This is a genomic window from Flavobacterium sp. GW821-FHT11G01 (assembly GCF_058808175.1).
The window spans coordinates 461,372-691,602 of the sequence record NZ_JBXARK010000002.1; the positions used below are offsets into that span (position 1 = coordinate 461,372).

The window sequence follows — 230,231 nt, forward strand, 5'->3', positions numbered from 1 at the left end:
GAATCAGAATATAATCCGGTGCGATACAAGTTTGGCCGGCATTTATAAATTTTCCCCAGACAATTCGTTTGGCGGCTAATTTTAAATTGGCCGTTTCGTCAATAACACAAGGATTTTTTCCGCCTAATTCTAGAGTTACGGGAGTTAGATTTTCCGCTGCTGCTTTGGCAACAACTTTTCCAACAGCAACACTTCCGGTAAAGAAAATATAATCCCAGCGTTGTGCCAGTAATTTATTAGAAACTTCAACACCGCCTTCGTGTACTTCAACATGATTAATATGGAAAGTCTTTTCAATAATTTTAGCAATGATTGAAGAAGTATGAGGAGTAAGTTCAGAAGGTTTTAAAACAACCCTGTTTCCAGCGGCAACAGCGGAAATAAGAGGACACAATGCCAATTGAAAAGGGTAATTCCACGGAGCTATTACCAAAACGTTTCCGTAAGGTTCTTTATAAATATAATCTGTAGAAGGGAAATTTAGAATGGATGGGAAAACACGTTTTCGACCTGCCCATTTGTGAATATTTTTGATGGTGTCTTTCAGGTCTGAGATAACATAATTTGTTTCTGTTAGAACAGCTTCAAATTCGGGCTTTTTAAAATCATCGTATAAAGCTTTTACAATTAAATCTTCGCTTTTTTGTATGTTGTACAATAACTTTTTAAGCGTTTCTTTTCTGTATCCGATATCGTTTTTATAGTCCATTTTTTGATCAACTTGTTTTTTTAGCCTATGCAAGTTAATCGATAAAATTTAAAAAATTAACAATTAAATCATAAAATCACAGCGCATTCCAAATTGTCTCGTCAGGAGTAGGAGCAATAATTGTTATATTCTCTTTTGAAACCGGATGAATAAAAACCAGTTTTCTGGCATGAAGATGAATGCCTCCGTCAGGATTGCTTCTGTCAAAACCATATTTTAAATCCCCTTTAATTGGCGATCCAATAGCAGCTAATTGTGCCCGAATTTGATGATGACGCCCCGTATGAAGATTAATTTCTAAAGCCACATAATTTTGAAGTTCTTTGAAAACAGTATAATCTAAACTGGCAATTTTACTATCCGGAACTTCTTTTAAATGTGCTTTTGAAGTATTATTTTTTTCGTTTCTTTTAAGATAATGAACCAATTTTGCAGTTGTTTGCTGAGGTTTATTCTTTACAACTGCCCAATAGGTTTTTTGCGTTTCACGATTGCTGAACATTTCGTTCATTCGTGTTAAAGCTTTACTTGTTCTGGCAAAAACAACAATTCCGGTTGTAGGTCGATCCAAACGATGAATCACTCCCAAAAACACATCACCAGGTTTATTGTATTTATCTTTAATATATTCTTTAACAATATCAGATAAAGGTTTATCACCCGTTTTGTCACCCTGGACAATATCACCCACACGTTTGTTTACCACAATGATGTGATTGTCTTCGTGTAGAATTTGGAGATTGTTTTTATCTGAAATTATTTTCATTTTAGAATTGCTTAGATTTTGGATTGAAAAGAATTCGGCTAAAGCCTTTTTATATGAATAAAAAAGTCCTCCAGCAAAAGCTGGAGGCTATTCAATTTTAAAACCTTTGTGCCTTTGTTGCTTAGAATCTTTGTACCTATAAAAAAGAAACCTTAGAATCTTAGCAACTTAGAACCTTAGTACCTTGAAAATTAATATTGCTCACTAGAATTAGGAAAATCACTAGATTTCACATCTGTCACATATTGACTGATTGCTGAGGTCATTTCCTGATATAAGTTTAAGTAACGACGCAAGAAACGTGGGCTGAATTCATTATTCATTCCTAACATATCGTGAATTACCAAAACCTGACCGTCAACGCCGCCTCCGGCACCAATTCCGATAACCGGAATCGAAATACTTTTAGCCACTTTTTCCGCCAAATCAGCAGGAATTTTTTCTAAAACTACTGCAAAACAGCCTACTTTTTCAAGCATTTTTGCATCTTCGATTAATTTTTCAGCTTCTTCTTCTTCTTTAGCACGAACACTATAAGTTCCGAATTTATAGATAGATTGTGGTGTTAAACCCAAGTGCCCCATTACTGGAATTCCTGCGTTTAATATTTTTTTAATTGATTCTTTAATTTCTTTTCCGCCTTCTAATTTTACAGCATGTCCGCCACTTTCTTTCATGATTCTGATTGCCGAACGTAAAGCTTCTTTTGGATCAGATTGGTAACTTCCAAAAGGTAAATCGACTACAACCAACGCTCTTTCGATAGCACGAACTACAGAAGAAGCATGGTAAATCATTTGATCTAAAGTAATTGGCAACGTCGTTTCGTGTCCGGCCATAACGTTTGATGCCGAATCTCCTACTAAAATCACATCGATTCCAGCTGTGTCAACAATTTTTGCCATTGTGAAATCGTAAGCTGTTAACATGGAGATTTTTTCTCCATTGCTTTTCATTTCGATTAATGATTTGGTGGTGATTCTTTTATAATCTTTTTTAGCAACTGACATTATAAGTAAGTTTTTTAGTTTTTTTGAATAGTTTTAAAAGTAGAAAGTACTTTTAAAACGAAAATTTTTTGACTGCAAAATTAAGTAATATATTCTAACAATCGGCCATATTGACTGCAATTGCCAATCCGCCTTCAGAAGTTTCTTTGTATTTAGAATTCATATCTTTTGCGGTTTGCCACATTGTATTAATCACTTTATCTAAAGGTACTTTTGCGTTTTTAGAATCAGTTTCAAGTGCTAATTCGGCTGCATTTATGGCTTTTATAGCACCCATTGTATTTCTTTCAATACACGGAATCTGAACCAAACCTCCAATCGGATCGCAGGTTAAACCTAAATGATGTTCCATAGCGATTTCGGCTGCCATTAAAACTTGCGCAGGAGTTCCGCCCATTAATTCGCAAAGTGCCGCTGCAGCCATTGATGACGAAACACCAATTTCGGCCTGACAACCGCCCATTGCTGCAGAAATAGTAGATCCTTTTTTGAAGATACTTCCAATTTCTCCCGCAACCATTAAAAATTGTTTGATTTCTTTTTCTCCGGCATTATGGTTTTCAATTACCAAATAATACATTAAAACAGCCGGAATTACCCCTGCGCTTCCATTAGTTGGAGCTGTAACGACACGACCTAAAGAAGCATTTACTTCATTTACGGCAAGTGCAAAACAGCTTACCCATTTTAAAATCTGGCGGAATTTAACTTCAGTCTTTCTAATTTCTTCTAACCAGGATTGTGGATTATTATAATTGGCAAGACCAATTAAATTCTGATGCATATCAAAAGCTCTTCGGCGAACATGTAATCCTCCCGGAAGAATTCCTCCAGTATGACAACCAATATACATACACTCTAACATCGTATTCCAGATACGCATTAATTCCGAGTGAATTTCTTCTTCGGGGCGCATCGATTTTTCGTTTTCATAAACAATTTCTGAAATAGATTTGTTTTCTGAAATCGTATAATTTAAAAGCTCAACAGCATTTTGAATCGGGAAGGGGAAAGCGCATTTAATTTCTTCTTTTATTTTGGCATTGGTACGTTCTTCCTTAACCACAAAACCGCCTCCAATAGAATAAAAAGTCGATTCATATTCAGAATCATCTGCTTTGTAAGCTGTAAATTTTAGTCCATTTGCATGAAAAGGAAGAAAGTCTTTATTGAAAACAATATCCTGAAGAAAGTAAAACGGAATCGTAACCTGATTCCCTAAAATGATTTCATTTTTGGTTTCAATCGTTTTAATAATTCCTGCAATATTGTCTACCGGAATGTATTCAGGATCCTGGCCACTTAAACCAAGCATAACAGCTAAGTCGGTAGCATGGCCTTTACCGGTTAATGAAAGTGAACCGTATAAATCAACTTTGACTCTGGTAACTTGTTCTAAAATAGATTCGTTTTTTAACTCTTCTAAAAAACGTTCAGCGGCGCGCCACGGTCCCAAAGTATGCGAACTTGAAGGGCCAACGCCAATTTTAAGCATATCAAAAACAGAGATACATTCTTCCATTGTGCAATTTTTATTAAGACAAAGATAATTGAATAATGCAATGATGTTTTATTTTTGATTGTTAATGTTGCATTTTTGTTAAAATAAATATTAAATATTAATAATTTGGCAAAGAAGTAAATTTAATTAGTTAATATAGGGCTTTCATAAAAAGTTCGGGAATTTTTTAGGTATTTTTGTAAATAAGCTATTACTAGAAAAGACTGCTCTTTTTAGTTTTTAATAATCGAAATAAACTGCAACTTTGGGTGTTTTGTCTGAATGCTGAAAATGTCTTTTTAGAACAATTGATATACCACACAGGAGCTAAAACCACATTATGATAGAATTTTTCAGGCATTTACTACAAGAGTTCGAATTACCACTTAATAATCCAGTATTGATTTTTTCGTTGATACTTTTTATCATTTTATTGTCGCCAATTTTACTGAAAAAAATTAATATTCCCGGAATCATTGGTTTGATTATTTCAGGTGTAATTATTGGCCCACACGGACTTAATATTCTGGCTAAAAATTCAGCCGTAGATTTGTTTTCAACAATCGGACTTCTTTATATTATGTTTATTGCAGGTTTAGAACTCGACATGAATGAGTTTAAAGCCAACAGAAATAAGAGTTTATTATTCGGTTTTTTTACTTTTATTTTTCCACTTTCAATTGGTTTTCCGGTTTGTTTTTATCTTTTAAAATATGATTTTAACGCCAGTTTTTTAACAGCGAGTATGTTTGCTACACACACTTTGGTGGCGTACCCGATCGTGAGTAAATTAGGAATTGCTAAAAATCAGGCTGTTGCTATTACAGTCGGAGGAACTATTTTGACAGATACTGCGGTTTTGATTATTCTGGCCGTCATTATGGGAAGCAGTCAGGGGAATCTGAATCAGGCTTTCTGGATAAAATTGACCATTTCATTAGCCATTTTCTCGGCTATTATGTTTTTAGTAATTCCACGAGTTGCAAAATGGTTTTTTAAGAAACTGGAAAGTGAAAAACATGCCCATTATATTTTTGTTCTTTCAGTGGTTTTCTTTGCAGCATTTTTAGCCGAAGTAGCAGGAGTAGAGCCTATTATTGGTGCTTTCGTTGCCGGTTTGGCATTGAATCCTTTAATTCCGCAATCATCAGCCTTAATGAACAGAATTGAATTTATTGGAAATTCGTTATTCATTCCTTTTTTCCTGATTTCTGTGGGAATGTTGGTTGATATCAGTGTAATTTTAAGCGGACCAACAGCTCTGATTGTAGCAGGAACATTAAGTGTTGTAGCTATTTTTGGAAAATGGACTGCAGCCTTTTTTACGCAAATCGTTTTTAAATACACAAAAACAGAAAGACAACTTATTTTCGGTTTGAGCAGTGCGCACGCAGCGGCAACTTTGGCTGTAATTTTAGTGGGATATAAAGCTGAAATTCTGGATGAAAATATTTTAAACGGAACTATTATTTTAATTCTAATTACTTGTATTGTAGCTTCTTTTGCCACAGAAAAAGCGGCGAAAAAAATTGCAATCTGCGAAGAAGAGATTTCTCATGAAGATGCTCATAAAGATCAGATTTTAGACGAACATATTTTAATTCCGCTTGCGAAAACATCTGCAACATCAAGTTTATTAGACTTTGCACTTTTAATTAAAGATAAAAAATCATCCAATCCGATTACTTTGCTGACGATTGTTCCGAATAACGATCAGGCTGAAAAGAATATTTTAAGATATAGAAAAGCAGTTGATAAATTCGTAATTCAGGGTTCGGCCTCAGAAGTAAAAATCAATACAATCGCCAGAATTGACCACAATCCCGCAAGTGGAATCGCCAGAACTTCAAAAGAAATTATGTCGGATATTGTGATTGTGGGATGGCCAAGAAAAACGGGTTTTCTGGATAAAATTTTTGGAGAAAACGTAGATTCAATTATCAATAATGTTGACAAGAGTTTATTTATTTGTCGTTTCCAAAAAACATTTATAGAAGAAAAGAGATTGGTTTTTATTTGCCCGCCTTTTTCTGAAAGAGGAGCCGGATTTCAACTCTTACTTCAAAAAATTTGCCGTTTGTCACAAGAATTAAGTGTGCCGATTGTAATTTATGCCGAGTATAAAACGCATCAAACCATTCAGCAAATTGCTAATAATTTAAAGCTAAATGCTAAATTAGGTTTTAAAAGTATTTTAGACTGGGATGATTTTGAAGCGATTTCAGATGAAATAAAACCAACTGATTTAATTGTTTTCAATTTATCCCGAAAAGGTTCTGTTTCATACCAATCTATCTTTGATAAATTGCCTCAAAAATTTGAAAGATCATTCAGCGAAAACAACTTGATTTTGGTTTATCCGCAAGATGATAACAAAGTAACTTCTATGGATGCTTATGAAGATTTTACCGCAACGCCATTAACAAAAGGTCTTGAAGCGATTGAACAAATTGGTAGAGGTTTGGGGAATATTTTGAAGAAGAGTTAAGGAAAAAGTTTCTAAAAAACTCTAAAACTAATTTATGGCTTACGATCTAAAAGAAATAATTGAAAAATATAGTTTCCTAAAAAGAGATGTAAATTCGACTGTTGAAGTAATTGATGTTGAATTATATTCAAAATTGAAACTCCCTGAAGATTATATTTTTTATCTTGAGAACTATCATGGAATCGATCAGTTTATTGGTGTTGAATTTATAAATCTTTGGAGTTTAGAAGAAATTATCGAATCCAATAAAAGTTATAATATCGTTGATAAATTAGCTCAGACGATTGGAATTGGATCAAATGGAAGTGGGGAATTTATTGGAATTAGATTAGATCAAAACGAAAATGTCAAAATAATTCTTTCGCCTTTTATTGATTTAAATACCAAATATCATATCGAAATTGGGACTTCTTTTACAGATTTTCTCGTTCGTCTTGATAAAGGAGTTGATTGGTTTTCTTAATTTTAATTAAATTTAAATTCTTCAGAAAATGCAACACAAAGTCCAATCCATACGACCATTTATCGGAGCCAAAGATTTCGAAATCTCCAGAAGTTTTTACCGTGATTTAGGATTTGAAGAAGTGGTATTAGATCCAAAATTTTCTGTTTTCAAAACAGGAAAAATTGCCTTTTATCTTCAGGATTATTATGCCAAAGAATGGATCGAAAATACGATGATTTTCTTAGAAGTTGATGATGTCGATCGTTATTACCAGGAACTTTTAGCTTTAAATCTAACAGAGAAATATGGAGTAAAACTAACTCCAACTCGTCATTTAGACTGGGGAAGCGAATGTTTTCTGCATGATCCGTCCGGTGTTTTATGGCATTTTGGGAAGTTTAAATAAAGAACTATAAATATAAATCGGCCAGATTTATTGTATTGTTTTTCCTTTGATACCAATCATTATAAACTAATTCGAGTTTGTCAACTGTAAATTCTCCAAAATCAAAATCTCGAAATTTTTCCACAACTTCCATTAATTTCTCCGGATTTTCTAGTTTTTCCTGAAATCTTAAAACTGTTGAATGTGAAGTTGCAATAGCATAGCGACTATCGATGCTTTGTTGTAAAGTTGATTTTTTGAAATTTTCACGCAATTTCTCCCGTAAATTATTTAAAGATTCATCAGTTGGAAAACCCTGAATCATTATTGCTGAAGGTGATGCCGTAACGCCTTTAAAATGGATTTTAATTTTATCTAAATCAATTAAACTTTTTTGAATGATTTCGATATACTCTTCATTCCTGATTTGATCCAAAGAAAAACCTTCATAACACGAAATAATTGACATTACCGTAATATGAATATCTGAATTGGGATAATAATATTGGTTGCAATCAACTTCTCTTAATTTGTCTAAAAACAACTGAATTTTATCTTTGATTTCATCGTTTGGACGGATCAAAAGCGTAATCCCGAATCGGGAATCCGATGCGTCGTTAATTTGGTCGTCAACCTTATAATTTCCTTCCAAAATAGTCTTGGAGGAATTTTTATAAAGCTGGTTGTAATGTTCTTGTAAATTCATTAAATTTTATTTCTTTTTTGCTTTTTCTAAATTTTGTTTCACTCTGAACTTTACAATTTTGGTAATTAAATCAAAAGGCATTGGTTGATTCAAAGGGAATTGTACAGAACCTTTTCCGGATTTATATTTTGAAAGGTCTTCCTGAAAAGCTTCATGACCGCTTGGCAAAGCATACAATCCAATATGATTTTTAAAAGCGGCAAAATAAACTACAATTCCGTTTTGCTCAAAAGCCGGCATCGAATAACTGATTTTCTCGGTAGCATCAGGCGCTGCTTTTTGAATTGTCACCCGCACTTTTTCCAAAATTTCCTGAACATCATTTGGAAAAGCGCCAATGTATTCGTCAATATTTACTGGTTTTTTTGTTTCCATTTTTAATGCAATTTATTCTAAAGAATTGGTTAAAAAATCTCTCGCAAAGTCGCAAAGTTTTGTTTCACGCAGATTTTGCAGATTTAAGCAGATTATTTCAGCCATTTTATCTTCTGTCTCAGATAAGAGCCTTTCCGACCTTGCGACTTTGTGTGCAAAAATAATCGCGAACTTTGCGAAAAATCTTTGCGAACCTTGCGGTTAAGTTCGCATTCTTAAGCAAGCCCTTTCGGAAACCTGTCCAAAACTAAATTCAATAAAATATGATGCTCTAAATACGCTTTTGCTCCGGCTAAAACCAAAGTGAAACCTTCAGTAGAATTACGAACCTGATCGATTATTTTATCTGAATCTCCCTTAAAACCTGAATTTGTTATGCTTACAAAAGTTTCATTTTCATCCAATGGAGTAAAAACCCACTCGACTAAAGTACTTTCTTCAGGGCTTCCCCATTCAATTACAATTTTTTTATTTTCCTGTAAAACATGCGTGGTTACTGAGAGTGAAAAACCATACATTTCCCAGGTCCATTCTGTTTTTTTATCTTGTTCTAATTTGCCGGAACCTTTTGTAAACCAAAATTTGCTTGTGATTTGCGGATCAATAAAAGCCTGAAAAACTTCTGAAACAGGTTTTCTAATAAGCATTTCGGCTTTAGCGAATTTATTATTTTCTGTTTTCATCTTTTTAATTGTGAAATGTGAGTTGTGAATTGTTTATAAGTGAAGATGTAAATATAATCCTAATTGTCTAATTTTGAAAGTATAACGCATTACACTTAACTCATAATTTATAACTCATACTTTCTCTTTGTCAATCCATTTTCCAACTGTAGGTGGTGTATAATTTTTCATTTGATTTAATAAGTCGTCAATGTTGTCGCTTACCAAAAGCATTTTTTGATTGGCTTCTTTTAATAAACCTTTTTCTGTCATTGTTTTAGTCAGTTCAATTAAAGAATCATAAAAACCATTGATATTCAAAATAGCGATTGGTTTTTTATGAAGCCCTAATTGTGCCCAGGTTAACATTTCAAAAAGTTCTTCGAGAGTTCCAAAACCACCCGGAAGCGCAATTACGCCATCACATAAATCATTCATTTTGGTTTTTCTTTCATGCATGCTTTCCACCAAAATTAATTCGGTTAAAGCTAAATGAGCAATTTCTTTTGAACGCAAAAAATTAGGCAAAACACCAATTGCTTTTCCTCCGTTATTTAAAACACCATCGGCTACAGCGCCCATTAAACCTACGTTTGCACCACCGTAAACCAATTCTATATTTTCTTTGGCTAAAGTTTGACCAAGTAATGTAGCTTGCTCTGTATAAATTGCTTCGGTACCAAAACTGGAACCGCAGAAAACTGTTATTCTTTTCATTTGTTTAGTGTTAGATGTTAAAAGTTAGAGGTAAAATGTTATAATAGTTTTTTCACATTTTGCATCTGACAATTCACAATTCATAATTTTCGAAGTTCATATTCAAAATAAGGTACTTCAATGCCATTGATGTTAAACATCATATCATTGATTTTTTCGGCTCCAAGTTTTAAAACGGCTTTTTGAGAACGGAAATTTTCTGCTCCAACGTGAAAAAGAATCGAATTAACATGCTGAAAAGCGTAATCTATCAATAATTTTTTGTTCGATTTATTATACGGACCACCCCAAAATTTTCTTGTAATAAATGTATAGCCAATTCCAACGCTTGATTTTTCGGGATTGTAGTCATAAAAACTGGTTGTTCCCATTATTTCATTTGTTTGTTTATCGAGAATTAAGAATGGGCTTTTTGTAATTATGATTTCAAAAAAAGTTTTAAAACCTTCTCTTTGATATCGGTCTTTAACAGGATTCTGTTCCCAAATTAGTGGGTCGGAAGCGGCTTCAAATAATGCTTCAAAATGTTTTTCTTCTAACGGAATTAATTTCGTGATTTCATTTTCTAAAAAATCTGGTTGTAAATTGAAATTATTCATTGTCATAATTTTTAGTTTTTAGTGGTTAATAACACAAAGTTTGTCATTTGTAAAGTTTTTTCAAATCAAATTCTCTTAACCTGAACACAAGAAACATTTTCCATTTTAATTTCATTTCCTGTTTTCTTGAGTAAACCTGTTTTTTGATTTCTTTTAAAAACCACCACATTACCAGAATTTACGTTTGTAGCAACAAGAAATTTACCACTTTCATCAAGAGCAAAAATTCTTGGATGTTTTCCTAAAGTTGACTGATAACCAATGTTCTTCAAAAGACCATTTTCATCAATAGAAAAAATCGCGATGTTGTTTTCTTTTCCACGATTTGTGGCATACAGAAATTTTCCGTCAGGCGAGATATGAATGTCTGAGCTTTCAAAACCTTCCGTTATTTTATCCGAATGTGTATTGATTCTTTGAATCTTTTTTAATGCTCCATTATCGTATTGATAAACACTAATTGCACCAGCCATTTCTTCAATGCAATAACCAAATTTCTGATTCGGATGAAATGTGAAATGCCTTGGCCCGGCTTCTAAATCGGTTTTAGTAAACGGATTTTCTGTTTCAACCAAAGGTTGTTTCAGGGTTTCATCAAAACGATAGCAACGTATTTTATCTGCCCCTAAATCGGGTAAAAATAAGTAATCATTTTGAGGTGAAAATACAGCCGAATGTACATGCGATCTCGTTTGTCTTTCTTTATGAACACTTCCGTCTGTATATTGAAAATTCTGCGAAAGCGAATCTATTTTTCCATTTTCTAATATCGGATGAATGGAAACACTTCCTTCCGTATAATTGGCATTCACCAGCCATTTTCCGCTTTTGTGAACCGAAACATAAACCGGATTTTCGCCACCACTTTTTTGTTTGTTTAAAAAAGTTAAGGTTTTATTTTCCGGATTAAATTCAAAACTACTGACATTTCCGTCATTTGGTGTTTTCGTTTCGGTGCAGGCATAAACGTATTTTCCGTTTGGAGAAATGGTTAAATAGGACGGATTTATGACATTTTTTGCCGAAGTCACTTTAGTCAGTTTTCCTTTCAAAGTATCTAATTGATATATCTGAATTGATTCGGCGCTTTTATCTTTGTTATAACTTCCCAGGAAAACATAAGTATTTTGGGAAAATAGATTTAAAGTTACCAGAAAGGCAATCGCTAAGAAGTTGATTTTTAGTTTCAAAGTTATTTTTTTGTTTCAGGTTAAAATGAGATTTTTTACCACAGAGGGCACTAAGATTTTTTTTCAATTAGTATGTTTACAAACACAAAGTTCACAGAGCTTAATCTACACAAAGCTTTGTGAACTTTGTGTTTTAACCGAATGCAATAATAAAAAAACATTGCGTACTCTGTGGTTAATTTTTTATTTGTGATTATTTTTTTTCAGGTTAAAATGAGAAATTTTACCATAAAGGTTTATGTTTTTATTTCAAGATTATTGGTTAAGAATTAAGGAGAAATCTAAAACCAAATACAGGTAATTCTCCCTGCATAAAATCTAAATCTTCAGATCTTTTAAAACCTAGATTTTCATACATTTTCCAGGCAGTTTGCATCGCTAAGGTTGAGTGGATTATAAGTTGTTTTCGCTTGTTTGAATTTGCCTTTTGTATGCATTCCAGGGTTAAAAGTTTACCAATTCCTTTTCCACGTGCTTGGTTGTCAACTCCTAATAATCGAAATCCTGCAGCATTTTTTTCCTGGGTTGCAATTCCGCCGGAACCATAATATTGCATGTCATTAAAATATACAACTGCACCTAAGATGATATTATTTTCATCAACGGCGACTAAGAGTTCTGTTTCTGGGTATTTGGTAAAATCTCCAATATTAGCCAGCATTTTGTAATAATTGGGTTGTTCGTTTTCTTTCGGAAAACCATCCAATTGCGAATAAACGCTAATAAGCAGTTTCCCTATTGCTTCAAATTCTGAAGGCTTGGCATTTCGAATAATATAGTTTAAAGTATTCATTTTTTAAGTTGAAATGAGATTTTTTACCACAAAGGGCACTAAGATTTTTTTTCAATTAGTATGCTTTAAAACACAAAGTTCACAGAGCTTAATCTACACAAAGCTTTGTGAACTCTGTGTTTTTTTAACCGACTGCATTAGTAAAAAACATTGTGTACTCTGTGGTTAATTTTTTATTTCAGGTTGCAATTATCTAATCCCTTTCCACCATTGTTGAAATTCTTGTTTATCATTTTTCAATTCAACCAATTCACCAATTTTAGGTGTAATTAATGGAATCGGGTTTTCAGAATTGGCATTCAATTCGGTTACTCGAATCAAAGGTTCATCCCAAGAATGAAGAGATAAAGGAAATTTTGAATTATGTACCGGAAATACTCTTTTTGCCTTCAAGTCTTTCATCGCTTTTATGACATCTTCGGGCAAATTGTGAATGTATTTCCATGCTGGATTATATTGACCATTATCGATAAGAGCAATGTCAAAAGAACCGTATTTAGCCCCAATTGCTGCAAAGTGCGAATCGTAGCCACTGTCGCCGCCCAAATACATTTTGAAATCCTTGGTTTCTAAAATAAAAGAAGTCCAAAGTGTGTTGCAACGTTTGATACTTCTGCCAGAAAAATGTCTCGATGGAGCAGTATAAAGCGTTAAATTTTGATCTAACTCTATTTTTTCGTGCCAGTCTTTTTCGATAATATTTTCTGTTGAAAATCCCCAAAATTCAAAATGCGAACCAACGCCAAGTGCCGTGATTACTTTTTTTATTTTTGGTTTCAGTTCCATAATCGTTTTATAATCTAAATGGTCATAATGGTCGTGTGTGATTAGTAAATAATCAATTTCCGGAATATCATCATATGTATAAATATCAGTTCCTTTAAAGGCTTTTGTCGTTCCGTAAATAGGAGAGGCGTTGCCACTGAAAACAGGATCAATTAAAAAATGTTTGCCTTCAAGCTGAATGAAATAGGACGAATGCCCAAACCAAACTAAAACATCCTGATTTAAAGGAAGTTCTTTTAAATTGGTTTTTATTGACGGAATAACATCAGTTGGGATTTTGCGGTCTACTTTCTTAAAGAAAAATTCTTTTAAAACATCAAAATAGCCATAACCTTCTGCCAATTCGGGAGTAAAGCTTTCATTTTCGAATTTTCCGTTTTTATATTGAGGTGATTTTTGTATTAAAGCCAGTCTTTCTCCAGAAGGCTGTTTTCCAAATCTTGGATGGAATAAAAAGTAAAAAATAACGGCTAGTAAAAGAATTATTAGAGTAAGGATCATTTTTCTGAAATTATAAGAGTGAAAATATTTTTAATATAAAATTGAAAGATAAGATTAAGCCAATTATAGTTAAGATTGTCAATCCTAAATACAAACGAAGACTTTGGAATTGATTTACAGGAAAATTTTCTAAGAAATATTTCCGAACGTTTTTATGGTTATAAATGCAAAACAAAATAAGCGTTATAAAAATCAAAAAGAATATTGATTCTAATATAAAAGCATCATTTTCTTGCTGGGAACTATTCTTTAAAAATATTTTAGTCATTTAAATTTTATACAGATTATTTTTGAGGATATAATTTTTGTAATTCTTTTACTGAAGCCGAAACCATTTCTTTGAGAATTTCTACATTAATATCGCTTAGTTTTTTGATGTAAATGCAACCTTTTGCTGCTCTGTGTTTTCCTAATTTCGAAAGTAATTCTTCTCTATTTTCTTCAGACAAATAAACATAAAGGGAAATAGCGGCTTTTCTTGGCGAGAATCCTGCGAGAGGTGCGTCGCCTTCGTGTCCGCTGGCATATTTATAATGATAACTTCCAAAACCAATAATGCTTGGTCCCCACATTTTGGCTTCAAAACCAGTTACTTTCTGCATTATTTTGATCAATTCAAAAGCGTCATTTCTTTTTGCTTCGTCATCTACAAAAGTGTTTATAAAATCTAAAACACTGGTTTGGGTTTCTGTGGTTTTATTTTTTGCCATGATTTATTTTTTTTGATGAAGTAAATCGCTTTTAAGTAAAATGTTTTTGATTTTACTTTCAGAAGCATAAAACAAGCCTGAATCTTCATTCATTTGATTTTCTAAAACTATCAAACTCACATCACTTTCAGGGAAATACAAATTTATGGAAGAAAATCCATCCCCAAGACCAGTATGTCCAACATATTTTACAGCATCTTTTTCAATTATTCTAATGCCATAACCGTAGCCTTCTTTTTCTTTTCCGAAAAAACTGTGTTGTGCTGTTATGTTGTATTTAAACATTAATTGATAACTTTCTGGTTTCAGTAGTTTTCCTTTATGGAAATTTTCATTCCAAATCGCTAAATCGCCAACAGTTGAAACAATTCCGCAAGAAGGAGTGTTTTCTTTAGTAATCATGGTTTCATTCACTATTTCGAAAGTGCCTTTTGCGTTAATATAACCTGAGACTACATTTTGAATTTTATCTTTTGAATAACAAAATGTATTTTTCATCTTTAACTTTTTAAAAAATGCATTTGCTACTTCAGAGTAGCTTTTTCCAGTAGTAACTTCAATTATTTTTCCCAAAAAAGGATAACCATTATTTCCATATTTAAATTCTGTCCCGGGTTTAAATAAAAGCGGTTTTTCTAAGTCAACTATTCCATGCGTGTGATTTAATAATTGATGAACAGTCACAGAATCTGCCCAGGTTTGCTTTAGTCCCGGCAAATATTTCTTGATTGGCGCCTGCAAATCAATTCGGCCTTGTTCTGCCTCTTTCATAATTAAAACCGCTGTAATCTGTCTCGTGTTCGACATAATTTCAAACTGACTGTCTAATTTTAAAGGTTTTTTAGTTTCAAAATTTTCAAAACCATAAGCTTTATTGTATAAAGTTTTTGCGTTTTGGGCAATCAGAATTACACCATTAAATTTAGGATCTGCAACTTTAATCAAACTGTCAATTTGAGCAGCATAATTATCCTTTTTTTGTGCAAAAGAATTACAGTTAGAAAATAGAAAAACGATAGAAAGCAGAGAAGAAAATTGGGTAATAGCGTTCATTAAGAGGTTTTTTGTTTTAGTTTTTTTGTTTGCTTTGCAATTCGGCTAAAGCGTCGTGTCAGGTTTCCCTTTAAAATGTGAGAAAAAATTAACCGCAAAGAGCGCTAATATTTTTATCAATTAGTAAGTTTAAAATAGTATGTTCGCAAAGCTGTGTCATCACAAAGCTTTTCGAACTTTGCATTATTATAAAAGAACATAAGTAAAAAACATTGCGTTCTTTGCGGTAAAAAAAATTAGAACATTCCGTTTTCGTTAATTGCTTCTTTTGGAATTTGCATTCCTAAATCCCAAAGTTCTACTATTTTATCAGCTTCAAATCTAAAAATATGGACAACGGCCGCACCTAAGTCAGCCGAATTTTGTTTGACATGTGAGTGTACCGCAACCAAATCGCCGTCTCTTAAAGCATGATGAATTTTGAAAGTCTTATTCGGATTTTTTCTGCAAGATTCTTCCATCGCCAGCATTAAAGTATTGGAATCACCTTTAAAATAAGCATTATGATGTTTGAAATTCTCGCCTATATAAAGTCGGAAAGCTTCATGTGAATGCCCATTTGCAGCGAGTTTTAAAAATTCCTGGGCAATATATTTCTTAGTCATGATTCTAAAATTAAAAACAAACTAAGTTATGAAATTTAGAAGTATGTTTTCAAGTAAATAAAAGCCTGAGATATGAAGTTTTTTATAAATCTTCTGACTTGATTTGAGAAGTATCAATACCTAATTTTTCAAATTCTTTTTGGCCTAACTTGGTAATATAAAAGTGTTTGTCGCCTGGATTATTTTTGGCAATCCAGCCTTTATCAGCAAAGGTTTCTGCAAGCAATTGACCAAGTTTTCCGCCAATATGACTGTAACACATTTTTGCCGGTTTTATTAAAGTTGATTTCTCGCTCATTTGATTTTTGAATTACGTTTTCTAAATTCTTCTTTTGACCAACTTTATTGCCAGATAAGCCATTGGAATATATGCAAAAACTAAATCTACAACCGTAAACCACATTGGCGAAGGCAGAGAGCAAACACTCACAATACCGCCTAACAAAAAGAAAGATCCAATAATTAAACCTAGTTTTGTTCTGTGATTAAATGCGATTAAAGACGTTGTAAGTGCGCCGGTAAATGTGCCTATGGCATGTGCCAAAAACGGAAAAAGAAAATGTTTTGGTTCAAACAAATGCATCGTTTTTTGCAAGCCTTCCATAGTGGTATTGTCGGCTCCGTCTGGGGGCGGAATAACCGAACCACTCATTAAAATAATACTCATGTTTACAATGCTCCCAACAAAAAGGCCAGCAATAACGGCCAAAGTATTTTTTAAAACAGGGTTCATAAATTTTGGTTTTTAGTTGCACTAATTTATAAAAATTATCAATAGTATAATGAACCAAATTTAGTATTCTATTTTCAATTAAAAGATTGCCTAAATTCCAAAGGCGAAACATTAGTCTTTATTTTGAATAATTTACTGAAAGATTGCTGATGCTCAAAACCCAATTCAAAAGCAATTTCACTTATAGATAAATCCGTTGTTGAAAGTTTTTCCTTCGCCTTTTCAATCAGTTTATTGTGAATATGTTGTTGGGTACTTTGACCCGTATGAAGTTTTAATAATCCGCTTAAATAATTAGGCGAAACATTTAGGTTTTCGGCAATATATTGAACTGTTGGTAATCCTTTTTTCACAAGTGAATCGTCTGTAAAATAATCTTCCAGTACTTTTTCTAAACGTTCTAAAATCTGATGATTGCTTATTTTTCGGGTTATAAATTGACGGTTGTAAAAACGTTCAGCATAGGTAAGAAACAATTCAATTTGAGCAATAATAACATCCTGACTGAACTTATCAATATTAGACTGATATTCCTGACGAATATTTTTGATAATACTTATGAGCATATTTTCTTCCTTCTCTGACAGATGAAGCGCTTCATGGACAGCATAACCAAAATATTCGTACTGCTTGATTTTCTTTGCAAGGGAAGTATTCCATAAAAAATCAGGATGGATCAATAATGACCATCCTGTATGTTGTAACTCAGCATTACCTTCTATAGAAAAAACCTGTCCAGGCGATATAAACATCAAAACCCCTTCTTTAAAATCATATTCCTGCTGTCCATATTTCATCTTGGCATTAGCATTTCGTTTGAGGGCAATCGAATAAAAATCAAGCATCAGACTCTTAGGTTCGTCTTCATTAAGATACTTAAGATCTTCAAAATTATAGACACTGACTAAAGGATGTTCCGGTTTAGGCAAATCTCTAAATTGATGAAATTCGCTTATCGTTTTAATGCGCAGAGGTTGCTGATTTGCCATAGTACAAGTTACTTAATTTTGATTATATATCGCAGCAAATTCTTTTGCATAGACTGCAAGCTTTGTTTTTCCCATTACTGCTGGTCTGTTGCGGTAATAATCTTCAGCTAATGTACCGTTGTAAAGTCTGGCATACATTTCAACCAAACCTTCTGCGATTTTTGGTTGCATGCCAACATTCACTAAACCATTCAGTGTTTCATCATCGCTAATTAAAACCCATTTCAAATCAGGTTTTCCAATAGCTTCTCCTAAAATTCGAGCCGTTTCATTACCAGTAAGTTCTTCACTGCCCACATAACGAATTTTTCTCCCGTCAAGCGGAGTTGTAAGTTCTTCGGCAATAGCGTCTGCGATATCCATTGGAGAAACCCACGGTATCATTTTATCCGCCCCGTAATTCGTTGCAATTACGCCCGCATTTTTTATCATCGGAATGTAAGCTAGTAAATTATAAAAGAAAGAAGTGGGACGCATAAAAGTAATAGCCACATTTTGAGGTTTATTCAAAACCGCTTCAATTTCATTGTAACGCTGAATAATTCCTGAATTTTGTTCTAAATGTGCTCCAACGCTACTTAAAAACACCACGCGTTTTACACCTGATTTTGCTATGGCTTCTGCATAATTATTTCCAATTTTACGTGTAAAAGAATCCAAATCAAGATTCGGATCGAAATAATTCGCACGCGGAATCATGCAATAAACGGCATCAGCACCAGTAAAAGTCTGCGTCAAAAACGTTGCATCTTCAACAGATCCAATTGCCGCTTTTGCTCCTAAACCTTCAATTACCGTTTGTTTTTCGACATCGCTTGTAATAACCGTAATATCGTGTCCTTTTTGCACTAATTCCTGTGCTAGTGGTTTGCTAATGTTCCCTAAAGAACCTGTAATAATAATTTTCATAATACTATTTTTTTGATGTTACAAAGTTGCGTAACATTAAAAAAGGGGCTGTAGCCAAATCTAAGATTTTGTTAGCCGAAATTATTTATCAAATTACTTCTCACTCAATTTCCTTTCATTTTCTGTTTGCGGTTTGTCTTTACCATTTGGTTGGCCTTTTCCGGTTGTAATCAGTTTTTTTAGACTATTCTGAATATAATTGGTCCAGGAATCCCGGCAAATATCAAAACATTCATAATCCGGAACCAAACCCACGTGTGTAAAGCGAAGTTCTGTTTTTCCGCCTTTTTCCGAAATTTCAAAAGTTGGTTTTGTGCCTGTCCATTCCGTTTCGTCTTCGGTGAATTTGAAGTAATTTTTTTCGACCAACCAAACAATTTTCTCATTCGGAATTACTTCAATCAATTTGTTTTTGCAACGATGTATATCTTCATAATGATAATCAAATACATCATTTAATTGGGCCGTGTTGCCATCGATTTCTTCAGACCACCAACCGCGAACATTGGTAATGGCATTAAAAACTTTTTCAGGAGATTGGTCAACTATAAGGGTCGTGGTAAAATCTTGCGCACTCATTTTGTGTAGTTTAGAAAGTTATATAACAAAATTACAATCTAAAAATCAATAAGTTAGGGTGTTTGTAAGACAATTGTAAGGGGTGAATCAGACAAGTTTTAAATTTAGATTTTTAATTTTCAGGAGCAGAAGAATTATTTTCATAAGAACGACCAGTCCCGCTGTCCGCTATATCTTTTGTGGTCTCGTTAAAAAGACGAGACCACAAAAGGATATCACTCCCATCGGGGCTAAAGTAGAGGTTTTAGTTTTTATAAGAAGTCCTCTAAAGCACACAGATTTTTAATCCCGACGCTTCGGGACTGTATGGTTTGTCTGCGTTAATATCTTTTTATTTTAAAAATTGATCTTTGCGAACATTGCGTAAACCCTTTGCGAACCTTGCGGTTAAATTAAATCTTATTAATATCAGTTCTTCTCAGCAGCCCAATCAATAAATTAATAATAAAAACAGGGATCGCTAACAAAGCAATTAATAAAAATTCAATAACCAATGTTGCATTAATTAATTGACTTCCATTATCAAACAATGGAAAAGTAGGATTACTTAAAAATATTTTACAATAAATAATAACCAGCCAATAAAGAACAAAACTTCCAATTAAAATAACGGTATGAATTATTGTTAATGGTTTTATAAGTTGCTTTTGGGGCAGTTTTTCAAATAGCCAATATAATATTCCCATCAAAAAGTAAGTAGTAAATAAAATTAATGTACAATCATAATTGGATATCACAAAATAGGTATCATGAATATTAATATCTAAACCTGAATTTGAATCAGTACATCGATACAGTCCTATCAATAAAATAAGAATCGAAACAATTAAAAATAAGTGGTGGGCTTTTATTCTTTTAAGAGTCATATGTTGTTTAAATTGTAAGAAATTATATATATAAATACGAAAATAGTAATTTTATATTCACTTCAACAATAAGTACAAAACTTTTAGTAAGTAAAAACGAAATCTGCTTAATCCGTTTAAATCTGTAAAATCTGTGTGCAATCTAATCGCAATACTTACAAATCCTTTCAACAACTTCTTCAATCTCAAAAAAGTGCTTCGTCATTACTTTTTCCAATTCTAAAGTCCCGCCTAAAATCAACATTTCTTTGTTCTCAAAACGTTTTCCAAGGCGGTCTTCCAGCATAATAGTTTCCATACTTTGCGCCATATTTATTTCTTTCAAAAATTCATTTGGATGCCCGGCTGTGCAAATTACAAGTCCAAATGGAATAGTTTTCATTTTTTGGGAGGTTTCATTTTGGCCATAAGCATATCCAACAGCATATACTCTGTCAAACCAGCCTTTTAATTTCGCCGGACAATCGCTCCACCAAACCGGATAAAGAAAAATAATACAATCGGCTTTTTCGATTTTTGCATGTTCGGATAAAACGTCTTGAGAAATTGGAAGATCTGTTTTGGCAAAGCCTTCTCTTTCATATTCTTCTTCAGACATATCACTCTGAAAATTCATTGCATATAAATCAGAAATTTCCAGATCCCAGTTTTGTTTTAAAATTTGAGATTTTAAATGTTCAAAAACCTGAAAAGTATAAGATTTTTTGCTTGGGTGACTGTAAACAATTAAAATATTCATTTTGGTTAATTCATTTAAAAATTAATAAATCAATTAAAATTGGAGCTGCTTTTTAATTATATAAAGTTAATTCTTATTTTTAACCAACTGCAAACCATTTCTAATTATGATAAAAAACTTTTACGCTGCATTATTTTGTATAACCGCTTCAATTTCAGCTTTTGCACAATTAAAAACACCCTCAGAATTTATTCCGAATTACGGAAAACAAATCAGCTATTACCATCAGGTAGAAGATTATTTTAAATATCTGACAGAACAATCTCAGTTTATCAAAAAACAGAAATATGGTGCAACAAACGAACAGCGTGACCTGAATGTCTATTATATCTCGACTCCCGAAAATTTGACAAATCTGGAGCAAATCAGAAACAACAATTTAGCTTCTATTGGTTTATCAGCAAATAAAACCACTACTGTTGATGATAAAATTATTGTCTGGTTGAGTTTCAATGTTCACGGAAATGAATTTGCAGGAACAGAAAGCGCTTTAACGGTTGCTTACGAACTTTTAAATCCTTCAAACGAAGCAACCAAACAATGGCTAAAAAATACGGTTGTAATTTTAGATCCGTGTATCAATCCTGATGGCTATTCACGTTACGGAAATTGGCTTAGAGAAATCACAGGCAAAAAAAATCATCCCGGATTATACGATAGAGAACATATGGAAGCCTGGCCTGGCGGACGTTACAATCATTATCTTTTCGATTTAAACAGAGATTGGGCATGGCAAACGCAAATCGAATCGCAGCAACGTATTAAATTATACAACCAATGGATGCCGCAAGTACATACAGATGTGCACGAAATGAGTTATAACTCGCCTTATTTTTTCCCGCCGGCAGCAGAACCTTTGCATGAGTTTATAGAGCAATATCAAAAGGATTTTTATAATGTTTTAGGGAAGAATATTTCGCAAAAATTCGACAAACAAAACTGGATGTACAATACCAGAGAGCGTTTCGATTTGTTTTATCCCAGTTATGGCGATACGTATCCAACTTATAACGGAGCAGTTGGACTAACATTAGAACAAGGCGGAATAGGAGCAGGCCGTGAAGTGACGATGGAAAACGGAGCGAACGTAACCATAAAAGATAGATTAACGCATCACGCAACTGCGGTTTTGACGGTTGTAGAAAGTGCAGCTTCACAAAAAGATATTCTCTTAAAAGGATTTAGAGATTTTCATAGCAATGCTCGTATAAAAGCAAAAGGCGTTTACAATACTTATGTTTTAAAAGCAAATCCAAAACTGGATCAATTAGCAGAGATGCTTAAGAAAAATGATATCGAATTCAGTTATGCCGATGCCGGTGCTTCTGCATCTGGATTTCATTATCAAAATAAGAAAAACGAAAGTTTTAAAATTGAACCAAACGATTTGATTATAAAAGCAGATCAGCCAAGATCAGTTTTAGCGCAGGTTTTGTTTGAACCGAATCAAAAATTAAACGATAGTTTGTCATATGATATAACAGCCTGGGCTTTGCCTTTGGCATATGGAGTCGAAGGTTATGCCGTTAAAAATAATCTTTCGCTTAAAACAAAAACTAAAATTGAAACAATAGCAAAAACAGTTCCGGCCAGCGTATATGCCTTTTATGTACCATGGAATAACAGAACTTCTGCGCAGGTAGTTTCATTATTGCATCAAGGCGGAATCAAAGTGCGTTCTGCCATGAAAAAAGCGGTTTTCGGGACCATCACAATCGAACCGGGCGGATTAATTATCAGCCGCGCCGATAATCCAAAAACAGCCGATTTCGAAAAAACAGTTTCTGATATCATTAAAATCAAAACCGATTATAGTTTTATCACAACCGGATTTTCTACAAATTCTAAAGATATTGGCGGTGAGAATTTTGTGTTGCTAAAAGCGCCAAAAATCTTAATGTTATCCGGAAAAGGAATTGTGTCTACCGAGTTTGGCGCGACCTGGCATTATCTGGATGAAACGATAAGTTATCCGGTAAGTATTGTCGAAACGTCTAATTTTAATCGGGTTAAATTGTACAATTACAATACATTAATTCTTTGTGATGGTTCTTATGATTTCTCAGACGATCAGAAAAAACATATTGACGAATGGATTAAAAATGGCGGAAAAGTAATCGCGATGAGCAGCGCCATTTCGTTATTTCAGGATCGCGAAGGATATGCTTTGAGCCTGTTTGCGAGCAAAGAAGACAAAGAAAAATCAGAGAAAGAAGAAAAAGAAATCGAACTCAAAAAACGCTTTTTAGATTTCGAAGGGTCAGAACGACGAGAGATTTCAGGTACAATTCCGGGTGCGATTATTGAGAATAAATTAGATAAAACCTATCCAATGGCTTTTGGTTTAGGAAATACGTATTTCAGTCTTAAGACCAACGAAAGGTCTTATTCGCTTTTAAAAAGCGCCATAAATGTAGCTTATATTCCAAAAGGGTATATCAGTTATGGTTTTGTCGGGAATACTATCAAGAAAAAACTAAATGAAACAGTGACTTTTGCCGTCGATAAAAAAGGCGACGGAACTGTAATTTACATGATGGATAACCCGCTTTTTAGAGGTTTCTGGGAAAACGGAATCCTGTTATTCAGTAATTCACTTTTCTTAGTCAACTAATAAAAAAATGCTCTTCAGATATAAGATTTGAAGAGCATTTTTTTTATTCAGGAGCAGATGTTTCGTTTTCAAAAGAACGTTCAGTCCCGCTGTCCGCTATATTCCCGATTAACAAAAACTACGGCTAAAAAGCCTTGTTTTTCTAAATCGGGAGATGCCGCTCCCATCGGGGCTAGCGATTACGTTTCTTTTTCATAAGAACGAGGAAAACGAATTCGCAGAAATTTATTGTCTTACAAAATACAAATCACTGCCATCAACATAGGATTTTCCCAAAACCATCTCTCCCTGATCAGAAATAAAATACGTCCATTTTGAATCGTCTATGATAACAAAGAATTCTTTTCCTTCTTCAGTGCCGGGATTTCCGGATAAATAATCAAGTTTATATTCGTATTTGTGGTTCTCTACTTTTTCATCCTCGGTAATAGTTAAATTGGAGTTTGAATCAAATCTGTAAATGATGTTTTTATCTGAATAATCTGTAAAAGATTCCGTGAAGCCGTTAGTTGTACTAAAAATGTAACTCCGCATTTTAACTAATTTCCAGGTCCCCACAACCGGACTTGCCTGGTCATCATCATCAGTACAGTTTGTAAAAGCAAGAAGAATAAAAATAAGTGTAATAATTTTTCTCATAATAATTTATTTTACTCGTTCGTATTTTGATGTAGAACAGTCAAAACATTCGTCAATTAAAGTCAAATTTTCACCATTAATTTCAATTAAGCGATCAATAAAATATTCCTGAGTAATAGAAAGACCTTTGTCTATAACAAGCATTTCTTTTTCACCGCCAAAAATTGATTTTTTAGTTTTTATCAAAAATTGCTGCTCGCGCGACAATTTTCCATTAGTATAAATTCTAAGAGTAGAACCCGAAAATTCAATTTCTTTTTTTTCATTTAAAGTAGCCTGAGTAGGACCTCCAAATCCTCCAGTTGTAGAAAGCCATAACCATCGTCCTTCCAGGTTTTTTTCTGTCGGAGTATTGGCATTAGTATTTTTAGTGTTACTGTTACTGTCATCATTACTATTACAAGAGAATAATAAGAAAACCATAAAAATTAGAAAAGTAAATTTTTTCATGTTGATTGATTTTAAGATTTTTATTCTACCCAAACATATCCTGAACTATTATCAAACCAAATAATAAGAAATGTTTTTTTAAGGGTTAAAATTCACATCTGTTTCTTAATAGATGCAAATTTTATTAAATAGTTGCGTAAGAATGGAATATTTCTTAAAATTATTACATTTATTGTAATAAGCTGTTCTAAGTAATGCCTAATTTCTATATATAAATTAGAATGATTTTTTATTAGGTTTTAATCTGTTGTATGGTATTTATTTAATTTTCGTAAATAGAAATAAGACAAAACAGGTAATCCAAAAATTTGAATGAGAAAGAAAACTAATGATAGTATTCCTTCTAACTTTTTGCTACTATCAATAATTAGAAATTGTTGCCCTAACGGCCCTTTTGAGAAAATAACGGTATTAATTAAATTCCATCCTAAATGTATTGCGATTGGAAGATATAAAGATTTTGTTTTGGCATAAGCAAACGCAAACATAAGTCCCCAAATTCCGGTCATAAAAAATACAATGAGCATTTGTATCGGGTTTCCGAGAGCACCAAATGTAAACCAATGATATATTCCAAAAGCTGCCGCAGAGAGAATACAAGCTTTTTTTACTCCTATTTTTTTAATAGTAATATAAAGTAAAGCTCCTCTGAAAATTAGTTCCTCAAATAGAACTGAAGATAAAACCCACCAGGAACTTTTGAAGAACTGTTCCGTGCTAAATTCATGATTTATATTATAATGGGTGCCTGTTAAGCTTGAAGTTGCAGTATAATAGAAAACACAAAAAAGTGATGCCACTATAAAACCAAATATAAAATGTAAGGTTCGTTTTTTTGTTAATTTAAAACCTAAAACAGATAAATTGGATTTGTCAAACCAAGAAAGCAATAACCAGGAAATTAAAAGTTCAACAAGTATTCCGATCATAATTTTGGTTTGTTAGTTGATTTTTTATGTTGCTGTGAATGCTTGCTGAAAGATTATTTCAATCGTTCTAAAACGCCTTTACGTTTGACAATGTTTTTATAATCCCACTGAATTTCTCTTCCTTTCTGAAGCCAGCGCTTCAAATCTTCTTTATTGATTTGTTCAGCGGCTGTATAACGGAATTCTGCTGCTTTAAAAGAGCCTTCATTTGAAAGTTTTTCTTCTTCAAAAGATTGCCCGCTCCAAAACAGTAAACGAACATTATTTTTTAGTTTACTATAACCAACTATCGGGTTTCCGTCCAGAAACCAAACCGGATGGGCATGCCAGATTTTGTTATCTGCATCGGGAAGATTTTCATTGATTATTGTGGCAAGTTGATCACAGATTTCTTTGTCTGTACTACTTTGTGAATTATTATAATCTTGTACGGCTGGATTCATCTTAACTAGCTCTTTGGTTTTGTAATTCGTTGAATTTATTATTGTTACTTCAATTATGAGTTTATTATTGAAGCTAAAATAGTCATTTTTCTATTACAAAGTTCAAGGATAATATGACGTTATTATGAAAGTGTTATGTGAAGGATAGAGGCAGTATCTCCAGATTTAGAAAAATAAGGCTTTTTAGCCGTGGTTTTTGTTAATCGGGAATTTAGCCGAAAGCCAGACCCGCATTTTTCGGCGGGACACGCCCAAATAAAAAATCCGACTTGCTTTCACAAATCGGATCTTGATATTTTATTGAGTTTAAATTACAACTGAACCACTTTCCCGGTATGTACATCATATCGCATAGAAACAATTTTAACGTGATGCTCTTTTACGATTGGGTTGTCCTGAATCAATTTTACAGAATGTTCGATATTGGCATTAATCGCGCCTAAATAATTAGTTGCTTTTGGAGTTGTTTTATCGGCATCAATTTCTTCTTTTTCTTGTGAAATTGTTTCTACAATATTGTCAATATGATTGAAATGTTTTTTATAAGAACCTTCTTTATCATTAATGTATGCTTTTATAGCACCACATTCTGTGTGACCCAAAACCACAATTAATTTTGCATCTAAATGTTCTACAGCATACTCAATACTTCCCATATCGATGTCAGAAATTAGATTTCCAGCATTTCTAATTACAAATAAGTCTCCAATTCCCTGATCAAATACAATTTCAGGAGAAACACGGCTGTCTGAGCACGTAATCACAACTGCAAAAGGCTTTTGGCTATCCTGATTGGCTAAAACTGTTTTTTTGTTTTGATGTGGGTGAGCCGATCTTCCGTTTAGAAATCTATCGTTACCCATTGTTAGTTGTTCGATAGAAGTTATAATTTTATCTTCTGTTGGTTTGTGTTTTTTGCAGCTAAATAAAGAAAAAATTATAAGAGCAAATATTGTAATCTTTGTTTTCATTCTAAGATTTTTTAAATTATGTGTTATTCAATGTTCTATAATAGAACCGCACAAAATTATTTTGCTTTTACACACAAATTAGCCACAAGAAGTTTTTATAATGTTATTTAAATCTATTTTTTGAAGGAGTTGAAAGTTGCTGAAATGTTGATCACAAATTCTTTCGTATATTGTCCGGTTGTATCTAAATCCGGATCTAAAATCGTTATTTCGAGTCCGGATAATTCCTGGCTTTGAAATAAATAAGAAGTAAGTTCATTAAATTCAGTATAAGTCAGACCATCGGGCGTTCGGCTGTCTACACATGGCATTACAGAATCATTTAAAACATCTACATCAATATGAAGCCAAAAACCGTCCAGATTCTTTGCCGTAACTTCTGAAAGAAATGATTTTACGCAATTTGAAATACCTTGCTTGCGCAATTCAAAAAGACTGAGATAAGTTGCGGTAGAATTTCGAATCTCATTTTCGTATTCGTCATCATATTCACGATTGCCAACGCACCAAAGATTTTCTTCTTTTATATAAGGAGATAAATTTAGAATATTGCTTAGTTTATTATGCCCGTTTCCTGTTACTATTGAGGCTGCCATTCCGCCAACGCCTCCGGTTTCAGATAGTGAAATATTCATAAAATCAGTATGGCCGTCAAGATAAAATAAACCATAATTTCCTTTTTGTTTCAGAGCAATTGCTGATCCTAAAAGAATACTGCAATCTCCACCAAGTATGAATGGAAATTTATTTTGAGTCAATAAATTATTTATTAAATAGGCTTGTTCTCTTGCATATTCAACTAACGAATTTGCATTAAGAATTTGCGTTTCACTGTCTTTAAGATTTGAATATTTTGGCGGATCAATTCGTATTATATCTTTATGCGGAATGAATTTATGCAAATTGTGTTTCCATAACCAGTCCGGTAATTTTTTTACACCGGGTTCTTTGCCAGGTTGAGGTTCTTTTAAGCCCAGATTTGATGGAAATTCAACAATGTATACTTCTTTCATAATCTTAGATGTTTATTCGTAAAATTATGAAAATAAATTCTTTAGTTAGTTTTGTTTTTTAGAATTCGAATTAAATAGATTCCAAAAATAATTTGCTCCATTATGAATATTAATATGGTAATTTTAATGTGTGTTATTATACTTTCAATTGCACTTTGATTAATATCATAGCCGGTGTTATCAATAAAGAGCGTTGGGAATTTTAACATTGAAAGGATTAATGTAGATACTATCATATGTCCTATGAAAATAGATATTTTTAGTCGTTTAAAATATTTTGAAAATATCCAATAGAATAAAAGAGGAACAATAAAATTTACTAAAATTATAAATGAAATAAAGAAATAGGACGGAAAGATTGTTGTATGCCATCCCGGAATTATTGATGAGAATAAATCATCGGATATTATATACAAACAAAAAAGACAGAATAGTAGAAATGTTATTAAAATAGAAATTAAAAAGAACAGGAGTTTTCTCATTTGTTTTATTGTTTTTGCCTTGACAATATACTAAATTGTGAGAGTCAAAAACAAAAAAATCCGACTTGCTTTCACAAATCGGATTTTTAAATTGAAAATTATATGTAACCGTAAAACGGTTTGTATTACAAGTGAATTACTTCGCCATAAGCATCAGCAACAGCTTCCATAACAGCCTCGCTCATAGTTGGGTGAGGGTGAATCGATTTTAAGATTTCATGACCTGTAGTTTCTAGTTTACGAGCTACAACTGCCTCAGCAATCATATCTGTAACACCAGCACCAATCATGTGGCATCCTAACCATTCTCCGTATTTTGCATCGAAGATTACTTTTACGAATCCGTCTGGAGTTCCGGCAGCTTTTGCTTTTCCTGAAGCTGAGAAAGGGAATTTACCAATTTTTAATTCGTATCCTTTTTCTTTAGCTTGTTTTTCAGTTAAACCAACAGAAGCGATTTCAGGAGTTGCGTAAGTACAACCAGGAACGTTTCCGTAATCGATTGGATCTACGTGTAAACCAGCGATTTTTTCAACACAGTTAATTCCTTCAGCAGAAGCGACGTGAGCTAAAGCCTGACCTGGAGTAACATCTCCAATTGCATAATATCCAGGAATGTTAGTTGCGTTGTAAGCGTTTACTAAGATTTTATCTCTGTCAACAGCGATTCCAACTTCTTCTAAACCAATATTTTCAATGTTAGTTTTGATTCCAACTGCAGAAAGTACAATGTCAGCTTCAAGAACTTCTTCTCCTTTTGCTGTTTTTACAGTTGCTTTAACTCCGTTTCCTGTAGTGTCTACTTTTTCTACAGAAGAGTTAGTCATTACTTTAATTCCGGCTTTTTTCAAAGAACGCTCAAATTGTTTTGAGATATCTTCATCTTCTACAGGAACTACGTTTGGCATAAATTCTACAATAGTAACTTCTGTTCCCATTGAGTTGTAGAAATGTGCAAACTCAACTCCAATTGCTCCAGAACCTACAATAATCATAGATTTTGGTTGTGTTGGTAATGTCATTGCCTGACGGTAACCAATTACTTTTACTCCATCTTGTGGTAAGTTTGGTAACTCACGAGAGCGAGCTCCGGTAGCAATAATAATGTGGTCAGCGCTATATTCAGTTACTTTATTATCTTTATCTGTAACGTCAAGTTTTTTACCTGATTTTAGTTTTCCAAAACCTTCAATAACGTCAATTTTGTTTTTTTTCATCAAGAACTGAACTCCTTTACTCATTCCGTCAGCAACACCACGGCTACGTTGTACAACTGCAGGAAAATCTTTATCGAATTCAGAAACTTTCAATCCATAATCAGAAGCGTGTTTTAAATAATCAAAAACCTGAGCTGATTTTAATAATGCTTTAGTTGGGATACATCCCCAGTTTAAACATACACCACCAAGGTTTTCTTTTTCAACTACAGCTACTTTAAAGCCTAATTGTGAAGCTCTAATCGCTGTTACATATCCGCCAGGACCACTTCCTAAAACAATAACGTCGTATTTCATTTTTTTGGTTTTTAGTATTTATAACCGAAAATGAGGTTTATAATTCCGAAACTCACTCTTCGATTTTTCTTTTGTTATTTGTGATTGCGAATTTAAGGATTTATTTTAAAAAACACTTCAAAATTTATTTTTACCCGTACTGATTTTGACCTTTTCACAGAAATTTAAGTAATTGTTAATTGTAAATTGTGAATTATGAAGTGAAAAATTAGATTTTGAAGTGAAATCTCAAATTAAATTGTTTATCAAAATAACAAAGTCGAAGAGCTTTTCAATAGGAAAAGTTCTTCGACTTCGTTCAAAGTGACTGCAATGATTAATTAACCATTCACAATTCACAATTTATAATTAAACCTTCACGTGTCCCCAGTTTTCTCCGCTGGCGATTCGTCTAATCTGCATTTCGCTTACGCCAAATTGTTTGGCGATCATTTTCAAGCGTGTTTTTTGTTCTGGTCGGGCCAAAATTTTCTTGATTAACATGACTTTCGTTGTCGTTAATTTTCTTCCGTCAGCTTTCAGGTTGTGCTCAATTAAGTTCTTTTTTGCCTGAATCACACGTGGGCTTTTACGGCTGTGCGCCATCATTTCGGCTTTGGTTGCCCAGCGTAAATTGCTTACATCGTCATTACTTCTGTTGTAATCTAAATGGAGTACATAAGTTTGATCTTCAGAATCTTTTGGAAGAAAATATTGGGCAACTAATTTGTATAAAAACAGGTATTTGTTGACAATTTTGTCGTCTTTTTTAACTTTAAATCTGAAGGTAGGATAACCATCACTCAAACCGCCTTTTAGGATGCGGCCATTTTCAATTTCGTCAGTAAAACTTATTAAACGGCCTCTGTTTGAAATGGCGTAACGTAATTGTAATGAAGCGTTTATTTCTATTTCTTTGAATTGTTCGTTTGGGTAAAATCTGTTTTGTGGCATTTTCTTTTACATTTGATTTCTATAATCTCAAAGATAAAAAAACCAAAAACGAAATCATTTATATAATTCCTTAGGAATGTTACATTTATGATTCCTATAACGCTAATTTAACTTTTTTAAGAATTTTTTTAGCATTTCAAAATTTAGTTTGCCACAGAAAATTGCGAATCGTATAAATTTTTGTAATAACCTTCTGCCTTATTCAATAACTCCTGATGTGTACCTTGTTCTACAATTAACCCTTTGTCCATTACAACAATTTTATCTGCATTTACAATTGTTGCCAATCGATGCGCAATGATAATAGAAGTTCTTCCTTTAGTAATCGTTTCGGTCGCACGCTGAATCAATTCTTCTGAATAAGTATCGATAGATGAAGTGGCTTCATCCAAAATCAAAATACTTGGATTACTCACATACGAACGTAAAAAAGCAATTAATTGACGTTGTCCAGAAGAAAGCATTACACCACGTTCTTTTACATCAAAATCATAATTATCAGGCAAACTCATAATAAAATCATGAACACCAATTTTTTTGGCAGCATTCAAAACCTGTTCACGGGTAATTTCTGGATTTTGTAAAGTAATATTATTGTAAATCGTATCGGCAAATAAAAATACATCCTGTAAAACCACGGCAATTTGCTTTCTCAATGAAGCCAAAGTATAATTTTCGATATTATTTCCGTCGATAAAAATAGTTCCGCTGTTAATCTCATAAAAACGATTCAGCAAGTTTATAATCGTTGATTTTCCTGCTCCGGTCGAACCTACAATCGCAATCGTTTGCCCAGCATCGACAGATAAATCAATACCTTTAATAACTTCTTCTTCCGGGATGTAACTGAAACGGACTGCTTCAAATTCAATGCTTCCATCAAAAATTGGAGCTTCAAGTGTTCCGGTATCCTGAATATGATCTTGCGTATCGATAATATCAAAAACACGATTTGCCGCAATCATTCCTAATTGCATCTCATTGAATTTATCTGCAATTTGTCGTAGTGGATTAAAAAGCATTCCGATAAACATGGTATAAGAGAATAAATCTCCAAACGTAGTAAAATGATCTCCGTTCAGGATTTTAAATCCACCATAAACGACAACTAATCCTAAAGTTATTGAAGAAATAATATCAGCAATGGGAAAAAATATGGAGTTGTATAAAATTGTTTTAATCCACGCAACTCTATGTTTATCATTTATTACTCTAAAGTTTTCGGCTTCAATTTTTTCACGATTAAAAAGCTGTACGATTTTCATTCCTGTAACGCGTTCCTGCACGAATGAGTTCATGTTAGCAATCTGCGTACGAACTTCTTCAAAGGCAACCTGCATTTTACGCTGAAAGATTCGGGTAATATAAACCAGAATCGGCATGGCAACAATTACAATCCAGGTTAGTTTCCAGTTCATGTAAAACATAAAAATCAGTACCACCAGCATTTTCATCATATCACTGATAATCATAAATAATCCCTGGCTGAAAATACGAGCAATCGATTCAATATCGGATACTGATCTGGTTACCAATTGACCAACCGGAACCAAATCAAAATATTTCATTCTAAAACTCAAAATATGTTTAAAAAGCTTAGTACGAATGTCTTTTACGATATCCTGTCCAAGCCAGTTTGCCCAATACACAAAATAGAATTGAGAAAAAACTTCGCATAAAAGCACAATTCCCATCAATATAATGTACATCAATAAACCGTGTTTATCATGTGTCTTGATATAGCCGTCGACCGTTTGTTTTAATAAGTAGGGGCGAAGTGCCGCAAAAATCGAAAGGGAGACTGCAAAAACGATAACGCCATAATAGCGCCATTTATAAGGTTTGGTGTAAGTTAAAATTCGTTTGAATAATCCGGTATCGAATGCTTTTGCTTTCATGTATTTTTTTTCAATGCTTTAAGCTATAAGCTTTAGGCATTAGGCTAAGCACTTTGTGGTGAAAGCTTATTGCCTAAAGCTTAAAGCCTACAGCTATATATAATCGTATTTTATTTCGGTTAAATATAAACCATGCGCCGGAACCGAAAATCCGGCTTTTTCTCTGCTTTTACTTGCAATAATGTTTTCAAAATCGGCTATAGAAATTTTATGCAAACCTATATTAACTAAAGTTCCCACAATAGAACGAACCATATTCCTCAAAAAACGATTTGCCGAAATCGTAAAAATTAGTTTGTTGTTTTCTTGTTTCCAATAAGCCTCAAAAATCGTGCAATCAAATGTATTGACATCTGTATTTACTTTCGAAAAACACTGAAAATTGGTATGATTGAGCAAAATTCTCGCGGCTTCATTCATCAAAGCTACATCTAATTTTTGATTAAAATACCAACTCAATTCCTCCAAAAATGGATTTTTAACAGTATTGATATGGTATTCGTACGTTCTTTTAGTAGCATCAAATCGGCAATGTGCATCATCATGAACCAATATAATGTCGAAAATTGCAATGTCTTTAGGGAGATAAGAATTCAGTTTATGAATCAAATTCGGAATATCAAGCGGAGTTTCAAAATCAAAATGACCATACATTTCCTGTGCGTGAACTCCGGTATCAGTTCGCCCGGCACCCATAACATTTATAGTTGAATTTAATAAGACCGAAAGCGCTTTGTTTAAAGTTTCCTGAACAGAAGAGGCATTCGGCTGAAATTGCCAGCCGTGATAATGTGTTCCGTTATATGCAAATTGAATAAAATATCTCAAAGTAAAGGTTCAAAGGTTCAGAGCGGCAAAGGTACAAAGATTTTTTTCTTTACAGGGGCAAAGTTACAGAGAGGCAAAGGTTCAAAGGTTTTTATAGTAAGTTCAAAGTTGCAAAGATTTTTATACTGACATAATATTAAATAAGCAGATGTATTAAAAATCATCCTGCTTTAAAATCCCAATAGAAAACCTTTGAACCTTTGCTTCTCTCTAAACCTTTGCGCCTCTAAAAGAACTGTTAAAACCCAAAATACCAATCATAGTTTACACAGCAAAAAATCGTGTCAGAAATTGACAATTCCAACGTTTTAATTAAAGTGTTTTTTTAGCTTTTTTTTGAAAAAATAGCTAAACGTTAATTTTGAAAATACTTCATTTTAACAGGAAGTATTTCTCCTATGTTTGTAATCTAAAATATCAAAAACTATGAATGAAATTACTTCTTATTGGTGGATAATTTTAATCTTATTCTCCATTATTTTTTACAAATTTATTTTACGCGTTTTCTTCGGAATGGTAATGGTTCCGGAGGATAAAATTGGTCTGGTGACTAAAAAATTCGTTTTGTTTGGTGCCGACAGGTCGCTTCCTGATGGTCGTATTATTGCGACAAAAGGAGAAGCAGGTTATCAGGCACAAACGCTTGCCCCAGGTTTATATTGGGGAATGTGGATCTGGCAATATTCAATCGATATGAGCGGATTCACCATTATTCCGGAAGGAAAAATTGGACTGGTTTTAAGTAAGGACGGAAAAGAAATTCCGACCGGACGAATTCTAGCCAGAAGAGTAGATAGCGACAACTTTCAGGATGCAACTTCTTTCCTGAATAACGGCGGACAAAAAGGACGTCAGACTGCTTTTATTACAACAGGTTCATATCGTATTAATACGTTTCTTTTCGAAATTGTAATTGCGGATCAAATCAAGATTTATGAGAATATGATTGGTATCGTAACAGCTTTGGATGGAGAACCAATTCCACAAGGACAAATTGCCGGTAAGTTTGTTGAAAATCATAACAACTTTCAGGATTTTGACAAGTTCTTAGAGCATGGCGGAAATCGTGGTTTGCAACCTCAGGTTATGTTGGCAGGTTCTTATTATATTAACACATGGGGAATTCTGATCGAACAAAATCCAATGACAGATGTGCCAATTGGATATGTTGGAGTTGTGATTTCTTATATTGGAGAAGACGGTCAGGATGTTACAGGCGATACTTTCAAGCACGGAAATATTGTTTCGAAAGGACAACGTGGTGTTTGGATGGAGCCACTTGGCCCGGGGAAATATGCACTGAATAAATACACTACTAAGTTAGAAGCTGTTCCAACAACAAACTTGGTTTTAAACTGGGCAAACGCCAGAAGTGAATCGCATGATTTGGATAAAAACCTTTCTACGATTACGGTTCGTTCAAAAGATGGTTTCCCATTCAATTTAGATGTGGCACAAATTATTCACGTTCCGGCTGCCGAAGCACCAAAAGTTATTGCACGTTTTGGAAGCATGAACAATTTGGTTTCTCAGGTTTTAGAGCCAACTATTGGTAACTATTTCAGAAACTCGGCTCAGGATAGCGATGTAATTTCGTTTTTAACAACAAGAAAAGAGCGTCAGGAATCGGCTAAAAATCATATTAAATTAGTGCTTGACGAATATAATGTTAATGCAGTGGATACTCTGATTGGAGATATCGTACCGCCAGATTCATTGATGAAAACATTAACAGACAGAAAATTGGCTGAAGAAGAACAAAAAACATATCAAACCCAAAGAATGGCGCAAGAACAGCGTCAGGGAATGGAAAAGGAAACCGCGATTGCAGACATGCAAAAAGAAATCGTTCGAGCATCACAAAGTGTTGAAATTGCACAAAGAACTGCCGATGCAACCGTGAAAAAAGCAGAAGGAGATGCAACCAGCTTAAAACTGAATGTAAACGCTGAAGCGGAAGCAACAAAAATGCGTGCTAATGCAGAAGCCGAAGCAACAAAAGCAAGAGCAGGAGCACAAGCAGAAGCAACAAAACTAAATGCGAGCGCAGAAGCAGAAAGAATCTCGAAAACAGGTTTGGCTGAAGCAGAGAAAATCATGGCAATTGGTAAATCAACTGCTGAATCGTATCAATTGCAAGTTAGTGCGATGGGTGGCGACAATTTTACCAGATATAAAGTTACCGAAGAAATTGGTAAAGGAAATATCAAAGTAATTCCAGATGTCCTGATATCCGGAAATGCCGGTTCTGATGGTTCAATAAGTGGTTTATTAGGATTGAAACTAATGGAAATGATGGATACTAAAGATTCGAAAGATCTAAAAAATCCTAAGAAACAATAATTGTTTAATTAGGTGTAAGACGTTAGATGTAAAATGTAAAACACATCGTATAATGTAGAGGCGCACAGCAGTGCGTCTAACACAAAATTTGAAATCCGATTTGCGAAAGCGAATCGGTTTTTTGTATAAAAAAAACTTAGCAACTTAGCAACTTAGTCCCTTAGCATCTTTTAAAAAAACCTTTGTACCTTTGAACCTCTGAACCTTTGCCTCTCAAAAAAAGAATGAAAAAAATCCTGCTCCTTTCCGATACTCATAGTCATATTGATGATACTATTTTGAAATATGTAAATCAAGCCGATGAAGTTTGGCATGCCGGAGATATTGGTGATTTGCATGTTACCGATACCATAAAAAAACTAAAACCGCTTCGTTGTGTTTATGGCAATATTGATGATGCGCAAGCGAGATTAGAATTTCCATTGCATAACCGGTTTTTATGCGAAAATGTTTCGGTTTGGATTACACATATTGGTGGTTATCCCGGAAAATATAATCCGGCGATTAGAGAAGAAATGGCTTTGAACCCTCCTAAATTATTTATCTGCGGACATTCACATATTTTAAAAGTAATGTTCGATAAAAAAAATAATTTGCTGCATATGAATCCCGGCGCATGTGGAAAAAGTGGTTTCCATCAAATGCGTACAATGCTTCGTTTTGTTATTGACGATGATAAAATTAAAGACCTGGAGATTGTTGAAATAGGAAAAAAATAATGTCTTATTTAGTGTGGAAGCGGAATTTTGATTTTAATCTTTGTTCCCTCATTGGGTTTTGAATCTATTGTAAAACTTCCTTTGAATTTTTTAATTCTGGCTCGAATACGGTTCAGGCCAAAACCTTCTGCATCTTTTGTTTTTTTAGTTATAAATCCTTTTCCATCGTCTTGAATTGCAATAATAAATTCATTGTTTTTCTCTACAAGTGAAATTGTAGTTTTCTTTGCTTCACTATGTTTTATAATATTATTGAAAAGTTCAGAAACAATAAAATAAATTTTCATTTCGAATTTTTCAACATACCTTTTTTCTGTCGGAATTGTGCTTGAAAATTCAAAAGTAATGTCAGAATTAGAATTTCGTTCACATAAATCTTCTAAAGCATAAATCAACCCAAAGCGAACTAAAAGAGCAGGAACAAGATCATGAGACATGTCCCGTAAAAGATCATGAGCTTCTGCCAGAATTGCTTTTGTTTTTTGAATTTCTTCCGAATTAATATTATTTTGGGTAGTGAAAACATTCAAATGTAATCCTGCAGAAGATAATAGAGAGTTGACATTATCATGTAAAAAAGCAGCAATTTTTTTTCGCTCCATTTCCTGACTGTCAATTCCGGCATTGATGACATTGAGCAGTATTTTTTGCTTTATGTCTTTTCGTTTTATTTTCTGCTTTAATTCATTATTTTGATAAAAGAAATAAAATAGAAAAAATAAGATTACAATTAAGACAATGGATAAGCTAACTACTTTTTTATTTCTTAATTGCTCGTATTTATGAAGTTCAGTAACAGTATTTTTTTTTGAATTTTCTGATTTTTGAATTTCTTCCTTCAAAATCTCTTTATGTTCTTGTCTAAAATTAGAATTTACAGTGAAAAATAAAAAAAACAGAAGTACAGTGAAAAGTCTAATAAAAAACATTTAAGGATTAATTAAATTGTTTTTTAAAGCATATTTAACCAGACCAATAGTATTTTTAGTCTGCAATTTTCTCATAATATTTTTTCGATGGGTTTCGACTGTATTGGTACTAATGAAAAGTTTTTCACTTATTTCTTTTCCACTATATTCGAGTGAAATTAGTGCAACAATCTCAATTTCTCGCGGAGTTAAAATCGGATTTTCGACGTAAATATTTTTATTTAATTTTGGATTATTATGCGCGAAAACATTGAAGATTTTTTCTCTCACAGCATTTGAAAAATATTCCTGACCCTGATAAACGGCTTCTATAGCTTCGATGATATTTTCGCCAGCGCATTTTTTAGTCAAATAGCCTTTTGCGCCTAGTTTCATAACTTCTTTAATGATTTTTAACTCATCATAGCTTGATAAAATAATGACTTTGCAAGGACTATTGTTTTTATGAAATTCCTGCAATACTTTGATGCCATCTTTTTCGGGCATGCTAATATCTAAAACTAAGATATCAGCATTGTTTTGAAGAACATCCTCATATATAGTAATACCGTCCAGTGAATTTCCTACGACTTCAAAATTAGAAACGGTTTGTAATAAATTGGTAAGACCATCGATAAGTACTTGATGATCATCGGCAAGATGTATTCTTATTTTGGTTGTTATCATTGTTTTTGGAAATGAAAAAAAAAGCAAAATTAGAAAGAAGTTATCTTCTCAAATTGCCTCAAAAAGGCTACTTTATAACATTTTAAGCCACAAAAAAACCCGAATATAAATTCGGGTTCTCTTCGCACAAAAAAATTAAGTTTATAGGTTTACCTCAAACGGTCTACAGATTTTACGAGATCTTCATCCTTCTTGATGGCCTTATTAGCTAAAACTAATAACACGATAGCAACAATCGGTAGAAACATCCCAATACCTTTCTCTGAAACAGCATTAACTGTCTCTCCAGATAAATTTAGAGAGCGATATACAAATAATCCTAATAAAATTAAATTTAATATTATGTTCAGTCTGTTCATCACAAACTGATTTTGTCTTTTTTTGAATGAAATAATACTAACAATAGTAAGCATTGTACTTAAACCTAATAAAATAGTATAAAACTGGTCTTGCATAAAATAAAATGCTTTACCTGTATTTAATGTCCAAAGCGGAATAAAAAACATTAAAACCCCTGTTACAACAAAGGTAAGAAGTAAATAAACGGTTTGAATTCTTTGTATCATGGTCTAAAATTGTTTTACAAAAATATATTTTCTTTTTTTAAAATACTATTGTATGATTAAATTTTATTCGTATTATTGCATCATAATACCGTAAGCACTTCATACTGCGGTCAATTGAAAACAATTATCTACCTATTCTTTTTACAGTATTTCCTTTAAAATAATTAAATTCATAGAATATTCATGTTTGATATTTCTGCATTAAAAGAAATGAAGCTTTCTGAGCTTCAAGAAATAGCTAAGTTAGCTAAAACTATAAAGTTTAATGGCGTTAAAAAAGAGGCTTTAATTAGTCAGATTTTAGCACATCAGGAAGCGACTGAAAAGCCGCCTGTCAATGTTGCGCCTCAGGCAGAAATAGCAGATGATAAACCTAAGAGAGCAAGAATTGTTCCGACTAAAAAAGTAGCAATTAATAAAAATGCTCCTGTTTTAGAGTTTGATAAGGTTGAGGAAACAGCTGAGAAGATAGAGGAGACACCTGAAAAAGTGGTAACACCTAAGATTTCAAAACCAAACACTAAAATTCAGCCGGCTCCAAAAGTTCAGGAAGTTGCAGAATCAGCACCGGTAGAGAAAAAAGGACCGAAGATCGTAAAATTCAATAAATCAGCTTACGAGAAAAAGGTTGCTTTACAAAAGGAAAAAGAAGTTGCTTCTGAACAACCAGTTGAAACAGAAACCGAAACCGAAACAGAAACACAAACAGAAACTGTAGCTCCGGCTCCAGTTGCCGAAAAAGTTGAAGGAGCTGCTCCGGTAAAAAAGATAAATCCTAATCAGAATAAAAATCAAAATCCGAACCAAAACCCAAACCAGAATCCAAATCAAAACCAAAACGGAAATGGAAATGGGAATAACGGAAATCAAAATCCAAATCATAAAAATAAAAAGAATAATTTCAGAGATTCAGATTTTGAGTTTGATGGAATTATTGAAAGTGAAGGTGTTCTTGAAATGATGCCTGACGGATACGGTTTCTTACGTTCATCAGATTATAATTATTTAGCCTCTCCGGATGATATTTATTTATCAACTTCGCAAATCAGATTATTCGGTCTTAAAACCGGAGATACTGTAAAAGGAGTGGTTCGTCCTCCTAAAGAAGGCGAAAAGTTTTTCCCTTTAGTTCGTGTACTAAAAATTAATGGTCACGATCCGCAGGTAGTTCGCGATAGAGTTTCTTTCGAACACCTGACTCCAGTTTTTCCTTCTGAAAAATTTAAATTAGCCGAAAAAGGAAGTTCTATTTCAACCCGTATTATCGATTTATTTTCTCCGATAGGAAAAGGACAACGTGGTATGATAGTCGCACAACCGAAAACCGGTAAAACAATGTTATTAAAAGACATTGCCAATGCGATTGCAGCCAACCATCCTGAAGTTTATTTGATCGTTCTTTTGATTGATGAGCGTCCTGAAGAGGTTACAGATATGCAAAGAAGTGTTCGTGGAGAAGTTATTGCTTCGACTTTTGACAGAGAACCACAAGAACACGTGAAAATAGCCAATATTGTTTTAGAAAAAGCAAAACGTTTAGTAGAATGCGGACATGATGTTGTGATCTTACTAGACTCAATTACACGTTTGGCAAGAGCTTACAATACAGTACAACCAGCTTCTGGAAAAGTTTTAAGTGGAGGTGTTGATGCGAATGCATTGCAAAAACCAAAACGTTTCTTTGGAGCAGCAAGAAATGTTGAAAACGGTGGATCATTAAGTATCATCGCAACAGCATTGACTGAAACAGGTTCTAAAATGGATGAGGTTATCTTTGAAGAATTTAAAGGAACCGGAAACATGGAACTTCAATTAGATCGTAAAATCGCGAACAAACGTATTTTCCCTGCAATCGATCTTACATCTTCAAGTACACGTCGTGACGATCTATTATTAGACGAGAAAACGTTACAAAGAATGTGGATTATGCGTAAATATCTATCCGATATGAACCCGGTAGAATCTATGGATTTTGTAAACGATCGTTTCAAGAAAACAAGAAATAACGAAGAGTTTTTGATTTCTATGAATGACTAAAAAAAGTTACAAAGGTTCAGAGGTTCAAAGTAGCAAAGGTTTAATTTGAAGATTCTGAATAAATACATAAAAAAAGGATGAGTTTTTACTCATCCTTTTTTTATGATAAAGGTTCAAAACCTCTGGAACTTTGCCCCTTTGAAACTTTGGACCTTTTTTTATTTTTTATCAACTACCGGTCTGTTTTCTCTATTTGCTAAATCCCAGGCTACAACAAATGCTAGTTGTGCTCTTTTTGCTAAAGCGTCGTATTCGATTTTTTGAGTTTCGTCGCCTTTTTGGTGATAATCTTCGTGAACTCCGTTAAAGAAGAAAACGGCTGGAATACCATGTTTTGCAAAGTTATAGTGGTCAGAACGCTCATAGAAATGATTTGGATCTTTTGGATCATTAAATTTATAATCTAAATCTAATTTAGTGTATTTTGCATTTTGAGAAGCAACAGCATTATGTAAATCTGATGAAAGTCTGTCGGCGCCAATTACATAAACATAATTGTTAGATTTAGCATGTTCAACATCACGACGTCCGATCATATCAATGTTGATATCGGTAATTGTGTTTGCGATTGGAAATAATGGATTTTCAGAGTAATAACGAGATCCATGTAAACCATGTTCTTCACCCGTTACATGCAGAAACAAGATAGAACGTTTTGGTCCGTGTCCTTCTTTTTTTGCTTTTGCAAATGCTTTTGCAATTTCTATTACTGCAACTGTTCCTGAACCATCATCATCAGCTCCATTATAGATTTCTCCATTCTTAATTCCAACGTGATCGTAATGTGCTGAAATCACTAATACTTCATCTGGTTTTTCAGAACCTTCAATGTAAGCCCAAATGTTTTCTGAATCAGGCAGATTTTCATTGCGTTTTGCATTCAAAAATGCTGCAGGGATATGTTGGTAATAATCTGTTGCGCCTTTTGGGAACGAAATTTTATTTTTTTTGTATTGCTCAATCATGTAAAGTCCGGCTTTTTTCTGTCCTTTTGAGCCCGTTTCACGACCTTCCATTTCATCAGAAGCAACAACATAAAGCATTTTTTTTAAGTCTTTTGCTGTGATGGCATTCATGTATTTGGTTGGATCAGAGTTGTCTTTTGAAACAACTGACTGAGCATTTTTACATGAAAACGCGGAAGCAATTAGTAATAGAATTACAATTTTTTTCATTGATTAGTTTAGTGTAAGTTGATAAATATATATAGCATATAAAAAACAAGTAAAAATAGGATAAAAAAGAAGTTTATAAAGAATAAGATAAAACTTTTAACAAATGAAACTATTCTGGTTTCGCCATAAAAACGATGATGTGCCGGATAAAAGTAATAACACATCCATACAATCCCAACGAAATTAATAATATTACCAACGAAAGTAAGCGCGCCGTTTTCTCCAAAAAAGCCAATTACTCTGGTGATAATAAATAAAAGGAGAAATATTAAAAGTAGAAAGGAGAAATAATGTAAGGTGAAAATACCGTGATCAAAATAGTACCACTTCTTTTTGCTATGAAAAATCCATAAAAAGAAGGCAAAGAAAGGCATTATAATAAACAAAATTTTGGGGATATTATGGATAAAAGATTCGATGAATTTTTCGATAATTTGCTTTTTGGTATTATGTTCAGTAACATGCACTGCTTTTTCGTAAATCCAATATTGAAATTCTGTAAGTTTTTCACTTTCCTTACCATACTTTTGAACAGAGTCAATTTCTTTCATTGTTTTTAACTGAAAGTAATTTTTATTGACTTGTTTCATCGTTTTTGATTCAAGGTAATTTTTATCGTTCAAATTTTCAGTTTTATCTTTGCTGGGTTTTTCAAAATTTGAAGTAATTTCCTTTTCGCCTTTGGTAAGATTCTCACTTACCTTGTTAGGGAACATGGCAATTAAAAGGAAGGTTATAAAACTGATAAAAATATAAAGACGAACGGGCGCCAGATAGGACAATCTTTTGCCGGATAAATATTCTTTAGTTAAAGTGGCAGGTTTAAAAAGAAGATTTTTAATGGTTTTCCAAAATGCATTTTCATAATGCGTTAAATCTTCAAAAAAATGAATAAATAAATGATGAAATGTTTTTCGCGAATCTGTATTTTCCTGTCCACAATTTGGACAAAATTTTTGTTCCACAACATGCCTGCAGTTTAGGCAGGTTTTATCTTTTCTAATTGGACTATGTGACATTGGTTAATTTGTTGATTTTGATTTGGTTTAGTTGTTTTTTTTGCCCACAGATATTACGGATTTAAACAGGTTTACGCTGGTTTCTTTTTACTGCAGATTTTTATTTTGTTTGAATAAATAATCTGTGCTAATCCGTTTAAATCCGTCTTATCCGCGTGCCATTTACTTTTTCAGGACTTCATCCAAAAAAAGCTTCAAATGTTCAAATGATCGCTTGGCAGCCACAGGATTATAAGCTGCTCCTTTAGAATTATCGTTTCCTGCTTCGGGATTAGTGAAAGAGTGAACAGAATCAGCATAATAAATCATTTGCCAATCGGCTTTTGAATCGCGCATTTCCTGTTGAAAAGCCGCAACTTCTTCTTTTGAAACGTAAGGATCGTCAGCTCCGTGACAAATTAAAACTTTTGCAGCAATTGGTGTTGCAGGTCGGGCAGCATCTTTTCCTAAACCTCCATGAAACGAAGCAACTCCTTTTACGTTCAAATGACCGCGCGCAGCTTCAAGAACTCCTGTTCCTCCAAAACAATATCCAATAACTACAATATTATCTGCATTTGCTCCGGATTTGATTAATTCCTGTAAAGCAAGGTTGATTCGTTTTTGATACGCTTCATAATTTGTTTTATAAAAACCAGCTTGTTTTCCTGCTTCAGATGTATTTTTTGGATAATTTCCTTCTCCATAAATATCAGCTATAAAAACGTGATAACCTAGTTTTGATAAATTCTCTGCAATTCCTTTTGAGGCATTGTCAATTCCGAGCCAGGCCGGCAAAAGTAAAATTCCTGGATTCTGACTGCTTTTTTTAGCAGCTTTTATCGATAAACCATTTAATTTCTGATCACCGTCAGCATATTTTACAGGTTTTAATTGTGCATTTATAGTGTTAGAAAACAGTATAGTAGCAAAAATAATTAGGGCTGAATTTTTCATCGTTTTACAATTTTAAACAAATATCAGAAATATTATGTTACAAAAAAACCTCGGAAGCTATTTCTTCCGAGGTTTGTAAATTGTGTACTTTAAGATTGAAATTATTCGCCTGGATGATATGTTTTTTCGGCGTTTTTTTCAACATCATTTTTATAAAATAAGACGTCTTTAAATTGCCCTTTGCGATACATTTCAGCCTGATCAGTAAAATGTTTTGAGTTTTCATCACCGCTGTTTCCTCCGGCCAATAATGATTTTGCTTTTATTTTTGGACCAAATTCAACCGCACAAATAAAACTGTTTCCATTATAACCATATCTTTTTTTAGAACCGTTTTGATAACTGCTTTTAAAAGAAGGCAAACTTCCCCAGGATCCTGGACCAAAACCAATTGGTAAACTTGGTTGAGTGTCATCATATTTCAAATCAATAGCGCCACTTGAACGCTGAAAACGATTAATTTCTCCCCAGGCAACTTGCCAGGTTCCCCATTTTGATTTTAATTCTTTTAGAACACTTTGTAATTGTGGAATTAATTGATCAATACCAGCATTTTTTGCAAAATTCCTCGTGTTTTCAACCTGATCTAATTCGCCTTCGTCAATATAAGCCTTTAAAATAATCGGATCTAATTTATAACCCCATTCGACAGCTAATGTTGTTGCCACCGAATTTTCTTTAGCATAATAATCCCAGTTTTTCAAAATCGAAACAGCTTCTGATAATTCGCTATAATCCGGATCTGTAGGTTTACTATTTTTTTCGAAAACATTCACCAAACTTGGAATCAAAATTTCAAAAATGGATAATTTAGAATCGTAACCATCAGCAATTACCTTGTCTAAAGTATATTTATTGCCTTTGCTGAAAATTCGAACTGCATTTATTCCTCTGAAATTTTCTCCGTCCGGCGCCATATATGGCAGATAATTTTCTCTTTTCGGACTGTTTTCACCCGCAACGGAATACGGTGTTGAATTGCAATTTTGAAGCCAGCCGTTTACAGGATTATATAAATGAACCGTTTCATTAACTTCATGCAAACCTTTCCATTGTGTTGCCGAAATAGAACCGTCAATAACTTTTGACCAATTTAAATTTTTATCTCTTATCGGAATAAAATTGCCATGCCAATACGCGATATTTCCTTGACTATCTGCATAAACTGTATTATTAGAAGTATTCGCTTTCAAATCCATTGCTTTTTTGTAATCATCAAAATTTTTGGATTTTGTTCGAACCCAACTTTGAATCAAACTGTTCATTGAACGATTATTCGATTTTAAACTAATCCATTTTCCATCACGTTTGGCCATTATGGGTCCATTATTAGTGAAATAGGTTTTGAATTTTTTCGGGATTAATTTTCCGTTATCTGTATAATTTATCGTGATTTCTTTTTCAATAACAGGCAAAAGCTTTTTATCGAATTCGTAAAATAATTTTCCGTTTTTATTGGTAATTTTTTCGGCATACATATCGGCGACATCAACATTTGATGAGGTATGCATCCATCCACAATTTTCATTGAATCCCTGATAGATAAAGAATTGTCCCCATGTTACGGCTCCATAAACATTCAAACCTTCTTCGCTAGTTACCTGAACTTCTGGTCTAAAATAGAAAGTCGTATGCGGATTTATGTATAAAATAGCATTTCCATCAGCTGTTTTTGATGGAGCAAAAGCAAATCCGTTTGAACCGGTTTGGACGTATTTTTCTCTTTCTACGTAAGCGACTTTATCATTATTTCCAGAATAAAAAGCTTTTAATTCTGCAGTAGAAAGGTCAGCAGTACTAATGGCGCCAATACTTCCATCTGTCCAAAGCAACGGAAACCAAGGTTCAAAATGCGTTAAAAGTGCCGGTTTTACTTCAGGATGTTTGTAAAGGTAGAAGTTGATGGCATCTGCATAACTGTTCAACAATTTTTTAAGCCATGATGGTGCTTTTTTATAATCGGCTTTGGCTTCGTCAACATCAATTAAAAGTTTAATTTCTAAATCATTATATAAAACCGATTGGCCTTTAATTTCAGAAAGGCGGCCTAATTTTTCAATATAATTCATTTCGATTCTTTTAAAATCATCTTCGCATTGCGCGTAAAGCAAACCGAAAACAGCATCAGCATCGGTTTTTCCATATATGTGCGGAATACCCCAATTGTCTCTAATAATGGTAACTTGTTGGGCTAATTTCTCTAATCGGGCAAGTTCTTTTGAATTATTTTTTTGTGCCGAAATCTGAAAACTGAAGCAGCAAATTAGAAAAGTTAATTTTAGTATTTTAGAAATAAACATGCTTATTTGATATTAAATTTTTGTCCGGCAGTATAAATGCTCATTTCTAATTTTTCAATTGAAATCAGGTTTTTATTTTTGGATTTTATAATTCCTTTTGGGTTTTTAACCACAATAACTTCACTTTCTCCAGCCACTTCAATTTGATTGTTCCGAACGATAATCGCAGTCGCTTCATCAATCCCGATTCCGGTTAAAGCAGGGAATTCTACCAACGCAGAAAGCAAACGATTATAGCGGTTTCTCTTTAAAAAATGCTGATCAATAACGGCCGTTTTCAATAATCCCAATCCTTCAGAAGTTTCTAAATTATCATAACGAATATTGTCAAAAGTACCGGAATATTCTTTTTGTAATTTCTGGTTTCCGGTAATCATTTTTTCAGACATTACGGCCGCTCCGGCACTTGTGCCGGAAATAGTACTTCCGTTTTCATACGCTTTTTGTATTGCCGTTTTGATTGGAGTATTTTGTACTACATTCATAAAACGACTTTGATCACCGCCGCTAATAAAAATAAGTTTTGCTTTTTGAACGGAATCAGTAAGGGTTTTATTTTGAGCGCTTTCCTGATTGAAATTTAGCATTACAATTGGATTTGATGTGAGTTTCACCATCTGCTTTTTAAAAAAGATAAACGAACTATCCGGTTCTTCACTTGACATTGGTAAAACCACGATATAATCTTTTTTAGATAATTCGGCTACAGCCAAAACCTGTTTCATTAAAGCGTCAGAACGATCACCGCCACCGATAATGAATAATTTCCCTTTTGGCGTCTGAGCATTTAGAAAACTAGTGATCAGAAGAAAGAGTAATGCAATATTTTTATTCGAAGAAAACCTAAAAAGCAACTTGTTTTTCATGGATTGAAGCGGGTTAAATAGATTTTCTTATAAAGTGATATTTCTTTTAAAAGCACAACCTAATTCAATAATGGAATCGGTTTTGGCAATGCCCGGAATACTATCTATTTTTTCGTAAAGTATTCTTCGCATATGTTCATGATTTTTTGCAATAATTTTGATGTAAAGTGTAAAAGAACCTGTAACATAATAACATTCGGTAATTTCAGGAATATCTTTTAGAGCTTCGATAATTCGGTCAGAATCAGAATCTTTGTTCAGCGTTATTCCGGTAAAAGAAGCCCAGTCATATCCAATTTTTTTTTCCTGAATAATTGGTTTTATGCCCCCAATTACGCCTTGTTCTATCATTCTGTTGATACGCTGATGCACCATCGTGTTTGATATTTTTAAATTAGCCGCAATTGCAGAAAAAGCCATTCTCCCGTCTTTTTCCAATTCCTTAATTATATTGATATCAAATTCGTCTAATGTTTCCATTCTTTATATTGAGTTTAAATCTGCATTTTTTATATCCATAAAAGTAATTATTTTTTTTAATAAAAAGGGTTAAAATATCAAACATGTAAAAATCATATTTTACTTTTTAATGGTTAAAAATGTATTTTTTGACTTATTTGACTAAAATTAAAGTCAAATGTTGGTTTTAGATGCCGTAAATTGATATTTTTTGATACTTTTGTATTCTAAAAAATAAAGATCATGATTCATACTGAAAATACTCTTTCGTCAAAATCAGAAATTTTGATTGAAAAAGAAAATAAATACGGAGCTCATAACTATCATCCGCTTCCAGTTGTGCTGGAAAGGGGAGAAGGTGTATATGTTTGGGATGTTGACGGAAAAAAATATTATGATTTTTTATCTGCTTACTCTGCAGTAAATCAAGGACATTGCCATCCTAAAATTGTGAAAGCAATGGTTGATCAGGCTCAAAAATTGACTTTAACATCACGTGCTTTTTATAATGACAAACTAGGAAATTATGAAGAATATGTAACGAAGTATTTTGGTTTTGATAAAGTTTTGCCAATGAATACAGGTGCTGAAGCAGTTGAAACAGCATTGAAAGTTTGCAGAAAATGGGCTTATGAAGTAAAAGGAATTCCGGAAAATCAGGCACAGGTTATTGTGTGTGAAAACAACTTTCACGGAAGAACCACTACAATTATTTCATTTTCTAATGATGAAACTGCCCGTAAAAACTTCGGTCCGTTTACAGATGGATTTATAAAAATTGAATATGATAATCTTGAAGATCTTGAAAAAGCTTTAGAATCATCAAAAAATATTGCCGGATTTTTGGTTGAACCAATTCAGGGAGAAGCCGGAGTTTATGTTCCGTCAGAAGGCTATTTGGCGAAAGCAAAAGCGTTATGTGAGAAACATAATGTTTTGTTTATTGCAGATGAAGTTCAGACCGGGATCGCCCGTACCGGAAAATTACTAGCTGTTCATCACGAAAATGTACAACCTGATATTTTAATTTTAGGAAAAGCAATTTCCGGAGGTGTATATCCGGTTTCAGCGGTTTTGTGTAATAATGAAATCATGAATGTGATTAAACCTGGACAACACGGTTCTACTTTTGGAGGAAATCCTGTTGCAGCGGCTGTTGCTATTGCAGCTTTGGAAGTTGTGAAAGAAGAAAAACTGGCAGAGAATGCAGAACGTTTAGGAATTATTTTAAGAAAAGGATTAAACGAAATTGCTGAAAGAAATAATTTGATTACACTGGTTCGCGGAAAAGGTTTATTGAATGCTATTGTAATTAATTGTGGAGAAGATTCTGATTTGGCCTGGGAAATTTGTCTAAGATTCAGAGACAACGGATTATTAGCAAAACCTACTCACGGAAATAAAATTAGATTAGCTCCGCCATTAGTAATGACAGAAACTCAAATTCAGGAATGTCTTGAAATTATCGAGAAATCTTTGAATGATTTTAGAGATTAAATTTTTCCGTAAATATAAAATTTAAGCTGCAATATAATATTGCAGCTTTTTTATTTTAGGGATGAAATTATATAACAAATGAAAATAATTATATAATCTTTTAAATCTAGTTGTGGGGTAGTTTTGGATGTCTTCAAAAAAGAGAATTAAAATTATGTTTTGTTCATTTCAAAAAGAAGATAAACAACCAAAAACTGAGTTATAACTTAAATTCAATTTCATAAATGGCTTATTCAAATACTGATATAACACGTTTTTTAGACGCGCAAAATAAACTTTATCTAACCGCTTTTTCAGAAATTAAAAAAGGAAAAAAAGAAAGTCATTGGATGTGGTTTATTTTTCCTCAAATAAAAGGATTAGGAAAAAGCACCATAGCTGATTATTATGCTCTTAATGGTCTTAGAGAGGCAGAAGAGTTTCTTAATCATCCCATATTATCAAAACATTTAATTGAGATCTCGCAGCTTTTATTAAATTATAAAGCAAGATCTATTGAGGCTATACTTGGAGAATTAGACGCAAGAAAATTGCGTTCTTCTATGACACTTTTTTCTCAGGCTGAAAATGCACATCCTGTTTTTCAGGAAATTTTAGACACCTTTTTTTCAGGTTATTCAGATCCTTTCACATTGTCTATGCCAGCTGCATCCAGACAAATTGCAATGGCATCATAATTTTACCTTTAAATAAAAATAGATTTTATATTAATTTTCAAACTTATTTATAAAATCATAAAAAAACCATCCCGTTTTAGTCGAGATGGTTTTTTAAGTTTATAAAGGTTTCAGTTTAACTACTGTACCCTGGATTTTGTGTGATTTTTTTGTTGGCGTCTGTTTCGCTTAAAGGAATAGGGAAGACCAATTCATCTGCATCAAAAGGCAGCACATCAGAACCATTTCCAGTTGTACTAATATCAATAGAACGTTTTGTTCTGCGAATATCATGGATTAAAAATCCTTCCATTCCCAATTCTAATTCACGTTCCAATAAAATATCATCAATAGTTACTGCAGCTAAATCATCAGCATTTGCTCTTGTTCTGATGATATTGATATCGTCAAGCGGTGTATTTCCTAGCGTTGTTCCGGCTCTTAAATTGGCTTCGGCTCGTATTAAATACATTTCTGCTAAACGAATAAGGGCTACATCAGCAAATTGGTCTGTGAATTTTGAAGTTAAAAGTCTTCCATTGGCATCATTTATATAATTAAATGTTGCCCTGTCATCAGGATCGCTGAATTTTGCTAAATAAGCATCTCTGATAGTGAAATCACCACCACGGCCACCGTTATCTTCAGAAGCGTAAAAAGTTACAGCATCGTTTACACCAGTTTGTTTTGTAATCTGAATAGCAAAAACATCTTCTTCTTTATCTGTTTCGTGATTAAAAGCACCGGCATATGTTTGAGATAGTGAATGTCCACTGTTTTCAATTACGTCATTTGCTGCATCTCTTGCCCCGGCATAATTTCCTTGTTGCAAATATACTCGCGCCAATAAGGCTCTTGCGGCATATTTATCAGCATAAAAACTGTTTTCTTCAGGAAGATTAGTATAAGCCAGATTTAATCCGTCAATAATTACTTTGTAAACCTCGTCAACAGTGCTTCTTTCTTTAGAAAGATCAGCATTAAAATCATAGATCGCTTTTGGTCTGATAACCACTCCTAATTGGCTGTTAGCTTGCCCGCTTACATATGGCTTCGCAAAAAAGCGAACTAAATCAAAATAAGCCAGCGATCTTAAAAAGTTGGCTTCGCCAATCATTCTGGCTTGTTTGTCCGGGTCTTTAACTTTGTCTATATTTTCGATAACGGTATTTGCTGCATTAATGATCTCATAACATCTTGAATAGGTTCCTTCAATAATTACGTTATTAGATTGCATTGATTTAATATACATTTGTCTTAGCTCTCCAAAAGAACCTCTCCATCTTAAATCGGTTGTATTTAATGCACCTGTTACTCCTAATAAATCTGCATAAAGTAAAATTCTTCCTCCATAAGCATTGCCATTTGCTGCCAGGGCATAAGCACCTGTGAGTACATTTGTAACACCACCTTCAGTACTTAAAGTTACTGATGCATCTTCTCTTTGCTTAGGTTCTATGTTTAATTCGTTTTCACAACTTGTAAAAAAGACTGCGAAAATTATAAATAAGATTAATTTATTTGCTTTCATCTTGTTCTTTTTAAAAATTAATATTTACTCCCATTGCAATTGTTTTTGCGGGTGGCGCGGAGTAAAAGTCTTCTCCAATTCCTGAGTCATCTCTTCTTGCTTCCGGATCTGTTCCTTCATAATTCGTAAAAGTAAGTAAGTTAACAGCCGTTACATAAACTCTCAAACTACTCATCCCTGCCTTGCTTATAGTTTCTTTAGGTAATGAGTACCCTATGGTAATATTTCTCAAACGCACAAAATCAGATTTATCTAAATAACGGGTAGATTCCTGAGTTCCGTTTGATCCGCCAAATCGTGCTTGCGGAACATTAGTTATGTCACCAGGATTTTGCCAGCGATTTAACTGATCCAGTGTTTGGTTATCAAAATAATCAGCAGCAGTTGATTGGTATAAACCAGCCGAATTATAGATGCTCGCGCCCCATTCTCCCTGGAAGGTAAAAGTAAAATCTAAACCTTTGTATGTTATAGTATTGGTTAAACCAGACATTAAAGTTGGGAAAGGATTACCGGCAACAATTCTTTTTGCTTCACTATAATCGTTAGTGGTGCTTTTATCTATACTTCCGTCTGCATTTGTTGTGTTTTTTACAAAAAGCGCGTCTCCGTTAGCAGGGTCCACTCCGGCATATTCAACTAAATAGAAAGAAGAAATATTTTCTCCGACTCTGTTAATTGTATAATTGGAGATGATGTCTGTATTATTATTTGGAAGTGATTTTACTTTTGACTCATTAGTTGTAAGATTGAAACTGGTATTCCATCTGAAATTCTGTGTTTCAATATTTTTTGTGTTTAAGGTAAACTCAAAACCATTGCTTCTGATTTTTCCAATGTTTTTATTAACAAATGACGCACCTGAACTTAAAGGTAAAGGCACTTCAAAAAGTAAACCATCTGTGTCTTTTTGATAATAATCTACTTCTAAAGTGATTTTGTTTAAGAAACCAACTTCTACACCAAAATCAGTCTGTGTCGATTTCTCCCAGGTCAAATCATTATTTCCAGCCTGATCAAAAGTAAGACCTGATTTTAAGTTATACGGATTAGGTCTGTATAATTGACGAGAAGCAAAATTCCCGATTTCGGCATTTCCTAATTTACCCCAACTTCCTTTTAATTTTAAATAAGTCAAAACCGTATTGTCTTTTAAGAAATTTTCCTGAGATATTATCCAACCCGCAGAAAATGCAGGAAAAACTCCAAATCTTTCATTTTTTCCAAAACGAGAGGAACCATCGCGACGGACACTGGCCTTAAAAAGATACTTGCCGGCAAAAGAGTAATTTAATCTTCCAAATTGAGAAACAAAAGCATAATCTGTTTCGCTACCATGTCCTTCATTAACTTCGGCACCACCATCAATAGTATGAAAATCATCATTTGGGAAATAAATACTATTTACATCCTGATATCTTCTGTTGTATTTGTTGAATTCCATACCCGCAACAACGTTTAAAACGTGCTTTTCAGCGAATGTTTTATCGTAAGTAAAGTAGTTACTGAAAACATAACTTTCTGTGTTTACAGACGTTGCATAAACAGCTCCATCGGTTGCCATAAACGGTGCGTCTTTGCCTTGCCAGTAATCTTCGGTTTGTGTTAAAAGATCATAGGAGAAATCAGAATTGAATTTCAAGCCTGTTGCTATTTTTAGTTCTCCGAATATTTTTCCGGTAACTCTTCTCATAATTGTTTTCCATGAAGTATTGTCTTTGGCTAATAAATAGTTGACATACTCTGTATTTGGGTTTGGAGATCCATCATCTAATCTTGCTTGCGAAATTGGAGCCTGCGCCACAGATTGCAATGGAGTAGAGAAAGAGTTATCGTCCTGAACCCTGTTTATTACAGATCTTGAAAAACCAATATTCATTCCGGCCGTAAAACGATCAGAAACTTTGTGCGATACATTTGATCTCGCTGTAATTCTTTCTAAATCATTACTATCAACAATTCCGGTTGTATTATTGTAAGCTCCTGAAAAAAAGTATTTTGTTTTTTCATCTCCACCAGAAACTGAAAAATCGGCATCAGTGGTAAAACCGTTTCGTAACGCAATATCTTGCCAGTCGGTATTAATTTCGCCATTTCTCCAATCTGTTCCCTGAGACAGATATTCTAATTCGTCTTCGACAGATTCTAAATCATCGACATTTCTTCCGGCTTCCTGCAATAACTCAACATATTGTGTTGCATTTAACCATTTCTTTTTATGAGTGGCTTCACTAACTCCCTGAGAAAAATTGATCGAGAAATTTCCTTTTCCTTCTTTTCCTTTTTTCGTGGTAATTATTACAACTCCATTGGCTCCACGTGCACCATAAATCGCTGCAGAAGAAGCATCTTTTAAGACGTCGATTGATTCTATTTCGTTTGGACTTAAAGTTAATAATGGATTGGTTGGTGCACCATTACTGGATTCATTATCATTAATAAGCGGAATTCCGTCTAAAACATATAATGGTTGTGTTCCCGCACTTATACTGGCTGCACCACGAACTCGAATGTTTATTCCTCCCTCAACTTTACCGTTTGTTTGCGTAATTTGAACCCCTGCCAATTTTCCAACTAATGCATTTTGCACATTTGAAACAGGTATTTGCTGAATATCTTTCGCAGTTACACGGGCAATGTTATCAGTTAAATTCTTTTTTGATTGTGTACCATAACCAATTACAAGTACAGCTTCTAATTCATTTTGTGTTTCAACTAATTCAATTGTCATGTTATTCGAAGCTGGCACATTTATAGTAGCGAAACTCACGTAACTGATAGTTAAAACATCGCCTTTTTTGGCTGCTATTTTAAAATTTCCGTCAAAATCGGTTTGTGTACTTGCACTAGTACCTTTAAGGACAATATTTACTCCGGGAATAGGAATACCTTTTTTATCAGTAACCTTACCAGAAATATATCCTTCCTGAGCGGTCGCTATTTGTGCAAATAGTATCAATATGAACCATAAAAAATGCTTTAACTTGATTTTCATTTTTCAAATGTTTAGGATTAGTTTTCTCAAATATCTTAAATATATGTTAAGAATCATACGATTATTAACATTAAATATAACATTTGAGGTTGTTTTTGTAGTATTTATAACTTTAAGGTACTGAAATACAGTTTTTTTGAAAAATAAAGCCAATAAATTATTTAATATCTAACAGAAGAATTATAAAATGAAGTAAATATTTATGAATTAACATATTATATATGAATAATATTTGATTTTTTTTGATTATATTATAAACTGTTTAATTTTTGCATATAATAAAAAAAGCGACTGTTCTGGAAAACAATCGCTTTTGGTTATAATTACTTAAAATATCAAAAAAAGTAATTATTATTTTAAGTTGATGTGCAAAACATAAACTTGGTTTTTATTTTAAAATCGTACTTTTTTAAGTTCCCATAAGGTTTTTATAAAAGTATCAACATCCTGGGTTGTATTGTAAAAAGCTAAAGATGGACGTACCGTTGTTTCAACTCCCATTCTTCTCAAAATTGGCTGTGCACAATGATGTCCGGTTCTTACCGCAACTCCTTCTTTATTTAAAGCCTGACCAACCTGATCGTTTGTATAACCTTGTAAATTAAAAGATAATACGCTTGCTTTATCTTTTGCAGTTCCAATTAAACGTACGCCCGGAATTTCTTTCAGAAGCCTTGTAGCATATTCTAATAAATAATGCTCATACTGACCAATTTGTTCAATTCCCAGTTTGGTTACATAATCTATTGCCGCTCCAAGACCAATTGCATCGGCAATATTTCCGGTTCCGGCTTCAAAACGATTAGGTGCTTTGTGGTATTTTATTTCCTCAAAAGTCACATCCTGAATCATATTACCGCCAGATTGATACGGCTGCATTTCGTTTAGTAATTCTTCTTTTCCGTATAAAGCGCCAATTCCGGTTGGGCCAAATAGTTTATGACCGGAAAAAACCAACCAATCCGGATTTAAATCCTGAACATCAACTTTCATATGCGAAACCGATTGTGCTCCATCTATTAAAACTTTTGCTCCTGCAGCGTGTGCCATTTCGGTTATTTTTTTCGCTGGAGTTACGGTTCCTAAAGCATTTGAAACCTGAGTAAATGCAACTAAACGTGTTTTTGAATTCAGCAGTTTTGCATATTCATCCAAAAGAATCTGACCGTCATCATCAACCGGAATTACTCTTAATTTCAAACCTTTTTTATCGGCTAATCTTTTCCATGGAACAATATTCGCATGGTGTTCCAGATTACTAACTATGATTTCATCTCCGGAATTTAAATTCTGATCGCCCCAGGTTGAAGCCACCAAATTAATTCCTTCTGTTGCGCCTCGAACAAATACAATTTCGTTTACTGAACCGGCATTTAAAAATGTTTTTACCTTTTCACGTGCTGCTTCATAAGCGTCTGATGCGCGCGCTGCTAATTCATGTGCCGCACGGTGAATGTTCGAATTTTCATGCTCGTAGAAATAAGCAATACGATCAATAACCGATTTTGGTTTTTGAGTTGTTGCTGCATTATCAAACCACACTAAAGGTTTTCCGTTTACAGTTTCGCTTAAAATTGGAAAATCTTTTTTGATTAATTCGGCATTAAAATGTGAACTTGTACTGCCACTTAATGGATTTGTTCCAAAAGAATTTCCAACAATGGCATTTGTGTTTCTTTTATCAAAAGCAAACGGATTCTGATCTAAAAAATAATACGAGTTTTGGATTTCACTTCCGCTTGACGGAAAATCACTTCGCTTTCTGAAAAATGTATCCACAGTTTCTAAAGCTGCTTTTAATTCATTTTCAAAAGAGGAGTTTTCGCTTTGAAAAGGCAAATACTGATTATTTAAAAGCAATGCCGAGAAAAGAGATTCTTCATTTAATTGAGGCGTTCCACTATTTTTTAAATTAATATCATTAAATCCTGTTTGAGGATTATTGATGTTTAAAGCATTATCTTCCGGAACTCCCGATGAAGGAATACTGTATTTAGGATCAAAACCTGCACCAGCATTTGGATATAATGCCGAGGCGCTCGAACTTTGATTCGCAATTGTTGGAGAAGCTCCAAAACCGCTAAATGAAGTTGGAAAAGGTTGTACATGCAACGAACTTTGCGTTGGAAATGGTGCAATAATATTGGCACCGCCGGCATGCAAGAGCGTTTCTGCAATCTTTGTGGCGCGAGGATGTTCTGCCTTATCCGGACTCAACGAAATCTCTTTAGGAAATTCATTGGGTAAAGTCTGGAACAGCTCATTGGCTAAATTTTGCAAGTCGTCAATGTTTGGCAACCCGTTTTCGTTAGTATTTATACTCATGATACTTTCCTATTTCTACATCTTCTAAAACGGCGATTGCATCATCAACCAAAATGGCCAAAGAACAATAAAGAGATACTAAATACGAAGCAATTGCTTTTTCATTGATGCCCATAAAACGAACTGATAATCCAGGAGATTGTTCTCCTTGTAAACCAGGCTGAATCAATCCGATAACTCCTTGACGGCTTTCTCCGGTTCTCAATAAAATAATTTTAGATTTTCCGTCTTTGATTGGTAATTTATCTGATGGAATAAGCGGAATTCCTCTCCAGGTCAAAAATTGTGATCCAAACAAAGATGTAGTAGGAGGCGGTACACCACGACGCGTACATTCACGTCCAAACGCTGCAATTGCTAACGGATGCAATAAAAAGAAACCTGGTTCTTTCCAAACTTTTGTAAGCAATTCATCTAAATCATCAGGAGTTGGTGCTCCAGTTCTTGTCTTTATAATTTGAGAAGAAGCGACATTGCTTAATAATCCATAATCTTTATTGTTGATTAATTCGCTTTCCTGACGTTCTTTAATCGTTTCAATAGCCAAACGAAGCTGTTCAGAAATCTGATTGTATGGTTTGCTGTACAAGTCGGAAACACGTGTATGAACTTCGACAATAGTCTGAACGGCAGCTAAATTATATTCTCTTGGATTTTCGATATAATCGACAAAAGTATTTGGTAAAACTCTTTCGTCGCGTGCAGAACAATCTACTTCGATATGATTTGCATTTTTTACCTTATTCAGGCGGAATACTCCGGATTCTACTGGCGTCCAATGCAAAAGATGCGTCAACCAGCGTGGACTTGTTGTTCCAATTTGAGGGACTGTACGTGTTGCAATTGCTAATTGTCTTGCTGCAACATCGCCTAATGCGGTCTGTTGTTGTTTAGATTCTGCCATTTTGTTTTTGGATTTTTACTAATTAATAATTTATTCTTTTTGGTAGCTTAAAGTTATTGATAAAATTTAAAAATTTAGTCAAATACTTTATTTACAGATGAATATGTATCTATTTTGTCATGATTTCTTCAGAATGGCACCTCCAGGCATTACTTCTGGTTTCAATTTAAATTTACTGTATTCGACAACTCCGGTTCGATCTGCCCATTCAAAATAAGAGGCAGAAAGTTTATTGACAATGCCTGGATTTTGTTGGGCAACATTTGTTGTCTCGCCACGGTCAGTTTCAATATTGTAAAGTTCCCATTCATAAGAAGGATAAATTGAAACTAATTTCCATTTGCCATCTCGAACGGCTCTGTTTCCTGCTCTTTCCCAAAATAATGGTGCGCCTCTATTGACCTGCGAAACATTATTAAATAAAACAGGCAACAAACTGCTTCCAACCAAAGGGTTTGTCGTCACACCATTATATTCTTTGGGATATTCAATTCCGGCCAATTCATAAAAAGTAGGAGCGAGGTCGATAATATGTCCGGTTCCTTTATCGATTCGGCCCGCTTTTATTTTTGATGGAAACCAGGCAATAAAAGGAGAACTGAAACCACCTTCATGCATGTTGTTTTTATATTGTTGTAAAGGAGTGTTCGATAAATAAGCCCAGTTTTGTTCTTGATAATCAAATGATCCGGAGGTTCCAACTGGTCCGTCATTTCGAACCAAACCTCTTCCAAGCGGATTGTAAGAGTTAAATCCGCCTTGAGCGCCATTATCTGAGATGAAAATAATCAGGGTGTTTTTATCTTTTTTCAAGGCTTTTAATTTGTCCAGAACTTTCCCTACATTCTGATCCATGTTGTCTACCATTGCAGCATAAACTTCCATTTTTGCTTTCCAGAATTGTTTTTCGTCATAAGTCAGTTTGCTCCATTCCGGAACTTCAGGATCTCTTGGTGCTACAGTTTGATCGGCTGGCAAAATGCCATTCGCTTTTAGTTTCTCAATTCTTTTTTCTCTTAAAATATCCCAGCCTTCGTCAAATTTTCCTCGGTATTTGGCAATGTCAACCGGTTTTGCCTGCAACGGCCAGTGTGGCGCTGTAAAAGCTAAATACAAAAAGAAAGGTTTGTTTTCTTTGTTTTGTTCGTCTAAGAAAGTCACGGCGTTATTTCCAATTTCATCTGTAAAATAATACGAATCATCTTTTGGATGCAGTTCTTCATTATTTTGAATCAATTTTACAGGATAAGGCGTTTTTCCAAAAGGTAAAGGTTTGGTATCGAAATAATTGGATGCACCTTTTAAGATGCCGTAAAATTTATCAAAACCTCTTTGATTAGGCCATTGCGCCTGATCTTCAGAGCCAACATGCCATTTTCCGGATAAAAGGGTGCTGTAACCGCCAGAACGAAAAACTTCCCCTAAAGTCAAAGATTCTTTGTTTAAATAACCCTGATAGGCTGGAAGTCCCAAATTGACATCAAAAAAACCTACTCCGGCTTTGTGCTGATATTGTCCGGTTAGAAGCGAAGCACGAGTTGGCGCACAAATCGAGTTATTGTAAAATTCCCGTAAGCGTAAACCTTCACTGGCTAATTTATCCAGATTTGGTGTTTTGATTTCAGAACCATAATTTCCTAAATCAGAATAACCCATATCGTCTACCATGATTAAAATGATATTGGGTTTTGAATTGTTAGCAGTCGTTTTGTTTTGAGCCTGAATCAGCATAACTGAAGAAAGAAAAATGCTGAATGTGAGAGATAATTTTTTCATTTTTATTTTAAATTTAATAAGCCAATATTCAGACTTATAATGGAATCAAATTATTTACTGAAAAGTAAAAAGGCAATAATCAAAGTCACAATAACATTAAATAATTGTGCGATTAAAAAGGCGTATAAAGGTTTTTTACTATTATTTTGAAAGAGATCTTTAAAGTTGGTTTCTAAGCCAATGCTCGTAAATGCTAATGCAAACCAGATTCCCTGTAAATTTTTTAAACTGTCTTTTACTCCATCTCTAACATCAGAAGTAAGGAAAAAAGAAAACAAGATTGAAGCCAGAATAAAACCAATGACGAACTTTGGAAAACGTTCCCAAATCACTTTTAATGTTGGTTTTGAAGTTTTGGCTTCCGCCGAATTATTATGCGTGTATGTCCAATAAACAGAGATTGCAAAAGCCGCTAATCCTAATAATACATTTTGAGAAAATTTGACAATGGTACTAATTTTTAATGCTGTTTCACCAACCAAAGTCCCGGAAGCCACAACTGCTCCAGAAGTGTCTATGCTTCCTCCAAGCCAGGCACCGGTTACTTCTTCAGGAAAATTAAAATATTTGGCAATTATCGGCATGAAAATCATCATTGGAATGGCAGTTACCAATACGATTGAAATAACATACGACAGTTTCTTTGAATCGCCTTTAATTGCACCAGATGTTGCAATTGCTGCGGAAACGCCACAAATAGAAACAGCACTCGAAATCATCATGGTCAATTCATCATCGACTTTTAATTTTCGGCAAAGCCAAAAAGCAAAATACCACACAGACAAAACAACAACCAAGGCCTGAATTAATCCTAAAGAACCAGCTTTCAGAATATCTGAAAAAATGACACTTGTTCCCAGCAAAACCAATCCTATTTTTACAAAAACTTCTGTAGAAAGAGCAGAGCGAAACCATTCCGGAAGTTTTAAAAAGTTGCCAATTGCCAAACCAATTATCAAACTGAAAATTACGGCTTCTAAATTTAATGCTTTTATTTCAGTATTTCCGGCAATTATCAAAGCAATGACAGTTAAGAAATAGACGATTGGAAAAACCAGTAAAAAATTTTTGACCGATTTTCCGATTAAAAATGCGCCTAAGGTTCCGATGGATATCAGATATAAAAATTGTAATCCAAGAATTTTGAGGTTTTCAAAAGCGAATACATCACGACCTAAATCTGTTGTATTTGACCATTTGAAGACAGGAACTTCAGGAAGAAAAATGAATAATGAAATTCCGATGATTATAAAGCCCAGAATTACGACTGTCCAATCTTCGTGTATGTTTAATTGTTTGGTTTGGGTTGACATTTTTTCTTGATTTCCTGCAAGGTTTTTAAAATCTTGTAAGTATTAATTATTATAAGAATGTGTAAAATAGTAGACCTGCATGGTTTTATAACCTTGCAGGACTATTATCACGATTACAAATCGACAAAGTATTTTTGTTGTCCAAAATCGAATTCATAATGTGTTAAATTGGGCCATAATGGTTTTACAAGACCTTTTTCCCAATTTTGTAAAGCAACATGCAATTCTTTTACTTTTTCTGGATTTTTTAGTGCCAAATCTGTTGTTTCAGATTTATCTGAAACTAAATTATAAAGCCATTCCTGATGCGTTTTTCCACTGATAATAAGTTTCCAGTCCCCACTTCTAATGGCTTTTGCATCACCTGAACGCCAATACAAAGTTTTGTGCGCTAGTTTGTTTTCATTTACGGTACTAATTAAATCTACTCCGTCATAAACACGGTCTTTAGGTAAGCCGGATTGTGTTACAGCGGCAACGGTAGCAAAAATATCCAAAGTGCTTACCGGCCATTTGTAAATGGTATGCGGTTTGATTTTTCCTTTCCACGAAAGTGCAAACGGAACATTTACACCGCCTTCAAAATGAGAAAATTTTCCGCCTTTTAAAGGTGCATTTGTGGTTGCGAAAGTATAATCGGCGCCACCATTATCGCTGGCAAAAATGATTAAAGTATTTTCTTCTAAACCTTCTTTTTTTACTTTGGCTACAATTCTTCCAATTGCATCATCCAAAGCACTAATCATAGCAAAGTAAACACGTTTGTTTTCGTCTTTTACATTCGGAAAACGGTCGTAGTATTTTTTGCGAACCTGAAAAGGTGTATGTGGTGCGTTGAACGGAACGTAAAGTAAAAATGGTTTGTTTTTATTTTTGTCAATAAAAGTTTCTGCTTCATCAGCAAATGTTTCTGTTAAATATTTTTTGTCTTTGATAATCGTCGTATCACGACGAATTTGACCAATGCCAACACGGCCATTTCCCCAAATCATTTTATCGGTAAAATCTTTATGATGGTGATTGATAATATCCGGATTATCATCTTCTGGCGTATAAAGCGAAAATGCCTGATAAAACCCATAATGATAATCAAAACCTCTGTCTAAAGGAAAAAATCCTTTGTTGTGTCCCAAATGCCATTTTCCGATAATGGCAGTGCTGTAACCTTCTTTTTTTGCCAAATCAGCAAACGTAATTTCAGATTGTGGTAAGCCCTGCGTTGCGATTGAAGCTTCATTTGGATAATTGATTTTGTCATTCAATCTCCAGTTATTGGTATTGATTAAATACTTAAAAGCATAATATTCTAAGTTGTTTTTTGGATATCTGTCGCCTGGTTGAAATTCGTGACCAAAACGCTCCTGATAACGTCCCGTAAGCAAACCGGCGCGCGAAGGGGAACAAATAGAAGCAGAAACATATCCATCTGTAAATGTAACTCCGGAAGCGGCTAAAGAATCAATTTGAGGTGTTGGAGTCGATTTTCCGCCGTAGAGCGAAATATCATATTTTCCTAAATCATCGGCAAGCAGAATAATGATATTTGGTTTTTTTTCAGCTGTTTTTGAAGTATCTTTTTGAGCCAGAAAAGCGGCCTTTCCTTCAACTAATTTTTCATTTGGTTTTATCAATGTTCCGTCGGTATTGATAGGCCAGAAAAGAAATAAAGCAACAAGAAATAAAACAATTAAAATGGGTATAACAATCTTGGTTATTTTTTTATAGTTTGCCATGTTTTGGTAAGTTATTTTTTGAATTTTGGTTTTGTTTTGAGAGTTTTTAAGTTTCTCATTTCGTTAAATTTACGGAGTACTTGTCATTTCGTGGAACGAGAAATCACACACGAAACTCTACACAGATAGTCGCCAATCTTTGTCGAATTACTAGTGTGATTTCTCCTCCGTCGAAATGACAAACTGTTGGCGATTTCCAACTATTTAAAAAATAAATACTTTATTTTGAAGCCAAAGCCACATCAACATCGTTTTTCAAATCGCCCAGACCATCTTTTTTGAAAACAATTTTTCCATTTTGATATAAGATCAAAGTAGGGAAGACTTTCACTGTTTTTAAGTCGGCAATTACCTGCGGGCTGGTTTCTAATTCAATTTCGACGATTTTTAAATTTTCGCCATATTGTGCTTTAATAGTTTCTAAAACAGGTTTTACTTTTTTGCAGGCACCACAATATTTAGATCCGATATCGACCAAAACAGTTTTATTATCAGTTATAACTTTGTTGTATTCTGTTAAGGTTAATTGACTTTTTGAATTGGCATAAAAAGGTTTTCCGTTTCCAATCCAATTGGCGATACCACCTTCAAGGCTATAAGCTTCTTTAAAACCTTTTTTTAATAAATCGTCTGCGAGCCAAACGCTTCTTCCTGCGCCAATAGAGTAGGTGAAAACAGGTTTTGTTTTGTCTAATTTTGCTATTTGTTGCGCATAATCTTTTGATTCTAAATTAAAATTTAAAGCGCCATTAATATGGTTTAAGGCAAATTCTTCAGGACCTCTGGCATCAATTATTTGTGGATTTTTTTCATTTTGGATTTTAGCATAATACACATCTAATGAAACTGTATTCGAGTTTTTTTCTTGCGAAAAACCAATGATTGTAAAAAGCAAGATAAATGTTGAAATGCTATTTCTGAATATTTTATTTTTCATGATTTTTAGATTTGAGTTTCTTTATAAAGCAATAAAATTAGCAGTGCTTTCTAATATTTGGTTTTGAATGCACTGCTTCTTTAATTTTATAAAATGTATTTACGATTGAGCCTGTTCGTAGTAAACCGGACTCTGAGTAACATTTTCTGGTTTGGCTTTTAAGGGAAATGACACTACACCGTCAGCAAGAGGACTTCCTTCTTTTTTAGATTTGAATATTGGCCATAAAAATTGCGCATACCATTCTTCTTGTTTATATGATTTTGTACCGTATGATTCAGGATATTTACGAGTGATTAATCCCGTTCCGAAAATCATATCCCAAATAAAAAACATGTTTCCGAAGTTGCCTTTAAAGTGCCCAACACCATCTCCGCTAGTATCTGCATGATGAGCGTGATGCGTTGCCGGGGTCGAAATCAAACGTTCTAAAACCCATGCGATTGGGTGTAATGCTCTGTATTTATAAAATGGTTTGTCCCATTTAAGACTTGAGTGCGCTCCTAAAGTGATGATACTTTTGATAACCAAAACAAATAAAGCCGGTAATCCTAAACCTAAATAAGTTAAAGTAGCAGTCAAATAAATTTGAGAGAAGAAAACCGTGTAAATAAAGTTTTGTCTTGAAGCCATCGCCATTCCCATATAGGGAGCCGAGTGATGCGTTCTATGAAAACGCCATAAAAAAGGAACCTGGTGATGCAATCTATGATACCAATATTGTGTCAAATCATCAGCAATTGCGATCAGGAAAAATCCACCCCAAAACGGAACCCATGATAACGAATTGGCCAAATTAGGAATTAAATAAGGTAAAGCTGTTAAGCTGAAAAAAGCAATTACGGGCGGTAAAAGTACTTTTGGCGCTAAGAAACAAATGATATCTACTTTGCGTTCTTCGCCTGTCCAGTCGTCATCATATAAACCTGCAGCAAATTCGATTACGCCTAAAACAAGCATAAAAACAATTAACCCCCAAGTTCTAATGTGCTCGAATGCGGGTTTTATAAATTCTAAAAACGATGGTAATGCAATATGCGATTCTGCAACAACGCCATTCGTTAATTTAAAATAAAGGAAAATTGCCAATACAGGCAAACTGTATATTAAAAGACTAATGCTTAAATCTCTTGTTAGTTTTTCTTTTTGAACTATTGCCATGATTTCTTATTTTAAAAATTGATTAATTAGTGCTAAACCTCCCGCCAATATGACTAGCGGAACTAAAAATACAATCGCTCCCACGATGATTTTTTTTCCTATAATTTCATAGTCTACTCGTTTCATATTTCTATATTTTATAAATCCTTTTAAATCTTTTTTATTTGTTGGTGTAAAAATAAAAAATAAAACTATTAATTCTATCTAATTAGTAGAGTTAAATTTAAATATTTTGTAAGATTTTGTTAGATAAGTTGTTCCAATTTTACTTTTGCTTTCTTTTGTTTTCAGCAAAATAAATTTATCCTGCAAGTTTTTGAATCTTGCAGGATAAAGTTTTATTAATTAGAACTTCCTGAACTTCCAGGTTTAGTCGCCTGTTTAATCAAATCCTGAACCGTTTTACCTTTATCAGCACCTGTATTGTGTATTCTTCTGTTGTATACATCTTGCCAGTCGATTAGTGGGTAAACGTTATTTTCTTTTGCCTGCTCATCAAACAACTTTTTAAGCTCAGCTAATTTTTCAGGATATTTTTGAGCCAGATTATTACGCTCGTTAAAATCTTCATTTAAGTTATATAATTCCCAAACATCTGTATCAAAATTACTTGGAACAGGTTTTTCGTTTTTTCCAAAAGATTTTTTAACCGCAAACGAATCTGGTAAATGCGCCGCTCCGGCTTTCCATCCATCTTTGTAGATTGCTCTGTTTCCAAAAATGTAGTAGTACTGAACTTTGTGTAATGATTCTGCTTTAGCATTATCTAAAGAAGCGTACAATGAAGAACCCTGAATATTATCCTGTTTCACATTTTTGATATATTCCGGAGCTTTGATTCCGGCAATATCCAAAGTTGTTGGCAATAAATCGGTTACATGACTGTATTGATTTCTGATACCGCCTTTGTCCTTAATTCCATTTGGATAAAAAACAATCAGCGGATTATGAGTTCCTCCTTCAGATTGAGCATCTTGTTTCCAGTTTTTGAAAGGAACATTTGTTGCCTGTGCCCATCCTAAAGGATAATTGGTATTTAAACCTTTTGCTGTTCCGATTTCGTCAATGTTGGCTAAGTTTTTCTTCAGATTTTCTTCGTCTGATGTTCCCTGAGAAAACAAACTTTGATTGATTGTTCCTTCGGTAGTTCCTTCTTTACTGGCTCCATTATCTCCAATCGCCAGAAAAATTACAGTGTTGTCTAATTGATTTGTTTCTTTTAAATAATTAACAACTCTTCCAATTTCGTAATCCGTATAGGTTAAGAATCCGGCGTAAACTTCCATAAAACGGGCATATACTTTCTTTTGCTCAGGAGTTAGTTTTTTCCAATCTGTGATTAACGGATTGCGTTCTGGTAAAACTGCATTCGCCGGAATTACACCCAACTTCTTTTGGTTTGCAATAACTTCCTCACGGTAAGCATCCCAACCCTTATCAAATTTACCTTTGTACGGATCACTCCATTTTGTAGCAACCTGATGCGGTGCGTGTGCAGCTCCCGGTGCGTAGTACAAAAAGAATGGTTTTCCTGGCGCTGCTTTTTGCTGTGTTTGTATATAACTAATTGCCTTGTCTGTGATCAACTCGCTTAAGTGACGTCCGTCTGGTTTCACGTGAGCTTGATCTTCAACTAAATCGGGATTGTATTGATCCGTTTGCGATCCTAAGAAACCATAGAAATGATCAAAACCTTTTCCGGTTGGCCATCTGTCAAACGGACCTGCATCAGAAGCTTCTTCATCTGGAGTTACACCATATTTTCCAACAGCAAAAGTGTTATAACCGTTTTCACGTAAAATCTCTGCAATTGTTCCTTTATCAGAAGGAATTCTTCCGTCCCAACCTGGGAAACCAGCAGATAAAATCGTGTGTGAAAATCCGCTAACATGCACTCTTCCAGAATTTCTTCCAGTCAATAAAGCAGCACGAGTTGGCGCACAAATAGCAGTAGTATGGAAATTTGTATAACGTAAACCATTATTAGCCAACTGATCAAAAGTTGGAGTTTGGATTAAACCTCCAAAAGCACTTGCAGCTCCAAATCCTACATCATCCAATAAAATCCAGATTACATTTGGTGCACCTTTTGGCGCTTTTACCGGTTCTGGCCAATATTCTTTAGAATCGGCTAAAGTTTTCCCGATTACGCCTTTAAATTCTTCTGGTTTTGTTTGGGCAAAACCAAACTGTACCGCAAGTAATGCAGTAATCAAAAGCCCTTTTTGTGGGCTTGCGATTTTTGAGTTAGTTTTAAATTTTTTCATTATTTCTTTTTTTAAATATTTTGTTTGTTCTATGGATTTAGTATAATTTTTGACTAAATTTTTACTTGTTGGCTTTAGTCAATAATTCCTGAGCAGATTTCCCTTCCGTAGCAGGCGTTTTGTGTATTTTTCTTTGGTAAACATCCTGCCAGTCGATCAATGGGTACAGATTGTTTTTCTTAGCCTGCTCATCAAATAATTTCTTTAATTCGGCTAGTTTCTCCGGATATTTTTTGGCTAAATCTTTTCTTTCATTGAAGTCTTCATTGATGTTGTACAATTCCCAAACATCTTTGTCAAAATCGGCATTTAAAAGGCCTGCCTTTTTAGGATCACTCAATGCTTCTTTAACTTCAATTGAATTTGGATGATGTGCAGCTGCAGCTTTCCATCCATCGTTATAAATCGCCCTGTTTCCAAAGATGTAATAATGCTGAATTTTATGCGCCGATACCGCTTTTGCATCGTTCAAAGAATTGTAAAACGAATATCCCTGAATGGTATCCTGCTTAATTTCTCTGATAGATTCAGGCGCTTTAACTCCTAAAATATCCAGTGTTGTTGGCAAAATATCAATTACGTGACTGTATTGCGTTCTAATTCCGGGAGTTTTAATTCCCTTTGGATAATAAACAATCAACGGATTATGTGTTCCTCCTTCTGAATTAGCATCTTGTTTCCAATCTTTAAAAGGAACATTTGTTGCCTGCGCCCAGCCTAAAGGATAATTAGTATATGTTTCAGGTGTACCAATTTCTCCAATTCTGTTCAAATTATTTTGAAATACTTTTTCTTCTGTTTCTCCAATTACATACGTTTGTCTGTTGACCGCTCCTTGTAATGTTCCCTCTTTACTTGCTCCATTATCGCCAATTAACACAAAAACGACAGTATTATCCAATTGATTAATTTCTTTTAAATAATTAACCAATCTTCCAATTTCATAATCGGTATACGTAAGATATCCTGCATATACTTCCATGAATTTTGAATACACTTTCTTTTGATCCGGAGTCAATTTTTTCCAGTCAGCAATAAGTGGGTTGCGTTCAGGTAATACAGCATTAGCAGGAACTACTCCTAATTTCTTTTGATTGGCAATTGTTTTTTCGCGGTAAGCATCCCAGCCGTCGTCAAATTTTCCTTTGTATGGATCACTCCATTTTGAAGCCACCTGATGAGGTGCATGCACGGCTGCCGGAGAATAGTATAAAAAGAATGGTTTTCCCGGAGCAGCTTTTTGTTGTCTGCCAATATAACTGATCGCTTTGTCTGTAATTTGTTCGCTTAAATGGCGTCCATCAGGCGTGATATGTGCTTGATCTTCAATTAAATCAGGTTTATACTGATCGGTTGCTGAACCTAAAAAACCAAAGAAATGTTCAAACCCTTTTCCTGTTGGCCAATGGTCAAAAGGTCCGGCATCAGTAGCTTCTTCATCAGGCGTTACACCGTATTTACCCACGCCAAAAGTGTTGTATCCTTTGTCACGTAAAATCTCAGCAACAGTTCCATTTTTAGAAGGTAATCTTCCGTCCCATCCTGGAAATCCTGCGGACATAATAGTATGCGAGAATCCGCCAACATGAACTTTATGTGAATTGCTTCCTGTCAATAAAGCCGAACGGGTAGGAGCACAAATAGCTGTCGTATGAAAATTGGTATATCGCAAACCATTGTTTGCCAGACTCTCCAAAACCGGAGTTTCGATCAAACCTCCAAAAGCGCTTGAAGCTCCGTATCCAACATCATCCAAAATAATCCAAACTACATTTGGAGCACCTTTTGGAGCAGTAACAGGTTCTGGCCAGTATTCTTTTGAGTCGGCTAAGGTTTTTCCAATTACACCTTTAAATTCTTCCGGTTTAGTTTGCGCAAAACCAAATTGCGCAACAAGCAATGTAAAAATCAAGAGTCTTTTTTTTGGACTTTTGATTGCAATGTTATTTTTAAACTTTTTCATTAGATTAAATTTTTATTTAATTCGTAATCAGTGTTTTTAACTATGCTATTTTATTTTATTCCAATCTTCAACACCTACTTTTACTGACCATTCCTGATGTAATTCAATCAGGGTTTGGAGCAGTTTAGGTTCTGATTTTGCCAGATTTTTTGTTTCTGTCCGGTCTGTAGCAAGGTTGTATAATTTCCAAGGCTGATTGTTTTCGGCTACTGCTTTCCACTGGCCTTTTCTTACCGCTTTGCTGCCTTCATGTTCCCAAAACAAGGCGTTATGTGCATCAGATGGTTGTCCTTCAAATTCTTTTTTTAAGCTAATTCCTTCTAAGGGTGTGAGTTTTTTTCCTTGAAAAGTATCAGGATATTGAAAACCGACATAGTCCAGAAAAGTTGGAAAAATATCAATCACATGACTCACTCTGTTGCTTATTGTACCGGCTTTAATATGTTTTGGATAATAAGCAATAAAAGGAGAAGCAATACCGCCTTCGTGCGTGTTCTTTTTAAATAATTGAAAAGGCGTGTTGCTCACATTTCCCCACGGACTTTCGTAACTATCAATCGACGCAACTGAACCTGGTGTTCCATTTTTTTGTGTCACATAATTCCAGTTTTTTACATCATCAGCACTTCCTCCATTATCCGAAAGAAAAAGAACAAGAGTATTATTTTCTTCTCCCAAAGACTTGACTTTCTGCAAGATTTCTCCAATTCCGGCATCCATTCGGTCGATCATGGCGGCGTAAATTGCCATGCGCGTATCCCATTTATCTTTTTCTTCGGCACTTAGTTTTTCCCAATCCGGCACTTTTTCAAAACGATTGGATAAGTCCCAGTTTTTATCAATGATTCCTTGTTCTTTTAATTTTTTAAAACGGCTTGCTCTCAATTTATCCCAGCCTTCGGTGTATTTGCCTTTGTATTTTGCAATATCTTCCGGCAATGCCTGAATGGGCCAATGTGGAGCATTATAAGCAACATACAGAAAAAAAGGTTTTTGCTGGTTTCGCTGTTTTTCTAAAGAACTAATGGCAAAATTGGTAATCTCCTGCGTCAGATAGGTAGAAGTATCCGTGCGAATAATTTCTTTGTCTCCTTTCAAAAAAGTGACTTTTCTTCCATCATTATACAATGGTTGTGAGTTAAAATAACTGCTTCCATTGTTTTGTAAAGTAAAAGAATCATCAAACCCCCGATTAACTGCCCAGGCTGATGGCACTAAACCAACGTGCCATTTTCCAGAGACTATAGTGTTGTATCCTGCCTGTTTTAATGCTTGCCCAATCGTGATGCAATGCTCGTTTAAATATCCCTGATAGGCTGGAAACCCCTTGTCCTGAACCATGTCTCCAACACCTGCCTGATGCGGATACAAACCCGTGAGCAATGAAGCCCGGGAAGGACAGCAACGCCCTGCATTGTAAAACTGTTTTAGAATAAGCCCGTTTTTAGCGAGTTTATCCAGGTTTGGAGTTTTAATTTCTGAACCAAAAGCACCAATATCTGAGAAACCTAAATCATCTGCCAAAATGACGATGATGTTAGGTTGCTTTTTCTGGGAAAATAGCTGAAATTGTACAACAACCAATAGGGCAAGGATGAACAGTTTTTTAATCATTTTTTTATTGGTATGTAAACCTTTTATTAATAACCAGGATTTTGTGGTAGCCCAACCGGATCAATATTTCTTTCGCTTTGCGGAATCGGATATAGATTATTACGTTCTGAAACCGAGTTCTTCGCCGTTACTTTTTTAACTTCGGTAACCAACGTTCCCCAACGTACTAAGTCGAACCATCTTTGCCCTTCCTGAACAAATTCTTTTTTGCGCTCTTCCTGAATGGCAGCTCTAAAAGTTGCCTGCGTCAAACCTGATAAATCAACAGTTGGATCTGGCGTCGTAATTGGTTTTGCAAAAGCTCTTCTTCTTACCTGATTAATCAATTCATACGCTTCCGGAGTTGGCGCTCCCTGCTCGTTTATTGCTTCTGCTAAAGACAATAAAATGTCGGCATAGCGAATAAGAGGAAAATTAATAGCGACATTAGAAGGTGTAGCTAAATTCGTCAGGTCTAAATATTTTTTGAAAATTGGCTTAGGAAAAGTATACAATGTTCCTGTTGCAGGATTTAGTAATTGTTTGGCATAACTCACATCTCTTCGGGTATCTCCGGTAGCATAAATGTCGTAAAACAAGGCCACATCTGAGATAATATCTGCAGGTTCTGTCGCAGTGAATCCGGTAAAAGCCGTGGCTTGAAATGTACTTCCACTTGATCCGTTTCCAGCCTGATTTGGCTCGAACTGAACAGAGAAAATATGTTCTTTTCCATTCTTTTTTGCTTTTGCGAAAATATCGCCAAAACTTTCAAATAACGCATAACCGTATCCACCGTTAATTACTTCTCTCGATTTTGCAATTGCATTTGGCCAATCTTTTCTGGTTAGATATACTTTGGCTAAAATCGCTTTTGCAGCACCAGATGTGGCACGTCCGGTATCGGTAGTTGGATAAGTTGAAGGTAAACTTTCTGCCGCTTTTAAATCTGAAATAATTTGAGTGTAAACTTCTTCTACAGTGGCTCTTTTTGATTTTAGACTCTCTAATTGAATAGAAGTTGGTTCATGTAAAACAATCGGAACTCCGCCCCAAAGACGCACTGCCTGAAAATACAATAATCCTCTGATGAATTTTGCTTCTAAAATCAATCTGTTTTTTACCGCTTCAGTACCTGCTACTTTCGGAATATTATCAATAGAAACATTGGCTCTGTTGATTCCCGCATAAATTTGGCGCCATGCTACCTGAACACGATCTGAAGTCGCATCATGAGTTAAACTACTTAAAGCTCTTACCTGTGGATTTGTTGCTGAAACTCCTGCTGCAGCATAATCTGAAGCCATATCAGTTAAGAAATATAGATTTCTTCCAAATAAACTCTGCTCACCCGGATCAAGGCTTAAAGAAGCATAGACTGCATTTACACTTGCAATAGCATCATCTTGCGTTTTGAAGTAATTATCTTCGGTTACAAAAGAGGTTGGTGTTACCTCTAAATCTGCGCACGATACAAATAGTCCGGCACTTAGTATGAATGTTATAAATATCTTTTTCATCGTTTATTTTTTACTTAGAAAGTTATGTTCAAGCCCGAAATGAATGTTTTAGAGTTTGGATAAGAACCAAAATCAATTCCCGGGTATAAGTTATTTTGTTCGTATGAACTTACCTCTGGATCGTAACCAGTGTATTTTGTCCATGTAATTAAGTTCTCTGCAGAAACGTAGAACTTAATGCTCTTTGCTTTTAATCTTGTTGAAATGCTCTTAGGCAAAGTATAACCTAAGGTGATCAGTTTCAATCTTAAGAAAGAAGCATCTTCTACATAACGTTCTGAAACGATTCCAAGAGGAGAACTTGTTGCTCTCGGAATTTCATTACTTGGATTTGTTGGTGTCCAACGGTCTTCAAGCGTAACATTAGCATTGGTTCCAAGAGTTGAAATTTCTAATTGCTGATTCAGAGCATTGAAGATTTTTCCGCCATAAGCACCCTGAAAAGAGAAATTCAAATCAAAATCGTGGTAAGAAATCGTATTGCTAAAACTTCCGACAAATTTTGGTTGAGATGATCCAAGGTTACCTTTGTCAAGAGCAGTAATTACACCATCTCCGTTGGTATCAACATATTTTCTGTCCCCCACTTTTGTATTGGCTAAACTGTTTATCTTTGGTTGTGTGTTTACTTCTTCCTGAGTCTGGAAAATTCCATTGGTTTTGTATCCCCAGAAAGTTCCCAAAGGCAAACCAACTTTTACCGTAACAGGTTGTTGTTGTAATAAAGATCCGTTTGGAACTACCGGAAAAAACTGATCAACCCCATTTCCAATAGCGACTACTTTGTTTTTATTAGTTGAGAAAACGAAGTTAGAGTTCCATGAGAAATGATCTGTTTTAATGTTTTCAGTGATCAGACCAATTTCAAGACCTTTATTTTCAACCCCACCAATATTTTGCAGAACAGTTGCAAATCCTGAAGTTAACGGAACCGGCACATTGATTAACAAATCGTTTGTTTTTTTGTAATAAACATCAAATACAAAGTTGATTTTTCGATCTAATAAGGATAAGTCTAAACCAATATTATATTGATTTGTTTTTTCCCATTTCAAATCCGGATTTGACAATCGGGTAGGAGCTAAACCTGTATATAATGTGCCTCCAAAAGAATAATTAACAGACCCCATTTGAGCCAGAGAAAGATAGTTTCCGATCTCCTGATTTCCTGTTGTTCCGGCTGTTATTCTTAATTTGGCTTCAGTTACACCTTTGATGTTGTTGGCAAACTCTTCATCTGTAATATTCCATGAAAATCCTGCAGAAGGGAAGTAACCCCAAAGTGATTCTGACCCAAATCTTGAAGAACCATCTGCACGCCCCGAAAGAGTGAAGTTGTATTTTCCTTTATAAGAATAATTAACTCTGGCTAGCCACGATTTCAAAACACTTTCAAAGGCATCCGTATACGGTTTTACAGGCACACCATCCTGAAGTGCATTGTAAGTATTGGCATCATTTACAAAAGTATTTGCACCAGCATTTACTACTTCACCTTCAGTGTATTGAAGTGTGTATCCGGCTAAAGCGGAGAACTTATGATTTTCACCGAAATTAGTATTATAGTTTAAGGTGTTTTCATTTAATACTGAACTTACTAAACGATCTCCAACAGAACCTAAACCTTTTGTTCCGGCTCCGGTAGTGGTGGTTGATGGCGCGTAATAATTTTGTTTGGTATCCAGAACATCCCCGCTTACAGCAACTTTTGCAGTAAGTTTTTTGGTTATTTTATATTCACCAAATAAACTCGTCAAAATTCTGTTGATTTTAGTTTCATTAATGGTATTCTCCAAATCATTAATCGGATTAGGTATAATTCCGTTAACTGCAGTCGCGTAAGGGTTATTTGTTAGATTATAACTTCCGTCCGGATTTTTAATCGGAACCACTGGAGGTTGATACAAAGCAACAACTAATGGATTTGGCTGTCTACCAGCAGAAGAACCACCGTTTGTTCCGATACCATTTGCAACGGAGTTACTGTAGTTTGCATTTACACCAAATTTAAAATTTTGCGAATAATTTTTTTCGTAGTTCACACGAAGCGAAATTCTTTTAAAATCAGAAGCAATTACGATTCCTTCCTGTTGAAAATAACCTGCTGAGATTGCATATCTGGACTTTTCATCTCCACCTGAAAAAGACAATTGATGATTTTGAACTGGCGCTGCAGTTCTAAAAATTGCATCTTGCCAGTCATAACTTCCTGAAGTTTTAAAAGCTTCAATTTGAGCTGCAGAAAAAGAAGGTGCCTGACCAATACTTGCCTGAACATCGTTACGTAAACTTGCCCATTGGCTGGCATTCATAACATTTAATTTTTTCGAAACATTCTGGAATCCAAAATAGCCTTGGTACGAAATATTATCCTGACCTTTTGTTCCTTTTTTAGTGGTAATAATAACTACACCATTGGCACCACGTGATCCATAAATAGCGGTGGCAGAGGCATCTTTCAATACTTCAATCGATTCGATATCACCTGGATTAATAGTAGATAACACATTGACAGTTGCTCCGGCGTAAGCTACTCCGGCTGTACTGTTATTATTATCATTGTAAATTAACACTCCGTCAACAACATACAAGGGTTCGTTACCCGCAGTTATGGAGTTTCCTCCACGAATACGTACACTTGAAGAGGCCCCGGGACGTCCTGAACTTTGCGTAACTACCACTCCGGGAATAGCACCACGTAATAAATTATCTGCTGATGAGGTAACCTGCGAAAGATTTGCTTTTGGAACAGAAGCGACAGAACCGGTAATGTCTTTTCGCTTCTGAGAACCATATCCAACAACTACTAATTCATCTAGTTCCTGGCGTTCTTCTTTAATACTTATCGTTATTGGATTTTTATCGACAATAACTTCGGTTTTTTTATATCCAATATAACTTATGATTAAAGTATAAGGTAATTTCTGACCGGTTTGAAAATAAAATTTTCCTTCTGCATCGGTTTGAACTCCGTGTGTTGTTCCTTTAATAACAACTGAAGCTCCAATAATAGGCTGATTTGTAACATCATCTACAATAGTTCCGTCCAATTTAGATTGTATTAACGGCGTCGTATTTTGAGCATTAACCCCTGCCGTCAGAAGCAGGAGAAATAGTATTGAGTATATTTTTAAATTTTTTTTCATTTCTTTGTACTGGTTTAAGTAATTAACAAGGCGCCCTGGGCACTGATTTTTCAGCACTCTAAATGTGGTCTTGATTTAGCGATAAATATTCTTTAAGCCTCGCCATTTCTGTTGCCGCAGAAATGGCTTTTTTTATTTATATACAGCAGCTATGCATCTTTTTCATTTTAGTTTATTTAGTTATTAATTATTTTTTTGATTTATAGGTATAGTTTCAAGAATCGTATCAACACAAAATGTATTAGATAGATTTTTGGAATTTTCAATAAGAATATTTTTGGTGAGTGTTAAATAGTTTCGTTTTTGGTTCCGATTTAGAATGAAAAGAAAATCGTTAACGAAAAAATCTTGCTGAGATTTAGCAACAGAAGCACATATAACAAAATCTGTTATAAGTATATTTTTTTTGAAGATTTAAATACGATATGCTTTCGGTTGTTTTCAAAATATAGTTTTTTTGGTTTTAAATATGATTTTAAACTCTACTAATCCTATAGACAAAGTTAATTTTAATATAATAAAAACCAAAAAAAACTTAATATTTTTTTATTTATAAGCATAAATGGAGATCGAAATAAAATTTTTAAATATTTAATTATTTGATTATTAGTAATTTAAATGTATTTTTAAAACAAAAAAAATGTTAAATTGATATTCGCACAACGTTTTAAAATGTAGTATTTTATACTTATTTTTTATGCTTTAATTAATTAGTTAATTTTTTAAACTGATGTAAAAACGTCTGAAAATGCAATAATTAAAAATTTTAAGAGCCTTTTTGGAAAAAATTAAAGTCCTTATTTCAAACATTTCAGAAATAGAATTAATATTCAAAAAAAAAGTGAAACTCAAAAGTTTTATAGATTTAAATAGTTGGTATTTAGTTATTTAGTAATATAATTTTGCTTAATTTTATAATGCTCAATTTCATTAGCAAAAAATATACTTTTTTTGATTGACTTATAGCGATTTGTGTTTTTGAAAAATAATCTACCTAAATACTATATTCTATGGCAAATCTTTCGCAATCTCATCGCATTCTTTTTTTCAATACACTTGGTTTTATGGTTTGTTTCGCCTGTTGGACACTCAACGGGGTTTTGGTTACCTTTTTAAATGATCGTGGTATTTTTGAATGGAGTGTCGTCGAGATAGGATGGCTGTTAGGAATCCCGATTTTAACAGGTTCCATTATGCGATTGCCAATGGGAATTTTAACCGATAAATACGGAGGAAAACCAGTATTTTCATGCTTGCTTATTTTAAGTTCGATCCCATTATTTTTACTTCCTTTTGCAGAGAATTTTTGGATGTTTGCTATATTGAGTTTTCTTTTTGGAATGGTGGGAACCAGTTTTGCCATAGGTGTAGGATATACTTCGATTTGGTATCCAAAAGAATGGCAGGGAAGAGCATTGGGCATTTTTGGAATGGGAAGTTCAGGAGCAGCTTTGACAACATTTTTAGCACCAACTTTGCTTAATAATTTCACAGAAAATGATCCGGAAAACGGATGGAAATGGCTTCCCATTATTTATGGAATTGCTTTATTAGTAACCGGAATTGTGTTTCTCATTTTTACCACCAATAAAAAAGTTGAAGCAACATCAAAAACAGTTAAAGAATTATTACAGCCATTAAAAAGTGTTCGTGTCTGGCGTTTTGGACTTTATTATTTTCTTGTTTTTGGTTCTTTTGTTAGTTTCTCACAATGGTTATTGCCTAATTTTATGAATGTATACCATACAACATTAGTCACAGGAGGTTTATTTGCATCATTTTTTAGTTTACCAACAGGTGTAATTCGGGCCTATGGTGGTTTTTTATCGGATCGATTTGGAGCACGAAAAGTAATGTATTGGGTATTAAGTTCTTCCGTCGTTTTAAGCTTTTTATTAATGTTTCCGAAGATGGAGATTACAACCGCGGGATCCGGTCTTTTGGCTTCTAAGGCGGGAACAGTGACAAAGGTTTCAGAAGATCAGATTGTGGTTGGAGATAAAACATATGCCATTACAAAAGAGGACAAAGAGGCAAAACACAGTAAAATTTTACCTTCAAAAAAATCATGGCAGGAAGTGGTCGTGCAACAAAATCAACAAATTCAAAAGAAAGATTTATTGGCAGAAGGAATAACCCAGATTCATTTTGAAGCCAATATGTGGATTTATTTGGCATTGGTTATTTTAATTGGTGCAGCCTGGGGAATTGGAGCAGCTGCAGTTTATAAACATATTCCTGATTATTTTCCAAATGAAGTAGGAGTAATTGGAGGAATGGTTGGTATGCTGGGCGGTTTAGGAGGTTTTTTCGGCCCCATTATTTTCGGATATTTATTAAGCTTTACCGGTTTTTGGACGAGTTCCTGGGTATTTATTTTAGCTGTTTCCTTAGTATGCCTTATTTGGATGCATCGAGTAGTGGTTAATTTAATGAAAGAGAAATCTCCGGAATATGCAAAAGACATGGATAGAAAAAATTAAAACTCATTTATAATAGGAATATTTATTAAAAGCTTGTCTCTAAAAATGAAGAAGAGGCAAGCTTTTATTTTAATCAATATAGAAGACAAAAATATCTTTTATATGATATATGTCATTTTCTTCCAGAACACAAGGCTATAATTTTGCTTCAAATGAGAACAAACAGTCTCATTAGTTAAGTATATTTTAAAAGCCTTTTATGAGCGGTTTATCTCAATCTCACCGAATTTTATTTTTAAACACACTAGCTTTTACCGTTTGTTTTGCTTGTTGGACACTAAATGGAGTTCTTGTGACTTACCTTGTAGACAAAGGTATTTTTAACTGGACAGTTGTAGAAACGGGTTGGCTTTTAGGAATTCCTATTTTGTCCGGTTCAATATTCAGGCTACCAATTGGTATTTTAACAGATAAATATGGTGGTAAAATTGTTTTTACAGTTTTATTATTGTTGTGCTCTATTCCTCTTTTTTTACTTCCATTGGCTAATTCATTTTGGAGTTTTGCAGTTCTAAGCTTCTTCTTCGGATTAGTGGGAACTAGTTTTGCGGTTGGTATTGGTTATACATCAGTGTGGTACCCAAAAAGCTGGCAGGGCAGAGCTTTAGGCATCTTCGGAATGGGAAATGCAGGCGCGGCTATTACTACTTTTATTGCCCCAACTTTATTGAATAATCTTTCAGAAAAAGATCCAATAAATGGCTGGAAAACCTTGCCTGTTATTTATGGCGGGGCTTTAGTAATTATAGGATTGCTTTTTATTGTCGTTGCAAAAAACAAAACCAATCAGGCAGCTTCAAAATCAATGACACAATTATTGTCTCCACTTAAAAATATCCGCGTTTGGCGTTTTGGAGCTTATTATTTTTTAGTCTTTGGTTTCTTCGTAGCTTATTCACAATGGCTTTTACCCAATTTTATGAATGTTTACCATACTTCTTTAGTTATGGGCGGAATGTTTGCAACTATGTTTAGTCTGCCATCTGGCGTAATCAGGGCTTTTGGAGGTTATTTGTCTGATAAATTCGGAGCCAGAAAAGTAATGTATTGGGTTTTGGGCTCTTCAATCATAATCAGTTTTTTATTGATGTTTCCAAAAATGGAAGTGTTTACAACTGGTCCGGGAGTGTTGGCTTCTACAAATGGAATTATTACCGAAGTTTCTGCTAATGAAATAATAGTAAAGGGAAAAACATATAAAATTTCAGAGAAACAAACTAGCAACAAAAACGAAACTTCAATTTTTCCGGTAAAAAATTCCTGGCAGGAAATAATTGTAAAACAAAATCAGGAAGTAAAAAAGAAAGAATTGTTAGCACAAGGAATTACCCAAATTAAGTTTAGCGCCAATCTTTGGGTCTATGTGGTTTTGGTAATCCTGATCGGAATTTCATGGGGAATTGGAAAAGCCGCAGTCTACAAACACATTCCGGAATATTTTCCAAATGAAGTTGGAGTCGTTGGAGGAATGGTTGGATTAATTGGCGGCCTCGGTGGTTTTTTCGGCCCCATAATCTTTGGTTATCTGCTTAATGCTACTGGCTTATGGACGAGTTCCTGGATATTCATTTTCGTAGTATCAGTTCTTTGTTTGCTTTGGATGCACCGAACGATTATAAAAGCAATGCGAATTAAATCACCAGATTTTAACAGAGATATAGAAGATAATTAATACAATAAACAAAGAATAATATGAAAACTTGGTTAGACAAATGGGAGCCTGAAGATGAAATATATTGGAATACCGCCGGAAGTAAAATTGCATGGAGAACCTTAACAATAACAACACTTACTTTAATATTATCATTTGCTTCATGGTTTATGATGAGCGTAATAGCTGTTAAATTACCCGGATTAGGATTTAATTTTTCCAAAGATCAACTTTTCTGGCTGACAGCAATTCCGGGATTGGCCGCCGGATTTTTAAGAATCATACACACTTTTATTTTACCAATATTCGGAACCCGACATGTGGTTTCTTTCGCAACCGCAATTAAATTGATTCCCGTAATCGGAATTGGTTTTGCAGTCATGAATGTCAATACACCATTTTGGGTATTTGCAGTTTTAGCTTTTACAACCGGTTTTGGAGGAGGAGATTTCTCTTCTTATATGCCAAGTACCAGTTTGTTTTTTCCTAAAAGACTCAAAGGAACAGCATTAGGAATACAAGCCGGAATTGGGAATTTTGGTGTATCGGTAGCTCAGTTTGTTACGCCACTTATTATAAGTATCGGGATTTATGGTACAGCATCAGAATTTACGAGTATTGATCAAAAAGAAACAATTAACGTTTTTCAGAATTCAACAATCGAAAAACAAAAAGAAGTTTTTGAATCACTTGATGCTGAAGTACAAAGTAAAATACTATCAAACGTAAAGAAAACTATTATTGATTCGGTTAAGACATCAATTAATTCAGCTGATAAAGTTGTTCTTTTTACTTCGTTACCAGTAAAAACCAAGGCAAAAGCTATTGCAAATGCAAACCCGAAATTGGCAGAGAAATTACTTAACGATATAAATCCTCAAAATTCAGCCGTTAAAAACAAGGAAATATATTTACAGTCGGCTGCTTTTTGGTTTGTTCCCCTCTTATTGTTGTTGTCAATGGTGAGTTGGTTTTATTTAAGAAGTATCCCGATGAAAGCTTCCATAAAAGAACAGCTGGATATTTTCTCTAATAAACATACCTGGTATTGCACGATAACTTATTTAATGACTTTTGGAACTTTTGCAGGTTTATCAGCGGCTTTTCCTTTAATGATTAAATTTTTATATGGAGATTTTCCAAATGCGCCTGATCCTTTGGTTTATGCTTTTTACGGGCCATTAATTGGTTCTGGAAGCCGAATTGTTTTTGGATTTGTTGCTGATAAAGTGGGAGGCGCCATATTAACAACAATTACAGGTTTAGGAATTTTAGCCGGAGCAATTATTCTCGTGACACAAGGATTAGTAGCGCCAACAAGTATGGATCAATTTCCTCTTTTTGTTACAGTAATTTTAGGAATGTTCTTCTTTACAGGGATTGGAAATGCCGGTACTTTTAGACAGTATCCAATTATTTTTTCTGAAAATCAACGTCAGGCAGCCGGAGTTATTGGCTGGACAGCCGCAATTGCCGCTTTTGGACCTTTTATATTTTCTAAGCTAATTGGAAATAATATTTCTGCTAATGGCACTGTAAATCAATTCTTTATTGGTGTTGTTATTTTTACTATATTAGCTACAGGTATCAATTGGTGGTTCTATAATCGTAAGAATTGTGAAAAACCGAGTTAAGGAGTAATCATTAAATTTTAATTAACGATGAAAAATAAAACGTTTAATACCAAGGCTTTACTTATAGCAACTGCAGTATCGGCACTGACCATTATTTTTGTTTTTTATGGCTCAAGAAAACTGCAAAATTTTGATGCCGCGCTAATCACTTATTTATTCGGAACCGTGTTTGCTTTCTTCGGAATTGTATACAGATATTCCGTTTGGCTTCAAAGACCACCAACCTGGATGTATTTCAAAAGAAGCCTTCAATTTTTGTTCACAGGCAAAATATTATCGCATTTATGGTTTTTGGGAAAAGAATCTGTGGGGAATATTGTAATTCAAAAATTCATTTATCCAAGAAGTAAATACCGTTGGTTTGCCCATTTTTGTATTGCTTTAGGCTGTATTTCTGCTTTTGCAATAACCATCCCGTTAACATTTGGATGGATACATTTTACATTGTCACCCAATTCTATTTCTATTTATGAAGCTCATTTTTTCGGATTTAAAATGATGGATTTTAAAATCGGGTCTTTTCTCGCATTTCTAATTTTCCATGCTTTAAATTGGTCTTCCTGGTTGGTAATAATTGGTTCAGTTTATTATTTAAGAAGACGATTAACAAATCCGGGTTTAATAGCAACACAAACTTTTGAAGGTGATTTATTACCCTTAATTCTGCTTATTGCCATCTCGGTTACTGGTTTATGTCTAACCTATTCCTATCAATTCATGAAAGGATTTGCGTATGACTTTCTCGCTGTAATTCACGCCGTTACCGTAATCATGTTTTTAATATGGATTCCGTTTGGAAAATTCTTTCACATTATTCAGCGTCCGGCTCAAATTGGCGCTCATATTTATAAAAAAGAAGGAATTAAAAAAGGAATGGCAGTTTGCCCTCACACCGGAGAAGAATTTGCAACACAGCTTCATATTGATGATTTAAAAATCGTGACTAAACAACTAGGTTTTGACTTCACGCATGAAGATGGAACTTCACATTTAGATTTAAGTCCGGAAGGAAAAAGATCCCGTTTAGCACAGGCACATTTAAGAGCCAGATTAGAAGGTGGAAACTTATTTGGATAAGAAAAATATAGTTTCAGGTTTCAAGTTTCTATAGAGAACTTGAAACTTGAAACCTGACCCGAGGCTGAAAGCCGAATTGGCGAAGCAAACAAAAAAAAACAAAAAAAGACATGGCAAAATTACCTGTATCAACTGAAAAAATAATTGAAGCCTTTGGTCCGCATTTAAATTATGCACCTAAAGATGGTTACGAAGGCAGGGACGAACCGGATGATCTTGTAAAAACACATTGCTGTTTCTGCGGAATGCAATGCGGTATTCAATTGTCTGTAAAAGATAATAAAGTAGTAGGTTTTGAACCCTGGATGGAATTTCCTTTTAATGAAGGACGTTTGTGTCCCAAAGGAGTGCAGCGTTATCTGCAAAATAATCATCCTGATCGTCTTTTGCACCCCATAAAAAGAGTAGAAGGAAAAGGATTTGAAAAAGTTTCCTGGGATGAAGCTATGGATAAAACGATTTCTGAAATTAAAAGAATTCAGGAAAAATACGGCAAACATGCTTTTTCGATGTTGTCCGGAGTTTCGCTTACCAACGAAAAAAGTTATTTGGTTGGAAAGTTTGCACGTGTTGCCTTAAAAACCAGAAACCTCGATTACAACGGAAGACTATGTATGGTAAGTGCCGGCGCAGGAAACAAAAAAGCATTTGGTTTAGACAGAGCTTCTAATAATTATTCGGATTTAGAATATGCAGAAGTCATTATCGTAGCCGGTGCCAATATAAGTGAAACCTTCCCCACATTAACACATTGGATCTGGAAAGCCAGAGATCGAGGAGCAAAATTGATTGTGATCGATCCGAGAATGATTCCGTTAGCCAGAACGGCAGATATTCATTTAGATGTAAAACCCGGAACTGATTCGGCTTTATATGGTGCAATGCTGAAATATCTCGTAGATCACGATATGCTGGATCATGATTTTATAGACAATTATACGTCTGGATTTCAGGAAACAATTGATGCGGTAAAAGATTATACTTTAGAATGGGCAGAAGAAATCACTGGAATTGATAAAGACAAAATCAAAGCTGCAGCCGAGTTATGGGGCAAAGCTAAAACAAGTTTTCTGCTTCACGCACGCGGAATAGAACATCACTCAAAAGGAGTTGATAATGTATTGGGCTGTATTAATTTGGTTTTGGCAACCGGAAGAATTGGAAGACCTTATTGTGGTTACGGAACAATTACAGGGCAAGGAAATGGACAAGGAGGAAGAGAACACGGTCATAAATGTGATCAATTACCAGGGAATAGAGATATTGAAAATCCGGAACACAGGAAATATATTTCTGAAGTTTGGGGAATTGATGAAAAAGACATGCCTGGAAAAGGCCTTACTGCATATGAAATTATTGAAGCCATTCATAGGGATGAAATCAAAGGATTAATCTCAATTTGTTTCAATCCATTGGTCTCACTTCCAAACAATAATTATGTCAGATCAGCTTTGGAGAAATTGGAGTTTTATGTCTGCATTGACTTCTTTTTGAATGAAACGGCCCGTCATGCAGATATTGTTTTAGCGGGTTCTTTGCAGGAAGAAGAAGAAGGAACGACAACTTCGGCAGAAGGACGCGTAATCCGAATTCGACAAGCTGTTACACCTCCGGGAGATGCAAGAACAGATACTTCAATATTATTAGAAATTGCCGAACGTCTGGGTGAAAAAGATAAATTCACTTACGATAATAGTGAAGCTATTTTTAATGAATTAAGAGTCGCTTCAAAGGGAGGAACAGCCGATTATTTTGGAATTACCTATAAAAAAGTAGAAGATAATATGGGCGTTTTTTGGCCTTGTCCATCAGAAGATCACCCAGGAACTCCAAGATTATGGGAAGATAAAAAGTTTAAAACTCCGGATGGAAAAGCACATTTTAACCCCGCTCCCTATAAATTACCCGGCGAAGTTACTGATGATGAATATCCGATCGTATTGACGACAGGCCGTGTAGTTTCGCAATATTTAAGCGGAACACAAACACGCCGTATTGGTAAACTGGTTGATCAATTTCCGGAACCAATGTTAGAAATTCATCCGGAATTAGCTTCGAAATATAATATCAAACAAAGAGAATTAGTCAGAGTTGTGACCAGAAGAGGAGAAGGAATTTTTCCGGCAAATATTGTTGAAACAATTCGAAAAGACACTGTTTTTATTCCTTATCATTGGCCCGGAGCTAAATCTGCTAATCAATTAACTCCCGGAACTTTAGATCCGATTTCTAAGATACCGGAATTTAAAGTTTGTGCCTGTTTACTCGATCCGTCAGGAAAAATAGCGCCGTCATCAAAAGAATCTGAAGCTTATGCAAGTGTTTAATCTATAAAAATGACATTATGAACTTAACTAATTTTAATAAAAATGAAGAGTTTTTTGTAGATCTGCAACGCTGCATTGGCTGTAAAGCCTGTGAAATGGCTTGCGCTGAATGTGAAACAAATGGTCAGGAATCCCTCATCAGCGTAAATTATGTCGAACGCTCTTCAACAATTCAAACGACGGTTCAGGTTTGCATGCATTGCGAAGATCCCGTTTGTGCCAATGTTTGTCCTGCCGATGCTATTTCACAAGATGAGTTTGGTGTTGTGCATACCGCAAGTACTGAAAGATGTATTGGATGTTCTAATTGTGTTATGGCGTGCCCGTTCGGAGTTCCTAAAAAAATGGAAGAATACGATCTGATGATGAAATGTACGATGTGTTATGACAGAACCAGTGTGGGCAAAAAACCAATGTGTGCAACAGTTTGTCCGAGTGGTGCATTGTTTTACGGAACAAGAGAACAAATTGAAGAAATGCGACCAAATAGTTCACCAGTTAATACATTCATATTTGGAAAAGAAACCGTCAATACTAAAGTGAATATTATGATGCCAAAAGGCAGTAATGAATTAAGAATATATTAAATCCAGATCCATGTCTAAAGAAGATAATTTAAATAAAAACTGGAAAAAAGATTTCCCAATACAAAAGCAGGAATCAACGCAGGTAAGTCGTCGTGATTTTGCTAAATTCCTCACTTTTGTTTCGGGAGGATTAATGATAGGCAGCGGATTTGTAGCTGCCAAAGCTTATTTATTGCCAAAAGAAGGTGTGCAAGGTGAGCATTTTATTTGCAATAAAGATGACGTTCCTGTCGGAGGCACGAGAGGTTTTGTAATTGAAGGGAGCACCGTTCCTTATATTTTAGTGCATCTGGAAAGTGGAGATTTCAGGGCTTATGAACAAAAGTGTACACATTTATCCTGTTCTGTTTTTTACAAACCCGGAACCGGAATTATTCATTGCCCTTGCCACGAGGGTTCATTTGATGCCATGACTGGTGATGTAATTGCTGGTCCGCCGCCAAGAGCGTTGCCCCAATTAGAAGTTTTTTTCAAAGAGAATAAAGTTTATGTAAAGGCTTTTATTGAAGAAAAAGAAAGTTAGAATAAATTTAAAAATGAATTATCATGAGTACATTTAGACGAAGTCAGAATCGCGCCAATCCTAATAAGCTGAACAATATTCTTTCCACGCTTATTTTTATCCTTATTTTAAATGTGAGCATTCAAATTTGGCTGTTATATGCTTCACTCAATAATGCATTAGATAACAACAAAGAAATATTACTTCCCGCATTTATAGCTTCAGCAATACTATTTTTGATAGGCTTTTCATGGCTTTATTACCTCCCAAAAGGAAACTTCAAAAAGAAATAAGCTTGGGAATTGAAATATCTTTCAGGTTAATTCAATTTTATTTTAAAAAGTTTAATTAAAACACAATTAAAACTCATTGCTTAATTCCAAATTTAAGCCTCGTCAAAATGCTATTTTTTGTTTTTTCTGAACGTATTTAAAGAATTAAGCATAAATTTATAATCTTTAAATATTTTAGATTATTAATGATTTAAACTAAGTAAAAGTACTTATATTTGTAATAAGTATTTTTTGCTTTTATACTATAGCAGCCATGATTCAAGTTGAACAAGCCTTATCGATTATTGCAGAAAATAGCACTAAAATGCCAGTTCAAAAAATTCCGGTTGCGAAAGCGCTGGGTTATGTTTTGGCCGAAACGGTTTATTCGCCAATTGATATGCCGCCTTTTCGCCAATCGGCTATGGATGGCTATGCTTTTATTCATGGTGAAAAACATCAGTATGATGTTGTGAGTAGTTCACAAGCAGGAGATCATGCCAATATAAAATTAAAAGAAAACGAAGCGGTTCGCATTTTTACAGGCGCTTTTGTTCCGGATGATGCAGATACAGTGGTAATGCAGGAACATGTTTTGGTAAACAAAGATTCAATTTTGATCGCCAGTATGCCAAAACAATTTACAAATGTTCGTGCAAAAGGAGAACAGATAAAAAAGGAAGAGGTCGTTTTTAAAGCCAACACTTTGATTACACCAGCCGCAATTGGTTTTTTAGCTTGTCTCGGAATTACTGAAATAACAGTTTATAAAAAGCCTAAAGTGGCTATTTTAGTGACTGGAAACGAATTAGTAAAATCAGGTAAAAAATTACCGAAAGGAAAGATTTATGAAAGTAATTCGGTGATGCTTCAGGCCGCATTGCAAACGATTGGAATAAAAAAAATAAAAAGTTACAAGGTTAAAGATAATCTTAAAGCGACTAAAAAAGCTTTAAAAGACATTCTTGCAAAAAATGATATCATTTTAATTTCCGGTGGAATTTCAGTTGGAGATTATGATTTTGTAAAAGAAGCTTTGTTGGCCAATGATGTTGAAGAACTTTTTTACAAAATCAATCAAAGGCCAGGAAAACCAATGTTTTTTGGACGTAAAAATGATAGTTTGGTTTTTGCTTTGCCCGGAAATCCAGCTTCATCTCTTACTAATTTTTATGTTTATGTTTATCCGGCAATTAAAAACAGAATGGGTTTTGCGGAAATCCATTTACCAAAATTAATGCGAAAATTAAACAGTGATTTTACAAACCCGACAGGCAAAACATTATTTTTAAAAGCAAAATATGATGAAACTAATGTTGAGATTTTAGATAGCCAAAGCTCGGCAATGCTTAATACATTTGCGATTGCTAACAGTTTACTGATTGTACCGAGTGATACGGAAAGCCTTAAAAAAGGAACACTAGTAACTTTATTGCCAATTGATTAAAAGAATAAAGAATAAAGAATAAAGAATAAAGAATAAAGAATAAAGAATAAAGAATAAAGAATAAAGAATAAAGAATTTCAAACTTATAAAGCAGTGTGTAATTTTAAACATACAGCAATAACTTGAAACATGAAACAAAACGATTAAACAATTAACCAAATAAACGATTAAACAATAAAAAATGAATCTCCTTAGTTCTGAAAATATCCTGTTATTTAGCTTCGCTTTAATTGTGATTGCATTTTTATATTCAAGTGTCGGACATGGTGGCGCTTCGGGTTATTTGGCTTTGATGACGATTTTTGCTTTTCCAATTTCAGTTATGAAACCATCAGCATTGTTACTGAATTTGTTTGTTTCGAGTATTTCGTTTTTCTTTTATTACAGAATGAATTATTTCAAACCAAAGCTCTTTTATCCGTTTGCAATAGCCTCGATTCCGGCAGCGTTTATTGGTGGATTTATTACTTTGGATAATACGATTTATAAAATTATTTTGGGAGTTGTGTTGGTTTTTGCCGCACTTCGATTGTTCGGAATATTTAATTTTAAAGAAAAAGAAACAGTCACGATTAATATTCCATTTGCATTGGCAATTGGTTTTGTTATTGGATTGTTATCTGGAATGTTAGGAATTGGCGGCGGAATTATTTTGAGTCCGATTTTATTGTTTTTGGGATGGGCTTCAATTAAAGAATCGGCAGCGATTTCGAGTTTGTTCATTTTTGTGAATTCATTTGCCGGAATTATGGGCTTCTTTTTAGGAGGAAAAACGGTTCCGACAGAAAGTTTTTATTTGGTTCCGATTGCCGTTTTAGGCGGCGTTTTGGGTGGCTATTATGGCAGCGGATATTTTTCTAATAAAACATTAAAAATTGTTTTGGGAACGGTGATTTTAATGGCAAGTATTAAATTGATTTTTCCTTGATAATTAATAAATTAACCGCAAAGTACGCAATGTTTTATATAGCGGTTTTTAGAAATAGCAAAGTTCGCAAAGCTTTGCGACTTAATTTTAAAGTTGACAATGAATAAAACCTTAGCGCTCTTTGCGGTAAAATTTTTCTCATTTCAACCTGAAACCTGAAACAAAAAAATTATGGAAACACTAACAGTATTTATTCTTTGTGGAGGAAAAAGTTCCCGAATGCAGTCAGAGAAAGGATTGGTACTGTTTAAGGGAAAACCATTTATTGAACATATTATTCAGGCAATTTTGCCTATTTCAGAACAAATAAAATTAATAACGGCAACCAAAGAATATGATTATTTGCCTTATGAAAAAATACCCGATATCGTTTTAGATAAAGGACCTTTAGGTGGAATATATACGGCATTGATAAATTCTGAAACCGAATTTAATTTGATATTGAGTTGTGACATTCCGTTAATATCAACAGAGTTATTGTCAGAACTAATTTCAAAACATAACAATGAAGCTGAAATCACAGTTTTTGCTTCAGAAAGCAGATTACATCCGTTGATCGGGATTTATTCTAAAAAAGTATTGCCCGTTATCAAAAGCGCAATTGATAACGATGAATTAAAAATGATGGATTTGCTGGCGAAGATTCCGCACCAAATCCTCAATATTGACGAAAGTGAAAACTTTCATCTCACCAACATCAATTCGGTAGACGAATTAAATGACCTGAATATCAATTTAAGTTAAAAGTTATGCGAAACTCAAAAACACCAAAATTAACAATTGTAGGCGCAGGTCCTGGAGATGTTGAATTGATTACATTAAAAGCAATAAAAGCATTAGAAAATGCTGATGTTGTTTTATACGATGCATTAGTAAACGAAGAATTATTGCAATATGCTACAAATGCAGAAATTGTTTTTGTAGGCAAACGTCTGGGCTGTCATGCTTATACACAGGATCAGATTAACGAATTGATTGTTTCGATGGCAAATCGTTACGGTCATGTAGTAAGACTTAAAGGCGGCGATCCTTTTATTTTTGGAAGGGGAAGTGAAGAAATTGATTATGTAGAAAAATTTGGCTTGGAAACGGCTGTTGTTCCCGGAATTTCATCTGCTTTAGGGGTTCCTGCTTCGGTTGGAATTAGTTTGACACAGCGTCAAATTGCCGAGAGTTTTTGGGTAATAACGGGTACAACTTCAGATCATAAATTGTCGAAAGATGTATATTTGGCTTCAAAGTCTGCTGCGACAGTAGTAATTTTGATGGGAATGCATAAATTAGAAGAAATCATTTCAATTTATAAAGAGAATAGAACAGACGACTTACCAATTGCTATCATTCAAAACGGAACAAAAAATACAGAGCAAAAAGTAGTAGGAACTATCAGTTCAATTGGTAAATTGGTGGCAGAAAAGAAGATTTCTTCTCCCGCCATTATCGTGATTGGAGAAGTGGTAAAAAATACTTCAAAATTGACATCCTATTTTCAGGAGCATTTTGATGACGAATTTATTTTTCAGAATTTAAATTTAGAGTAATGATTGAAATTAAATATTTTGGAGCTGTAGCTGAAAAGACCAAATGTGAATTCGAAAAAATCCCTTTTTCTGAAGAAGCTTCGCTGCAACAATTATTAAAGGATTTAGATATAAAATATCAGTTTGAATCCCTTAATTTTAGTGTAGCGGTCAATCAAAAAATAGTGCCAAAAACAACCGATTATAAATTACAAACAAGCGATGTTGTCGCGCTATTACCACCTTTTGCAGGCGGCTAAATGAATTTTATGAATGATTCAACACGTTATAACCGACAAATAATTCTGCCTGAAATAGGAGAGGAAGGTCAGTACAAATTATCGAAGGCAAAGGTCTTAATAATTGGTGCAGGCGGTTTGGGTGCTGCTGTTTTGCCTTATTTGGCTGCAGCCGGAATAGGTGAAATCGGGATTGTTGATGACGATGTTATTGAACTTTCTAATTTACAGCGACAAGTGATTTATAAAACTTCAGCTGTTGGAAAACATAAAGTTGACGAAGCCAAATTAATGGCTTCAGAATTAAATCCGTTGGTAAAAATCAATGCAATTGCAGAAAAATTATCAGCAAAAAATGCCATTTCATTATTTGAGAAATATGATATTATAGTTGATGCGACAGATAATATTTTTATAAAGTATCTAATAAATGATGCTTGTATTGTTACCAATAAACCAACGGTTTACGGATCTATTTTCAGATTCCAGGGACAGGTTTCGGTTTTTAATTATCAAAACGGACCAACCTACAGATGTTTATATCCAGATGAAAACAACGAATCATTAAATTGTGCAGATGCCGGAGTAATTGGAATTTCAGTTGGAATTATAGGAATGTTTCAAGCAAATGAAGTGATCAAAATGGTTCTGGAAATAGGCGAGGTGTTGAGTGGTAAAATACTGGTTTATAATATTTTAAACAATGAACAGCAAAAGTATGACTTTGAGAAGAATACGATTATTAAACTTGATAAAACAGCTTTTGAAGAAAAATATAAATTGATTGAAAATCAGTTAGAAGAAATTGCTGCTACAGCTATTTTAAATGAAATTGATAATGATGAGGTTTTATTTTTGGATGTTAGAAATGAAGACGAACTTCCGAAAATTAATTTCAAAAATGGAATTCAGATTCCGCTAATGAATTTAGAAAACGAAATTGAAAAACTGGATCCAAATCAAACGATTTATATTTATTGCCAATCTGGAATAAGAAGTAAAATAGCAGTTGAACTGCTTCAGAAAAAGAATTTTAAAAACATAAAAAGTATTATTGGGGGAGCTTTGAAATTGAAGCAATTTTTAAATGAAGAAAAGATTTTTATCTAAAACTTAAATTACGAACCAATCCAAATAAAACAATGACAAGAATATTTTTAGCCTTAGTTTTAATTTTTTGTTGTACTCAATTATCTTTTTCACAAACACGTGAAGATGCTACAGGCGAAACAGGGCTTTATAGAGAATATGAAAAAGCAGATAAAGAACTAAATGTTGTTTATAATAAACTGAAAAAAAAATTGAGTAAAGTTGACCAAATTGCTTTAACTAATGCTCAAAAAGATTGGATTAAATTTAGGGATTCTAACTGTAAATTTAAAAGTTATGCTGAGGATGAAGGTGGCGTGATTGCCAACAAAATGAATATTGATTGTTTAACACAAGCAACTATAAGCAGAGCTAAAGAATTAAAAGAATTAATTGAAGGTTTTTAATGTGGCAATAAAAAACATTCAAAAAATAAAAAAAAATGAGTAAAAATGTATTTGTAGAAGGACCAATTGCTCCTGAATTTATAGCGGAGTCAATCGCCAAACATCAATCAAAACATACAATTGGTGCGCATAATATTTTTTTGGGACAAGTTCGTGCTGATGTAATTCACGATAATACTGTTGTCGCGATTGATTATTCAGCTTATACCGATATGGCAAATGAAGCTTTACATGCAATTCGCGAAAAGGCTTTCGCTAAATTCGACTTAACCTGTATGCACATTTATCATAGTTTGGGCGTTGTAAAAGCGGGTGAAATTTGCTTGTTCGTATTTGTTTCCGCAACACGAAGAAAACAAGTTTATGAAGCAACAGAAGCCATCGTAAACTGGATCAAAACAGACGTGCCGATTTTTGGTAAGGAAATGTTTGAAAACGATACATTCACCTGGAAACAAAATACTAATGGTTGATATTACGCATAAAATAAACACATTAAGAACCGCAACAGCAACCGCAATTGTCAAAGTCAGCAAACAGGAAACAATTGATGCAGTTATAAACAATTTGGTTCCGAAAGGAAATGTACTGGAAATGGCCAAAACGGCTGGATTATTTGCGGTTAAAAATACCCATTTATCCATTCCGGATTGTCATCCCATTCCAATTGAATTTACTTCGATAGAATATAAAATTGAAGGTTTGACCATTCAGATTATTTTCAATGTAAAAACCGTTTACAAAACAGGTGTTGAGGTTGAAGCGATGCACGGCGCATCAATAGTAGCTTTGACGATGTACGATATGTTGAAACCAATCGATAAAGAAATCGAAATTTCAACAATAAAATTAATCAACAAAGAAGGCGGAAAATCTTCTTTCAAAAATAAATTTCCAAACGCGATAAAAGCCGCAGTTTTTGTTTGTTCCGATTCCATTTTTGCTGGAGATAAAGAAGATCGTTCCGGGAAAATCATCGTTGAAAAACTGGATTCTTACGGAGTTGAAACAGCCCATTATGAGGTTATTCCGGATGAAATTGATATTATTCAGGAAAAAACAAAAGCTTTCGCCAAAGAACATCAGTTGGTAATTTTTACTGGCGGAACAGGATTATCGCCAAGAGACGTAACACCGGAAGCATTGTCGCCATTATTAGAAAGCAGAATACCGGGAATTGAAGAAGCTATTCGCAATTACGGACAACAAAGAATGCCGTATGCAATGTTATCAAGAACTGTTGCAGGAACATTAGGAAAAAGTTTGGTTTTGGCTTTGCCGGGATCAACCAATGGAGCCAGAGAATCAATGGATGCTGTTTTCCCTCATGTAATGCACGTTTTTCATATTTTAAAAGGAAAAAATCATGACACCCTCTAAAAACATTTTAACGGATGATTTTGGGCGAAAACACAATTATTTGCGTATTTCGTTACTGGAGAAATGCAATTTGCGTTGTACGTATTGCATGCCTGCAGATGGAATTGCATTGTCTCCAAAAGCCAGTTTAATGACAGCTGATGAGATTTTTGCTTTGGCTCAGACTTTCGTAGAAAATGGCGTTGATAAAATTAGATTAACCGGTGGAGAACCTTTGTTAAGAAAAGATTTTCCGGAGATTATTTCGAAATTATCAACTTTAGAAACTTCACTTTCCATTACTACCAATGGTATTTTAATCGATCGCCATATCGATGCTTTAAAAGAAGCTAAGATTAAAAAAATCAATTTAAGTTTAGATACTTTGGTGTCAGCTAAATTTCATACTATAACGCTTCGAAATCAATTTGAGAAAGTAATAGATAATTTGCATTTGCTTCTGAATAATGATTTTCAGGTAAAAGTAAATGTAGTTTTGATGAAAGGTTTCAATGAAAATGAAATTACTGATTTTGTTCAATTAACACAGTTTTTGCCTATTTCAGTTCGATTTATTGAGTTTATGCCATTTGCCGGAAATGAGTGGGACAGAAGCAAAATGGTATCGCAAAATGAGATTTTATCAGAGGTAAATAACGTATTTTCATCTGAGGATATTCAAAAATTAGAAGACGAAAAAAACTTCACTGCAAGAACCTACAAAATAAAAGATTTTCAGGGTGATTTCGGAATTATAAGTTCTATTACAAATCCGTTTTGTGATGGCTGCAACAGAATCCGCCTGACGGCAAACGGAAAAATAAAAAATTGTCTTTTCTCTAATTCAGAAACTGATTTACTGACGCCTTTTAGAAATGGCGAATCAATTACAGATTTGATTTCTCAATCTATTAAAAATAAGAAAAAAGTCAGAGCCGGAATGGTTACTGTTTCTGAAATGGACGACCCGTCTCTTCATTTTGATAATCGTAGTATGATTGCGATTGGGGGGTAATCTTTTTTTACTTCTAAGTCTTTACATAATCTTGTCATCCCGAGGAACGAGGGATCACACTAGAAACTCCGCAAAGAATGTCGCCAATCTTTGTCGAATCCCGAGTGTGATCCCTCGTTCCTCGGGATGACAAACGATAGGTTCAAAACAAAAAAAGGCTCAACTTTTAAGTCAAACCTTTTCTAAATATTATTTTTTCTTTTTATCTTTTGATTTACCTTTTTTAGCTTTTTCTTTTTCTGCTTTTTTGGCTTTAGCCTTTGCTTTCTTTTCCTTTTCTTTTTTAGCTTTTTCTTTCTTTTTAGTTTCAGCTTTTAGTTTTGCTTTTTTGGCTTTTTCCAGTTTTTTTATAACTGCTTTAATGGCTTTTTCTCTTTTCTTAGCCTTTTCTTTTTTCTCTTTTAGCTTAGTTTTTATCTTTTTGTCTTTCGATTTGTTTTTTACAATTTCTAAAGCAATTTCTTCAATATTTAAAACGGCTTGATTATCTCCAGGTTTATCAATTGTTTTAATTTCAATTATTTCCGGAGTTACTTCTGCTGTTTTTGGTGTAGATGTGGTTACTCTTTTAACGACTGCTTTAGGAGTCGTTTTTGAGGCTGGTTTTACCGGAGTTTTGGCAGGTGCTTTTACAGTCGCTTGCGGAGCTTTAGCCGCAGTTCTTGGTGCTCTTTTGACTGGAGCTTTTGGCGTTGTCGCTTTCGGCGCTGAAGTTTGGATGGCCGGTTTAGCCTCTGCTGTAGTAGTAGTTTTAGTAGTTTCTTTTGCAGGTTCTGTTGCTGGTGTTTCAGTATTTTTTACGGCTGGGGTTCTGGTTGTTCTTTTTATCATAGCAGTATGTTTTATTGAGTAAATAGATTTTAACTAATTGATTATCATAACAAATCAATTAAGTTGTTACAACATTAAATTTTAGCTAAGCTAAATTTAAGCAATATTTGCATACGTAAATGTTAAGATTTTCCTTAAGAATCTGATTGCTCACACAATTAGTTTTCTACAGCCTCCAGAATTTTAAAATTACTCTTTGGCGCTTCGCATAAGGAACAACAATAACTTTCAGCTAAATCTGTAAATAAAATTCCTTTTGGAATTCCTTGGCTTTCATCACCATATTCTGAATTATAAAGCGATAGACATTCCTGGCATTGGTAAATATCCAATTGAGTTTTTTCTTTTTTCTGAGTATTTTCTGTTGACTCTGCAACTGAATTTCCAAGCTCTTCAAAGTATTTTCGACTTAATTCAATTAAAATAGTTGGTAACTCTAACTTGTCAATATCTTGCGAATGCACAATATATTCTCTTGTATTGGGATCGAAATTCTTTGCAAATAAAACATTATAAGTATCACGAATTTTAATCGACTCAAGATCCTTTGGTAATTCATTTTTTTCAACTACAATAGAAGTGAAATAATGACCGTCACGATTGTATTCAGAAATTCCAAAAGTCAATCCGTAGGTACTAATATCAAATTGATCAAGCGTTCGTACCAAAAAGGTTTTCAGGTTCAAAGCCCATTCCATAGCCACTGGTAAATGCCAATTTAATTCTAATAAAGAGTGACGAACATTGATTCCTTTTTTGCCTAAAAATTTCTCCCATTCCAGTTTTCGATCCTTTGGAATACCTTTTACAATAAACGATTTCCATGGCGTAATACATATTTTTCCGATTTTGCAATCAAAACATAAATCGCACATTTCTTTCAGGAAATCTAAATCGTATAAATTATTTCTCCAATATAAACCTAACCAATATTGATCAATACCCATTCGGTTCATTCCTTCGTAGTATGGAAAAGGATAAAACGGAACATTTAACGGTTTGTCAATTGTTCTGTTATTGGTGTCTAATGCTTCGCTGACCAGGCTGAAAATCATATCAATTCCATATGATTCTTCAGATACAATTTTTTCTATTTCGTAATAAAAAGTAGCAATATCCCAGCTGTAAATCAAAACAGGATAAACTTCCATGCGCTCCCATTTTGGCAAACGAATGTATAAATACCAATAATCTTCATGCTCTGAAGCAATAAAATTTAAATGGCCGGTAAACAAAGGAACTAACTGTTGCTTAGGATCATTGATGTTAACTTTTAACTTTGGCTGTTCCTTAAATTGTTCTAAAATATATAGGAATTTGTTTCCAGTAAGCCAATTGGTATTTCTGAAAATATCAGTTGAGACATACGATGAAACGATGTTGTTACCGCTTTTTTCATTTGGAAAAACAAAATGATGTTTCCCAATTTTTTCTTTGCTGGATAGATTTAATCCTTTTGGAAAAATAATATCCTGCCTTGAACCAAATGAAATCGAGTCCAAACCATGATCCATTGCCATATTGACTACTTCTCGTAATTCTCCCGGCGAAATAACGCCCCCTTTTACTATTAATCTTGTCAATTCCATACCTTTTTTGTTTCAGGTTTATTTTTGTTTCAGGTTTCACGTTTTAGGTTCGTTAGATTGTGTTGATCTAACCACAGAGTTCACAAAGGTTTTCACAAAGTTTCACAAAGGTTTATATTCTGTGTAAATTGTTTTTACCGAAAAAAGATCACAAAGCTATGCACTAAAATCATTACTCAAACCTTTGTGAACTTTGACTATTTATTAAGCAAAAATTAAAAATCTCTGCGCAACTTTGTGAAAACCTTTGTGAACTCTGTGGTAAAATTTATGTTCAAAGCAAAGTAACTTGAAACCTAAAACAAAAGAAACTAAATTTTACACTTCGCGAGTATCTCTTTTACTTCTGTTTTACAACTTCCGCAGCCTAATCCTGCGCCGGTGTTTTTGCATAAATCGGTGAAGTTGTTGACGCCGCCTTTAATGGTTTCCTCTATATTTCCGGCTCCAACCTGACTGCAGGAACAGACTAATTTCCCTAAAACAGGTTTAGCGTTTGAACTTCCTCTTAAGAGTGAATTTCTCTTGTCAGACAATTCGATTTTGCTTTCGATCATCGTTTTGAATTCGGCAAATTCATTCTTGTCTCCCATTAAAATGGCTCCAACTAGCAAATCATTTTTAACGATGCATTTTTTGTAATAACGTTGTTTTAAATCGGCAAAAACAATTTCTTCGTAAGAATCATCGTTTTCCGGAATTTCAATATCTCCAATGCTACACAGATTAATATCTTCGAGTTTTAGAATATTCATTAAAACGGAGCCTTTGTAATAACTGCTAATATCTCCTGCTAAATAGTTCGCTAAAATATCAGCCTGTTCCTCAGCGGCAGAAGTGATTCCGAATAGTTTATTATCAAATTCGGCTATTTCTCCAATAGCATAAATATCAGGATTTGAAGATTGTAAATACTGATTTACTTTTACACCACGACCACACGCAAGTCCGGTTTCGCGTGCAATTTCGATATTAGGAATAGTACCAATGGTATAAACGATCGTATTTGCTGTAATGATTCTGCCACTTTTTAAGGCAATTTCTAATTCATTTGGATTGTTGGTTTCAAAAACGGTACTTACTTCATTATCAAAATAAATCTGAATATCACGAAGCTGAACTTCTTCTGCCAATAATTTACTTGAAATCAAATCTAACTGACGCTCCATTAAACGGGAAGCCCTTTGGATTATCGTGATTTTTACTTTTTTATGTTTTAAGGCTGCGGCCAATTCCAATCCTAATAAACCACCGCCAATAATAACTACATGTTGTTCTTCCGGAGGCAAATTAGTATTTTCTAAATAAGTTTTTAGTCGGTCTGCATCTTCTTTGCGGCGAACTGTAAAGCGTCCAGGCAAATGAAGTTGTGCATTTTCAGGAACAAACGGACGGCTTCCTGTTGCTAAAATCAAGGAATCGAAAGTATGAGTTTCGCCTAAACTATCAGTTATTGTTTTTGCGGTTGCATTTATTTTGTCGATCGCCACACCCGTTTTCATGGTGATTTTTAATTTGCTTAAAGCTTCACCGTCTTTTACTTTTAATAATTGTTCCCAGGTAAATTCGCCTGTCATGTATTCCGGCAATAAAACGCGATTGTAAAACGGATTTACTTCATTCGAAAAAACAATAATTTCATCTGTCGAATTGAATTCACGGTAATTTTGAATAAAACGGAAAGAAGCGGCTCCGGCACCCACAATGACAATTTTCTGGAACGGTTTTACGTATTTGGTAATGTTGACCGTTGTGTATTTAAAATCCGGTTCTTTTGAAACAGGATCAACAACAGTATTGGTTAAATTATTCGTACGGTTCAAATCATTATCAAGCTGTTTTCCCCAATGCATTGGCAGAAAAACCACTTTTTCCCTGATTGAATCGGTTACTTTTGCTTTTACGCGAACTTCTCCATTTTTACTCGAAACGATCACAATGTCACCATTTTTGATGTCATTTTTATAAGCATCAATCGGGTTGATTTCTAAAACCGGACTTGGTGTATGCGTCATCAAACGGGATACTTTTCCGGTCTTTGTCATTGTATGCCATTGATCACGAACTCGTCCTGTAGTTAAGATAAATGGAAATTGCGGACTTGGTTGCTCCGAAGTATTTTCTATAGCCGTTGGTAAATTGAAAATTGCTTTTTTTGATGGCGTATAGAATTTTTTATCTGTGAAAAGGCGAGGCGTTCCAGGGTGTCCGTAATCAGGAACAGGCCATTGGAAAGTGCCTTCGGTTCTTAAACGATGATAATTTAAAAATGAAATATCAATATTTGTATTTTTGGTCAGTGCGCAATGTTCTTTATAAACTTCTTCGGCGCTATTGAAATTGAAACCATTGAAATTCATTTTTTTAGCAAAACGAATTAAGATTTCAATGTCCGGAAGCGCTTCTCCGGGCGCATTGATTCCTTTTGGCAAATAAGAGATACGACGCTCTGAATTTGTCATTGTGCCTTCTTTTTCTAACCAACCGGCGGCCGGCAATAAAAGATCGGCATATTTTGAGGTATCAGCATTGTGTGAAATATCCTGAACCACAACAAACTTAGCATTTTGCAAAGCTTTTTCAATACGTCGGGAATCAGGTAAACTCACCATTGGGTTGGTACAGATAATCCAGACGGCTTTCATTTTTCCTGATTCTAAAGCTTCAAACATTTCGGTTGCTGTTAATCCGGGTTTATCTGAAATTTCGTCAACTCCCCAAAAATCAGCAACTTCTTTACGATGCTCCGGATTTGCAATGTCTTTATGCGCTGCTAGAAGTGTTGACATTCCGCCCACTTCACGTCCTCCCATTGCGTTGGGCTGTCCTGTTAATGAAAAGGGGCCGGAACCCGGTTTACCGATTTGTCCGGTCAATAAAGATAAATTTAGTAATGCGGTATTTTTATCAACACCAACAGCACTTTGATTTAAACCCATTGCCCAAAGCGAAATAAAACCTTTTGCTTTTCCGATAATATCTGCGGCAAGTTTAATATCGTTTACTGAAATTCCGCAAAGTTTAGAAGCTTTTTCAAGCGAAGTGCCTAAAACTAAGTCTTTGTATTGTTTGAAATTCTCCGCATTATTTTTTACGAAATCATGGTCAACGTAACCTTTTTCGATAATACGTCTGGCAATAGCATGATATAAAATAATGTCAGATCCGGGAATAATTTGCAGATGTAAATCAGCGAAAGCAGCCGTATCTGTTCGTCTTGGATCAATTACAATAATTTTTATTTTTGGATTATTCTCTTTGTGTTTTTCAATTCTTCTGAATAAAATAGGATGGCACCAGGCCGGATTTGCACCGGTAATCAGAAAGGTATCTGCCAGTTCAATATCATCATAAGCAATTGGCACAGCATCTTCACCAAAAGTCTTTTTATAACCCACAACTGCAGAACTCATGCAAAGTCGTGAATTGGTATCTATATTATTGGTTTTTAAAAAACCTTTTACCAATTTATTTACCAGATAATATTCTTCCGTTAAACATTGGCCTGAAATATAAAAACCAACGCTGTCAGGTCCGTGTTTTTTGATGATAGAAGTAAAAACCGCTGCGGCACGATCAAGAGCGGTATCCCAGCTCACGCGTTCCAGCGGATAGGATTTGCTGCCACGCATTTCAGGATATAAAATTCGGTCAGAAGTATCATTAACTACGTAATGCAAATTCATTCCTTTCGAACATAACATTCCTTTGTTGACAGGATGATCTTTGTCGCCCGTAACCATCACGCCATTTTTGGCATCATTGGTAACGATAATTCCGCAGCCAACGCCACAATATGAACAGGTAGTTTTGATTTTGGTATTTTGCATTACAGCTTCTTTTTTAAATACAACTATAGTAATTATGCCCAGTCCTAAATGTCTCACGTATTTGACTTAGACAAAAATAAGTATTTTTACGTATAAATACGTATTTTTAGAAATTATTTTTCTATTTTTGATGAAAATAAATGAGGAACAACAAATTAGTTTTTAAATCGATTAAAATTTAGGACTCATGAAAGACGAGCAAGCCATTTGTTATTCCTGTGCCAATGAAAATTGTTTTATTAAAAAGCATCTGCATTTGGAACAAATGAAACAATATGTTCAGAAGAAACATAGTTTTGTTTGCAAAAAATCGCAGCAGTTTATCATTGAAGGCGCTCCAATTCAGGGACTTTATTTTATTTGTAAAGGAAAAGTAAAAACGGTTAAAACTGGAATTAATGGCCGTGAACAAATTGTTCGCCTTACTAAAAATGGAGATACAATTGGCTTTCGTGGTTTCGGAACCAGCAAACGTTATCTGATTGGCGCCTATGCTTTAGAGGATACTGTATTGTGTAATTTCAGCAATGAAACCATGATGGAAATTCTTCAAAATGTTCCCGAATTTACTTATGATTTAATGCTATTTTATGCCGATGAACTCAATAAAAGCGAAAACAATATCCGCAAAATTGCCCACATGAATGTACGTGAGCGTGTAATCGATTTGCTATTATACATCCACCGAAAATTCGGCCAGATAAACGGCCTAATTGAAATTGAACTTTCAAGAAAAGAAATCGCAGACTTCGCCGGAACTACTGAAGAACAAGTTATTCGCGTTTTATCAAGTCTAAAAAAAGAAGCCTTAATAAAAACTGTAGGCAAAAGAATTGGTATTCTCGCCATTCCAAAACTTCAGTCAGAAATCATGGAACATAAATATTTTTAGGAGAAGAAAAGTTTCAAATTTCAGGTTTCAAGTTTCAGGTTTTGACCTATTCCGGTTAAACTGTTAGTCATGTTTATTAAATTCATGTTCCAAATATAGCCCTAGGTTTCAACCCCGGAGACATATCGTTAATCATCTCATGCTCCCTACGGTTAAAACCGTAGGCTATGTTTTATATACATTCTTCAAATATAGCCCGAGGTTTCAACCTCGGGAAACGTATCGCTAATCTTTTTATGTACAACAGTTTAACCTTTGTCTAGATCCCGTCATCCAGCGTATTACCATCATTTCTATTCTAATAGTAAAATCACATTTCTCTATATTCTATTCTCTTTCTTCCAAAAAATATCTAATTATCTAATTCCCTCATTATCTAATTCTCCACTTAAGTTAAATTACGTAATTCAAGAAACCTCTTATTTTACGGTACTTCAAATTAACTTCATGCGAAAACGCAGAAAACAAATTGACTTTCAATCGCTTTTTTTGGGTTAAAAAAAATGTTTTGATATGGCATAAGTATTATACTTAAGTATTTATACGTATATAAATTTGCTTCATACAAATCAAAACACATTATTATGAGCAAATTAACCAAACTTATATTAAAAAAAGAAACAGCAATTTTTTCATCAAAATTTTCAAAATCTATTCTATTGGGTTTTGTACTTACAATGTTCGGAAGCTATGAAGCACAAGCACAATTTACACTTACAGGGCAGTTAAGAGACCGTGTCGAAATGCGTGCCGGACAAGGAACCCTGCAACAAGAAGGTGATAAAGCGGCTTTATTTACAAGTCAGAGAACACGATTAAATGCCGGATATTCAGGATATAGATTTAAAATTTTTGCCGCTTTGCAAGATGTTCGCGTTTGGGGACAAGATGCTTCCTCTATCAACAGAACAACGACAGAAGCCAATAACGGAATTTTATTGCACGAAGCATGGGCAGAGATCTTTTTGAACGATACCGTAAGTACGATTCAGAATCTGTCTATAAAAGCAGGACGCCAGGAAATCTCTTATGACGATCAAAAAGTCTTAGGAAGTTTAGATTGGTTACAACAAGGAAGACGTCATGATGCGATCGTCTTTAAATTTGCCAATAAAGGCTGGATTGCAGATATTGGAGCTGCTTTTAATCAGAATAAGGAAAACAATGCAGGAACGATTTACAATGGTACCAATCCGGCTTACGGCGCGGGAACCAACGGAATTGGAACTATGTACAAGTCGTTTCAATATGCTTATGTGGGAAGAAAATTCTTCTTCGGGGATTTGTCCTTTTTATTTTTCAAAGATGATTTCAACAAATACACTTTAGTAACCGCAGGAACACCGCCAGTGACTACAAAAGTAAACGGAACGGGAGTCTGGAGCCGAAATACAACCGGAATTTACTTCAATACAAATGTAACCCGAAAATTAAATTTGATGGGAAGTTACTATTATCAAGGCGGAAAAAATAAAGATGGACGATCATTAAACGCTAATTTGTTTTCGATTACGTCAACATTACAAGTAGGAAGAAAATTGTTTATTGGACCAGGAGTTGACTTTTTATCTGGAGATGATGGAACAAAGACAGTCACAGCCGATTCAAAAGACAATCGCTTTGATCCGCTTTACGGAACGCCTCATAAATTCTGGGGAAGCATGGATTATTTTTATGCTGCAAACGGTTTTGGAAAACAAGGCTTGCTGGATTACTTCTTCAAAATAAAATACAATGCCAAAGACAATCTAAGTTTCGCATTGGATATCCACGGTTTTGAATCGGCAAATACTTTATCCAATGGTGCTGGCGGAAAACTAAACTCTTATTTAGGGACCGAACTTGATTTACTGGTAAAATACAACCTAACCAAAATTATTAATATCGAAGCAGGTTATTCTTTCATGAAAGCCACAAATTCTATGGCGTCTGCAGCGGTTAAAAATGTTGCCAATGCCGACTTAAGCCCACAATTTGCTTATGTAATGCTAAATATTAAACCCAATTTTTTAGCTAAAAAATAATAATCAACAACTTTTAAATTTTGTAAAAATGAAAAAAATACAGATAAACACAACAGAAGTTTTCAAAAGAATAATGCTGACTTTAATACTCGTTTTAGCCGTTTCTTTTTCGGAAGTGTCAGCGCAAAATGATCCTGTAAAACTCGGATTTATTCCACTAACAGATTGTTCTCCGATTGTAATGGCAAAAGAATTAGGATTGTTTAAAAAGTACGGAGTAGAAGTAATCGTAACCAAAGAATCTTCATGGGCTAATGTTCGTGATAAAATTTTAACCGGTGAATTAGACGGAGCGCACTGTCTGTATTCAATGCCGTTTTCGGTTTACACCGGGGTAGGAGGAAAAGCAGGTTCTGAAATGAAAATCGCCATGATGCTGAATGTTAACGGTCAAGCCATTACACTTTCAAATGATTTTTGTGGTAAAGTAGGATTCAAACAAATGAATAAAGTTGCACCCGTTGTAACAGCCAAACTTAAGGCGGAAAAAGAAGTGACTTTTGCCATGACTTTTCCTGGAGGAACGCACGATTTATGGTTAAGAAACTGGATGGCTATTGCAGGTGTAAATCAAAAAACGTCTAAAATTATTACGATTCCGCCTCCGCAAATGGTAGCAAACATGAAAGTGGGAAATATGGATGGTTATTGCGTAGGCGAGCCTTGGGGCGGTGTTGCGGTAAAACAGGGAATTGGTTTTACTCAGGTAGCTTCGCAAGATATCTGGAAAGACCATCCTGAAAAAGCATTGGTTGTTAATAAGGAATTCAGCGAAAAACGCAGAACTGATTTGGTAAAAGTGATGAAAGCCGTTTTAGAAGCTTGTATTTGGCTGGACAATCCGGCTAATCGTAAAAAAGCGGCTGCCATAATAGGGAAAGCGCCTTATGTAAATGCTCCTGCAGATGTTATCGAAAATAGATTAATGGGAAATTACGATTTAGGTTGCAATCAGGGAACAGAAGTGTATGCTAAAGATTATATGTTGTTTTACAAAGGCGGTTTGGTTAATTATCCTAGAAAATCATACGCGATTTGGGCAATGGCACAATATGTTCGATTTGGATATTTGAAAGAAGCTCCAAATTATAAAGCAATCGCCGATAAATTGATTTTACAGGATTTATACGAAGAAGTGGCCAAAAGTATGAAAGTAAAAGTGCCAAATGATGATATGAAACCTTTCTCGTTAACGATGGATAAAACGGTTTTTGATCCTTCAAATCCGGCAGCATATTTAAAAGTAGTTAAAAAATAATTTTCAAATTTAAATCAGAATATCATGTCTAATAAAGATACTTTAACGCTAAACGATATCGCGGATCAAACAAAAGTTTTGATGAAAAACACCGCGATAGATAATGGACGAAATGAGAATTTAAAATTGATTTTAAATTCAATTGCTATTAAACTAAAATCTACTGCATTTGCAGGAATTGGAATCGCTTTGTTTATTGGTTTTTGGAGTTTATTGAGTCTTTTCACTAAAGATGCACTTCCCGGACCTTTGGCCACTTTTACCGTTTTAAAAGAAATGTTAAGCGATCCGTTTTATGATTACGGACCAAACGATAAAGGAATCGGACTGCAATTATTCAATTCCATAAAAACCGTTTTGTTAGGCTTTTTGTTAGGTTCTTTAGTAGCGATTCCAATTGGAATTTTGATGGGAGCGAGTACAATTTGCAAACAAATTATGTATCCAATTGTGCAGCTTTTAAAACCAGTTTCGCCTTTGGCATGGTTTCCAATTGGATTAGTTGTTTTTAAAGATACCGGTTTGGCAACGATTTTTATCGTTTTTATTACGTCTTTATGGTCGACTTTAATCAATACTTCTTTTGGAATCGCTTCAATTCCTCAGGACCATAAAAATGTAGCAAAAGCATTCGGTTTTTCTAAAATGCGTTATCTGACTAAAATTTTAATTCCGTTTAGTTTGCCACACATTATAACTGGATTACGTTTGAGTATCAGCGTTGCCTGGTTGGTAATTGTAGCCGGAGAAATGCTTTCAGGCGGAGCGGGAATAGGCTTTTTTGTGTGGGATAGCTGGAACGCCTTAAGTCTTGAAAAAGTAATTTCAGCCATTATCATCATCGGAATAGTGGGTTTATTATTCGATAAATTTTTCACTTACGTGGAAAATAAAGTGGCTTATAAAGCTTAATCAAGAGGTGCAAAGGTTCAAAGTTGCAAAGGGACAAAGGTTTTTAAACTTGAAACCTGAAACCTAGAGAAATCTAAAATCTAAAATCAACAATCTAAAATTACAAATATGAGTTATTTAGAAATCAAAAATTTAGAGATATCATTTCCAACTCCAAAAGGGAAATACATTGCTGTTCGTGATATTAATTTATCCATTCAAAAAGGAGAAATCATTTCGATTATCGGGCATTCGGGCTGTGGAAAATCGACTATTATGAATGCTATTGGCGGCATGCTGACACCAACCGGAGGTTCAGTAGAATTAGCAAGTCAAAAAATAAAAGGGCCGGGACCGGATCGCGGAATCGTTTTTCAGAATTACTCGCTTTTACCTTGGTTAACAGTAGAACAAAATATTTTTCAGGCTGTCGATTCGGTTATGAAATGTTCTAAAAAAGAAAAACACGAAATCGTGATTCAGAATTTAAAAATGGTGAATTTATTCGAACATAAAGATAAACTACCGGGACAACTCTCGGGCGGAATGAAACAACGTGTGGCTATTGCAAGAGCATTTGCCATAAATCCGGGAGTATTACTTTTAGATGAGCCTTTTGGGGCTTTAGATGCCTTAACAAAAGGGTCGATGCAATTAGAAGTTTTGAAATTATGGAACTTAGACAACAGAGAAAAAACAATTGTAATGATTACGCATGATATTGAAGAAGCGTTGTTTTTATCGGATAGGATTGTGGTGTTGAATAATGGTCCGGCATCGACAATAAGAGAAATTGTAGAAGTACATTTACCAAGACCGAGAAACAAAATCGAAATCGTAAAAATGCCTGAATATATTGCTTTAAGAGATAAATTACTGCATTTGTTGACAGACAAATTCTCTATTGAAGATATGGGAATGAAGTATAAAAATTAAAGAGAATTTAGTTGAGATGTTCTGTTGAGACGCAAAGATTTGCGTCTCAACATTATGATTTATTTTTTCTTTCCAACAAATCGAATAACAGAACCTTTTCCGTTATGGAACAATCCTTCGTTCAGTTCGATTTCTTTTTCTTCTAACTGAATGATTTCGTAGTTAGGAAAATCAGCTTTTATTTCTTCAATAGAAAACAAAGATTCAATGTCTTTTGGTCCTCCGACTTTATCATTTATCGCAAGATATTCTAAATGTTTTTTGCTGAACGCTTCAAAAATAATAATCCCGTCTTTTCTTAAATACGTTTCAAGTGTTTTATGAAGATTGGATTTGATTTCGGCTGGAAAATGAGCATAAATTAAAGCGATGGTATCAAATTGTTCCAGTTGATAATTTAGTGTTTCTAATGCACCAACTTTATAATCAATTTTTACATTGTTGGCTTCGGCGAGTTTAATAGCTTTGTTTTTTCCTTCCTCGCTGATATCAAAAGCCGCAACTTTCCAACCTAATTTTGCTGCATAAACAGCGTTTCTGCCTTCACCTTCAGCAGGAAAAAGAATGGTTCCGGCTTTTAGTTTTTCTATTTGTTCTTTAAAGAAATTATTGGGTTCCTCGCCATACGCAAATTCCTCATTGCTGTAGCGGTCGTTCCATCTTTCCGTCCACGTATCATTCATTATTTATAAATTAAAGTTAATAATTAAGGGTTTGTGATCACTATGTCTTGTCCAGTCGTGATAAATTCCAACTTCGACATGATCCAGAACTTCTATAAAATCATTTGAAGCAAAACAATAATCAAGATGATAAGGCTTGTTTTCGTGACGATAAAGATACAAAGTAGGATGCTCTTCTTTACCCTGAATTTGATTATAAAATTTATGATATGTGCTGTAGATTTTTTTTGATTCCAATTTGTTTACGACCGTTGTATGATTTCCTTCGCGGCGCGGTTTATCCCAAATAGTGTTACTGTTGAAATCGCCAATTAAAATCGTTTTGGTTTCCTTGATTAATTCTTCATAATAATTAATCGCTTTCCAAACCTGAGTTACATATTGACCGTCTTTATCTGCGGGATTATTGGCCCAAACGGCGAATAAAGTAAAATCAACTTTCCCGCCGGTAACGGCAATGGGCAGAATATTTTTAAAATTTGGATTATGGCAATCTAATAATTGAAAACGATAGTCACCATAAGATAAAACACCAATTCCTTTATGCGGATTTGTACCGTACCAAAGAATGTCGGTCGGTAGTTTTGTGTCGTCGGTAAATTTTAGTTTTTCAGGATTTTCACACTCAGAAATTACGACAATATCAGGATTGTAAGGCAGAATGAATTCTGCCTTTTTTCTGAATGCCATGTTGCAATTCCAGGCTATGAGTTTCATGTGGAAGGAGGTTTTTAGTTATGATTTATTTAATCTGAACCAATTAATTTTGTTTTTCCATTATTGATATCGACTTCAGCAAAATTATGTTTCCCAATAACTATAAGTAATTTATCAATATTATATTGGACATATCTTATTTGCGGATTTCCTACTTTTGGTTTTCCACAAACAGATATTACATTTGTTTGCCATATAACTTTTTTATTTTTGTAGGCAGAAATAGTTTGTAAATCCTTTTCGACATAATAAATAATATTACTTTGTTCAATGCCTCTTTTTTCTGTTTTCGAAAAATTTATCTCTGATTTTTTTGAAATTAAGTTCGTATTGTATTGAGCAAAGGTTGATTGAGATAGGATGAAAATGAGTAATAGTAATTGTGTAATTTTTGTCATAGAAAGGTTTAATTAGTCATTTTTAGCGTTTTATTCTCAGTAAGGTAAAACCTTTTTATAATATTCAGAATACAGTAATCTAAAATTAAAGATGATAATATAGTGAAAATGGCGATTAGTCTATAATTTACATTATAATGATGATAATGATAAATGTTGTTATTGTCGATTTCCGTTGTATATTTTATTATTTGAGAGTCTAAAAAGCAGAAGAAAAAGTAAAATAGAGTTAAAAGAAATGGAAGGATTAGAATTGGAATAAAATTGTTCTTTTTGGAACCTGAAAATTTTAAAATTATATATAATCCAATAGGGATTAAAGTTAATATAAAACCTAAATCTGGAACGAAAAAGCGAATTTCTTTTGCACCATAATATTGTAAATGATAGTTAGCAACTTTATAAATTATGGTTCGTGTTAATGTGCGATAATTTATATCATAAATAAGTCCGATTAAGAAAAATAGAATGATTGAAAAAAGTAAAATTATTTTATTTTTAAATTTCATTAGATTTAAAATAGTTTATTGTTTCCTATCAAATATACCCAAATAAAATAAAAAGTAAGTTTCTACAAGAGACAAAAAAATACCCTTTTTTCTTTTTGAAAAAAGGGTAAATTATATAAGTAAATGTTTAAAATCTATTTCTAAAAACTAAATTCTGCTTAATCTTAACCAACAAGTTTTGTTACACCACTATTAATATCAATTTCTGCAAAATTATGTTTTCCCATCACGATAAGTAGTTTGTCTGTATTGTATCCTACGTATCTTATTTGAGCTTCTCCACGTTTTGGTTCTCCGCAAACTGAAATTACATTGGTTTGCCATTTCAACTTACTTCCTTTGTAGGCAGATATGGTTTGTAAGTCGTTTTCAACATAATAAATAATGTTGTTTTTTTTAATTCCTCTTTTTTGTGTTCTTGCAAAATTAATTTCTGAGTTTTTTGAAATTAAAGTCTCATTGAATTTTTGGCCAATACCAGTGTGCGTTACAAAAAAGGTTAACATAGATAATTTTAAAAATTGTTTCATTTGGATAGAATTGGGGGTTCATAATCGATTCAAATATAATTAATTAAAGCAAATAATAACATTTTGTTAAGACAAAAAAAATACCCTTTTCCAGAAATAGGAAAAGGGTAAAATTTATAGGTTAATTTTAAAGAAAAACTATTTTTTCCAGCTAAAAATTCTAGGATTTACAGAAATCATCAACCAGGCCCAATTGTTGGTATGACCAGCATCTCCGGTTTTTAAAAATTCTAAGGTTTTTGAACCAAACATTTGAGAGTAACCTCCTGAAACTGTTATGTCTTTTTTGAAATTATATCCAAAAGTGGCATCGATCTCCGTTCCTAAATACGAGTCCAGTTTTTCGTTTTGAGGTAAAGGTGTAACAACATCTGCAGCAGATAAAAATACATGCGGAATCAAGGCAAACTGCCATTTGTTAACATTGTAGTTCAGTTTCAAAAAAGCATCTTGCAAACCAACACTGTTTAGATGACTGCCACCTACATAAAAATAATCCATGTATCCGTTAAAACCGTGGTTAGTTCCAAAAATAGGATTGAACGATTTAATTACAGCACTTCCGTCATTGGTCGCTTTTCCGGATAAAAATTCATATCCTAAACCAGCCTTAAAAGATTCTGTTACATTGTATCCAACATTTACGGCAGCATTCCAGGCGCTAACTTGTTTGTCTGTACTTTTTCCGGTTTGGCCATATAACCAAACATTTGTGTCTAATTTTCCTGTTTTATATGTCAAATAAGTTCCGAAAGTCTGCTTGTAATCAACTAATAATTTTGCGTCTGTGTTCGCATATTCATAACCAGTATTCAATAACAATAAGCTTGCTCCAAGTTTATCGAAAGCAGTATGATACCATGCATATTGCAATGCTTTATAATTGGCAACTGTGTAAGGTGTCTGAAAAGTATTTTCGGCAGTTGAATTATAAGCTCCTCCTAAATCTAATTGATTATTTCCTGAATGAAAAGAAACAGTCAATGCATCATGGCTTTGTGCCTGTTGTCCCCAGTCTTGTTCTCCCATAATACGTTGGTTATCGTACGAAAGTACCTGACGCCCCATTCTGGCGCTCCATTTTTCAGTAAAATCATATTGTGCCCAAGCTTCAAAAACAGCTACTCCGTTTTTGTCGGCTACTGCTGTTGTGGGAACATCTCCCCACGTTCTTGTGTTCTGAAACGTTAATTTTACAGTTAACTGTTCTTGTTTGTAATTGAAATTTAAACGAGAACGTTGTGAAATTTGAGAAGTTCCTTCCTGACCTTCGGGTAAAAGTGTTTTGTATCCGTTTCTGTACTCAAAACGAGGTCTAACTTGTAAATTTACATCTAATTCCTGTGCCTGAATTGAAGCACTCATTCCTCCCAATACTAGTAAAATAAGTATTCTTAGCTTTTTCATTTCTTTTTATTTTGATGAGTCGCAAATTTATAAGATTAACAGGATTTTTTTTAGTGATAAAAATCATAATTGCAAATTATTTTTGGATTTAAAATAAATTGAGTCATTTCTGGTTTAAAATGAGCAAGATACAATTGAAAATCTTTTAATTACTTCATGATTTTAATCAAAAACAAAGTTCCAAAAGCGATATTAATTTGTGTTTTATGATTTTACAGAAAATAAAAAATACAAAAAGAGCTTTTGAAATTGATCAAAAGCTCTTTTTAGCAGAGAAATTAGAACTATCAGGCTTTCGCCGAAATTAATTAACTATGAAGAGGTTAAAATTATTGTCTGTCGATAACACGCGCTAATACAGGCTGTTTTTCGTTCATTATTTTGGTGATGGTATAGTGCATCCAAATCAGACAAATAACTGAAAATACTAAAATAAAAATCCATGAACTGGACCAGATTCCGGTTGCGGTCAGTAAATACCCAAAGATAATCGGACCAAAGAAACCGCCCAAACCACCAATCATTCCAACCATTCCGCCAACTACACCAACTTCTGTCGGGAAATATTCCGGAATATGTTTGTAAACGGCTGCTTTTCCGATTCCCCAGGAAATTCCGATCAGAATAACCAATACAAGAAAAACCCACATATTGGCATCGAATTTAATTACAGTAATTCCTTTGGCCAGAAGTTCTTTTTTCTTCACCGTTTGATTTTGTTGCACTACAACTTGTTGCCATGAAGTTTTGGTTGGGAAAATAGCATTTTCTGAATCACTTTCATTTTTCTGAGCAACAGCGAAATCAGTATCACCAACTTTAATTTTATCGTTTGAAACTTGCGTTATTGTTCCTTTTTTAGTAGCTAAAACTCCTGGTCCGGTGGTGGTTATTTCCATTTTCGGAACCATTAATAAGGCGCTCAGAATAACAGAAGAACTTAAAACCCAATACATCACTTTTCTGGCTCCGAATTTATCTGATAAATAACCTCCAAAAGCCCTGATTACTCCCGAAGGCAAACTGAAAAGCGTTGCAAATAATCCGCCCATTACCAAACTCGTTTGATACACATTCATGAAATTCGGTAAAAGCCATTGTGAGTACGCCACAAAACATCCGAAAACTAAAAAGTAATACGCCCCAAAACGCCAGACTCTTGCACATTTTAAAGATTGCAGCATTTGAGAAACGCTTTTTGTATTGTTCTCTATTTTTTTGTTTGTAGCAAAAATCAAAAAAGCAATTCCAATTACAACCAATGCCACAGCATAAATTACAGGCAATATTTTCCATCCGTTTTGAGGATCTTCGATAGAAAAATGATTTAGTAGTGAAGGCGCTAAAAAAGTAGTGATGGCGGCGCCGGCATTTCCCATTCCGAAAATTCCTAAAGCGCGTCCTTGCCATTCTTTCGGATACCAGATTGAAGTATATCCGATTCCCACGGCAAAACTGGTACCAACCATTCCGAATAAAAAGCTTAATAAAGCAAATGTTATAAAACTATCTGCAAAAGGCAGTAAAAATAATGGAATAGAGCAGAGAAGAAGCAATAATGAAAAAACATATTTTCCTCCAAATTTATCCGTAAGAATACCAATTGGCAAACGCATAATGGATCCGGTCAGAATCGGAATTCCGAGAAGCCACCCAACCTGAACAACGCTCCAGTGAAAAATACCGTTATCAACTAAAAAGGTTACTAAAACACCATTTAAAGTCCAACAGGCGAAACACACGGTGAAAGCCAGGGTATTTAAAAATAAAATTTTGTGTGATTGCGAGAGTGAGTTTGTATTTTTCATAGCACTTATATTTTTCAACAAAAATAAGTACTATAACGTAGTTAAAAACTGCGAAAACGCAGTTTTTGAAAAATAATTACGTAATTATACGTAGTTTTTTATAATAAAGAATACTCAGTCGCTTTATTAGAAAGTTCCATCAGATTTTTTACTTTCAGTTTTTTCATCAAATTAAAACGGTGGACTTCAGCGGTACGCTTACTGATTTCAAGCGCTTCGGCAATTTCTTTGTTTCCTTTTCCGGATAATAAAAGGGTAAGGATTTCTTTTTCTCTTTTGGTAATCATCATTTCTTCGCCTAAATTTTGTTTAGGTTCTAATGAAGTAGAAGAGCTGGTTAATTGCCCGATAAGTATAGAGGAAATATCTCCGCTGAAATATTTTCCGCCTGCAGCAACCGTGTGCAGGGCTTTTAAAAATTCTTCTTTGCTTGAACCTTTTAATAAATAACCATCGGCTCCGGCTTTAATCGATTTTAATACGTATTCTTCAGATTCGTGCATAGAAAGCATAATGATTTTTACATCATTATTCTCGCTTCTAAGCTTTTCTACTACCTCGATTCCGGTTAAGTTTGGCATACGAATATCTACTATAAGTAAATCAGGTTTACTGTCTGCCACCACTTCAAGAGCATCGGCGCCATCAATAGCTTCGCCTACAACCTCGATGTTTGCTTCGTTTTCCAGTAAAGATTTTATTCCATCTCTTACAAATACATGATCATCTGCCAGAACAACTCGAATAATAGTACTCATATTTTACTTAATTTTGATTCTCAATTTTTACGTATATTCATCTATAAAGAAGATGCTAATATACGTAATTTTTTAAATTAGTGAATGTGTCAATTAGATAATTAGATAATGTTGGAATTTGATAATGTGAAAATAACGTTGTTAATCCGTTATCTTTTTGCGCAATCTTGTCATCCTGACGGAGGAAGGATCACACTAGTAGCTCGACAAAGATTGTCGACTTAGTTTGCGGAGTTTCTGGTATGTCTTTAAAAACTCGTAATAACTATATAATCTTATGAAAACGTTTACCCGCGAGAGGGATGGGAGCTGGCTACCGAAGTAGCGTGGACAGCCCGACAGCATCCCGATAAAAGGGCGAATAAAGACAAAGTAAGTTTGCCCTTTTATCGGGATGCTGTCTCGCCCTAATAATAGAATTGGATAATGTGCCAATTAGATAATTAGATAATGTGGTAATTAGATAATGTTGTTAATGGTTGTTTGTATACCAACTTTTCATTTCTTCTTGATGGAGACGGCAAATACGTAATGTGGAAATTATCTAATTTTCTAATTTTCTAATTGCCACATTATCTAATTATCTAATTTTCTAATTGGCACATTCTCAAATAGGAATATTAAAAGTAATCCTCGTTCCTTCGCCCGGAATTGATTTGATGAAAACGCGTCCGTTGATGTACTGAATTCTTTCTTTCATGAATAACAATCCCATTCCTGATTCGCTGTTGCGTTTTTTGTCGACTGAATGAATATCAAAACCTTTACCGTTGTCGTCTACAATAATACTAAGTAAGGTTTCGCTATGCGAAAGTTGTACGATAATATGAGATGACTCGGCGTATTTAATCGCATTGTTAATGGCTTCTTGTGTGAGGCGATAAATGTTGATTTCGATCAATGAATCTAAGCGCTGACTAAAATCGGTTTTATTGTAGAATAAAATTTCTTTTCCGGTTAATTTCGAAAGTTCCTGTGTTAATTTTGCCAAAGAAGAAACAATGCCGTGATCGCTTAATTCAGGAGGCATTAAGTTGAAAGTTGCCGTACGAACTCCTTTGATAATATCGAGTGAAAGCTTTTTTAAGTATTCAATTTTTTGTGCCGATTTTTCTTTGTCGTCCAGATTGATGCTTTCTAAACTAAATTTCAATCCGGTAAGCATTTGCCCAATTCCGTCGTGAATTTCTTTGGCGATTCGGTTTTGTTCGTTTTCCTGATTTTCGACAATTTTACTCGAAATAACCTTTTGCTGATTGATTTTTTCAGTGCTGTTTTCAATGTTCAGACGTTCGACTTCGCGCTGTGCTTTTTTACGCTCCGTAATATTGAAACACACAATTAAAAGTTCTAATTCGTCTTTTTTGATCGTAACCGGAACCATAGATAAATCCAGCCAAATCGTCTGATCTTCTCTGTTTAGAATTTTAATTTCGCCCTGCCAGCCACTGCGCTGTTTTTCGAAAATGATGCGGTCGATATTAAGCTGTTCCTTTTCGTCAATGGTTAAAACTTCTGAGAATTTTTTATTTGATGAAAATTTGGTGTAATTTAAAAGTTTGGCAAATTTTTCTCCAATATGAATGATCGAGCCATCAGGAGCAATACGGCAATAAAGCAGCGTATTTTCCATCGCATAATTGAGTGATTTTAATTCTTTTACAGAGTTTTCCTTGATTTCGCTGATGATTTCAGTGTCATAAGCGAGTTTTAAAGCTTTTTTTTCAGAAGATAAAAGCTTGGCAATTAAGCGCTCAATTTTTTTGTTGGTAGGTTTGAAAATAAAGAAAAACTCGAGCAGTAAAACGAATAGGGTAAAGGCAAAAATCCAATATTCGATTCGGCGTTGTTCTGTAACTTTTTCGTGCGCTTCAAGATCGTACTGACTTACAATCTGATTCATTTTCGAAAGAAAAACGCCTTCGTTTTTCAGAATGATTTCAACCAGTTTTTGATTTGTTGCTAAATTGTTTTTCTGCTTTAAATTTAGCAGAAATAAATCGGTTGCTTCTACAATACTATTAAACCCTGGTTTTATTTCAAGGTATAATCGATCAAGAGTTTCGCTTTTTTCTTTTGGAAAAGCCAGACTATCACTTCCGTTTTCGAGTGAATTCTGATTGTTTTTCCAAAGTGATAAAACATTTTTCAGATGCGAAATTTGTTTTTGAGAAGCGGTATCAGAAACATAATGTAAAATCAAAACTTCTTTTACAATTTTCTGACTCAGCATTCTCTGCTTTCCGGAAATATTGATGATTTTAGAATCGCTTAGTTGCTGTTTTAGGTTGTATTGAACTAAAACCTGACTTAAAATAATGGTTACAGCAATAGTCCAGAGTGCAAAAAAATACAGACGGCGTAAATTTTTGAAAGTAATTTTATCTGCAGCTTCCTGATTGCTTTTTTTCATATGAATTTATAATCCTAAAGAAGCTTTTATAAGATTCAGATTTTTTTCGGAATAATTAATTTTTAAAGCTTCCTGATGCCCTTTGTCTGACATTTTATCCCAGGTTTTTTTGATGATATTTTTTAGTTTTTCCTCATCGTGTTTGTGTACAAAAGGATCTAAATAATACTCTAAAAAGACCAAACAAATTACATCTTCAAGTAATTGTGTTTCGGTATCTTTTTTAAGCAATTTCTTTTCGATTAAAAAAGAAACACGGTCAATAAATTCGGCATTGTAACCTGCTTTTTCTAAGATTTTAGCAGTAAGTTTAGCATGAAATTTTTTCAATTCTTCTCTCCATCTCAAATAACCCACACGATCCATTGGGTACGATTCGCGCGCGACTTTCCATCGACAAATGTGTTGTGCTTTTGAAGCAATCTGAACTTCCTCTGAAGCTTCGGGCTCAAATTGCATCAACCGTTCGTACATCCTGTTTGAATACAGTAATTCTTTTGGATATTCGTTATTTTGATCGATTTCGATATTTGGATCCTGCGCGTTTTCAGCGTCAATCCATTCGCTTGCTTTTTGAAAAGGTGTGTTCATTTTTTGGTTTGATAATAGAATTCAAATATACGGAATTAACTTTTAAAGCTTAATTATTTTCAGGAGCTAATCCCGCTATCCGTTTCAATCTTTTGTGGCGAACCCCGCCACAAAAGGATTTCCACTTCTATCGGGGCTAGGGCAATCATTTTCATAAGAATATTTTCGTATAGTTTGTCATTCCGACGGAGGAGGAATCCCCGCGAGTAACTCTAGAAAGATTGGCGATTTTTCTGTGCGGAGCAACTTGCGGGGATTCCTCCTCCGTCGGAATGACAAGATTGACTAGTCGCAATTGTATAATCAATCTACAAACCCAACAAACACCTCGTCTTCAACGACTTTAATTGGATAGGTTGCAATTTTTAAATCGTCATCTCCATTTAAGTTTGAACCGTCAACTAATGAAAAAGTTTTTTTGTGCATTGGGCAGGCAATTTTCGGAATATCATCTGTAGATCCGGTCATTCCTCTGGCCAAAACCATTTCCATTTTATGCGGACAGGCATTTTGACAAGCATACCATTCGTTGCGACGTGTAAAATTGAAAATAGCAATTTGTTTGTTTTTATATTTGATACAGCCTCCGCGGTTGGTTGGAAAATCTTCTACTTTTCCGGCTTTGAACCAAATTGTAGCATCGTTTGGATGTACTGTTTCGTATTGACTTAAGATTTCTTCCATTTTGTGCATTTTTTTGTTCCTGTTTCTTATCCCTCTTTTTACAATCAAGAGAGTTTTTGATGGCGCAGTAAAAAAGAGGGTAAGAGGACAGCAAACGTTTGTGATATTTTTTCTTTTTTTGGAGCTGTTATTTTTAAACACATAGAAACATAGATTTTTTGTTTTTTGTTTGAGAAATAGAAAATTAAAAGAAACTGGTTTCTCACACATAGTCTATGTTTGTTAATGCAAGTGAAACGCCTATTGTTCAGTTTTTAAATCTATGTTTCTATGTGTTTAAAAATTATTTATAAAGTTTTACGTCCAGGCTTTTGGCGCTTTTTGATCTCTTAACGGAACAAAAACAACATTGTCATCTTTCTCCTCAGAGTTTACAAAATGGTTGAAACGTTTTAATAATCTTGGTTTTTCTAAAACTTGTTTCCATTCGCATTCAAAAGTGTTTACCAAAGTTTGCATTTCAGCTTCTAAAGTTTCGCAGATGCCTAAGCTATCTTCAATAATTACTTCTTTTAAATATTCTAAACCACCGTCTAGTTTTTCTAACCAGGTTGAAGTTCTAATTAGCGGACCGGCTGTACGGATATAATACATTAAAAATCGATCCATATATTTGATAACGGTTTCTTTGTCAATTTTTTCAGCTAATAAAACAGCATGTTTTGGATTGGCTCCACCATTTCCGGCGATGTATAAATTCCATCCGCCTTCAACAGCAATTAATCCGAAATCTTTTCCGCGGGCTTCGGCACATTCACGAATACAAGCCGAAACACCCCCTTTCAATTTATGCGGAGAACGAATTCCTTTGTATCTGTTTTCCAGTTCGATAGCAAATCCGGCGCTGTCGTCCATTCCGTAACGACACCATGCATTCCCGACACAGCTTTTTACGGCACGAAGTGATTTCCCGTAGGCATGACCACTTTCAAAACCATTGTCAATTAAGATTTTCCAGATTTTTGGGAGATCATTTAAATGTGCTCCAAACAAGTCAACTCTTTGAGCTCCGGTAATTTTAGTGTACAAATCGAATTGTTTGGCCACTTCGCCAATCACGATTAATTTCTCGGCAGTGATTTCGCCTCCGGCAACTCTTGGAACTACCGAATACGTTCCGTTTCGTTGTATGTTCGCCAAAAATCTATCGTTAGTATCTTGTGTTGTAACATGTTTGTTTGCCGTATCGTTGTAAATACTGGAGAAAATTGAAGCTACAACTGGTTTGCAAACTTCGCAACCATCGCCTTTTCCGTGATGATCAATTACATCATAAAAATTCTCGTATTTATTGATTTTTACCAAATCGAATAATTCCTGACGGTTGTAATTGAAATGCTCACAAATCACTTCTTTAACTTCTTTTCCTAATGATTTTTGAGTGGCTTTTACCAAGTCAGAAACCATTGGTTTACAGCCTCCACAGCCTGAAGTTGCTTTGGTTGCTTTAACAACATCTGAAAAAGTAGAACAGCTTTCATCTAAAATTTTACAGCAGATCGCACCTTTAGTTACATTTTCGCAAGAACAAATTACAGCGGTGTCTGGCAAATCCATTACACTTCCTAAACTAGAACCTTCAGAACCGTCGCGAGAACCTAAAATCAAATCTTCCGGATTTTTAGGTAAAGCCATTGCGTTACTGTAAATCTGAAATAAAGAATTATAATCGCTGGAATCTCCAACTAAAATTCCGCCTAATAGGGTTTTAGAATCTTTAGTAACGTTGATTCTTTTGTAAACGCCCGATAATTTATTCTCATAAATAATCGCAGTTACATCCTCATTTTCGACAAAAGGATCACCAAAACTCGCAACTTCAACACCAATTAATTTCAATTGTGTCGACATATCGATGGTTTCTCTCATGGTTTTAGAACCATTTAAGATTTGCTCAGCGGCTACATCGGCCATTTCATAACCTGGAGCAACAAGTCCGTAAATGTTTTGATTGTATAAAGCCACTTCGCCAATGGCAAAAATAGAAGGATCTGATGTTTGCATCTGATTGTTTACCACAACACCGCCTCGTAAACCAACCTCTAATCCTGAAACTCGGGCTAATTCGTCGCGAGGTTTTATTCCGGCAGATATAACCAACATATCAACTTTTAACAATTCTTCGTTGGCAAACATCATTCCCGTTATGCATCCTGCACCGTCAATATATTGTGTGGCTTTATTTAAATGGATGCCAATATTTAATTCTTCAATTTTAGATTGCAACATGTCGCTTGCGCCTTTGTCTAATTGTCTTGGCATTAAACGTGGTGCAAATTCAACCACATGTGGATTCAATCCTAAATCACGAACGGCTTTTGCCGCTTCAAGTCCTAATAAGCCACCGCCTAAAACGGCCGCTTCTGTAGCGCCTTTTTGTTTTATTTTTTTGGCGTAGGCCATAATAGCATCCAAATCTTCGATGGTTCTGTATACAAAGACACCTTCTTTTTCAACTCCGTCAATTGGCGGAACAAATGCTGAAGATCCTGTCGCCAAAACTAAGTAGTCGTACGTATGGGTTTTTTCTAAATGGGTATGTATTGTTTTTTCTGTTCTGTTAATATCTGTAATTAATTCAGAAGTATTCAGCGTAATATTGTTTTCAGCGTACCATTCGCTAGTTGACAATGATAAGTCATCTGCGGTTTTTCCTCCAAAGTATTCACTTAAGTGAACACGGTCGTAAGCACGCCTTGGCTCTTCACCAAAAACGGTAATCTGATACTTTTCCTGTCCTGATTTTGCAATGAATTTTTCGCAAAATTTATAACCAACCATGCCGTTTCCAACTACTATTACTCTAATCATGATTTCTTTAATTAAGTATTACTACGCAAATATAAGTATTTATACTTATAAAAATACGTAATACTATTATTTTTTAATTAAAAATAAGCTTGAAATGCTACGTATTTTATCGTAATCTTTTACGTAGTGCGGGTTTTGAATAGATTTCAGGTTTTGAAATTATTCTAAATTTGAAAAGATTCTAAATAAGAATTTCAAAAAAATGTTGTAAATTCATAAGAATTTTATCTATGTTTTGAGATAAAACTATTTTCTTAATAAAAACGATATGAAAAAAATACTTTCACTAGTGCTGCTACTGTCTTTAATAGTAAGCTGCAAATCGACAGCAGGCAAAAGTTCAGATACAAAAGGAACTTCTGAATATGGAAATCAGGAAGATGAAATGAAATACTATTTTACAGGAACCGGTAACGAACCGTTTTGGGGAATAAAAATGGGGAATGAAGAGATTGTTTTTACTTCTCTGATTCCAGGAAAAGAAAAGCTGGTTTTTCCTGCCGTCGAAGCTATAAAAGCAATGGATGCTAATGTAAAGATGTATAAAGTTAGCAACGAAACATCCAGCGGAACAATAACAATTCAGCAATTGGAATGTCAGAATTCAATGTCTGGTGCTATTTCTCCTTATAAAGTTTCAATTGAGATTAAAAACAATTCGGAATTAGAATCTAAAAAAGTCGAAGGATGTGGAAAATATAACACGGATTATCGTCTTCATGATATTTGGGTTTTGGAAGAACTAAACGGATATAAAGTTTTTCCGACCGATTATCAAAAGGAATTGCCAAGACTTGAAATCAATTCAACAGAAAATAGATTTATGGGCTATGGAGGCTGTAATTCTATTAGTGGTTCTATTTTCTATGAAAAAGACGTGCTTCGTTTTTCAAAAGTAATTTCGACTTTAATGGCTTGCGCACCAGGAAATAAAGAAGATGAATTTACCAAAGCGCTTCAAAGCACCACAACTTATTCTATTGGAGATAATCGATTGACTCTTTCAAATCCTTCAGGGAAATTGTTGGTTTTTAGGAAGGTTGATTAGTTGTAAATATAATGTTTTCGAATAGTTTGTCATTTCGACGAAGGAGAAATCACACTAGTAATTCCGCAAAGAAAGTCGCCAATCTTTGTCGAGTTTCGAGTGTGATTTCTCCTTCGTCGAAATGACAATATTACGGTGAATTATTCTAATAATTCTTTAGTTTCTTCCTGGTCATCATCGCCCTCAATAAAATCCAATTCTAGAGCTCTCACGGTCTGAACTGCATTTCCGGCAATACCACGAATCGAACCGTACATACCTAAAGTATTATGAACGACTTTTTCGATTTGTTTTTCTCGTTGTTTCCAGATTCTTTGCATAGCTCTTTTTTCGGCATCAAGATCGCCTTGCATTTGTGTAAAACCTTCCACGATTCCTTCAATCTGCAAACGGAATTCGTTGCTTGTTAAAAAATCATACAACATCGACATTTTATCGCCTTTGTTTTCCTGCGCCTGAACCGCCTGACTTACCTGAATCAAAGACTGACGCAAAACAGCACTTAAACCCTTAAACTCTTCATATGTACAAATCCAAATTCCGTCACGCATTCCCATTCGGTCCATTCCTGCTGGCATTACTTCGGTAACTAAAACCCCGATATTGGCTCTTTTGGTTCGGATATCATTTTTGAACTTTTCAATCCACGAAGGCTGAAAAGCTTTTGTTCGCTTGCTTTCGTAATAAATAGAACCACAATTTTGCAGTTCTCTTGTATTTACAATCTGAAGACAATCGGCACCGTTGGCGCCTTTTTTGACTTCGTCAATCGTGTCTAAAGGGAAATTATTTGCCAGCCATTCTTCAATCGCTAATTCCATTACTTCGCCTTGCAATTGCATAGAACCTTGTTCCTGCTTGCGTTTCATTTCTTCAATTAGCTTTTTCTGATCGTCAGATTGTTTTTGGTATTCTTTTATTTTAAGCTCGTTTTTTTCTTCTTCCTGTTTGCGAATTTTATCTCGTTCCAGAACTAAAGTTGCGTTTAATTGTTTTTGAGCTTCGGCTTCAATTGCTTCTTTCATTTCCAGTTTTTCACGTTGGAGTTTGGCAATTTCGCCTGTCATTTTATTTAATTCGCGAAGTTTCTCTGATTTTTCAGAAAGCTCTTTTTCCATCAAAAGCATACGATCTTTATTTTCTTCTTCGAGTTTGGCTTTTAGTTTTTCTCCAATTTCTTTTTCAGCAGTCTTTTTCTCGCGTTCTAAACGTTCCGCAAAAAGTTCGTTTTCTTGTTTCTTTTTAGCTTCAAAGTCGGCTTTGGCTTTTTCAAATTGCTCGTTTTTAAACTCCAATTCTTTGGTTTGAGCATTGGCTTTTTGTTGAAATTCTTTACGGATACTATCTTCCAACTGATGTTTTAACACATCATTTACATCGATTGGTGTCCCGCAATTTGGGCATATAATTGAAGATTGCTCAGCCATTTTTATTGATTTTATTATGTAGAATTATAATTTGCTAAGGTATTTAAAAGTTACCTTTTTATAATATGGATTTCCGTACTAAATTGTAACGATTTTTTTATATAGCCACAAAGGCGCTAAGGCGCAAAGTTTTTTGCCACAGATTAAAAGATTAAAAGGATTTTCTCTCATCCTGACGAAGGAAGGATCACACACGTAACTCGACAAAGATTGGCGATTCTGTTTGTGGAATTTCTTGTGTGATCCTTCCTTCGTCAGGATGACAAACTGTACGCTTCTTTCTGCTTAAAAAAACTTTGCGTCTTAGCGCCTTTGTGGCAACAAAAACGCAACAGCAGATCTCGTAATCTCAGAATCATCTTCTTTTGAAGTAATTAATGAAACATCCGTAAACAAATTGACTTTTTTCAATTCGATAAAACCAATCTCGGGATCTTGATTGTTTCTTGCAATATTTGACGGAACAATCGAAATTCCCAAACCATTTTTAACCAATTGTACAATTGAATTGATGTTATTTGATTCGTGAATAATCTTCGGCGTAAAGCCATAAAAAGCGCAAAGTTCCAGTAGAACTTCATGATAATGTGGTGCATAATCTTTATTGAAAAACACAAAAGTTTCGTCTTTTAAATTCGGAATTTCTTTTTCAGAATTAAGTCGAATTAAACGCTTATTATAAACCACAGAAAAACCATCTTTAAACCATAATTGCGCTTTTATTTTTGGGGATTTTATTGGCGAGCGAATAATTCCCAATTCGATTTTTCCTTGTTCCAAAGCTGAAATCTGTTTGGTTGTAGAAATTTCGAATAATTTGAAATTAACGTACGGAAATTGTTCTTTCAGATGTTTTATTAATTCTGAAATTACAGAGGAATAAATCGAACTTATATACGCGATTCTGAATTCGCCAGAAACATTCTCTGCAATCTTTTTAGTTTTCACAGATATACGTTCCAGATTCTGAAAAAATTCTCTTACTTCTTTTTCGAAATATTTCCCGGCGTCAGTCAATTCTACTTTTTTATTGTTTCGATTGAATAAACGCGCCTGGAGTTCTTCTTCCAATTCTATAATCTGACGGCTCAAAGGCGGTTGAGAAATGAATAATTTTTCTGAAGCTTTTGTAAAGTTTAATTCTTCGGCTACAGCCAAAAAATATTTCAAGTGACGTAATTCCATAATACTTTTAAAGTATGATTAATTGATAAAAATAGTATTTTTAAAATATTTATGAAAATGATAGTTTTGAAAAAAAATGTTTCACGCAGATTTAAAAAAGATTTAAGCAGATAAACACAGATTTTTTATTTGAATTATTTTAATTGAAGAGAATAAAAAAAAATCATTTTAAATCTCCCTTAAATCTTTTTTAAATCTGCGTGAAAACCTAAAGCAAAAAACATGAAAAAATCAACAATTGAAGAGATCAGAGAACGTTTTGACAATGATGTCGAACGATTTTCGAATTTAGAAACTGGTCAGGTCGCGACAATCGATGCTACAATTTCTTTAGAATTAATTACGGAAGCCTCTAAAAGAATTGCTCCGAATGCGGTAAACGTTTTGGATATTGGCTGTGGCGCCGGAAATTATACTTTGAAAATGTTATCTAAGTTGCCCAACTTAAATTGTACGTTAGTCGATTTGAGTTTGCCCATGTTGGATCGTGCTTTTGAAAGAGTTTCGGCAGCAACCAACGGAAAAGTAGAAGTAAAGCAAGGTGATATTCGTGAGGCTGAATTGCCTGAAAATCATTTTGATATTATTTTGGCTGGAGCCGTTTTACATCATTTAAGAGATGATGAAGATTGGGAAACGACTTTTGCTAAAATATTCAAATTATTAAAACCCGGTGGCTGTTTTATGATTTCAGATTTAATAACTCAGGATACCGAATTATTAAACGAGTATACCTGGCAACGTTATGGTGATTATTTGGAAGGAATTGGTGGGGCAGAATACCGTAAGAAAGTATTGGATTATGTAGAAAAAGAAGATACGCCAAGATCAATGAATTATCAGTTAGATTTGATGAAAAAAGTTGGCTTTACAAGTGTTGAAATTTTACACAAGAATATGTGTTTTGGCGCTTTTGGAGGAATAAAGTAGAGTTTTATAGCCACGAATTCATGAAAATCTTTGAGCATAGATTTTAAAAAATAAATTCGTGAATTCGTGGCGGAAAACTATGCAGTTTGTTTTGGAGCAGAAAATTTATTCCTTAAATCAAAAACCAATTGCGAAGGACCGTTTTGCTGTAGATAATCTAATTTTTCAACCGCTTCTTCAAGAGTTGGAATATGTCCTTTTGGAATCCACCACATTGCTGTGGCTGCTTTTCCGAATTTTAGAAACCATTCTTTACGTCGCCTTAAAAACTCGCTGTGAAACGTTTTGTACATATAATGTTCTAAAGTTTCAATATTTTCCCAAACCGAAACATTGACAATAATCTGTTCATCATTGTACGGATTCAGGTTTGTGGCATTGTAACTGTCATCTTTCAATCTCCAGACAAAACCTTCACTATTTTCGGCTAAAGTGTTGACAAGATCTAAATTGTCTACAAATTCTTTCATGATCGGGTCGTTTATAGTGACTCCTTTCATTTTGGCAATATTAATTTCGGCAAGATGATAATTACTCATATTGGTATGTTTCTGAATATGAAGCAAGTTAATCGATTTTTGAGTAATTATTTTTAACGATTAAGTTATATCTATAACAATTTTCCCTACAGAAGAGCCATCGCTAACCGCTTTGTGAGCTTCCATAGCGTTATCTAAAGTGAATTTTCTAGGATCGATAAGCGGTTTTAATTTTCCTTCTTCGATAAGTTTTGTGGCCTCTTTCAAAATATCTCCATGATGTTTTCTTCCTTCGCCACTAATCATCGGATGCAAAACAAAAACGCCATGCAAGCTTGCAGAACGAAGCGATCCAGTCGCTAAAGTATGTGTACCAAAGGCATAACAACTTGCAATCTGACCATAATGACGAATAGCGCTAAAAGACTCATCAAGTGACTGACCACCAACAGTATCATAAATGATATCAAAACCTTTTCCGTCTGTATATTGGTTTACATAATCTTCGACAGTTGCAGTTTTATAATCAATTGTTGTTGCTCCAAATCCTTTTACAATGTCTGCTTTTTGAGCAGAAACAGTTGCATAAACATCGGCACCAAAAAATTTAGCCAGTTGAACAACCATATGTCCAACACCGCCAGCTCCGGCATGAACTAAAACTTTATCTCCTTTTTTGACTTTTGCTCTGTCAATTAAACCTTCCCAGGCTGTAAGTAATACGAGTGGAATCCCGGCAGCTTCTTTCATGGTTAAGTTTTTCGGTTTCTTAGCCAACAAGTCAGCGTCAACGGCAGTGTATTCGGCTAAAGTGCCCTGAAGGCCTAAAACGCCACCCGCAAGTCCGTAAACTTCATCTCCAATTTTAAAGTCAGTAACGTCTTCGCCAATTTCTTCGATAACGCCGGCAAGATCAGTTCCTAAAATGGCAGGCAAAACAGGCGATGCATAAGGCGAAACGCCAATTCTGATTTTATTATCGATTGGATTAACGCCACTTGCGTGTATTTTTATCAAAACTTCTCCTTTTTTCGGACTTGGTTTTGCGATTTCAGTAGTTACAAAATCGGATTCGTATGTATTGGTAAAAAGTGCTTTCATTATTTTTTCTTTAATTATAATGTTTGAACCGTTTTATAAACCTGAATAGGTAATATTACTAAACCTTCACTATGCTCAATAAAATCCAGCAAATAAGATTGATTGTTGTGAATGTCAAGACCAGCCTGATCTTTCCATTCTTCCCAAATAATAAAAACGTTTTCAGTTGTATGCAAGTCATAACGTATACAAGCCGCTTCTTTTCTGGTTTCGGTAACCAAATGATGAACCATGTTACGAACTTGTTCGATGTTTTCCTGTTTACTCTTGATAATTGCGGTAATAGATATCATGATTATAAAGTTTTAAAAGTTTCTTCTAAATGATTAGTGTAGTTTTTCTTAAAGATGTCAATGTTTTCGGATGTTGCACCTTTTTCAACGTCATGAAAATGGAAACCGTCTAATTTTTCCATACCTACAAATTTATTCATTTTATGGAAACCAAACATCGCTCCGTCATCTACAGATGTTTTTTCGAAGAATTCTCCCGGAAGTGTAAAAGCGGTTGCAGGCGCATTCCAACTTGTGGTTAGCATATATTTACGTCCGTGTAGCATTCCGCCAGTTCCATAATTGATATCAGGATTTACTCGGCTTCTTCCGTCACTTTTGTAAATCCCTTTGTTGTGTCCGGCTGTGAAAACATCATCGATGTATTTTTTGAAAAGATTTGGTAATTGAAACCACCAAACTGGCGTATGATACACTACAATATCGGCCCAAACGAATTTTTCTACTTCTTCGTCTAAGTTAAAGTCTTGTTTGATATCGGTTGTTTTTATTTCGTAATTGTTACTTTTTAAGTACTCGATTGTCCAATCGGTTACGGTTTCATTGAATTTTCCGCCTGAATGAGCGAAATTTTGACTTCCGTTTATGATAAATATTTTTTTCATTTTTATAGGATTGTTTCTTTTGAAAATGGATGCGTGAGGGATAGTAGTGGAAATCCTTTTATGTCTCGTTTCTTTAACGAGACATAAAAGATTGTAACGGATAGCCCGGTTCGCCGCGGCGAAACACGTCCAAATTCTAATTATTTAAATGTTGAGATTTTTTTTAAACACATAGAGACATAGGTTTTTCTTGCGGGAAAAGAGGATGGAAAGAAACTAGTTTCTCACACATAGTTCTCAAAGTTTGTCATTTCGAGGAACGAGAAATCACACTCGTTGCTCGTCAAAGATTGGCGACTTAGTTTGCGGAGTTTCTAGTGCGATTTCTCGTTCCTCGAAATGACAAACTACGTTGACTATGTTTATTGATGCAAGTGAAACGCCTTTATAGACAAAGTAAACTATGTTTCTATGTGTTTAAAATATTATTTAAGCTTGGAAATTGCCTGATTAATAAACTCCAATTCTGAAGCTAATAAATCGAAATCCATTGCTTTTGCATTTAAAATGGCTTGTTCTGCGTTTCTTGCTCCGGCTAAAACGACTGCAATTCCTTTTTGTAAACTTGTCCAGCGTAATACTAATTGTGAAATTGAAATATGTTTTGCATTTGCTAATGAACTCAATTCTTCGACCAAAGTTTTTACTTTTTGAAGATCGAATTGACCGAAATAGCCATTTCTGTGATCGTTGTCTTTTAGTTTACTGTCTGTGAAATATTTTCCGGTTAATAAACCTCGTTCCATTGGACTGTAAGCAATAATTCCGATGTTGTCCTGAATGGTAAGCGGAACTAATTCGGTTTGAATAGCTTGATTTAACATACTAAACGGAACTTGATTTGAAGCTAATTGGATTGTTTTTTGAGCTTCTTTAATTTGTTCTGCATTATAATTACTAACTCCGGCAGCTCTAATTTTTCCTTGTTTTATTAAAGTTTCCAAAGCTTCCATTGTTTCGTGAATTGGAGTAGTGGAGTCTGGCCAGTGAATTTGCAATAAGTCAATATAGTCCGTTTGAAGACGTTTTAAACTTTCTTCAACTTCTTTAATAATATTGTTTTTCGAAGCGTATTTATAAACCGGGATTTTCTTTCCGTTGTCGTCAGCATCGAAGAAGAAATCGCCTTTTCCGTTATTGCTTCCGTCCCAAACTAAACCAAATTTGGTTAATAATTGTACTTTAGAACGATCTTGTGTTTTTAAAGCTTCGCCAATCATTTCTTCGCTTAAACCAAATCCGTAGAATGGAGCGGTGTCAATTGTGGTTACGCCATTCGCGATTGACGCGTGTATTGAATCGATTGAATCTTTCTTTTCGTTTCCGCCCCACATGTTTCCGCCAATGGCAAATGCGCCGTATGTAATAGTTGATAATTCAAGTTCGGTATTGCCTAATTTTCTATATTCCATAATGTTGTATTTTTAAATCTTAAATTTCACTTGGCAAAATTATACCATTTTTAAGAGTGATAACTTGTATATATTTGTCTTTTTTATGTAAATTTGCAACTTCAAATAATTTGTAACTCATGAAAAAAGAAAATTTATACGAGCCGTTTACCGTTTCATTTGAAACATTGGATGAATATCCGGATGTTGGCGATCGCCATAATTTCTTTGAATTGGTTTATATTTTGGGCGGAACTGGAACACAATGCATCAACAAGAATATTTTTGAATATGATGCCGGACATATGTTTTTACTGACGCCTGAAGATTGTCATAATTTTACAATTGAAACCGAAACGAAGTTTTTCTTTTTACGATTCAATGATATTTATTTGAAAAACTCGAGTTTGCAGAATGAGAATATTCAACGTTTAGAATATATTCTGCAAAATGCGAATCACCAACCAGGTTGTATTTTAAAAAATGATGCCGATAAATGTTTGGTGAAAGTAATGATCGAAGCAATTTGCAGAGAACATCAGGATAAAGATGTGTACAATCAGGAATTGATTCAGCAATTGGTGAATACTTTGATTATTATCGTTGCCCGAAATATTGCGAAATATTTACCTGAACAAGTGAATGTGGGAACTGAAGCTAAGGCAATGGACATTTTACAATATATTCAGACGAATATTTACTATCCTGAGAAAATTAAAGCAGAGTCAATAAGTGATTATTTCGGAATTTCGAATACTTATTTAGGGCGTTATTTTAAAAAACATGCCGATGAAACGATGCAACAATATATCAGTAATTATAAAACAAAACTGATTGAACATCGTTTGCAATTCAGCGATAAACGTATCAACGAAATTGCATATGAATTCGGTTTTACAGATGAAAGTCACTTTAATAAATTCTTTAAGAAACAAAGAGGGAATAGTCCTTCGGAGTTTCGAAAAACGATTCGTATTAGTGCATGATATTGGCACGCGAATGAAGCGGATTTAAGCGTATTTATTATCTAATTACAGTAGTTTCTGAGAATTTTATGTCTTCTGGTTTTGCATTTTTGTTGTTAAGAAGTAATTCATTCATTACGTGAAATTCAGCACTTCTTCCTGCAATTTTTATAATAGTTTCCTGAGATGGATTTTTAAAATATTTTTCAGAAACTTGAAGGATTATTTGAAATGATTCAGTGCTTTTATATGCTTTTTTTGTTTCTTTTTTATTTTTATCAATTTCATTATAAGTCTCACTCCAATTTATTTTAGGAAGAAATAATCTAACAAAAGCGATAGGAAGAAAAACATGTATTTCTTGGGCTTCAAATATGTTTTCGCAAATTTCACATAACTTTTCAAATAAAATATCTTCGTCAAGATTTCTTTCTGAAGATTCAATAAAGAGTATAGATTTTTCAACGGAATTAGAAAAACTAGCAGTTAAAAAACCTTTTGATTAAGTTTATTTTTTAGCAGAAAATTATAAAATTTCATGTTATATAATCTTCTTAATCACTCTTAGTTTATGCGTGTGTTTGTTTATTTCCGGATTGTAAATTCCTGTATGATCTAAACGGTCAATACGAACTTTTCCACTTGCGTGGATGATGTAGTTATTTTCCATGATAATACCTACGTGAATGATGTTTCCTTCGTCGTTGTCGAAAAAGGCTAAATCTCCAGGTTCGCTTTCTTCAATAAAACTTAAAGGTTCTCCGTCAAGTGCTTGCTGTGAAGCATCGCGATGAATTTTGTAGCCGTTTAGTTTGTAAACCATTTGAGTAAAACCGGAACAATCGATTCCAAAAGGTGTTTTTCCGCCCCATAAATAAGGTGCGTTTAAATACATAAAAGCAGTATTTATTAAGGCACTTTTTGGTTTTATACCGCTGGTTTTTGTTCCTTCAAAATCAAAATTTGAAGTGTTGATCTCGCTGTTATTTAAGAATGTAAGGGAAGCACCAAGAGGAATTGGTAGCAATAAATTTTCAGGAGCCGTGATATAATCAATCAAATCAGCATTAAGAATAATAGCTTCTTTGCTTAGTTGATTGTAATTTGCCTCTGAAATAACCTGATATTGTTTAGAATCTACCCAGCCTTCATAATCATCAAATTGAATTTTTATTCGCGCCCATTGATTATGGCGTTCTAAAATTTCGATGTGTTCGCCAAACAAAAGTTGTGTAACGATTTCACTTCTGTCACTAGCTTCGGCTCGAACGGGTACTATGGCTAAATTGCAAATTCCGAACATTTAGGGTAATTTATAAGTTAAAAATTGGGAGTTATTTAAAGTAATAACTCCCAATTTAATTGTATTATTATTTAAGCTCTTTCGATAACAATTGCCGAAGCACCTCCGCCGCCATTGCAAATTGCGGCAGCACCAGTTTTGGCATTATTTTGTTCTAAAACATTTAGTAAAGTTACGATGATTCTGGCTCCGGAACAACCTAGAGGATGTCCTAATGAAACAGCACCACCATTTACATTTACTTTATTGTTATCAAGATTAAGTATTTTTGAATTGGCTAATCCAACTACTGCAAAAGCTTCGTTGAATTCGAAATAATCAACATCTCCAATTGCAATTCCAGCTTTGTCTAATGCTTTTGGTAACGCTTTTGCCGGGCTTGTTGTAAACCATTTTGGTTCCTGAGCGGCATCAGCATAACTTTTTATGTAGGCAAGGGGCTTTAATCCTAATGCGTTTGCTTTTTCTTCAGACATTAAAACTAAAGCAGCAGCTCCATCATTTATGGTAGAAGCATTTGCAGCTGTAACAGTTCCGTCTTTGGTGAAAACAGCACTTAACGAAGGAATTTTATCCAATTTTACATTCGTATATTCCTCATCTTTAGAAACGATGATTGGTTCACCACGTCTTTGCGGTACTTCAACAGGAATAATTTCGTTGTCGAATTTTCCGGCATCCCAGGCTTTTGCACTTCTTTCGTAAGATTGAATGGCAAAATTGTCCTGTTCTTCACGGCTAATGTTATATTCAGACGCACATAAATCAGCGCAAACTCCCATTGCGTTGTTATCGTAAGCATCTGTCAAACCATCTTTTTGCATTCCGTCAAGCATTGTTGTTGGTCCGAATTTAGTTCCGTTACGCATTTGTACGTAATGCGGAATCAAACTCATGTTTTCCATTCCTCCGGCAACTACAATTTCAGCATCACCACAAGCGATCGCCTGTGCGCCAAACATAACAGCTTTCATTCCTGATGCACAAACTTTGTTTACAGTTGTAGCAGCAACTTCCTCAGATAAACCGGCAAAAAGTGCAGCCTGACGTGCTGGTGCTTGTCCAACTCCGGCTTGTACTACATTGCCCATGAATACTTCATCAACTAATTTTGGGTCTAGGTTAATTTTTTGAAGTGCGCCTTTTATAGCGGCAGCACCTAATTTTGGTGCGGGTACGGTAGATAACCCTCCCATGAAACTTCCGATAGGTGTTCTAACGGCAGAAACGATAACAACTCTTTTGTTCATTTTCTGTTTAATATTAGTTAATCAAGCAAATTTACTCTTTATTTAAATAAATTCAAATTTTGTGTCAATTTGTATCCGTTTCATTGGATTTTAAATTTAATATCATTTTTTTGTTAATTCTATTCGTTTGATTGTGAAGTGGTTTAAAAAAAAGATTGAAAAAAGATTAAAAAAAGCGCAGAAATAGTTGTGAGATATGGAATGTTGTCTTACATTTGCAACCGCAAAACAGGACATGTTCCTTGAGCTTGGAGAGGTGCCAGAGCGGTAATGGAGCAGATTGCTAATCTGTCGACGGGTAACCGTCGCCAGGGTTCGAGTCCCTGTCTCTCCGCTTAAATTTTGCCTTCGGGGTGTAGCGTAGCCCGGTTATCGCGCCTGCTTTGGGAGCAGGAGGCCGCAGGTTCGAATCCTGCCACCCCGACTTTTTTTTAAGAGTTTTTTTATAAAAATCTTATTTTGGTTCCATAGCTCAGCTGGATAGAGCAACGCACTTCTAATGCGTAGGTCGAAGGTTCGAATCCTTCTGGGATCACAACAAAAGCCACTCAAATCGAGTGGCTTTTTTGTTTTTTATATTTTTTTTCTACTTTGTCTTATTTCTATAGAATTTAATCTCTGCAAATAAACCTAATTAAAATTTGATTTGTAAAAAACAGGTATATATACGTTGTCAATATAAATCCAGTAATGATATTTTTGATTAATGTTGATTAATATTTCATTGTATGGTTTTCCATAAAAAAGATAATTGCTAAATAATAATATTTGTCATAGGATGTAATTGAAATTAAGAATATTTTAGATGATAGAACAAGTATGTTTTATATAATGATCTCAAAAGAAGAGTTTATTTCTAAATTAAATCTCATAAATTCAAATATTGAAATTATTGACGAAATTGTCACGAAAGAATTAGAAAAAAATCCAGACTCATTAATCTTATCTAAGTGGGGGCTTATCTTCTAATAAAATTTCAGATTAGATTGATGAAACAAAATTATTTTGATATAAAGCATACTCATGAATTATTACTTAGTATTAATAGAATTGTAGACAATTTGTAATGTTTGATTTTATGGTTAGCAGCAAAGTCTTAAATGCTAAATATTTGTCACAAAGTGTAAAAGCGTTTAAATTATAAATTCGGGAAATTGAGAAATTATGGAATATAAAAAGTGGTTAACATATTGGAAAAAAAGCTTATCGGATTCCTTAAAAGCAGATATCAATATTGATAAACTTCAACATTTTGAAATTGAGAGTTTTGAAATTGACATCCAGCAAATAGAGGATTTGAGCAGTGTAAACAATCTGATAAATTTTGAAGAAGAACGTATAAATAAAAAGAAAGGTGTTTCAAGTAAGGATAGTGAGAATTGGGTTGATTTAGATGAAATCGAAGTCTTGATATCTCCAATAAAAATAAAACCCACAACAGAAAATCTTGTTTTCTTAAAAGATAAAAAGCCTAAATTTCCTTTTTGGTATTTTGCGAAACTCGATAGAAAAGGAAGTTTAAGGGTTCCTGAAGAATATTTTCCAGTCTTCCAAAGAAAGTATTTAGAACCCTTAGCTGATGAAAGAACTGAATTTATATTTGGCACTGTTGAAAATATTGATAATGTAACTGCTGTTGGTCAGGAACAATATGTCAATTATCATGAATATATAGATTACGTAAAAGATGTTTTTGCTTTAGCTATAAATCAGAAAATTGAGAATTATGTATCAGAGGGTTATGAAACTCTAAAGAATGGAATAGTTCTATTGCCGGACGAAGATATGAACGCAGCAATCGGTATAATTCATTTGTATGAGAAGATATTAAAAGAAGACAGCATTCCCGAATTATTAAAGACATTTATAACGCTTAACAATCCTAAAGAAAATAATCCATTAAATGTATCTGAATTCATTGATTCGAATTTTTTGCATACAGGACAAATGGGATTTGATTTTCCGATCTCAATATCGCAGCGCAAAAGTTTAAATACCTTTTTAAAGACTAATGACAAAGTTTTTGCAGTTAATGGACCTCCAGGAACAGGAAAAACGACTTTGCTGCAAAGTATTGTTGCTAATAAATTTGTAGATAGTGCGATAAAAGGAAATCAACCTTTTATAATTCTCGCTTGCTCAACCAATAATCAAGCGGTAACAAACATTATAGATAGTTTTTCAAAATCAAATACAAAGCCAGGTAACTTAGAAGGCAGGTGGTTACCAGAAGTTGAAGGGTACGCAACTTATTTACCAGCTAATGGAAAAACAGAAGCAGAACTAAAAGGAATAAATTACAAGAAGCAATATGGTGATGGCTTGTTTAATAGAGTTGAAAACGATTCATATTTAAAAGCAGCTAAACCTTATTTCATTGAAAAGAGTTCAAATTATTTAGAAGATAAAATTTTAAATATTAATGATGCCATAAAAAAGATTCAGAAGGAAATTTTAAACATCCAGACAATATTAAATGAGGCATCCAATAAATGGAAAGAGTATTTAAAAAATGAAGAGCTATTTTTAAATGGTTACTTAAACAATAGTGGCGCGGGTGAGAAGTATTATTCTGAAAATATTTTAAACGAAATACAGTTTAAATCTGATATTGAGATTTTAAATAAATTAGAGAAAAAAATTATTTCATACTTCAATAATGAACCATTCTTTAGAAAGTTATTTTGTTTTTTTGGTTTGAAATCTGCTTTAGCGAATAGAGCATCCGAAGTTAGAATTTTATTAAGAGATTCATTAATAAGTGAAAGCAAAGAATTTGCTTATACAAAAAGTGTAATACTTGAAAAGATTGACCATAAAATAAGAACTGCAAAAGCTATTAGTGAGTCAATTAATAATTGGAAGAATTGGAAAATTTCTAATTCAATTACTGGAAATCCACCTAAAACAGAAGACGAATACTGGGAATTAGAATATGTAAAAATAAAAAATGGAGCTAAACCAAATTGTTTTTATGACGAGTTAGATGTTACTCTTCGTCATAGAGCATTTCAGCTTGCTTTGCATTACTGGGAAGGGAGATGGTTAATGAAATTAGAATCTGATCTGAATGACAAAAATTTCGACAGAAGAGGATTCGATGTGGTAATAAATAGATGGCAGCGACAAGCGATGTTAACGCCTTGTTTTGTAAGCACATTTTACATGGCTCCTAAGTTTTTTAACTATTCGCGATTTTTCAAAAAAGGGGAAGATGGTAAAAATATTTATGACACACCTCCACTTTATGATTTTATAGATTTGCTTATTGTTGATGAAGCAGGTCAAGTTTCACCAGAGGTTGGAACTGCTACGTTTTCACTCGCTAAGCAGGCAGTAATTGTGGGTGATGTTAAGCAAATTGAGCCTGTTTGGAATATAACGAATAAAATAGATATTGGTAATTTAAAAAAATGCGATATCATTAAAAGTTATGATGATCCTATTTATGAAAAAGAGTTTGATCCTAAAGGTTTTCTTGCTTCAACTGGAAGTATAATGAAAATGGCTCAAAATGCGAGTAATATTCGAGAGTTTGACGCAAAGGAAAAAGGTGTTACTTTGGTTGAGCATCGACGCTGTTTTGATGAGATTATTAATTATTGCAATGTATTAGCATACGATGGTAAGTTGGTACCACTTAAGGGACCAGCGAAAAGTGATTTATTATTTCCTCCAATGTATTGCGTTCATGTTGAAGGAAATTCGATAGTAAAAAATTCAAGTCGATACAATGAGAATGAGGTAACTGCAATAGTTAATTGGCTAGTTCAAAACAAAACTAAAATAGAAGAAAGATATGGGAAAATTGAAGATTCTATTGGTATTATTACCCCTTTTGTTGGACAAAAAAATAGTTTGAGATACGCTTTAAAAAATGCGGGTTTTAATATTGATACATTAAAATTAGGAACTGTTCATGCACTTCAAGGAGCTGAAAGACCTATTGTTTTATTTTCAATGGTTTACGGAAAAGGCGATTCAGGTACGATGTTTTTCGATAGGGACAATAAGCCGAATATGTTAAATGTAGCAGTTTCAAGAGCTAAAGACAATTTTATTGTTTTTGCAAATACAGAAATATTAGATAAAAAAAGTAAAACTCCATCTGGTATTCTCTCAAACCATTTAATTTATGAAGCAAAAAACAAGCTATTATAAATTAAGATACTTTTTAAATAAGTAGAAAGTAATACTCAAGAAAGAATTAGAGAGAAAGTAAGGTGTCATTTTTATCCAACAAAAAGTTCGAATTTTCTTATTGCATGTTCACTAAAAGCTACTCAAATTGAGTGACTTTTTCGTTTTTTGCATATTACTGAAACTTGAAATTATCCCTTTACCTTAATTATTTCTTTGAATGTTTGCCTATAGTTTTCAAAAAGCAATGTCGAATTTTAGCGCTGGTATTTTAGTTTTTTATTAAAAAAGCTCCAGGTTGTTCTTCATTCCTATCATATTCACCATCGAGGCCAATAGATTCCAATTCTTCCCAGTCATTTTCATCGTATTCGGAATCCATATCATCCTCAAGATTTTCTTCCAAATCACCAAACCCTAAGTTGTAATGGTTGCTCGCGGTTAATTCATCTTCAAATGCATTATCAAGATAATGATCGTAATTTAATAATGGCTGTTCTTTATAATATGTCATATGTCCTGCAGAAACCTCAGGCGTATAATAGGAATTTTCGTATTTCATATAAATCAGATTTAAAATTAGTCGTTTGTCAACGAACCTAATTTTTCGTTTGACATATTAAATGTACAGCTTCTATTTAGGTGATATTTTATATAATTCTAAGAAAGCATTGTTAAATTTTCATTTTATAATCAATGGATTAGAGAATTAAAAATCATTTTTGTAAAAAGTGAATAAAATCATAAGTTTTTATATTTCGAAATGTATAAGTAGTTCTCTCAATAAATAAAGAAAAATCTTAATTATTAAATATTGTTTTTCAATTAGATAGGATTAAATGTTTTACATTTGTTAAAATAAAATTATTAAAAGATGCAAGAAGGTACAGTAAAATTCTTTAATGAAGAAAAAGGTTTTGGATTTATAACACCGAAAAATGGCGGTAGTGAAATCTTTGTTCATGTTTCAGGTCTCTCAGAAAATATTCGTGAGAATGATGAAGTACGATATGATATTGCAGAAGGCAAAAAAGGTCCTAACGCAGTAAACGTAGTTGTAGTTTAGTTTTAAGAAAATAAAAAGCAACTGCCGCGGCAGTTACTTTTTTATTTTTTTGTCTTGAAATAATTTTCAGCAGAGGCAATTATTACGAGACTTCCTGTTCAGGTTTTTCAAAACTCTCTATTTTTGATTTTAAGAGGTCTTTATATTTCGCAAGACCTACTCCTGCTATAGGTACAGCCAGTGATCCAATTATAGAAGCAGCCTGCATGTGGCCTGTTTTATTTAAATAAGAAGATAAAAGTATAGATCCAATTGCACCAACAAGAATCAATTCACCGGGGATATCTTTTATTTTATTTTCTATAAGCTCTCTAATATCTTCGAGGTTTTCCTGATTAATTAAGTTTTCCATATGTTTTTGATTTAAGTTTAATAATCTTTATTAAATAAAATTACCTGTTAAATACTAGATCATTTTATATAATAGATCGATATAATTCTATAATTCGCAGTATAGTTAAACAAAAAACAGAAATAGATTTCAAATTCAATTCAAATTCAAAAAAGAAAAATAATATTGAATTATAAGAAATAAGGCCACTCAAATCGAGTGTTTTTTTGTCTGTTGTATATTCTTAATTTTTATTGAGGCAACTCTCATTTTTTTTGAGTCAATATCATCTATTAAAATCATGGACATTTATAAAAGTTTAAAATAATTCCAATTTAATCCTTATAAATGCATTTCAGATACCTGTTGATTTGTTTGATTTTGTTTTCAATCCAATCCAATTCACAAATTTTAGAACCTAAGAAGAATTTCAGGGCAGCAGATTCACTGTTGAAAGAACCTAGTTTTTCTGTCCACAAAGACAATTATTTTTTAACAGGCGTACCTCTGGACGAACCTATCGATCGCAACTCTGCAGACGTAAAATATCAGGTAAGTTTTAAATTAAGATTAAATTCAAAACCTTTATGGGGAGGTTTTTTTCCATATTTAATGTATACTCAAAAAGCTTTTTGGGATATTTATGCAAGTTCAAAGCCATTTGCAGAAATTAATTTTAATCCCGGCGTGGCTATTGTTCGTCCATTTTATTTAAAAGGAGGAAGGCTTACTTATGGAACAATCTCTTTGGAACACGAATCAAACGGCAGAGATTCTATTTATTCCAGAACATGGAACATGCTTGCGTTTTCATTAAAATCACAAATTTCTCCACGATGGATTGTCGGGTTGAGAGGATGGATTCCGCTCGTTGATAAAGAAGATAATCCTGAACTGACTAAATATGTAGGTTATGGCGAAGCAAGTGCAACTTATCAGATACAGCCAGGAAGATGGAGTGCTGATATTCTTTTCAGAAAAGGAAGTGGCCTTATCAATTATGGTTCTTTACAGACACAGGTCAACTGGAGGCCATATAAAAATGAAAATTACTACCTCACGCTTCAATGGTTTATAGGTTATACAGAAAGTTTGATTGATTATCAAGAACATAAAAATATGTTGAGAATTGGATTTACGATTAAACCTGAAAATATGGGTATTTTCTAATTAATAGTAGAGAATTATTTTCTGTTTGCAGCCCAAAAAATAGAATTTTTTAGAAGTGTAGTATAAGCTTCATTCTGAAATAATTCTGGTGCATGTCCCATAAAAATATAGACATTATGAGTAGCAAAATGATCATTTGTCCAAATCACAGGATGATCACCCATTTTTATTTTCGAAAAAGGTTCATAAGTCGATTCATCAACTGAAGCTAAAACGTGAATATTTTTCCGAGGACTTTTATCATAAATATACCATTCTTCTTTTTGAACAAAGAACTTAGAAGGAACTCCTTTCATTATAGGATGGAGTGTGTCTTCAATACTTACCTCGGCTTTAGCGAAAGTCGGAATATAATCCAAAAACCGTATTCCTCCCATAAAATCAGAAAACCATTGCCACATTGGGTAACCGTCAAATTCACCCAGTAAAGTTGCATGATGTAATCCTACCCATCCACCTTTGCCATCATTCATGTATTTTTGAAAAGCCTTCATAGATTCTTCACTCCAGGTGTAAGGAGGATAATCTAATTGTATAAAAACCTGATATTGTTGTAAAAGAGCTTCATTAATTGTTTTCGTGTTTTCAATATAATCAATTGTAAAACTACTATCAATAGCTAATTTGTTCAGCCATGGTTTGGCAGCTTTTGTAAAAGCCAAATGATGCCCGCCGTTTTCATATAAAACTAAGGCTTTGAATTTTGATTTTTTTGATGACTGAGCCAGACATTCTCTTTGGCAAAAACAACAGGCAATTAATAAACAAATTAGTATTTTTAAGTTTTTCATCTGTATCTATATTTTTATTTTTCTGCCATAGCGGTTATAGCCTGTAAAAACCATGCTGCATGTGGAATCCATTGTTCTGTCCAGCGCCATTCGTCATTGCCGTCAACATCCATTTTAAAATCTATCCCAGATCCATCACCATTTCCTTCTTTTCCGGTAATGCCATTTGAAATACCGCCTTTCTCTGAGCCGTGTCCATAATTAGAATGCATATAAGGCACATTGTTTTGTCCAAACTGATACATAAAACATACAGAGTAAGGATTACATCCTAATATCCAGGATATTTGTTGCGATGCGTACGAATCTAGTGGTCTTTTAGCAATATCATTATCAGTATAAATAGTTTTTCCGCCCTCTATTGCTGCAGTCGCCAGTGATGCTAATCTTGCGTTTTCACCCTGCCACCACCATCCGGTTTCATTGTCATGAGGAATAAAGAAGCCATCTTTTATTTTATCATTATATAAAAAGCTTTGTCTTGCATAACCAAACGGATTTTCGACGTTATTGGTAACGGCTATATTATATTCTAATGCTTTTTTTATAATACTTTTTGCCGCAATCTTTTCCTTGCTGTCGGTTTCTTTTTTCAAATATCTTACCAGCGCTACTACAGGTAAGCCGGCATCGGCAGCATGCCAAAATGGGCGATTACCATCATTGCTTTTGAACCATCCATTATCTGTCATTCGGTTTTCAAGCTTGCGAGCCCATTTTCTTGCCTCATCTTTGTAGAAGTCACTATTTGTAGCTATCCATAATTCCGTAGCGGCCATTAGCGCACAATAATCATCTATGATATTTTCTTTTCCGTCATCATCATATTTTGTATTATTTAGCAAGAGATGTGCATAAGCTCTTTTGGCTCCGTCTAAATATTGTTTTGAAGTAAAAGTTCCATGTTTTTGCCATTGAGAAATTCGGGCAAGTGTTGCAATTGCCATACCGCCGCCTTCGCGAAAAGCACATTGATATTCGTTTGTAGTTACACTATTTGCTTTCAGTCCAACAATTCTTCTGGCTGAAGGATCTTTATCAAAATAGCTAAAAACGATCATATAAAAATAATCTTCGTCAGATAAACATCTCATTAAATAATCAGCTCCCCAGATTGCTTCATCATCCAATGAATCTTTTATTTTCCATTGTTTTAACTGTTTCGGAATTGTTTCAGATGTATTAATCAGTGACCAGGTAACGAGTGGTGTTTGTTGTGGCGATACAAAATTGGCGTAGGCCAAATGAGAAAAATATTTGCTTACATCGCCAGAAGCATCACACCATCCGCCATGAACGTCTACTTTTTTTGTACTTCCATACAGCAGCATATTTTTGTCAGCTTCCAGTTCTTCGGGCCTATTGGCTCTTTGCTTATTGTAGTAATGGACAATAGATGAGATGGTACGTTTTGCCAATAGATCTTCTTCAATTGCAAAATTGGCCGAACTGTAAATTTGATCTGCAATATTGAAAGTAACTTTATAGTTTCCGGTTTTTTGAAAAGACGAAAAATCTGCCTGGTAAAATAATTGACCAAACTGCCAGTCCTCAACAGTTTGTGCTTTCCCAACAGCTGCCGTAAATACTATTTTGCCAGTTTCACTATCAATAATATTGAATGTAGCTTTTGCATTCAGAGGTTGTTCTACTCCAATAATGGCAATTTTTGAACTTTTGGTATCAAACCCAATTTGATTTATATAAATGACGGGCTTGCCATAAGTTCCAAAAGAGAAACCTATTAATAGTAAGATGAAAGCTAATTGTTTACAGAATTTGAACATAGTTTATTTTTTAATTCTTTATCGTATTTTAACTCTAATTTTATTTTTAATGAGAAGCAAATTACAAAAAAGTTAAATCTGTTTTTCAATCTCTTACTGGTCTAAACGTTTAAACTACAAATTATTAATTTGAAAGGCTTGTATAGTGCATTTCACATAAAAATAAATAAAGAAAATGATGTGTATTTGATGTGCTTTTTTATAAAAAATGAAAAATATAATTTTTTTCTGTATAATTGTAATGTTTTGAAATTGTGTGCTTTAACTTTTTTTATTAAATTTGATGTAAGAATTTCTAGCCAATAATCATTATGGAAAAATTAAATCGCCCGGTTTATCTTAAACCTGGTACTGATGATTTTTTTAAAAAGATTCGAAAGGAAGTAAATGAAACGGTTTTAAAAAAAACATCTCTGTATCGGTTTAATGTAATTAAGTCTTTAGGACTAGTAGTATTTTTCTTTTTGTTTTATTCTTGTATTTTGTTGTATGGAAACAGTACACTTTTATTGTTTCTATTTTATGTTTTGTGCGGTATAACCATGATTGTACTTTTCATCAATGCATTTCATGATGCTGCCCACGGTGCATTATTCAGGAAATCTAAACATAACGAATGGTTTATGTATGTTTTGGAGCTTTTTGGAGGTAATCATTGGCTCTGGACACGACGTCATATTAATCTTCATCATGCCTATCCGAACGTTCCGGATTGGGATGTTGATATTAAACAAAGCGACATTATTAGGATTTTTCCAAATAGTCCGTTGTTTAATTATCACAAATATCAACATATTTACATGTGGCTTATTTATCCGCTTTATAGTCTGAATTGGATTTATATCAGAGACTTTAAAGATTTTTTCGGGAAGAAAGATAATTATGTAAAAAAAGTGGTTGACAAAATTCCGACCATAGAAATTTATAAAATGTTTGCCGCTAAAATAATTAACCTGGCATATCTGCTTTTTATTCCAATGTTAGTTTTGAATCAACCGTGGTATATGGTTTTATACGCCTGGCTTGCTATGCATATGTGCGGCAGCGCGCTTGGTGTGGTTGCACTTGTATCTACACATGTTGATGAAGATGCACACTTTCCAGGAACAGATGATGAAGGAAATCTATCGGCAACATGGGCGATGCACCAAATGATAGTCACTAAAGATTTCAGTACCAATAGTAAGTTGGCAAATTTTTTATATGGAGGTTTTACGCATCATGTAGCACATCATCTTTTTCCCGGAGTTGGCCATACTTATTATCCTTATATCACTCCAATTATAAGGCGTTATGCCGAGGAATATGACCTTCCTTATACTTCTTATCCATTTTATCATGCTGTGCGATCGCACTTCAGAATGCTGAAAAATAAAGGAGTGCAGGAAAATATTTTGATGACAGGGGAGATTTAAAGAGTAAAGAGTAAAGAGTAAAGAGTAAAGAGTAAAGAGTAAAGAGTAAAGAGTAAAGAGTAAAGAGTAAAGAGTAAAAAGTAAAGAGTAAAAAGTAAAGAGTAAAGAGTAAAGAGTGAAAAAAATATACTAATAGTTTTGTGCAATTTGGCATTATATCAAAATAAAATAACGGTTTAAATACCGCTATTTTATTTTGATCTTTTTTTATTTCTTTTTCGGAATATTAGCATTGAGTTTCTTCGTATTTAAATCCTGCAATAACGAATCTTTTAAAACAATTCTGAAATCATCTTCCGCAAAAACTGTCAGTTTTGATTCGCTAAATTTATATACATTGATTTTGTTGTTTTTTGTATCAATATAAAGATCATATGAATACGTATTGCAATCGTGTTGCTTGCAGCCACTCGCATGCAAAACATCACCTTCTTTTATAAACGGGGTTTCTGTATTCCAGTATTTTACCATTTGGTCGTAATCCGTTCCTAAAAGGGTTTTTAATCTTGGAGTAATACTGCTTTGAGTTAATAAATGGCTTCCAATTACACTTTTGTCTACTAAATTATTTAAGGTATCTGATGGATTAATTACTGCTGAATCTGATTTCAATGCATCTATTTTTATTGAAGTTGAATCCGTTGAAGGAATATCTTTAATCGTTTCTTTCTTGCAGGATATCAAGGTAAAACTAAATGCAAGTATCAATAAATATATTTGTGTTTCTTTGTTCATAGCCTATAGATTTTTGAATTAAATAATTGATTTTTAAAATCTTACTTAGCTAATTTAATTAAAAAACACCAAAATATTATATTAAATCAACTTAAAAAATCAAGTATTATCTTATTTAAAAGCATTTTCATAAATTAAAATTTGCATTATTTATTGCTATATTTACTTTTCAGTAAAGCTTTTCAATTAAAAATACTTGTTCATGTCAAAATTCATCAATTCATTGTTTCTTTTAGTTTCTCTTTTTTTGGGATTTAGCTCCAATGCTCAAAACGAGGTTTATACAAGCGAAGTAAAACAAGATATTGCCGATACCGTTTTTGTAAATCTGAAAGAGTATAGCCAGGATTTTATTTATGATATGAAATATGCAACTGATGATAATTTTTTAAAAGCAAAGGTCTATGATTGTGCCGAATGTTTTTTGCGTTTTAAAACTGTTCAGGCGTTAATTGCCGCCAATAATGATTTTAAGAAAAAAGGTTTTAAAATTAAATTATACGATTGTTACCGACCTTTGTCTATCCAGAAAAAGATGTGGGAAATTGTTTCGAATCCGGAGTATGTAGCCGATCCAAAAAAAGGCTCCATCCATAATAGAGGAGGAGCCGTTGATATTTCATTAGTCGATAATAATGGAAAAGAAGTGGATATGGGTACTCCTTTTGATTTCTTCGGAGAACAGGCCAGTCATAATTATACTAAACTTTCGAGTGAAGTGAAATCGAACAGAAAGTTTCTTAAAAAAGTAATGATTAAAAATGGCTTTAATTCATTTGATTCTGAATGGTGGCATTATAATTTAAAAACAGGTTTAAAAGATAAAGTTTCAAATCAAAAATGGAATTGCGAATAGCTATTCCACACATCTGATGTTTTCCATGAAATAAGTATCTGGTTTATATGTTTTTCCATTCATCTCAGATATTAATTCACTTTTTACGATATAGTCTTCCGTAGTTGTCAGGTATTTAACACGCATGATATTAACCGGAGATTTTTTCAATTCGTCATAACTATCTTTCATAAACACAAAAATTCCTGTGTTTACACGGTTATCAAAACCTTTATCATCACGAATAAGAGTTCCGCAGTTTTCCTGTTCAATGTGCATTAAAGTTACAATTTTACCGTTTTGTAATTGTAAAAAGATTTTTGAGTTTTTGTCAAAGCAATTCGCTTTTATAAAATCTTTACTTTTTTGAATTAATTGTAAATTTAATGTTGGCAAACCATCCGTTTGTGCCAATGAAAAGAATACGTAGCTAAAGGTTCCTCCGAAGTTCTTTTCGCTCATTAAATATTCATTTGTAATTTTATAAGTACCAATAGAATCAGTAACATTGGTACTGTATTCACATGGTTTTTGTGCAAATGCAGTAAGGGTTAAAAGAAAAAAAGTTAGTGTAATTAGTTGTTTCATTTTTAAATTATTTTTCTGCAAATTAAAACTATTTTGTTATCATTTTTATCTGTTGTAAAAAAACAATATAAATTTCCACCATTTTTTATTTTCCACTTTTTTCGAATGTTTTCTACCGTGTCCGGAAAGTTCCGGGTTGTAATGTTTGCCTGCTGATTTAAAAGCTCCGTTTTCATATCATTTTTGTTGTATGAAATCACTTTTTCTATTTCAAAAGATCTCCCCGGAAAATCGATTAACTCTTCAGAAGTATATAAATGGGAGTGTTTGTGAAGTTTATCTATTTTGAAAATAGAACTTACTTCATCAAAACCACCAGATTTCATTATGGCCGAATTGGGTTCGTATAGATATTTTTGAGGTAACCCATACAATGGAAAATCAGATTCATTATCCAAAACAAATTCAAAAGTTTCGATTTTGTCTTTTAAGATATTAGCTGTTTTAATTGTAATTGCGTCTGTATAATGATTGTGAATTTCAAAAAGCAATTCTTTTACTTCGTTTTCCAAAGCAATAATATGAATGTTTTTGACAAATTTTAATTCAGACAAACCAGCTGAAATATCTAATAATGGAGCCGTTTTAATTAATACTGAATCTGTTTTTTCAAAGTAAAAATCCAATAATTCAGGAACATTTGGCAAACAGTCTTTCAGCATAAAAACTTTGCCTTTTGCGTCATTTCTTCTTGAAGGATCAATATAAATCCAATCCCATTTTTGATTCAATTCTTTTAGAATATTGGTGGAATCTTCAGCAAAAAAATCACAATTTGTTACTTGTAATTTCTCAAAGTTATGTTTTACGATTGCTGATAAATCTTCGTTTATCTCACAATGTGCTATTTTTTTAAATCTTTTGGAGAAATAATAATCATCAACACCAAAACCTCCGGTAAGATCAATTAAAGTTTCTCCTGAAATTAAAGAAGCTTTATAAGCAGCTGTTTTTTCAGATGAGGTTTGTTCGACTGATATTTTACTGGGATAAATTATATTTTCAGTCGAAAACCAAGTAGGTAATTTGTCTTTTGCTTTTGTTTTTGCCTCTATTTGGTTCAAAATCAAAATCCAGTCAACTTCAGGAAAAGGATTTTTCTGAAAGGCAAGTTTTGTAGTTGATGCCCCGGTATTTTTAGTTATAAATTCCTGAATGTTTTTACTTAAAAGAGACGAATTCAATGTTAGATTTTTTCAGTTAATACGGAAACAATTTTATTGTCAGGAAAAAATTCTTTTAAAATTACTTTTAGCATGGTAAATACCGGAATTGCAATCACCATTCCAACAATTCCAAAAGTAATTCCGCTAATAAGAGTAACAAGAAATATTTCAAGCGGGTGCGAATTTACACTTTTTGATGAAATTATCGGTTGACTAATATTATTGTCAATAGCCTGAACTAGTAAAAAGCCAATAACTACATATATAGTAGTTGGTAAAATTTCGGATTGAAAATCACTGCCAATCAAACTGATTATGGTTAATATGGCTGCCAGTATAGTTCCGATAATTGGTCCGATGTACGGAATGATATTTAAAATGGCACATAAAAAGGCAATTACAAGAGCATTTTTATTTCCGAAAACCATCAACACAATTAAGTACAAAATAAAGACGACAGTTAATTGAAGTAACAATCCAATAAAATATCGGGTTAGTAAATGATTTATTTTGGTAATAGAATTTAAGATTTTATCTTCATTCGTATCCGGAAGAATTCTTTTGGCGCCTGCTTTAAAATTCTCCTGATCTTTAATAAAGAAGAAGGTGATGAAAAATACGGAGACTAATCCCATTCCCATATCGGCCATAAAACCCATTATTGAGTTTATAAAACTTGTAAAATAACCAAAACTAAAGGCAGTGGTAATTTTCGAATCTTTCAGCACTTTATTCAGATCAACATGCTGAATATTGAAATAGCTTTCTATACTGCGCTCGGTTTCATAGAATTGTTGTTGAAGATTGTTGGTGTCTAATAAAGATAAATTGTTTGCCTGAGAAATAATTAACGGGACAAACAACAAAATGAAACCGATCATTAATAATATAAAAATTATTATTGTAGTGGTTGCGGCTAATGAATTGCTAAACTTTAATTTATTTTTTAAAAATTGAACCAGAGGATTTGCTATGAGACAAAGTATTAATGAAATGCATAAATAAACGATTACTGTTTGAATTTCATATAAAAAATATAAAATGGCAGCAACAACTAAGATTGTAGCTAAAGCTCTTAGAATTCCGTTTGAAATGATTTTTGATGTTATCATGATTAATTTTTAGACTATAAATATAGGAAAAGCTTTTGAAATTTTTAGCGAATAAAAAAAGCGAGATGGTTAGATCTCGCTTTCTTTTTTAATTGATTTTTTTCTTTATTGTCCAAAAGCAGCTCTTGGACCTCCTGAAACAAATATGGCAGCCATTCTGCTTTTTTGCCCTAATGAGAACATGTACATACCGTTATCATCTGTATAATCCATATAGTTCATAGTCATTTCCACAGGTGTTCCTGAGCATGTACTATAATGAGGGTAAGCTGGTACACCATAATTTGCTGTATTGTGCGTAGGAGTATCAGATACTAAATCACTTCCACAAGTAGTATCTCCCCAGATATGACGTAAATTCATCCAGTGACCTACTTCATGAGTACCAGTTCTTCCTAAGTTAAAAGGAGCATTTGCAGCACCAGATAAACCGAAATATCTAGAATCAATTACAACTCCGTCAGTCGCAGATGCTCCACCAGGAAATTGTGCATAGCCTAAAATTCCTCCACCAATAGCGCAAGACCAAAGGTTAAGTTTAGTTGTCGGAGACGTTGGTGCAATTCCGCCCTGAGCCGTTTTTTTCATGGCGTCATTAGTTCCCCAAGAAGTTTTTGTTGTAGATTTTCGGATAACCTGATCTAAAACAAATGTAATTCCTACATTAGCTTTTACTCCTGCAAAAAGTGCCGGAACACTGTTGTAGTCAGAGTTTAAAGCATTGAAATCTTTGTTTAAAACATCAATCTGAGATTGAATTTGTGCATTTGAAATGTTTTGTGCAGTCGTTTTGTATAAAACGTTTACTACAACCGGAATTTCAACTTTACCATTTACTAAACGATTCGTTAAGATTCGATTTGTTGTAAAGGCTTCAATCTCATTCATTTTAATAGCTAACATTGGATCTGCTTTTAATTGCGCTTCAAGAACTTCTTGCGAAGCACAACGACGCTCTGTAGCAGCACTAGCATCTGAACCTGCTGGTTCTGTTTGGTCATTTTGACAAGAAAACAGCACTAAGGCTGTAAATGCGGTAATAAAAACTTTTTTCATAATAATTTGGATTTTTGTTATAAAAAATTAAATTTGGTTATTTATATAACAATTTTATAACAAAATGATTTTCACACCAAATTTTTATAACATTTTTTTTGTGAGAATTTTACAACAGCCCGTACAGCTTGATTCTTACAAAAATTAAGATTAAATTATTAAGAAGTAAATTCGTACAAAGCAATACTTGTAGCTTGTACAACATTCATACTGCTGTTCTTACCAAACATATTAATATGAACAATTTGGTTCGAAATTTTTAAAAGGTCATCTGAAATTCCATCAATTTCACTTCCTACAATAAGTGCAATTTTTTGATTATCAGGAATTTTAACTTCTTTTAATGGTTTACTATTGCTTGCAATTTCCAAAGCAATAATTTCGAAGTTGTTTTGAAGTAAATACGTAATTAACTCTGAGGTTTGTTCTATTATAGTATGAGGTACATGAAGATGAGTACTTCGTGAAGTTTTATTGATTTTTCGAGGTGTAAGTGGAATATCTTTTCCTAAAAAAATAATATTTTCTACACCAAAAGCCTCGCTTATTCTAAATAATGAACCAATATTCTGCTGAAAGTAAATGTTGTCGCAAACCAGTGTTATTGGAAATGTTTTTCTCTCAAATTGATTTTCTTCGTGAGTAAGTTGCACTTTTTTATAATTAATTGGTAAAAATATAATTGATGATATTCGCGCCCATTTTTAAGGCTTTATCACGAACATCAGCCGGATCGTTATGTACTTCAGGATCTTCCCAGCCGTCGCCTAAGTCACATTCGTAAGTGTATAATAAAACGAGTTTGTTTTCTACGAAAATTCCAAAAGCTTGTGGACGTGTACCATCATGTTCATGAATCTTTGGCAAGCCGTTTGGAAAAGGAAATGGTTTTTGAAAAATAGCATGATTTGCCGGAATTTCGACTAAATTATTATTTGGAAATATCTTTTTGATTTCTTTTCGAATGTATTGATCCATTCCGTAATTATCATCAATATGGAGAAAACCTCCGGCAGTCAGATAATTTCTAAGATTAGTCACATCAGCATCACTAAACACAACATTTCCGTGGCCGGTCATATGAACAAAAGGATACGAAAGTAAATCAGGATTGCCTGGTTCAACCGTTGATGGTTTTGGTTTTATTCGGGTATTAATATTGGAATTGCAAAAACGGATGAGGTTTGGTAATGAAGTCGGATTTGCATACCAATCGCCGCCACCGCTGTATTTTAATAGAGCAATTTCTTGTGAAAAGGAAGAAATGGAAACCAATAAAAACAAAAAGAATATTTTTTTCATACCAATTTTAAGATCAGTTAATTTGGAGTTTCATTAAAAAAAACAACACTATGACAGGCTACAACTGCAGCTGTTTCAGTACGTAAACGGGTATTTCCTAACGTAACAGGTTGAAAACTATTTTCTAAAGCCAATGCAATTTCCTTATCTGAAAAATCACCTTCAGGACCAATAAGAATTGTTACGCTTTCATTCGGTTTTAAAACTTCTTTCAGTGATTTTTTGTCGGTTTCTTCACAATGAGCAATCAATTGCAAGCCTTCATTTTTTTGTTTGATAAATTCCTTGAATGAAATTGCTTCATTCAATTTAGGAAAATACGTTTCATTCGATTGTTTCATTGCCGAAAGAATTATCTTTTCAAAACGCTCTAAATTTATCACTTTTCGTTCAGAACGATCACAAAAAACCGGAGTGATTTCCTGAATTCCAATTTCAGTAGCTTTTTCTAAAAACCATTCAAAACGATCATTCATTTTGGTTGGAGCCACGGCTAAATGCAAACGGAATTTTGGTTCTGGAGACTTTTTTATTGATAGCACTTCAACAATACATTTATTGTCAGAAGCCAATGTAATTTCAGTTTCAAATAATAAACCTAAACCATTTGTAACGTGTAAGATATCCGAATCTTTTTTTCGTAAAACCTTTATAATATGACGGCTTTCTTCTTTATCAAAAGAAAAAGTTTCAGTTGTTTCGTCTATATCAGGATTGTAAAATAATTGCATAATTTAAAATTGAATTCGCGCTTTCGAAACTACTGCCTGAGTTTCAAAACGACTTGATAAATATTTTTGATAACCTACAATTCCAATCATTGCAGCATTATCGGTAGTGTATTCAAATTTCGGAACAAAAGTTTTCCATCCGTATTTGCCTTCACTTTCTTTCAATCGCGTTCTAATTCCGGAATTTGCCGAAACACCTCCGCCAATCGCGATTTGTTTGATTCCGGTTTCTTTTACCGCTAATTTTAATTTATCCATCAAAATTTCGATAATAGTATATTGTATAGAAGCACAAATATCATTTAGATTTTCTTCGATGAAATTTGGGTTTTCTAATTTTTTCTTCTGAATAAAATACAAAATAGCTGTTTTTAATCCGGAAAAACTAAAATCCAATCCAGGTACTTTTGGTTTGGTAAAAGCAAACGCTTTTGGGTTTCCTTCTTTCGCATATTTATCGATTAATGGGCCACCAGGGTAGGGAAGTCCAAGAATTTTGGCACTTTTATCAAAAGCTTCCCCAACAGCATCATCAGTGGTTTCACCAATAATTTCCATATCAAAAAAGCCATTTACTTTTACAATCTGTGTGTGACCTCCACTAATGGTCAATGCTAAAAATGGAAATTCAGGTTTATCAAATCCTTCTTCATCAATAAAATGTGCTAAAATATGAGCATGCATGTGATTGACAGCTATTAACGGAATTTGTAATGCCAATGATAGCGATTTACTAAAGGAGCTTCCCACTAATAAAGATCCCATTAAACCAGGACCTTGTGTAAATGCAATGGCCGTTAATTGTTCTTTTTGTACATTTGCTTTGCGTAATGCAGCATCAATTACAGGAACAATATTTTGCTGATGGGCTCTTGAGGCCAACTCAGGTACGACGCCACCATATTGATTGTGGATAAGCTGATTGGCCACAACATTTGAGAGTACTTTATCGTTATGTAAAACTGCCGCAGCAGTATCATCGCAGGAACTTTCGATGGCAAGAATAAAAACCTCTGAATTTTGCATATAAAGGCACGAATTTTGGATTATATTTGACAAATCAAATTTTTAATTTTCTTTGATTGTAAGGAGAAGCCAAAATTAAAGAATTTTTATCAAAAACAGCCGTTCTTTGTCTGTTCAAAGTGAATTTAAAAGAAAACTAAAATTAAGAAGCTATCAAAAAAGTAAAGAAAATAATATCAAGAACCCTAATTGGGTTAATTTTACTTTTGTTGGCACTTGCTATAACACTGTCTTTGCCTATAGTTCAGACAAAAATTGCACAGTACGTTACCAATTCCCTAAATGAAGATTTTAAAACGGATATTCATGTTGATAAGGTCGCTATAAACATTTTTGGTGGTGTTAAACTTAAAAAGGTTTTGATTTATGATCACCACAAAAAAGTTTTAATTTATTCGGATATTATTACTACCGATGTTTTAAGTGTTACGAGATTGCTGGACGGCGATTTATTTTTTGGTGATTTGCGCTTAACAGGCGTAATTTTTAATCTGAAAACTTATAAAGGTGAAACAGAAAACAATATCAATAAATTTATAAAACTTTTTGATTCTGATAAACCTTCCAAAACAAATAAGCATTTTTTACTAACAGCTAAAAACGCTTATATTTCAAAAGGTATATTTTCGGTAGTGGATGAAAATAAAAAAACACCTAAATTTTTATCCTTCACAAAGCTAAATGCTTATATAAGTGATTTTAAATTGTATGGTCCTGATATCAATACAACCATTCATCGCTTTTCATTTTTGGATCATCGCGGTCTTTATGTTTCTAATTTTACCGGAAAATTCAGTTATACTAAAAAACAAATAAAAGTTGAAAACTTAGCTATAAAAACGAAGAGATCGTCTATTTATGGTCAGGCAATTTTAAATTATAAAGTAGAAGATTTTTTAAATTTTACGGATAAAGTAAAGTTTAATGTTAGAATTGATTCGTCATCAATTGCAACAAATGATCTTCGTTATTTTTATGACGGATTAGGTAAAAATCAGCACTTTAAGCTTAAAACAAAGTTAAGCGGACCTCTTAATAATATTAATTTAAGAGGCTTGAGGTTAACAGATACCAACGGTTCGAGAATTGTAGGTACAATTAATTTTAAAAACCTTTTAGGAACCAAAGAGCAAAAATTCTCGATGGACGGTAAGTTTGACAGGTTAGTTTCCAGTTATGATAATTTGGTTGCCCTGCTTCCAATTGTTTTAGGAAAGAGGCTTCCCGAAGAACTAAAAAGAGTTGGTAAATTTACGATTATAGGAAAAGCAAAAGTTTCAACAACGGCCTTAGAAAGTGATTTTAAAATGATTACCGATATTGGTGGCGGCCAGGTTGATTTGCATTTAAATAATATGGATTTTATTGATAAAGCATCTTATTCTGGAAATATTGTCCTTGAGAATTTTGATGTTGGTGCTTTATTAAAAAGAAAAGATATAGGAAGAACAACTTTAAATTTGGATGTTGATGGGGTTGGATTTACTGAAAAATATCTGAACACCGTTATTAAAGGAGATATTGCCAAATTAGAGTATAATAAGTATACCTATAATAATATAGTAGTCAATGGTAACTTTAAATTGCCTTACTATAAAGGGCAAATTTCTGTAAATGATCCTAATTTATCCTTAACATTTGATGGTTTAGTAGATTTAAGCAAGCGTGAAAACAAATATGATTTCCATATCAATGTTGAGAATGCCGATTTGCGAAAACTTAAATTTATAAACGATTCTATTTCGCATTTTACGGGAGATGCAGTTGTTCAGGTTTCAGGAAATTCAATCGAAAACCTTCAAGGAAATATTTATATTAAAGATGCGATTTATCAAAATCCAAAAGCAACTTACGAATTTGACGAATTAACAATCAATTCAAGTTTTGATGCTGATAGATTGCGAACTATAACTATTAATTCTACTGATATTGTTGATGGAAAAATTGTGGGTAAATTTCAGTTCGCTCAATTAGATAAATTGGTAATGAATTCCGTTGGAAGCCTTTATACCAATTATAAGCCTTATAAAGTTAAAAAAGGACAATTCCTGCGTTTCAATTTTCATGTTTATGACAAAGTTGTCGAAATGTTGTATCCTGAAATTAATGTTGATTCCTCTACCGTTGTTCGTGGTAAAATTGATGCCGATTTAAATGAATTTAAATTTAGGTTTAAATCGCAAAAGATTACAGCGGCAAAAAATACATTCGACAATATTCGGGTTAATATTGATAATAAAAATCCACTTTATAATGCATTTATTGAGTTGGATAGTATTAAGACACCTTATTATAAGATACGTGATTTTAGTCTGATTAATGTAACTTCTAAGGACACTTTGTTTGTTCGTTCTGAATTTAAAGGAGGAGAAAAAGGTCAGGATTATTTTAATCTTGATTTGTTTCATACTATAGATAAAAACAAAAATAATATAGTCGGAATAAAAAAATCTGAAATGAAATTTAAAGACTATTTGTGGTATTTAAATGAAGAAGAAGGAGAAGATAATCAGATTGTTTTTGATAAAAACTTTAAGAATTTTACAATTAATAATATTGTTTTGTCTCATGAAGATCAAAAAATTGATTTAAACGGAGTTTTAAAAGGCAGTGATTATAAAGATATTGTACTAAATTTTGAAGATGTTGATATTAATAAAATTACTCCATTAAATTCAAAATTTGTTTTTAATGGTAATTTAAATGGAAATGTAAATTTTAAGCAGAATAAAGATGTATATCAGCCTACAGCATCTATTGTTATTGATCATCTTAATTTAAATAATACCGAGCTGGGAACTTTAGATTTTGATATTTCCGGAGATCAAAATCTGAGAAGATTTACTATAAACTCCTCAATTCATAATGGTTTTACAGAATCGTTTAATGCCAGCGGAAATTTTGCCATTGAAAATAAAGAAACTATACTTGATTTAAAGCTTAAACTCGAAGGGTTTAATTTGGCAACCTTAGGAACAGTTGGTAAAGATGTTTTGTCTAATGTACGTGGTTCTGTTTCTGGAAATGCTGCCGTTGTTGGGAATATTAAAAAACCTGAAATAAACGGAAGGTTATATGTTGAGAAAGCAGGAATGACTATTCCTTACCTGAACGTCGATTATGAGTTAAGCGACAGAACTGTAATTGATTTAACTGATGAGAAATTCTTGTTTAGAAATAATCAATTAACAGACACAAAATACGGAACTAAAGGACTGCTGAACGGTAGTATTGAACACCATAATTTTGGAGATTGGAAATTAGATCTGAACATTAGTTCGAAGCGATTGGTAGCACTCGATACTAAAGACAGTGATGACGCCGCTTATTTTGGTACAGCATTTATTAACGGAACAGCAAGTATTACCGGGCCAACAGAAAGTCTGTTTATAAAAGTTGCCGCTAAATCAGAGAAAGGCACAGAGGTTAAAATCCCTATTAATAATGTTCAGAGCGTTGGTGAGAGCAGTTGGATACATTTTGTAACTCCGAAAGAAAAATACAACTTAGCAAATGGTATTATTGAGAAAACCAGAAACTATGGAGGACTTGAATTAGAATTTGATTTTGATATTACGCCAGATGCCGAAGTAGAGGTAATTCTGGATCGAAATTCGGGTCATGGAATGAAAGGAAAAGGATATGGATCATTATTATTTAAAATTAATACGCTTGGTAAATTTAATATGTGGGGAGATTTCCAGGCATATGAAGGAACGTATAATTTTAAATACGGAGGTTTAATTGATAAAAAGTTTGCGGTAAAAAAAGGAGGATCTATCATTTGGGAAGGAAACCCTATGAAGGCTCAGTTGAATTTGGAAGCTGTTTACAGAACATCTGCAAATCCAGCAGTATTATTAGAAAATTCTTCTTTCAATAAAAAAGTTCCGGTAGAAGTTGTTATTGGCTTAAGAGGAGATTTGGCAAGCCCGGAGCCTAATTTTGATATTCAGTTTCCATCTGTAAGCAGTGTTTTAAAATCAGAGATACAATATAAGTTAGATGATAAAGATGTTCGACAAACTCAGGCTTTATATCTGCTGTCAACAGGTTCATTTATGAGTCCGGACGGATTTAATCAAAGTGATTTATCAGGAACATTTGCAGAAACGGCTGCCAGTTTATTAGGCGGAATTATAAAATCTGATAATGATAAATTTAATATTGATCTGAATTTTATATCGGCAGATAAACGAATAGGTCAGGAAGCAGATGGTCAGTTTGTTGCTAATATTTCATCTCAGATTAATGAGAAAATTTCAATTAACGGAAAAGTAGGTGTTCCGGTTGGAGGAGTAAATGAATCAGCGATTGTTGGAGATATTGAAATACTTTACAGGGTAAATGAAGATGGATCTATGAATCTTCGTTTATTTAATAAAGAAAATGATATTAATTATATAGGACAAGGAATTGGTTATACACAAGGTGTTGGTATTTCATATGAAGTAGATTTTGATACTTTCAGTGAATTGGTAAATAAGCTGTTTAAGAGTCATAAGCTGGAAAGAACTTTAAAAGGCACTTCAGATGATCTGCAAGATTCTAATTTGAATCCTGATTATATTAATTTTTCCAGTAAAAAAGACGCTGATAAAAATAAAAAGAAGGCTGATAAAAAAGAGGAAGAGAAACAACCACAACCTCAAAATAACAATCAGGGATTAATTCCCGATAACGACGATTTTTAAGCTTTTGTTAAAAAAGTATAATTATAAAACCATTCGCTGCAACGAATGGTTTTTTTATGCTAATTTTAGATATTCCAATTTTTTTTTACCTAATTAAGATGGAGCATATTTTTATAACACTTCATTTATGTATTGTTAATTTTAAGGATTTAATTAAAATAAGGTGCTTTTATTATTTTAAATGAATTTTTTTATATCAAAAAACTTATTAACGAAAACGTTTGAATTTAACATATTTTATTAATTTATTACAATCATAGCCTGAAAAGTGGTGAATGTTTGCTAATTTTACACTTTAATACTTAAATAATGCCAAAAACAATAAAAAAAGTTGGTGTTCTGACATCAGGTGGAGATTCGCCTGGAATGAATGCCGCAATACGATCAGTTGTTCGAACATGTGCTTATCATAATATAGAATGCATAGGAATTTATAGAGGGTATCAAGGAATGATCGAAGGAGATTTCAAAGAAATGGGCCCTCGAAGCGTAAATAATATTGTAAACAAAGGTGGGACGATCTTAAAATCAGCCCGTTCTCTGGAGTTTAGAACACCTGAAGGTAGAAAGAAGGCACATGAAAATCTTTTAAAAGCTGGAGTTGATGCTTTAGTTGTTATTGGAGGAGATGGAAGTTTTACCGGAGGTTTAATTTTTAATGCTGAATATGGTTTTCCTGTAATGGGAATTCCGGGTACAATTGATAATGATATTTTTGGTACAACTCATACATTAGGTTATGATACTGCTTTAAATACCGTAGTAGATTGTATTGATAAAATTAGAGATACTGCAAGTTCACATAATCGTCTGTTTTTTGTAGAAGTTATGGGAAGAGATGCAGGGCATATCGCTCTTAATGCTGGTATTGGAGCTGGTGCCGAAGAAATCCTTATTCCTGAAGAAGATTTAGGTTTAGACAGATTGCTAGACTCTCTTCAAAAAAGTAAAGCTTCAGGAAAATCATCAAGTATAGTGGTAATTGCTGAAGGTGATAAAATTGGTAAAAACGTATTCGAATTAAAAGATTATGTTGAAGCTAATTTACCTGAGTACGACGTAAGAGTTTCTGTATTGGGACACATGCAACGTGGTGGTTCACCATCTTGTTTTGACCGTGTACTGGCAAGTCGTTTAGGAGTAAAAGCAGTAGAGTCTTTAATAGAAGGAAAATCAAATTATATGGTTGGACTTCGTGAAGATAAAGTGGCTTTAACACCATTGGAGCAGGCAATTAAAGGTAAATCTGAAATTGATAGAGAATTATTGAGAGTTTCTGACATCATGTCAACATAAAATAAATAAAAAGTTTAAAAGGAAAGAAGTTTATTGTGAGGAAATTAGACTTTAAATTAGTGTAACAAAAACAAAAGCAAAAAATTTAGTAAAATGTCAAAAGTAAAATTAGGAATAAACGGATTTGGACGTATCGGAAGAATCGTTTTTAGAGAAACTTTCAATAGAGATAATGTAGAAGTAGTTGCAATCAACGATTTATTAGATGTTGATCACTTAGCTTATTTATTAAAATATGATTCAGTTCACGGTCGTTTCAACGGAACTGTAGAGGTAAAAGAAGGAAAACTTTATGTAAACGGAAGAAACATCCGTATCACTGCAGAAAGAAATCCAGCTGACTTAAAATGGAATGAAGTTGATGTTGATGTAGTTGCAGAATGTACTGGTATCTTCACAACTATCGAAACTGCAAATGAGCACATTAAAGGTGGTGCTAAAAAAGTAATTATTTCTGCTCCATCTGCAGACGCGCCAATGTTTGTAATGGGAGTAAACCACGAAACTGCAAAAGCTTCTGATTTAGTTGTTTCTAATGCTTCTTGTACTACAAACTGTTTAGCTCCTTTAGCTAAAGTTATTCATGATAATTTTGGAATTGTTGAAGCTTTGATGACTACTGTTCACGCAACAACTTCAACTCAAATGACAGCTGATGGACCTTCTAGAAAAGACTGGAGAGGTGGACGTGCTGCAAGCATAAACATTATTCCATCATCTACAGGTGCTGCAAAAGCAGTTGGAAAAGTTATTCCAGAATTGAATGGAAAATTAACTGGTATGGCTTTCCGTGTTCCTACTGCTGACGTTTCTACAGTAGATTTAACTGTAAAAGTAGCTAAAGAGACTTCTTACGAAGAAATTATGGCTGTTTTAAAGAATGCTTCTGAAACTACAATGAAAGGTATCTTAGGATATACTGAAGATGCAGTTGTTTCTCAGGATTTTATTTCTGATAAAAGAACTTCAATCATTGATGCTACTGCAGGAATTGGTTTGAATTCAACTTTCTTTAAATTAGTATCTTGGTACGATAATGAGTACGGATACTCTAGTAAATTGATTGATTTATCTGTGCATATCGCAGGTTTAAAATAATATTATATATTTTTGCAAAATCCCGTTATTGAATAGTAACGGGATTTTCTTATTTTGTTACGTCTTTAATTAATGTAAAAAATACACTTTTAAATTATTGAAGAAAAACTAATCCAAAAACAAAAAAAAATGAAATTAATAGTTGATAGTGGATCTACGAAAGCCGATTGGATTGCAATTGATGATAATGGAAAAGTATTATTCACAACACAAACTTTAGGGTTAAACCCTGAAATTCTTGACGGTCCGGAAATTGTTGAAAGATTAAACGATCGTTTTGATATATTACAAAACAAAAAAAATGCCTCACATTTGTTCTTTTATGGAGCAGGTTGTGGTACAGACAGAATGAAAATTGCATTGACACAAATCTTTCAGGAGTATTTTGTTAACGCAATTGTTGAGGTTCACGAAGATACTTATGCGGCAGTTTATGCAACAACTCCAAAAGGAGAAGCGGCAATCGTAAGTATTTTAGGAACGGGTTCTAACTGCAGTTATTTTGATGGAAAAGTATTGCATCAAAAAGTACAGTCATTAGGTTATATTGCTATGGATGATTGTAGTGGAAATGTTTTTGGAAAAGAATTAATCAGAAAGTACTATTTCAATAAAATGCCTAAAGAACTAGCTGTTGAATTTGAAAAAGAATATGATTTAGATCCTGATTTTATTAAAAATAAACTATATAAAGAACCAAATCCAAACGCTTATTTAGCGACTTTTGCAAAGTTCTTAATCAAGCATAAAGACACAGATTTCTGCAGAAAAATCATTTTCAAAGGAATGAAATCTTTCGTTAAAAATTATATCAAACAATTTGATAATTGTAAAGAGGTACCTGTGCACTTCGTAGGTTCTATCGCTTTTTATTTAAAAGATGAATTACAAGAAACTTTTGATAAATATGAACTTCAATTAGGAAATGTATTAAGAAGACCAATTGATGGATTAATTGCGTACCATGTTGCTAATCAATAGTTCTGGTTTCATGGAGATTGCGATTATTGCTCACGATGGTAAAAAAGCTGACTTAATTAATTTTTTAATTAAGAATTCAGATGTTTTGCATCATGAAAAAATAAAATTGATCGGTACAGGAACTACTGGAGGAAAAGCAGAAGCAGCGGGTTTTAAGACGCAAAGAATGCTTTCCGGACCTTTAGGTGGTGATGCACAAATTGCAGGAAGAGTAGCGGAAGGAATAACTCAAATGGTATTCTTTTTTAAAGATCCTTTATCGAGCCATCCGCACGAAGCAGATATTAATATGTTGATTCGTGTTTGCGATGTACATAATGTGCCGCTGGCAACAAATGAGGCAACGGCACAATTATTATTAGATGCTATTGCACAGCAATTATAGAAATTTCAACATTTACATTTTTTGGCAAACATGCCACTTGAACCGTTTCACGAGCTGGAGCGGTTTTTTCGTTAAAATAAGATCCGTAAATCGTATTTATAGCGCCAAAGTTATTCATGTCCATGATAAAAATAGTTGCCTTAACAACGTTTTCAAATGTCATATTTGCAGCTTCCAGAATTGCAGCAATGTTTTCCATTACTTGTTTTGTTTCATCATTGATGGTTTCAGTAACAAGTTCTCCTGAAGACGGATTTATTGCAATCTGACCAGAAGCATACAGTGTATTTCCTGATAATACGGCCTGATTGTATGGGCCAATTGGAGCAGGTGCTTTTTCGGTAAAGATGATTTTTTTCATAATAATTATTTTAATCGAATGTGAATTATCGGTTTGAAGTACTTCGTTTATTCCATTTAATATCACTTAACATACCAGATTTGATTCCGATAAAGAAGTTCCAGTTTGAGTTAGGACCTAATGGAGTCCAGTTGAAAGCCATTCTCCAGCTTAATAAGTCTCTTTCAAAACGAAATTGCGTAAAAGTAACTCCTTGTTGAACAAAATCGTAACCAGTAGAAACTCCGCCTTTCCATTTTGGTGTAATGTCCATATTGATAGAAACCATGACAGAATTCCCGGTTATTTTACTTTCTCTATTGATATTCGAATAAGTTAATGAGTAAGCCATTGTCATATCCCAAGGAATCTTCGAATTAAAAAATTCGGTTATAACATCTTCTCCGTCATCTTTTTCTTGTGCAAACTGACTATTACGACTATCATTTAAGTCTGTATTAGTACCAAATAAATCATCTTTACGACCACCATTCCGCTCACTTTGTTTGTTTTCTTCTTTAACTCCTTTATTTGAAAAAGAATAGTTTAAAGTTAAGTTAGCACTTGTCATTCTGAATAAACTACCACCATTATCAATGTTGTAGACGTCCATTCTTTTTCCAGAATTATCAATTGCATAAGGATCTAAAGTAGCACCAAAATTGACATTCATTTTGTTATCAAAAAGCTGCGTTCCTCCACTTACAAGAACGGGTTGCCAGCCTAGAATGTCCTTTCCGTCAGCATTAAAATTATAGCTGGTGCTAAAATTTAAGTTGTTTAGCAGCATTATTTTTTTAGGTTCGGTCTTTGTGCTGTCACGATCTCTCACTTTAGCCTCAAAAGTATTGCTTAGAGCAAAACCTACAATGTTTGAGTTTTCTTTGCTAGGTGCTCCGTAAACACTTCCGTCGAAGCGTGAATAGGAGTTTGATATTCTTCCTGAAGCATCTACATAGTAATTGTCATAATATTTTTCGAAACTAGGTGTGTATGCGTACGTAATAGAAGGTCTCATAACGTGACGAATAGATTGAATTCTTTTGTTTTCACCAAAATTAAAAGTACCATAAATTGTAGTTCCTAAATTAGTACTGAAATTGTAGGTTCTGTATGCATCAAAACCATTTACAGTTTGTGTTACAACTTCATTCTTGCTTGAGTCGTAATTTTTGCTTACTGTTTTTGTAACCCAGGTTTCCTGATAATTTGTTGATGCTCCCGCACTAAAATACTTGAATATTTTAAAGTTTGTACTAATCGGAATAGACTGTTGTAACCCAATTTGTGCGTCTTTAAACATTTGAGGTTTAAAGAATAAGGAATCGGTTGTTACGAATCTATTTTGCCCGGTTACATTGTACTGTAAATTGATGTTTTTTATAAAACCTTTTTTAACTCCATCTTTACCAACAAAAGGATAAACACGATCGATACTACCTTGTAAGGAAGGTAATGTCATTTGAATTTCTTCTGTTTGGGTATTTTGTTGATGCGTTGCCGTTAATGCAATACGAGCTCCCGGAATTGTATTAAAAGTTTTATTATAAGAGATAGACGAACTTAAAGTGTTGTTAAGATTTGATCCAACGTTTGCCTGATTAATGGATTGTTTAAAGTATTTACTACTACCCATATTCACGGAAGCAGAAAAACTTGAGTTGGGGTTTGATTTAGTATCCTTAGAGTGTGACCATTGGATATTATAAATATTTTGTTTCGAATAATCAGGATAGCCTCTTTCGCTATTGATCAAATTCTCAAAACGAACATTTATATTTCCCCTATATTTATACCTCGTCGCATAAGCAGATTCAAAACGCATGGCATAACTACCGTTGGTATAGTAATCTCCTAAAACGGTCAGGTCGTAGTTGTCACTTAAAGCAAAATAATAACCCCCATTTTGTAAAGAGAATCCTCTTGTATTAGAGTCATTATAACTTGGTATAATGATTCCGGAAACACTTTTTTCCTGACTCATCGGAAAGTATGCAAAAGGCAGGGCAAGAGGAGTAGGAACATCTGCAATAACCATATTGGTTAAACCTGTGACTACTTTTTTTCCAGGGATAAACTTTACTTTATTAGTTTGAAAATAATATTCAGGGTTGTCTACATCACTTGAAGTTGTAAAACGAGCACCTTTTAAAAAATAAACAGAATCATTTTCTTTTTTAGTAACGGCCGCTTTAATTTTAAATTCTCCTTGTTCTGTTCTGGAATTATAGATTAACGCTTTTTTTGTTTTGAAATTAAAGCGAATAGAATCGGGCTGAACTTCGCTGGCACCTTGCTTGAAATTTGGAAATTGAGTCAAAACACCTGCAGAATCCTTTATTCTTCCGGCATAGACTTCGTCTTTTTCATAATCTAAAACAATTATACCCGATTTTAGTTCTACGTCCTTATAATATAATTCAGCTTCGTTATATAATGTAATAAGTTTTCTTTTCTGATCAATTTTCGCATAATCTTTGGCTTTATACTTTACTTTACCGTCAAGAAAAGTCTTTTTAGGTCTGACGGTATCCAGTTTTATAGTATCAAGTACAGTTGTAACAGGTTTATCTGTTTGTTTTACAGCTGGTAATGTGTTTTTTTTTGATTTTATCTCTTGCGAATATAATTTACCACATCCTAGTGTTAGGAAAAATGATAATAAAACGATATTAAATAAGTTTGTATGCAAAGGTTTAAATGCTATTTTTGTAAAAGTATGGCTTGTTTTTTGACATGTCAAACTTACATATAATTTTTTGGCAAAAATAATCAATTGTAAAAATTATAGCAGTTGCATTTTATTAAAATTAACTTTTAGATTTATGAACATATTTAACAAAACTAGGCTAATATTTAGTTTTTTTCTAACTATAATTTCATTTTGCGCATACAGTCAGGCAAATGTTTTTAAAGTAACACTTGACGCCGGACACGGTGATCATGACTTTGGAGCCGTGTATAGCGGAAGAATCGAAAAAAATATTGCATTGGCCATTGTGTTGAAAGTTGGAAAAATATTAGAAGATAGTCCAAATGTTAATGTTATTTATACGCGTAAAAGCGATGTTTTTATCGATTTGGTCGAAAGGGCGAATATTGCCAACAGAGCCAATTCTAACATATTTGTGTCTATACACTGTAATGCAAATAAAAATACTGCCGCAGATGGGACCGAAACCTATGTAATGGGTTTGAGTAAAGTAGCATCGAATCTTGAGGCTGCGAAAAAAGAGAACTCGGTAATTACTTTAGAAAAAGATTATAAACGTAAGTATGAAGGCTACGATCCTAATTCTCCGGAATCGATGATTGGAATGACCTTAATGCAGGAAGAATATTTGGACAATAGTATTGCATTGGCCAGTAAAATTGAAGATAATTTTGACAGGTTAGGAAAAAAACTTCGTCAGGGCGGTGTAAAACAGGCGCCTTTTATGGTATTGCATAAAGCTTATATGCCTAGGGTTTTGGTTGAAACTGGTTTTGTTTCTAATCCTACAGAAGGTAATATTTTAAATTCAGAAGAAGGACAAAATGATATTGCAAAAGCTATAGCCGAAGCAATTTTAAGTTACAAAAGAGAATATTTTGGTTCAGGAGTTCCAGAAGCGATGGATGCTAAACCGGCAAAAGATACTGCTAAACCAAAAACGGTTATAACTCCGGCAGCAAATAAAAATGGAACAAAAGGAACTGTTTTTAAAGTTCAGTTAATTGCCAGTATCAAAAAAACAACATTGGAGCCAAAGAATTTTAAAGGTCTTAAAAATGTGACGATGTTGTATGAAAATAATATTTATAAATATTTCTATCAGGAAACTTCAGATTATGAAGCGGCACAAAAATATTTGCAAGAAGCTAAAAGTAAAGGATATGGAGCTTCTTTTTTAATAGCTTATAAAGACGGAGAAAAAATCAGTATTCAGGACGCCACTAAATAATAGCCACAAGTTCGAATATTTATATTAATTTTGTACAAACACTTAGAATTTTGAAACTAACAAGAGAAATTAAAACGGCTATTTTAGTCATCGCGTCAATTTTACTATTTATTTGGGGCTACAGCTTTTTAAAAGGTAAAGATCTTTTTACAAATTATAAAACATTATATGTTGAATATGATAATGTAGAAGATTTGGCTCAGTCTGCACCCGTTACTTTAAACGGGCTTGCAATTGGTAAAGTAAATAAAATTACCATCAACGAAAATACTGGTAAATTATTAGTAGAACTACAGTTGAAAACGGATTTTCCAATTTCTAAAACAAGTACAGCATCTTTATATTCTCCAAGTTTAATTGGCGGAAAACAGATCAAGATCGTACCAAATCTTGCTGATAAGGAATTGGCAGTTGAGGGGCAGACGTTAGCTCCATCTGTTGAATTAGGTTTAACGGAATCTTTAGGAGGTAAAATCGAGCCAATTCAGCAAAAATTAAATTTAATGCTTGCTAATATTAATACGCTGGTTGCAGGATTAAATAATGTTCTGGATAAAAAAGGACAGGAAGATCTTAAAAAATCACTGGCCGAATTAAGTCAGACTATGGAACAATTTCATAAAGCTTCAGGAAGTATCAATTCTATTTTAGATACTAATAAAGCGCAAATTAATGGAGCTGTTACTAACTTTAATAAAATGTCAGCTAACTTCAATAAAATATCTGATTCATTAAATAAGGCAGATTTAGGAAAAACAGTTAGAAACTTAAATCAGACTTTGGCTAAAGTAGATGGTATTATGACTAATTTAAACTCAGGAAAAGGTTCTGCAGGTAAATTATTGAATGATGATGCTTTATATAATAATTTGGCTAAAACTTCAAAAGAGCTTGAGTTATTATTGCAGGATGTTCGTTTATATCCAACACGTTATGTGAATGTTTCTCTTTTTGGAAAGAAAAACAAACCATACGTTGCACCTGTTCAAGATGCCAATACAACTGACAAAAAATAATATAGAATGAGTTATTTAGATAATATTTTATTCGCTATACTTCTGATAGCAGGTTTTGGTTTTTTTGCTTCAAGTGTAAAGAAAATCATTAGAAACATAAATTTAGGAGTAGATGTAGATCGAAAAGACAATCCAAAAGCGCGTTGGGCAAACATGGCTCTGATTGCTCTTGGACAATCTAAAATGGTGAGACGTCCTGTGGCTGGTGCATTACATATTATCGTGTACGTTGGGTTTATTATCATAAATATTGAATTACTCGAAATTATTATTGATGGATTGTTTGGAACTCATAGAATTTTTGCGCCTTATTTGGGAGTGGTTTATGATGTTTTAATTGCTTCATTTGAAATATTAGCAATATTGGTAATATTTGCTGTTACAATTTTCTGGATAAGAAGAAATGTAATCAGATTAAAACGTTTCATTAATCCAGATTTAAATGGATTTCCTAAAAGTGATGCAAATTACATTTTGTATTTTGAAACCGTTTTAATATTTTTGTTTTTATTCATGGATGCTGCTGATCTGCATTTGCAAAACGTACCAGGAGGATTTTCACATTTTCATAAAGCAGGAAGTTTTCCAATAAGTCAATTTATTGCTCCAATATTTAACGGAATGTCAAATGAGTTGGTTGCTATATTGTTTGAGGCTTTTTGGTGGTTGCATATTGCTGGTATTTTAGTTTTCATGAACTATTTATACTTTTCAAAACATTTGCATATTCTTTTAGCTTTCCCAAATACGTATTTTGCCAATTTAAAACCAGAAGGTCAATTTGATAATTTAGAATCGGTTACAAAGGAAGTGAAGTTAATGATGGATCCAAATGCTGATCCGTTTGCGGCTGCTCCGGTTGATGAAAATGCCGCTCCAAGTAAATTTGGTGCAAGCGATGTTCAGGATCTAAACTGGGTTCAGTTGTTGAATGCTTATACGTGTACAGAATGTGGTCGTTGTACATCGTCTTGTCCGGCAAATCAAACCGGTAAAAAATTGTCTCCTCGTAAAATTATGATGGATACAAGAGATCGTTTGCAGGAAGTTGGAAAAAACATTGATGCTAATAAAGGTGTTTTTGTTCCGGATAACAAAACGTTATTAAACGATTATATCACACCAGAAGAATTGTGGGCTTGTACCTCTTGTAATGCATGTGTTGAAGAATGTCCGGTAAATATTAGTCCGTTGTCTATTATTATGGATATGCGTCGTTATTTAGTGATGGAACAAAGTGCTGCTCCAATGTCATTGAATGCAATGATGACGAATATTGAAAACAATGGAGCGCCATGGCAATACAGTCAACAAGACCGATTGAACTGGAAAAACGAAAATTAAAATAAGATTTAATGGTTATTTGTTTAACCGTTTAATCGATTGAATAAAATATTTGAGGTTTTTTAAAAAAGGTTATAGTAAAGAGTACGATTAACCAAATAAAAGATTAACCGATTTAACAAAATAAGAAGATGTCAGAAAGTTTAGTAGTGCCAACAATGGCTGAAATGTTAGCCGAAGGAAAACAGCCAGAAGTTTTATTTTGGGTAGGTTGCGCAGGAAGTTTTGATGATAGAGCGAAGAAAATTACTAAAGCATTTGTACGTATTTTAAATCGCACCAATGTTTCGTTTGCAGTTTTAGGTACAGAAGAGAGTTGTACCGGAGATCCTGCAAAACGTGCAGGAAATGAATTTTTATTTCAAATGCAGGCCATGATGAATATCGAGGTATTAAATGCATATGAAGCAAAGAAGATTGTTACAGCTTGTCCGCATTGTTTTAATACTTTAAAAAATGAATATCCTGAATTGGGAGGGCAATATGATGTAATTCATCATACTGAGTTTTTAAAGTCTTTAATTGATGATGGAAGATTGACTGTTGAAGGCGGACAGTTTAAAGGAAAAAAAATTACTTTTCACGATCCTTGTTATTTAGGAAGAGCAAATAAAGTATACGAAGCACCAAGAGATTTAATTCAGAAATTAGATGTTGAATTAGTCGAAATGAAACGTTCTAAAGCAAACGGATTGTGTTGTGGAGCAGGTGGAGCGCAGATGTTTAAAGATGCTGAAACAGGAAATAAAGAAGTGAATGTGTTACGTACTGAAGATGCTTTAGAAGTACAGCCGGATATCATTGCAGCTGGTTGTCCATTTTGTAATACCATGTTAACTGACGGTATCAAACACAAAGAAAAAGAAGGACAGGTAAAAGTGATGGATATTGCTGAACTGATAGCAAACGCACAGGATTTATAGTATGAAGAAAATATTTTTACTTATTGTTTTTCTGTTTTGTAGTGTGGTATCCTATTCTCAGGATGTTTTACAAGTTATTGGAAAAGAGACTTGTAGCTGTTTAGAAGCAAAAAAAGCAAAAAATCCTAATATGTCTTCTTTAGACTTTAAAACCGAAGTAGGCGTTTGTATGATTAAGAGTTACTCTGAACATATGTCGGAGTTAAAGCCTTCAGAGAAAGTCGATTTTTCAGATGAGGCTGGTATGACCAAGTTGGGAGAAAATGTGGCTATGAAAATGATGCAATTTTGTCCGGATATGATTATGGAGTTAGGAAGAAGTGCTATTAAAGAGGGCGAGGAAGTTAAAGAAGATCCTACTCTTTCCGGAGAGGTGCTTGAAATAAAATGGGAACAGTTTATTACTGTACAATTAAAAGATCAAACGGGAAGAAACTATAATTTAATTTTGTTGGATGCTTTTGATACAGCTTCGTTAATTACTAATGGTGAAATCAAGAAAAAGGATAAAATTAAAGTAAGTTATACCGAAATTGAATTGTTTGATGCGAAAGCAAAAGAATTCAAATATTTTAAAATTCTAACTAAAGTAGAGAAGAATTAAGTCTTAAGCTTTTCAGTTATGGAGTACTAAGGTTTTATCTAAAACTTTAAATCTGAAACCTGAAACAAAATAAACCTAAAGAAAAAATTAAAATGTATATACCTTTTGAAAATTTACCTGGTGAATCCAGAGTTTGGATTTATCAATCAAACAGAAAATTTTCTGAGGAAGAATTTTCTGAAATTGAAACTGACCTAAAAGCTTTTGTAGAAGAATGGGCGGCGCATGGAACAAGTTTAGAAGCTTCATACTTATTGAAATACAACCGATTTATTATTTTGGCTGTAAATCAGGAAGTGCAGGCGGCTACAGGATGTTCAATTGATAGTTCTGTGGAATTTATCCAGAGTTTGGAGAAAAAGTATAACGTTGATTTATTAGATAAAATGAACGTGACTTTTAAAAATGGAGAACACATTGCACACAAACCATTATTAGATTTCAAAAAAATGGTAAAAGATAAGTCGGTATCTGAGAATACGATTGTTTTTAATAATTTGGTAAACAATATCGAAGAATTTAATGAATCGTGGGAAGTTCCTGCTGCTGATAGCTGGCATAGTAGATTTTTCTAAGAGAAAATCATAATATATTTGAAAGGCATGAAATTTAGATTTTGTGCCTTTTTTTATTTTTAATTGTTTCAGGTTTTGCTAAAGTTTGTCGTTCCTCGGAATGACAAACACTAAGATAATTTCACTTTTATAAAGTTGTCGTTTAGTAAGGATTATGAAAACCAAAACCTCTAATCTAGCCCCGATGGGAGCGGTATCCTTTTATGGCGGGGTTCGCCATAAAAGATATAGTGTACAGCGGGACTGGTCGTCTTTTGAAAATGAAATTTCTGCTTCTGATAAAAAAAATATGAGTTATTGGTTATGAATTATGAGTTAAAAGTTTTCTTCCAAAACAATAGATTCATTCAAGATGGCGATAAAATCTAATTGTTTTATAATATAAAGATCTAACAATCTAATAATCCGACATATCGAATATTCACAAAAATCTAACAAATGAATACTTCAATTAAACGCTATTTTTAAGTACTTTCGTAGTACTAAATTTAATACATGAAAATAGCAATAGTTTGTTATCCGACATTTGGTGGTAGTGGGGTTGTAGCCACAGAATTAGGCCTCGAATTAGCCAGACGCGGACACGAAATACATTTTATTACCTACAGTCAGCCGGTTAGACTGGCACTTTTAAATCCTAATGTTCATTATCACGAAGTAAACGTTCCTGAATATCCTCTTTTCCATTATCAGCCTTACGAATTGGCTTTGTCAAGCAAACTGGTTGATATGGTGAAATTATATAAAATTGAAGTGCTTCATGTGCATTACGCAATTCCTCATGCCTATGCAGGCTATATGGCAAAGCAAATGCTGAAAAACGAAGGAATTAATCTTCCGATGATTACTACGCTTCACGGAACGGATATTACGTTGGTTGGAAATCACCCTTTTTATAAACCGGCAGTGACTTTCAGTATCAATAAATCAGATTATGTGACTTCGGTTTCGCAAAGTTTGAAAGACGATACGCTGAAATTATTCAAAATCAAGAATAAAATTAAGGTAATCCCTAATTTTATTGAATTGGATAAATCTCCTAAAGACCCAACGATGCCTTGCCACAGATATGTGATGGCGAAGGAAGACGAACGCATCATTACCCACATTAGTAACTTTAGAAAGGTAAAACGTATTCCGGATATTATTAAGATTTTTTATAATATTCAGAAAGTGATGCCAGCTAAATTAATGATGGTGGGCGACGGTCCTGAAAAGGAAAAAGCGGAGGTTTTGTGTATGGAATTGGGCATTTATGACAAAGTAATTTTCTTTGGTAATAGTAATGAAATTGATAAAATTTTATGCATGACCGATTTGTTTTTACTTCCGTCAGAGACAGAAAGTTTTGGATTGGCAGCTCTGGAAGCAATGGCTCTGGGCGTTCCGGTAATTTCGAGTAATTCAGGAGGTTTGCCGGAAGTTAACTTTGATGGAATTTCGGGTTATTTGAGCAATGTTGGCGATGTTGAAGAAATGGCTTCAAATGCGATTAAAATTCTGGAAAATGATGAAGTTTTAAATCAGTTTAAAGTGAATGCTTTAGAAGTAGCAAAAAAATTCGATATTAAAAACATATTGCCTAAGTACGAAGCGCTTTATCAAAGAGCAATTGATGATTATAAAGAATAGAAACATTAATTTTATAAAATAAGCGTAAATGAAAAAAGTAATTTCGGTTTTAGCAATTTTTGTTTTAGTCTCTTGCGGAGTAAAAAAAACTTCAGATTCAAAAGCATTATATGAAGTTTTAACAACACAGTCTGACGGTGGTGGAAATATCAAGTTTTTTGAGATTTTGACAGAACCAAATGAGATCAAAATGTTAGAAAATGATCCTCTCCTGGCTGATAAAATGAAACAGGCCGATATTAGTAATTCGAACTATGTTATTTTAAACATGGGAGAAAAAAATACCGGAGGTTATTCTATTGGAATTGAAAAAGTGGAAGAAACGGATAAAAATATCATTATTACAGTGAAAGAAAATAATCCGGCTCCGGATGCTATGACAATGCAGGTGATTACTTATCCTTATACAGTTGTGAAAGTGCATTCAAAAAAAGAGATTATTATTAAGTAAATAGTAATTAGTGAAGAGTAATTAGTGAAGAGTAATTAGTGAAGAGTAATTAGTGAAAAGTAATTAGTGAAAAGTTAGAAGTGAAATGTCAGGCCGAGCGTCCCGATACTTCGGGAGAAGTCCTTTTTACTTCTCTTAAACATAAAAAAAACCTGTCGTAATTAAAGCGACAGGTTTTCTTCTACAATTATTTTTTAATTCTTATTTTAAAACTTGAATTTGATACCTAAACCAACATCAAATCCAAAGTTGTCATCATCATAATATCCTGAACCAATTTCTGGTCTTGCATCTAATGATAATAAAATTGGCACCTCTTTAAAGCCATATTCAATACCAATATCTCCAGCAGCAAAAACATAGGTTCCGCTATCATTATATTTTACATTATTGTTGTAGTAATCGTGATCCCAGGCTGCGATACCACCACCAACACCAGCGTACCAGTTAAAACCTCCGTCGATGTTCCAAACCCATTGGTAAAGAACAACTCCTTTTATGGCGTCAACATCACTGCTGTTTCTCCATCCTAAATCGAACTCAAGTCTGTTTTTTTGATTTAAACCTCTTTGGTATGATACTTCTCCACCAAAACCATTATTATCTCCTAAACGTAATCCAAGAGCATTTTTTGCGATGTCTTGTGCTTGAGCCGTGAACGCTAAACCTAATAGCATAATGGCAGATAAAATAACTTTTTTCATAAAATGTGAATATTAATTTTTTTCAAATGTATAATTAGACTCCTCTATAGAACGTATAATATTTTTGAAAATTGTTATATAATTCACATTTTATGCATTTCTAAACTCACTAATAAAGAAGTGAATGCCAGTGATAACGCTAAGTTGCTTGATATTAGTTGTTTATTTTTTGGTGACAAATGAAGTGATTAACTGAGAAGCAACAATATCTTCCATTTCAAATAAATTTTCATCTTCTCCAGTCAAATTTGACTCTGCATAAGAAAATAATTTCCAACGTTTTTTATGATATTCCAAGGCGGTTAAGTTTTCAACCCAATCACCGGAATTCAAATATAAAGTAGATCCGTGTTTGTTTTCTTTGGTAACAATTTTTGGTTCATGAATGTGTCCGCAAATCACATAATCATACTTTTTTTCGATCGCTAAATCGGTTGCTGTGGTTTCGAAATCAGAAATAAATTTTACTGCTTTTTTTACGCTTGCTTTTATTTTTTTAGAAAAAGAATAAGGTTCACGACCTAATTTGGCTAAACACCAGTTTGCAAATCGATTGCTCAGGATTAAATAATCGTATCCTAAACCGCCTAATTTTGCAATCCATTTGGAGTGTTGTACAGAAGCATCAAAAACATCTCCATGAAAAATCCAGGCTTTTTTATCGTCTAAATCTAAAACTAATTTATCCAGCAATGCAAAATTTCCCATATTCGTATCGCTGAATTTGCGTAGGATTTCGTCGTGGTTCCCGGTGATGTAATACACTTTTGTGCCTTTAGAAGCCATTCCGATAATACGTTGAATAACTCTTAAATGCGCTTTTGGAAAATATGATTTTCTAAATTGCCAGGCATCAATAATGTCGCCGTTTAAGACTAAGGTTTTAGGTTTAATACTTGATAAGTAGTTGTTTAGTTCTTTGGCGTGGCTTCCGTAAGTTCCTAAATGAACATCAGAAAGAACAACCAATTCGACATTTCTTTTTTTCAATTTTTCTTGATTTGAAGTTTAACAAATAAAAGAAACCTGAAGTGATTTTGTTTTATCAAAAGGTTACCAATTTGGCTTCAATTTTAATAAATTATGATTTTTACGGAACTTAACCTTTACTTAATAATACCAACTTTAAATTTTTTAATTTAATTCATAAAACTTACATTTGCTCAAAACTAATTACAATGGCAGGAAATAGCTACGGCACCCTATATAAAGTTACAACATTTGGAGAATCTCATGGTGAAGCTTTAGGCGGAATTATAGATGGATGTCCATCAGGAATACAACTTGATTTAGAAGCAATTGAAGTTGAAATGTCTCGCAGAAAACCAGGACAATCAGCAATTGTAACCCAAAGAAAAGAACCAGATGCAGTTCAGTTTTTATCTGGAATTTTTGAAGGAAAAACTACCGGAACTCCAATAGGTTTTATTATCCCAAATACCAATCAAAAATCAGACGATTACTCTCATATTAAAGATAATTACAGACCAAGTCATGCTGATTATGTATACGACCAAAAATATGGTTTTCGTGATTACCGTGGTGGCGGAAGAAGTTCTGCAAGAGAAACCGCTAGTAGAGTAGTAGCGGGCGCTATTGCAAAACAAATGTTACCTGAGATTAAAATTAATGCTTACGTTTCGTCTGTCGGACCAATTCATTTGGATACACCTTATCAGGATTTGGATTTTTCAAAAATTGAAAGTAATCCGGTTCGTTGCCCTGATGAAAAATCGGCTGCAATTATGGAAGAGTATATTCGTGATATTCGTAAACAAGGCGATACTGTTGGTGGCGTTGTTTCTTGTGTAATTCAGAATGTTCCGGTTGGTTTAGGCGAGCCTGTTTTTGATAAATTACACGCTGAGCTTGGAAAAGCGATGCTTTCTATTAATGCGGTAAAAGGTTTTGAATACGGAAGCGGATTTTCAGGATCTGAAATGAAAGGAAGCGAGCATAATGATTTATATAATCCTGACGGAACTACAAAAACGAATCTTTCAGGCGGAATTCAGGGTGGAATCAGCAACGGAATGGATATTTATTTCAGAGTAGCTTTCAAACCTGTTGCGACTATCATGCAGACACAAGATTCATTAGATAATAAAGGAAATATTACACCAATGACAGGTAAAGGTCGTCATGATCCATGTGTAGTGCCTCGCGCAGTGCCAATTGTGGAAGCAATGGCAGCGATTGTTTTGGCTGATTTTTATTTGATCAACAAAACATATTAATAAAAGTTAAGGCAGTGAGGGTCTTAATATTTTAATTTAAAACAAACAGATTAATGCAACAAGTTACAGAAACCAAAAAAAAATCATTTCTTTCAGGATTAACAGGACAAATTATAATTGCCATGGTTCTTGGAGCAACTTTAGGAATTATATTGCACAATTATATTTCGCCTGAAGTCGCGCAGTCATTTAGCAATAAAATAAAAATGTTGGCGACCGTATTTATCCGATTAGTACAAATGATTATTTCACCTTTAGTTTTCACCACTTTAGTAGTTGGAATTGCGAAACTTGGAGACATAAAAACGGTTGGAAGAATTGGTGGGAAAGCTCTTGGATGGTTTTTTACAGCTTCTTTTATTTCCTTATTAATTGGGTTGTTTTATGTGAATATTTTAGAACCAGGAGTAGGTCTGAAATTAGATCATGTTGATATGGCAGCAGCTTCAGAAGTAACTGGCAAAACCAAAATACTTTCTGTTGAGAATTTTGTAGAACACATTGTTCCTAAAAGTCTTTTTGAGGCAATGGCAACCAATGAGATTTTGCAAATTGTAATATTCTCTATCTTTTTTGGATTGGCAGCAGCTTCATTAGGAAGTACTGTAAAACCAGTTATTAATGCTTTAGATAAAGCTTCGCATATTGTTTTAAAAATGGTAAATTATGTAATGAACTTCGCTCCAATTGGAGTTTTTGGAGCCATTGCAGGTGTATTTGCTATTAGAGATGCAGAAGAATTAGTGATTACCTATTTTAAATTCTTCGGATCATTTTTGATTGGAATAAGTACATTATGGGTTGTTTTAATTGCAGTTGGTTATATCTTTCTAAAAGGAAGAATGACAGAGTTATTAAAACGTATTGTTGGACCATTGGCCATTGCTTTTGGAACAACAAGTAGTGAAGCCGTGTTTCCAAAATTAACAGAGGAATTAGAAAATTTTGGTGTAAAAGACAAAGTTGTATCTTTTATGTTACCGCTTGGATATTCGTTTAATCTGGATGGAAGTATGATGTATATGACTTTTGCCAGTATTTTTATTGCTCAATTTTATGGCGTTCACTTATCTATAGGAACTCAAATGGCTATGCTTTTGGTTTTAATGTTAACCAGTAAAGGAATTGCCGGTGTTCCAAGAGCTAGTTTAGTTGTAGTTGCGGCAACGTGCGGTATGTTTGATATTCCTGTTGAAGGAATAGCACTAATTTTACCAATTGACCACTTTTGTGATATGTTTAGAAGTGCCACAAATGTTTTAGGAAATGCTCTTGCAACTTCTGTTGTTGGACAGTGGGAAAATAATAAGGAAGAAAATTTAGAGATTGTAGAAGAAAATTAATTTATTTTATTTCCTTGCAGTAAATATAAAAGCCGTAACAACTTTAGTTATTACGGCTTTTAATTTTATCACATAAAAAAATTATGCTACTTTTCCTTTTCTTCCTTCTTCTGATTCAGGATCAGGTGCATCACCTCCATGAATAGTTTTCAATTGTGCTTGAGTTAATTTTTCTGTTTCTTCTGATTTTAAAAATTTTTCTAACATAGTTTTAGGTTTAAATGCACCAATCTTATAACACTTGGAGCTTGTGTCGGTAAATTTGTGTTAAAAATAAAATTTTATTTCGATTAAATTAATAAAATCTTAGTTATTTTCCAAATAAAACGATTTTTTCAATGTCTGTTTTGTTAAATTCGATCAATTTTGACAGTTTTTTAAATTGGTGGAAGTTGATCTTTTTAAAAAGTAAAGTTAAATTTAGCTTATTTAGTCTTTAATTAATTTTGTAATAATTTAGCTCTTTTTTTATATCTTAAATGATGTATATTTGGAAATAATATATTTGACTATGTTTAGATTTCGATTTTTCTTAGCGTCTTCTTTATTACTGAATATTCTTTCTTTTAACGTAATAGCACAAAGTAATAATGAAGCGTCATTAAAAGCGGATAAACTTGTAAAAGAAGCTTTAGTTAATTTTAGAGAATCAAACTTCGAAAAATCATTAATTATTTCCAGAGTTGCTCTAAACTCTGCTACAAATGCTAAAAATTATACTTTAATTTCCCGTTCTTACAATATCATTGCTGCTAATTATAATGAATTAGCAGAAGTTGATAAGGCAATCTTCTTCTATAAAAAAAGTTTAGATTATGCTAATAAGACGGATAATGATTCCATAAAATATAATCTTTATAATAATTTAGGTAATATGTATTGTTTTGAAAAGAAACAATTTGATAAGGGAATTAATTATTATAAGAAATCAATAGCTTACGGTTTAAAAATCAACGATTTAAGTCAGGTTTATTTTACGAATGTAAATATAGCCTGGGCCTATTTCGATGTTGGTAAATTTAAAGAAGGATATCCTTATTTAAAGTTTGTTGGAAGCAATGTTGAAAAGTACGGTGACGAATCAACAGAGATTATTGTAAATATGCTTAATGGAATGTATGCTAGTTACCGAAATGAAGATGATACTGCAAATGCTTATTTCATAAACGCAATTCAGGTTGGAAAGAATAGTAATGAGAAATCAGATTTATCTTTTGCCTATTTAGAATATTCTAAATTTTTACTTAAAGTAAAGAAATATAAAGAAGCATATGAAAATCTTACTTTATACAATAAAATTACAGAAGATTTATATAATCAGGAAAAACTTAAAAAGGCGTCGATTGCAGGTTTTAATCTTGAATTAGACGAATACAAAAGACAAATTGATAAAATTGAAAGCGAAAAGATATCGCAATATCAAAGTCTTAAAAAATCAAGAATTATTGTAGTCTTATTTGTTCTTATCTCTTTGATTCTTCTTTTTCTTATTGTAACATTAATAAAGAATATCAGGTTTAAGAAACTGCATAATTTAGAGCTTTTAAAAGCTAAAGAAATTGCAGAGGAAGCTTCTTTGCTCAAGACGCAATTTATTTCGACTATAAGCCACGAATTGCGTACTCCTTTGTATGGTGTTGTAGGTATAACGAATATGTTATTAGAAGAACATAAAGAGTTATCGCAAAGCCAGCATTTGAGCTCTTTAAAATTTTCCGCACGTTATTTATTGTCTTTGGTAAATGATATTTTACAAATTAATAAAATTGAAGAAAATAAAGTGATACTTGAAAATCTGACATTTAATATTTCAGATGAAATTACGATGATTAAAAATTCACTTTCTTTTCTTTCTCAAAAGAATAATAATAAAATCAAGGTTGCTATTGATCCATGTATTCCTGAGTATCTAATTGGTGATAAATTAAGATTGGCTCAAATTCTGATGAATTTAGTTAGTAATGCATTAAAATTCACGAAAGATGGTGAAGTAGAAATTATAGTTAAACTTAATAAAGTAGAAGGGAAATTTAATTTTTTAGAGTTTCATATTATTGATAATGGTGTAGGAATCGCTGTTGTAGATCAGGACAAGATTTTTGAAAAATTTGTTCAGGTGGGAAGAAAAGATGAGGATTATCAAGGTACAGGTTTAGGGCTAAGTATTGTAAAAAGACTTTTAGGGCTTTTTGGAAGTACGATTACTCTGGAAAGCGATATTGGTGCCGGAACATCATTTTCTTTTGTAATTTCGTTTGAACACGATCCTCAGAAAACAAAAAAGATTATTGAAGAGATAGAAGTAGATTTAACATCCAGTGAAGTTTATAAAATTTTAATTGTCGAAGACAATCTGATCAATCAACTGGTTACAAAAAAGATAATCGAAAAGAATAATTATGTTTGTAAGGTAGTCGATGACGGTTTTGCAGCATTGAGTATTATTGAGAAAGAAGATTTTGATCTGATTTTGATGGATATCAATATGCCTTTGATGAATGGCTTTGAAACTACAAAAAGAATTCGATTAAAAGGTATAAGAACACCTATTGTAGCACTAACTGCTTTTGATAAGGACGAAATAACAGATGAAGCTATTTCATCAGGAATCAATGATATTATAGTGAAACCTTTTGAACCGATTAAACTATTTAAAATTATAAGTTACTTAATACAAGAAGCAAAAAACGTTGGTTAATACCAACGTTTTTTATTTTGCTTAGAAGCATTTGATTTTCTTGATTTATGGGCGCCTCCGCTTCGGTTTGAATTTTTAGGTTTTTCAGCCGTTGCTTCAGGACTTCCTGAATGCCATGGATAAGGATGATCAGTAATCGTTTTTACATCTACTTTTATTAATTTTTGAATGTCCTTCCAATACGGTTCTTCATCTTTACCACAAAATGAAATCGCAATTCCACCGTTTCCTGCTCGTCCGGTTCTACCAATTCGGTGAACGTATGTTTCAGGAATATTTGGTAAATCAAAGTTGATTACATATGGTAACTGATCAATATCGATTCCTCTTGCAGCAATATCTGTTGCAACAAGCACGCCAACTTCTTTATTTTTAAAAGCATCCAAAACACGTTGTCTTGCATTTTGAGATTTATCTCCGTGAATTGCTTCAGCCGGAATATCTTTTTTACGAAGTGCTTTTACAACATTGTCTGCGCCATGTTTGGTTCTTGAAAAAACCAAAACATTAGATAGATTTTCGTTTTTTATTAAATGATATAATAAATTTCTTTTCTCTGTTTTTTCAACAAAATATACACGTTGCTCTACAGTTTCTGCAGTTGATGAAACGGGTGATACTTCTACTTTTGCAGGATCCTGAAGAAACATTTCGGCTAATTCGCGAATCGCAATTGGCATCGTAGCAGAGAACAATAAAGTCTGACGGTTTTTTGGGGTTAATTTTACGATCTTTTTTACATCGTTTATAAAACCCATATCCAGCATCTGATCAGCTTCATCTAAAACCAAGGTATGTAAGTGATCCAAATCCAGAAAACCTTGTTTTTGTAAATCCAATAGTCTTCCTGGGGTCGCAACTAAAATATCAACACCATTTTTTAAAGTGTCAACTTGCGGATTTTGAGAAACTCCACCAAAAATGGTCAATTGCGTTAAATTGGTGTATTTTGCATAAGTATCAAAACTTTGTCCAATTTGAACGGCTAATTCACGCGTTGGTGTAACTATAAGAGCACGAATTTGTTTGGCTTTTTTTGATGAACCAACAATTCGGTGTAACTGATGTATAATTGGAATAGCAAATGCCGCTGTTTTTCCCGTACCCGTTTGTGCACAACCAATTAAATCCCTTCCCGATAAAACGATCGGAATAGATTGTTCCTGAATGGGAGTGGGGTTTAAGTAGCCTTCTTCAAATACGGCTTTTTGTATACTTTTTGAAAGTGATAAATCTTCGAATAACATATCTTAGGTATTAAGATTTTAGTTTAAAGTACTAAAATTTTGTGCAAAGATAGGTTTATTCAGCCAATCGTTTATTTGAATTGGGGTTTATTTGGGAAATGCACTAATTATTAGCTATTAAAATTTCAGTTAAGATTAGATTTTTTCGTTGTTTGCCTTGATAAAATCAGTTATTAAATAGCCAATTAGTTTTCCTATTAAATTGTTATTTGGAGAATCGGCTAAATCTGGCGCGCCTTCACAGATATGCAAATAAGTAGCATTTTTATGTTGTCCAAAGAAAGATACAAACTGTCGCAATTCTTCTACAGAAAAACCACTAATTGTCATAGCACTACTGGCAATATTTGGAATGGCATCCAAATCGATTTCGATACCAAAAGAATCATTTTTTATGAAATCTAAGGCCATAATCATTTCCTTGTTGAATTCTTTTTCTTTTCGAATGTTTACGCTGTCGTAAGTGTTATAGCGAACACGATCTTCTAATTTTTTAATGATGTCAAGAACGCTTTTTGAAGTATAATTTTCATGTAAACCAAAAATGAAATATTTTTTCAGGAAACCTTCCTCATAAGCATAAGAAAAACCATTTCCGCTATGGCGACCTTCTAAAATTCTAAAATCAGAATGTGCATCAAAATTAATGGCATTTATAGGTTTTCCTTTGGCTAAAGCTGAACCTTTTATATTTCCGTAAGCATTATTGTGGCCTCCTCCAATAATAATCGGTGTCTTTCCTGCTTTTATAATGGTGAAAATAATATGAGATACTTCTTTATCGATTTTTTCTACCAACTGACTTAATTTTGATCTATCGTCGATATCATTAAAATCCAGATTTTCAACATCGCGCATTTCCTCAGCAACATTTATTTGGCCCAAAACAATGATCTGGCTGCCTTTGCAAAAACGATTATGCTGAATATTAGCAATACTTTTTATAGCACATTGCCATGCCGATGCCGCTCCGGGTCTGCCGTAATTTGCACGCACACCAATATCTTCAGGAATTCCCAAAAGCACATATTTAGCCTCACTTTCTTTTAGAAAAGCAATCTTGTCTGCTCCTTTCGGAATGACAATCATCTTCTCTCCAAACTTTATTTCACCACTTCTGTGATTGGTGACTTTTGCTAAATCATTAACAGTAAAAGGAATTAATTTCTCCATAAAAAAAAATATTGTTCAAAAATAATATAATTGTATTAACTTACGTTATTAGGATATATTAATTCTTAAATTTGTTTTTAAAGAAAATTATTTAAATATGGAAAACCCAAAGAACAACAACTCAAGTCTAAAAGCGGTAATCGCAGTTTTAGCAGTCCTACTGATTGGTAGCTTAGTGTATATTTTTAAATTATCTTCTGATACAGAAGTAGTTAAAACAGAGCTTACAACCACCATGACAGAAAAAGAATCTGTTATGAAAGATTTACAAGAATTAAAAGCAACTTATGATGCTGCTATTGCTGAAAACACATCAATGTCTGATGAGTTAATTCAGGAAAGAGACAAAGTAGTAGCTTTAATGGATGATTTGAATAAATCTAAAGGTGATGTATCTAAATACAGATCTCAGGTTCAGGCAATGCAAGGCAAAATGAAAACTTTAGTTGCTGAAAACGACGAGTTGAAAAAACAAAATGGTGTTTTGACAGTTCAGAGAGATAGCACTATTGTGGTTTTAGGTGAATCTAAAAAATACAACGAAGTATTAGTTGGTCAAAACGAAGAATTGGCTAAAACAGTTGAAAAAGGTTCAAAATTATCAGTTTTAAATACTAAAACTATTGCTTACAAAGTAAAAGGTTCTGGTAAACAAGTTGAAACAGATAAAGCAAGCCGTGCAGACGTTTTAAAAGTTAGTTTTACAATTGCTGAAAATTCAATCGCTAAATCGGGAGATAAAACGTACTATGTACAAGTTATCGATAGTAAAAACAATGTTTTAGGAGATAAAAAAACGGAGACTTTTGGAGACAATACTCTGACTTACAGTTTTAAAACTACCGTAAAATACGAAAATAAAACGGTACAGGTTTCTGAAGACTTAATTGGTAAAGATTTCGAAAAAGGAACTTATTTTATCAATGTTTTTGACAATGATGAATTAGTTTCTAAAACTAGTTTTACTTTGAGATAATACGTCCAGAGGGAATAAATACCACTAAAATATTAAAGGTCTGTGAAGTTTTCACAGACCTTTTTTTATATGAAAGAATTTTAAATTTTAGTTCAGAATTTCTCCTTCCAGAAAAACGTTCTCAATTAAATTACTTCCGAAAGCATATGGAATTTGATAATAAGATGAAATTGGTTTCGTCATTATTAGATTGGCTTTTTTTCCTTTTGTAATGCTTCCATGGGTTTCCGAAAGTCCCATTGCATAAGCGCCATTTATAGTGGCAGCGTTGATCGCTTCTTCTGGTGTCATTTTCATTTTAATACAAGCCGTTGCAACCACAAAATTCATATTTCCGGATGGAGTAGAGCCAGGGTTGAAATCTGTCGCTAAAGCTAAAGGAAGTCCCGCTTTTATCATTTCACGTGCAGGAGTGTACGGAATACTTAAAAAATAAGAACAGGACGGTAAAGCTACAGGCATTGTTTCAGTATTTCTTAGAGCATCAATGTCTTCCGGGTTCATAATTTCGAGATGATCGACGGAAAGGGCCTTAAATTTGATTCCAGACTGGATTCCTCCAATAGAGTTGAATTGATTCACGTGGATTTTTGGCTTTAAGCCGAATTGAATTCCGGCTTGCATAATTTGTTCTGTTTCTTCTACAGAAAAATAACCGGTTTCACAGAATACGTCAATATAATCGGCAAGTTTATTTTGAGCTATTTCAGGAAGCATTTTCGTTATAATTTCATCTATATAACCTTGCTTGTTTTCTTTATAATGTAATGGGAACGCATGCGCTCCTAAAAACGTAGCTTTTATTGCAATTGGATAATTTTCTGCCAGTTTTTTAATAACGCGTAGCATTTTTAGTTCACCTTCAACAGTAAGTCCATAACCAGATTTTATCTCAACAGCTCCAGTTCCTAAACGCATAACTTCTTCTAGTCGAAGTTTTGATTGTTCGTAAATTTCTTCTTCAGAAGTTTCGTTGAGTTTTTTAGCCGAATTTAAAATTCCGCCACCGCGATTCGCAATTTCTTCGTACGTAAATCCGTTGATTCTATCTACAAATTCCTGTTCGCGATTTCCTGCATATACAATGTGTGTGTGGCTGTCGCACCAGGTTGGAAGAACTATTCGTCCAGTTGCATCAATTATGGTGTCTGCTTTAATTTCAGGAAGATTTTCCATTGATCCGAAATCTTCAATTAAATTATCTTTTAAAATTAAAAAAGCATTTTTAATAGTTGGAAGAATGGCCATTTCAGCTCCGGAAACTTTAGAAATTGAAGTTTCACGAACCTGAAGCAATTCTTTTATGTTGATAATTAAAGTTGTCATATTTTGATATTGTTATAAAACACAAATTTGCTTCGCCTGTTCCCATACGGTCGGGTCACAAATTATCACGAACCAATTCGCGAAATCTGTGAAATTCGTGTTTTTAAAAAATTATGTTTTATTCTGAAACCGTGATTTCAAACATTTTGCTCCAGTTTTTACCGGTTACAAAAATGGTTTTTGTTTTAGGATTGTAAGCGATTCCGTTTAAAACATCATCTTTGGTTATATCTGTCATAAATTTACGTAAACCTGACATATCTAAAATTCCTTCAACAGCACCTGATGTAGGATTTACAACAGCAATTGCATCTTTAAACCAAACATTAGTATAGATTTTTCCGTTTATCCATTCTAATTCATTAATTGCTTTGATTTTTGAAGTTCCAGAATAGACATTTACATAATCAATCATTTTTTGAGTTGCAGGATCCATTTTCCAGATCTTTTCTGTTTTATCAGTTTGATAAATATATTTTCCGTCATTTGTCATTCCCCAGCCTTCTATATCCTTGTCGTAAGTAAAAGTTTTTTCGAGTTTAAGCGTTTTCGAATCATATATAAAGCCTGTTTTATTTTGCCAGGTTAATTGAAATAATTTACCGTTGATGAAAGTGATTCCTTCTCCAAAATATTTCTTATCTAAATCTATTTGGTTGTAAATTTTTCCTGTTTTGTAGTCGTATTTTCTTAAATACGAAGCGCCTTCTTGTCCCGTACTTTCATACAATGTATCATTGTGAAACTCTAAACCTTCAGTAAAAGATTTTTTGTCATGCGGATAGGAATGAACAACATTGTACTTTAATAATTTCGGCTCGAAATCAGAAACCAATTCAATTCGTTTTGTAGCATCTGAAGAATCTCCATCAAAATAAACAGTAGCTTTTAGATATTGGTACCCCAATTTTTGATCTAATAATTCATATCTAAATTCTTCAGTACCTTTCGTACTCCCAACTCTTTTGTCGTTTATGAAGTAGGCAACGCTATCAATTTCTTTCGATTTTGGGTTTAAAATCCCAATTGTAAGCACTTCTTTTTGCGTAAAATGAGCCGGAAACGCAGAATCATCGATAGTAAATAAAGAATTTTCACCTTTATTTTTATCTCCACACCCAATTAATGTCATTCCTAATAAAATGACAGTTAGGAAGTTATATTTTTTCATAGTTTAAAATTTGAATAAGCCAATATACAACGATATTTTTATAGCAACAAAGCTCTTGCAAAAATATAAAAAGATTGTATATTTGCACCGGCAAGTCCTACACGACCAGCTCCTGCAGACTCCCCCAGGATGGGAACATAGCAAGGGTACGTGGTTGAGCGGTGCGATGTAGGTCGCTTGCCATTTTTTTTATTTTTAGATTTAATACAAAAGTAGTCTTCTTCCTTCGGGAGGATTTTTTTATTTTTGGACCTGTCGTAAGTTAGAAATTATGTGAGAGGTTAAGTTATCTCTTATATTCAGCTCTACTCATAGACCATCACGTTTAACCTATAACATTTAACATCTAACCAAAAATGAGTAAAGTCGTTTTAATAACCGGAGGATCCTCAGGGATTGGAAAATCTATTGGAGAATTTTTACATAAAAATGGTTTCGTTGTTTACGGAACAAGTCGTAATCCTGAAAAAGTTCTTAATTCTGTTTTTCCATTATTGACTTTAGATGTTCGTAATACAGAATCGATTCAGTCAACTGTTGCCAAAATTATTGAAATTTCAGGGCGATTAGATGTTGTAATTAATAACGCTGGAGTTGGAATTACCGGACCATTAGAAGAAATTCCGATGGAAGAAATCAAAAACAATTTTGAAACCAATTTTTTCGGACCAATAGAAGTAATGAAAGCTGTTTTACCACAAATGCGTGAGCAAAAATCGGGTTTGATTATAAATATAACTTCTATTGCCGGCTATATGGGATTGCCTTACAGAAGTGTTTATTCGGCCTCAAAAGGAGCTTTAGAATTGATTACTGAAGCTTTACGAATGGAAGTGAAGTCTTTTGGGATTGAAATTACAAATGTAGCACCAGGTGATTTTGCTACAAATATTGCTTCAGGACGTTATCATGCCCCGGTTATTCAAGGTTCTGCTTATGAGAAGGTATATGGAGATACCCTTGCAACAATGAATGAACATGTTGATGCGGGAAGTAATCCGAATGAAATGGCTGAAGCTATTTTTAAAATTATACAACAGAAAAGTCCCAAAGTGCATTATAAAGTTGGTGTTTTTATGCAGAAATTTTCGATTGTACTAAAACGTGCTCTTCCAGATAAAGTTTATGAAAAAATGTTAATGAATCATTATAAGTTGTAATTTTGCACCGAAATTGCGTGAAGGATAGAGGCTTTTGTGAGTAAAAGATATAGCCGAAAATCCTCCCGATAGCTATCGGGATTGGAACACGCTCAAATAATCAACACAATTAATTTAAATATATTATGAAATTTTTTATTGATACAGCTAATTTAGAGCAAATTAAAGAAGCACAAGCATTAGGTGTTTTAGACGGTGTAACAACGAATCCATCATTGATGGCAAAAGAAGGTATTACCGGAAAAAACAACATTTTAAAGCATTATGTTGACATCTGTAATCTTGTGGAAGGTGATGTAAGTGCCGAAGTAAATGCATTGGATTATGATGGAATGATCAAAGAAGGTGAAGAACTAGCTGAATTGCATGATCAAATCGTAGTGAAATTACCTATGACTAAAGAAGGTGTAATGGCTGCGAAATATTTTTCTGATAAAGGAATTAAGACAAATGTAACACTTGTGTTTTCAGCTGGCCAAGCTTTATTAGCTGCAAAAGCCGGAGCAACTTATGTTTCTCCTTTTATTGGTCGTTTAGATGATATTTCTACAGATGGTTTAAATTTAATCGAAGAGATTAGATTAATTTATGATAATTACGGATACGAAACTCAAATTTTAGCAGCTTCTGTGCGTCATACTATGCACATTGTAAATTGTGCTAAAATTGGTGCAGATGTTATGACTGGTCCTCTTTCTGCAATTGCAGGTTTGTTGAAACATCCATTAACTGATATCGGATTAGCTCAATTTGTTGCTGATTTCGAAAAAGGAAATAAATAATACCACTTCAATACGAAGTACAAACGCCATCTTTCTTGTAAAAGATGGCGTTTTTTTTTCTATTTTTATTCTTAAAATAACCTAAATATGAAAAAAGTACTAGTAATGTTTGTGTTTTTAGTAGCTGGTTTGCAGGTAAATGCACAGGCGAAGGTTTTAAAATCAGTAAATGAAGCTGGTGATGTGGCTACTTTTGAATTAGATTGTACGGTAAAATTTCAGACACTTGCCAAAGGGTTGCGTTATAATATTACACGTCATGAATTTAAAGGTCCGGAAATGAAAAATTCTTACCGATTATTGTTGGTAATGGATGGTTTTTATTCTAAAACATTGAATAAGGAAATGACTATTTCAGCAGTCTTAAGTGATGGAACTGTAATTGAAGCCAGAAAAATAATTGAAGATGATGGTTTTTTTGATGGAGCGTGTACTTTAAAAATTAAAGACCCTAAGGCGCTTTTAGAAGCAAATATAGACAAGGTTATTGTTCATGCTGATAAAGAAGTTGTTTATACATTATCGGAACAAAATAAAGTAATTTTTAAGAAAAATTTGAAGAACATCATGACAGAAAAATAAAATTCATGCATTTTGTTTTAAACATAAAAAAGTCCCGTTTCACATTGTAAAACGGGACTTTTTTCTATATTAATTTGAATTAGTGACCTCCGCCACCGCCTTCAACATGATTAATTCCTTGTCTTTTTAATATTTTAGGACAATAGAAACCATAGAATCCTAAGTATGCAAAACCAATTAATGGAACGATATAAGAGAAATGTGTCCATGTGATTCCGAAAATTCCTTCTGGACTGGTCAAATCAATATCACAGATGCTTCCCTGAATCAAAGGAATAACTCCTCCTCCAAGAATCATCATAATTAGGAATGAAGATGCTTTTCCTGTATTTTTTCCTAAACCTGCAATCGCTAAATCGAAGATAGAAGGCCACATGATAGATAAGAATAAACCTCCGGAGATAAAGAAGAATTTAGCAATTGAAGGATCTGGACAAACCAAGCCAATCAACATCATTAATACACCTGATATACCGAAAAGCATTAAAGTCTTTCCTGCATTTTTACCTCCAACAAAACTTACAGCGATAAATAGTAAAATCCAGATTGGATAGATATAAAATGAAGAAACGTCATGTCCGGCAAAAATATTAGCTCCAATAATTACTCCAAATGCGATAGCAGGAACAATAAATTTAAGTGCTGTGTTTACCAGATTTGAAGTGTTGAAAACGTTTACCCCACCATTCCAACGGCCAATCATTAAACTTCCCCAGTAAAGGGCTATAAATGGAGCAATGGCATCTTCTAAAACATTACCAAATTCAGCGGTATGTAATAAAGCTGGTAAATTACTAATGATGGTTACTTCAGTTCCAACATAAATGAAGATACCTAACATTCCTAAATATAGTTGTGGGTAATCTAATATGGTGAATTTTTCGTGTGCTACTTTAACCACTTCTTCCTCTTCTTTTGCAGGATCTTCAATTTTTGAAAAGTTCATGAAAATAGCTACAGCAATAAAAGCAAGACCTAAGATGATAAATGGTAATTTAATATCTTCTAATGAAAGTGAAGTTTTTTTGTCATCTCCCATTCCGAATAAAGCAATTCCTAAAAGAATAGCTCCAATAGTTGTTCCGAAAGAGTTAATACCTCCTGCCAATGTTAAACGGTGCGCTCCTGTTGCAGGACTTCCCATTTTAATAGCTAAAGGATTGGCAACAATTTGTTGAATTGAAAATCCTAAACCAACAGTAAACAAAGCAGTTAAGAAGAAAGGAAAGCTTTCCATTGTTGCTGCCGGAATGAATAAAAAGGAACCAACAGCTGAAAGAACTAAACCAGCTGAAAGTGTTTTTTTGTATCCAAATTTTTGTAAAACATCTACTTTTAGAGAAACTAAAAAGAAGATTATCGATCCTACAAAGTAAGAAACGTAGAACGCCCAGGCTACTAATTGCGATTGTACCTGAGATAAGGTAAATACTTTTTTGAATACTGGAATTAAGATGTCATTGGCAGATCCAACAAAACCCCAAAAGAAGAAGACGATTATCAATGAGATAAATTGCCCCCACTTGGTTTGCACATTTTCTGAACTCATAATTGTAATAAGGTTAATTTTTTAATTTATTGTTTTTTGAAGACCGTAAATATATTTGTTAAGTATATCAAAAAAAAATAAAAAGGCACAAATAATGTTAAATTTAAACCAACAACATCATTTTTTCAACAAAGTGTTAATTTTTACCTAGTTAGAAAACGAAAAATGAAATAGTATTTTATTCAAGAATTTTGGTTTTTACATCTTTGCTATAGTTTCGACCAATAGGAATAGTGTAAGATTGTATCTGAATACGATTTCCTTCAATAGATTTTACCTTATTTAAGGCAATTACATAAGATTTATGGATGCGAAGGAAGCGATCTGCAGGTAATTCTTCAGATAATGATGTTAAAGATTTGTGTGTAATATAGGTTTTATCAGGTGTAACGACCTTGATGTATTCCTTCATTCCTTCAACAAATAAAATCTCTTCAATATTAATTTTCATCATTTTTTTATCAACCTTAATAAAAATATGAGAGTCACCTTTTGTGGTTTCTACCTTAATATTGTTCTTTAAATTATATTCAGTAGTGATTTTATTTATGCATTTTATAAATCTTGGAAGCGGAATAGGTTTTACCAAATAATCTAAAACATCAAGATCATAACTTTCAGCAGCAAATTCTCTAAAAGCAGTTGTAATAATTACTTTGGTTTTGTTTTCGATCAGACTAATTAATTCAAATCCAGTCATCATTGGCATATTGATATCCAAAAATACTGCATCAACAGTTGTGCTGTTTATAAAATCAAGCGCTTCTAAAGAATTATTGAATGTAGCTATAACTTCAAAATCAGTAAAATTATTGAAATAATTTTGCAGGACTTTGATAGCTAATGGCTCATCATCAATCAACACGCATTTAATCTTCATTATGAATAGGTATTTGCAAACGGATTATATAGTAATTCAATTTTGTCGTTTGTTTTAAGCTGAAATTGTTTTTGTAAATTAACTTCAATCTTTTCTTGGTGTTAGTTAATCCAATTCCACCTTTTGAATTAAGATTTTGTGAAATTACAAAATTATTTAGGATTTCAAAATCTAACATTTTATTATTGATAACTTTACAATTGATCTTAATTTTTAAGTTTCGATTGTTCAAACCACCGTGTTTAAAGGCATTTTCGACCAGCGAAATGAATATTAAAGGGGGTACAACAATGTCTTCAATATTAGACTCTAAGTTGATTGTAACTTCAACATTTTCAAAGCGTAATTTTTCAATTTCAATGTAATTTTGAATATAATCTATTTCTTTAATTAAAGGAACAAATTTGGTTCCTTTAACATCATACAAAACATATTCCATCAAATTTGATAATTTAATGATAACGTCCGGAACCTTATCTGACGATTCTAAAGATAAAGCATATAGATTATTTAATGTATTGAAAAAGAAATGCGGCTGAATCTGGTTTTCAAGATATTTTAATTTGATTTTGAATTGATTCTCCCGTAGCGACCTGTTTCTTTCACGCTCACGCAACCAGGTTAAAGTCAGATAAACAGATGAAGCCATTGCCAAAACATATAATTCACCAATACAAACCGCCACAATATGATTGATCTCAAAAGGGTGATATTCACGATTGGCTTCTGGCCAGATATTTTCAGATATAATATAATAGGTAAGTGCTGTTTTGAGTAAATAAATCGCAAATAAACTTAGTAGCAGAGAAAATGTATAGGTGATATACTTCTGTTTTAGTACGTAACGTGGAACTAAAACAAACAGATTAAAATATACTAAAGGAATATGCAGCGAGAACTCAACTAAATTTGATTTGAATGAATAAGGATAATCATTGAAATACGCTCCCCATCGTAAAAAGTTCAAAGTAAAGTAACTGCCCCAAAACCAAAAATGATTTTGAAGTTTTATGTCAAAGTTTAATTTTTGAATATCGTTCAACTTAATTAATAAGGGATTAGTGGTCTTTGTTATTCTGCTATAATATTCTGCAACTTTAAACAATTAGTTGTTAAAACGCAATTCTTTTGAATAAAATTTTATAAAAATTGTCATTTTGTCGATTATTTTTTTAAGACAACGTTTTCGCAAAACATAATGTTGAGTGTTTTATGTCGTTTGTTTAAGGTTTGGTGTTGTTTGTATAAATTGTTTTATTTATGTTAATTTTAACAATAAATTTATCGCTTAACTAAAAAAAACCATGAAAAAATGAAACAAATTATGTTAATCTTTATGATTTTTCTCACTACGCAAGTTGCACTTGCACAAGTGAAAACAATCAAAGGTTTAGTAAGCGATCAAAACGGATTGCCGTTGCCAGGAGTAACTGTTATAGTTCAAGGCACAAAAACAGCAACTCAAAGTGATTATGATGGTATATATACGATACAGGCATCTCCAGGAGATGTTTTGGTTTTCTCGTATATAGGAATTAAAACTAAAGCTGTAACTGTTACAACAGCGACTACATTAAATGTTGTGCTAACTGAGGATGCGCAAAACTTAGAGGAAGTTGTCGTTACTGCATTAGGTATTAAAAGACAAAAGAAAGAACTGGGATATGCAGTTCAGGATGTCAAAGGAGATCAATTAAATAAAGTAATTACAACGAATGTTACAACTGCGCTTTCTGGTAGAATAGCCGGTGTCGATGTTTCGATTCCTGCAACTGGAGTAGCCGGAAGTACAAGGGTTATTATTAGGGGTATTTCCAGTATTGGTGAGAGTAATCAGCCACTTTATATTGTAGATGGTGTTCCTATTGATAACGGAGGTTTATCAAATGATAGCGCTGCAAATAGTATGTGGTTTGATGGAAGAGATAATGGAGATGGAATTTCTGGTATTAATCCGAATAACATTGAAAGTTTAACGGTATTAAAAGGTGCAGCTGCTGCAGCTCTTTATGGCTCAAGAGCATTAAATGGAGTAATTTTAATTACAACTAAAAAAGGTAACAAAGGAAAACTTCAGGTTGAATTAACCAGCGGCGTGAGTTTTGATCGAGTAAATGCTAAATATTCAGATTTTCAAAGTGAATATGGTACAGGATCAAATGGTGTATTGCCAGATCCTTTGAAATCTCCTACAGAAATTTATGGATATACTACAAATGCATGGGGACCTAAGTTTTCTGAAACAGTTGGACAACAAGTAAAAATATTTGATGGTTCGATGAAACCATATGCAAAAGTTGAAAATAATATTCAGGACTTTTTTGGAACAGGGTTTACCACTACAAATGGAGTGGCATTATCTGGAGGAAATGAAAATGCATTCGTACGTTTTGGTTTCAACAATTTGAAAAATGATGATGTTATTCCAAATTCTGGTTTGGAAAGAAATGACGCCAGTTTAAATGCAACTTTAAAATCAGAGAAATTTACTTTAGATGCCAATGTAAATTACATTGCCGAGAATACCAATAATAGACCAGGTTTAGGAGATTCTCCTAATAATGTTGGATATTCATTGAGTGGATTGGCGCCTAATATTGATCAGGCCTGGTTAAAAAATTATAAAAATGAAGAAACTGGGGAAATTTATAAATGGAACAGTAATGTTTATCAATTGAATCCTTATTTTACTACACAAGAAAATCATAACTCTTCCGTAAAAAATCGTTTTATCGGAAATGTTGCAGGAACGTATCAATTAAAAAAATGGGTTGCCTTAACTTTTCGAACAGGTTTAGACACTTATGCTTTTGGTGCTAAAGATTTTATGGCTGCAGGAAGTACCTGGCCAGGAAGAGATGAAGGATATCTTGGTTTAAATAATATCAATGTCTCAGAAATGAATACTGATTTAATTGCAACTTTCAGCAATATAAAATTAGCAACAGATTTTACTTTTTCCGGAATTTTGGGAGCAAGTAGAAGAGATTTTAGAAGAGAACAAAATTCAAGATTTGGAACTAAAATTATTGAACCGGGAACAGAGTACATTAGTAATTTTGTAAATCAAACAGAAAATGCTCCTGTAGAAACAAAAACAAGAACAAATTCAGTTTATGGTTCTGCAAAGTTTGACTATAAAGGTTATCTATATGCTGAGTTTACAGGTAGAAATGATTGGTTTAGTGTAATCAATAAAGATGCATTTTATCCTGCAGCTTCATTAGGTTTTGTGTTTTCAGATGCATTTGGTATTCAGAGTGATACGTTTAGCTATGGAAAATTTAGAGCATCATGGGCGCAAGTTTCAAATGCACCGGGTGCTTACAAAAATGCATTAAACTATACTACTTTTGCTTCCTACAATGGTCAGAGTGTTGTAAATATTAAAAATACAGCAGCCCCTAATCCCGATTTAACTTACCAATCTAAAACTGGAATTGAGTTTGGACTTGAAACGGCTTTCTTTAAAAACAGATTAAAAGCTGATATTACAGTATATCGTGAAGATACTTCTGACCAAACACTGGATTTACCTTCATCTTCAACTTCTGGATATGAATTTATTTCTGTAAATGCCGGAGAATTAAGAAACGAAGGTATCGAGATATTTTTATCAGGTTCACCAATTAAAACTAAAGATTTTGAATGGGGAATTGATTTGAACTTCTCAAAAAACAAAAACTCAATACTTTCTTTACATCCAGACATTAATACTTACACCATTTCTGATGCACGTTGGGCAGGAGCTTCTATCGTAGCAAAAGTTGGTGGTCAGTACGGTACTATTATGGGTAGAGATTTTTTAAGAAATGAAGCTGGAGAAAAGGTAGTAGCTGCAAATGGTTTGCCTTTGTTTACTGATGAAAAAGTAGCATTAGGAAAAGGACTTCCGGATTGGGCTGCAGGTTTAACTAACAGATTTAGCTATAGAGGTATTACACTTCAATTTCTGATAGATATGAAATTTGGTATGGATGTTTATTCGATGACCAATTCAGTTGCTGCAACAAAAGGACTTTTAGATGTAACTACTGAAGGTAGAGATGAATATAATCATGCAAGAGCAGCAGCAGTTGCCAGTGATCCTAACTTTAGTCAGGGAACATGGATTCCTACAGCTGGTTATGTAGCAGAAGGTGTTGTAAATACAGGAACAGCTGCAAATCCGGTATATGTAAAAAACACTACTCCTGTTAATCCACAAGATTATTGGAACACAGTATTCAACAATTCTCCTGCGCCATTTATTTATGATGCTTCTTATGTAAAATTAAGAGAGGTTAGTTTGGGATATAGTATTCCGAAAAGTGTTTATAGTGGAGCAAAAATAAATTCAATTTACATTTCGGCATTTGCGAGAAATTTATTGACATTTAATAAAGACCTTCCAAACGTTGATCCGGAATCAATGTATACTTCCGGAAACGGACAAGGATTTGAATATGGGGCATTACCATTTAGAAGATCTTATGGTTTTAATATTAAAGTTGCATTCTAAAAAAAGAAATTATGAAATTTAAACATATAATAATAGCCACACTCATATTGTTTATTGTAGTAGGCTGTACCGAAAATTTTGACGAACTGGAAAAAGATCCGGTGGCATTGTCTGCAAATCCAGCCGGACAACTTACGTTTACCCAATTATGTATGTCGGGAGATGGATTTTATCAGTGGAGAACCAACTTAATTTATTCCGGTGGTTTTGTACAACATTATGCAGGAGCATGGAATGTAACTGAATTTGGTAGCAAATTCAAAAAAAACGATGGATACGCAACTGCATTATGGAGAAATGGCTATCAAAACGAATTGAAAAATGTTGTTGATATCCTTGAAAAAACAAGTGGTGATCCTGCGGCTGTAAATATGAATGCTGTTGCTAAAATCATGAAAGTAATGGTAGCACAGCGTATAACTGATATTTATGGTGATATTCCTTATTCTGAAGCTGGATTAGGCTTTTCAAAAGGAATCGTAACTCCTAAATATGATAAACAAGAAGATATTTATTCTTCGTTTTTTAAAGATCTGGAAGAAGCGAACAACCAATTAAATGCTGGTGGCGGACTAGTAAAAGGCGATTTGTTTTATAATGGAGATATCGCTAAATGGAAAAAATTGGCGAATACATTAAGATTGCGTTTGGGAATGAGAATTTCTGAGGTAAAACCAGCCGAAGCTGAAAAACAAGTTAAAGCGGCTTTACAAGCAGGCGTGTTTGAAAGTAATCTTGACAATTGTATCATGAAACATTTAGATGCCACATTTAACGATGATCCGGCTTCTATTGATTTTAGAGGTAATGGATTGGCATATGCCCTTGTGGGTAACGAAAATGGAGATCACTTTAGTACTTTAGTTATAGACTTTTTAAGAGATAATGGAGATCCGCGACTTCCAATGCTGGCAACTCCTAAAACAACTAGTAGTCTTGCCTGGGGTGCACCATTACAACCAGGTGAAACACAATATGAAGGAGTAAAACCAGGACTTTTTCAATGGGAAGTTCCAATGGGCGCAAGTTCAACTTCAGGAATTCAAGATTATTTTAAGAAAAAAACAACTCCATTTTTGCATGTAAGTTATTCAGAAACACAACTATTATTGGCTGAAGCAGCTTTTAGAGGCTGGGTTTCAGGTTCTGCCGCAGATTATTATAAAAAAGGGGTTGAAGCAGGTATAAAACAATTAGAGATTTATGGTGCAACACCGGCAACACCGGCAAATATAAATACGTACTTAACCGCTAAGCCATTAGTGGCAGGAAAAGAAAAAGAGCAAATTGCTACGCAGCTATGGATTACATATATATTTAATAGTATTGAAGCGTATTCAAACTGGAGAAGAACAGGATTTCCAAAATTAATTCCAATAACCAATGCAGATTCTGAAACAGGAGGTGTTACACCAACACGTTTGTATTATCCTAATGATGAAGCACAGAAAAATGAAGTGAATTATAAGGAAGCTTTATCAAGAATGGGTGGAACTAATGATTGGTTAAATAAAGTTTGGTGGGATAAAAACTAAAAAATATCCCAAATAAGTTATGCCTAATAAGGTGCTATTTTCATTCTAATTAAAATTAAAAACAAAAGTTTAAATTAAAAATTATGATAAAAAATAAAGCCTTATTAGGCATCCTTTTTTTTATATGTTCTTTTTTTTCGGCCTATAGTTGCTCTACCCAAAAAGAAAACGATTATGAAGAGTCGAAAAGTAAAACAGCGAGAGTGGTTGGTTATTTATCTTCGGATAATTTTAATAAAATGCAGTCGATTCAGTTCTGCAAATTGACACATTTAAATATTGCCTTTGCAAATCCCGATAAAAATGCCAACATAAATTTTAATGGAAATATTGATGAGGTAATCAAATATGCTAAATCTGTTAACCCTAATATTATAATAAGTATTTCGCTCGCAGGCGGAGTTTTATCACAAGAACAGGCAGCCAATTGGTCGTGGTTAATAGATAAATCTGAAAACAGACCTAATTTGATTCAGAATATTATAAATTTTGTTGAGCTTCATCATCTGGATGGAGTTGATGTTGACCTGGAATGGGATGCCGTAACAACTGGTTATAGTAGTTTTGTTATTGAATTAAGAAAAAGTCTGACTGAACATAAAAAGTTAATGACAGCAGCATTACCCAATAATTCTCGTTTCGATAATATAAATTCTGCAGCATTAAATGCCTTTGATTTTTTAAATATTATGTCCTATGATAGTACCGGACCGTGGACACCAAATAATCCCGGACAGCACAGTTCATTTACTAATGCACAAGACGGAATCAATTTTTGGCACAAACTACAAAATGTTCCAAGCGAAAAATTAACACTCGGAGTACCTTTTTATGGTTATAATTTTACTTATGCAAATGTAACCAGTGCTACTTTTAGTCAAATTGTAGAAGCAGGAACTCAATATGCAGATCTGGACGAAATAGGAAAAATATACTATAACGGAAGACCTTTAATTGCTCAAAAAGTTGAATTTGCTTCAGAAAATGCAGGAGGTATTATGATTTGGGAGATAGCTCAAGACTCATTTGGTGAATATTCTTTATTAGATGTAATTCATAAAAAATACTCCCATTTAAAATTTAAAACTACGGGACTTTGCGGCAATTAAAATAAATATTCTGATTCTTCATTTGAAAAATATAGATGTTATCTATAAAAAGAATTGGTTTAGAAAACCAGAATTATTGAGAATGTATAAATCTTGTTAAATAAAATATAATTTTCTGTGTAACTATCAGGTGTTTAGTGATTTATTGAATGTTATTTTTTTTTATTAAAAAAGTTAATTTAGTGAATAAAATATCCATTAGTGTTGAAAATAGTGATGTTTATTTAAGTGAAAACGTTTTCGAAAAACAGATTATTGATTGTTTTATGTCGTTTGTTTAAAATTTATTGCTGTTTGTATAATATATTTTTTTTAACAATACCTTAAGAATAATTTTACACCATAACTAACAAAATAAATAAACATGAAAAAAATTTTCTTAATCTTTATGATTGTTTTTACGGCGCAAGTTTCTCTTGCTCAGGTAAAAAATGTTAAAGGTGTGATTACGGATTCTGACGGGATGCCATTGCCAGGGGCATCTGTTGCAGTACAAGGAGGTCAAAAAGGTGCTACTACCGATTTTGACGGTTTGTACTCAATTGAAGCACAAAAAGGACAGACATTAGTTTTTAGCTATGTTGGTCTTGAAACGCAAAGTATAGTTGTAGGTGATGCTACTACAATTAATGTGAAAATGAATACGGCATCTACTAATGCATTGAATGAAGTTGTAGTAACTTCTTTAGGTATTAAGAAAACAAGAAAGTCTTTAACTTATGCAGCTCAAGAGCTTAAAGGAGAAGAGTTGACAAGAGTGAGAGACGCTAACCTTATTAATACTATCGCAGGTAAAATTGCCGGTGTTGCTGTAACTAAAAGTTCAAGCGGAACTGGAGGATCTACAAAAGTTGTAATTAGAGGAAATTCTTCAGTAACAAACAATCAACCTTTATATGTTATTGATGGTATTCCGTTGTATAATGGTTCTTCAAGCCAGCCAAACGATAGTTTTGGTAGTACATCTACAGGAAACCGTGATGGTGGTGATGTTGTTTCTCTTATTAACCCAGATGATTACGAAGGTATGACTGTATTAAAAGGTGCTGCTGCATCTGTATTATATGGTAGCCAGGGAGCAAATGGAGTAATTTTATTATCTTCTAAAAAAGCAAAAGCTGGTAAACCAAGTCTTACAGTTTCATCTGTAACAACTTTTGAATCAGCTGCATATTTGCCTAAATTTCAAAGTGATTATATTGCCGCTCCAGGTGCTGATGAATCATGGGGTGCTGCAGGAAAATCAAAAGATCATGTAAAAGATTTTTTTAATGTTGGAAACACGCAAATTACTTCAGTAGGATATTCAACTTCTGCTGACAATTCTTCTACAGCATTTACTTATTCAAATACTTCAGGAACAGGTATTATGCCAGGAAATAGTATTAAGAAAAACAATTTTGGTATTCGTCAAACAGCGAAATTCTTTAATGATAAACTTCTTTTTGCAGCAAACGCTAATTATACTACTCAGAATATTGAAAACAAACCAGTAAATGGATTTTATTTCAATCCTTTGACAGGAGTTTATTTGATGCCAAGAGGAAATGATTTTGATTATTATAAAAATAATTATGAAGTTTTTGATCCAAACAGAAACTTAATGGCGCAAAACTGGATGACAAACAGAGATATTATGCAAAACCCATATTGGGGTATAAATAGAAATAAATCTGTAGATAAAAACAATTTCTTTAATGGAGCGTTATCTTTGACTTATAAAGCTAATAATTGGTTAAGTATTGCAGGACGATACAGCTATAATAGAGCAGAGAATGCTTTTGATAAAAAAATATACGCAACTACGCAAGGTACAATATCTCACATAAATGGTAGATATTATGTAGAAGATGCATTAAGCACACAACGTTATGCTGATTTAATCGCTACTATTAATACAAAATTCAGCGATGATTTTACTTTCAACGCAAACATTGGTACGAGTGTTACTAATACACTAGGAAACCAAAAAACTATTTTGGATTCAGGAATTAGTGCAGGATTAAAATATGCTAACTGGTTTACATTACAAAACTTCAATAATAATGCAGGAAATTACCAAACTATAGATTCAAGAAAAGAAGTACAATCTATATTTGCAGCCACTACTTTTGGATATAAAGAAATGTTATTCTTAGATGTTGCAGCAAGAAATGACTGGTCATCAACGTTAGCAAACACTTCTAATCCTAGTTACTTTTATCCATCTGTGGGTATAACAGCTATTATTAGCGAAATGGCAACAATGCCAGAATGGATTAACTTTGGTAAAGTTCGTGCTACATATGCAGAAGTTGGTAATGACGTTGCTCCATTTGTAACTACTCCAACTTATTACTACACTCCGGGTGTTACAGATCCAAAACCAAAAGTTGCTCCAAAAGAAGGAACATCATTGAAACCAGAATTGAAGTCAGAGTATGAGTTTGGTACAGAATGGAGAATGTTTAACAATAGATTTACATTCGAATTGTCTTACTATAATTCAGAAACTAAAAATCAATACTTACAAGTTGTTGCACCAAAAGGAAATTCTCAAGGAGTTGATTTTTACGGTATCAATGCAGGTAGTATCGAAAATAAAGGTTTTGAGGCAGTTGTTACAGCAGGAATTATCAGAGGAGAAAAATTTTCATGGGATTCAAGTATTAACTATTCGCAAAATAAAAATAAGGTAAAAGAAATTCCTACTGAATTAGGAGGTAGAGTTAACTTGACTGAAGCGGGTGTAAATAGCTACAGATATGCTTTAATTGAAGGAAAACCATTTGGGGTTATTGAAGGTATTAACTACAAAAAAGATGCTCAGGGAAGAATGTTGTTAAATGACGATGGAACAATTCAAAAAACTGATTTTGAAGAAGTAGGAAATTCTAATCCTGATTTTATGTTAGGTTTTTCTAACTCATTCAAATTAGGTTCTTTCTTCGCTAATGTATTAATCGATGGTCGTTTTGGTGGTGAAGTAATGAGTTTGACACAAGCACAGAATGATTCTTTTGGAGTTTCAAAAGCTACAGGTGATGCAAGAAATGCAGGTGGTGTTAGTGTAAATGCAGTAAGAGCAAGCGATGGAACTCCGGTTTCAAGTATGGATGCTAAACTTTACTATACACAGGTAGGTGGTAGAGCAGGAATCACAGGAGAATACGTTTACAGCGCAACTAATGTTAGTGTTAGAGAGCTTTCAATAGGATATAATTTCAGTGCTAAAAAATTACCATTTATTCAGAGTGCAAGTATTTCTTTAATTGCAAGAAACTTATTTTTTATCTACAAAGATGCACCGTTTGACCCAAATATTGCATTAAGTACAGGCGAAGGTTTACAAGGTGTTGATATTTATGGATTACCATCTACAAGAAGTATCGGTCTTAATTTAAATGTAACATTCTAATTTTAAAAACATGAAATTAAATACAATAAAAAAAACAGCTATCTGTATATCATTACTCGCAGCAGTAGGTTGTACAGGTGATTTTGAAGATATTAATACCAATCCAAATGGTATTACTCCTGAATTATTCGAGCAGGATTTTAATCATATTAAAGGAGGTTTTGCTCCAATGTTTAATAACATTTATGTATTCACTCCAGATTGGGTTTATCAGTTACAGCAAAATTTAAATAGTGACATATGGTCTGGTTATATGGCTACACCAACAGGCTTTGAAGGAGGTATAAACAACACAACTTATGCGTTGGTTGACAACTGGAATGGATTTATTTGGGATTATGCTTACAGTAATGTAATGTTTAATGCCTATGATATTGCCCAAAAATCTAAAGGCAAATATGATCAGTTTTATGCTTTATCTTTAATATTGAAAGTAGAAGGTATGCATAGATTAACAGATACTTTTGGACCAATTATTTATTCAAAATTTGGAACGACAGATTCAACTATTGCATATGATTCACAACAAGAGGTTTACAATCAAATGTTTGCTGAATTAGATGTAGCCGTTGCTGAATTGACTAAAAGAGTAGATGCAGGTGAAGCTTCATCTTTTGCATCAACTGATATGTCAGGTTATGGTGGAGATTACAAAGCATGGGTAAAGTTTGCAAATACTTTGCGCCTAAGATTAGCAATGCGTGTTGTTAAAATTGACCCGGCATTGGCAAAAACACAAGCTGAAAAAGCGGTGGCTCATAAGTTTGGAGTGTTTATGACAAATGCTGATTTATTTAAAATTGTTTCTCCGGTTTACACTAATCCAGTTGCTACAATTAGTGATTCTTGGTTAGATATCCGTATGTCAGCAGATATGGAGTCAATCCTTGGTGGATATAATGATCCAAGAATAGCTACTTATTTTGAGACTTCAACTCAATTTCCAGGACAATACAAAGGTGTTCGTACAGGAATTGACATCGCTGCAAAATCCGATCACCAGAATTTTTCAGGAATTGGATCTGTTGTTAGAGCTAAAGAGATAGTTTTAATGACTACTGCCGAAGCTTATTTCTTAAGATCTGAAGGTGCATTAAGAGGATGGAACATGAATGGGACAGCCCAGGATTTGTATGAAGCAGGAATTAAAGCTTCATTTGAGCAAAGAGGTGCTTCAGGTGCAGCGGCTTATATTACTGATAATACAAAAACAGCAAAAGCTTACGTAGATCCTAATTTTCCTGTAAATAACTCTCCTGCAGTTAATAATGTTACTGTTGCGTGGGATGCTGCCGCAACTAACGAAGTTAAATTGCAAAAAATTATTACTCAAAAATGGATTGCTGGTTTCCCGGAAGGACAAGAAGCCTGGTCTGACTATAGAAGAACCGGATATCCTAAACTTTTCCCTGTACTTAAAAACTATAGTGGAGGTAAAATCACTACTGAGTTTGGTGCACGTAGAATCAACTATGTTAATTCTGAAAAAGCTGGTAATGCAGGTGGTGTCGCTACCGGAGTTGCAAAACTGGGTGGTCCTGATAATGGAGGAACCAGAGTTTGGTGGGATGTTAACAAAGCAAACTTCTAAGAGAACATAAGATTAAAAGAATTTTAGTTTGGTTAGTAAATGGTATAAGCGATGCAAATTGCTTATACCATTTCAAAAACCAACTTAATAATTACCAAAAAAGAAAAAAATGAAAAGTGCTTTAGAAATAAAACCTGATATTAGCTATAAAAGTGCAGGAAAATTTGAAGAAACTCGATTTGAAAAAATCCACAATGAGATATTCAAAAGTTCTGCAGAAGCTTCAGTAATTGTAGCGCAGGAAATCGCTCAGTTAATTAGATCTAAACAAGAAAAAAATAAATCTTGTGTATTAGGTTTAGCAACAGGTTCTTCTCCTATAAAAGTATATGAGGAATTAGTTAGAATGCACAGAGAAGAAGGACTAAGTTTTAGCAATGTAATTACTTTTAACCTGGATGAATATTATCCAATGACAAAAGAGAACAACCAGAGCTATCACTATTTCATGCATCAGCATCTTTTTAATCATATTGATATTAAGCCTGAAAATGTAAATATTCCTGACGGTACTGTAGCTATTGATGAATTAAATCAATACTGCATTGATTATGAAATGAATATTAAACAAGCCGGTGGACTTGATTTTCAATTATTAGGTATCGGACGTACAGGTCACGTTGGTTTCAACGAACCGGGATCGCACATTAACTCCGGAACCAGAATTATTACACTGGATCACATTACAAGAGTAGATGCTTCATCTGACTTTAATGGTATTGATAATGTTCCGAAAAGAGCAATTACCATGGGAGTTTCTACGATTATGAGATCTAAAAGAATCGTATTAATGGCTTGGGGACAAAATAAAGCCGATATCATCAAAAGAACTATTCAGGGTGATATCAGTTCAGAAGTTCCTGCTACATTTTTACAAAACCATCCAAATGCAACTTTCGTTTTAGACCAGTCTGCAGCTTCTGAATTGACTCGTTTCAAAACGCCTTGGTTAGTAGGAGAATGCATATGGACACAAGAATTAAAAAGCAAAGCGATTGTATGGTTATGCCAAAAAACAAAACAATCTATTTTAAAACTAACAGACAGGGATTACAATAACAACGGAATGTCTGATCTTTTGGCACAGGAAGGTTCTGCATATGATTTGAACATTAATATGTTCAACGTATTGCAGCATACCATAACGGGATGGCCGGGTGGAAAACCAAATACTGATGATTCACACAGACCTGAAAGAGCCAATCCTGCAAAAAAACGAGTGATTCTTTTTAGTCCACATCCAGATGATGATGTGATTTCTATGGGAGGAACTTTTTCAAAATTGATAAAACAAGGACACGATGTGCATGTTGTATATCAAACCTCTGGAAATATAGCAGTTACAGATGACGAAGCGTTAAAATTTGCCGAAGTTGCCAAAGATTTTATTGGAGAAGCCGGTAGCGGAATAAATTTCAAAGCTGTAATTGAGTTTTTGAATAATAAATCAGAAAATCAAATTGATTCTTTGGAAGTTCGAAAATTAAAAGGACTTATCAGAAGAAGAGAATCTTACGCGGCGACAAGATATATTGGTTTGAAAGATGAGAATACTCACTTTTTAGACCTTCCATTTTATGAAACAGGGCAGGTTAAAAAGAATCCGCTAGGACCTGAAGATATTGCTATTGTAAAGGATATTATTGCCAAAATAAAACCGCATCAGGTATTTGCTGCCGGAGATTTAGCAGATCCGCATGGAACGCATGAAGTTTGTCTAAACGCGATTTTTGCTGCCATGAAAGAATTGAAACCAGAAAAATACATGGACGACTGTTGGTTATGGTTGTACAGAGGTGCTTGGCACGAATGGGATATTCATGAAATTGACATGGCCGTTCCGCTTTCTCCATCAGAAGTATTATTGAAACGTCATGCGATTTTATACCACCAATCTCAAAAGGACAGAGTTATGTTTCAAGGAAATGACTCAAGAGAGTTTTGGGTTAGGGCAGAAGACAGAAACAAAAATACAGCAATCCTTTACGATGAATTAGGATTAGCTGAATACGAAGCAATCGAAGCCTTTAAACGTTTTGATTACTAAAATTATTTAAGATTCGGTTAGCGAATCAAATTTCAAAATTCAGTTTGATTTTATAATGAAAGTGAGGTTCACTAGAAGTCATTCTGAGTTTTGTTTCTTTTATCTATTTATTAATGTTATCTCCGGATAGCATCTTTCAAACACAATAAAATGAAATATTTATTAGTCCTACTATTAGCGGGTTTAACTTCTAGTGCTCAAATTCAAAAAGAGCAGCTAAATCTTATGCCGTGGCCTCAAAATGTTGTTTTAAATGATGGAAATTTTACTTTAACTAAAAATTTTAAAGTAAACGTTACCGGAAATCCAAATCCAAGAATTTTTGGAGGCGTGACTCGTTTTTTACGACGATTAGATGGTAGAGCTGGTATTTTTTTCGAACAGGGTTTTATTACAAAATTAAATGAAGTTCCAACAGCAGAACTTCAGATAAACTGTACTAAAAGTGGAAAAATTGGCTTGTATGAAGACGAAAGTTATCATTTAGATATCAAACAAAATAAAATTACAATTAATGCAACAAGCGATTTAGGAGCTTTACATGGTCTTGAAACGTTATTGCAGATGTTACAAAATAATAATACTTCATTTTATTTTCCAAACGCACAAATTTCAGATTTTCCGAGATTTACATGGAGAGGCTTGATGATTGATGCTTCAAGACATTTTCAACCAACCGATGTTATCAAAAGAAATATTGACGGATTGGCAGCGATGAAAATGAATGTTTTTCACTGGCATTTAGTTGATGATCAGGGTTGGAGAATTGAAATGAAAAAACATCCAAAACTAATTGAGTTAGCCTCAGATGGAATGTATTACACACAAGAGGAAATTAAAAATATCGTAAAATATGCTGATGAGCGCGGTATTTTGATAGTTCCGGAAATAGATGTTCCTGGTCACGGATCTGCAATACTTACAGCTTACCCGGAAATTGGTAGCAAAGTGATTACGCTGACTGGTGGAACCTCAGAAAAAAATATTCAGGGTACAGCAATTGCTACCTATGGAGTTGAAAGAAATGCTGGTATTTTTTCGCCAACATTAGATCCTTCAAATCCTAAAACATATCAAATATTAAGTGAATTGTTTGATGAGGTTTGCCCACTTTTTCCCGGAGCTTATTTTCATATCGGGGGAGATGAAAACGAAGGGAAAGATTGGGATGCAAACCCTAAAATTCAGGCGTTCAAAAAGAAAAACAACCTGGCTACAAATCACGAATTGCAAACCTATTTTACCATGCAATTAGTTCCGATGCTTAAAAAACACGGAAAACAATTGATGGGATGGGAAGAAATTTTGACAAAAAACATGTCAAAAGAAGCTATTATTCATTCCTGGAGAGGACCTAATGAAGGTGTTGTTGCAGGCCAATCATTAGTCGATGCAGTAAAAAAAGGATACAAAACTGTGTTATCAAACGGATATTATATTGATTTAATGTATCCGGTTGAAAGTCATTATTTGAATGATCCAATGCCAAAAGGAGCTGATTTATCTACAGAAGAAAGAGCTAGAATTTTAGGTGGAGAAGCAACAATGTGGACAGAACTTGTAACGCCAACCACAATAGATTCAAGAGTTTGGCCAAGAACTGCTGCAATTGCAGAACGACTTTGGTCAGCAGAAAATATTACAGATGTTGAAAATATGCGCAAACGTCTTGATGTAATTTCATTTAGATTAGAAGAATTAGGACTGACGCATATTCGCAATAAAGAAGTAATCTTAAGAAATGTTGCAAACAATCAAAATACACAAGCATTGAATGAATTTACAAATGTTTGTGAACCTTTAAAAGGATATAAACGTAATAAAGGCGGAACTGAATATCAAATGTATTCTCCATTTACATTATTTGCAGATGCCTGTACATCTGATGCTAAAGACTCTTTAGCTTTTGATGCGGCAGTTTCTCAATATTTAGCTAATAAGTCGCCTGAAAATAAAGCAAAAGTGATTGCATTTTTTAACAAATGGATTGCAATGAATAAAGGATTAATAGAGCTAAGTTCCACTGCTCCGTTAGTACAACCCATTTTGCCTTTATCTAAAAAGTTAACAGATGCATCGCAGGAATTGTTACTTGTTCTGGATAATAAATCAACATTAAAAGCAGATGATTTGAAAAATCTAATAGAGCAATGCAATAGCAAAGATCACGCTGATGTTGAGTTATCAGTATATGAAAGTCTTAAAAAATTAATTTAAAGTTTGGTTTGAATTAGTATGTTGTAGTTATCAGTTTATTTAGTAATTATTTATCTCTACCGGAATTTCTGGTAGAGATATTTATCAGGTAATCAGGATAATTATAGATTTTTTTCAAAACACAAAAACCAATAAAATCTTTAAAAATAACCACTAAAGGAGTATTAACATTTTAAAACCAAATAAAAAGAATAAAAACAAAACATGACAAAAATAGAATTTCAGATTGATGAATGCCCAAGTTTATCTTCTTGTATTTAATCTAATTTTTTAAAAATTATATCTAAATATCAATCAATACTATTTGCTAATGATTATGGTAGAATCGGTAATAGTAATATTTATTTATAGAAGTAATATGAATTAATTCCACTTGATTGCAATCTCCAAATTGCAGTTGGCTGAAAGCCCAGTTATTGTTTTTTATATGCTACGTTTTGGCGTGTATTATTTAGTAACCGGAATATTTATTTTCTATTAACCAATATTTATTAATTATGAAACATTATTACAGATTGCTTTTTTTGTTACTGTTTCCCTTACTAGCGTTAGCTCAACCAGCTCACGGAAAAAAGGTAGTAGGGTATTATGCGCAATGGTCTATCTATGCCAGGGATTTTAATGTCCCAAAGATCGACGGAAGTAAATTGACGCATTTGAATTATTCTTTTTATGGGACAACTTATGATCCTGCCCATCCAGAGAATACAAAGTTATTATGTTTAGATTCGTATGCTGATTTTGAGCATATGGAAGGCGGAATCCCATGGGATGCCCCAGTAAAAGGAAACTTTTATGATTTGATGAAACTCAAACAAAAGTATCCACATCTTAAAATTTTAATTTCTGTTGGAGGATGGACTAAAGGTCAGGATCTTTCTCCGATTGCTGCAAGTCCGGTAGCAAGAGCTGCTTTGGCTGCAGACATGGCAAACTTTATTGTAAAGTATCCTTTTATTGATGGATTTGACATCGATTGGGAATATCCTCTTTCTGGAGGAACAGACGGTACTGAAGTAATCAATGGAGCCCCAATTCCTCCACAAAAATACAGCCCGGATGACAACAAAAATTTAGTGTATTTATTGAAAGCAATGCGTCAGGCAATGCCAAATAAATTAATCACTATTGCAGCCGGAAACAATGTTCGAAATGTTGCCAAACAATATTTAGGACCAAACACGAGAGCGCAATACGGAATGACAGAAGATATTTCGACTTATTGTGATTATATCACTTACTTTGGATATGATTTTGGAGGAAACTGGTATGATAAAACCTGTCTTAATGCTCCATTATATTCAAGTGGAAATCCAAATGATCCGTTATACGGAGCAACTCAATCAGAATCATTAGATGAATTAACAAATCAATATTTGAATGTTGTTGGTTTTCCTGCGAATAAATTAATCATGGGATTACCTTTCTACGGGAAAAAATTTGATCATGTTGCCAATAACGGAACAAATCCAAATTTACCTGGATTATTCGTTTCTGCGCCAAGAGATATCGTTTCAGGATGTACAAATCCGCAAAATCCAACAGGAACCTGGGATGGTCCCGCAGCTTGCGAAAAATCAGGAAGTATTGAAATTTGTGATTTAGTTGGAAATCCGGTTACGAATTCACATCCTTATTTAGATCCAAATACCATGTTAGTTACACCAACTGCAGCAGCTGCAGGATGGGTTAGGTATTTTGACAATACAACTAAAGTTCCTTATTTATACAATGCTACTTTAAAACAGTTTATCAGTTATGAGGATAAACAATCAATGGATTTAAAAGTACAATATATTAAATCGAGAAATCTTGCAGGAGGTATGGTTTGGGAATTATCTCAGGATACCAGAGGTTCAATTCCTAATGCATTATTAAATCAGGTTGACACTTCTTTTGGAAGCATCGTTGCAGGAACAGTAAGTATTGCAGGTTCTGTAAAAAACGGATCAGCTTTAGTTCCAGATGTAACAGTTGAATTGCGCGATGCAAGTAATGCAGTATTACAAACTGTAGTTTCTACAGCTGGTAATTTTACATTCAACAATTTACCTTCTGGACAAACTTATAAATTAACAGCGCTAAAAGCGACTTATACTTTTACTCCGGTAACTTTAACAAATGTTACAGTTAACCAAACCGCTATTGTAATTAACGGATCTCAACCTTTATATACAGTAAGCGGAACTGTTCTTGACGGATCAACGCCAGTATCTGGAGTTACGGTTTCAGCAACTTCCGGATCTACAGTTTTAACGGCAGTTTCGAATGCAAGTGGTGTTTACAGCGTTGCAGGTTTAACAGCCGGATTAAACTTTACAGTTATAGCTGCAAAAACAGGATTCTCTTACACACCAACTTCTACAGTTTATAATGCTATTGATGCTAACAAAACGTTGAATTTCGTTCAGGGTGCACCAATTGTATATTATACGGTAAGCGGAACAATTTTGAACAATACAACTCCAGTTTCAGGAGTTACAGTTACAGCAACTTCAACAGGAGGAACTTTTACTGCAACTACAAACGCAAGCGGAGTTTATTCAATCGCTAATTTGCCATCAGGCGGAAATTATACTGTAACTGCTGCTTTAGCAGGACAAACGTATACGCCGGCTTCAACAGTTTATACTAATTTAACAGCCAATAAAACATTGAATTTTTCTCAGGATGTTATTGTTGTAGGTACAAGTAAAATTAGCGGAACAGTTAAAAATGGTACGGTTCCGGTTTCAGGAGCTAAAGTCGAATTGATTTTGCCTTGGACAGATAGCACACATCCATATTTAAGCAAATTGGCTGTTACAGATGCTCAGGGAAAATACAGTTTTGATAATGCTATATTGTCAGGATATACCACTATTTCAAGTTTAAAATTAAATACATGGGAAAACGGAGAAGTTGTTTATTTACCGAACAATCTGACAAACTTTGCTGTTCCTGCAAATCCAACTGTTTATGATTTCAATACAGGTGCAGTTACAACAACTTATACAGTTAGCGGAACAGTTCTAAACGGAGCAGCTCCTGTTTCAGGCGCAACAATTTCAGCCGTTACAGGTTCTACAACTCTAACAGCAACTTCTGATGCATCAGGAAATTACAGTATTGCAAATTTAGTTTCAGGATCAAATTATACCGTAACTATTGCAAAAACAGGGTTGACATTCACTCCGGCTTCAACAGTTTATAATGCGATCAGTTCTAATAAAACATTGAATTTTACACAAGTTGTAACACCAGTTTATTATACGGTAAGTGGAAGCGTTTTAAACGGATCAACTGCAGTTTCTGGCGCAACAATTTCAGCGGTTTCAGGAAGTACAACTTTAACAGCGACTTCAGATGCTTCAGGAAATTACAGTGTTGCCAATTTAGTTGCAGGATCAGATTATACGGTAACTATTGCTAAAACGGGATTAACTTTTACACCAGCTTCAACAGTTTACAGTGCTATAAATTCGAATAAAACATTGAATTTTACACAAGTTGTAACGCCAGTATATTATACAGTTAGCGGAACGGTTCTTAACGGAGCAACTCCGGTTTCAGGCGCAACGATTTCAGCAGTTACAGGAACAACGACTTTAACAGCTACTTCAGATGCTTCAGGAAATTACAGTATTGCTAATTTGGTTTCAGGATCAAATTATACTGTAACTATTGCAAAAACAGGATTGACATTTACACCTGCTTCAACAGTTTATAATGCGATCAGTTCTAATAAAACATTGAATTTTACGCAGGTTGTAACACCAGTTTATTATACAGTAAGCGGAACAGTGAAAAACGGAACAACAGCAGTTTCAGGAGTAACAATTTCGGCTACTTCAGGAACTACAACATTAACAGCAACTTCCGATGCTTCAGGAAATTACAGTGTTGCTAATTTAGTTGCAGGTTCAGATTATGCTGTAACAGCGGCTAAAACAGGTTTAAGTTTCAGTCCGGCTACTACAGTTTATACGGCTATAGCTGCAAATAAAACATTAAACTTTACTCAAAATGTTACAAGCGGAAACTTAATCAGCGGAACAGTTAAAAATGGTTCATCTCCAGTTTCTGGAGCTAAAGTAGAATTAATTTTACCTTGGACAGATAATACTCACGGTTATGTAAGTATTATTGCAACTACAGATGCTTCAGGAAATTTCAGCTATAACAATTCGGCTTTAGCAGGATATTCTATCATTACAAGTTTAAAATTGAATTCATGGGAAAATGGTGAAGTAGCCTATTTTCCAAACAATTTGACAAACTTCGCGGTGCCAACAACGCCTCAGGTTTATAACTTCAATACAAACACAGTTACACCACCGCAGGTTACTATTACGGCTCCTTCAGCTGCAACTGTAGCGATTGCTCCGGGAACAGCTATTCAGCTGAAAGCAACTGCAAGTGTAGATGCAAGCTTAACTATTTCGTCAGTAATTTTTAACATAAACGGACAAAATATTACAGCAGCACTTTCAGGAACAGAATATGTTGCAAACTGGACTCCGGCTGCAGCAGATTTCAACAAAAATTATACGTTGAAAGCAACAGTAACTACTTCAAGTGGTACAACTGCTGAGAATACAAAAGCGTTCTCTTTACAATGTTCAGGAACTACTTGTCCAAATTCATTGCCGGTAATTACCTGGAATTCACCATCGAATACTACTATATACCAGAATGCTTTCCAGGTTGTGCCAATTTCGGTTATAGCTGTTGATAATGACGGGTCGGTTTCAGGTGTTAGTATTACAATAAATGGCGGTACATTTAACATGACAGCAGGTGCAAATAATGCCTATACGTATAATTTCACACCATCTGCTTATCAGGATTATTCAGTTGTAATCAAAGCAACCGATAATCAATCGGGTGTAACTACATTAAACAATACAATTAAAATTGCTCAAGTGGGCACTAATAGATTTATTGCACTTCCATCTAAAGTTATTTTAGGATATGCACATTCTTGGGAAAATACTTCTGCTCCATTTTTATATTTTTCTCAAATGGTGGGAAGTAAGTTCAACGTAGTCGATTATTCTTTCGTAGAAACAGTTAATCGTGATGGTTATACGCCTGTATTAACTACAAATGACACGAGATATTTGACCAATGGTGTTTTCAATAAACAATTGTTGAAAAATGATATAAAATCCTTAAGAGATAGCGGTGTTCCTGTTATTGTCTCTATTGGAGGTCAAAACGGTCATGTTGTTTTAGACAATGTAACTCAAAAAAATATTTTTGTTAATGGTCTGAAAGCAATTATCGACGAGTATCAATTTGATGGAGTTGATTTGGATTTTGAAGGCGGATCGATGAATTTTAATGCAGGAGGTTTAAGAGATATTTCTTATGCGGGTATTTCTGCTTATCCAAGATTAAAAAACATAGTAGATGCTTGTAAAGAATTAAAAGCTTACTATGGTCCTGGATTTCTATTAACTGCAGCTCCGGAAACACAATACGTACAAGGAGGATATTCTACCTATACGGATACTTTTGGTTCTTTCTTGCCAATCATTCAAAACTTGCGTAGTGAATTGGATTTGTTAGCTGTACAATTGTATAATACAGGAGGAGAAAACGGATTAGATGGTCAATATTATGGTTCAGCTAAAAGAGCAAACATGGTAACAGCCCTAACGGATATGGTAATAAAAGGGTATAACATTGGTACAACAGGAATGCATTTTGATGGTTTACCGGCCTCAAAAGTTCTTATTGCATTACCAGCTTGTCCAAGTGCAGCAGGTAGCGGTTATATAACGCCGGCAGAAGGAATTAGTGCTATGGATTATTTAAGAACCGGAAACACTTTTTCAGGAAGAACATACACTATGCAGCCAGGCGGACCATATCCTTCTTTAAGAGGTTTAATGACTTGGTCTGTAAACTGGGATGCCTCTTCTTGTGGTAATTCATCTGAATTATCTAAAGCATATGCCGCTTATTTTGCATCGCAATCAGCAGCAAAAATGTTAGCTGTTGATAAAATTGAACCAAAAAATGCTACGGTAGCTTATTTTAAAAATGATGCTTTAGCAGTTACAAATGACTCAGAAGATATTGCTCAGGTTGATGTTTTCAATACAATCGGACAATCATTGGTAAGTTATAAAAACATTCAGAATAGCAAAGAAGTTCTGCTTCAAAACCAAAGTTTTACAACAAAACAATTGTTTATAGTTGTAGTAACTGACAAAGCAGGAAACAGAAAATCATTCAAAGTAATGAACTTTTTAAACTAGTTACTATGAATAGAAAATTTAGAAATAAAAAAATTGGGACGGTTAAATTTGAGTTTGGTTATTTATTTTTTAATCTGGTTTTTATTTCGAATAAATGCGACGAATTTAAGTGATTTGTTATTTGGTTTTCACTTAGAAGAGTGCATTATAAGCCCGGCAATTTATTGCCGGGTTTTTTTATTTTTTATAGTAATAAAAAACGGAATCAATAATAGTTGTTTTTTTATTTTTTGAAGTATTTTGCATTAAAATTTAATTCTTAAAAAATGAAAAATAGCTTTTTTAGTTTAAAATATATTTTCTGTATAATGGGTTTGGTAATATTGGCACAAGCCTTTTATATTTATCAGAAAGATAGGATTTTTATAGAAAAGGCAAATCTTGCATCGGGTACAGTTTTAAGTGAGTCGGCAAATGATAGAACTTTTGTGTCTTTTGTCACTAAAGATGGCAAGCAAATTAAATTTTCATCTGATACTGGTAATAATCCATCAGGCTTCACCGAAGGCGAAAGTATTGAAGTTTTCTATGATCCCTCGAATCCAAATAATGCTAGCATCAATGATTTTTATACTCTATATTTAGGAGTAACAGTTTTAGGATTTATAGGAGTAATTTTCTTTTTAACAGGTTTTTCATTTTTTTTGTCTGATCGTTCCAAACAAAAGAAAACAGATTTTTTGCAGCAAGGCGGTAAAAGTATTATCACAAAATTTATCGATGTTCAGGTCGATTTAGGTGTATCATTTAATGACAGCAATCCTTATTTTATCTGCACAGAATGGCTGGATCCAAAAACCAACAAAATCCTTTTTTTTGAAAGCGAAAATATTTGGTTTAATCCAACTAAATTTATAAAAACAGATGAAATAATGGTTTTGATTGACCCAGAAAATCCAAAGAAATATTATATGGATATTTCATTTTTGCCTGTAGTTAAGAGTTAATTAAATTATTAATATAACTTTCAGGTATTTTTAAAAATCTCCTTGACGATCGCATTATGAACCTGGCAAATCTCTATTGCTATGTTTTTTTATTTTTTAGATTTTTTAAGATTTTGCTTAATCCATTTATCAACCAGAATTTTGCGTTCTACGTATTCTGAATATTTTTTGTGATCTACTAAATCCAAATAAGTCGTGTAGAATTGTTTGCCGTCTTCAGAAACTTTAAAACTCTTGAAATCATCATAATTTTCAAATCCTCTAATATAACCGTTGCACAATTCGAATGTCTTTATTTTGTAAAAACGATTAAATTCTGACGGTTTTTCAATAATTTCAAAATAAACGATTTTATCATCACAGTCATAACCATTAATTTGATTGATTTGTTCTTTTCTTTTTTCAAAAAAGTTTAGAATTTCTTTTTCCTTTTCGCTATATTCAAATTGATACGGAATGAATTGATGCTTTTCTGTTTCAAAATCTTTTGGATGATTTCGTTTGTTTGTTGGCTGTATTTCGATTCCGTTTTTACCAACAAAACCCCAGGTTCCTCCAATTAAAGAAGGATGCTCTGGATCTTTAGAGAAATCAAATTGACAACCATTGCAAAATTGGGCAAAGCCAAAGTTTATTGATGACATCCAATCGTATTTGGCTGGAATAATTTTTTCTCCTTTTTCATTAAATAAACCCACTTTTTTGTTTTCGCCATAGCGAATAAAGCCTTCCTGAAAAAAATCTGGTCCTTCGCCAGTTCCGTATGGTGTAAACAAAAAATTACCGTTTCGATCATAATATTTCATGAAGTCAACAAAAAATATCATACTTTTTATTTCTTGCCCATCAACAGATACATCTGTATTCATAGAAGGTTGAGGAGAAATAATGATTTTTCCATTTTGATTTTTGACTCCCAATAAACTGTCTTTTTCTACAAAATAATAAAGTCTTTCGGTTTGCGAAAAACTGATGAAAGAAGATGTCAGCAAGAGTAATAAGAATAATTTTCTCATTTTTAAATGATTTATAAAAGTGGAAACGAAATTAAGAACAATGATATTGCAATCAAAAATAGCTAATAAAGTCATTAGATTTTTAAGTAATTTTGAAGCCAAATAATTACCCTCCTTTCATGAAGAAATCGTTTAGTCTTATATTTTTATTTTTAATTTTTGCTTCCGGCTTTAGCCAAAACAAATTTGGAAATCCAGAAGTTGATCCTATTCAAATTCAGAAAACTTTTAACGATTGGTCAGTGTATCAAAGCAAAAAAATAATGCTTTCCAGAGATTTTAAGGCATTTGATTTTAATTCGAAAGAAATTTCAAAAGAAGTATTTTTAGATCAGCTGGCAAACGGAAATTTTATTCCAATTCGGTTAAAATCAGAAGAAAATGAATTTGTTTACAAACTTTTCAAAATTCTGCCCAAAACGGATAGCAGTATAAAAGCTACAATAAACCAAATTGGTTTTGATGCTTATAAAAATTTCAAAATGGAAGGCACAGCTTTTCCTAAATTTTCATTTAAAGATCTAAACGGGAATGAAGTTTCAAACGAAACCATGAAAGGTAAAATTGTCGTAATAAAATGCTGGTACATTCACTGCACGCCCTGTATTAGAGAATTTTCGCAAGTCAATAAATTAGTAGAAGAATATAAAAATCGAAAAGATATTCTTTTTATAAGTTTAGCCGAAGATTCTCCGGAGCAATTAAAAACATTTTTAGCGAGAAAACCATTATCGTATTCAGTTATTCCTGATCTGAAAATTTACATGAATGAAACATTGGATTTAAATGCTTTTCCGACACATTTTATTCTAAATAAAGAAGGTTTGATTGCTAAAGTTTTGCCCAATTTTGAAAGTTTAGAAGTGGCTTTAGCGAAAGAAAGTAAATTGTAGTTGAAAATAATTAAACACATAGTTTGTCGTTTCGACTGAAAGGAGAAATCACACAATCCCGATGCATCGGGACGCAAAGTATGTCTCCAATCTTTGTCGATTAACTAGTGCGATTTCTCGTTCCTCGAAATGACAAGATTGACTAAAAATCATCTACGTGAAACAAAACTCTGCGCCTTTGCGACTCTGCGAGAAATATTCGTTCGCATAAAAAACCTTAGTACCTTAGGATCTTTGCAACTTAGAACCTTTTTCACTACTTTTGCACAAAATTAATTAAAAAGACATTCATGTTAACAGTCAATAATTTATCAGTTCAATTTGGCAAACGAATTTTGTTTGACGAAGTAAATACCACTTTCACTCACGGAAATATTTACGGCGTTATTGGAGCCAATGGTGCTGGAAAATCTACTTTTCTAAAAATCATTTCGGGCGATATCGACCCAACTTCTGGACACATTCATTTAGAACCGGGAAAACGTATGTCGGTTTTGAACCAAAATCACAACATGTTCGACGAGCATACGGTTTTGGAAACCGTTCTGATGGGAAATAAAGTTTTGTATGCTGTTAAAAAAGAAATGGATGAACTTTATTTAGACTACAACGACAAAAACGCTGACAGAATTGGAGAACTTCAGGTTCAGTTTGAAGAAATGAACGGCTGGAATGCTGATTCTGATGCCGCTGCAATGTTGTCTAACTTAGGAATCAACGAAGAGCATCATTATACTTTAATGGGCGATTTGGAGGGAAAAATTAAAGTTCGTGTCCTTTTGGCGCAGGCTCTTTTTGGAAACCCGGATTTGCTTATTATGGATGAGCCTACCAACGATTTGGATTTTGAAACAATCGCCTGGTTAGAAAATTTCTTAGCAAATTATGAAAATACTGTAATTGTAGTATCTCACGACCGTCACTTTTTAGACGCGGTTTGTACGCATATTTCTGATATCGATTTTGGAAAAATCAATCACTATTCAGGAAACTATACTTTCTGGTACGAGTCTAGCCAATTAGCGGCAAAACAACGTGCTCAGCAAAACAAAAAAGCAGAAGAAAAGAAACAAGAATTGGAAGAATTTATTCGTCGTTTTAGTGCGAACGTTGCAAAATCTAAACAAGCAACTTCTCGTAAAAAAATGATTTCTAAATTGAATATTTCTGAAATCAAACCTTCTAGCCGTCGTTATCCAGCGATTATTTTTGATCAGGATCGTGAAGCAGGAGATCAGATTTTGAATGTTGAAGGTTTAGCAGCTTCTGTAGAAGGAGATCTTTTGTTTAAAGATGTAGATTTGAATATGGCAAAAGGCGATAAAATCGTACTTTTCTCTAAAGATTCACGTGCAACAACGGCTTTCTACGAAATTTTAAACAACAACCAAAAAGCAGATGCCGGAACTTTTGATTGGGGAATTACAACAAATCAGGCTTATTTGCCAGCAGAAAATCATTCATTTTTCGAAAATGATTTGACTTTGGTAGATTGGTTACGTCAATACGCAAAAACAGAAGAAGAACGCGATGAGGTTTTCATTAGAGGTTTCTTAGGGAAAATGATTTTCTCTGGAGAAGAAGCCTTGAAAACAAGCCGCGTATTATCAGGAGGAGAAAAAGTACGTTGTATGTTGTCAAGAATGATGATGGAGCGCGCTAATATCTTAATGTTAGACGAACCAACGAATCACTTGGATTTGGAGTCTATTACGGCTTTCAACAACTCATTGAAAAACTTTAAAGGTTCTGTAATTTTCACAACACATGACCACGAGTTTGCACAAACTGTTGGTAATAGAGTAGTGGAGTTAACACCAAACGGAGCAATCGACCGTTATATGACCTTTGACGAATACCTTGATGATGAAAAAATTCAGGAATTAAGAAAGAAAATGTACAATTTGTAATATTGTAACGGACTATAAAAAGAAATCCCGATCGTTTTGCGATCGGGATTTTTTTATGTTTTATTTTTTACCGAAAAGCTTGGCGAAAATGAAAATAATAATCGCAACAATAAAGATTACGATAAATATTCCGAATCCCATTCCGGCTTTAAAAATGTCTCCAATAACTTCGCAACTTGTAAATGAAAATAGTATTACGAATACCATTAACAAACGTGTAATGTTCTTTTGCATGATTTTGCTGTTTTAATTTGTTTTAAAAAGAATTTAGTATTCTAATTACCGTAGAATAAAATTACTTCAATCAGCAAAAAAAGGTCTTACATAATTTGGTCGAAAAGTTCTATGATTTGGGGATTTATATTATAATAATGAGGAGGAAATGTGAAAGATATTCAAAGTTAAAAGCTCCAGCGGAGCATAATGTTTATAGCTAATCAATTATGCGTAATAGAGAAAGAGTTCCAGCGAAGCGACATATCATTTTTATTGTGGTAGTGAAATATCACCCCCAATGGGGCTTTTTTGAACTCGACTTATTTAGTTCTATAAATATGACGTCCCGATGGGACTGATATGCTGTTGATTTCCTTATTCTCCAATAGTTCCCGTCTTAACTTCTCCAGCTCGTTTGTAACTCACAGCAATTACACCGCTTGGTGTAACGGTACTTTCTATTAAGGTAAATCCTGCCGGAGTTGAACTATCATCAAACAATTTTTTTCCTTTACCTAAAATTATAGGATAAACTAATAGCGCAAGTTCATCAACTAAATCATGTTGAAGCAAAAGTTGAACAAGTGTTGCGCTTCCCCAAACTTTAATATCACCGCCTGCTGAGTCTTTGAGTTTTTTGATGTCTTCTATAGTGGAAAGAAATTCGGTGTTTTCCCAGTCTGACTTATTTCTGGTGAAAGATAAAACGTATTTGGTTACTTCATTAATTCCCGGCCAGCCTTCTGCATGTTTTGGCCAATAGTCTTCAAAAATATCAAATGTTTTTCTGCCTAAAAGAATATCTGCAGGTTTCATTTGTTCCTGCATGACATTTCCATATTCTTCATCTCCAAAAGGCGCCACCCAGCCTCCATATTCAAAACCACCCGAAGTATCTTCTTCAGGACCGCCAGGTGCCTGCATTACGCCATCTATTGTAATCATGGTTATGACGATTATTTTTCTCATGATGTTTGGTGTTTTATTATTTTATCAAATATAATCAAAAAGATTTTTTAATAATTTAGATACATGTATTATCCAATTTTCTCTGCAATGATTATGGTGTGAATTTCAAAATCATCGACCTTTGGATATTTAACTTCGAATGATTTGAGAATTTCAAAATGATTTTTAAAAAGTTGATTTTTTATATCTCCTAGAGAATGATAATAAAAATAGGTACGATCGCCAGTACTTCCTGAAATAAAACCTGATTTTGTAGGTTGTCCCTCAATAAAACTTAGATATAATACACCATCTTTAGTAAGTAGTTTATTTGCATCGTTTAATAGTTTTGAAAAATCTGTTTCCGAAAGATAAGGTAAACAAAAACCACACATAATGGCGTCAAATTTATCATTTACTTTATCTAGGTATCGTGTATCCATCACTTTAAAATTAGCAGAAGGGTTATTTGATTTAGCTAATTCAACCATTTTAGTTGCAATGTCAATACCTGTAATTCTTAATTCAGGTTTTTTGGATAAAAGATATTTGGTAATATTTCCCGGACCACAGCCAATTTCAAAAATATTTATTTGATTATCTTTTAAAACAGTACAGAAAAAATCATAAGTCTCATCATACAAGTTTAAATCCATAAACTTATCCTGATAGAGCTTTGCAATTTTATTCCAGGTTTCAAATGTTTCTTTGTATTTATCCATTGATTTATTTTTTCACTTTGAAAACAGATTTAAAAATAAATATATTTTTTAAAACAATCCTAATTCCAAAAAAAACAAAGTCATCTTGAAATGAGTTTTCAAACTCAATTTCTACGCAAAATCAAAAAAAAATATTTCCCCACTCAACACCCCAACAAATAAATTCTGATTTCGTATATTTGCCCAACCAAACATCACACTTAATTATGAGCCAAAAAGTATTACTTAATTCAAAAGAAGTTACTATCATACTCCATCGTTTGGCTTGTCAGTTAATCGAAAAACATCTTGATTTCTCTGATACAATCTTAGTCGGAATCCAGCCAAGAGGCGTTTTTTTAGCCGAACGTTTGAAACAAATCTTAGAAAACGAATACCAAACTCCTGAAATTTCTTTAGGATATTTAGACATCACTTTTTTTAGAGATGACTTTCGCCGTACGGATAAACCGCTTGAAGCTAATAAAACACAAATAAATTTTATAGTCGAAAACAAAAAAGTCATTTTTATCGATGACGTTTTGTTTACCGGACGAAGCATTCGTTCTGCTTTAACCGCAATTCAATCTTTTGGGAGACCTTCAGAAATTGAATTGTTAGTGTTAATCGACAGACGTTTTAGTAGAAATCTGCCAATTCAGCCCGATTATCGCGGTCGTCAGGTAGATGCCATTAATGATGAAAAGGTAAAAGTAAGCTGGAAAGAAAATGAAGGCGAAGATGTTGTTTATCTGGTAACCAATTAAGGGAATCATTAAAAATTGAGAAATACAATCATGACAGAGAACGAAGCGTTTATTTATGAATCAATTTTTAATCAGGTTAGAATGGGATTTCTTTCTGTTGATGAAATTAAAGAAAACATCATTGAAGAAATTGAAGACAACGAGTTTGAAGACGAAATTTCAGAAGAATGGGCTTTAAAAAAAATCGATCAGGAATACCAAAATTTACTTTTAGAAAGTAAACAATGGAAAAGCCCTACTGATACTGAAAAGCTGATAAAAGCGTTTGATGAATTATGTGATGAGAATATAATCGCACTTCACAATGCGGGTTATACCACAACCGATGGTGAATATGAAGTAGTTGAAGTTGAAAGAGATTTACAGGAAAATGAAGTAGAATCTGATGGGTATTGTTTTTATCATGAACAGGATTTAGCCAGAGCAATCGATATTGAAAATCCAGGCTTGTATATCGCTTTTCAGAAAGTAGATAATTCAGATGATGCCATTACAATAGAGGTAGGAAAACGAGTTGCAGAAGTTTTAATAAATAACGATTTTAAAATAATCTGGAACGGTTCTGCAAGATCTAAAATTGAAATTCCGGGTTTCAAATGGCAGAAGATTTTTGACGAAGATGCCAGAGATTTGCAGGATTATAGCGAGGTTGTAGACAGAATGGTTCAATAGAGCAACTGCTCTTTAATAGCATTGAAGAACTGAATATTTTCAGAAATTCAAAAATTTGACAAATAATTAAAGAAACAAAAATGAAAGAATTAAGCGTAAATCATTTATTAGGAATTAAATACATCAACGAGAATGATATTAACCTAATTTTTGAAACGGCAGATCATTTTAAAGAAGTCATTAACAGACCGATTAAAAAAGTTCCTTCATTACGAGATATTACCATTGCTAACATTTTCTTCGAAAACAGTACCAGAACCAAACTTTCTTTCGAATTAGCCCAAAAAAGATTATCTGCAGATGTGATCAGTTTTTCGGCAGCTCAGTCTTCGGTTAAAAAAGGAGAAACACTTATTGATACGGTTAACAATATCCTTTCGATGAAAGTAGATATGGTTGTAATGCGCCACTCCAATCCCGGGGCGGCTTATTTTTTATCTAAAAATGTCAAAGCAAGTATCGTAAATGCCGGAGACGGCGCGCACGAACATCCAACGCAGGCTTTATTAGACAGTTATTCAATCAGAGAAAAACTGGGCGATGTAGCCGGAAAAAAAGTAGTTATTGTAGGTGATATTCTGCACTCACGTGTAGCGCTTTCAAACATATATGCTTTGCAAATGCAAGGCGCAGAAGTAAAAGTATGCGGACCAAAAACCTTGATTCCGAGATATATTGAATCACTTGGAGTTACGGTCGAGCCGAATTTACGAAAAGCATTAGAATGGTGTGACGTAGCAAACATGCTTCGTGTACAAAACGAACGTATGGACGTGAACTTTTTTCCATCCACAAGAGAATACGCACAGCAATACGGAGTCGATAAACCGCTATTAGATTCTCTTGGAAAAGAAATCGTAATCATGCACCCGGGACCAATCAACAGGGGAGTAGAAATTACTTCTGAAGTAGCGGATTCTGATCATTCTGTAATCCTGAATCAGGTAGAAAATGGAGTAGCCATCAGAATGGCGGTTATTTATCTTTTAGCGTCTAAAATTCAATAAGTTTTATTTGTTTCAAGTTTCAGGTTTCAAGTTGTCAAACTGAACGTTCCAAAACTTGAAACCTGAAACCTGAACAACAAAATAAAAAAACTTCGTACCTTAGTAAAATGAAAGTAGATCAAAAAGGACATACCGTAACGATAAAAGATACACAAGGCGATTTTAATGGCTTTGTAGAGAAAGTTACGCAACAGTTTAAAACTTTTGAAAAACAGAATATTATAATCGATTTATCAGCAGATGATAAATTATCTGAAAGTGATTTGAAACTTTTTCTTCCGCTTTCGAAACAACATAAAAAATCAAAAAAGTCATTTGTAATTGTAGTTTCTGATCTTGATTTTAATGCTATTTCTGATAAATTAGTGGTTGTTCCTTCTCTTTTAGAAGCACACGATATTATCGAAATGGAAGAAATCGAAAGAGACCTCGGATTTTAGATTTCAGATTTTAGACTTTAGATTTTAGATTATTACTGAATCTAAAATGTTTTTATCAATTCTAAAATATTTTATCAATCTAAAATCTAAAATCAACAATCTAAAATGAAATTAACCATACTTGGCTGTTATGCCGCAACTCCCAGAACCATTACCAACCCGACTTCGCAGGTTTTAGAGATTAAAAACAGATTGTTTTTGATTGATTGTGGCGAAGGAACTCAGGTGCAATTGCGTAAAAACAAGATTAAATTCTCTAAAATTAATCACATTTTTATTTCGCATTTGCATGGAGATCATTTCTTTGGATTAATCGGAACCATTTCGACTTTTGCACTTTTAGGAAGAACAACAGATCTACATATTTACGGCCCAAAAGGAGTGAAGGAAATCATTACTTTACAATTGAGATTATCAAATTCCTGGACAACTTATAATTTGTTTTTTCATGAATTAGAATCAACTGAAAGCGAAGTAATTTTTGAGGACCAGAAAGTAATTGTAAAAACGATTCCGCTCAAACATCGCGTGTACACTAACGGATTTCTATTTCAGGAAAAACCCGGAGACAGAAAACTAAATGTAGAAGCAGTTCAGCAGTATAATATTCATACCGCTTATTATCAAAAAATAAAAGGTGGTGGTAATGTTACATTGGATGACGGAACTGTGATTGAGAATGCAAAATTGTCTTTCGACCCAATTCCGTCCCTGAGTTATGCTTTTTGTTCTGACACTGTTTATACCGAAAGTATAATCCCGATTATTGAAAATGTAGATGTCTTATATCACGAATCAACATTCTTAGAATCAGAAGCGCTTTTGGCTGAAAAAACATTACATTCCACAGCCAAAGAAGCTGCCCGAATTGCACTAAAAGCAAATGCAAAACAATTGATTTTAGGTCATTATTCAACACGATATGATGGTATAGAACCTTTTAAAGAAGAAGCTGAAACCGTTTTTCCAAATGTGCTTTTAGCTAATGATGGGGTTTCTTTTGAATTTTAAATTCTTTAAGGAATCTCAATTCTGGATGTTTTAAATTAGAAATTGTTTATATGAAAAGAATAATCTCATTTTTACTTATTGTAGTTTTTTCCTTTCTGATGATGAATTTTTCCTCTTTTACACCAATATTTTTTTTGTTTTTCTTACCTGGCTTATTGTTCGGAATTTCGATAACAATCCCGAGATTATTTTCAGATGGGTTTAGTGATTTTAAACCGTTATTAATCTGTCTTGCTTACTATATATTTCTCTGGTGTTTTTCAATAATTTTAATGTCAGCCTTGCAAATTTTAACTTATTCGATTAATGATAAAACACCTTATTTAATAGTAGGAGCCGTTACAGGAATAGGAATATCACTTTTATTTGAATTTCAGTTTGGTTTTGAAAATAAAAAAGTAGCATTCTTCAGTGTAATATTATTAAGCATTTTATCTTGTTTGATTTTTGATTATTATTATCCCAATCCCCATGATAAAGAATTGTACACAGGGATGCAGATTCTTATTTGGAATATTTTGGTAGGAACAGGATTAAACTTAAATAAAACAAAAGTTAAAACTCTTTAATACATCATTTACTCATTTAGGTAATTAGTGTTTTAATCGTAATTTCGTTAAATCAAATTTCAATAGATCTAAAATCTAAAATCAACAATCTAAAATAATAAATCATGAACGATTTAAGCAATTATAGAAAATCTTACGAGAAAAGTGAATTATTAGAAACCAATATTCCCGAAGATCCGATTAATCTTTTTAACAGATGGTTTCATGAAGTAGAAGATTTTGGCGCAAGCGGAGAAGTTAATGCCATGACGGTTTCAACAATTGGTTTGGATGGTTTTCCAAAATCCAGAGTAGTTCTTCTGAAGAAATTCTCTGAAGAAGGTTTTATATTTTATACGAATTACAATTCAGAAAAAGGGAAAGCAATTGCGGCGAATCCACATGTTTGTTTGTCTTTTTTTTGGCAGGAAATGGAACGTCAGGTGATCATTAAAGGAATTGCTCAAAAAACTTCTGAAAATATTTCTGATGGTTATTTTGATTCTCGTCCGGACGGGAGCAAGTTAGGTGCTATTGTTTCAAACCAGAGTGAAGTTATTCCGTCAAGAACTTTTTTAGAAGAAAACCTTAAAAAATTAGAAGCAGCATTTGAAGGAAAACCGATTCCGAGACCAGAAAATTGGGGTGGATTTTTAGTAACTCCTTTAGAAGTAGAATTTTGGCAGGGAAGACCTAATAGGTTACACGATAGGATTCGATACCAAAGCCAATCTGATTATTCATGGAAAATCGACCGATTATCCTCTTAGCTGTAAGAAAAATATAGCTATATTAAAAATTAATATGTAGTTCGTCGATTATTTTTGTAGTTTACCGGTAAATTGAATACGTTTGGTGTAAGAAAAAACGATTTAATTTAATATAAAAATTTAAAGGATTTGCCCCAACATTTACTTTAAGCTTGCGTAAACTACTGATGACTATGAAGAAGAAAATTATGCACACCATGCTGTTCATTGCAATTTTTATTGCAATGAACTCATGCTCTGCCGATACTGCCGAGGGAACTGAAAGTAGTGCTCCAACAGAAGCTCTGATCACAAATTATACTTATAATGATTCAGAGTTAGAAACAATGCAATTAATAAACGATTATCGAGTACGAATTGGTTTAAATGCATTACAAATCATTAATCATATCTCTTATAAATGTCAGGAACATAATACTTATATGATAGCAAATAATGTTGTGAATCATAATAATTTTACTGCGCGATCTGAAAACATTATGAAGGTTCTTGGTGCCAAAAACGTTGGTGAAAATGTAGCTTACAACTATAAAACTTCTGAGGCTGTATTAAAAGCCTGGTTGGAAAGCCCTGGACACAAAGAAAATATCGAAGGTAACTTTACCCACTTCGGATTATCTGTAACAACAGATCCTGCAACGGGAAAAAAATATTATACTAATATATTTGTTAGAATTTAAGATAATTTAAAACTGGTTGGTTTTTTAGTGATCGTTGTGACTCTAAAGGTTGCAACGGTTTTTTTTTTTTTTTCAAAAAAAAGCTGTCCCAAAAGACAGCTTTTTTAACATGTATGAAAATCTTAATTAACTAATTATAATTTACAAGGCAGTAATAATAAATTCACTACGTCTGTTTTCCTGATGTTCAGCTTCAGTACAAGGTACATCATCGGCACATTTATTTACAAGTTGAGTTTCTCCATAACCTTTTCCGGTTAATCTATCAGCCTTGATACCATTTTTGATTAGCCATTGTATAGTAGATTTTGCTCTTCTGTCAGATAAGGCTTCGTTGTATTTAAAAGTTGCACGGCTATCTGTATGCGAACGGATATCCAGTTTCATACCTGGGTTTTCATTTAAGACAACCAATATTTTTTCTAAATCAATTGCAGCTTCTTGTCGAATATTTGATTTGTCAAGATCAAAATAAATCATTTTTATTTTGAAGCATTTTCCTAAATCATCACCAATTGTTACTTTACAGGTTACAGGATCTAAGGCAATCGGTAAACTTGTTTTTCCTGACAATTTTCCAATTGTTATGCTAACTTCCTTGGTTGCATATTCTTCTTTTTCAGCTCTAACATTATAGGTTTTACCACAATCAACCGGAAATTTATAATTCCCGCTGCCATCTGCAATTGTGGTATTTTTTACTACCATATTTTCATAAAGTGAAACTTTTGCTCCCGGTAAAATAGCACTTGTTTCAGAATCTGTTATCGTACCATTTAATTCCTGAATACATCGTAGTGCCTTATTCTCTACAAATTTATAGATATCATCAGATCCTTGTCCGCCATCTTTATTAGAACTGAAATAGCCTTTTCGGGAAACTGGATCAATAATATAGGCAAAATCATCTTTTGGTGAATTGACATCAGCTCCAAGATTCTGGATATCACTTATAGTTCCATCTTTTTCGATTTTTCCGGCAAATACATCCAATCCTCCAAGTCCAGGGCGTCCGTCTGAGGCAAAATAGATTTCGTTTTCATCGGTTACAAACGGAAATGTTTCTTTTCCTTCTGTATTAATACTTTTTCCAAGACTTTCCGGAGTTCCAAAAGCACCACTGTCGTTTATATTTACTTTATAAAGATCAGACTGGCCCAACGTTCCGGGCATATCAGATGCAAAATATAAAGTTTTTTCATCGGGACTTAATGCAGGATGTGCTGTACTATAATTATCACTGGCAAAAGGTAATGGAGTAATTTTGGTCCATTTTCCGTTTTCAAGTGTGGCTTTGTATATTTTGATTAAAGTAGTTTTTTCGTCATCTTTTCCTTTTTTTCCGTCAACGTAATTGTTTCTGGTAAAATAAACCGTTTTACCGTCTTTGGTAAAAACCGGTGTGGCCTCATGAAATTTAGTATTTAGATCGGTTTTGAATTTTTTAACTTTTGCCGAATCAACATCAGCTATATATAAATTAGTGAAATATTCTCCTGTCCATTTATGTTTGCGTTGCGAGAAATTACCCGTATCACGCGCAGAGGCAAAGTATATTTTATTGTCATGAACAAAGGTTCCGTAATCTGAATATTTAGAATTAATTCCGGCATTTTCGATAGTATAACGCCCTGAATTGGCTTTAATCTGATCAAGATAGTTTGTCTCCTTCTCATAAAGTTTTGCCCTGTTGTCAGTTTTGTTTTTGGCATTAAATTCATCTAACAGCTGATTTGCTTTTGCGATATCTCCAGTTGATTTTAAAGACTGGGCATATCGGTAGTAATACTCTGGTTCAACGGTAGTGTTCATGGCAAAAAGTTCACCGTACCATTTTGCAGCTCCGGCAAAATCTGAGTTGAAGTAATAGGCATTTCCTAGTTTTTTAAACATATCCTCAGACTTATATCCTTTGTTTGCTACTTTCTCATAAGTTTTAATAGCATCGATATAAGCATAGTCGTCGTACTTTTTGTCACCAGCATTTATTTTGGATTGCTGTGCATAACTGTCAAATGAAAAAACATTTACAATTGTCAGGCAAAGAAGTATATAATTTTTCATAATCATTGTTTTTAGAAGAAACGAGGAGTGGTCATTTTACCATTGTTTTTGAAGAATTCATAGCGAAGGAATATTTCATGCGATCCTGAATTGTAATTATTTAAGTTTGTGGTTTCACGGTCATAACCATAACCTAAATAAAGTCCGTCTGTAATTTGAAATCCTACCATAGCACTAAGAGAAGCGCTCCATCTGTAAGCAACACCCACTACAAATTTGTCATAGAACATAAAATTGGCTGATAAATCTACCTGAAGAGGTGCGCCTTCTACCATTTTGGTAAGTACTGCAGGTTTGAATTTTATGTATTGGTATTTATCGAGGTCGAATACATAACCGGCCATCAAATAATAATTGATTTTATCTTTGTAAATAGCTACATCATTATCATCATATCGGTTGGTTTCAATAAAATTAGGTACAGATAAACCTATGTATGCCTTATCAGAATGCCAATAAACCCCGGCTCCCACATTTGGAGAAAATTTATTGTCGAGATCCTGAAACTGAGGATCTCCCTGGTCTGCAGGATTCAATTTAGTAACATCTAAATTGAAGATATTAGCAGTTCCTTTTATACCAAAGGAAAGTTTGAAATTGGCTGATGTCTGAACAGTATACGAAAGATCAACAGATATATTATTTTCATTAGTTGGTCCAATTTTATCGTTTACAAGCGAAGCCCCAATTCCCAGATTACTATTGTTTATTGGTGTGTTAACTGAAAAACTGCTGGTTTCAGGAGCCCCATCCAGTCCAACCCACTGTGTGCGATATAAACCAAAAATACTTAATGCTCCACGAGAACCTGCGTAGGCAGGATTGATATTTATAGTGTTGTACATGTATTGCGTATATTGAGCGTCCTGCTGGGCAAAACCTGCAATTGTAACAAACATTATGACGAAGGAAAATAATTTTGTTCTCATAGTAGATATTTTATTATTTATTATTACTATCGATTTTTATTAAGAAAACTTCTAAGAAATAAAAGTCAATACACTCGCTTACTCAAAATTAAGGATTTTTTTTATTAATTATTATGTAATTCGCTATAAAATAAGTATTTACAGCGAACTACATATATTAGTATCTTTATTTTGACAGATATAGATAGCCATCCTTTTTGTTAGATTGCATTACATTGTTTCCATCTAAGGATTTATAATTTACAATGTAAAAATAGGTTCCAGTTGGCAGCCCGTCTGATTTATTGACAGTCGTTCTTCCTCTGGAAGTTCCGTCGAATGCGTTGGTTGTATTGTTATAATTAGAAGTTTCAAATACTAATATTCCCCAACGGTTATAAATTTCAACCGTATTTTCTGGATAACAGGTTGTTTCATCAATACCATCAATTGTAAACACATCATTTATTCCATCACCATTTGGAGAGAAAGCATTGTGTACCACAACATTTGTACATGGTAATACTTTACAGTCATCATTTATTTCCATTGAAAGCAATATGCTTCTTGGGCAATTTTGATCGGCAATTTTATATTCAAAAACATAATTACCTAACGGAAGACCAAATGGATTAAGAGTACTTCCTTGTAATGCATTACTATTATTTGTGTCAGTCCAGGTTCCGGTTCTTGGTGTGTTTTCTGGTAACAATGTCATCAAATCAACAAGTGTAGAATCATCGGCGCAAGCCTCACTCGCAATGTTTGTGATATTTGGAAGAACCGTTACAGTAATGGATCTTGTAGCACAAACATTTGGATATTTTTTGACACAAATTTGATACTCATAGTTATAGGTTCCGGGAGGAGTTGTACTTGCAACATTTACATTTCCTGAAGCATCAACGGTAATTCCTGGATTACCTTGAGTGCCAGGAAGCAAGGTGAAATTTAATAATCCTATTAAGGCCGGAGCAAGATCAATCCTATCATTGCTTAATACATTTCCAACAGCTCCAAATCCATTACAGGTAACACTATAAGTATCGGCAAGGGCATTAATTACTGGCGGCACATTGACAACATTTATAGTTACTATTGCAGTATCACAGTTTCCAAAATCAGCATTTTCACAAATTTGATAGGTTAGTGTATACGTTCCGGTAGGCGTGTCAGCAGCCACATTTATTGATCCGTCAGGATTTAATGTCAACGCTCCTTTCGGATCTGGTGTAACTGTTGTAAGGGTTACATCAGCCGGATTAATTGGATTACCATTTAAGGTATCATTTGTATAAACATTGATCACGTTTGTTCCTCCGGTATTGCCGCTTATTGGTCCGGCTGTATCATCATTGGCAACGATTGCAAATGTTGGTCTGGCAATACAATAAGGATCTGCCGGTGGATAATTTACGACTATAGTTTGTGACGGATTTACAGATATAGTTAAAGTTGCTGTAGGACGCAATGTTTCGAAACCATCAGCACCCTGTATCCATTGATTATTTTGGAATAACCATCCTGGCCAGTCTACGCCATTTCCGGCTTGATCGACTACAGCTCCAGGCCATAATACACGTCCAGTCAATGGTAAGTTGTTCATAGTAGTAATAACTTTGTTGTTGCTGTCTGCCCATGCAATTGTTACACCATTTACAGGAGTGAAGTTTCCAGGTGTTACTACATAATCGACATAAGGAACATCATTTATACAAATTGATGTTGCTGTAACAGTCATGACTGGTGCTACGATGGTAACAGTTACCGTTGCAGTATCGCAATTTGAAGTTTGATCTGCTTCGCAAATTTGATAAACCATTGTTAAGGTACCTACCGGAGCATTTGGTAAAATATCTACCGAACCATCAGGATTTAATTGTAAAAATTCATTTGGTGTTACCGTAGTAATTATCACATCTGAAGCTGTTACCACAACACCTTCAATTGTGTCATTTGGCAACACATTCAGTACATTTGTTGTGGTATGATTAACACCAGCAAATGGGCCTGCACTATCGTCATTGGCAACAATATCTTTGTATTCTTTACAATTTACGCCAAAGTCAATATCTAAATGAACTAAATCTTCAGGTGTTACATTTACGATATATCCACCATCAGTTGTGGTTTGACAAACCGTGTGTAATTGTGTTTTATTAGTTTTAGATGTAATTTTTTTGTTTGTGATCGATGGAAGCACTTTTACTAATCCTGTAACTCCTAAAGCAGTTGCAACAGCATCAAAATTCGCATCTCGAACTAATTTTACATTGTATTGTCCATAAGGATTTTCAGATTCAGGTCTGTTTCTCCAATATCCCTGAATTCCCACGATCACATCGTCATGATATCCATTTGGCCCATCAATAATAACATTTGAACTTAAGGCATTTCCAAAACCACCGGCATTTAATTCACCTGTGTTTTGTGGGCCAACATAACTTCCATCGCCATTAAAATCGATCCATTCCCATAGACTGTAATCAATAGCACCTTCGCTGTCCGGAATATTTTTAGTTACAACCCCATCATTATTGGCGTCATACCATTCATCCTGAATTCCATTGCCATTTGTATCATACCAAACATAATCTCCTAAAACAGGAAGTTTTGATTTTCCATATTCGAAATTATGTACCTGAAATTTACAATCTTCAAGAGTAGTGAAAAATAAACTGGAATCTACAGGATATAATTGATAAGCACTATTTAGATTAGCGTCTTGAACCTGAACTAAATAACTTCCGGCAACCATACCTGAGAAACTATACATTCCATCTGCTCCTGTTAAACGAAACAATATTGGTCCGGGAGTTGTTCCTTGTGGAAGCAATGTTATTGGTACGTTGGCAATAGGTGCATTGGTATCTACATTTATTACCTGTCCAGATATTTTAATAGTATAACTAGGTTGAGTTATAGTTACTGTAGCTGTAGCAGTACAAGTTTGATTTCCGCTGTTTACAGAAGATGTTGCTGTAAGTGTGTAGGTTCCGGCTGGTAAATTAGTGTTCCCTACAACTTCATTATTTGCATTTGTAATAACAACAGTTGATCCAGGACTATTAGTCACTAAAATTGAACCATCACTTTTTCCAAAACAACTTACATTTGAAGCGACACCAGATACAGAAACTTTATTTTCTACAGTGAAAGTTTGTACTAATTCGGTTTTATTACCGGCGCAATCTGTTAAAGTATATGTTCTGGTTAAGATGTAAGCATTTCCTTCGCAACCACTTCCTTCATTATTAGAGTCGCTTACTGTAATATTTATATTTGTGCTGCAATTATCAGCCGCATCTTTAATATCAGTTGGGCTTCCTGACGGAATATCAGCGATACTTTGCAAATTAGCAACATCTGCAGGAGCTGTTCCTGTTGGAGCTGTTTTATCTTCTACTTTTATAATTTGTGTATATGAAGCTTGGTTTCCACCACAATCACTTGTTGTCCATTTACGGGTCAAAGTATAATTGGTGCTACAACCATTTTGAATATTGCTTTTGATTTCAGAAAATACGATTGGTAAATCTCCATTACAGTTATCAGAAACTTCTACTGTAGCGGGTTCCGGAACTGCATCACATGAAACTGTCATATTTTGTGGAAGATCGCCAGTAAATACTGGAGCAGTAGTATCTTCGATAGTTATTATCTGAGTAAAGATGTTGGAAGTATTTCCACAATCGTCTTTTACAGTCCATGTATTAGTGTAAGTTCCGACATTTGAACAGGTTTGAGAAGCTACGAACTGACCGCTTACTTTTACAATATTTGAAACATTAGAATCACATAAATCCGTAGCACTTGGAAATAAGGCTTGCGCCGATGCCAAAGCTTGTGTATTACTGCATTCTATTGTTCTATTTAAGGAAGCTGTTTGCGTAGTCCATGTTGGAGCAGTAGTATCTTCAATGGTGATTACCTGAATGAAAGTACTCGTAGTATTTCCACAATCATCTTTTGCTATCCAGCTATTAGTATAAGTACCTGAATTGGCACATGATTGTGAAGGAACAAATACACCGCTAGTTTTAGTATAAGTAACTACCGTGCAATTTGCACTTGCAACAGGTGCCTGATTTTGAGCAGCATTTAAACCTACAGTATCGCTACATTGTAAAGTAACATTTAAAGTTCCAGCTACTGTAATCCAATTTGGAGCAGCACTATCCTGAATTGTAATTACTTGTGTAAATGTTGTTGAAGTATTTCCACAAACATCTTTAGCGATCCATGTATTGGTATAAGTTCCGGTACTTCCACAAGCTCCTCTTTGTAATTGACCACTTGTTTTGGTATAGGTCACTGTTCCGGCGCAATTATCGGTAGCCACGGGTGCCTGACTTTGTGCGGTAGTTAATCCTTGTGTATCGCTGCATTGCAAGGTTACATTCAGTGCAGTACCTGCATTGTTCCATGTTGGAGTAGTATTATCTTCAATGGTAATTGTTTGCGTGAAAATTGTGGAAGTATTGTTACAAACGTCTTTGGCAATCCAGGTATTGGTATAAGTTCCTGCATTGGCACAAGACTGAGAAGCCACAAACAAACCGCTTGTTTTGGTATAGGTTACTGTTCCGGCGCAATTATCAGTAGCCACGGGTGCCTGATTTTGGGCAGCTGTTAATCCTTGCGCGTCACTGCATTGTAAAGTAACGTCCAGGGCAGTAGCTGCTGTTATCCATGTTGGAGCAGTATTATCTTCAATGGTAATTGTTTGTGTGAAAATTGTGGAAGTATTGTTGCAAACATCTTTGGCAATCCAGGTATTGGTATAGGTT

General features: G+C 33.7%; 190 protein-coding genes, 3 tRNA genes and 1 other RNA gene (1 of these 194 cut by a window edge). 85 read left to right on the plus strand and 109 right to left on the minus strand.

Features of this window, described 5'->3' with window-relative positions; genetic code table 11:
* The 4 genes from AC1RRN_RS05800 to AC1RRN_RS05815 form a co-directional block, all read right to left on the minus strand.
* On the minus strand, positions 1 to 709 hold the 5' portion of the coding sequence (locus tag AC1RRN_RS05800; RefSeq protein ID WP_492966396.1) for an aldehyde dehydrogenase. The gene continues 620 nt to the left of window position 1, outside the view; 709 of the gene's 1,329 nt are visible here — the first part of the coding sequence; the start codon lies at positions 707 to 709; its stop codon lies beyond the left edge, outside the window.
* A 76-nt stretch (positions 710 to 785) separates the two neighbouring features.
* Entirely contained in the window at positions 786 to 1,475 is a 690-nt protein-coding gene (locus tag AC1RRN_RS05805; RefSeq protein WP_492966397.1) for an RluA family pseudouridine synthase, read from the minus strand.
* Positions 1,476 to 1,666: 191 nt separating this feature from the next.
* Positions 1,667 to 2,485 carry a 3-methyl-2-oxobutanoate hydroxymethyltransferase gene (panB, locus tag AC1RRN_RS05810; protein WP_492966398.1) on the minus strand — a complete coding sequence of 273 codons (819 nt, stop codon included), beginning with the start codon at positions 2,483 to 2,485 and terminating at the stop codon, positions 1,667 to 1,669.
* A gap of 94 nt (positions 2,486 to 2,579) precedes the next feature.
* Positions 2,580 to 4,007 (minus strand): L-serine ammonia-lyase, encoded by a 1,428-nt coding sequence (locus AC1RRN_RS05815; RefSeq protein ID WP_492966399.1) that lies wholly within the window; start codon positions 4,005 to 4,007, stop codon positions 2,580 to 2,582.
* A gap of 319 nt (positions 4,008 to 4,326) precedes the next feature.
* On the opposite strand from AC1RRN_RS05815, the gene AC1RRN_RS05820 reads away from it, so the two are divergent.
* From AC1RRN_RS05820 to AC1RRN_RS05830, 3 genes are read left to right on the plus strand one after another with little or no spacing between them, the layout of a single operon-like run.
* Positions 4,327 to 6,474, plus strand: coding sequence for a cation:proton antiporter (locus tag AC1RRN_RS05820; RefSeq protein WP_492966400.1), 2,148 nt, complete (start codon positions 4,327 to 4,329; stop codon positions 6,472 to 6,474).
* 34 nt (positions 6,475 to 6,508) lie between these two features.
* The gene (locus AC1RRN_RS05825; protein WP_492966401.1) at positions 6,509 to 6,937 is read left to right on the plus strand and encodes an SMI1/KNR4 family protein; all 429 of its coding nucleotides are present in this window, start codon (positions 6,509 to 6,511) and stop codon (positions 6,935 to 6,937) included.
* A 28-nt stretch (positions 6,938 to 6,965) separates the two neighbouring features.
* The gene (locus AC1RRN_RS05830; protein ID WP_492966402.1) at positions 6,966 to 7,325 is read left to right on the plus strand and encodes a VOC family protein; all 360 of its coding nucleotides are present in this window, start codon (positions 6,966 to 6,968) and stop codon (positions 7,323 to 7,325) included.
* A gap of 4 nt (positions 7,326 to 7,329) precedes the next feature.
* Here the strand turns inward: AC1RRN_RS05830 and AC1RRN_RS05835 are convergent, their stop codons facing one another.
* The 18 genes from AC1RRN_RS05835 to AC1RRN_RS05920 form a co-directional block, all read right to left on the minus strand.
* Positions 7,330 to 8,010, minus strand: coding sequence for a 2'-5' RNA ligase family protein (locus AC1RRN_RS05835; RefSeq protein WP_492966403.1), 681 nt, complete (start codon positions 8,008 to 8,010; stop codon positions 7,330 to 7,332).
* A gap of 6 nt (positions 8,011 to 8,016) precedes the next feature.
* Positions 8,017 to 8,385: an iron chaperone gene (locus AC1RRN_RS05840; protein ID WP_492966404.1), complete on the minus strand. Its 369-nt coding sequence runs from the start codon at positions 8,383 to 8,385 to the stop codon at positions 8,017 to 8,019.
* Positions 8,386 to 8,600: 215 nt separating this feature from the next.
* Positions 8,601 to 9,068, minus strand: a complete 468-nt coding sequence (locus AC1RRN_RS05845; protein WP_492966405.1) for an SRPBCC family protein — start codon at positions 9,066 to 9,068, stop codon at positions 8,601 to 8,603.
* Positions 9,069 to 9,182: 114 nt separating this feature from the next.
* A complete protein-coding gene (locus tag AC1RRN_RS05850; protein WP_492966406.1) occupies positions 9,183 to 9,764 on the minus strand; it encodes an LOG family protein in 582 nt (193 codons plus the stop codon).
* A gap of 80 nt (positions 9,765 to 9,844) precedes the next feature.
* The gene (locus tag AC1RRN_RS05855) at positions 9,845 to 10,363 is read right to left on the minus strand and encodes a GNAT family N-acetyltransferase (protein ID WP_492966407.1); all 519 of its coding nucleotides are present in this window, start codon (positions 10,361 to 10,363) and stop codon (positions 9,845 to 9,847) included.
* 65 nt (positions 10,364 to 10,428) lie between these two features.
* The gene (locus AC1RRN_RS05860; protein WP_492966408.1) at positions 10,429 to 11,553 is read right to left on the minus strand and encodes a lactonase family protein; all 1,125 of its coding nucleotides are present in this window, start codon (positions 11,551 to 11,553) and stop codon (positions 10,429 to 10,431) included.
* Positions 11,554 to 11,815: 262 nt separating this feature from the next.
* Positions 11,816 to 12,346 carry a GNAT family N-acetyltransferase gene (locus tag AC1RRN_RS05865; RefSeq protein WP_492966409.1) on the minus strand — a complete coding sequence of 177 codons (531 nt, stop codon included), beginning with the start codon at positions 12,344 to 12,346 and terminating at the stop codon, positions 11,816 to 11,818.
* Positions 12,347 to 12,535: 189 nt separating this feature from the next.
* On the minus strand, positions 12,536 to 13,633 hold the full coding sequence (locus AC1RRN_RS05870; RefSeq protein WP_492966410.1) for an MBL fold metallo-hydrolase: 1,098 nt from the start codon (positions 13,631 to 13,633) through the stop codon (positions 12,536 to 12,538).
* 284 nt (positions 13,634 to 13,917) lie between these two features.
* The gene (locus AC1RRN_RS05875) at positions 13,918 to 14,343 is read right to left on the minus strand and encodes a DUF1801 domain-containing protein (protein ID WP_492966411.1); all 426 of its coding nucleotides are present in this window, start codon (positions 14,341 to 14,343) and stop codon (positions 13,918 to 13,920) included.
* Between the two features lie 3 nt (positions 14,344 to 14,346).
* Positions 14,347 to 15,396: a serine hydrolase domain-containing protein gene (locus AC1RRN_RS05880; RefSeq protein ID WP_492966412.1), complete on the minus strand. Its 1,050-nt coding sequence runs from the start codon at positions 15,394 to 15,396 to the stop codon at positions 14,347 to 14,349.
* A gap of 236 nt (positions 15,397 to 15,632) precedes the next feature.
* Complete coding sequence (locus AC1RRN_RS05885) at positions 15,633 to 16,001, minus strand: nuclear transport factor 2 family protein (RefSeq protein ID WP_492966413.1); 369 nt, start codon at positions 15,999 to 16,001, stop codon at positions 15,633 to 15,635.
* 82 nt (positions 16,002 to 16,083) lie between these two features.
* The gene (locus tag AC1RRN_RS05890; RefSeq protein WP_492966414.1) at positions 16,084 to 16,299 is read right to left on the minus strand and encodes an ArsR family transcriptional regulator; all 216 of its coding nucleotides are present in this window, start codon (positions 16,297 to 16,299) and stop codon (positions 16,084 to 16,086) included.
* Between the two features lie 21 nt (positions 16,300 to 16,320).
* Positions 16,321 to 16,734 (minus strand): hypothetical protein, encoded by a 414-nt coding sequence (locus AC1RRN_RS05895; RefSeq protein ID WP_492966415.1) that lies wholly within the window; start codon positions 16,732 to 16,734, stop codon positions 16,321 to 16,323.
* Positions 16,735 to 16,808: 74 nt separating this feature from the next.
* Positions 16,809 to 17,723, minus strand: a complete 915-nt coding sequence (locus AC1RRN_RS05900) for a helix-turn-helix domain-containing protein (RefSeq protein WP_492966416.1) — start codon at positions 17,721 to 17,723, stop codon at positions 16,809 to 16,811.
* 12 nt (positions 17,724 to 17,735) lie between these two features.
* Positions 17,736 to 18,632, minus strand: coding sequence for an NmrA family NAD(P)-binding protein (locus AC1RRN_RS05905; RefSeq protein WP_492966417.1), 897 nt, complete (start codon positions 18,630 to 18,632; stop codon positions 17,736 to 17,738).
* Between the two features lie 93 nt (positions 18,633 to 18,725).
* Positions 18,726 to 19,211, minus strand: coding sequence for an SRPBCC family protein (locus AC1RRN_RS05910; protein ID WP_492966418.1), 486 nt, complete (start codon positions 19,209 to 19,211; stop codon positions 18,726 to 18,728).
* Between the two features lie 392 nt (positions 19,212 to 19,603).
* Positions 19,604 to 20,077, minus strand: coding sequence for a hypothetical protein (locus AC1RRN_RS05915; RefSeq protein ID WP_492966419.1), 474 nt, complete (start codon positions 20,075 to 20,077; stop codon positions 19,604 to 19,606).
* 142 nt (positions 20,078 to 20,219) lie between these two features.
* Complete coding sequence (locus AC1RRN_RS05920; protein WP_492966420.1) at positions 20,220 to 20,816, minus strand: NAD(P)H-dependent oxidoreductase; 597 nt, start codon at positions 20,814 to 20,816, stop codon at positions 20,220 to 20,222.
* A gap of 106 nt (positions 20,817 to 20,922) precedes the next feature.
* Here AC1RRN_RS05920 and AC1RRN_RS05925 point away from each other — a divergent pair, with 106 nt between their 5' ends.
* A complete protein-coding gene (locus AC1RRN_RS05925; protein ID WP_492966421.1) occupies positions 20,923 to 23,430 on the plus strand; it encodes a M14 family zinc carboxypeptidase in 2,508 nt (835 codons plus the stop codon).
* A 225-nt stretch (positions 23,431 to 23,655) separates the two neighbouring features.
* On the opposite strand, the gene AC1RRN_RS05930 is transcribed toward AC1RRN_RS05925, so the two are convergent.
* The 10 genes from AC1RRN_RS05930 to truA form a co-directional block, all read right to left on the minus strand.
* Positions 23,656 to 24,069, minus strand: coding sequence for a hypothetical protein (locus tag AC1RRN_RS05930; RefSeq protein ID WP_492966422.1), 414 nt, complete (start codon positions 24,067 to 24,069; stop codon positions 23,656 to 23,658).
* A gap of 6 nt (positions 24,070 to 24,075) precedes the next feature.
* Positions 24,076 to 24,519, minus strand: coding sequence for a hypothetical protein (locus AC1RRN_RS05935; RefSeq protein WP_492966423.1), 444 nt, complete (start codon positions 24,517 to 24,519; stop codon positions 24,076 to 24,078).
* Between the two features lie 239 nt (positions 24,520 to 24,758).
* The gene (locus AC1RRN_RS05940) at positions 24,759 to 25,448 is read right to left on the minus strand and encodes a CPBP family intramembrane glutamic endopeptidase (RefSeq protein WP_492966424.1); all 690 of its coding nucleotides are present in this window, start codon (positions 25,446 to 25,448) and stop codon (positions 24,759 to 24,761) included.
* 53 nt (positions 25,449 to 25,501) lie between these two features.
* Complete coding sequence (locus AC1RRN_RS05945) at positions 25,502 to 25,891, minus strand: DUF1801 domain-containing protein (RefSeq protein WP_492966425.1); 390 nt, start codon at positions 25,889 to 25,891, stop codon at positions 25,502 to 25,504.
* A 311-nt stretch (positions 25,892 to 26,202) separates the two neighbouring features.
* Complete coding sequence (locus AC1RRN_RS05950) at positions 26,203 to 26,862, minus strand: carbonic anhydrase (RefSeq protein WP_492966426.1); 660 nt, start codon at positions 26,860 to 26,862, stop codon at positions 26,203 to 26,205.
* 113 nt (positions 26,863 to 26,975) lie between these two features.
* Positions 26,976 to 27,875, minus strand: a complete 900-nt coding sequence (locus AC1RRN_RS05955; protein WP_492966427.1) for an arginase family protein — start codon at positions 27,873 to 27,875, stop codon at positions 26,976 to 26,978.
* 607 nt (positions 27,876 to 28,482) lie between these two features.
* Complete coding sequence (gene lpdA, locus AC1RRN_RS05960) at positions 28,483 to 29,871, minus strand: dihydrolipoyl dehydrogenase (RefSeq protein ID WP_492966428.1); 1,389 nt, start codon at positions 29,869 to 29,871, stop codon at positions 28,483 to 28,485.
* A 348-nt stretch (positions 29,872 to 30,219) separates the two neighbouring features.
* Positions 30,220 to 30,804 carry an NUMOD4 domain-containing protein gene (locus AC1RRN_RS05965; RefSeq protein ID WP_492966429.1) on the minus strand — a complete coding sequence of 195 codons (585 nt, stop codon included), beginning with the start codon at positions 30,802 to 30,804 and terminating at the stop codon, positions 30,220 to 30,222.
* Positions 30,805 to 30,947: 143 nt separating this feature from the next.
* On the minus strand, positions 30,948 to 32,702 hold the full coding sequence (locus AC1RRN_RS05970; protein WP_492966430.1) for an ABC transporter ATP-binding protein: 1,755 nt from the start codon (positions 32,700 to 32,702) through the stop codon (positions 30,948 to 30,950).
* A gap of 93 nt (positions 32,703 to 32,795) precedes the next feature.
* Entirely contained in the window at positions 32,796 to 33,530 is a 735-nt protein-coding gene (gene truA / locus AC1RRN_RS05975; RefSeq protein WP_492966431.1) for a tRNA pseudouridine(38-40) synthase TruA, read from the minus strand.
* Positions 33,531 to 33,956: 426 nt separating this feature from the next.
* On the opposite strand from truA, the gene AC1RRN_RS05980 reads away from it, so the two are divergent.
* Positions 33,957 to 35,873: an SPFH domain-containing protein gene (locus AC1RRN_RS05980; RefSeq protein ID WP_492966432.1), complete on the plus strand. Its 1,917-nt coding sequence runs from the start codon at positions 33,957 to 33,959 to the stop codon at positions 35,871 to 35,873.
* A 224-nt stretch (positions 35,874 to 36,097) separates the two neighbouring features.
* Entirely contained in the window at positions 36,098 to 36,592 is a 495-nt protein-coding gene (locus tag AC1RRN_RS05985) for a metallophosphoesterase family protein (RefSeq protein WP_492966433.1), read from the plus strand.
* Positions 36,593 to 36,600: 8 nt separating this feature from the next.
* Here the strand turns inward: AC1RRN_RS05985 and AC1RRN_RS05990 are convergent, their stop codons facing one another.
* The 3 genes from AC1RRN_RS05990 to AC1RRN_RS06000 form a co-directional block, all read right to left on the minus strand.
* On the minus strand, positions 36,601 to 37,434 hold the full coding sequence (locus AC1RRN_RS05990; protein WP_492966434.1) for a sensor histidine kinase: 834 nt from the start codon (positions 37,432 to 37,434) through the stop codon (positions 36,601 to 36,603).
* Between the two features lie 87 nt (positions 37,435 to 37,521).
* Positions 37,522 to 38,184 carry a response regulator gene (locus AC1RRN_RS05995; protein ID WP_492966630.1) on the minus strand — a complete coding sequence of 221 codons (663 nt, stop codon included), beginning with the start codon at positions 38,182 to 38,184 and terminating at the stop codon, positions 37,522 to 37,524.
* Positions 38,185 to 38,336: 152 nt separating this feature from the next.
* Positions 38,337 to 38,753, minus strand: coding sequence for a DUF4293 domain-containing protein (locus AC1RRN_RS06000; RefSeq protein ID WP_492966435.1), 417 nt, complete (start codon positions 38,751 to 38,753; stop codon positions 38,337 to 38,339).
* Positions 38,754 to 38,936: 183 nt separating this feature from the next.
* Here AC1RRN_RS06000 and rho point away from each other — a divergent pair, with 183 nt between their 5' ends.
* Positions 38,937 to 40,790, plus strand: a complete 1,854-nt coding sequence (rho, locus tag AC1RRN_RS06005; RefSeq protein ID WP_492966436.1) for a transcription termination factor Rho — start codon at positions 38,937 to 38,939, stop codon at positions 40,788 to 40,790.
* A gap of 158 nt (positions 40,791 to 40,948) precedes the next feature.
* Here rho and AC1RRN_RS06010 read toward each other — a convergent pair whose 3' ends face one another.
* The 6 genes from AC1RRN_RS06010 to AC1RRN_RS06035 form a co-directional block, all read right to left on the minus strand.
* Entirely contained in the window at positions 40,949 to 41,965 is a 1,017-nt protein-coding gene (locus AC1RRN_RS06010; protein WP_492966437.1) for a M28 family peptidase, read from the minus strand.
* An 8-nt stretch (positions 41,966 to 41,973) separates the two neighbouring features.
* Positions 41,974 to 42,984, minus strand: coding sequence for a DUF3667 domain-containing protein (locus tag AC1RRN_RS06015; RefSeq protein WP_492966438.1), 1,011 nt, complete (start codon positions 42,982 to 42,984; stop codon positions 41,974 to 41,976).
* A 162-nt stretch (positions 42,985 to 43,146) separates the two neighbouring features.
* Entirely contained in the window at positions 43,147 to 43,920 is a 774-nt protein-coding gene (locus tag AC1RRN_RS06020; RefSeq protein ID WP_492966439.1) for a dienelactone hydrolase family protein, read from the minus strand.
* Positions 43,921 to 44,021: 101 nt separating this feature from the next.
* Positions 44,022 to 46,220, minus strand: coding sequence for a penicillin acylase family protein (locus AC1RRN_RS06025; protein ID WP_492966440.1), 2,199 nt, complete (start codon positions 46,218 to 46,220; stop codon positions 44,022 to 44,024).
* A 2-nt stretch (positions 46,221 to 46,222) separates the two neighbouring features.
* The gene (locus tag AC1RRN_RS06030; protein WP_492966441.1) at positions 46,223 to 47,086 is read right to left on the minus strand and encodes a cyanophycinase; all 864 of its coding nucleotides are present in this window, start codon (positions 47,084 to 47,086) and stop codon (positions 46,223 to 46,225) included.
* 27 nt (positions 47,087 to 47,113) lie between these two features.
* Positions 47,114 to 47,566, minus strand: coding sequence for an Lrp/AsnC family transcriptional regulator (locus AC1RRN_RS06035; RefSeq protein ID WP_026984584.1), 453 nt, complete (start codon positions 47,564 to 47,566; stop codon positions 47,114 to 47,116).
* Positions 47,567 to 47,788: 222 nt separating this feature from the next.
* Between AC1RRN_RS06035 and rocD the strand changes: the two genes are divergently transcribed.
* Both rocD and AC1RRN_RS06045 read left to right on the plus strand, forming a co-directional pair.
* A complete protein-coding gene (gene rocD / locus AC1RRN_RS06040; RefSeq protein WP_492966442.1) occupies positions 47,789 to 49,042 on the plus strand; it encodes an ornithine--oxo-acid transaminase in 1,254 nt (417 codons plus the stop codon).
* A 224-nt stretch (positions 49,043 to 49,266) separates the two neighbouring features.
* Positions 49,267 to 49,719 carry a DUF1810 domain-containing protein gene (locus tag AC1RRN_RS06045; RefSeq protein WP_492966443.1) on the plus strand — a complete coding sequence of 151 codons (453 nt, stop codon included), beginning with the start codon at positions 49,267 to 49,269 and terminating at the stop codon, positions 49,717 to 49,719.
* A gap of 115 nt (positions 49,720 to 49,834) precedes the next feature.
* Here AC1RRN_RS06045 and AC1RRN_RS06050 read toward each other — a convergent pair whose 3' ends face one another.
* The 14 genes from AC1RRN_RS06050 to AC1RRN_RS06115 form a co-directional block, all read right to left on the minus strand.
* Positions 49,835 to 51,229, minus strand: coding sequence for a RagB/SusD family nutrient uptake outer membrane protein (locus tag AC1RRN_RS06050; protein ID WP_492966444.1), 1,395 nt, complete (start codon positions 51,227 to 51,229; stop codon positions 49,835 to 49,837).
* Positions 51,230 to 51,239: 10 nt separating this feature from the next.
* Positions 51,240 to 54,224, minus strand: a complete 2,985-nt coding sequence (locus tag AC1RRN_RS06055; protein ID WP_492966445.1) for a SusC/RagA family TonB-linked outer membrane protein — start codon at positions 54,222 to 54,224, stop codon at positions 51,240 to 51,242.
* A 393-nt stretch (positions 54,225 to 54,617) separates the two neighbouring features.
* Entirely contained in the window at positions 54,618 to 56,549 is a 1,932-nt protein-coding gene (locus AC1RRN_RS06060; RefSeq protein WP_492966446.1) for a family 2A encapsulin nanocompartment cargo protein cysteine desulfurase, read from the minus strand.
* Positions 56,533 to 57,453: a family 2A encapsulin nanocompartment shell protein gene (locus AC1RRN_RS06065; RefSeq protein ID WP_492966447.1), complete on the minus strand. Its 921-nt coding sequence runs from the start codon at positions 57,451 to 57,453 to the stop codon at positions 56,533 to 56,535. The genes AC1RRN_RS06060 and AC1RRN_RS06065 overlap by 17 nt, the downstream gene beginning before the upstream one ends.
* A 117-nt stretch (positions 57,454 to 57,570) precedes the next feature.
* Entirely contained in the window at positions 57,571 to 59,229 is a 1,659-nt protein-coding gene (locus AC1RRN_RS06070; RefSeq protein WP_492966448.1) for an arylsulfatase, read from the minus strand.
* Positions 59,230 to 59,279: 50 nt separating this feature from the next.
* The gene (locus AC1RRN_RS06075; protein WP_492966449.1) at positions 59,280 to 60,542 is read right to left on the minus strand and encodes a YeiH family protein; all 1,263 of its coding nucleotides are present in this window, start codon (positions 60,540 to 60,542) and stop codon (positions 59,280 to 59,282) included.
* Positions 60,543 to 60,655: 113 nt separating this feature from the next.
* Positions 60,656 to 62,275 carry a sulfatase-like hydrolase/transferase gene (locus tag AC1RRN_RS06080; protein ID WP_492966450.1) on the minus strand — a complete coding sequence of 540 codons (1,620 nt, stop codon included), beginning with the start codon at positions 62,273 to 62,275 and terminating at the stop codon, positions 60,656 to 60,658.
* A gap of 220 nt (positions 62,276 to 62,495) precedes the next feature.
* Positions 62,496 to 63,212, minus strand: a complete 717-nt coding sequence (locus AC1RRN_RS06085; RefSeq protein WP_492966451.1) for a thioredoxin domain-containing protein — start codon at positions 63,210 to 63,212, stop codon at positions 62,496 to 62,498.
* Between the two features lie 99 nt (positions 63,213 to 63,311).
* On the minus strand, positions 63,312 to 64,373 hold the full coding sequence (locus AC1RRN_RS06090) for a sterol desaturase family protein (protein ID WP_492966452.1): 1,062 nt from the start codon (positions 64,371 to 64,373) through the stop codon (positions 63,312 to 63,314).
* A gap of 341 nt (positions 64,374 to 64,714) precedes the next feature.
* Positions 64,715 to 66,640, minus strand: a complete 1,926-nt coding sequence (locus AC1RRN_RS06095) for an arylsulfatase (protein WP_492966453.1) — start codon at positions 66,638 to 66,640, stop codon at positions 64,715 to 64,717.
* 61 nt (positions 66,641 to 66,701) lie between these two features.
* Positions 66,702 to 68,603, minus strand: a complete 1,902-nt coding sequence (locus tag AC1RRN_RS06100; RefSeq protein WP_492966454.1) for an arylsulfatase — start codon at positions 68,601 to 68,603, stop codon at positions 66,702 to 66,704.
* 45 nt (positions 68,604 to 68,648) lie between these two features.
* The gene (locus tag AC1RRN_RS06105) at positions 68,649 to 70,217 is read right to left on the minus strand and encodes an arylsulfatase (protein WP_492966455.1); all 1,569 of its coding nucleotides are present in this window, start codon (positions 70,215 to 70,217) and stop codon (positions 68,649 to 68,651) included.
* A 26-nt stretch (positions 70,218 to 70,243) separates the two neighbouring features.
* The gene (locus tag AC1RRN_RS06110; RefSeq protein ID WP_492966456.1) at positions 70,244 to 71,716 is read right to left on the minus strand and encodes a RagB/SusD family nutrient uptake outer membrane protein; all 1,473 of its coding nucleotides are present in this window, start codon (positions 71,714 to 71,716) and stop codon (positions 70,244 to 70,246) included.
* Between the two features lie 14 nt (positions 71,717 to 71,730).
* On the minus strand, positions 71,731 to 74,862 hold the full coding sequence (locus AC1RRN_RS06115; protein WP_492966457.1) for a SusC/RagA family TonB-linked outer membrane protein: 3,132 nt from the start codon (positions 74,860 to 74,862) through the stop codon (positions 71,731 to 71,733).
* A 1,010-nt stretch (positions 74,863 to 75,872) separates the two neighbouring features.
* Here AC1RRN_RS06115 and AC1RRN_RS06120 point away from each other — a divergent pair.
* The 18 genes from AC1RRN_RS06120 to moaA all read left to right on the plus strand — a co-directional run bounded on the left by AC1RRN_RS06120 (position 75,873) and on the right by moaA (position 93,399).
* Positions 75,873 to 77,345, plus strand: coding sequence for an MFS transporter (locus AC1RRN_RS06120; RefSeq protein WP_492966458.1), 1,473 nt, complete (start codon positions 75,873 to 75,875; stop codon positions 77,343 to 77,345).
* 199 nt (positions 77,346 to 77,544) lie between these two features.
* Positions 77,545 to 79,017: an MFS transporter gene (locus AC1RRN_RS06125; RefSeq protein ID WP_492966459.1), complete on the plus strand. Its 1,473-nt coding sequence runs from the start codon at positions 77,545 to 77,547 to the stop codon at positions 79,015 to 79,017.
* Between the two features lie 20 nt (positions 79,018 to 79,037).
* Positions 79,038 to 80,630, plus strand: a complete 1,593-nt coding sequence (locus AC1RRN_RS06130) for a magnesium transporter MgtE N-terminal domain-containing protein (protein ID WP_492966460.1) — start codon at positions 79,038 to 79,040, stop codon at positions 80,628 to 80,630.
* Between the two features lie 27 nt (positions 80,631 to 80,657).
* Complete coding sequence (locus AC1RRN_RS06135; protein ID WP_492966461.1) at positions 80,658 to 81,707, plus strand: MFS transporter; 1,050 nt, start codon at positions 80,658 to 80,660, stop codon at positions 81,705 to 81,707.
* A 110-nt stretch (positions 81,708 to 81,817) separates the two neighbouring features.
* A complete protein-coding gene (locus AC1RRN_RS06140; RefSeq protein ID WP_492966462.1) occupies positions 81,818 to 84,034 on the plus strand; it encodes a molybdopterin oxidoreductase family protein in 2,217 nt (738 codons plus the stop codon).
* A 17-nt stretch (positions 84,035 to 84,051) separates the two neighbouring features.
* Positions 84,052 to 84,621 carry a 4Fe-4S dicluster domain-containing protein gene (locus AC1RRN_RS06145; protein WP_492966463.1) on the plus strand — a complete coding sequence of 190 codons (570 nt, stop codon included), beginning with the start codon at positions 84,052 to 84,054 and terminating at the stop codon, positions 84,619 to 84,621.
* A gap of 10 nt (positions 84,622 to 84,631) precedes the next feature.
* Positions 84,632 to 85,144, plus strand: a complete 513-nt coding sequence (locus AC1RRN_RS06150; protein WP_492966464.1) for a QcrA and Rieske domain-containing protein — start codon at positions 84,632 to 84,634, stop codon at positions 85,142 to 85,144.
* Between the two features lie 23 nt (positions 85,145 to 85,167).
* A complete protein-coding gene (locus tag AC1RRN_RS06155; RefSeq protein ID WP_026984554.1) occupies positions 85,168 to 85,416 on the plus strand; it encodes a DUF6755 family protein in 249 nt (82 codons plus the stop codon).
* Between the two features lie 253 nt (positions 85,417 to 85,669).
* Positions 85,670 to 86,842: a molybdopterin molybdotransferase MoeA gene (locus AC1RRN_RS06160; protein ID WP_492966465.1), complete on the plus strand. Its 1,173-nt coding sequence runs from the start codon at positions 85,670 to 85,672 to the stop codon at positions 86,840 to 86,842.
* Between the two features lie 181 nt (positions 86,843 to 87,023).
* Positions 87,024 to 87,770: a sulfite exporter TauE/SafE family protein gene (locus tag AC1RRN_RS06165; protein ID WP_492966466.1), complete on the plus strand. Its 747-nt coding sequence runs from the start codon at positions 87,024 to 87,026 to the stop codon at positions 87,768 to 87,770.
* 171 nt (positions 87,771 to 87,941) lie between these two features.
* On the plus strand, positions 87,942 to 88,514 hold the full coding sequence (locus AC1RRN_RS06170) for a molybdenum cofactor guanylyltransferase (RefSeq protein WP_492966467.1): 573 nt from the start codon (positions 87,942 to 87,944) through the stop codon (positions 88,512 to 88,514).
* A gap of 5 nt (positions 88,515 to 88,519) precedes the next feature.
* A complete protein-coding gene (cobA, locus tag AC1RRN_RS06175) occupies positions 88,520 to 89,311 on the plus strand; it encodes a uroporphyrinogen-III C-methyltransferase (protein ID WP_492966468.1) in 792 nt (263 codons plus the stop codon).
* Positions 89,311 to 89,550 carry a MoaD/ThiS family protein gene (locus AC1RRN_RS06180; protein WP_492966469.1) on the plus strand — a complete coding sequence of 80 codons (240 nt, stop codon included), beginning with the start codon at positions 89,311 to 89,313 and terminating at the stop codon, positions 89,548 to 89,550. The genes cobA and AC1RRN_RS06180 overlap by 1 nt, the downstream gene beginning before the upstream one ends.
* A gap of 9 nt (positions 89,551 to 89,559) precedes the next feature.
* Complete coding sequence (gene moeB / locus AC1RRN_RS06185; RefSeq protein WP_492966470.1) at positions 89,560 to 90,639, plus strand: molybdopterin-synthase adenylyltransferase MoeB; 1,080 nt, start codon at positions 89,560 to 89,562, stop codon at positions 90,637 to 90,639.
* Between the two features lie 32 nt (positions 90,640 to 90,671).
* Complete coding sequence (locus tag AC1RRN_RS06190) at positions 90,672 to 91,025, plus strand: lysozyme inhibitor LprI family protein (protein ID WP_492966471.1); 354 nt, start codon at positions 90,672 to 90,674, stop codon at positions 91,023 to 91,025.
* 35 nt (positions 91,026 to 91,060) lie between these two features.
* A complete protein-coding gene (locus AC1RRN_RS06195) occupies positions 91,061 to 91,498 on the plus strand; it encodes a molybdenum cofactor biosynthesis protein MoaE (protein WP_072972525.1) in 438 nt (145 codons plus the stop codon).
* Entirely contained in the window at positions 91,491 to 92,405 is a 915-nt protein-coding gene (moaCB, locus tag AC1RRN_RS06200) for a bifunctional molybdenum cofactor biosynthesis protein MoaC/MoaB (protein ID WP_492966472.1), read from the plus strand. The genes AC1RRN_RS06195 and moaCB overlap by 8 nt, the downstream gene beginning before the upstream one ends.
* On the plus strand, positions 92,392 to 93,399 hold the full coding sequence (gene moaA / locus AC1RRN_RS06205; RefSeq protein WP_492966473.1) for a GTP 3',8-cyclase MoaA: 1,008 nt from the start codon (positions 92,392 to 92,394) through the stop codon (positions 93,397 to 93,399). Before moaCB ends, moaA begins: the two co-directional genes overlap by 14 nt.
* Positions 93,400 to 93,588: 189 nt before the next feature.
* Here moaA and AC1RRN_RS06210 read toward each other — a convergent pair whose 3' ends face one another.
* The 3 genes from AC1RRN_RS06210 to AC1RRN_RS06220 all read right to left on the minus strand — a co-directional run bounded on the left by AC1RRN_RS06210 (position 93,589) and on the right by AC1RRN_RS06220 (position 99,649).
* Positions 93,589 to 94,230, minus strand: coding sequence for a hypothetical protein (locus AC1RRN_RS06210; RefSeq protein ID WP_492966474.1), 642 nt, complete (start codon positions 94,228 to 94,230; stop codon positions 93,589 to 93,591).
* 158 nt (positions 94,231 to 94,388) lie between these two features.
* Positions 94,389 to 95,819, minus strand: a complete 1,431-nt coding sequence (locus tag AC1RRN_RS06215; RefSeq protein ID WP_492966475.1) for a rubredoxin — start codon at positions 95,817 to 95,819, stop codon at positions 94,389 to 94,391.
* 311 nt (positions 95,820 to 96,130) lie between these two features.
* Positions 96,131 to 99,649 (minus strand): molybdopterin-dependent oxidoreductase, encoded by a 3,519-nt coding sequence (locus AC1RRN_RS06220; protein WP_492966476.1) that lies wholly within the window; start codon positions 99,647 to 99,649, stop codon positions 96,131 to 96,133.
* A 187-nt stretch (positions 99,650 to 99,836) separates the two neighbouring features.
* Between AC1RRN_RS06220 and AC1RRN_RS06225 the strand changes: the two genes are divergently transcribed.
* The 5 genes from AC1RRN_RS06225 (at position 99,837) to AC1RRN_RS06245 (ending at position 105,650) form a co-directional block, all read left to right on the plus strand.
* The gene (locus tag AC1RRN_RS06225) at positions 99,837 to 100,541 is read left to right on the plus strand and encodes a Crp/Fnr family transcriptional regulator (RefSeq protein WP_492966477.1); all 705 of its coding nucleotides are present in this window, start codon (positions 99,837 to 99,839) and stop codon (positions 100,539 to 100,541) included.
* 584 nt (positions 100,542 to 101,125) lie between these two features.
* Positions 101,126 to 102,565, plus strand: a complete 1,440-nt coding sequence (locus AC1RRN_RS06230; RefSeq protein ID WP_492966479.1) for an alginate export family protein — start codon at positions 101,126 to 101,128, stop codon at positions 102,563 to 102,565.
* Between the two features lie 28 nt (positions 102,566 to 102,593).
* The gene (locus AC1RRN_RS06235) at positions 102,594 to 103,823 is read left to right on the plus strand and encodes a CmpA/NrtA family ABC transporter substrate-binding protein (protein ID WP_492966480.1); all 1,230 of its coding nucleotides are present in this window, start codon (positions 102,594 to 102,596) and stop codon (positions 103,821 to 103,823) included.
* A 24-nt stretch (positions 103,824 to 103,847) separates the two neighbouring features.
* Positions 103,848 to 104,735, plus strand: coding sequence for a nitrate ABC transporter permease (gene ntrB / locus AC1RRN_RS06240; RefSeq protein WP_492966481.1), 888 nt, complete (start codon positions 103,848 to 103,850; stop codon positions 104,733 to 104,735).
* 108 nt (positions 104,736 to 104,843) lie between these two features.
* On the plus strand, positions 104,844 to 105,650 hold the full coding sequence (locus AC1RRN_RS06245) for an ABC transporter ATP-binding protein (protein WP_492966482.1): 807 nt from the start codon (positions 104,844 to 104,846) through the stop codon (positions 105,648 to 105,650).
* 59 nt (positions 105,651 to 105,709) lie between these two features.
* Here the strand turns inward: AC1RRN_RS06245 and AC1RRN_RS06250 are convergent, their stop codons facing one another.
* The 11 genes from AC1RRN_RS06250 to nirB form a co-directional block, all read right to left on the minus strand.
* Entirely contained in the window at positions 105,710 to 106,333 is a 624-nt protein-coding gene (locus AC1RRN_RS06250) for a class I SAM-dependent methyltransferase (RefSeq protein ID WP_492966483.1), read from the minus strand.
* Between the two features lie 3 nt (positions 106,334 to 106,336).
* Entirely contained in the window at positions 106,337 to 107,050 is a 714-nt protein-coding gene (locus tag AC1RRN_RS06255; RefSeq protein WP_492966484.1) for an endonuclease/exonuclease/phosphatase family protein, read from the minus strand.
* Between the two features lie 29 nt (positions 107,051 to 107,079).
* Positions 107,080 to 107,448: a hypothetical protein gene (locus AC1RRN_RS06260; RefSeq protein WP_492966485.1), complete on the minus strand. Its 369-nt coding sequence runs from the start codon at positions 107,446 to 107,448 to the stop codon at positions 107,080 to 107,082.
* A gap of 673 nt (positions 107,449 to 108,121) precedes the next feature.
* Entirely contained in the window at positions 108,122 to 108,487 is a 366-nt protein-coding gene (locus AC1RRN_RS06265; RefSeq protein ID WP_492966486.1) for a hypothetical protein, read from the minus strand.
* A 138-nt stretch (positions 108,488 to 108,625) separates the two neighbouring features.
* Complete coding sequence (locus AC1RRN_RS06270; RefSeq protein ID WP_492966487.1) at positions 108,626 to 109,894, minus strand: alginate export family protein; 1,269 nt, start codon at positions 109,892 to 109,894, stop codon at positions 108,626 to 108,628.
* A gap of 329 nt (positions 109,895 to 110,223) precedes the next feature.
* Positions 110,224 to 111,702: an MFS transporter gene (locus AC1RRN_RS06275; RefSeq protein WP_492966488.1), complete on the minus strand. Its 1,479-nt coding sequence runs from the start codon at positions 111,700 to 111,702 to the stop codon at positions 110,224 to 110,226.
* 98 nt (positions 111,703 to 111,800) lie between these two features.
* Positions 111,801 to 112,460 carry a response regulator gene (locus AC1RRN_RS06280; RefSeq protein WP_492966489.1) on the minus strand — a complete coding sequence of 220 codons (660 nt, stop codon included), beginning with the start codon at positions 112,458 to 112,460 and terminating at the stop codon, positions 111,801 to 111,803.
* Between the two features lie 607 nt (positions 112,461 to 113,067).
* On the minus strand, positions 113,068 to 114,873 hold the full coding sequence (locus AC1RRN_RS06285; protein WP_492966490.1) for an ATP-binding protein: 1,806 nt from the start codon (positions 114,871 to 114,873) through the stop codon (positions 113,068 to 113,070).
* Between the two features lie 6 nt (positions 114,874 to 114,879).
* On the minus strand, positions 114,880 to 115,464 hold the full coding sequence (locus AC1RRN_RS06290; RefSeq protein ID WP_492966491.1) for a DUF4202 domain-containing protein: 585 nt from the start codon (positions 115,462 to 115,464) through the stop codon (positions 114,880 to 114,882).
* Positions 115,465 to 115,767: 303 nt separating this feature from the next.
* Positions 115,768 to 116,148 carry a nitrite reductase small subunit NirD gene (gene nirD / locus AC1RRN_RS06295; RefSeq protein WP_026984527.1) on the minus strand — a complete coding sequence of 127 codons (381 nt, stop codon included), beginning with the start codon at positions 116,146 to 116,148 and terminating at the stop codon, positions 115,768 to 115,770.
* A 297-nt stretch (positions 116,149 to 116,445) separates the two neighbouring features.
* Positions 116,446 to 118,959: a nitrite reductase large subunit NirB gene (nirB, locus tag AC1RRN_RS06300; protein ID WP_492966492.1), complete on the minus strand. Its 2,514-nt coding sequence runs from the start codon at positions 118,957 to 118,959 to the stop codon at positions 116,446 to 116,448.
* 268 nt (positions 118,960 to 119,227) lie between these two features.
* Here nirB and AC1RRN_RS06305 point away from each other — a divergent pair, with 268 nt between their 5' ends.
* Positions 119,228 to 120,007, plus strand: a complete 780-nt coding sequence (locus AC1RRN_RS06305; protein ID WP_492966493.1) for an META domain-containing protein — start codon at positions 119,228 to 119,230, stop codon at positions 120,005 to 120,007.
* 140 nt (positions 120,008 to 120,147) lie between these two features.
* Here AC1RRN_RS06305 and AC1RRN_RS06310 read toward each other — a convergent pair whose 3' ends face one another.
* Positions 120,148 to 121,434, minus strand: coding sequence for a DUF2130 domain-containing protein (locus AC1RRN_RS06310; protein ID WP_492966494.1), 1,287 nt, complete (start codon positions 121,432 to 121,434; stop codon positions 120,148 to 120,150).
* A 303-nt stretch (positions 121,435 to 121,737) separates the two neighbouring features.
* Entirely contained in the window at positions 121,738 to 122,619 is an 882-nt protein-coding gene (locus AC1RRN_RS06315; RefSeq protein ID WP_492966495.1) for a LysR family transcriptional regulator, read from the minus strand.
* 222 nt (positions 122,620 to 122,841) lie between these two features.
* Between AC1RRN_RS06315 and AC1RRN_RS06320 the strand changes: the two genes are divergently transcribed.
* Entirely contained in the window at positions 122,842 to 123,549 is a 708-nt protein-coding gene (locus AC1RRN_RS06320; protein WP_492966496.1) for a class I SAM-dependent methyltransferase, read from the plus strand.
* A 77-nt stretch (positions 123,550 to 123,626) separates the two neighbouring features.
* Here the strand turns inward: AC1RRN_RS06320 and AC1RRN_RS06325 are convergent, their stop codons facing one another.
* From AC1RRN_RS06325 to AC1RRN_RS06345, 5 genes are all read right to left on the minus strand, one after another.
* The gene (locus AC1RRN_RS06325; RefSeq protein WP_492966497.1) at positions 123,627 to 124,088 is read right to left on the minus strand and encodes a DUF3291 domain-containing protein; all 462 of its coding nucleotides are present in this window, start codon (positions 124,086 to 124,088) and stop codon (positions 123,627 to 123,629) included.
* Between the two features lie 60 nt (positions 124,089 to 124,148).
* Positions 124,149 to 125,129, minus strand: a complete 981-nt coding sequence (locus AC1RRN_RS06330) for a zinc-dependent alcohol dehydrogenase family protein (RefSeq protein ID WP_492966498.1) — start codon at positions 125,127 to 125,129, stop codon at positions 124,149 to 124,151.
* Positions 125,130 to 125,143: 14 nt separating this feature from the next.
* Positions 125,144 to 125,422 carry a putative quinol monooxygenase gene (locus AC1RRN_RS06335; protein ID WP_492966499.1) on the minus strand — a complete coding sequence of 93 codons (279 nt, stop codon included), beginning with the start codon at positions 125,420 to 125,422 and terminating at the stop codon, positions 125,144 to 125,146.
* A gap of 2 nt (positions 125,423 to 125,424) precedes the next feature.
* Positions 125,425 to 126,027 (minus strand): NAD(P)H-dependent oxidoreductase, encoded by a 603-nt coding sequence (locus tag AC1RRN_RS06340; protein ID WP_492966500.1) that lies wholly within the window; start codon positions 126,025 to 126,027, stop codon positions 125,425 to 125,427.
* A gap of 425 nt (positions 126,028 to 126,452) precedes the next feature.
* Positions 126,453 to 127,439, minus strand: coding sequence for an aldo/keto reductase (locus tag AC1RRN_RS06345; protein WP_492966501.1), 987 nt, complete (start codon positions 127,437 to 127,439; stop codon positions 126,453 to 126,455).
* Between the two features lie 119 nt (positions 127,440 to 127,558).
* On the opposite strand from AC1RRN_RS06345, the gene AC1RRN_RS06350 reads away from it, so the two are divergent.
* The gene (locus AC1RRN_RS06350) at positions 127,559 to 128,404 is read left to right on the plus strand and encodes an AraC family transcriptional regulator (protein ID WP_492966502.1); all 846 of its coding nucleotides are present in this window, start codon (positions 127,559 to 127,561) and stop codon (positions 128,402 to 128,404) included.
* A gap of 520 nt (positions 128,405 to 128,924) precedes the next feature.
* On the opposite strand, the gene AC1RRN_RS06355 is transcribed toward AC1RRN_RS06350, so the two are convergent.
* Both AC1RRN_RS06355 and AC1RRN_RS06360 read right to left on the minus strand, forming a co-directional pair.
* A complete protein-coding gene (locus AC1RRN_RS06355) occupies positions 128,925 to 129,686 on the minus strand; it encodes a C40 family peptidase (protein WP_492966503.1) in 762 nt (253 codons plus the stop codon).
* 71 nt (positions 129,687 to 129,757) lie between these two features.
* Positions 129,758 to 130,936: an acetyl-CoA C-acyltransferase gene (locus AC1RRN_RS06360; protein WP_492966504.1), complete on the minus strand. Its 1,179-nt coding sequence runs from the start codon at positions 130,934 to 130,936 to the stop codon at positions 129,758 to 129,760.
* A gap of 250 nt (positions 130,937 to 131,186) precedes the next feature.
* On the opposite strand from AC1RRN_RS06360, the gene AC1RRN_RS06365 reads away from it, so the two are divergent.
* The 4 genes from AC1RRN_RS06365 to AC1RRN_RS06380 all read left to right on the plus strand — a co-directional run bounded on the left by AC1RRN_RS06365 (position 131,187) and on the right by AC1RRN_RS06380 (position 135,097).
* Positions 131,187 to 131,270 (plus strand) — tRNA-Ser (locus AC1RRN_RS06365).
* 15 nt (positions 131,271 to 131,285) lie between these two features.
* Positions 131,286 to 131,360, plus strand: a tRNA-Pro gene (locus AC1RRN_RS06370).
* A 37-nt stretch (positions 131,361 to 131,397) separates the two neighbouring features.
* Positions 131,398 to 131,471 (plus strand) — tRNA-Arg (locus AC1RRN_RS06375).
* 629 nt (positions 131,472 to 132,100) lie between these two features.
* A complete protein-coding gene (locus AC1RRN_RS06380) occupies positions 132,101 to 135,097 on the plus strand; it encodes a DEAD/DEAH box helicase (protein ID WP_492966505.1) in 2,997 nt (998 codons plus the stop codon).
* Positions 135,098 to 135,347: 250 nt separating this feature from the next.
* Here the strand turns inward: AC1RRN_RS06380 and AC1RRN_RS06385 are convergent, their stop codons facing one another.
* Positions 135,348 to 135,638, minus strand: coding sequence for a hypothetical protein (locus tag AC1RRN_RS06385; protein ID WP_492966506.1), 291 nt, complete (start codon positions 135,636 to 135,638; stop codon positions 135,348 to 135,350).
* A 312-nt stretch (positions 135,639 to 135,950) separates the two neighbouring features.
* Here AC1RRN_RS06385 and AC1RRN_RS06390 point away from each other — a divergent pair, with 312 nt between their 5' ends.
* Positions 135,951 to 136,142, plus strand: coding sequence for a cold-shock protein (locus AC1RRN_RS06390; RefSeq protein WP_492966507.1), 192 nt, complete (start codon positions 135,951 to 135,953; stop codon positions 136,140 to 136,142).
* Between the two features lie 82 nt (positions 136,143 to 136,224).
* Here the strand turns inward: AC1RRN_RS06390 and AC1RRN_RS06395 are convergent, their stop codons facing one another.
* A complete protein-coding gene (locus AC1RRN_RS06395; RefSeq protein ID WP_492966508.1) occupies positions 136,225 to 136,494 on the minus strand; it encodes a hypothetical protein in 270 nt (89 codons plus the stop codon).
* A gap of 327 nt (positions 136,495 to 136,821) precedes the next feature.
* On the opposite strand from AC1RRN_RS06395, the gene AC1RRN_RS06400 reads away from it, so the two are divergent.
* Positions 136,822 to 137,643 carry a phospholipase A gene (locus AC1RRN_RS06400; protein WP_492966509.1) on the plus strand — a complete coding sequence of 274 codons (822 nt, stop codon included), beginning with the start codon at positions 136,822 to 136,824 and terminating at the stop codon, positions 137,641 to 137,643.
* Between the two features lie 14 nt (positions 137,644 to 137,657).
* Here AC1RRN_RS06400 and AC1RRN_RS06405 read toward each other — a convergent pair whose 3' ends face one another.
* Both AC1RRN_RS06405 and AC1RRN_RS06410 read right to left on the minus strand, forming a co-directional pair.
* Positions 137,658 to 138,434 (minus strand): ThuA domain-containing protein, encoded by a 777-nt coding sequence (locus tag AC1RRN_RS06405; protein ID WP_492966510.1) that lies wholly within the window; start codon positions 138,432 to 138,434, stop codon positions 137,658 to 137,660.
* Positions 138,435 to 138,448: 14 nt separating this feature from the next.
* Positions 138,449 to 140,221, minus strand: a complete 1,773-nt coding sequence (locus tag AC1RRN_RS06410) for a glycoside hydrolase family 9 protein (RefSeq protein WP_492966511.1) — start codon at positions 140,219 to 140,221, stop codon at positions 138,449 to 138,451.
* A gap of 311 nt (positions 140,222 to 140,532) precedes the next feature.
* Here AC1RRN_RS06410 and AC1RRN_RS06415 point away from each other — a divergent pair, with 311 nt between their 5' ends.
* The gene (locus AC1RRN_RS06415; protein WP_492966512.1) at positions 140,533 to 141,636 is read left to right on the plus strand and encodes a fatty acid desaturase family protein; all 1,104 of its coding nucleotides are present in this window, start codon (positions 140,533 to 140,535) and stop codon (positions 141,634 to 141,636) included.
* A 207-nt stretch (positions 141,637 to 141,843) separates the two neighbouring features.
* Here the strand turns inward: AC1RRN_RS06415 and AC1RRN_RS06420 are convergent, their stop codons facing one another.
* Positions 141,844 to 142,371 (minus strand): Ivy family c-type lysozyme inhibitor, encoded by a 528-nt coding sequence (locus AC1RRN_RS06420; RefSeq protein ID WP_492966513.1) that lies wholly within the window; start codon positions 142,369 to 142,371, stop codon positions 141,844 to 141,846.
* Between the two features lie 202 nt (positions 142,372 to 142,573).
* On the opposite strand from AC1RRN_RS06420, the gene AC1RRN_RS06425 reads away from it, so the two are divergent.
* Positions 142,574 to 143,227: a M15 family metallopeptidase gene (locus AC1RRN_RS06425; protein WP_492966514.1), complete on the plus strand. Its 654-nt coding sequence runs from the start codon at positions 142,574 to 142,576 to the stop codon at positions 143,225 to 143,227.
* Here AC1RRN_RS06425 and AC1RRN_RS06430 read toward each other — a convergent pair whose 3' ends face one another.
* The 8 genes from AC1RRN_RS06430 to tsaD form a co-directional block, all read right to left on the minus strand.
* Positions 143,228 to 143,794 (minus strand): hypothetical protein, encoded by a 567-nt coding sequence (locus tag AC1RRN_RS06430; RefSeq protein WP_492966515.1) that lies wholly within the window; start codon positions 143,792 to 143,794, stop codon positions 143,228 to 143,230. It abuts the gene before it with no gap.
* Between the two features lie 2 nt (positions 143,795 to 143,796).
* Complete coding sequence (locus tag AC1RRN_RS06435) at positions 143,797 to 144,978, minus strand: THUMP-like domain-containing protein (protein WP_492966516.1); 1,182 nt, start codon at positions 144,976 to 144,978, stop codon at positions 143,797 to 143,799.
* 2 nt (positions 144,979 to 144,980) lie between these two features.
* Positions 144,981 to 146,072: an AI-2E family transporter gene (locus AC1RRN_RS06440; protein WP_492966517.1), complete on the minus strand. Its 1,092-nt coding sequence runs from the start codon at positions 146,070 to 146,072 to the stop codon at positions 144,981 to 144,983.
* Positions 146,073 to 146,177: 105 nt separating this feature from the next.
* Positions 146,178 to 147,128: a zinc metalloprotease gene (locus AC1RRN_RS06445; RefSeq protein ID WP_492966518.1), complete on the minus strand. Its 951-nt coding sequence runs from the start codon at positions 147,126 to 147,128 to the stop codon at positions 146,178 to 146,180.
* Between the two features lie 158 nt (positions 147,129 to 147,286).
* Positions 147,287 to 147,781, minus strand: a complete 495-nt coding sequence (locus AC1RRN_RS06450) for a TrmH family RNA methyltransferase (protein WP_492966519.1) — start codon at positions 147,779 to 147,781, stop codon at positions 147,287 to 147,289.
* Positions 147,782 to 147,791: 10 nt separating this feature from the next.
* Positions 147,792 to 148,430 (minus strand): DUF4159 domain-containing protein, encoded by a 639-nt coding sequence (locus tag AC1RRN_RS06455; RefSeq protein WP_492966520.1) that lies wholly within the window; start codon positions 148,428 to 148,430, stop codon positions 147,792 to 147,794.
* A 17-nt stretch (positions 148,431 to 148,447) separates the two neighbouring features.
* Entirely contained in the window at positions 148,448 to 149,161 is a 714-nt protein-coding gene (locus AC1RRN_RS06460; RefSeq protein ID WP_492966521.1) for a 16S rRNA (uracil(1498)-N(3))-methyltransferase, read from the minus strand.
* Between the two features lie 3 nt (positions 149,162 to 149,164).
* Positions 149,165 to 150,187: a tRNA (adenosine(37)-N6)-threonylcarbamoyltransferase complex transferase subunit TsaD gene (gene tsaD / locus AC1RRN_RS06465; protein ID WP_492966522.1), complete on the minus strand. Its 1,023-nt coding sequence runs from the start codon at positions 150,185 to 150,187 to the stop codon at positions 149,165 to 149,167.
* Positions 150,188 to 150,414: 227 nt separating this feature from the next.
* Here tsaD and AC1RRN_RS06470 point away from each other — a divergent pair, with 227 nt between their 5' ends.
* The 5 genes from AC1RRN_RS06470 (at position 150,415) to AC1RRN_RS06490 (ending at position 158,641) form a co-directional block, all read left to right on the plus strand.
* On the plus strand, positions 150,415 to 154,881 hold the full coding sequence (locus AC1RRN_RS06470; protein ID WP_492966631.1) for a translocation/assembly module TamB domain-containing protein: 4,467 nt from the start codon (positions 150,415 to 150,417) through the stop codon (positions 154,879 to 154,881).
* Positions 154,882 to 155,190: 309 nt separating this feature from the next.
* Positions 155,191 to 156,177, plus strand: coding sequence for a 6-phosphofructokinase (pfkA, locus tag AC1RRN_RS06475; protein ID WP_492966523.1), 987 nt, complete (start codon positions 155,191 to 155,193; stop codon positions 156,175 to 156,177).
* Between the two features lie 93 nt (positions 156,178 to 156,270).
* Positions 156,271 to 157,275: a type I glyceraldehyde-3-phosphate dehydrogenase gene (gene gap / locus AC1RRN_RS06480; protein ID WP_492966524.1), complete on the plus strand. Its 1,005-nt coding sequence runs from the start codon at positions 156,271 to 156,273 to the stop codon at positions 157,273 to 157,275.
* Positions 157,276 to 157,404: 129 nt separating this feature from the next.
* A complete protein-coding gene (locus AC1RRN_RS06485; protein ID WP_492966525.1) occupies positions 157,405 to 158,256 on the plus strand; it encodes an N-acetylglucosamine kinase in 852 nt (283 codons plus the stop codon).
* Positions 158,257 to 158,266: 10 nt separating this feature from the next.
* On the plus strand, positions 158,267 to 158,641 hold the full coding sequence (locus AC1RRN_RS06490; protein ID WP_056194557.1) for a methylglyoxal synthase: 375 nt from the start codon (positions 158,267 to 158,269) through the stop codon (positions 158,639 to 158,641).
* On the opposite strand, the gene AC1RRN_RS06495 is transcribed toward AC1RRN_RS06490, so the two are convergent.
* Both AC1RRN_RS06495 and AC1RRN_RS06500 read right to left on the minus strand, forming a co-directional pair.
* Entirely contained in the window at positions 158,622 to 159,002 is a 381-nt protein-coding gene (locus AC1RRN_RS06495) for a RidA family protein (protein ID WP_492966526.1), read from the minus strand. The genes AC1RRN_RS06490 and AC1RRN_RS06495 overlap by 20 nt on opposite strands.
* Positions 159,003 to 159,027: 25 nt before the next feature.
* On the minus strand, positions 159,028 to 161,724 hold the full coding sequence (locus AC1RRN_RS06500; protein WP_492966527.1) for a putative LPS assembly protein LptD: 2,697 nt from the start codon (positions 161,722 to 161,724) through the stop codon (positions 159,028 to 159,030).
* Positions 161,725 to 161,806: 82 nt separating this feature from the next.
* Here AC1RRN_RS06500 and AC1RRN_RS06505 point away from each other — a divergent pair, with 82 nt between their 5' ends.
* From AC1RRN_RS06505 to AC1RRN_RS06545, 9 genes are all read left to right on the plus strand, one after another.
* Positions 161,807 to 162,925, plus strand: coding sequence for an N-acetylmuramoyl-L-alanine amidase family protein (locus tag AC1RRN_RS06505; protein WP_492966528.1), 1,119 nt, complete (start codon positions 161,807 to 161,809; stop codon positions 162,923 to 162,925).
* A 50-nt stretch (positions 162,926 to 162,975) separates the two neighbouring features.
* The gene (locus AC1RRN_RS06510) at positions 162,976 to 163,941 is read left to right on the plus strand and encodes an MlaD family protein (protein WP_492966529.1); all 966 of its coding nucleotides are present in this window, start codon (positions 162,976 to 162,978) and stop codon (positions 163,939 to 163,941) included.
* 6 nt (positions 163,942 to 163,947) lie between these two features.
* Positions 163,948 to 165,285, plus strand: coding sequence for a 4Fe-4S dicluster domain-containing protein (locus AC1RRN_RS06515; RefSeq protein ID WP_492966530.1), 1,338 nt, complete (start codon positions 163,948 to 163,950; stop codon positions 165,283 to 165,285).
* A gap of 131 nt (positions 165,286 to 165,416) precedes the next feature.
* On the plus strand, positions 165,417 to 166,208 hold the full coding sequence (locus AC1RRN_RS06520; protein ID WP_492966531.1) for a (Fe-S)-binding protein: 792 nt from the start codon (positions 165,417 to 165,419) through the stop codon (positions 166,206 to 166,208).
* Position 166,209: 1 nt separating this feature from the next.
* Entirely contained in the window at positions 166,210 to 166,812 is a 603-nt protein-coding gene (locus AC1RRN_RS06525) for a hypothetical protein (protein WP_492966532.1), read from the plus strand.
* A 92-nt stretch (positions 166,813 to 166,904) separates the two neighbouring features.
* A complete protein-coding gene (locus AC1RRN_RS06530) occupies positions 166,905 to 167,387 on the plus strand; it encodes an ABC transporter ATPase (protein WP_492966533.1) in 483 nt (160 codons plus the stop codon).
* Positions 167,388 to 167,541: 154 nt separating this feature from the next.
* Positions 167,542 to 167,694: a hypothetical protein gene (locus AC1RRN_RS06535; RefSeq protein WP_492966534.1), complete on the plus strand. Its 153-nt coding sequence runs from the start codon at positions 167,542 to 167,544 to the stop codon at positions 167,692 to 167,694.
* A 188-nt stretch (positions 167,695 to 167,882) separates the two neighbouring features.
* Positions 167,883 to 169,019, plus strand: coding sequence for an N-acetyl-alpha-D-glucosaminyl L-malate synthase BshA (gene bshA / locus AC1RRN_RS06540; protein WP_492966535.1), 1,137 nt, complete (start codon positions 167,883 to 167,885; stop codon positions 169,017 to 169,019).
* Between the two features lie 28 nt (positions 169,020 to 169,047).
* A complete protein-coding gene (locus AC1RRN_RS06545; RefSeq protein ID WP_492966536.1) occupies positions 169,048 to 169,470 on the plus strand; it encodes a protease complex subunit PrcB family protein in 423 nt (140 codons plus the stop codon).
* Positions 169,471 to 169,676: 206 nt separating this feature from the next.
* On the opposite strand, the gene AC1RRN_RS06550 is transcribed toward AC1RRN_RS06545, so the two are convergent.
* Positions 169,677 to 170,174: a hypothetical protein gene (locus tag AC1RRN_RS06550; protein ID WP_492966537.1), complete on the minus strand. Its 498-nt coding sequence runs from the start codon at positions 170,172 to 170,174 to the stop codon at positions 169,677 to 169,679.
* Positions 170,175 to 170,336: 162 nt separating this feature from the next.
* Positions 170,337 to 171,164 (minus strand): UDP-2,3-diacylglucosamine diphosphatase, encoded by an 828-nt coding sequence (locus AC1RRN_RS06555; protein ID WP_492966538.1) that lies wholly within the window; start codon positions 171,162 to 171,164, stop codon positions 170,337 to 170,339.
* Positions 171,165 to 171,352: 188 nt separating this feature from the next.
* On the opposite strand from AC1RRN_RS06555, the gene aroC reads away from it, so the two are divergent.
* Entirely contained in the window at positions 171,353 to 172,411 is a 1,059-nt protein-coding gene (aroC, locus tag AC1RRN_RS06560) for a chorismate synthase (RefSeq protein ID WP_056194335.1), read from the plus strand.
* Positions 172,412 to 172,464: 53 nt separating this feature from the next.
* Positions 172,465 to 173,754: a dicarboxylate/amino acid:cation symporter gene (locus tag AC1RRN_RS06565; RefSeq protein WP_492966539.1), complete on the plus strand. Its 1,290-nt coding sequence runs from the start codon at positions 172,465 to 172,467 to the stop codon at positions 173,752 to 173,754.
* A gap of 81 nt (positions 173,755 to 173,835) precedes the next feature.
* Here AC1RRN_RS06565 and AC1RRN_RS06570 read toward each other — a convergent pair whose 3' ends face one another.
* Positions 173,836 to 173,961, minus strand: coding sequence for a hypothetical protein (locus tag AC1RRN_RS06570; protein ID WP_492966540.1), 126 nt, complete (start codon positions 173,959 to 173,961; stop codon positions 173,836 to 173,838).
* Positions 173,962 to 174,244: 283 nt separating this feature from the next.
* Between AC1RRN_RS06570 and AC1RRN_RS06575 the strand changes: the two genes are divergently transcribed.
* Entirely contained in the window at positions 174,245 to 176,452 is a 2,208-nt protein-coding gene (locus tag AC1RRN_RS06575; RefSeq protein WP_492966541.1) for a response regulator, read from the plus strand.
* Here the strand turns inward: AC1RRN_RS06575 and AC1RRN_RS06580 are convergent.
* Positions 176,449 to 177,699 carry a DEAD/DEAH box helicase gene (locus AC1RRN_RS06580; protein ID WP_492966542.1) on the minus strand — a complete coding sequence of 417 codons (1,251 nt, stop codon included), beginning with the start codon at positions 177,697 to 177,699 and terminating at the stop codon, positions 176,449 to 176,451. The two genes, AC1RRN_RS06575 and AC1RRN_RS06580, sit on opposite strands and share 4 nt — an antisense overlap.
* A gap of 135 nt (positions 177,700 to 177,834) precedes the next feature.
* A complete protein-coding gene (locus AC1RRN_RS06585) occupies positions 177,835 to 178,872 on the minus strand; it encodes a formimidoylglutamase (protein WP_492966543.1) in 1,038 nt (345 codons plus the stop codon).
* 97 nt (positions 178,873 to 178,969) lie between these two features.
* Between AC1RRN_RS06585 and AC1RRN_RS06590 the strand changes: the two genes are divergently transcribed.
* Complete coding sequence (locus AC1RRN_RS06590; protein WP_492966544.1) at positions 178,970 to 179,848, plus strand: DUF8428 domain-containing protein; 879 nt, start codon at positions 178,970 to 178,972, stop codon at positions 179,846 to 179,848.
* 87 nt (positions 179,849 to 179,935) lie between these two features.
* Here the strand turns inward: AC1RRN_RS06590 and hutI are convergent, their stop codons facing one another.
* Positions 179,936 to 181,174, minus strand: coding sequence for an imidazolonepropionase (gene hutI / locus AC1RRN_RS06595; protein WP_492966545.1), 1,239 nt, complete (start codon positions 181,172 to 181,174; stop codon positions 179,936 to 179,938).
* A 118-nt stretch (positions 181,175 to 181,292) separates the two neighbouring features.
* Complete coding sequence (locus AC1RRN_RS06600; RefSeq protein WP_492966546.1) at positions 181,293 to 182,345, minus strand: glutaminyl-peptide cyclotransferase; 1,053 nt, start codon at positions 182,343 to 182,345, stop codon at positions 181,293 to 181,295.
* Positions 182,346 to 182,433: 88 nt separating this feature from the next.
* Here AC1RRN_RS06600 and ffs point away from each other — a divergent pair.
* The 4 genes from ffs (at position 182,434) to AC1RRN_RS06620 (ending at position 184,869) form a co-directional block, all read left to right on the plus strand.
* Positions 182,434 to 182,531: signal recognition particle sRNA small type (ffs, locus tag AC1RRN_RS06605), an RNA gene on the plus strand.
* Between the two features lie 170 nt (positions 182,532 to 182,701).
* Positions 182,702 to 183,505, plus strand: a complete 804-nt coding sequence (locus tag AC1RRN_RS06610) for an SDR family oxidoreductase (protein ID WP_492966547.1) — start codon at positions 182,702 to 182,704, stop codon at positions 183,503 to 183,505.
* A gap of 125 nt (positions 183,506 to 183,630) precedes the next feature.
* The gene (fsa, locus tag AC1RRN_RS06615; RefSeq protein ID WP_492966548.1) at positions 183,631 to 184,287 is read left to right on the plus strand and encodes a fructose-6-phosphate aldolase; all 657 of its coding nucleotides are present in this window, start codon (positions 183,631 to 183,633) and stop codon (positions 184,285 to 184,287) included.
* An 87-nt stretch (positions 184,288 to 184,374) separates the two neighbouring features.
* Positions 184,375 to 184,869, plus strand: a complete 495-nt coding sequence (locus AC1RRN_RS06620; protein WP_492966549.1) for a hypothetical protein — start codon at positions 184,375 to 184,377, stop codon at positions 184,867 to 184,869.
* A 79-nt stretch (positions 184,870 to 184,948) separates the two neighbouring features.
* Here AC1RRN_RS06620 and AC1RRN_RS06625 read toward each other — a convergent pair whose 3' ends face one another.
* The 3 genes from AC1RRN_RS06625 to AC1RRN_RS06635 all read right to left on the minus strand — a co-directional run bounded on the left by AC1RRN_RS06625 (position 184,949) and on the right by AC1RRN_RS06635 (position 188,340).
* Positions 184,949 to 186,418, minus strand: a complete 1,470-nt coding sequence (locus AC1RRN_RS06625) for an MFS transporter (RefSeq protein ID WP_492966550.1) — start codon at positions 186,416 to 186,418, stop codon at positions 184,949 to 184,951.
* A gap of 178 nt (positions 186,419 to 186,596) precedes the next feature.
* The gene (locus AC1RRN_RS06630; RefSeq protein WP_492966551.1) at positions 186,597 to 187,298 is read right to left on the minus strand and encodes a LytR/AlgR family response regulator transcription factor; all 702 of its coding nucleotides are present in this window, start codon (positions 187,296 to 187,298) and stop codon (positions 186,597 to 186,599) included.
* On the minus strand, positions 187,288 to 188,340 hold the full coding sequence (locus tag AC1RRN_RS06635; RefSeq protein WP_492966552.1) for a sensor histidine kinase: 1,053 nt from the start codon (positions 188,338 to 188,340) through the stop codon (positions 187,288 to 187,290). Before AC1RRN_RS06635 ends, AC1RRN_RS06630 begins: the two co-directional genes overlap by 11 nt.
* 270 nt (positions 188,341 to 188,610) lie before the next feature.
* Between AC1RRN_RS06635 and AC1RRN_RS06640 the strand changes: the two genes are divergently transcribed.
* From AC1RRN_RS06640 to AC1RRN_RS06680, 9 genes are all read left to right on the plus strand, one after another.
* The gene (locus tag AC1RRN_RS06640) at positions 188,611 to 191,799 is read left to right on the plus strand and encodes a SusC/RagA family TonB-linked outer membrane protein (RefSeq protein WP_492966553.1); all 3,189 of its coding nucleotides are present in this window, start codon (positions 188,611 to 188,613) and stop codon (positions 191,797 to 191,799) included.
* 11 nt (positions 191,800 to 191,810) lie between these two features.
* On the plus strand, positions 191,811 to 193,334 hold the full coding sequence (locus tag AC1RRN_RS06645) for a SusD/RagB family nutrient-binding outer membrane lipoprotein (protein WP_492966554.1): 1,524 nt from the start codon (positions 191,811 to 191,813) through the stop codon (positions 193,332 to 193,334).
* An 83-nt stretch (positions 193,335 to 193,417) separates the two neighbouring features.
* Positions 193,418 to 194,443 carry a glycosyl hydrolase family 18 protein gene (locus AC1RRN_RS06650; RefSeq protein WP_492966555.1) on the plus strand — a complete coding sequence of 342 codons (1,026 nt, stop codon included), beginning with the start codon at positions 193,418 to 193,420 and terminating at the stop codon, positions 194,441 to 194,443.
* A 364-nt stretch (positions 194,444 to 194,807) separates the two neighbouring features.
* Positions 194,808 to 197,840, plus strand: a complete 3,033-nt coding sequence (locus AC1RRN_RS06655; protein WP_492966556.1) for a SusC/RagA family TonB-linked outer membrane protein — start codon at positions 194,808 to 194,810, stop codon at positions 197,838 to 197,840.
* A 10-nt stretch (positions 197,841 to 197,850) separates the two neighbouring features.
* Positions 197,851 to 199,431 (plus strand): RagB/SusD family nutrient uptake outer membrane protein, encoded by a 1,581-nt coding sequence (locus tag AC1RRN_RS06660; RefSeq protein ID WP_492966557.1) that lies wholly within the window; start codon positions 197,851 to 197,853, stop codon positions 199,429 to 199,431.
* 109 nt (positions 199,432 to 199,540) lie between these two features.
* Positions 199,541 to 201,478, plus strand: a complete 1,938-nt coding sequence (nagB, locus tag AC1RRN_RS06665) for a glucosamine-6-phosphate deaminase (protein WP_492966558.1) — start codon at positions 199,541 to 199,543, stop codon at positions 201,476 to 201,478.
* A gap of 150 nt (positions 201,479 to 201,628) precedes the next feature.
* On the plus strand, positions 201,629 to 203,695 hold the full coding sequence (locus AC1RRN_RS06670; protein WP_492966559.1) for a beta-N-acetylhexosaminidase: 2,067 nt from the start codon (positions 201,629 to 201,631) through the stop codon (positions 203,693 to 203,695).
* A gap of 497 nt (positions 203,696 to 204,192) precedes the next feature.
* A complete protein-coding gene (locus AC1RRN_RS06675; protein WP_492966560.1) occupies positions 204,193 to 209,943 on the plus strand; it encodes a glycosyl hydrolase family 18 protein in 5,751 nt (1,916 codons plus the stop codon).
* Positions 209,944 to 210,209: 266 nt separating this feature from the next.
* A complete protein-coding gene (locus AC1RRN_RS06680; protein WP_492966561.1) occupies positions 210,210 to 210,890 on the plus strand; it encodes a DUF3592 domain-containing protein in 681 nt (226 codons plus the stop codon).
* A gap of 89 nt (positions 210,891 to 210,979) precedes the next feature.
* On the opposite strand, the gene AC1RRN_RS06685 is transcribed toward AC1RRN_RS06680, so the two are convergent.
* Positions 210,980 to 211,906, minus strand: coding sequence for a hypothetical protein (locus tag AC1RRN_RS06685; RefSeq protein WP_492966562.1), 927 nt, complete (start codon positions 211,904 to 211,906; stop codon positions 210,980 to 210,982).
* Between the two features lie 119 nt (positions 211,907 to 212,025).
* Between AC1RRN_RS06685 and AC1RRN_RS06690 the strand changes: the two genes are divergently transcribed.
* The 3 genes from AC1RRN_RS06690 to AC1RRN_RS06700 all read left to right on the plus strand — a co-directional run bounded on the left by AC1RRN_RS06690 (position 212,026) and on the right by AC1RRN_RS06700 (position 214,959).
* Entirely contained in the window at positions 212,026 to 212,799 is a 774-nt protein-coding gene (locus AC1RRN_RS06690) for a TlpA family protein disulfide reductase (protein ID WP_492966563.1), read from the plus strand.
* Between the two features lie 290 nt (positions 212,800 to 213,089).
* Entirely contained in the window at positions 213,090 to 214,709 is a 1,620-nt protein-coding gene (locus AC1RRN_RS06695) for an ABC-F family ATP-binding cassette domain-containing protein (RefSeq protein ID WP_099708624.1), read from the plus strand.
* Between the two features lie 88 nt (positions 214,710 to 214,797).
* On the plus strand, positions 214,798 to 214,959 hold the full coding sequence (locus AC1RRN_RS06700; RefSeq protein WP_492966564.1) for a hypothetical protein: 162 nt from the start codon (positions 214,798 to 214,800) through the stop codon (positions 214,957 to 214,959).
* A 341-nt stretch (positions 214,960 to 215,300) separates the two neighbouring features.
* Here the strand turns inward: AC1RRN_RS06700 and AC1RRN_RS06705 are convergent, their stop codons facing one another.
* Together AC1RRN_RS06705 and AC1RRN_RS06710 are read right to left on the minus strand one after the other, a co-directional pair.
* A complete protein-coding gene (locus AC1RRN_RS06705) occupies positions 215,301 to 215,894 on the minus strand; it encodes a dihydrofolate reductase family protein (RefSeq protein WP_492966565.1) in 594 nt (197 codons plus the stop codon).
* A gap of 68 nt (positions 215,895 to 215,962) precedes the next feature.
* On the minus strand, positions 215,963 to 216,595 hold the full coding sequence (locus AC1RRN_RS06710; RefSeq protein ID WP_492966566.1) for a class I SAM-dependent DNA methyltransferase: 633 nt from the start codon (positions 216,593 to 216,595) through the stop codon (positions 215,963 to 215,965).
* Positions 216,596 to 216,801: 206 nt separating this feature from the next.
* Between AC1RRN_RS06710 and pyrR the strand changes: the two genes are divergently transcribed.
* The 8 genes from pyrR (at position 216,802) to AC1RRN_RS06750 (ending at position 222,469) form a co-directional block, all read left to right on the plus strand.
* Positions 216,802 to 217,341, plus strand: a complete 540-nt coding sequence (gene pyrR, locus AC1RRN_RS06715) for a bifunctional pyr operon transcriptional regulator/uracil phosphoribosyltransferase PyrR (RefSeq protein ID WP_492966567.1) — start codon at positions 216,802 to 216,804, stop codon at positions 217,339 to 217,341.
* A gap of 15 nt (positions 217,342 to 217,356) precedes the next feature.
* Positions 217,357 to 218,013 carry a DUF6891 domain-containing protein gene (locus AC1RRN_RS06720; protein ID WP_492966568.1) on the plus strand — a complete coding sequence of 219 codons (657 nt, stop codon included), beginning with the start codon at positions 217,357 to 217,359 and terminating at the stop codon, positions 218,011 to 218,013.
* A gap of 80 nt (positions 218,014 to 218,093) precedes the next feature.
* Positions 218,094 to 219,020 (plus strand): aspartate carbamoyltransferase catalytic subunit, encoded by a 927-nt coding sequence (locus AC1RRN_RS06725; protein ID WP_029273654.1) that lies wholly within the window; start codon positions 218,094 to 218,096, stop codon positions 219,018 to 219,020.
* 107 nt (positions 219,021 to 219,127) lie between these two features.
* On the plus strand, positions 219,128 to 219,460 hold the full coding sequence (locus AC1RRN_RS06730; protein ID WP_492966569.1) for a ribonuclease Z: 333 nt from the start codon (positions 219,128 to 219,130) through the stop codon (positions 219,458 to 219,460).
* A gap of 105 nt (positions 219,461 to 219,565) precedes the next feature.
* On the plus strand, positions 219,566 to 220,471 hold the full coding sequence (locus AC1RRN_RS06735; protein WP_492966570.1) for a ribonuclease Z: 906 nt from the start codon (positions 219,566 to 219,568) through the stop codon (positions 220,469 to 220,471).
* A 272-nt stretch (positions 220,472 to 220,743) separates the two neighbouring features.
* Positions 220,744 to 221,040 (plus strand): hypothetical protein, encoded by a 297-nt coding sequence (locus tag AC1RRN_RS06740; RefSeq protein ID WP_492966571.1) that lies wholly within the window; start codon positions 220,744 to 220,746, stop codon positions 221,038 to 221,040.
* Positions 221,041 to 221,144: 104 nt separating this feature from the next.
* Entirely contained in the window at positions 221,145 to 221,789 is a 645-nt protein-coding gene (gene pdxH, locus AC1RRN_RS06745; protein ID WP_492966572.1) for a pyridoxamine 5'-phosphate oxidase, read from the plus strand.
* Between the two features lie 173 nt (positions 221,790 to 221,962).
* The gene (locus tag AC1RRN_RS06750; protein WP_492966573.1) at positions 221,963 to 222,469 is read left to right on the plus strand and encodes a CAP domain-containing protein; all 507 of its coding nucleotides are present in this window, start codon (positions 221,963 to 221,965) and stop codon (positions 222,467 to 222,469) included.
* Between the two features lie 141 nt (positions 222,470 to 222,610).
* On the opposite strand, the gene AC1RRN_RS06755 is transcribed toward AC1RRN_RS06750, so the two are convergent.
* The 3 genes from AC1RRN_RS06755 to AC1RRN_RS06765 form a co-directional block, all read right to left on the minus strand.
* Positions 222,611 to 224,533: an OmpA family protein gene (locus tag AC1RRN_RS06755; RefSeq protein ID WP_492966574.1), complete on the minus strand. Its 1,923-nt coding sequence runs from the start codon at positions 224,531 to 224,533 to the stop codon at positions 222,611 to 222,613.
* Positions 224,534 to 224,544: 11 nt separating this feature from the next.
* A complete protein-coding gene (locus AC1RRN_RS06760) occupies positions 224,545 to 225,462 on the minus strand; it encodes a PorP/SprF family type IX secretion system membrane protein (RefSeq protein WP_492966575.1) in 918 nt (305 codons plus the stop codon).
* 166 nt (positions 225,463 to 225,628) lie between these two features.
* Positions 225,629 to 230,231, minus strand: a 4,603-nt coding sequence (locus AC1RRN_RS06765; RefSeq protein ID WP_492966576.1) for an HYR-like domain-containing protein, incomplete at its 5' end; no start/stop codon positions are given.

Bases quoted from the DNA above. Each gene is read 5' to 3' on its own strand.
- AC1RRN_RS05805 (WP_492966397.1), bottom strand. From the start codon at position 1,475: ATGAAAATAATTTCAGATAAAAACAATCTCCAAATTCTACACGAAGAC.
- AC1RRN_RS05870 (WP_492966410.1), bottom strand. From the start codon at position 13,633: ATGATCCTTACTCTAATAATTCTTTTACTAGCCGTTATTTTTTACTTT.
- nirD (WP_026984527.1), bottom strand. From the start codon at position 116,148: ATGGAAGAAATCTTAAGTCAATACGAAACAGTACATCCAAACGATGCT.
- AC1RRN_RS06700 (WP_492966564.1), top strand. From the start codon at position 214,798: ATGAAAATAATAATCGCAACAATAAAGATTACGATAAATATTCCGAAT.
- AC1RRN_RS05925 (WP_492966421.1), top strand. From the start codon at position 20,923: ATGATAAAAAACTTTTACGCTGCATTATTTTGTATAACCGCTTCAATT.
- AC1RRN_RS06220 (WP_492966476.1), bottom strand. From the start codon at position 99,649: ATGCAAAATACCAAAATCAAAACTACCTGTTCATATTGTGGCGTTGGC.
- AC1RRN_RS06440 (WP_492966517.1), bottom strand. From the start codon at position 146,072: ATGATAACATCAAAAATCATTTCAAACGGAATTCTAAGAGCTTTAGCT.
- AC1RRN_RS06360 (WP_492966504.1), bottom strand. From the start codon at position 130,936: ATGAACAAAAGAGTTGTTATCGTTTCTGCCGTTAGAACACCTATCGGA.
- AC1RRN_RS05970 (WP_492966430.1), bottom strand. From the start codon at position 32,702: ATGAAAGCAAAAGCATTCGATACCGGATTATTCAAACGAATTTTAACT.
- AC1RRN_RS06585 (WP_492966543.1), bottom strand. From the start codon at position 178,872: ATGGAGAAATTAATTCCTTTTACTGTTAATGATTTAGCAAAAGTCACC.
- AC1RRN_RS06140 (WP_492966462.1), top strand. From the start codon at position 81,818: ATGGCAAAATTACCTGTATCAACTGAAAAAATAATTGAAGCCTTTGGT.
- AC1RRN_RS06525 (WP_492966532.1), top strand. From the start codon at position 166,210: ATGAAGAAAATATTTTTACTTATTGTTTTTCTGTTTTGTAGTGTGGTA.
- AC1RRN_RS06035 (WP_026984584.1), bottom strand. From the start codon at position 47,566: ATGGAAACATTAGACGAATTTGATATCAATATAATTAAGGAATTGGAA.
- AC1RRN_RS06495 (WP_492966526.1), bottom strand. From the start codon at position 159,002: ATGAAAAAAATCATCTTTACCGAAAAAGCACCTGCTCCAATTGGCCCA.
- AC1RRN_RS05945 (WP_492966425.1), bottom strand. From the start codon at position 25,891: ATGAATCCAGCCGTACAAGATTATAATAATTCACAAAGTAGTACAGAC.
- moaCB (WP_492966472.1), top strand. From the start codon at position 91,491: ATGGTTGATATTACGCATAAAATAAACACATTAAGAACCGCAACAGCA.
- moaA (WP_492966473.1), top strand. From the start codon at position 92,392: ATGACACCCTCTAAAAACATTTTAACGGATGATTTTGGGCGAAAACAC.
- AC1RRN_RS06590 (WP_492966544.1), top strand. From the start codon at position 178,970: ATGGAAAACCCAAAGAACAACAACTCAAGTCTAAAAGCGGTAATCGCA.
- AC1RRN_RS06090 (WP_492966452.1), bottom strand. From the start codon at position 64,373: ATGGCAATAGTTCAAAAAGAAAAACTAACAAGAGATTTAAGCATTAGT.
- AC1RRN_RS06430 (WP_492966515.1), bottom strand. From the start codon at position 143,794: ATGAAACAACTAATTACACTAACTTTTTTTCTTTTAACCCTTACTGCA.
- AC1RRN_RS06280 (WP_492966489.1), bottom strand. From the start codon at position 112,460: ATGAGTACTATTATTCGAGTTGTTCTGGCAGATGATCATGTATTTGTA.
- AC1RRN_RS06750 (WP_492966573.1), top strand. From the start codon at position 221,963: ATGAAGAAGAAAATTATGCACACCATGCTGTTCATTGCAATTTTTATT.
- AC1RRN_RS06225 (WP_492966477.1), top strand. From the start codon at position 99,837: ATGAAAGACGAGCAAGCCATTTGTTATTCCTGTGCCAATGAAAATTGT.
- AC1RRN_RS06675 (WP_492966560.1), top strand. From the start codon at position 204,193: ATGAAACATTATTACAGATTGCTTTTTTTGTTACTGTTTCCCTTACTA.
- AC1RRN_RS06010 (WP_492966437.1), bottom strand. From the start codon at position 41,965: ATGAAAAAAATTGTAATTCTATTACTAATTGCTTCCGCGTTTTCATGT.
- AC1RRN_RS06070 (WP_492966448.1), bottom strand. From the start codon at position 59,229: ATGAAAAAATTATCTCTCACATTCAGCATTTTTCTTTCTTCAGTTATG.
- AC1RRN_RS05820 (WP_492966400.1), top strand. From the start codon at position 4,327: ATGATAGAATTTTTCAGGCATTTACTACAAGAGTTCGAATTACCACTT.
- AC1RRN_RS06130 (WP_492966460.1), top strand. From the start codon at position 79,038: ATGAAAACTTGGTTAGACAAATGGGAGCCTGAAGATGAAATATATTGG.
- AC1RRN_RS06075 (WP_492966449.1), bottom strand. From the start codon at position 60,542: ATGTCAACCCAAACCAAACAATTAAACATACACGAAGATTGGACAGTC.
- AC1RRN_RS06550 (WP_492966537.1), bottom strand. From the start codon at position 170,174: ATGAAAAAAGTTATTTTATCTGCCATTATGCTATTAGGTTTAGCGTTC.
- AC1RRN_RS06425 (WP_492966514.1), top strand. From the start codon at position 142,574: ATGTCAAAATTCATCAATTCATTGTTTCTTTTAGTTTCTCTTTTTTTG.
- AC1RRN_RS06395 (WP_492966508.1), bottom strand. From the start codon at position 136,494: ATGGAAAACTTAATTAATCAGGAAAACCTCGAAGATATTAGAGAGCTT.
- hutI (WP_492966545.1), bottom strand. From the start codon at position 181,174: ATGACAACTTTAATTATCAACATAAAAGAATTGCTTCAGGTTCGTGAA.
- AC1RRN_RS06620 (WP_492966549.1), top strand. From the start codon at position 184,375: ATGAAAAAAGTACTAGTAATGTTTGTGTTTTTAGTAGCTGGTTTGCAG.
- AC1RRN_RS06015 (WP_492966438.1), bottom strand. From the start codon at position 42,984: ATGTCACATAGTCCAATTAGAAAAGATAAAACCTGCCTAAACTGCAGG.
- AC1RRN_RS06690 (WP_492966563.1), top strand. From the start codon at position 212,026: ATGAAGAAATCGTTTAGTCTTATATTTTTATTTTTAATTTTTGCTTCC.
- panB (WP_492966398.1), bottom strand. From the start codon at position 2,485: ATGTCAGTTGCTAAAAAAGATTATAAAAGAATCACCACCAAATCATTA.
- AC1RRN_RS06210 (WP_492966474.1), bottom strand. From the start codon at position 94,230: ATGATAAAAAGAACAACCAGAACCCCAGCCGTAAAAAATACTGAAACA.
- AC1RRN_RS06105 (WP_492966455.1), bottom strand. From the start codon at position 70,217: ATGATTAAAAAACTGTTCATCCTTGCCCTATTGGTTGTTGTACAATTT.
- fsa (WP_492966548.1), top strand. From the start codon at position 183,631: ATGAAATTTTTTATTGATACAGCTAATTTAGAGCAAATTAAAGAAGCA.
- AC1RRN_RS06670 (WP_492966559.1), top strand. From the start codon at position 201,629: ATGAAATATTTATTAGTCCTACTATTAGCGGGTTTAACTTCTAGTGCT.
- AC1RRN_RS06515 (WP_492966530.1), top strand. From the start codon at position 163,948: ATGAGTTATTTAGATAATATTTTATTCGCTATACTTCTGATAGCAGGT.
- AC1RRN_RS05875 (WP_492966411.1), bottom strand. From the start codon at position 14,343: ATGGCAAAAAATAAAACCACAGAAACCCAAACCAGTGTTTTAGATTTT.
- AC1RRN_RS06455 (WP_492966520.1), bottom strand. From the start codon at position 148,430: ATGAAAAAAATATTCTTTTTGTTTTTATTGGTTTCCATTTCTTCCTTT.
- AC1RRN_RS05895 (WP_492966415.1), bottom strand. From the start codon at position 16,734: ATGAACCCTGTTTTAAAAAATACTTTGGCCGTTATTGCTGGCCTTTTT.
- AC1RRN_RS06250 (WP_492966483.1), bottom strand. From the start codon at position 106,333: ATGAATGATACGTGGACGGAAAGATGGAACGACCGCTACAGCAATGAG.
- AC1RRN_RS06640 (WP_492966553.1), top strand. From the start codon at position 188,611: ATGAAACAAATTATGTTAATCTTTATGATTTTTCTCACTACGCAAGTT.
- AC1RRN_RS06215 (WP_492966475.1), bottom strand. From the start codon at position 95,819: ATGGAATTGACAAGATTAATAGTAAAAGGGGGCGTTATTTCGCCGGGA.
- AC1RRN_RS06530 (WP_492966533.1), top strand. From the start codon at position 166,905: ATGTATATACCTTTTGAAAATTTACCTGGTGAATCCAGAGTTTGGATT.
- AC1RRN_RS06735 (WP_492966570.1), top strand. From the start codon at position 219,566: ATGAAATTAACCATACTTGGCTGTTATGCCGCAACTCCCAGAACCATT.
- AC1RRN_RS05890 (WP_492966414.1), bottom strand. From the start codon at position 16,299: ATGAGCGAGAAATCAACTTTAATAAAACCGGCAAAAATGTGTTACAGT.
- AC1RRN_RS05930 (WP_492966422.1), bottom strand. From the start codon at position 24,069: ATGAGAAAAATTATTACACTTATTTTTATTCTTCTTGCTTTTACAAAC.
- tsaD (WP_492966522.1), bottom strand. From the start codon at position 150,187: ATGCAAAATTCAGAGGTTTTTATTCTTGCCATCGAAAGTTCCTGCGAT.
- AC1RRN_RS06115 (WP_492966457.1), bottom strand. From the start codon at position 74,862: ATGAAAAAAAATTTAAAAATATACTCAATACTATTTCTCCTGCTTCTG.
- AC1RRN_RS06230 (WP_492966479.1), top strand. From the start codon at position 101,126: ATGAGCAAATTAACCAAACTTATATTAAAAAAAGAAACAGCAATTTTT.
- rocD (WP_492966442.1), top strand. From the start codon at position 47,789: ATGATTCATACTGAAAATACTCTTTCGTCAAAATCAGAAATTTTGATT.
- AC1RRN_RS06165 (WP_492966466.1), top strand. From the start codon at position 87,024: ATGAATCTCCTTAGTTCTGAAAATATCCTGTTATTTAGCTTCGCTTTA.
- AC1RRN_RS06095 (WP_492966453.1), bottom strand. From the start codon at position 66,640: ATGAAAAAATTTAAAACTAACTCAAAAATCGCAAGCCCACAAAAAGGG.
- gap (WP_492966524.1), top strand. From the start codon at position 156,271: ATGTCAAAAGTAAAATTAGGAATAAACGGATTTGGACGTATCGGAAGA.
- AC1RRN_RS05915 (WP_492966419.1), bottom strand. From the start codon at position 20,077: ATGACTCTTAAAAGAATAAAAGCCCACCACTTATTTTTAATTGTTTCG.
- AC1RRN_RS06660 (WP_492966557.1), top strand. From the start codon at position 197,851: ATGAAATTAAATACAATAAAAAAAACAGCTATCTGTATATCATTACTC.
- AC1RRN_RS06535 (WP_492966534.1), top strand. From the start codon at position 167,542: ATGAAAACCAAAACCTCTAATCTAGCCCCGATGGGAGCGGTATCCTTT.
- AC1RRN_RS06100 (WP_492966454.1), bottom strand. From the start codon at position 68,603: ATGAAAAAGTTTAAAAATAACATTGCAATCAAAAGTCCAAAAAAAAGA.
- AC1RRN_RS06180 (WP_492966469.1), top strand. From the start codon at position 89,311: ATGATTGAAATTAAATATTTTGGAGCTGTAGCTGAAAAGACCAAATGT.
- AC1RRN_RS06085 (WP_492966451.1), bottom strand. From the start codon at position 63,212: ATGAAAAATAAAATATTCAGAAATAGCATTTCAACATTTATCTTGCTT.
- pfkA (WP_492966523.1), top strand. From the start codon at position 155,191: ATGCCAAAAACAATAAAAAAAGTTGGTGTTCTGACATCAGGTGGAGAT.
- aroC (WP_056194335.1), top strand. From the start codon at position 171,353: ATGGCAGGAAATAGCTACGGCACCCTATATAAAGTTACAACATTTGGA.
- AC1RRN_RS06520 (WP_492966531.1), top strand. From the start codon at position 165,417: ATGTCAGAAAGTTTAGTAGTGCCAACAATGGCTGAAATGTTAGCCGAA.
- AC1RRN_RS06025 (WP_492966440.1), bottom strand. From the start codon at position 46,220: ATGTTTATTTCTAAAATACTAAAATTAACTTTTCTAATTTGCTGCTTC.
- AC1RRN_RS06080 (WP_492966450.1), bottom strand. From the start codon at position 62,275: ATGGCAAACTATAAAAAAATAACCAAGATTGTTATACCCATTTTAATT.
- AC1RRN_RS06305 (WP_492966493.1), top strand. From the start codon at position 119,228: ATGAAAAAAATACTTTCACTAGTGCTGCTACTGTCTTTAATAGTAAGC.
- AC1RRN_RS06145 (WP_492966463.1), top strand. From the start codon at position 84,052: ATGAACTTAACTAATTTTAATAAAAATGAAGAGTTTTTTGTAGATCTG.
- AC1RRN_RS06420 (WP_492966513.1), bottom strand. From the start codon at position 142,371: ATGAACAAAGAAACACAAATATATTTATTGATACTTGCATTTAGTTTT.
- AC1RRN_RS05940 (WP_492966424.1), bottom strand. From the start codon at position 25,448: ATGATCGGAATACTTGTTGAACTTTTAATTTCCTGGTTATTGCTTTCT.
- AC1RRN_RS05985 (WP_492966433.1), top strand. From the start codon at position 36,098: ATGAAAAAAATCCTGCTCCTTTCCGATACTCATAGTCATATTGATGAT.
- AC1RRN_RS06410 (WP_492966511.1), bottom strand. From the start codon at position 140,221: ATGTTCAAATTCTGTAAACAATTAGCTTTCATCTTACTATTAATAGGT.
- pdxH (WP_492966572.1), top strand. From the start codon at position 221,145: ATGAACGATTTAAGCAATTATAGAAAATCTTACGAGAAAAGTGAATTA.
- nirB (WP_492966492.1), bottom strand. From the start codon at position 118,959: ATGATTAGAGTAATAGTAGTTGGAAACGGCATGGTTGGTTATAAATTT.
- AC1RRN_RS05850 (WP_492966406.1), bottom strand. From the start codon at position 9,764: ATGAAAAGAATAACAGTTTTCTGCGGTTCCAGTTTTGGTACCGAAGCA.
- AC1RRN_RS06050 (WP_492966444.1), bottom strand. From the start codon at position 51,229: ATGAAAGCAAATAAATTAATCTTATTTATAATTTTCGCAGTCTTTTTT.
- AC1RRN_RS06390 (WP_492966507.1), top strand. From the start codon at position 135,951: ATGCAAGAAGGTACAGTAAAATTCTTTAATGAAGAAAAAGGTTTTGGA.
- AC1RRN_RS06155 (WP_026984554.1), top strand. From the start codon at position 85,168: ATGAGTACATTTAGACGAAGTCAGAATCGCGCCAATCCTAATAAGCTG.
- AC1RRN_RS05840 (WP_492966404.1), bottom strand. From the start codon at position 8,385: ATGGAAACAAAAAAACCAGTAAATATTGACGAATACATTGGCGCTTTT.
- AC1RRN_RS06485 (WP_492966525.1), top strand. From the start codon at position 157,405: ATGAAATTAATAGTTGATAGTGGATCTACGAAAGCCGATTGGATTGCA.
- AC1RRN_RS05815 (WP_492966399.1), bottom strand. From the start codon at position 4,007: ATGGAAGAATGTATCTCTGTTTTTGATATGCTTAAAATTGGCGTTGGC.
- AC1RRN_RS06380 (WP_492966505.1), top strand. From the start codon at position 132,101: ATGGAATATAAAAAGTGGTTAACATATTGGAAAAAAAGCTTATCGGAT.
- AC1RRN_RS06705 (WP_492966565.1), bottom strand. From the start codon at position 215,894: ATGAGAAAAATAATCGTCATAACCATGATTACAATAGATGGCGTAATG.
- AC1RRN_RS05920 (WP_492966420.1), bottom strand. From the start codon at position 20,816: ATGAATATTTTAATTGTTTACAGTCACCCAAGCAAAAAATCTTATACT.
- AC1RRN_RS06680 (WP_492966561.1), top strand. From the start codon at position 210,210: ATGAAAAATAGCTTTTTTAGTTTAAAATATATTTTCTGTATAATGGGT.
- AC1RRN_RS06260 (WP_492966485.1), bottom strand. From the start codon at position 107,448: ATGACAAAAATTACACAATTACTATTACTCATTTTCATCCTATCTCAA.
- AC1RRN_RS06160 (WP_492966465.1), top strand. From the start codon at position 85,670: ATGATTCAAGTTGAACAAGCCTTATCGATTATTGCAGAAAATAGCACT.
- AC1RRN_RS06580 (WP_492966542.1), bottom strand. From the start codon at position 177,699: ATGTTATTCGAAGATTTATCACTTTCAAAAAGTATACAAAAAGCCGTA.
- moeB (WP_492966470.1), top strand. From the start codon at position 89,560: ATGAATGATTCAACACGTTATAACCGACAAATAATTCTGCCTGAAATA.
- AC1RRN_RS06045 (WP_492966443.1), top strand. From the start codon at position 49,267: ATGGCTTATTCAAATACTGATATAACACGTTTTTTAGACGCGCAAAAT.
- AC1RRN_RS06445 (WP_492966518.1), bottom strand. From the start codon at position 147,128: ATGAAAAAAGTTTTTATTACCGCATTTACAGCCTTAGTGCTGTTTTCT.
- AC1RRN_RS06335 (WP_492966499.1), bottom strand. From the start codon at position 125,422: ATGATATCTATTACCGCAATTATCAAGAGTAAACAGGAAAACATCGAA.
- AC1RRN_RS06285 (WP_492966490.1), bottom strand. From the start codon at position 114,873: ATGAAAAAAAGCAATCAGGAAGCTGCAGATAAAATTACTTTCAAAAAT.
- AC1RRN_RS06385 (WP_492966506.1), bottom strand. From the start codon at position 135,638: ATGAAATACGAAAATTCCTATTATACGCCTGAGGTTTCTGCAGGACAT.
- AC1RRN_RS06320 (WP_492966496.1), top strand. From the start codon at position 122,842: ATGAAAAAATCAACAATTGAAGAGATCAGAGAACGTTTTGACAATGAT.
- AC1RRN_RS06000 (WP_492966435.1), bottom strand. From the start codon at position 38,753: ATGATACAAAGAATTCAAACCGTTTATTTACTTCTTACCTTTGTTGTA.
- AC1RRN_RS06695 (WP_099708624.1), top strand. From the start codon at position 213,090: ATGTTAACAGTCAATAATTTATCAGTTCAATTTGGCAAACGAATTTTG.
- AC1RRN_RS06350 (WP_492966502.1), top strand. From the start codon at position 127,559: ATGAAAAAAGAAAATTTATACGAGCCGTTTACCGTTTCATTTGAAACA.
- AC1RRN_RS06565 (WP_492966539.1), top strand. From the start codon at position 172,465: ATGCAACAAGTTACAGAAACCAAAAAAAAATCATTTCTTTCAGGATTA.
- AC1RRN_RS06725 (WP_029273654.1), top strand. From the start codon at position 218,094: ATGAAAGAATTAAGCGTAAATCATTTATTAGGAATTAAATACATCAAC.
- AC1RRN_RS06355 (WP_492966503.1), bottom strand. From the start codon at position 129,686: ATGTTCGGAATTTGCAATTTAGCCATAGTACCCGTTCGAGCCGAAGCT.
- AC1RRN_RS06400 (WP_492966509.1), top strand. From the start codon at position 136,822: ATGCATTTCAGATACCTGTTGATTTGTTTGATTTTGTTTTCAATCCAA.
- AC1RRN_RS06190 (WP_492966471.1), top strand. From the start codon at position 90,672: ATGACAAGAATATTTTTAGCCTTAGTTTTAATTTTTTGTTGTACTCAA.
- AC1RRN_RS06270 (WP_492966487.1), bottom strand. From the start codon at position 109,894: ATGAAAAAGCTAAGAATACTTATTTTACTAGTATTGGGAGGAATGAGT.
- AC1RRN_RS06655 (WP_492966556.1), top strand. From the start codon at position 194,808: ATGAAAAAAATTTTCTTAATCTTTATGATTGTTTTTACGGCGCAAGTT.
- AC1RRN_RS05935 (WP_492966423.1), bottom strand. From the start codon at position 24,519: ATGAAAAAATTTACTTTTCTAATTTTTATGGTTTTCTTATTATTCTCT.
- AC1RRN_RS06405 (WP_492966510.1), bottom strand. From the start codon at position 138,434: ATGAAAAACTTAAAAATACTAATTTGTTTATTAATTGCCTGTTGTTTT.
- AC1RRN_RS05845 (WP_492966405.1), bottom strand. From the start codon at position 9,068: ATGAAAACAGAAAATAATAAATTCGCTAAAGCCGAAATGCTTATTAGA.
- AC1RRN_RS06125 (WP_492966459.1), top strand. From the start codon at position 77,545: ATGAGCGGTTTATCTCAATCTCACCGAATTTTATTTTTAAACACACTA.
- AC1RRN_RS06740 (WP_492966571.1), top strand. From the start codon at position 220,744: ATGTCAGCCTTGCAAATTTTAACTTATTCGATTAATGATAAAACACCT.
- AC1RRN_RS06235 (WP_492966480.1), top strand. From the start codon at position 102,594: ATGAAAAAAATACAGATAAACACAACAGAAGTTTTCAAAAGAATAATG.
- AC1RRN_RS05900 (WP_492966416.1), bottom strand. From the start codon at position 17,723: ATGGCAAATCAGCAACCTCTGCGCATTAAAACGATAAGCGAATTTCAT.
- bshA (WP_492966535.1), top strand. From the start codon at position 167,883: ATGAAAATAGCAATAGTTTGTTATCCGACATTTGGTGGTAGTGGGGTT.
- ntrB (WP_492966481.1), top strand. From the start codon at position 103,848: ATGTCTAATAAAGATACTTTAACGCTAAACGATATCGCGGATCAAACA.
- lpdA (WP_492966428.1), bottom strand. From the start codon at position 29,871: ATGAAATACGACGTTATTGTTTTAGGAAGTGGTCCTGGCGGATATGTA.
- AC1RRN_RS06065 (WP_492966447.1), bottom strand. From the start codon at position 57,453: ATGGCAGAATCTAAACAACAACAGACCGCATTAGGCGATGTTGCAGCA.
- AC1RRN_RS06610 (WP_492966547.1), top strand. From the start codon at position 182,702: ATGAGTAAAGTCGTTTTAATAACCGGAGGATCCTCAGGGATTGGAAAA.
- AC1RRN_RS06315 (WP_492966495.1), bottom strand. From the start codon at position 122,619: ATGGAATTACGTCACTTGAAATATTTTTTGGCTGTAGCCGAAGAATTA.
- AC1RRN_RS06330 (WP_492966498.1), bottom strand. From the start codon at position 125,129: ATGAAAGCACTTTTTACCAATACATACGAATCCGATTTTGTAACTACT.
- AC1RRN_RS05955 (WP_492966427.1), bottom strand. From the start codon at position 27,875: ATGAAAGAAGTATACATTGTTGAATTTCCATCAAATCTGGGCTTAAAA.
- AC1RRN_RS05910 (WP_492966418.1), bottom strand. From the start codon at position 19,211: ATGAGTGCGCAAGATTTTACCACGACCCTTATAGTTGACCAATCTCCT.
- AC1RRN_RS06645 (WP_492966554.1), top strand. From the start codon at position 191,811: ATGAAATTTAAACATATAATAATAGCCACACTCATATTGTTTATTGTA.
- AC1RRN_RS06150 (WP_492966464.1), top strand. From the start codon at position 84,632: ATGTCTAAAGAAGATAATTTAAATAAAAACTGGAAAAAAGATTTCCCA.
- AC1RRN_RS05950 (WP_492966426.1), bottom strand. From the start codon at position 26,862: ATGAAAACAAAGATTACAATATTTGCTCTTATAATTTTTTCTTTATTT.
- AC1RRN_RS06505 (WP_492966528.1), top strand. From the start codon at position 161,807: ATGAACATATTTAACAAAACTAGGCTAATATTTAGTTTTTTTCTAACT.
- AC1RRN_RS05855 (WP_492966407.1), bottom strand. From the start codon at position 10,363: ATGAATAATTTCAATTTACAACCAGATTTTTTAGAAAATGAAATCACG.
- AC1RRN_RS06650 (WP_492966555.1), top strand. From the start codon at position 193,418: ATGATAAAAAATAAAGCCTTATTAGGCATCCTTTTTTTTATATGTTCT.
- AC1RRN_RS05980 (WP_492966432.1), top strand. From the start codon at position 33,957: ATGAATGAAATTACTTCTTATTGGTGGATAATTTTAATCTTATTCTCC.
- AC1RRN_RS06030 (WP_492966441.1), bottom strand. From the start codon at position 47,086: ATGAAAAACAAGTTGCTTTTTAGGTTTTCTTCGAATAAAAATATTGCA.
- AC1RRN_RS06490 (WP_056194557.1), top strand. From the start codon at position 158,267: ATGGAGATTGCGATTATTGCTCACGATGGTAAAAAAGCTGACTTAATT.
- AC1RRN_RS06630 (WP_492966551.1), bottom strand. From the start codon at position 187,298: ATGAAGATTAAATGCGTGTTGATTGATGATGAGCCATTAGCTATCAAA.
- AC1RRN_RS06545 (WP_492966536.1), top strand. From the start codon at position 169,048: ATGAAAAAAGTAATTTCGGTTTTAGCAATTTTTGTTTTAGTCTCTTGC.
- AC1RRN_RS06170 (WP_492966467.1), top strand. From the start codon at position 87,942: ATGGAAACACTAACAGTATTTATTCTTTGTGGAGGAAAAAGTTCCCGA.
- nagB (WP_492966558.1), top strand. From the start codon at position 199,541: ATGAAAAGTGCTTTAGAAATAAAACCTGATATTAGCTATAAAAGTGCA.
- AC1RRN_RS05905 (WP_492966417.1), bottom strand. From the start codon at position 18,632: ATGAAAATTATTATTACAGGTTCTTTAGGGAACATTAGCAAACCACTA.
- AC1RRN_RS05965 (WP_492966429.1), bottom strand. From the start codon at position 30,804: ATGCCACAAAACAGATTTTACCCAAACGAACAATTCAAAGAAATAGAA.
- AC1RRN_RS06710 (WP_492966566.1), bottom strand. From the start codon at position 216,595: ATGGATAAATACAAAGAAACATTTGAAACCTGGAATAAAATTGCAAAG.
- AC1RRN_RS06730 (WP_492966569.1), top strand. From the start codon at position 219,128: ATGAAAGTAGATCAAAAAGGACATACCGTAACGATAAAAGATACACAA.
- AC1RRN_RS05825 (WP_492966401.1), top strand. From the start codon at position 6,509: ATGGCTTACGATCTAAAAGAAATAATTGAAAAATATAGTTTCCTAAAA.
- AC1RRN_RS06135 (WP_492966461.1), top strand. From the start codon at position 80,658: ATGAAAAATAAAACGTTTAATACCAAGGCTTTACTTATAGCAACTGCA.
- AC1RRN_RS06055 (WP_492966445.1), bottom strand. From the start codon at position 54,224: ATGAAAATCAAGTTAAAGCATTTTTTATGGTTCATATTGATACTATTT.
- cobA (WP_492966468.1), top strand. From the start codon at position 88,520: ATGCGAAACTCAAAAACACCAAAATTAACAATTGTAGGCGCAGGTCCT.
- AC1RRN_RS06685 (WP_492966562.1), bottom strand. From the start codon at position 211,906: ATGAGAAAATTATTCTTATTACTCTTGCTGACATCTTCTTTCATCAGT.
- AC1RRN_RS06290 (WP_492966491.1), bottom strand. From the start codon at position 115,464: ATGAACACACCTTTTCAAAAAGCAAGCGAATGGATTGACGCTGAAAAC.
- AC1RRN_RS06110 (WP_492966456.1), bottom strand. From the start codon at position 71,716: ATGAAAAAGATATTTATAACATTCATACTAAGTGCCGGACTATTTGTA.
- AC1RRN_RS06310 (WP_492966494.1), bottom strand. From the start codon at position 121,434: ATGGCTGAGCAATCTTCAATTATATGCCCAAATTGCGGGACACCAATC.
- AC1RRN_RS06325 (WP_492966497.1), bottom strand. From the start codon at position 124,088: ATGAGTAATTATCATCTTGCCGAAATTAATATTGCCAAAATGAAAGGA.
- AC1RRN_RS06625 (WP_492966550.1), bottom strand. From the start codon at position 186,418: ATGAGTTCAGAAAATGTGCAAACCAAGTGGGGGCAATTTATCTCATTG.
- AC1RRN_RS06245 (WP_492966482.1), top strand. From the start codon at position 104,844: ATGAGTTATTTAGAAATCAAAAATTTAGAGATATCATTTCCAACTCCA.
- AC1RRN_RS06275 (WP_492966488.1), bottom strand. From the start codon at position 111,702: ATGAAAAATACAAACTCACTCTCGCAATCACACAAAATTTTATTTTTA.
- AC1RRN_RS06195 (WP_072972525.1), top strand. From the start codon at position 91,061: ATGAGTAAAAATGTATTTGTAGAAGGACCAATTGCTCCTGAATTTATA.
- AC1RRN_RS06060 (WP_492966446.1), bottom strand. From the start codon at position 56,549: ATGAGTATAAATACTAACGAAAACGGGTTGCCAAACATTGACGACTTG.
- pyrR (WP_492966567.1), top strand. From the start codon at position 216,802: ATGAGCCAAAAAGTATTACTTAATTCAAAAGAAGTTACTATCATACTC.
- AC1RRN_RS06415 (WP_492966512.1), top strand. From the start codon at position 140,533: ATGGAAAAATTAAATCGCCCGGTTTATCTTAAACCTGGTACTGATGAT.
- AC1RRN_RS06460 (WP_492966521.1), bottom strand. From the start codon at position 149,161: ATGCAATTATTTTACAATCCTGATATAGACGAAACAACTGAAACTTTT.
- AC1RRN_RS06340 (WP_492966500.1), bottom strand. From the start codon at position 126,027: ATGAAAAAAATATTTATCATAAACGGAAGTCAAAATTTCGCTCATTCA.
- AC1RRN_RS06345 (WP_492966501.1), bottom strand. From the start codon at position 127,439: ATGGAATATAGAAAATTAGGCAATACCGAACTTGAATTATCAACTATT.
- AC1RRN_RS06600 (WP_492966546.1), bottom strand. From the start codon at position 182,345: ATGAAAAAATATAACTTCCTAACTGTCATTTTATTAGGAATGACATTA.
- AC1RRN_RS06755 (WP_492966574.1), bottom strand. From the start codon at position 224,533: ATGAAAAATTATATACTTCTTTGCCTGACAATTGTAAATGTTTTTTCA.
- AC1RRN_RS06120 (WP_492966458.1), top strand. From the start codon at position 75,873: ATGGCAAATCTTTCGCAATCTCATCGCATTCTTTTTTTCAATACACTT.
- AC1RRN_RS05835 (WP_492966403.1), bottom strand. From the start codon at position 8,010: ATGAATTTACAAGAACATTACAACCAGCTTTATAAAAATTCCTCCAAG.
- AC1RRN_RS06570 (WP_492966540.1), bottom strand. From the start codon at position 173,961: ATGTTAGAAAAATTTTTAAAATCAGAAGAAACAGAAAAATTAACTCAA.
- AC1RRN_RS06020 (WP_492966439.1), bottom strand. From the start codon at position 43,920: ATGAAAAATTCAGCCCTAATTATTTTTGCTACTATACTGTTTTCTAAC.
- AC1RRN_RS06255 (WP_492966484.1), bottom strand. From the start codon at position 107,050: ATGAAACTCATAGCCTGGAATTGCAACATGGCATTCAGAAAAAAGGCA.
- AC1RRN_RS05885 (WP_492966413.1), bottom strand. From the start codon at position 16,001: ATGACTAAGAAATATATTGCCCAGGAATTTTTAAAACTCGCTGCAAAT.
- AC1RRN_RS06760 (WP_492966575.1), bottom strand. From the start codon at position 225,462: ATGAGAACAAAATTATTTTCCTTCGTCATAATGTTTGTTACAATTGCA.
- AC1RRN_RS05865 (WP_492966409.1), bottom strand. From the start codon at position 12,346: ATGAATACTTTAAACTATATTATTCGAAATGCCAAGCCTTCAGAATTT.
- AC1RRN_RS06265 (WP_492966486.1), bottom strand. From the start codon at position 108,487: ATGAAACAATTTTTAAAATTATCTATGTTAACCTTTTTTGTAACGCAC.
- AC1RRN_RS05830 (WP_492966402.1), top strand. From the start codon at position 6,966: ATGCAACACAAAGTCCAATCCATACGACCATTTATCGGAGCCAAAGAT.
- rho (WP_492966436.1), top strand. From the start codon at position 38,937: ATGTTTGATATTTCTGCATTAAAAGAAATGAAGCTTTCTGAGCTTCAA.
- AC1RRN_RS05880 (WP_492966412.1), bottom strand. From the start codon at position 15,396: ATGAACGCTATTACCCAATTTTCTTCTCTGCTTTCTATCGTTTTTCTA.